The 230,686-nt window shown below is 46.7% G+C and carries 215 protein-coding genes, 1 tRNA gene, 4 pseudogenes and 1 other annotated feature (2 of these 221 cut by a window edge); of the genes and pseudogenes, 180 read left to right on the top strand and 40 right to left on the bottom strand.

The window, feature by feature from the left end:
- The 7 genes from CGC65_RS27025 to CGC65_RS26995 all read left to right on the top strand — a co-directional run.
- Nucleotides 1-485: the final stretch of a VanW family protein gene (locus CGC65_RS27025; protein WP_002566687.1), read on the top strand. Its footprint begins 1,099 nt before the window's first position; the window shows 485 of its 1,584 coding nt (coding positions 1,100-1,584); its start codon lies off the left edge, out of view; it ends in the stop codon at nucleotides 483-485.
- Nucleotides 485-1,078 (top strand): AIR synthase family protein, encoded by a 594-nt coding sequence (locus tag CGC65_RS27020; RefSeq protein WP_002566686.1) that lies wholly within the window; start codon nucleotides 485-487, stop codon nucleotides 1,076-1,078. The genes CGC65_RS27025 and CGC65_RS27020 overlap by 1 nt, the downstream gene beginning before the upstream one ends.
- An 83-nt stretch (nucleotides 1,079-1,161) precedes the next feature.
- Complete coding sequence (locus CGC65_RS27015; protein WP_002566685.1) at nucleotides 1,162-1,644, top strand: Lrp/AsnC family transcriptional regulator; 483 nt, start codon at nucleotides 1,162-1,164, stop codon at nucleotides 1,642-1,644.
- The gene (locus CGC65_RS27010) at nucleotides 1,641-2,813 is read left to right on the top strand and encodes an aminotransferase class I/II-fold pyridoxal phosphate-dependent enzyme (RefSeq protein WP_002566684.1); all 1,173 of its coding nucleotides are present in this window, start codon (nucleotides 1,641-1,643) and stop codon (nucleotides 2,811-2,813) included. The genes CGC65_RS27015 and CGC65_RS27010 overlap by 4 nt, the downstream gene beginning before the upstream one ends.
- 19 nt (nucleotides 2,814-2,832) lie before the next feature.
- A complete protein-coding gene (locus tag CGC65_RS27005) occupies nucleotides 2,833-3,339 on the top strand; it encodes a tRNA (cytidine(34)-2'-O)-methyltransferase (RefSeq protein ID WP_002566683.1) in 507 nt (168 codons plus the stop codon).
- A gap of 324 nt (nucleotides 3,340-3,663) precedes the next feature.
- Entirely contained in the window at nucleotides 3,664-4,782 is a 1,119-nt protein-coding gene (locus CGC65_RS27000; protein WP_002566682.1) for a protein kinase family protein, read from the top strand.
- A 152-nt stretch (nucleotides 4,783-4,934) separates the two neighbouring features.
- On the top strand, nucleotides 4,935-6,671 hold the full coding sequence (locus CGC65_RS26995; protein ID WP_002566681.1) for a phospho-sugar mutase: 1,737 nt from the start codon (nucleotides 4,935-4,937) through the stop codon (nucleotides 6,669-6,671).
- 125 nt (nucleotides 6,672-6,796) lie between these two features.
- Here the strand turns inward: CGC65_RS26995 and CGC65_RS26990 are convergent, their stop codons facing one another.
- The 4 genes and pseudogenes from CGC65_RS26990 to CGC65_RS32620 all read right to left on the bottom strand — a co-directional run.
- Complete coding sequence (locus tag CGC65_RS26990) at nucleotides 6,797-7,942, bottom strand: putative ABC transporter permease (RefSeq protein WP_002566680.1); 1,146 nt, start codon at nucleotides 7,940-7,942, stop codon at nucleotides 6,797-6,799.
- Between the two features lie 57 nt (nucleotides 7,943-7,999).
- Nucleotides 8,000-8,950 carry a tyrosine-type recombinase/integrase gene (locus CGC65_RS26985; protein ID WP_002566679.1) on the bottom strand — a complete coding sequence of 317 codons (951 nt, stop codon included), beginning with the start codon at nucleotides 8,948-8,950 and terminating at the stop codon, nucleotides 8,000-8,002.
- Between the two features lie 10 nt (nucleotides 8,951-8,960).
- On the bottom strand, nucleotides 8,961-9,797 hold the full coding sequence (locus CGC65_RS26980; RefSeq protein WP_002566678.1) for a tyrosine-type recombinase/integrase: 837 nt from the start codon (nucleotides 9,795-9,797) through the stop codon (nucleotides 8,961-8,963).
- Nucleotides 9,798-9,982: 185 nt separating this feature from the next.
- A pseudogene (locus CGC65_RS32620) lies at nucleotides 9,983-10,117 on the bottom strand (integrase); the annotation flags it as partial.
- A gap of 484 nt (nucleotides 10,118-10,601) precedes the next feature.
- Between CGC65_RS32620 and CGC65_RS26970 the strand changes: the two are divergent.
- From CGC65_RS26970 to CGC65_RS26885, 19 genes are all read left to right on the top strand, one after another.
- Nucleotides 10,602-11,501, top strand: a complete 900-nt coding sequence (locus CGC65_RS26970) for a DUF6017 domain-containing protein (RefSeq protein ID WP_330361515.1) — start codon at nucleotides 10,602-10,604, stop codon at nucleotides 11,499-11,501.
- A 17-nt stretch (nucleotides 11,502-11,518) separates the two neighbouring features.
- Nucleotides 11,519-11,731, top strand: coding sequence for a DUF5348 domain-containing protein (locus CGC65_RS26965; protein ID WP_002566676.1), 213 nt, complete (start codon nucleotides 11,519-11,521; stop codon nucleotides 11,729-11,731).
- Nucleotides 11,732-11,774: 43 nt separating this feature from the next.
- Complete coding sequence (locus CGC65_RS26960) at nucleotides 11,775-12,251, top strand: PcfB family protein (RefSeq protein WP_002566675.1); 477 nt, start codon at nucleotides 11,775-11,777, stop codon at nucleotides 12,249-12,251.
- On the top strand, nucleotides 12,248-14,053 hold the full coding sequence (locus tag CGC65_RS26955) for a VirD4-like conjugal transfer protein, CD1115 family (protein ID WP_002566674.1): 1,806 nt from the start codon (nucleotides 12,248-12,250) through the stop codon (nucleotides 14,051-14,053). Before CGC65_RS26960 ends, CGC65_RS26955 begins: the two co-directional genes overlap by 4 nt.
- Before the next feature lie 64 nt (nucleotides 14,054-14,117).
- Nucleotides 14,118-14,333, top strand: coding sequence for a Maff2 family mobile element protein (locus tag CGC65_RS26950; RefSeq protein WP_002566673.1), 216 nt, complete (start codon nucleotides 14,118-14,120; stop codon nucleotides 14,331-14,333).
- A gap of 75 nt (nucleotides 14,334-14,408) precedes the next feature.
- The gene (locus CGC65_RS26945; protein ID WP_002566672.1) at nucleotides 14,409-15,272 is read left to right on the top strand and encodes a VirB6/TrbL-like conjugal transfer protein, CD1112 family; all 864 of its coding nucleotides are present in this window, start codon (nucleotides 14,409-14,411) and stop codon (nucleotides 15,270-15,272) included.
- Nucleotides 15,273-15,305: 33 nt separating this feature from the next.
- The gene (locus CGC65_RS26940; RefSeq protein ID WP_080548698.1) at nucleotides 15,306-15,872 is read left to right on the top strand and encodes an MT-A70 family methyltransferase; all 567 of its coding nucleotides are present in this window, start codon (nucleotides 15,306-15,308) and stop codon (nucleotides 15,870-15,872) included.
- Nucleotides 15,873-15,878: 6 nt separating this feature from the next.
- On the top strand, nucleotides 15,879-16,328 hold the full coding sequence (locus CGC65_RS26935; RefSeq protein ID WP_007036732.1) for a PrgI family protein: 450 nt from the start codon (nucleotides 15,879-15,881) through the stop codon (nucleotides 16,326-16,328).
- Nucleotides 16,231-18,636 (top strand): VirB4-like conjugal transfer ATPase, CD1110 family, encoded by a 2,406-nt coding sequence (locus CGC65_RS26930; RefSeq protein ID WP_038282497.1) that lies wholly within the window; start codon nucleotides 16,231-16,233, stop codon nucleotides 18,634-18,636. The genes CGC65_RS26935 and CGC65_RS26930 overlap by 98 nt, the downstream gene beginning before the upstream one ends.
- A 31-nt stretch (nucleotides 18,637-18,667) precedes the next feature.
- Complete coding sequence (locus tag CGC65_RS26925) at nucleotides 18,668-20,614, top strand: C40 family peptidase (RefSeq protein WP_002566669.1); 1,947 nt, start codon at nucleotides 18,668-18,670, stop codon at nucleotides 20,612-20,614.
- A 23-nt stretch (nucleotides 20,615-20,637) separates the two neighbouring features.
- Nucleotides 20,638-20,901 carry a DUF4315 family protein gene (locus tag CGC65_RS26920; RefSeq protein WP_002566668.1) on the top strand — a complete coding sequence of 88 codons (264 nt, stop codon included), beginning with the start codon at nucleotides 20,638-20,640 and terminating at the stop codon, nucleotides 20,899-20,901.
- Nucleotides 20,891-21,658 carry a DUF4366 domain-containing protein gene (locus CGC65_RS26915; protein WP_002566667.1) on the top strand — a complete coding sequence of 256 codons (768 nt, stop codon included), beginning with the start codon at nucleotides 20,891-20,893 and terminating at the stop codon, nucleotides 21,656-21,658. The genes CGC65_RS26920 and CGC65_RS26915 overlap by 11 nt, the downstream gene beginning before the upstream one ends.
- Complete coding sequence (locus CGC65_RS26910) at nucleotides 21,655-23,745, top strand: DNA topoisomerase 3 (RefSeq protein ID WP_002566666.1); 2,091 nt, start codon at nucleotides 21,655-21,657, stop codon at nucleotides 23,743-23,745. The genes CGC65_RS26915 and CGC65_RS26910 overlap by 4 nt, the downstream gene beginning before the upstream one ends.
- Nucleotides 23,746-23,954: 209 nt before the next feature.
- Nucleotides 23,955-24,110, top strand: a complete 156-nt coding sequence (locus CGC65_RS31470; protein WP_002566665.1) for a hypothetical protein — start codon at nucleotides 23,955-23,957, stop codon at nucleotides 24,108-24,110.
- A gap of 10 nt (nucleotides 24,111-24,120) precedes the next feature.
- On the top strand, nucleotides 24,121-24,597 hold the full coding sequence (locus tag CGC65_RS26905; protein WP_002566664.1) for a hypothetical protein: 477 nt from the start codon (nucleotides 24,121-24,123) through the stop codon (nucleotides 24,595-24,597).
- Nucleotides 24,598-24,646: 49 nt separating this feature from the next.
- Nucleotides 24,647-24,850: a hypothetical protein gene (locus CGC65_RS26900; RefSeq protein WP_002566663.1), complete on the top strand. Its 204-nt coding sequence runs from the start codon at nucleotides 24,647-24,649 to the stop codon at nucleotides 24,848-24,850.
- A gap of 102 nt (nucleotides 24,851-24,952) precedes the next feature.
- Entirely contained in the window at nucleotides 24,953-25,552 is a 600-nt protein-coding gene (locus tag CGC65_RS26895; protein WP_007036729.1) for a helix-turn-helix domain-containing protein, read from the top strand.
- Between the two features lie 133 nt (nucleotides 25,553-25,685).
- Entirely contained in the window at nucleotides 25,686-30,347 is a 4,662-nt protein-coding gene (locus CGC65_RS26890) for an LPD25 domain-containing protein (protein WP_002566661.1), read from the top strand.
- A 3-nt stretch (nucleotides 30,348-30,350) separates the two neighbouring features.
- The gene (locus tag CGC65_RS26885) at nucleotides 30,351-30,551 is read left to right on the top strand and encodes a transposon-transfer assisting family protein (protein ID WP_002566660.1); all 201 of its coding nucleotides are present in this window, start codon (nucleotides 30,351-30,353) and stop codon (nucleotides 30,549-30,551) included.
- Nucleotides 30,552-30,598: 47 nt separating this feature from the next.
- Here CGC65_RS26885 and CGC65_RS26880 read toward each other — a convergent pair whose 3' ends face one another.
- From CGC65_RS26880 to CGC65_RS26865, 4 genes are all read right to left on the bottom strand, one after another.
- On the bottom strand, nucleotides 30,599-31,765 hold the full coding sequence (locus CGC65_RS26880; RefSeq protein WP_002566659.1) for a protein kinase family protein: 1,167 nt from the start codon (nucleotides 31,763-31,765) through the stop codon (nucleotides 30,599-30,601).
- Between the two features lie 221 nt (nucleotides 31,766-31,986).
- A complete protein-coding gene (locus CGC65_RS26875) occupies nucleotides 31,987-32,358 on the bottom strand; it encodes a cysteine-rich VLP domain-containing protein (RefSeq protein WP_002566658.1) in 372 nt (123 codons plus the stop codon).
- Nucleotides 32,355-33,689 (bottom strand): relaxase/mobilization nuclease domain-containing protein, encoded by a 1,335-nt coding sequence (locus CGC65_RS26870; protein ID WP_002566657.1) that lies wholly within the window; start codon nucleotides 33,687-33,689, stop codon nucleotides 32,355-32,357. The genes CGC65_RS26875 and CGC65_RS26870 overlap by 4 nt, the downstream gene beginning before the upstream one ends.
- Complete coding sequence (locus CGC65_RS26865; RefSeq protein WP_002566656.1) at nucleotides 33,650-33,979, bottom strand: plasmid mobilization protein; 330 nt, start codon at nucleotides 33,977-33,979, stop codon at nucleotides 33,650-33,652. Before CGC65_RS26865 ends, CGC65_RS26870 begins: the two co-directional genes overlap by 40 nt.
- 377 nt (nucleotides 33,980-34,356) lie before the next feature.
- Here CGC65_RS26865 and CGC65_RS26860 point away from each other — a divergent pair, with 377 nt between their 5' ends.
- From CGC65_RS26860 to CGC65_RS26805, 9 genes are all read left to right on the top strand, one after another.
- A complete protein-coding gene (locus CGC65_RS26860; protein WP_002566655.1) occupies nucleotides 34,357-35,193 on the top strand; it encodes a tyrosine-type recombinase/integrase in 837 nt (278 codons plus the stop codon).
- A 336-nt stretch (nucleotides 35,194-35,529) separates the two neighbouring features.
- Nucleotides 35,530-35,814: a hypothetical protein gene (locus CGC65_RS26855; protein WP_018595755.1), complete on the top strand. Its 285-nt coding sequence runs from the start codon at nucleotides 35,530-35,532 to the stop codon at nucleotides 35,812-35,814.
- A 28-nt stretch (nucleotides 35,815-35,842) separates the two neighbouring features.
- The gene (locus CGC65_RS26850; RefSeq protein ID WP_002566654.1) at nucleotides 35,843-37,030 is read left to right on the top strand and encodes a nucleotide sugar dehydrogenase; all 1,188 of its coding nucleotides are present in this window, start codon (nucleotides 35,843-35,845) and stop codon (nucleotides 37,028-37,030) included.
- Nucleotides 37,031-37,051: 21 nt separating this feature from the next.
- Entirely contained in the window at nucleotides 37,052-38,344 is a 1,293-nt protein-coding gene (locus CGC65_RS26845) for a glycosyltransferase family 2 protein (protein ID WP_002566653.1), read from the top strand.
- Nucleotides 38,322-39,359, top strand: a complete 1,038-nt coding sequence (locus tag CGC65_RS26840) for a glycosyl hydrolase (protein WP_002566652.1) — start codon at nucleotides 38,322-38,324, stop codon at nucleotides 39,357-39,359. Before CGC65_RS26845 ends, CGC65_RS26840 begins: the two co-directional genes overlap by 23 nt.
- 588 nt (nucleotides 39,360-39,947) lie before the next feature.
- Complete coding sequence (locus CGC65_RS26830) at nucleotides 39,948-40,391, top strand: RNA polymerase sigma factor (protein ID WP_002566650.1); 444 nt, start codon at nucleotides 39,948-39,950, stop codon at nucleotides 40,389-40,391.
- Entirely contained in the window at nucleotides 40,388-40,627 is a 240-nt protein-coding gene (locus CGC65_RS26825) for a helix-turn-helix domain-containing protein (protein WP_002566649.1), read from the top strand. The genes CGC65_RS26830 and CGC65_RS26825 overlap by 4 nt, the downstream gene beginning before the upstream one ends.
- A 429-nt stretch (nucleotides 40,628-41,056) precedes the next feature.
- On the top strand, nucleotides 41,057-41,260 hold the full coding sequence (locus CGC65_RS26810) for an excisionase (RefSeq protein ID WP_002566648.1): 204 nt from the start codon (nucleotides 41,057-41,059) through the stop codon (nucleotides 41,258-41,260).
- A 79-nt stretch (nucleotides 41,261-41,339) separates the two neighbouring features.
- The gene (locus CGC65_RS26805) at nucleotides 41,340-42,617 is read left to right on the top strand and encodes a site-specific integrase (RefSeq protein WP_002566647.1); all 1,278 of its coding nucleotides are present in this window, start codon (nucleotides 41,340-41,342) and stop codon (nucleotides 42,615-42,617) included.
- Between the two features lie 111 nt (nucleotides 42,618-42,728).
- Here the strand turns inward: CGC65_RS26805 and CGC65_RS26800 are convergent, their stop codons facing one another.
- From CGC65_RS26800 to CGC65_RS26785, 4 genes are all read right to left on the bottom strand, one after another.
- On the bottom strand, nucleotides 42,729-43,508 hold the full coding sequence (locus CGC65_RS26800) for a tyrosine-type recombinase/integrase (RefSeq protein WP_002566646.1): 780 nt from the start codon (nucleotides 43,506-43,508) through the stop codon (nucleotides 42,729-42,731).
- 22 nt (nucleotides 43,509-43,530) lie between these two features.
- Nucleotides 43,531-44,400 (bottom strand): tyrosine-type recombinase/integrase, encoded by an 870-nt coding sequence (locus CGC65_RS26795; RefSeq protein WP_002566645.1) that lies wholly within the window; start codon nucleotides 44,398-44,400, stop codon nucleotides 43,531-43,533.
- Nucleotides 44,401-44,654: 254 nt separating this feature from the next.
- Entirely contained in the window at nucleotides 44,655-45,623 is a 969-nt protein-coding gene (locus CGC65_RS26790; RefSeq protein ID WP_002566644.1) for a hypothetical protein, read from the bottom strand.
- A 132-nt stretch (nucleotides 45,624-45,755) separates the two neighbouring features.
- Nucleotides 45,756-47,657, bottom strand: coding sequence for a PspC-like choline-binding domain-containing protein (locus tag CGC65_RS26785; protein WP_048928848.1), 1,902 nt, complete (start codon nucleotides 47,655-47,657; stop codon nucleotides 45,756-45,758).
- A 599-nt stretch (nucleotides 47,658-48,256) separates the two neighbouring features.
- Here CGC65_RS26785 and mreB point away from each other — a divergent pair.
- From mreB to CGC65_RS26730, 11 genes are all read left to right on the top strand, one after another.
- The gene (gene mreB, locus CGC65_RS26780) at nucleotides 48,257-49,300 is read left to right on the top strand and encodes a rod shape-determining protein (protein ID WP_002566632.1); all 1,044 of its coding nucleotides are present in this window, start codon (nucleotides 48,257-48,259) and stop codon (nucleotides 49,298-49,300) included.
- 84 nt (nucleotides 49,301-49,384) lie between these two features.
- Nucleotides 49,385-51,676 carry an SF1B family DNA helicase RecD2 gene (gene recD2, locus CGC65_RS26775; protein WP_002566633.1) on the top strand — a complete coding sequence of 764 codons (2,292 nt, stop codon included), beginning with the start codon at nucleotides 49,385-49,387 and terminating at the stop codon, nucleotides 51,674-51,676.
- The gene (locus CGC65_RS26770) at nucleotides 51,651-52,424 is read left to right on the top strand and encodes a ComF family protein (protein WP_002566634.1); all 774 of its coding nucleotides are present in this window, start codon (nucleotides 51,651-51,653) and stop codon (nucleotides 52,422-52,424) included. The genes recD2 and CGC65_RS26770 overlap by 26 nt, the downstream gene beginning before the upstream one ends.
- 224 nt (nucleotides 52,425-52,648) lie before the next feature.
- Nucleotides 52,649-52,798: a 50S ribosomal protein L33 gene (gene rpmG, locus CGC65_RS26765; protein ID WP_007038517.1), complete on the top strand. Its 150-nt coding sequence runs from the start codon at nucleotides 52,649-52,651 to the stop codon at nucleotides 52,796-52,798.
- Nucleotides 52,799-52,824: 26 nt separating this feature from the next.
- Nucleotides 52,825-53,085, top strand: a complete 261-nt coding sequence (secE, locus tag CGC65_RS26760; protein WP_002566635.1) for a preprotein translocase subunit SecE — start codon at nucleotides 52,825-52,827, stop codon at nucleotides 53,083-53,085.
- A gap of 56 nt (nucleotides 53,086-53,141) precedes the next feature.
- On the top strand, nucleotides 53,142-53,660 hold the full coding sequence (gene nusG / locus CGC65_RS26755; RefSeq protein ID WP_002566636.1) for a transcription termination/antitermination protein NusG: 519 nt from the start codon (nucleotides 53,142-53,144) through the stop codon (nucleotides 53,658-53,660).
- A 97-nt stretch (nucleotides 53,661-53,757) separates the two neighbouring features.
- Nucleotides 53,758-54,183 (top strand): 50S ribosomal protein L11, encoded by a 426-nt coding sequence (gene rplK, locus CGC65_RS26750; protein ID WP_002566637.1) that lies wholly within the window; start codon nucleotides 53,758-53,760, stop codon nucleotides 54,181-54,183.
- A 159-nt stretch (nucleotides 54,184-54,342) separates the two neighbouring features.
- Nucleotides 54,343-55,038, top strand: coding sequence for a 50S ribosomal protein L1 (gene rplA, locus CGC65_RS26745; protein ID WP_002566638.1), 696 nt, complete (start codon nucleotides 54,343-54,345; stop codon nucleotides 55,036-55,038).
- 146 nt (nucleotides 55,039-55,184) lie between these two features.
- Nucleotides 55,185-55,332: a sequence feature (ribosomal protein L10 leader region), on the top strand.
- Between the two features lie 185 nt (nucleotides 55,333-55,517).
- Nucleotides 55,518-56,018: a 50S ribosomal protein L10 gene (gene rplJ, locus CGC65_RS26740; RefSeq protein ID WP_002566639.1), complete on the top strand. Its 501-nt coding sequence runs from the start codon at nucleotides 55,518-55,520 to the stop codon at nucleotides 56,016-56,018.
- A 98-nt stretch (nucleotides 56,019-56,116) separates the two neighbouring features.
- Nucleotides 56,117-56,491, top strand: coding sequence for a 50S ribosomal protein L7/L12 (rplL, locus tag CGC65_RS26735; protein WP_002566640.1), 375 nt, complete (start codon nucleotides 56,117-56,119; stop codon nucleotides 56,489-56,491).
- 371 nt (nucleotides 56,492-56,862) lie between these two features.
- Entirely contained in the window at nucleotides 56,863-58,044 is a 1,182-nt protein-coding gene (locus tag CGC65_RS26730; protein WP_002578414.1) for an ISL3 family transposase, read from the top strand.
- A 191-nt stretch (nucleotides 58,045-58,235) separates the two neighbouring features.
- Here CGC65_RS26730 and CGC65_RS26720 read toward each other — a convergent pair whose 3' ends face one another.
- A complete protein-coding gene (locus tag CGC65_RS26720; protein WP_002566641.1) occupies nucleotides 58,236-58,751 on the bottom strand; it encodes a hypothetical protein in 516 nt (171 codons plus the stop codon).
- Nucleotides 58,752-59,133: 382 nt separating this feature from the next.
- Between CGC65_RS26720 and CGC65_RS26715 the strand changes: the two genes are divergently transcribed.
- The 3 genes from CGC65_RS26715 to CGC65_RS26705 all read left to right on the top strand — a co-directional run bounded on the left by CGC65_RS26715 (nucleotide 59,134) and on the right by CGC65_RS26705 (nucleotide 63,917).
- The gene (locus tag CGC65_RS26715) at nucleotides 59,134-60,474 is read left to right on the top strand and encodes a tagaturonate reductase (protein WP_002566642.1); all 1,341 of its coding nucleotides are present in this window, start codon (nucleotides 59,134-59,136) and stop codon (nucleotides 60,472-60,474) included.
- A 461-nt stretch (nucleotides 60,475-60,935) separates the two neighbouring features.
- A complete protein-coding gene (locus CGC65_RS26710) occupies nucleotides 60,936-62,702 on the top strand; it encodes a PspC-like choline-binding domain-containing protein (protein ID WP_002566631.1) in 1,767 nt (588 codons plus the stop codon).
- Between the two features lie 144 nt (nucleotides 62,703-62,846).
- Complete coding sequence (locus tag CGC65_RS26705; protein WP_002566630.1) at nucleotides 62,847-63,917, top strand: hypothetical protein; 1,071 nt, start codon at nucleotides 62,847-62,849, stop codon at nucleotides 63,915-63,917.
- Between the two features lie 257 nt (nucleotides 63,918-64,174).
- On the opposite strand, the gene CGC65_RS26700 is transcribed toward CGC65_RS26705, so the two are convergent.
- The 3 genes from CGC65_RS26700 to CGC65_RS26690 all read right to left on the bottom strand — a co-directional run bounded on the left by CGC65_RS26700 (nucleotide 64,175) and on the right by CGC65_RS26690 (nucleotide 68,384).
- Nucleotides 64,175-65,416 carry an IS256 family transposase gene (locus tag CGC65_RS26700; protein ID WP_096039148.1) on the bottom strand — a complete coding sequence of 414 codons (1,242 nt, stop codon included), beginning with the start codon at nucleotides 65,414-65,416 and terminating at the stop codon, nucleotides 64,175-64,177.
- Nucleotides 65,417-65,487: 71 nt separating this feature from the next.
- Nucleotides 65,488-66,501: a hypothetical protein gene (locus CGC65_RS26695; protein WP_002566627.1), complete on the bottom strand. Its 1,014-nt coding sequence runs from the start codon at nucleotides 66,499-66,501 to the stop codon at nucleotides 65,488-65,490.
- Between the two features lie 131 nt (nucleotides 66,502-66,632).
- Complete coding sequence (locus CGC65_RS26690) at nucleotides 66,633-68,384, bottom strand: PspC-like choline-binding domain-containing protein (protein ID WP_002566626.1); 1,752 nt, start codon at nucleotides 68,382-68,384, stop codon at nucleotides 66,633-66,635.
- Between the two features lie 271 nt (nucleotides 68,385-68,655).
- On the opposite strand from CGC65_RS26690, the gene CGC65_RS26685 reads away from it, so the two are divergent.
- The 8 genes from CGC65_RS26685 to CGC65_RS26650 all read left to right on the top strand — a co-directional run bounded on the left by CGC65_RS26685 (nucleotide 68,656) and on the right by CGC65_RS26650 (nucleotide 77,671).
- Nucleotides 68,656-70,287: an O-antigen ligase family protein gene (locus CGC65_RS26685; protein WP_002566625.1), complete on the top strand. Its 1,632-nt coding sequence runs from the start codon at nucleotides 68,656-68,658 to the stop codon at nucleotides 70,285-70,287.
- Nucleotides 70,288-70,429: 142 nt separating this feature from the next.
- Complete coding sequence (locus CGC65_RS26680) at nucleotides 70,430-71,839, top strand: sugar transferase (RefSeq protein ID WP_002566624.1); 1,410 nt, start codon at nucleotides 70,430-70,432, stop codon at nucleotides 71,837-71,839.
- 2 nt (nucleotides 71,840-71,841) lie between these two features.
- Nucleotides 71,842-72,969 carry a glycosyltransferase gene (locus CGC65_RS26675; protein ID WP_002566623.1) on the top strand — a complete coding sequence of 376 codons (1,128 nt, stop codon included), beginning with the start codon at nucleotides 71,842-71,844 and terminating at the stop codon, nucleotides 72,967-72,969.
- Nucleotides 72,970-74,145: a glycosyltransferase family 4 protein gene (locus tag CGC65_RS26670; protein WP_002566622.1), complete on the top strand. Its 1,176-nt coding sequence runs from the start codon at nucleotides 72,970-72,972 to the stop codon at nucleotides 74,143-74,145. It begins immediately after the preceding gene.
- Entirely contained in the window at nucleotides 74,132-74,908 is a 777-nt protein-coding gene (locus CGC65_RS26665) for an ABC transporter permease (protein ID WP_002566621.1), read from the top strand. The genes CGC65_RS26670 and CGC65_RS26665 overlap by 14 nt, the downstream gene beginning before the upstream one ends.
- A gap of 27 nt (nucleotides 74,909-74,935) precedes the next feature.
- On the top strand, nucleotides 74,936-75,397 hold the full coding sequence (locus CGC65_RS26660; protein WP_002566620.1) for a hypothetical protein: 462 nt from the start codon (nucleotides 74,936-74,938) through the stop codon (nucleotides 75,395-75,397).
- Nucleotides 75,394-76,476, top strand: a complete 1,083-nt coding sequence (locus tag CGC65_RS26655; RefSeq protein WP_002566619.1) for a glycosyltransferase family 4 protein — start codon at nucleotides 75,394-75,396, stop codon at nucleotides 76,474-76,476. The genes CGC65_RS26660 and CGC65_RS26655 overlap by 4 nt, the downstream gene beginning before the upstream one ends.
- Nucleotides 76,466-77,671 carry an ABC transporter ATP-binding protein gene (locus CGC65_RS26650; RefSeq protein ID WP_002566618.1) on the top strand — a complete coding sequence of 402 codons (1,206 nt, stop codon included), beginning with the start codon at nucleotides 76,466-76,468 and terminating at the stop codon, nucleotides 77,669-77,671. Before CGC65_RS26655 ends, CGC65_RS26650 begins: the two co-directional genes overlap by 11 nt.
- A 10-nt stretch (nucleotides 77,672-77,681) precedes the next feature.
- Here CGC65_RS26650 and CGC65_RS26645 read toward each other — a convergent pair whose 3' ends face one another.
- A complete protein-coding gene (locus tag CGC65_RS26645) occupies nucleotides 77,682-78,596 on the bottom strand; it encodes a hypothetical protein (RefSeq protein WP_235622188.1) in 915 nt (304 codons plus the stop codon).
- A gap of 77 nt (nucleotides 78,597-78,673) precedes the next feature.
- A complete protein-coding gene (locus CGC65_RS26640) occupies nucleotides 78,674-80,119 on the bottom strand; it encodes a DUF4214 domain-containing protein (protein WP_002566616.1) in 1,446 nt (481 codons plus the stop codon).
- 197 nt (nucleotides 80,120-80,316) lie between these two features.
- On the opposite strand from CGC65_RS26640, the gene CGC65_RS26635 reads away from it, so the two are divergent.
- Nucleotides 80,317-80,712 carry a hypothetical protein gene (locus tag CGC65_RS26635; protein WP_002566615.1) on the top strand — a complete coding sequence of 132 codons (396 nt, stop codon included), beginning with the start codon at nucleotides 80,317-80,319 and terminating at the stop codon, nucleotides 80,710-80,712.
- A complete protein-coding gene (locus tag CGC65_RS26630) occupies nucleotides 80,709-80,951 on the top strand; it encodes a hypothetical protein (protein WP_007036241.1) in 243 nt (80 codons plus the stop codon). Before CGC65_RS26635 ends, CGC65_RS26630 begins: the two co-directional genes overlap by 4 nt.
- A 497-nt stretch (nucleotides 80,952-81,448) precedes the next feature.
- Here CGC65_RS26630 and CGC65_RS31970 read toward each other — a convergent pair whose 3' ends face one another.
- Both CGC65_RS31970 and tnpC read right to left on the bottom strand, forming a co-directional pair.
- A complete protein-coding gene (locus CGC65_RS31970; RefSeq protein WP_235622190.1) occupies nucleotides 81,449-81,673 on the bottom strand; it encodes a transposase domain-containing protein in 225 nt (74 codons plus the stop codon).
- A pseudogene (gene tnpC, locus CGC65_RS31965) lies at nucleotides 81,653-83,005 on the bottom strand (IS66 family transposase); the annotation flags it as partial. The gene CGC65_RS31970 and the pseudogene tnpC, both read right to left, overlap by 21 nt.
- A gap of 463 nt (nucleotides 83,006-83,468) precedes the next feature.
- Between tnpC and CGC65_RS26610 the strand changes: the two are divergent.
- The 10 genes from CGC65_RS26610 to CGC65_RS26565 all read left to right on the top strand — a co-directional run bounded on the left by CGC65_RS26610 (nucleotide 83,469) and on the right by CGC65_RS26565 (nucleotide 99,600).
- Nucleotides 83,469-84,671 (top strand): IS110 family RNA-guided transposase, encoded by a 1,203-nt coding sequence (locus tag CGC65_RS26610; protein ID WP_002566611.1) that lies wholly within the window; start codon nucleotides 83,469-83,471, stop codon nucleotides 84,669-84,671.
- 211 nt (nucleotides 84,672-84,882) lie between these two features.
- On the top strand, nucleotides 84,883-86,616 hold the full coding sequence (locus CGC65_RS26605) for an IS1634 family transposase (RefSeq protein WP_002566610.1): 1,734 nt from the start codon (nucleotides 84,883-84,885) through the stop codon (nucleotides 86,614-86,616).
- Between the two features lie 275 nt (nucleotides 86,617-86,891).
- Nucleotides 86,892-87,617, top strand: a complete 726-nt coding sequence (locus CGC65_RS26600) for an IspD/TarI family cytidylyltransferase (protein ID WP_007036237.1) — start codon at nucleotides 86,892-86,894, stop codon at nucleotides 87,615-87,617.
- A gap of 9 nt (nucleotides 87,618-87,626) precedes the next feature.
- Nucleotides 87,627-88,649 (top strand): NAD-dependent epimerase/dehydratase family protein, encoded by a 1,023-nt coding sequence (locus CGC65_RS26595; RefSeq protein WP_002566608.1) that lies wholly within the window; start codon nucleotides 87,627-87,629, stop codon nucleotides 88,647-88,649.
- A gap of 2 nt (nucleotides 88,650-88,651) precedes the next feature.
- Nucleotides 88,652-90,730, top strand: coding sequence for an HAD-IA family hydrolase (locus CGC65_RS26590; RefSeq protein ID WP_002566607.1), 2,079 nt, complete (start codon nucleotides 88,652-88,654; stop codon nucleotides 90,728-90,730).
- A 23-nt stretch (nucleotides 90,731-90,753) separates the two neighbouring features.
- The gene (locus tag CGC65_RS26585) at nucleotides 90,754-91,953 is read left to right on the top strand and encodes a rhamnan synthesis F family protein (protein ID WP_002566606.1); all 1,200 of its coding nucleotides are present in this window, start codon (nucleotides 90,754-90,756) and stop codon (nucleotides 91,951-91,953) included.
- Between the two features lie 10 nt (nucleotides 91,954-91,963).
- Nucleotides 91,964-94,081 carry a hypothetical protein gene (locus CGC65_RS26580; RefSeq protein WP_007036234.1) on the top strand — a complete coding sequence of 706 codons (2,118 nt, stop codon included), beginning with the start codon at nucleotides 91,964-91,966 and terminating at the stop codon, nucleotides 94,079-94,081.
- Nucleotides 94,082-94,099: 18 nt separating this feature from the next.
- Entirely contained in the window at nucleotides 94,100-96,124 is a 2,025-nt protein-coding gene (locus CGC65_RS26575; RefSeq protein ID WP_002566604.1) for a rhamnan synthesis F family protein, read from the top strand.
- Between the two features lie 23 nt (nucleotides 96,125-96,147).
- Nucleotides 96,148-97,923 carry a hypothetical protein gene (locus CGC65_RS26570; protein ID WP_002566603.1) on the top strand — a complete coding sequence of 592 codons (1,776 nt, stop codon included), beginning with the start codon at nucleotides 96,148-96,150 and terminating at the stop codon, nucleotides 97,921-97,923.
- 9 nt (nucleotides 97,924-97,932) lie between these two features.
- On the top strand, nucleotides 97,933-99,600 hold the full coding sequence (locus CGC65_RS26565) for an rRNA adenine N-6-methyltransferase family protein (RefSeq protein WP_007036233.1): 1,668 nt from the start codon (nucleotides 97,933-97,935) through the stop codon (nucleotides 99,598-99,600).
- Between the two features lie 101 nt (nucleotides 99,601-99,701).
- Here the strand turns inward: CGC65_RS26565 and CGC65_RS26560 are convergent, their stop codons facing one another.
- The gene (locus CGC65_RS26560) at nucleotides 99,702-100,868 is read right to left on the bottom strand and encodes an IS110 family RNA-guided transposase (protein ID WP_039896941.1); all 1,167 of its coding nucleotides are present in this window, start codon (nucleotides 100,866-100,868) and stop codon (nucleotides 99,702-99,704) included.
- Nucleotides 100,869-101,108: 240 nt separating this feature from the next.
- On the opposite strand from CGC65_RS26560, the gene CGC65_RS26555 reads away from it, so the two are divergent.
- From CGC65_RS26555 to CGC65_RS26540, 4 genes are read left to right on the top strand one after another with little or no spacing between them, the layout of a single operon-like run.
- A complete protein-coding gene (locus tag CGC65_RS26555; RefSeq protein ID WP_235622186.1) occupies nucleotides 101,109-102,368 on the top strand; it encodes a LicD family protein in 1,260 nt (419 codons plus the stop codon).
- Nucleotides 102,369-102,372: 4 nt separating this feature from the next.
- Nucleotides 102,373-102,798, top strand: coding sequence for an FAD synthase family protein (locus CGC65_RS26550; protein ID WP_002566600.1), 426 nt, complete (start codon nucleotides 102,373-102,375; stop codon nucleotides 102,796-102,798).
- A 31-nt stretch (nucleotides 102,799-102,829) separates the two neighbouring features.
- Nucleotides 102,830-104,323, top strand: coding sequence for a DUF6056 family protein (locus CGC65_RS26545; protein WP_007036230.1), 1,494 nt, complete (start codon nucleotides 102,830-102,832; stop codon nucleotides 104,321-104,323).
- 51 nt (nucleotides 104,324-104,374) lie between these two features.
- Entirely contained in the window at nucleotides 104,375-106,543 is a 2,169-nt protein-coding gene (locus CGC65_RS26540; protein WP_002566598.1) for a hypothetical protein, read from the top strand.
- Nucleotides 106,544-106,915: 372 nt separating this feature from the next.
- Here CGC65_RS26540 and CGC65_RS32615 read toward each other — a convergent pair whose 3' ends face one another.
- A complete protein-coding gene (locus tag CGC65_RS32615) occupies nucleotides 106,916-107,020 on the bottom strand; it encodes a transposase (RefSeq protein ID WP_007036228.1) in 105 nt (34 codons plus the stop codon).
- Between the two features lie 1,507 nt (nucleotides 107,021-108,527).
- Here CGC65_RS32615 and CGC65_RS26530 point away from each other — a divergent pair.
- Genes CGC65_RS26530 through CGC65_RS26515 form a run of 4 tightly spaced genes read left to right on the top strand, consistent with a single transcriptional unit; the run spans nucleotide 108,528 to nucleotide 112,347 of the window.
- A complete protein-coding gene (locus tag CGC65_RS26530) occupies nucleotides 108,528-109,502 on the top strand; it encodes a glycosyltransferase family 2 protein (protein ID WP_002566596.1) in 975 nt (324 codons plus the stop codon).
- Nucleotides 109,480-110,010 (top strand): hypothetical protein, encoded by a 531-nt coding sequence (locus CGC65_RS26525; RefSeq protein WP_002566595.1) that lies wholly within the window; start codon nucleotides 109,480-109,482, stop codon nucleotides 110,008-110,010. Before CGC65_RS26530 ends, CGC65_RS26525 begins: the two co-directional genes overlap by 23 nt.
- Nucleotides 109,994-111,145, top strand: a complete 1,152-nt coding sequence (locus CGC65_RS26520; RefSeq protein WP_002566594.1) for a hypothetical protein — start codon at nucleotides 109,994-109,996, stop codon at nucleotides 111,143-111,145. Before CGC65_RS26525 ends, CGC65_RS26520 begins: the two co-directional genes overlap by 17 nt.
- A 23-nt stretch (nucleotides 111,146-111,168) precedes the next feature.
- Entirely contained in the window at nucleotides 111,169-112,347 is a 1,179-nt protein-coding gene (locus CGC65_RS26515; RefSeq protein WP_002566593.1) for a hypothetical protein, read from the top strand.
- On the opposite strand, the gene CGC65_RS26510 is transcribed toward CGC65_RS26515, so the two are convergent.
- Nucleotides 112,342-113,274, bottom strand: coding sequence for a phosphatase PAP2 family protein (locus CGC65_RS26510; protein ID WP_002566592.1), 933 nt, complete (start codon nucleotides 113,272-113,274; stop codon nucleotides 112,342-112,344). The genes CGC65_RS26515 and CGC65_RS26510 overlap by 6 nt on opposite strands.
- Before the next feature lie 116 nt (nucleotides 113,275-113,390).
- On the opposite strand from CGC65_RS26510, the gene CGC65_RS26505 reads away from it, so the two are divergent.
- Together CGC65_RS26505 and CGC65_RS26500 are read left to right on the top strand one after the other, a co-directional pair.
- The gene (locus CGC65_RS26505) at nucleotides 113,391-114,461 is read left to right on the top strand and encodes a mannose-1-phosphate guanylyltransferase (protein WP_002566591.1); all 1,071 of its coding nucleotides are present in this window, start codon (nucleotides 113,391-113,393) and stop codon (nucleotides 114,459-114,461) included.
- Between the two features lie 22 nt (nucleotides 114,462-114,483).
- Entirely contained in the window at nucleotides 114,484-116,199 is a 1,716-nt protein-coding gene (locus CGC65_RS26500; RefSeq protein WP_002566590.1) for a phospho-sugar mutase, read from the top strand.
- Nucleotides 116,200-116,451: 252 nt separating this feature from the next.
- On the opposite strand, the pseudogene CGC65_RS26495 reads toward CGC65_RS26500, so the two are convergent.
- The 4 genes and pseudogenes from CGC65_RS26495 to CGC65_RS26480 all read right to left on the bottom strand — a co-directional run bounded on the left by CGC65_RS26495 (nucleotide 116,452) and on the right by CGC65_RS26480 (nucleotide 120,899).
- Nucleotides 116,452-117,693 (bottom strand): annotated as a pseudogene (locus tag CGC65_RS26495) (IS256 family transposase).
- A gap of 156 nt (nucleotides 117,694-117,849) precedes the next feature.
- Nucleotides 117,850-118,053, bottom strand: a complete 204-nt coding sequence (locus CGC65_RS26490) for a hypothetical protein (RefSeq protein WP_002566588.1) — start codon at nucleotides 118,051-118,053, stop codon at nucleotides 117,850-117,852.
- 90 nt (nucleotides 118,054-118,143) lie between these two features.
- A complete protein-coding gene (locus CGC65_RS26485) occupies nucleotides 118,144-119,340 on the bottom strand; it encodes a hypothetical protein (protein WP_235622140.1) in 1,197 nt (398 codons plus the stop codon).
- A gap of 392 nt (nucleotides 119,341-119,732) precedes the next feature.
- Nucleotides 119,733-120,899, bottom strand: a complete 1,167-nt coding sequence (locus CGC65_RS26480) for a hypothetical protein (RefSeq protein WP_002566586.1) — start codon at nucleotides 120,897-120,899, stop codon at nucleotides 119,733-119,735.
- 303 nt (nucleotides 120,900-121,202) lie between these two features.
- Between CGC65_RS26480 and CGC65_RS26475 the strand changes: the two genes are divergently transcribed.
- From CGC65_RS26475 to CGC65_RS26465, 3 genes and pseudogenes are all read left to right on the top strand, one after another.
- A complete protein-coding gene (locus CGC65_RS26475) occupies nucleotides 121,203-122,270 on the top strand; it encodes a helix-turn-helix domain-containing protein (protein ID WP_002566585.1) in 1,068 nt (355 codons plus the stop codon).
- 25 nt (nucleotides 122,271-122,295) lie between these two features.
- The gene (locus CGC65_RS26470; protein WP_002566584.1) at nucleotides 122,296-123,666 is read left to right on the top strand and encodes a TGS domain-containing protein; all 1,371 of its coding nucleotides are present in this window, start codon (nucleotides 122,296-122,298) and stop codon (nucleotides 123,664-123,666) included.
- Nucleotides 123,667-123,763: 97 nt separating this feature from the next.
- Nucleotides 123,764-125,005: pseudogene (locus CGC65_RS26465) on the top strand (IS256 family transposase).
- A 270-nt stretch (nucleotides 125,006-125,275) separates the two neighbouring features.
- Here CGC65_RS26465 and CGC65_RS26460 read toward each other — a convergent pair.
- Nucleotides 125,276-126,208: a hypothetical protein gene (locus CGC65_RS26460; protein ID WP_002566583.1), complete on the bottom strand. Its 933-nt coding sequence runs from the start codon at nucleotides 126,206-126,208 to the stop codon at nucleotides 125,276-125,278.
- A 304-nt stretch (nucleotides 126,209-126,512) separates the two neighbouring features.
- Between CGC65_RS26460 and CGC65_RS31460 the strand changes: the two genes are divergently transcribed.
- The 8 genes from CGC65_RS31460 to CGC65_RS26425 all read left to right on the top strand — a co-directional run bounded on the left by CGC65_RS31460 (nucleotide 126,513) and on the right by CGC65_RS26425 (nucleotide 136,956).
- Nucleotides 126,513-126,686, top strand: coding sequence for a hypothetical protein (locus tag CGC65_RS31460; protein ID WP_002566582.1), 174 nt, complete (start codon nucleotides 126,513-126,515; stop codon nucleotides 126,684-126,686).
- 14 nt (nucleotides 126,687-126,700) lie between these two features.
- Nucleotides 126,701-126,946, top strand: coding sequence for a spore coat protein (locus tag CGC65_RS26455; RefSeq protein ID WP_002566581.1), 246 nt, complete (start codon nucleotides 126,701-126,703; stop codon nucleotides 126,944-126,946).
- 583 nt (nucleotides 126,947-127,529) lie between these two features.
- Nucleotides 127,530-128,072, top strand: a complete 543-nt coding sequence (locus CGC65_RS26450) for a DUF4231 domain-containing protein (RefSeq protein ID WP_002566580.1) — start codon at nucleotides 127,530-127,532, stop codon at nucleotides 128,070-128,072.
- A gap of 267 nt (nucleotides 128,073-128,339) precedes the next feature.
- The gene (locus CGC65_RS26445; RefSeq protein ID WP_002566579.1) at nucleotides 128,340-129,293 is read left to right on the top strand and encodes an HD domain-containing protein; all 954 of its coding nucleotides are present in this window, start codon (nucleotides 128,340-128,342) and stop codon (nucleotides 129,291-129,293) included.
- A 164-nt stretch (nucleotides 129,294-129,457) separates the two neighbouring features.
- Complete coding sequence (locus tag CGC65_RS26440) at nucleotides 129,458-130,006, top strand: hypothetical protein (RefSeq protein ID WP_002566578.1); 549 nt, start codon at nucleotides 129,458-129,460, stop codon at nucleotides 130,004-130,006.
- Nucleotides 130,007-130,136: 130 nt separating this feature from the next.
- Nucleotides 130,137-133,298: a hypothetical protein gene (locus tag CGC65_RS26435; protein ID WP_002566577.1), complete on the top strand. Its 3,162-nt coding sequence runs from the start codon at nucleotides 130,137-130,139 to the stop codon at nucleotides 133,296-133,298.
- Between the two features lie 82 nt (nucleotides 133,299-133,380).
- Complete coding sequence (locus CGC65_RS26430; RefSeq protein ID WP_002566576.1) at nucleotides 133,381-135,492, top strand: clostripain-related cysteine peptidase; 2,112 nt, start codon at nucleotides 133,381-133,383, stop codon at nucleotides 135,490-135,492.
- A gap of 21 nt (nucleotides 135,493-135,513) precedes the next feature.
- On the top strand, nucleotides 135,514-136,956 hold the full coding sequence (locus CGC65_RS26425) for a glycoside hydrolase family protein (RefSeq protein ID WP_002566575.1): 1,443 nt from the start codon (nucleotides 135,514-135,516) through the stop codon (nucleotides 136,954-136,956).
- Between the two features lie 183 nt (nucleotides 136,957-137,139).
- On the opposite strand, the gene CGC65_RS26420 is transcribed toward CGC65_RS26425, so the two are convergent.
- Together CGC65_RS26420 and CGC65_RS26415 are read right to left on the bottom strand one after the other, a co-directional pair.
- A complete protein-coding gene (locus CGC65_RS26420) occupies nucleotides 137,140-137,919 on the bottom strand; it encodes a LytTR family DNA-binding domain-containing protein (RefSeq protein WP_002566574.1) in 780 nt (259 codons plus the stop codon).
- Nucleotides 137,920-138,119: 200 nt separating this feature from the next.
- Nucleotides 138,120-138,524 (bottom strand): sigma-70 family RNA polymerase sigma factor, encoded by a 405-nt coding sequence (locus CGC65_RS26415; RefSeq protein ID WP_002566573.1) that lies wholly within the window; start codon nucleotides 138,522-138,524, stop codon nucleotides 138,120-138,122.
- Nucleotides 138,525-138,859: 335 nt separating this feature from the next.
- Here CGC65_RS26415 and CGC65_RS26410 point away from each other — a divergent pair, with 335 nt between their 5' ends.
- From CGC65_RS26410 to CGC65_RS26350, 13 genes are all read left to right on the top strand, one after another.
- A complete protein-coding gene (locus CGC65_RS26410; RefSeq protein ID WP_002566571.1) occupies nucleotides 138,860-140,143 on the top strand; it encodes a 4Fe-4S dicluster domain-containing protein in 1,284 nt (427 codons plus the stop codon).
- Nucleotides 140,144-140,356: 213 nt separating this feature from the next.
- Nucleotides 140,357-141,115 carry an SDR family oxidoreductase gene (locus CGC65_RS26405; RefSeq protein WP_002566569.1) on the top strand — a complete coding sequence of 253 codons (759 nt, stop codon included), beginning with the start codon at nucleotides 140,357-140,359 and terminating at the stop codon, nucleotides 141,113-141,115.
- Between the two features lie 48 nt (nucleotides 141,116-141,163).
- Nucleotides 141,164-142,285 carry a TRAP transporter substrate-binding protein gene (locus CGC65_RS26400; RefSeq protein ID WP_002566568.1) on the top strand — a complete coding sequence of 374 codons (1,122 nt, stop codon included), beginning with the start codon at nucleotides 141,164-141,166 and terminating at the stop codon, nucleotides 142,283-142,285.
- Nucleotides 142,286-142,310: 25 nt separating this feature from the next.
- Nucleotides 142,311-142,847, top strand: coding sequence for a TRAP transporter small permease (locus CGC65_RS26395; protein WP_002566567.1), 537 nt, complete (start codon nucleotides 142,311-142,313; stop codon nucleotides 142,845-142,847).
- Nucleotides 142,844-144,136: a TRAP transporter large permease gene (locus tag CGC65_RS26390; protein ID WP_002566566.1), complete on the top strand. Its 1,293-nt coding sequence runs from the start codon at nucleotides 142,844-142,846 to the stop codon at nucleotides 144,134-144,136. Before CGC65_RS26395 ends, CGC65_RS26390 begins: the two co-directional genes overlap by 4 nt.
- Before the next feature lie 13 nt (nucleotides 144,137-144,149).
- Nucleotides 144,150-144,914 carry a 3-ketoacyl-ACP reductase gene (locus tag CGC65_RS26385; protein ID WP_002566565.1) on the top strand — a complete coding sequence of 255 codons (765 nt, stop codon included), beginning with the start codon at nucleotides 144,150-144,152 and terminating at the stop codon, nucleotides 144,912-144,914.
- A 16-nt stretch (nucleotides 144,915-144,930) separates the two neighbouring features.
- On the top strand, nucleotides 144,931-146,913 hold the full coding sequence (locus CGC65_RS26380; protein WP_002566564.1) for an FAD-binding protein: 1,983 nt from the start codon (nucleotides 144,931-144,933) through the stop codon (nucleotides 146,911-146,913).
- 23 nt (nucleotides 146,914-146,936) lie between these two features.
- Nucleotides 146,937-148,004 carry a LacI family DNA-binding transcriptional regulator gene (locus CGC65_RS26375; protein ID WP_002566563.1) on the top strand — a complete coding sequence of 356 codons (1,068 nt, stop codon included), beginning with the start codon at nucleotides 146,937-146,939 and terminating at the stop codon, nucleotides 148,002-148,004.
- A complete protein-coding gene (locus tag CGC65_RS26370; RefSeq protein WP_002566562.1) occupies nucleotides 147,992-148,369 on the top strand; it encodes a cupin domain-containing protein in 378 nt (125 codons plus the stop codon). The genes CGC65_RS26375 and CGC65_RS26370 overlap by 13 nt, the downstream gene beginning before the upstream one ends.
- A 197-nt stretch (nucleotides 148,370-148,566) precedes the next feature.
- Nucleotides 148,567-149,547 carry a DUF1848 domain-containing protein gene (locus CGC65_RS26365; RefSeq protein WP_002566561.1) on the top strand — a complete coding sequence of 327 codons (981 nt, stop codon included), beginning with the start codon at nucleotides 148,567-148,569 and terminating at the stop codon, nucleotides 149,545-149,547.
- 126 nt (nucleotides 149,548-149,673) lie between these two features.
- Nucleotides 149,674-150,468 (top strand): glycerophosphodiester phosphodiesterase, encoded by a 795-nt coding sequence (locus tag CGC65_RS26360; protein ID WP_235622262.1) that lies wholly within the window; start codon nucleotides 149,674-149,676, stop codon nucleotides 150,466-150,468.
- A 79-nt stretch (nucleotides 150,469-150,547) separates the two neighbouring features.
- Complete coding sequence (locus CGC65_RS26355; protein WP_002566559.1) at nucleotides 150,548-151,171, top strand: undecaprenyl diphosphate synthase family protein; 624 nt, start codon at nucleotides 150,548-150,550, stop codon at nucleotides 151,169-151,171.
- 110 nt (nucleotides 151,172-151,281) lie between these two features.
- Nucleotides 151,282-152,028 (top strand): LytR/AlgR family response regulator transcription factor, encoded by a 747-nt coding sequence (locus tag CGC65_RS26350; RefSeq protein ID WP_002566558.1) that lies wholly within the window; start codon nucleotides 151,282-151,284, stop codon nucleotides 152,026-152,028.
- 93 nt (nucleotides 152,029-152,121) lie between these two features.
- On the opposite strand, the gene CGC65_RS26345 is transcribed toward CGC65_RS26350, so the two are convergent.
- The 3 genes from CGC65_RS26345 to CGC65_RS26335 all read right to left on the bottom strand — a co-directional run bounded on the left by CGC65_RS26345 (nucleotide 152,122) and on the right by CGC65_RS26335 (nucleotide 155,024).
- A complete protein-coding gene (locus CGC65_RS26345; RefSeq protein WP_002566557.1) occupies nucleotides 152,122-152,727 on the bottom strand; it encodes a cytidylate kinase-like family protein in 606 nt (201 codons plus the stop codon).
- Between the two features lie 160 nt (nucleotides 152,728-152,887).
- Nucleotides 152,888-153,457, bottom strand: coding sequence for a hypothetical protein (locus tag CGC65_RS26340; protein WP_002566556.1), 570 nt, complete (start codon nucleotides 153,455-153,457; stop codon nucleotides 152,888-152,890).
- A gap of 190 nt (nucleotides 153,458-153,647) precedes the next feature.
- Complete coding sequence (locus CGC65_RS26335) at nucleotides 153,648-155,024, bottom strand: PspC-like choline-binding domain-containing protein (protein WP_002566555.1); 1,377 nt, start codon at nucleotides 155,022-155,024, stop codon at nucleotides 153,648-153,650.
- 249 nt (nucleotides 155,025-155,273) lie between these two features.
- Here CGC65_RS26335 and CGC65_RS26330 point away from each other — a divergent pair, with 249 nt between their 5' ends.
- The 11 genes from CGC65_RS26330 (at nucleotide 155,274) to clpX (ending at nucleotide 172,280) form a co-directional block, all read left to right on the top strand.
- On the top strand, nucleotides 155,274-157,280 hold the full coding sequence (locus CGC65_RS26330; RefSeq protein WP_002566554.1) for a thiamine pyrophosphate-binding protein: 2,007 nt from the start codon (nucleotides 155,274-155,276) through the stop codon (nucleotides 157,278-157,280).
- Nucleotides 157,281-157,344: 64 nt separating this feature from the next.
- Complete coding sequence (locus tag CGC65_RS26325) at nucleotides 157,345-158,388, top strand: NAD-dependent epimerase/dehydratase family protein (protein ID WP_002566553.1); 1,044 nt, start codon at nucleotides 157,345-157,347, stop codon at nucleotides 158,386-158,388.
- Nucleotides 158,385-159,518 (top strand): class I SAM-dependent methyltransferase, encoded by a 1,134-nt coding sequence (locus tag CGC65_RS26320; protein WP_002566552.1) that lies wholly within the window; start codon nucleotides 158,385-158,387, stop codon nucleotides 159,516-159,518. Before CGC65_RS26325 ends, CGC65_RS26320 begins: the two co-directional genes overlap by 4 nt.
- A gap of 13 nt (nucleotides 159,519-159,531) precedes the next feature.
- Nucleotides 159,532-160,479 carry an NAD-dependent epimerase/dehydratase family protein gene (locus tag CGC65_RS26315; protein WP_002566551.1) on the top strand — a complete coding sequence of 316 codons (948 nt, stop codon included), beginning with the start codon at nucleotides 159,532-159,534 and terminating at the stop codon, nucleotides 160,477-160,479.
- 6 nt (nucleotides 160,480-160,485) lie between these two features.
- Nucleotides 160,486-161,451 (top strand): glycosyltransferase family 2 protein, encoded by a 966-nt coding sequence (locus CGC65_RS26310; protein ID WP_002566550.1) that lies wholly within the window; start codon nucleotides 160,486-160,488, stop codon nucleotides 161,449-161,451.
- Nucleotides 161,448-163,676: a glycosyltransferase family 2 protein gene (locus CGC65_RS26305; protein WP_002566549.1), complete on the top strand. Its 2,229-nt coding sequence runs from the start codon at nucleotides 161,448-161,450 to the stop codon at nucleotides 163,674-163,676. The genes CGC65_RS26310 and CGC65_RS26305 overlap by 4 nt, the downstream gene beginning before the upstream one ends.
- Nucleotides 163,669-164,784, top strand: coding sequence for a glycosyltransferase family 2 protein (locus CGC65_RS26300; RefSeq protein WP_002566548.1), 1,116 nt, complete (start codon nucleotides 163,669-163,671; stop codon nucleotides 164,782-164,784). Before CGC65_RS26305 ends, CGC65_RS26300 begins: the two co-directional genes overlap by 8 nt.
- Nucleotides 164,785-164,894: 110 nt before the next feature.
- Nucleotides 164,895-166,313 (top strand): undecaprenyl-phosphate glucose phosphotransferase, encoded by a 1,419-nt coding sequence (locus tag CGC65_RS26295; protein WP_002566547.1) that lies wholly within the window; start codon nucleotides 164,895-164,897, stop codon nucleotides 166,311-166,313.
- A 130-nt stretch (nucleotides 166,314-166,443) separates the two neighbouring features.
- Nucleotides 166,444-169,101 (top strand): LCP family glycopolymer transferase, encoded by a 2,658-nt coding sequence (locus CGC65_RS26290; protein WP_002566546.1) that lies wholly within the window; start codon nucleotides 166,444-166,446, stop codon nucleotides 169,099-169,101.
- A gap of 187 nt (nucleotides 169,102-169,288) precedes the next feature.
- Complete coding sequence (locus CGC65_RS26285) at nucleotides 169,289-170,713, top strand: S1C family serine protease (RefSeq protein WP_002566545.1); 1,425 nt, start codon at nucleotides 169,289-169,291, stop codon at nucleotides 170,711-170,713.
- A gap of 133 nt (nucleotides 170,714-170,846) precedes the next feature.
- Nucleotides 170,847-172,280, top strand: coding sequence for an ATP-dependent Clp protease ATP-binding subunit ClpX (gene clpX / locus CGC65_RS26280; RefSeq protein ID WP_002566544.1), 1,434 nt, complete (start codon nucleotides 170,847-170,849; stop codon nucleotides 172,278-172,280).
- Nucleotides 172,281-172,322: 42 nt separating this feature from the next.
- Here clpX and CGC65_RS26275 read toward each other — a convergent pair whose 3' ends face one another.
- Nucleotides 172,323-174,074 carry a S8 family peptidase gene (locus tag CGC65_RS26275; RefSeq protein ID WP_002566543.1) on the bottom strand — a complete coding sequence of 584 codons (1,752 nt, stop codon included), beginning with the start codon at nucleotides 174,072-174,074 and terminating at the stop codon, nucleotides 172,323-172,325.
- A gap of 118 nt (nucleotides 174,075-174,192) precedes the next feature.
- Here CGC65_RS26275 and CGC65_RS26270 point away from each other — a divergent pair, with 118 nt between their 5' ends.
- Nucleotides 174,193-174,681 carry a signal peptidase II gene (locus CGC65_RS26270; protein ID WP_002566542.1) on the top strand — a complete coding sequence of 163 codons (489 nt, stop codon included), beginning with the start codon at nucleotides 174,193-174,195 and terminating at the stop codon, nucleotides 174,679-174,681.
- Between the two features lie 99 nt (nucleotides 174,682-174,780).
- Here CGC65_RS26270 and CGC65_RS26265 read toward each other — a convergent pair whose 3' ends face one another.
- Nucleotides 174,781-175,140, bottom strand: a complete 360-nt coding sequence (locus tag CGC65_RS26265) for a TIGR04086 family membrane protein (RefSeq protein WP_002566541.1) — start codon at nucleotides 175,138-175,140, stop codon at nucleotides 174,781-174,783.
- A gap of 170 nt (nucleotides 175,141-175,310) precedes the next feature.
- Here CGC65_RS26265 and scfA point away from each other — a divergent pair, with 170 nt between their 5' ends.
- The 5 genes from scfA (at nucleotide 175,311) to CGC65_RS26240 (ending at nucleotide 179,203) form a co-directional block, all read left to right on the top strand.
- Nucleotides 175,311-175,457, top strand: coding sequence for a six-cysteine ranthipeptide SCIFF (gene scfA, locus CGC65_RS26260; RefSeq protein ID WP_002566540.1), 147 nt, complete (start codon nucleotides 175,311-175,313; stop codon nucleotides 175,455-175,457).
- A gap of 123 nt (nucleotides 175,458-175,580) precedes the next feature.
- On the top strand, nucleotides 175,581-176,981 hold the full coding sequence (gene scfB / locus CGC65_RS26255; RefSeq protein WP_038282513.1) for a thioether cross-link-forming SCIFF peptide maturase: 1,401 nt from the start codon (nucleotides 175,581-175,583) through the stop codon (nucleotides 176,979-176,981).
- Between the two features lie 14 nt (nucleotides 176,982-176,995).
- Entirely contained in the window at nucleotides 176,996-178,156 is a 1,161-nt protein-coding gene (gene tgt / locus CGC65_RS26250) for a tRNA guanosine(34) transglycosylase Tgt (protein WP_002566538.1), read from the top strand.
- A 47-nt stretch (nucleotides 178,157-178,203) separates the two neighbouring features.
- The gene (gene yajC, locus CGC65_RS26245) at nucleotides 178,204-178,482 is read left to right on the top strand and encodes a preprotein translocase subunit YajC (protein WP_002566537.1); all 279 of its coding nucleotides are present in this window, start codon (nucleotides 178,204-178,206) and stop codon (nucleotides 178,480-178,482) included.
- 103 nt (nucleotides 178,483-178,585) lie between these two features.
- Complete coding sequence (locus tag CGC65_RS26240; RefSeq protein ID WP_002566536.1) at nucleotides 178,586-179,203, top strand: HAD family hydrolase; 618 nt, start codon at nucleotides 178,586-178,588, stop codon at nucleotides 179,201-179,203.
- Between the two features lie 367 nt (nucleotides 179,204-179,570).
- Here CGC65_RS26240 and CGC65_RS26235 read toward each other — a convergent pair.
- Nucleotides 179,571-179,644, bottom strand: a tRNA-Val gene (locus CGC65_RS26235).
- A 208-nt stretch (nucleotides 179,645-179,852) separates the two neighbouring features.
- Here CGC65_RS26235 and ade point away from each other — a divergent pair.
- On the top strand, nucleotides 179,853-181,673 hold the full coding sequence (ade, locus tag CGC65_RS26230) for an adenine deaminase (protein ID WP_002566535.1): 1,821 nt from the start codon (nucleotides 179,853-179,855) through the stop codon (nucleotides 181,671-181,673).
- A 132-nt stretch (nucleotides 181,674-181,805) separates the two neighbouring features.
- The gene (locus CGC65_RS26225) at nucleotides 181,806-182,696 is read left to right on the top strand and encodes a S8 family peptidase (RefSeq protein ID WP_002566534.1); all 891 of its coding nucleotides are present in this window, start codon (nucleotides 181,806-181,808) and stop codon (nucleotides 182,694-182,696) included.
- 54 nt (nucleotides 182,697-182,750) lie between these two features.
- Here CGC65_RS26225 and CGC65_RS26220 read toward each other — a convergent pair whose 3' ends face one another.
- Nucleotides 182,751-183,764 (bottom strand): LacI family DNA-binding transcriptional regulator, encoded by a 1,014-nt coding sequence (locus CGC65_RS26220; protein ID WP_002566533.1) that lies wholly within the window; start codon nucleotides 183,762-183,764, stop codon nucleotides 182,751-182,753.
- A gap of 256 nt (nucleotides 183,765-184,020) precedes the next feature.
- Between CGC65_RS26220 and CGC65_RS26215 the strand changes: the two genes are divergently transcribed.
- The 15 genes from CGC65_RS26215 to CGC65_RS26145 all read left to right on the top strand — a co-directional run bounded on the left by CGC65_RS26215 (nucleotide 184,021) and on the right by CGC65_RS26145 (nucleotide 200,334).
- Nucleotides 184,021-185,331, top strand: a complete 1,311-nt coding sequence (locus CGC65_RS26215; protein ID WP_002566532.1) for an ABC transporter substrate-binding protein — start codon at nucleotides 184,021-184,023, stop codon at nucleotides 185,329-185,331.
- A 97-nt stretch (nucleotides 185,332-185,428) separates the two neighbouring features.
- Nucleotides 185,429-186,307, top strand: coding sequence for a carbohydrate ABC transporter permease (locus CGC65_RS26210; protein ID WP_002566531.1), 879 nt, complete (start codon nucleotides 185,429-185,431; stop codon nucleotides 186,305-186,307).
- A gap of 1 nt (nucleotide 186,308) precedes the next feature.
- Entirely contained in the window at nucleotides 186,309-187,163 is an 855-nt protein-coding gene (locus tag CGC65_RS26205) for a carbohydrate ABC transporter permease (protein ID WP_002566530.1), read from the top strand.
- Nucleotides 187,164-187,209: 46 nt separating this feature from the next.
- Nucleotides 187,210-188,619, top strand: a complete 1,410-nt coding sequence (locus tag CGC65_RS26200) for a mandelate racemase/muconate lactonizing enzyme family protein (protein WP_002566529.1) — start codon at nucleotides 187,210-187,212, stop codon at nucleotides 188,617-188,619.
- Between the two features lie 6 nt (nucleotides 188,620-188,625).
- Entirely contained in the window at nucleotides 188,626-189,636 is a 1,011-nt protein-coding gene (locus tag CGC65_RS26195; RefSeq protein WP_002566528.1) for a mannonate dehydratase, read from the top strand.
- Nucleotides 189,637-189,694: 58 nt separating this feature from the next.
- The gene (locus tag CGC65_RS26190; protein WP_002566527.1) at nucleotides 189,695-190,168 is read left to right on the top strand and encodes a VOC family protein; all 474 of its coding nucleotides are present in this window, start codon (nucleotides 189,695-189,697) and stop codon (nucleotides 190,166-190,168) included.
- A gap of 11 nt (nucleotides 190,169-190,179) precedes the next feature.
- Complete coding sequence (locus CGC65_RS26185) at nucleotides 190,180-191,565, top strand: GH1 family beta-glucosidase (protein WP_002566526.1); 1,386 nt, start codon at nucleotides 190,180-190,182, stop codon at nucleotides 191,563-191,565.
- A gap of 11 nt (nucleotides 191,566-191,576) precedes the next feature.
- Nucleotides 191,577-192,719: a Gfo/Idh/MocA family protein gene (locus tag CGC65_RS26180; RefSeq protein ID WP_002566525.1), complete on the top strand. Its 1,143-nt coding sequence runs from the start codon at nucleotides 191,577-191,579 to the stop codon at nucleotides 192,717-192,719.
- 356 nt (nucleotides 192,720-193,075) lie between these two features.
- Nucleotides 193,076-194,734, top strand: coding sequence for a dihydroxy-acid dehydratase (gene ilvD, locus CGC65_RS26175; RefSeq protein ID WP_002566524.1), 1,659 nt, complete (start codon nucleotides 193,076-193,078; stop codon nucleotides 194,732-194,734).
- A 28-nt stretch (nucleotides 194,735-194,762) separates the two neighbouring features.
- Entirely contained in the window at nucleotides 194,763-195,833 is a 1,071-nt protein-coding gene (locus tag CGC65_RS26170) for a TRAP transporter substrate-binding protein (protein WP_002566523.1), read from the top strand.
- Between the two features lie 28 nt (nucleotides 195,834-195,861).
- Nucleotides 195,862-196,341, top strand: coding sequence for a TRAP transporter small permease (locus CGC65_RS26165; RefSeq protein ID WP_002566522.1), 480 nt, complete (start codon nucleotides 195,862-195,864; stop codon nucleotides 196,339-196,341).
- Complete coding sequence (locus tag CGC65_RS26160) at nucleotides 196,338-197,621, top strand: TRAP transporter large permease (protein ID WP_002566521.1); 1,284 nt, start codon at nucleotides 196,338-196,340, stop codon at nucleotides 197,619-197,621. Before CGC65_RS26165 ends, CGC65_RS26160 begins: the two co-directional genes overlap by 4 nt.
- A 73-nt stretch (nucleotides 197,622-197,694) precedes the next feature.
- Nucleotides 197,695-198,477 (top strand): IclR family transcriptional regulator, encoded by a 783-nt coding sequence (locus tag CGC65_RS26155; RefSeq protein WP_002566520.1) that lies wholly within the window; start codon nucleotides 197,695-197,697, stop codon nucleotides 198,475-198,477.
- Between the two features lie 35 nt (nucleotides 198,478-198,512).
- Nucleotides 198,513-199,595, top strand: a complete 1,083-nt coding sequence (locus tag CGC65_RS26150) for an iron-containing alcohol dehydrogenase family protein (RefSeq protein ID WP_002566519.1) — start codon at nucleotides 198,513-198,515, stop codon at nucleotides 199,593-199,595.
- 49 nt (nucleotides 199,596-199,644) lie between these two features.
- Nucleotides 199,645-200,334, top strand: coding sequence for an RraA family protein (locus tag CGC65_RS26145; RefSeq protein ID WP_002566518.1), 690 nt, complete (start codon nucleotides 199,645-199,647; stop codon nucleotides 200,332-200,334).
- A gap of 104 nt (nucleotides 200,335-200,438) precedes the next feature.
- Here CGC65_RS26145 and CGC65_RS26140 read toward each other — a convergent pair whose 3' ends face one another.
- Complete coding sequence (locus tag CGC65_RS26140; RefSeq protein WP_002566517.1) at nucleotides 200,439-201,299, bottom strand: class I SAM-dependent methyltransferase; 861 nt, start codon at nucleotides 201,297-201,299, stop codon at nucleotides 200,439-200,441.
- A 252-nt stretch (nucleotides 201,300-201,551) separates the two neighbouring features.
- Between CGC65_RS26140 and CGC65_RS26135 the strand changes: the two genes are divergently transcribed.
- The 42 genes from CGC65_RS26135 (at nucleotide 201,552) to rpsI (ending at nucleotide 228,651) form a co-directional block, all read left to right on the top strand.
- Nucleotides 201,552-202,907 carry a hypothetical protein gene (locus CGC65_RS26135; RefSeq protein ID WP_002566516.1) on the top strand — a complete coding sequence of 452 codons (1,356 nt, stop codon included), beginning with the start codon at nucleotides 201,552-201,554 and terminating at the stop codon, nucleotides 202,905-202,907.
- 482 nt (nucleotides 202,908-203,389) lie between these two features.
- Nucleotides 203,390-203,707, top strand: a complete 318-nt coding sequence (gene rpsJ / locus CGC65_RS26130; protein WP_002566515.1) for a 30S ribosomal protein S10 — start codon at nucleotides 203,390-203,392, stop codon at nucleotides 203,705-203,707.
- 248 nt (nucleotides 203,708-203,955) lie between these two features.
- Nucleotides 203,956-204,591 (top strand): 50S ribosomal protein L3, encoded by a 636-nt coding sequence (gene rplC / locus CGC65_RS26125; protein WP_002566514.1) that lies wholly within the window; start codon nucleotides 203,956-203,958, stop codon nucleotides 204,589-204,591.
- Between the two features lie 28 nt (nucleotides 204,592-204,619).
- Nucleotides 204,620-205,240, top strand: a complete 621-nt coding sequence (gene rplD / locus CGC65_RS26120) for a 50S ribosomal protein L4 (protein WP_002566513.1) — start codon at nucleotides 204,620-204,622, stop codon at nucleotides 205,238-205,240.
- A complete protein-coding gene (gene rplW, locus CGC65_RS26115) occupies nucleotides 205,240-205,539 on the top strand; it encodes a 50S ribosomal protein L23 (protein ID WP_002566512.1) in 300 nt (99 codons plus the stop codon). Before rplD ends, rplW begins: the two co-directional genes overlap by 1 nt.
- A gap of 119 nt (nucleotides 205,540-205,658) precedes the next feature.
- Nucleotides 205,659-206,504: a 50S ribosomal protein L2 gene (gene rplB, locus CGC65_RS26110; RefSeq protein ID WP_002566511.1), complete on the top strand. Its 846-nt coding sequence runs from the start codon at nucleotides 205,659-205,661 to the stop codon at nucleotides 206,502-206,504.
- A gap of 20 nt (nucleotides 206,505-206,524) precedes the next feature.
- Entirely contained in the window at nucleotides 206,525-206,809 is a 285-nt protein-coding gene (gene rpsS, locus CGC65_RS26105) for a 30S ribosomal protein S19 (protein WP_002566510.1), read from the top strand.
- Between the two features lie 30 nt (nucleotides 206,810-206,839).
- Nucleotides 206,840-207,226 carry a 50S ribosomal protein L22 gene (gene rplV / locus CGC65_RS26100; RefSeq protein WP_002566509.1) on the top strand — a complete coding sequence of 129 codons (387 nt, stop codon included), beginning with the start codon at nucleotides 206,840-206,842 and terminating at the stop codon, nucleotides 207,224-207,226.
- A gap of 9 nt (nucleotides 207,227-207,235) precedes the next feature.
- On the top strand, nucleotides 207,236-207,892 hold the full coding sequence (rpsC, locus tag CGC65_RS26095) for a 30S ribosomal protein S3 (RefSeq protein WP_002566508.1): 657 nt from the start codon (nucleotides 207,236-207,238) through the stop codon (nucleotides 207,890-207,892).
- On the top strand, nucleotides 207,892-208,329 hold the full coding sequence (gene rplP / locus CGC65_RS26090) for a 50S ribosomal protein L16 (protein ID WP_002566507.1): 438 nt from the start codon (nucleotides 207,892-207,894) through the stop codon (nucleotides 208,327-208,329). Before rpsC ends, rplP begins: the two co-directional genes overlap by 1 nt.
- Nucleotides 208,319-208,522 (top strand): 50S ribosomal protein L29, encoded by a 204-nt coding sequence (gene rpmC / locus CGC65_RS26085; RefSeq protein WP_002566506.1) that lies wholly within the window; start codon nucleotides 208,319-208,321, stop codon nucleotides 208,520-208,522. Before rplP ends, rpmC begins: the two co-directional genes overlap by 11 nt.
- Nucleotides 208,523-208,542: 20 nt before the next feature.
- Nucleotides 208,543-208,797 (top strand): 30S ribosomal protein S17, encoded by a 255-nt coding sequence (gene rpsQ, locus CGC65_RS26080; protein WP_002587380.1) that lies wholly within the window; start codon nucleotides 208,543-208,545, stop codon nucleotides 208,795-208,797.
- Nucleotides 208,798-208,821: 24 nt separating this feature from the next.
- Nucleotides 208,822-209,190, top strand: coding sequence for a 50S ribosomal protein L14 (rplN, locus tag CGC65_RS26075; RefSeq protein ID WP_002566504.1), 369 nt, complete (start codon nucleotides 208,822-208,824; stop codon nucleotides 209,188-209,190).
- Between the two features lie 12 nt (nucleotides 209,191-209,202).
- Nucleotides 209,203-209,508, top strand: coding sequence for a 50S ribosomal protein L24 (gene rplX / locus CGC65_RS26070; protein ID WP_002566503.1), 306 nt, complete (start codon nucleotides 209,203-209,205; stop codon nucleotides 209,506-209,508).
- A 23-nt stretch (nucleotides 209,509-209,531) separates the two neighbouring features.
- Nucleotides 209,532-210,071 (top strand): 50S ribosomal protein L5, encoded by a 540-nt coding sequence (gene rplE / locus CGC65_RS26065; RefSeq protein WP_002566502.1) that lies wholly within the window; start codon nucleotides 209,532-209,534, stop codon nucleotides 210,069-210,071.
- A gap of 16 nt (nucleotides 210,072-210,087) precedes the next feature.
- Nucleotides 210,088-210,273: a type Z 30S ribosomal protein S14 gene (locus CGC65_RS26060; RefSeq protein ID WP_002566501.1), complete on the top strand. Its 186-nt coding sequence runs from the start codon at nucleotides 210,088-210,090 to the stop codon at nucleotides 210,271-210,273.
- A 32-nt stretch (nucleotides 210,274-210,305) separates the two neighbouring features.
- Entirely contained in the window at nucleotides 210,306-210,707 is a 402-nt protein-coding gene (gene rpsH / locus CGC65_RS26055; protein ID WP_002566500.1) for a 30S ribosomal protein S8, read from the top strand.
- Nucleotides 210,708-210,780: 73 nt separating this feature from the next.
- Entirely contained in the window at nucleotides 210,781-211,323 is a 543-nt protein-coding gene (gene rplF, locus CGC65_RS26050) for a 50S ribosomal protein L6 (RefSeq protein ID WP_002566499.1), read from the top strand.
- A gap of 17 nt (nucleotides 211,324-211,340) precedes the next feature.
- A complete protein-coding gene (gene rplR, locus CGC65_RS26045) occupies nucleotides 211,341-211,709 on the top strand; it encodes a 50S ribosomal protein L18 (protein WP_002566498.1) in 369 nt (122 codons plus the stop codon).
- Between the two features lie 17 nt (nucleotides 211,710-211,726).
- The gene (gene rpsE, locus CGC65_RS26040) at nucleotides 211,727-212,236 is read left to right on the top strand and encodes a 30S ribosomal protein S5 (RefSeq protein WP_002566497.1); all 510 of its coding nucleotides are present in this window, start codon (nucleotides 211,727-211,729) and stop codon (nucleotides 212,234-212,236) included.
- Between the two features lie 15 nt (nucleotides 212,237-212,251).
- Nucleotides 212,252-212,434, top strand: coding sequence for a 50S ribosomal protein L30 (gene rpmD / locus CGC65_RS26035; protein WP_002566496.1), 183 nt, complete (start codon nucleotides 212,252-212,254; stop codon nucleotides 212,432-212,434).
- A gap of 25 nt (nucleotides 212,435-212,459) precedes the next feature.
- The gene (gene rplO, locus CGC65_RS26030) at nucleotides 212,460-212,900 is read left to right on the top strand and encodes a 50S ribosomal protein L15 (protein ID WP_002566495.1); all 441 of its coding nucleotides are present in this window, start codon (nucleotides 212,460-212,462) and stop codon (nucleotides 212,898-212,900) included.
- Nucleotides 212,900-214,216 carry a preprotein translocase subunit SecY gene (gene secY / locus CGC65_RS26025; protein WP_002566494.1) on the top strand — a complete coding sequence of 439 codons (1,317 nt, stop codon included), beginning with the start codon at nucleotides 212,900-212,902 and terminating at the stop codon, nucleotides 214,214-214,216. The genes rplO and secY overlap by 1 nt, the downstream gene beginning before the upstream one ends.
- Nucleotides 214,217-214,593: 377 nt before the next feature.
- Entirely contained in the window at nucleotides 214,594-215,238 is a 645-nt protein-coding gene (locus CGC65_RS26020; RefSeq protein ID WP_002566493.1) for an adenylate kinase, read from the top strand.
- 3 nt (nucleotides 215,239-215,241) lie between these two features.
- Complete coding sequence (map, locus tag CGC65_RS26015; protein ID WP_002566492.1) at nucleotides 215,242-215,988, top strand: type I methionyl aminopeptidase; 747 nt, start codon at nucleotides 215,242-215,244, stop codon at nucleotides 215,986-215,988.
- Nucleotides 215,989-216,002: 14 nt separating this feature from the next.
- Entirely contained in the window at nucleotides 216,003-216,266 is a 264-nt protein-coding gene (locus CGC65_RS26010) for a KOW domain-containing RNA-binding protein (RefSeq protein WP_002566491.1), read from the top strand.
- A 13-nt stretch (nucleotides 216,267-216,279) separates the two neighbouring features.
- Entirely contained in the window at nucleotides 216,280-216,498 is a 219-nt protein-coding gene (gene infA, locus CGC65_RS26005; protein WP_002566490.1) for a translation initiation factor IF-1, read from the top strand.
- A 197-nt stretch (nucleotides 216,499-216,695) separates the two neighbouring features.
- Nucleotides 216,696-216,809, top strand: a complete 114-nt coding sequence (rpmJ, locus tag CGC65_RS26000) for a 50S ribosomal protein L36 (RefSeq protein WP_003497809.1) — start codon at nucleotides 216,696-216,698, stop codon at nucleotides 216,807-216,809.
- Between the two features lie 26 nt (nucleotides 216,810-216,835).
- Nucleotides 216,836-217,204: a 30S ribosomal protein S13 gene (gene rpsM, locus CGC65_RS25995; protein WP_002566489.1), complete on the top strand. Its 369-nt coding sequence runs from the start codon at nucleotides 216,836-216,838 to the stop codon at nucleotides 217,202-217,204.
- A 95-nt stretch (nucleotides 217,205-217,299) separates the two neighbouring features.
- Nucleotides 217,300-217,704, top strand: coding sequence for a 30S ribosomal protein S11 (rpsK, locus tag CGC65_RS25990; RefSeq protein ID WP_002566488.1), 405 nt, complete (start codon nucleotides 217,300-217,302; stop codon nucleotides 217,702-217,704).
- 26 nt (nucleotides 217,705-217,730) lie between these two features.
- A complete protein-coding gene (gene rpsD / locus CGC65_RS25985; protein ID WP_002566487.1) occupies nucleotides 217,731-218,324 on the top strand; it encodes a 30S ribosomal protein S4 in 594 nt (197 codons plus the stop codon).
- Between the two features lie 173 nt (nucleotides 218,325-218,497).
- On the top strand, nucleotides 218,498-219,460 hold the full coding sequence (locus tag CGC65_RS25980) for a DNA-directed RNA polymerase subunit alpha (RefSeq protein WP_002566486.1): 963 nt from the start codon (nucleotides 218,498-218,500) through the stop codon (nucleotides 219,458-219,460).
- Between the two features lie 217 nt (nucleotides 219,461-219,677).
- Nucleotides 219,678-220,214 carry a bL17 family ribosomal protein gene (locus CGC65_RS25975; protein ID WP_002566485.1) on the top strand — a complete coding sequence of 179 codons (537 nt, stop codon included), beginning with the start codon at nucleotides 219,678-219,680 and terminating at the stop codon, nucleotides 220,212-220,214.
- Between the two features lie 195 nt (nucleotides 220,215-220,409).
- A complete protein-coding gene (locus CGC65_RS25970; RefSeq protein ID WP_002566484.1) occupies nucleotides 220,410-221,660 on the top strand; it encodes a PspC-like choline-binding domain-containing protein in 1,251 nt (416 codons plus the stop codon).
- Between the two features lie 88 nt (nucleotides 221,661-221,748).
- On the top strand, nucleotides 221,749-222,744 hold the full coding sequence (locus CGC65_RS25965) for a hypothetical protein (protein ID WP_002566483.1): 996 nt from the start codon (nucleotides 221,749-221,751) through the stop codon (nucleotides 222,742-222,744).
- Between the two features lie 45 nt (nucleotides 222,745-222,789).
- Nucleotides 222,790-223,776 (top strand): PspC-like choline-binding domain-containing protein, encoded by a 987-nt coding sequence (locus CGC65_RS25960; protein ID WP_002566482.1) that lies wholly within the window; start codon nucleotides 222,790-222,792, stop codon nucleotides 223,774-223,776.
- A gap of 476 nt (nucleotides 223,777-224,252) precedes the next feature.
- On the top strand, nucleotides 224,253-225,107 hold the full coding sequence (locus tag CGC65_RS25955) for an energy-coupling factor transporter ATPase (protein ID WP_002566481.1): 855 nt from the start codon (nucleotides 224,253-224,255) through the stop codon (nucleotides 225,105-225,107).
- 17 nt (nucleotides 225,108-225,124) lie between these two features.
- Nucleotides 225,125-226,003 carry an energy-coupling factor transporter ATPase gene (locus tag CGC65_RS25950; RefSeq protein ID WP_002566480.1) on the top strand — a complete coding sequence of 293 codons (879 nt, stop codon included), beginning with the start codon at nucleotides 225,125-225,127 and terminating at the stop codon, nucleotides 226,001-226,003.
- The gene (locus tag CGC65_RS25945) at nucleotides 225,996-226,796 is read left to right on the top strand and encodes an energy-coupling factor transporter transmembrane component T family protein (protein ID WP_002566479.1); all 801 of its coding nucleotides are present in this window, start codon (nucleotides 225,996-225,998) and stop codon (nucleotides 226,794-226,796) included. The genes CGC65_RS25950 and CGC65_RS25945 overlap by 8 nt, the downstream gene beginning before the upstream one ends.
- A gap of 38 nt (nucleotides 226,797-226,834) precedes the next feature.
- Nucleotides 226,835-227,578 carry a tRNA pseudouridine(38-40) synthase TruA gene (truA, locus tag CGC65_RS25940; RefSeq protein WP_002566478.1) on the top strand — a complete coding sequence of 248 codons (744 nt, stop codon included), beginning with the start codon at nucleotides 226,835-226,837 and terminating at the stop codon, nucleotides 227,576-227,578.
- Between the two features lie 227 nt (nucleotides 227,579-227,805).
- Nucleotides 227,806-228,234, top strand: coding sequence for a 50S ribosomal protein L13 (gene rplM, locus CGC65_RS25935; protein ID WP_002566477.1), 429 nt, complete (start codon nucleotides 227,806-227,808; stop codon nucleotides 228,232-228,234).
- Between the two features lie 24 nt (nucleotides 228,235-228,258).
- Nucleotides 228,259-228,651 (top strand): 30S ribosomal protein S9, encoded by a 393-nt coding sequence (gene rpsI / locus CGC65_RS25930; RefSeq protein WP_002566476.1) that lies wholly within the window; start codon nucleotides 228,259-228,261, stop codon nucleotides 228,649-228,651.
- A gap of 181 nt (nucleotides 228,652-228,832) precedes the next feature.
- Here rpsI and CGC65_RS25925 read toward each other — a convergent pair whose 3' ends face one another.
- Together CGC65_RS25925 and ymfI are read right to left on the bottom strand one after the other, a co-directional pair.
- Entirely contained in the window at nucleotides 228,833-229,288 is a 456-nt protein-coding gene (locus CGC65_RS25925) for a hypothetical protein (protein ID WP_002566475.1), read from the bottom strand.
- A gap of 200 nt (nucleotides 229,289-229,488) precedes the next feature.
- The gene (ymfI, locus tag CGC65_RS25920; protein WP_002566474.1) at nucleotides 229,489-230,220 is read right to left on the bottom strand and encodes an elongation factor P 5-aminopentanone reductase; all 732 of its coding nucleotides are present in this window, start codon (nucleotides 230,218-230,220) and stop codon (nucleotides 229,489-229,491) included.
- A 268-nt stretch (nucleotides 230,221-230,488) separates the two neighbouring features.
- On the opposite strand from ymfI, the gene trxB reads away from it, so the two are divergent.
- A protein-coding gene (gene trxB, locus CGC65_RS25915; RefSeq protein WP_002566473.1) for a thioredoxin-disulfide reductase crosses the window boundary here: on the top strand, nucleotides 230,489-230,686 show its 5' end (the start). The gene runs 726 nt beyond the window's last position; the window shows 198 of its 924 coding nt (coding positions 1-198); its start codon is at nucleotides 230,489-230,491; its stop codon lies beyond the right edge, outside the window.

The following is a 230,686-nucleotide window of genomic DNA, read 5'->3' as shown; positions in this document are numbered from 1 at the left end:
ACCGCAAGGTGGAATACGTGTCTGAAACCCTGGGAAGCACCAGTCCGGGAGAGCCGCAGCTCATTGTAGACAACACCCTGGCTCCGGGAGCAAGGGTCAAGGTCCAGTCCTCCCACACAGGACTTAGATCCAGATTATGGAAGGTAGTGACGGTGGACGGCGTGGAGCAGGAGAGAACCCTGCTTAACAAGGACACCTACAATGCATCCAAGGCCATTTACCGGGTAGGTCCTGATCTGCCGGTAGCATTGCCGGTTGTGCCGGATGTGACGGCGCCTGTGGATACAGCTCCGGCAGAGACAGCGCCGGTAACCGGCGTGGAGGGAGGCCCGGGCGTGACGCAGCCGGCGCCTGAGCCGGCCCCGGCCCCGGAGGCGAACCCGGCGCCCGCGGCGAATCCGGCCCCGGAAGCGAATCCGGCGCCCGCAGCAAACCCTGCCCCGGCCCAGGGAGGCCCCACGGTCACCCCGGTGGAGGGACCATAATGCGTACGGCAGGACAGGGACCGGGCGGGTTTGAGAAGCGCGACGGCTTTATGAGACCGGGTCAGGATTTGGTGATGGCCGGTTATGCGGGATTTGCAGGGACTGTAAAGATAGGAGCAGAAAAGCGGGATTTCCTTAAAACGCGCTTTTCGTCTATGTTCTTAAGGTGTCTGGATGAAACGGAGCCATATTCCGTGGAACAATGGATAAAACGTGAACAGAAGGAGGAGCACTGCTCCTTCACTGTTTACGAGTATGCAGGAGAGGGCGGCGTATTAGCTGCCCTTTGGAATTTATCAGGTATATTTAACGCGGGAATTGATGCGGACCTCAGGTGTATGCCCGTGAGGCAGGTAACGGTAGAGGTGTGTGAGTTATTTGAGCTGAATCCCTACCGGCTGTACAGCGGAAACTGCGCCGTCCTGGTGTCAGACAGGGGCGGACAGCTGGTGAGAAGGCTCAGGGAAGAAGGAATTCCTGCGGGCGTTATCGGAAGTGTGGCGGAGGGAAGTGCCAGGCAGATACGCCACGGACAGGTGGGCGCAGGTTTTTTAGAGCGGCCCCGGCCCGACGAACTGACAAAGATAATATGAGACGGTTTGGAAGTTATGTAAATTAATAAATTGTGCAATTTAATAAGTTATGTAAACAATGGAAGGATGGAGGATGATATATTATGAGGGAAAAGATACTTGCAGTCATTGAGAAAAACAGCAGAATCGACCTTAAGGACCTGGCCGTGCTGCTGGGAGAAAGCGAAATAGCGGTGGCCAACGAGATAGCGGAAATGGAGAAGGAACACATTATCTGCGGATACCACACACTGATTAACTGGGATAACACCAGTGAGGAAAAAGTAGTGGCGTTAATCGAGGTAAAGGTGACTCCGCAGAGGGGCATGGGCTTTGACAAGATAGCAGAGCGCATTTACCAGTACAGCGAGGTGGAGGCCGTGTATCTCATGAGCGGCGCCTATGATTTCACTGTGTTCATCGAGGGCAGGACCATGCGCCAGATTGCCCAGTTCGTATCCGACAAGCTGGGACCGATGGAATCCGTATTAAGCACTGCAACCCATTTCGTATTGAAAAAATACAAAGACCACGGCACCATTATAAGTGAGCAGGTGCAGGATGAAAGGATGCTGATTACTCCATGAGAAACCCATTATCAGATAAAATCGTAAAGATACCGCCGTCCGGTATCCGTAAATTTTTTGATATTGTAAGCGAGATGAAGGACGCCATCTCCCTGGGCGTGGGCGAGCCTGACTTTGAGACGCCCTGGCATATCCGCGAGGAGGGTATCTACTCCCTGGAAAAGGGGCGTACCTTCTACACCTCCAATGCCGGCTTAAAGCCCCTTAAAGTGGAGATATGCGAATATTTAAAACGCAGATGCGGCGTTACATATGACCCGGACCAGGAGATACTGGTAACGGTAGGCGGAAGTGAGGCCATCGACATTGCGCTGAGGGCTATGTTAAACGAGGGGGACGAGGTACTGATTCCCCAGCCCAGTTATGTATCCTATATGCCCTGCGTTACACTGGCAGACGGTGTGCCCGTAACCATTGAGCTGGAGGAAAAGGACCAGTTCAAGCTGACCCCGGAAAAGCTTCTGGAGAAGATTACAGACAAGACCAAGATTCTCGTCCTTCCCTTCCCCAACAACCCGACAGGCGCCATTATGGAAAAGGAAGAACTGGAAGAAATTGTAAAAATCGTCCTGGAAAAAGACCTGTTTGTGATTTCCGATGAGATTTATTCAGAACTGACATACAATGGAAAGCGCCATGTGACCATTGCCTCCTTCCCGGGCATGAAAGAGAGGACCGTGCTTATCAATGGCTTCTCCAAGGCCTATGCCATGACGGGCTGGCGTCTGGGCTATGCCGCAGCGCCCCATATCATTCTGGAACAGATGTTAAAGATTCACCAGTACGCTATCATGTGCGCCCCTACCACCAGCCAGTACGCTGCTGTATCAGCCATGAAGAACGGGGACCCGGATGTATCCATGATGCGGGAATCCTACAATCAGCGCAGGCGTTTCCTTCTCCACGCTTATGAGGAGATGGGCCTTACCTGCTTTGAGCCAATGGGCGCGTTTTACACCTTCCCCAACATCAGCCGCTTTGGGATGACATCAGAGGAATTTGCCACCCGGTTCCTGGAAGAGGAAAAGGTAGCTGTGGTGCCGGGTACTGCGTTTGGAGACTGCGGGGAGGGATTCGTAAGGGTATCCTACGCCTACTCCCTGGATAACCTGAAAGAGGCTCTGGGACGCATGGAACGGTTCGTAAAAAGACTGGACGGCAGGGAATAACAGAAAGGCGCGGCATACCATGATGAATATCGTACTATTAGAACCGGAAATGCCATCCAACACAGGCAATATCGGCCGGACCTGCGTTGCCACCCAGACCAGGCTCCACCTCATCGAGCCTTTGGGGTTTAAGCTCAATGAAAAGGCCTTAAAGAGGGCAGGGCTGGACTATTGGGACAAACTGGACGTGACTGTGTACAGCGATTATAAAGATTTCCTGGAGCGCAATCCCCAGGCCTCAGGCAACATGTACTTTGCCACCACCAAAGCCCGCAAGGTGTATTCCGACGTGACCTACGGTCCGGACTGCTATCTCATGTTCGGCAGGGAAAGCGCCGGCATCCCGGAGGAGATTCTGGTGCACAATGAGGACCACTGTATCCGGATTCCCATGTGGGGCGACATCCGTTCCCTGAACCTGTCCAATTCCGCGGCAATTGTACTGTACGAGGCGCTGCGGCAGAATGGGTTTGAGAAACTGGAGCTGAGGGGCCAGCTTCACCATCTGCACTGGAAGGATGAATAGGCAGGCCAATATAGGCAGGTAAATAGAAAAAAAGACAAAAAACAGGCAGAATAACAAACAGAATAACAAACAAATAAATGAAACACCCCCGGAGCAAGGAAATCATATATGATGATTCGCCGCTTTGGGGGTGTTTTCGGATGGGCATGATAGCGCCTGAATTGCGCAAACAGTTTGTACATTATATACAAAGTGGGAAATAGGGACGGTACGCCATTTCTCCTGTCATAAACAACCAAATCTTTACATACCCTAGAAGTAGCTGAAACGGCAGCTTCCCGTTTCGACTAAATGTGATGGGATAAGAGTGTGGAGGGGTTGTGGATGAACGAGAAGTACGTGGAAGCCTTAGAACAATATGATATGGAAGTAAGAGCCGTGAGAAAAGGCCGCGGTTCCTGGATCTGCGAGACAGACCAGGGCTGCAGGCTTTTAAAGGAATACCGTGGGACAGCCAGGCGTCTGGAGTTTGAGGACGAGGTCTTAGGACGGCTGGATACCAGAGGAAGCCTGAGGGCTGACCGGTACCTGCGGAACAGGGAAGGCGGCCTGATGACCGTGACCGGCGACGGCACCAGATACATATTAAAGGACTGGTTTTTGGACCGGGAATGCAATATAAAAGACGGATATGAAATACGCCAGGCCCTGTCCAGGCTGGCCATGCTGCACAGCCAGCTGCGAAAGATTGAGTTTAAGGAAGAGTGGAACATGGGTTCCATCCTGTCCGGCCCTCTGGAAGAGGAGCTGGAGCGCCATAACCGGGAAATGCAGCGGGCCAGGAATTATATCAGGTCCAAGCGCAAAAAAACAGAATTTGAGCTGTGCGTCATCGGCAGCTATCAGATGTTTTACGACCAGGCCCTGGAAGCGGTACAGGGCATACGGGAGCTGTGGCCCGGAGCGGATGAACTGCCGTCAGAGGGCACCGGACCGTATAATACCGGGAAATGCCTGAAGCTGGGGCCATACCAGGAGGACCAGGATGCCCTGGAGGCAGCGGAGGTCCAGCCTCCCGTCAAAAAGGACAGGAAGCCCCTGTACCTGTGCCATGGGGATCTGGATCAGCACCATGTGCTCATGGGAGGCAATTACACAGCCATCATCGAGTACAACCGGATGCATCTTGGAATACAGATATCGGACCTGTACCGTTTCATGCGCAAGGTCATGGAAAAGCACGGATGGAACCTGGATCTGGGACTGTCGATGCTGGATTCCTATGAGAGGGTGCTGCCCATGGAGCCGAAGGAGAGGGGATGCCTGTACTACCTGTTCCTTTATCCTGAAAAATACTGGAAACAGCTTAACTTTTACTACAACGCCAACAAGGCCTGGATACCGGCCCGGAATACTGATAAACTGCGGGGCCTGGAGGAACAGCAGCAGGCCAGGAACAGCTTTTTAAAACGCCTGAAAGCGGACTGTAAGGGCTGTGTCTGACGAAAAATAATAGAGGGTTGTACTTCCTTTTTCTGGTTTGATATAGTATAATCTTAATCAGAAAATACGCTGCGGACCGGCCTTTCCGGCTGTGCTGCAGCAGAATGCCGGCAGGTCATGCGGGGAATATCACATTCAGGAGGGAGTATAAAATGAAAGATTACATGAAGATATACCAGGAATGGTTATCAAACCCCTATTTTGATGAGGACACAAAAGCAGAGCTTCGCGCCATTGAAGGTGACGAAAATGAGATTAAAGAGCGTTTTTATATGGACCTGGAGTTCGGAACAGCAGGACTGCGAGGTGTTATCGGCGCCGGCATTAACCGGATGAATATTTATGTGGTGAGACGTGCCACCCAGGGCCTTGCCAACTACATTATAAAGCAGGGCGGAGCAGATAAGGGCGTGGCGATTGCATATGACTCCCGCCATATGTCCCCGGAATTTGCCATGGAGGCGGCCATGACTCTGGCAGCCAACGGAATCAAGGCATACAAGTTCGAGTCCCTGCGTCCCACACCTGAGCTGTCCTTTGCAGTGAGGGAACTGGGATGTATAGCCGGCATCAATATTACAGCCAGCCATAACCCGCCTGAGTACAACGGATACAAGGTATACTGGGAGGACGGCGCCCAGTTTACACCGCCTCATGACAAAGGTGTGACAGAGGAAGTGCTGGCCATAGAGGACCTGTCCACGGTAAAGACCACGGACGAGGCATCTGCCGCAGCAGCAGGCAAGTATGAGGTTATCGGCAGGGAAATCGACGATAAGTACATTGCCCAGGTCAAGGCCCAGGTTGTGAACCAGAAGGCCATTGATGAGATGCAGGACCAGATCAGCATTGTGTACACGCCGCTTCACGGCACAGGAAATATTCCGGCCAGAAGAGTGATGAAGGAACTGGGATTCACCCATGTATATGTAGTGCCTGAGCAGGAACTGCCGGACGGCGGCTTCCCTACGGTAAGCTATCCAAATCCGGAAGCAGCAGAAGCATTTTCACTGGGCCTTAAGCTGGCCGCGGAAAAGAATGCGGACCTGGTTCTGGCTACGGATCCGGATGCAGACCGTCTGGGCGTATATGTTAAGGACGCCGGGTCAGGAGAGTACATCCCGCTGACAGGCAACATGTCCGGTTCCCTTCTGTGTGAGTACGTGCTGAGCCAGAAAAAGGCAGCAGGCAAGATTCCGGATGACGGGCAGGTCATCAAATCCATTGTTTCCACCAATCTGATTGACGCAGTGGCAAAGGAATACGGCTGTGAACTGATTGAAGTGCTCACCGGTTTCAAGTGGATTGGGCAGCAGGTATTAAAGAATGAGAAGACAGGCCGCGGCACATACCTCTTTGGTATGGAGGAGAGCTATGGATGTCTGATTGGCACCTATGCCCGTGACAAGGACGCCATTTCCGCTACCGCAGCCCTTTGCGAGGCAGCTGCTTACTATAAGCAGAAGGGAATGACCCTGTGGGATGCCATGGTTGCCATGTATGAGAAGTACGGCTATTACAAGGATGCGGTTAAGTCTATCGGCTTATCCGGTATTGAGGGCCTGGCTAAGATTCAGTCCATCATGGAGACTTTGAGGAACAATACACCAAAAGAGGTGGGCGGTTATAAGGTGGTTTCCGCCAGGGATTACAAGCTGGATACCATAAAGGATATGGCTTCCGGGGAAGTAAAGCCTACAGGCCTTCCTTCCTCCAACGTGCTGTACTATGATTTAAACGACGGCGCATGGATCTGTGTGAGACCGTCCGGAACAGAGCCTAAGATTAAGTTCTACTATGGTATCAAGGGCAGCTCCATGGAGGATGCCGACGCCAAGTCTGAAGCGCTGGGCGCGGCTGTGATGGCCATGGTGGATAAGATGATGTAATGTGTCATCGGATGTGAAAGAACCATAAAAGTATAATTGAATCATAAATACCCTGGCAGCAGGACACAGAAAAAGCAGATGTGTAAAGCTGTCAGGGTATTTTTTGCGTAAAAGAAAACAGGACATTAGTTTGCATCATGTTCATCCGGATTCTTCCTGTCCGCAATTTCGCGCAGTTCCTTCAACGCTTCAGCGAACCGGGAAGAGGAGGCAGTGGGATTGCCCTTTAGTATGCCTCTCTGGTAGAAGTCCATATGGGTGGAAAGCATATGGCGTTTTTCGGTAATGGATACAAGGCGCTGGGACAGGGCGGCCAGTTTATCCTTTCGATCCTGGACAGCACTTTTGTTAAGCTCGTCACGCTGTATTGCCTGCCGGGAGCCCTCTGCCCGCTGTGCCAGCGTACCGGATACCCTGGCAGCCGCGTCCTCTGTAAGCTCTGACAGCCGTTCCGCTGTCCGGGCCACCTTTTCGGCTGTGTTTTCCACCAGCCCGCCCATCTTTTCAGCGGTACCCTCCACGAATCCGCTCATTTTCTCCATGGTGTTCTCCACCAGTTCATTCAGGCGTTCAGCCGTGTCATCCTTCAATGCAGCCGCATGGACGGCAGCTCCTGACTTCATCCGGCTGAGCCTGGCAGCCGCTTCCTCTCTGGCCTCTGCAACGCGCTCGCTGGTCTCTGCCTTTAACAGGGCCATCTGTACCTGTATATCGTCCAGCTCGGCCCGCATGTCGGTCATGGCATCCAGCACCTTGGCCAAATCCAGGGCGGTTTTTACGGACTCAGCCGTATCCGCTGCAAACAGCAGGGAGGTAATCAGCACAAAGATAATGTTCACCATAACAGGTAGCCCCAGGACATAGTGCTCAATGGGGCGGTGCACCACCTCTGTGAGGAAAATGGTCAGAAAACCCCAGGCAATGGAGGAGCTGAGGCAGATATACCCCTTCACGTTGAATCTCTGGTTGCTGTAATCCCAGTATTTCATTTTAAACAGCTTTTCCATGCCCCAGCCGGTGACGTATTCCAGAATGGTGGCGGCAATAACGCCTGCCAGGTACACCAGAAACAGGTTGTCCTTGACCGGGAGGGATACCCACAGCATCATCACGGCGCCTGTTCCATACAGGGGAAGCAGGGGAAGGCGCAGAAAACCGCGGTTCACAAAGTGACCTGTTTTCGCAGAAACATAGGTGGATTCAAAAATCCACCCGAAAAAGCAGTATATAAAAAAGAATGTAAGCCATTGATACCACGTATATTCGTACATATAAACCATCCTTTGCGAGTTTCTTTTATGATACTGTTTTTTTTGAGAAAATGCAATCTACCAAGTGACAATTCTGTCAATAAGCTCTCTCTGCTCGTCGGAGGAACGGGTCAGATAGATTCGTGTGGTCTCAATGCTCTCATGGCCCATAAGGTCGGCCAGAAGCGAAATATCATTGAATTTAGTCAGAAAGTTTTTGGCAAAACGGTGCCGGAATGAGTGGGGGTAGACGGTATCCGGGCATATCCGGTACTTTTTTGCCAGCACCTTCAGCTGGCTGCTTATGCCCCTGGGAGTAATGGGATTGCCCCGTCGGTTGGTGAATATAAAACCGGTCTGTATCTGACGGCTGTCCAGCCAGGACAGCATTTCCCCGCAGAGTTTTTCGGGAAAATAGATGCGGCGCACCTTTCCGCCCTTGGAATACAAATCCATGCAGCCAATCTGCATATGCTCCGCCTTAATCTGGATCAGCTCGCTGACCCTGGCACCCGTGGCACCCAGAAAGCGGACCACAAAATACCAGAACATATTATTATCCCGTTTCAGGCCACGTTTCAGACGCTCATAATCCCTTTTGGATATAACATTGTTAAGAAAGGGCTTTTGCTGATGCCGGACAGAGGGAAGTTTATAAGGTTCCAGAAAATCAATGGAGGCAGCAGGGGTATATGGTCCGGTGTCACTTATGTCCCCGCCGGACTGGAGGGCCGCCACATACTGGTTGATTCCATATATTCGCGTGTTCACTGTGCTGGGTTTGTAGCGTTCCATAAGCCATGCTTTGTAAGACTGGAGATTCTCCACGGTAACATCACGGTACAGACTGTGAAAATGCCGGACAGAGGTGAGATAGGAGTCGATGGTATTTGCAGAGGAGCCCCGCCGTTGCAGGAAATCATGGAAATACTGTAAGTTTGCCTGATAATTGTCAGGATTATACATAGAGGGGTCTGCCTGGGGAGGACAGATGCCGCCATAAATAACGCTAATCTTAAGTTCCTTCATGACGCGCCCCCTACCAGTCCACTACTTTGTTGACTATACGGTATTGTTCACTGCTGCTGCGCCGGAGGTAAATACGGGTGGTTTCAATGCTCTCATGTCCCAGCAGGTCGGATAAAAGGGATATATCCCCGCATTTTTCAATAAAATTCTTGGCAAAACGATGCCGGAAGCTATGGGGATACACCACCTCGGGGTCCAGACCGTACCGGGCTGCAAATACCTTGAACTGGGCCCGTATGCCTGACGGGGAGATGGGGGAGTGAAAGCGGTTGAGGAACAGGGGGCCGGTGCTCCGGTGTGTGGCAGCCAGCCATTCCTGCAGCTCGCGGACCAGTCCGCGGGGGATATAGACACGCCGCATCTTATTGCCTTTGGAATAGATATCCTTGTGTCCGGTGTGCACGTCCTCAATCTGAAAGGTAATCAGCTCACTGATACGCACTCCTGTGGCGGTTATGAGGCGCACAATAAAATAGTAGGTATATTCTTCGCTCTCCGCCAGGCACCGCTTCAGATATTCATAATCAGCCTGGCTGATAATCTTATCCAGATATGTTTTCTGCTGTATCTTTATCATGGAAACAGGGGTGATGGAGGCCTGCCTGTATTCCATGTAGCAGTTCAGCGCCCGTATGCGCAGATTCACGGTCTGGGGCCTGTAATGTTCCAAAAGATATACCTTATAAAGCTGAAGGTTGCGGGGGGTCAGCTGAGGATACAGATGATAGAACTGTTCTACCGCATAGCGGTACACGCAGATGGTATTTGGAGATTTGTTATGGGTCATGAGATATTTCTGAAACTGGTCCAATGCATGATTGGACATTAATCTTGGTGTGGCTGTCATGATGTAATACCTCCTCTTGTGTGGTTAATTTTTCCAATAAATAATATAGTAATGGATAACTTCGGAAAATGTAAGAGGTGGGGGTCTATAATATTTGTGTTCCGGGTAAGGGCGGGAGATATCCGGCGGCCGGTCGGGACCGCCGGAATTTCCGTATATCTATAGCACAATAACGGTGCAAAATATTACCAGGTAACTATTTTGTCAATCAGCTCCCGCTGCTCCTGTGTTGATTTTGTTAGGTAGATGCGGGTTGTTTCAATGCTTTCGTGGCCCATTAAATCAGCAAGCAGGGAGATATCATTAAACTTTTCATAATAAAAACTCTGATTATTTCAAAAAAGCCCGGAAATACGGGCAAATCACGGGATAAGGACACCGAATTTACTACCCATTTACTACATTCGGAGGGAGCCTTGACACGCTGTCCTTTCCCATGAAGCCCACTATCCCAAACAGCGCACATCGAAAAATCGAATACGACACCGCAGACGGCGGCGTTCTCTTTTCCCTTTGGGGAGATCAGGACGCCGCTTTTTTGCGCCCAAATAGAGGAAGGAGCGACCGCCTATGTACTTTACGTCCGGCAGCGACCGGGCCTTTGAACAGCTCATGCAGACAAGGCCAGGCGCAGATCATTTTGACAGCGGCGAGGCCGGAGCGCCGGAGGACTGCGGCACTTGCCGATTTTACCGCCCACACTGGAAGTATCAGTTTTGCATCTACGCAGAATGTCCTTACCAGCCGGGCAAGCTCACCGTCTTTGACACGGTGAAATTTCAAGTGAAAGGAGTGTGCGACAAGATGGCAGTTTTTCGAGTGGAGAAAAACCGAGGATACACGGTGATGTCCAACCACCACCTGCGGAATAAGGACTTGTCCCTGAAAGCCAAGGGCCTGTTATCGCAAATGCTCTCTCTGCCGGAGGGCTGGGACTACACGCTAAAGGGCCTGTCTTTGATAAATCGGGAAAGCATCGACGCCATACGGACGGCGGTGTGGGAGCTGGAACGGGCCGGATATATCACCCGACAGCAGAACCGGGACGGCAAGGGAAAGATGGCAGATATGCTCTATACCATCTACGAGCAGCCGCAGACCGAAGCATCGGTGTTGGAACAGCCGATATTGGAAAACCCGGTGTTGGAAAATCCAACATCGGATAACCCGACACCGGAAAATCCAACGCAAATAAATAAAGATAGATCAAGTAAAGAGAAATCAAATACAGATGGACGAATTACCGATTCCATTCCTATCCTTTCCCCTCCCTCTCCTTTGGAGAAAGCAGCGGCTGCGCCGCCGGAACGGAAAGGAACGGGAGCGAAGTCACAGAGCGCCGTAGCGGTTTATCGGGAAATCATCAAGGATAACATCGAGTATGAACACCTTTGCCAGCACACCAAGGGGATTGACCGGGAACTGCTGGACGAGATCGTGGACTTGCTGGTGGAAACCGTATGCAGCGCCCGAACGACCATCCGCATTGCCGGGGACGATTACCCCGCTGAGCTGGTGAAATCCAAGTTGATGAAGCTGAACAGCTCCCACATGGAGTTTGTCTTTGACTGTATCAGCAAAAACACCACGGAAATCCGAAATATCAAGAAATACCTGCTGGCGGTTCTGTTCAACGCCCCAAGCACCATCAACGGCTATTACACGGCACTGGTGGCCCACGATATGAACACCGGCAAAATCTGAAAAAGGAGGACAGCCCTATGAAACAGGGAACTTTGATTTTTGACGAGCAGGCAGACCGCTATGACATCCGTTTTGACCTAGCGGACTACTACGGCGGCCTGCACTGCGGAGAAACCTTCGATGTACTGGTAGGCGGCAGATGGAGGCCCACCCGCATAGAAATGGCTGAAAACTGGTATCTGGTGGGTATCCGCACCGACGACCTCTCCGGCCTGCGGGTGCGGATCTAAGCCGTGCCGCCTGCCTGCTTTGACTTCCAAGGAGGGATAGCAGTTGCAGGAAGAAATCGAACAGAAAACCATCGCGTTAGCGGTTAAGACGGGCAAGCTCACCGGCCAGGTATTGCAGGCGGCCATGAAGAAATTTCTGGCCGCCCGGCAGAAAGGGACAGGAAAGGCACATCACGGAAAACAGAGCTTGCGGCAGCTCAAAAAGGACGGTTCCGCCCTGTCCAACATTGAAATCACCGATGCCAACATCGGCCTGTTTCGGCCCTGCGCCAAGAAATACGGAATTGATTTCACCCTGCGGAAAGACCGCACCACCCATCCGCCCCGGTATATCGTGATTTTCAAATCCAAGCAGGCGGACAATCTGGAACAGGCGTTTAAGGAGTTTACGGCCAAGAAGCTCAAACAGCAGGAACGCCCCTCCATCCGAAAGGCCCTGTCGGCTATGAAGCAAAAGACGGCGGCCAGAAACCGCCAGCAGGCCAAGGAGAAAATCAAGGAAAGGGGGCTGTCTCTATGAGGCCGGAAGTGAAAAAGCTGATAATCGCAAACCTGCCCTATCTGCTGTTCGTTTACCTGTTTGGCAAGCTGGGACAGACCTACCGGCTGGCGGCTGGGGCGGATGTCTCAGAAAAGCTGCTGCACCTTGCGGACGGCTTTTCCCTTGCCTTTGAAAACGCCGCCCCCAGCTTCCACCTGTTCGATCTGGCGGTGGGTGTGGCCGGTGCGGTGGCATTGCGTCTGATGGTGTACTGCAAGAGCAAGAACGCCAAGAAATACCGCCGAGGCGTAGAATACGGCAGTGCCCGGTGGGGCGGCCCCAAAGATATAGCCCCGTACATCGACCCGGTGTTTGATAACAACATTCTCCTGACCCAGACGGAACGCCTCACCATGAACAACCGCCCCAAAGACCCCAAGACCGCCCGGAACAAAAACGTACTGGTCATCGGCGGTTCCGGCAGCGGCAAGACGCGATTTTTTGTGAAGCCGAACCTGATGCAGTGCGTGTCCAAGGACTATCCGGCCTCTTTCATTATCACCGATCCCAAAGGGGGCCTGATCGGGGAGGTGGGCCAGCTCCTTGTGCGAAGCGGCTACCGGGTCAAAGTGCTGAATACCATCAACTTTTCCAAGAGCATGCGGTACAACCCATTCCGCTACATTCATTCGGAAAAAGACATCTTAAAGCTGGTCAACACCCTGATCTGCAACACCAAGGGGGAGGGCGAAAAAAGCGCCGAGGATTTTTGGATCAAGTCGGAACGTCTGTTGTATTCGGCTCTCATTGGCTACATCTGGTACGAAGCGCCGGACGATGAAATGAATTTCACGACGCTGCTTGAAATGATCAATGCGTCGGAGGCCCGCGAGGACGACCCGGAATTTCAATCCCCGGTGGATGCCATGTTTGAACGGCTGGAAGAAAAAGACCCGGAACACTTTGCGGTGCGCCAGTACAAAAAATTCCTTCTGTCGGCAGGCAAAACCCGCAGTTCCATTTTGATTAGCTGCGGAGCCAGATTAGCGCCATTTGACATCCGGGAAGTGCGGGAGCTGATGGAGGACGACGAGCTGGAGCTTGACACCATCGGGGATGAAAAAACGGCCCTGTTCCTCATTATGAGCGACACGGACACGACGTTTAACTTCATTCTTACCATGGTGCAGAGCCAGCTTATCAACCTTTTGTGCGACCGGGCCGATGACAAATACGGCGGGCGGCTGCCCGTCCATGTGCGGATGATTCTGGACGAGTTTGCCAACATCGGTCAGATTCCCAACTTTGACAAGCTGATCGCCACCATCCGAAGCCGGGAAATCTCGGCTTCTATCATTTTGCAGAGCCAGTCACAGTTAAAGGCCATCTACAAGGATGCAGCGGAAATCATTTCCGACAACTGCGACTGTACGCTTTTCCTGAGTGGAAGAGGTAAAAACGCCAAGGAAATCGCTGACGTGCTGGGCAAGGAAACGATTGACAGCTACAACCAAAGCGAAAACCGGGGCGCGCAGACCTCCCACGGACTGAACTACCAAAAACTCGGAAAGGAGCTGATGAGCCAGGACGAAATTGCAACCATGGACGGAGGCAAGTGTATTTTGCAGGTGCGCGGGGTGAGGCCGTTTTTCAGTGAGAAATACGACATTACCCGCCACCCCCGCTATCAATACCTCTCGGATGCCGACAAACAGAACACCTTTGATGTGGACAGGTACTTGTCGTCCCTGCGCCGGAAAAAACGGCGCGTGGTATCGGAGGATGAAACCTTTGACCTTTACGACATTGACCTGTCGGACGAAGATTTAGCCGCCCAGTGAAGCGGCTTTTTTCCTGTAATCAATCAAATTTGGTCGCCGGAAACCGGCAGAAAGTGAGGCATATATGGAATTTTTCAATAGTGCAGTGGATACGTTACAGACCATCGTTGTGGGCCTGGGCGGGGCGCTCTGTGTATGGGGCGGCGTCAATCTGTTGGAGGGATACGGGGCCGACAACCCCGCCAGCAAGAGCCAGGGGATCAAGCAGCTTGTCGCGGGCGGAGGCGTGGCCCTCATTGGCATGACCCTTGTTCCGCTGCTGTCCGGGCTGCTGGGATAATCGTTTGGTCCATCTGCAAGCAATACGCCGCGCCCTCCTGCTGCTGGGAGGGCGCGGGAAAGGAGGGATACACACATGATTGATGATTTAATCGGGGAATGGATCAAAGGCATCCTGATTGACGGGATCAAGGGAAACCTGTCCGGCCTTTTCAGTACCGTGAATACCAAGGTCGGGGAAATCGCATCGGATGTGGGCAGCACTCCGCAGGACTGGAACGGCGGCATTTTTTCCATGCTGCAAACCCTGTCCGAAACGGTCATTGTCCCCATTGCGGCGGCGATTCTCGCCCTGGTGATGTGCTATGAGCTGATTGAAATGATTGTGGAAAAGAACAACATGCACGACTTTGATACGTCCCTGTTCTTCCGCTGGATGTTTAAGAGCGCATTTGCCATCCTCATTGTGACGAACACATGGAATATCGTCATGGGCGTCTTTGACGCCACCCAGGCCGTCGTGAACCAAAGCGCCGGGGTCATCATCGGGGAAACCAGCATTGACTTTGATACCCTGATTCCGGATCTGGAAACCCGGCTGGAAGCCATGGACATCGGCCCTCTGTTGGGCCTGTGGTTTCAGACCCTGGTTGTTGGGCTGACGATGCACGCGTTATCCATCTGCATTTTCCTTGTCACCTACGGGAGAATGATTGAAATATACGCCGTGACTGCGCTGGGGCCGATTCCCCTTGCTACGCTGGGAAACTCGGAGTGGCGCGGCATGGGCCAGAACTACTTAAAATCCCTGCTGGCACTGGGCTTCCAAGCCTTTTTAATCATGGTGGTGGTGGGGATTTACGCGGTGCTGATTCAGGACATCGGCACGATGGAGGATATTTCCGGCGCGATCTGGGGCTGTATGGGCTATACGGTGCTGCTATGCTATGGCTTGTTCAAAACCGGCAGCTTGTCCAAAGCCGTATTCACAGCCCATTGACGCGACACTATTTGCACAGGAGGAAACAGGCTTATCGAGAAATCACAGAAGAAAACCTATCACATTATTTACGCTGACCCGCCGTGGAGATATGACCAGAAAACGGTACAGGGAGCAGCGGAAAACCACTATCCCACCATGGGAATCGACGCGCTGTGCGCTCTGCCGGTGGAAACCCTGGCCGCCAAGGACTGCCTGATGTTTTTGTGGGCCACGTTCCCTATGCTGCCGGAAGCCCTGCGGCTGATCCAGGCATGGGGCTTCACCTTCAAGACCGTGGCCTTTGTATGGCTGAAACGGAACAAGAAAAGCCCCACCTGGTTTTACGGGCTGGGGCACTGGACAAGGGGCAATGCGGAAATCTGCCTGCTTGCCAAGCGGGGACACCCCAAACGCTATTCCCGCAGCGTCCATCAGTTTATCATTTCCCCCATTGAGGAACACAGCAAGAAACCCGACATCACCCGCGAGAAAATCATCGAGCTTGCGGGTGACCTGCCCCGCGCAGAACTGTTTGCCAGACAGAAAACCCCTGGCTGGGATGTTTGGGGCAACGAAGTGGACAGCGATTTTTCCCTGTCCGCACCAGAAACGAGGTGATTTTATTTGGCTTATGTCACTGTCCCCAAGGATTTTACCAAGGTGAAATCCAAGGTGGTATTCGGGCTGACGAAACGCCAGCTCATTTGTTTTGGCGGTGCGCTGCTGGTCGGTGTCCCGCTTTTTTTGTTGATCCGGGGCCGCATCCCCACCAGTGCGGCGGCGCTCCTTATGGTGTTTGCCATGCTTCCGGGCTTTCTGCTGGCGCTGTATGAGCGCCACGGCCAGCCCCTGGAAGTGGTGGTACACCAAATCCTGGAGTGTTGCTTTTTTCAGCCCAAGGAACGGCCCTACCAGACCAACAACGCTTACACCGCCCTTGTGCGGCAATTCCAGATGGAACAGGAGGTAAATGCCATTGTTCAAAAAGCAAAGAAACGAAACGAGCGCAAAAGCGCCGGTCAGGCTCACCCGTGCCGAGCAAAAAGAAATTCAGGCCGTCATCCGCAGGTATAAGGGCGACGGAAAGCCCCACTCCGCCCAGGAGAGTATCCCCTACGAGGCCATGTATCCAGATGGGGTTTGCCGTCTGACGCCCCGCAGGTTTTCCAAGTGCATCGAGTTTTCAGACATCAGCTATCAGCTTGCCCAGGCGGACACCAAGGCGGCCATCTTTGAAAGCCTGTGCGACCTTTACAACTATCTGGATGCCTCCATCCACATCCAGTTTTCCTTTCTCAACCACAAGATCGACCCCAGGCAGTACGCCAAGAGCCTTGAAATCCGGGCGCAGGGCGATGCCTTTGACGACATCCGCACGGAGTATTCCGCCATCCTAAAAGACCAGCTCGTCAGCGGGAACAACGGACTGGTAAAGCGGAAGTTTCTCACCTACACCATTGAGGCTGACAGCCTGAAACTGGCCCGTGCCAGACTGCACCGCATTGAAACCGACCTGTTGGGCTATTTCAAGAGCATGGGGGCCGTGGCGTGGGGGCTGGACGCAACGGCCCGGCTGGAAGTCATGCACCGCATGTTCCACCCGGACGGGGAGCCGTTTTCCTTCGATTGGAAGTGGCTGGCTTCCTCCGGCCTCTCCACCAAGGATTTTATCGCCCCGTCGTCGTTCCGTTTCGGGAACGCCCGGATGTTCGGGCTGGGAGGCAAGTACGGGGCTGTCAGCTTCTTAAACATCCTGTCCCCGGAGCTGTCGGATGAAATGCTGGCCGACTTTCTCAATACGGAAAACGGCATTGTGGTGAACCTCCATGTGCAGGCCATCGACCAGAGCAAGGCCATCAAGACGGTGAAGCGCAAGATTACCGACCTGGACGCCATGAAGATTCAGGAGCAAAAGAGGGCTGTCCGCAGCGGCTACGATATGGACATCCTTCCCAGCGACCTTGCCACCTACGGGCAGGACGCCAAGGAGCTGCTAAAGACCCTGCAAAGCCGGAATGAACGGATGTTTCAGCTCACCTTTCTTGTCCTCAATACCGCCGACACCCGGCAGGCGCTGGAAAACGATGTGTTTTGGGCCGCAGGCGTGGCACAGAAATACAACTGTTCCCTTGTACGGCTGGACTACCAGCAGGAGCAGGGCCTTATGAGCAGCCTCCCATTAGGGGCCAGCCACATCCAGATTGAGCGTTCTCTGACCACTTCCAGCGTGGCCGTGTTCGTCCCCTTTGTAACGCAGGAGCTGTTTCAGGATGGAGAGGCCATGTATTACGGCGTCAATGCCAAGACCGGCAACATGATTATGCTTGACCGGAAGCGGGCGCGCTGTCCCAACGGTTTAAAGCTGGGTACGCCAGGAAGCGGCAAGTCCATGAGCTGCAAATCCGAAATTTTGAGTGTGTTCCTCTGTACGCCGGATGACGTGTATGTATGTGACCCGGAGGCCGAGTATTATCCCCTTGTAAAACGGCTGCATGGACAGGTGGTGAAGCTGTCGCCCACCAGCAAATCCTATGTGAACCCGCTGGACATCAACTTAAATTACAGCGAGGATGAAAGCCCGCTGGCCCTAAAATCCGACTTTGTTTTGTCGTTTTGTGAACTGGTGATGGGCGGCAAGAACAGGCTGGACGCCATCGAAAAGACGGTCATTGACCGGGCGGTGCAGGTGATCTACCGGCCCTATCTGGCAGACCCACGCCCGGAGAACATGCCCATCCTCTCCGACCTGCACAAAGCCTTGTTAGACCAGCACATCCCGGAGGCCGACCGGGTGGCCCAGGCCCTTGACCTGTATGTGAACGGCAGCTTAAACGTGTTTAACCACCGCACCAATGTGGACATTGAAAGCCGCATTGTGGCCTTTGACATCAAGGAGCTGGGCAAGCAGCTAAAGAAAATCGGGATGCTGATCGTCCAAGACCAAATTTGGGGCCGGGTGACGCAAAATCGCAGCCAGGGCAAGGCCACCTGGTTCTTTTGTGATGAATTTCATCTGCTGTTGCGGGAGGAACAGACAGCGGCCTTTTCCTGCGAGATTTGGAAGCGTTTTCGTAAGTGGGGCGGCATCCCCACAGGTGCCACGCAGAACGTCAAGGATCTGCTTTTATCGCCGGAGATTGAAAATATTTTGGAAAATTCGGACTTCATCTGCCTGCTCAACCAGGCGTCCGGCGACCGGCACATCCTTGCGGAGCGATTGAACCTATCCCCCCAGCAATTACGGTATGTGGAAAATTCCGAACCCGGCGAGGGGCTTTTGATTTACGAGAATGTAGTTTTGCCCTTTAAGAATCCTATCCCAAAGCACACCCAGCTTTACCAGATCATGACCACCCGCTTAGGCGAGAGGGCCACGGTATGAGGTGCGGGGCCGCAAAAGGAGGTGGCGCACCATGAAGCCCTTAAAACCCCGTGATAAGGTGACGCAGCGCATGACCCGCGCTGGGCTTACACTGGACAACCAGACCACCGGCGAGAGCATGAACATTTCCAGCCGGGAGGCCGAACCGGAATACACGGCCAAGCCGGATGGTACAGCGGAAAAGGCGCTGGAACGGGCTGTGGACATCCGCGACCGGCATAAGGCAAAGCAGGCGGCCCGGCATGGAGAGCGTATGGCAAAGGAAGCCAGCGGCCCGGCCTCCCGACTGCAATTTACCGCCGAGGAACGGGCCTCCCCGGAACTGGCCCCGTATATCAAACAGGCGGAGAAACGGGCCGACCGGCTGGATACAGCAAAAAGCGCCCTCCCGAACAGGCGCGTGATTACCAAGGAAACCGTCTACAACGAAGCCAAGGGAAAGGCCAGAAGCAAACTTCACTTTGAGAAAGTGGAGAAACATCCGCCAAAGCTCAAACCCAATCCGGCCAGCCGCCCGGTGCAGGAGGCGGGGCTATACCTCCACGGAAAAATCCATGAGGTGGAGCAGGAAAATGTGGGTGTGGAGAGCGGCCATAAGGCGGAAGAACTGGCCGAGCGCCAAGCGGGCAAGGCCCTGAGAAACGCCAGACGGCGGAATAAGCTGAAACCCTACCGGGCCGCAGCCAAGGCGGAACGAAAATCCATGGCCGCCAATGCCGAGTTTGTGTATCAAAAATCCCTGCGGGACAACCCGGAACTGGCGCAGGCGGTCACGAATCCCATTTCCCGCCTCTGGCAGAAACAGCACATCAAACGGGAATACGCCAAGGCCGCACGGGCGGCGGGCCGGGGCGCGGCAGGCAGTGCCAAGACCACCGCATCAGCCGCCAGGAAAGCCGCAGAGAAAGGTAAACAGGCCGCGTCCCTTGTGGCCCGTCACTGGAAAGGGGCGCTGCTGATTGGCGGCGTGGGCCTCATGCTCCTGTTTCTGATGGGGGGCCTGCAATCCTGCACCGCCATGTTTGGCAGTGCCGGGACGGGACTTGCGGCCACCTCCTATCTCTCGGAGGACAGCGATATGCTGGGAGCCGAGGCTGCCTACGCCGGGATGGAAGCTGATTTACAGTACGAATTGGACCACTACGAAACCCTGCATCCCGGCTACGACGAGTACCGTTTTGAGCTGGACGAGATCGGCCATGACCCCTATGTACTGACCTCTATCCTCTCCGCGCTGCATAACGGCGTGTTCACCTTGGAGGAAGTACAGGGCGACCTTGCCATGCTCTTTGAGCAGCAATATATCCTGACCCAGACGGTTGAGACGGAAATCCGCTACCGCACCGAAACGAGTACGGACAGCGAGGGGAACGAGTACGAGGAAGAAGTTCCCTACACCTATTACATCTGCAACGTGACGCTGGAAAACAGGGATTTATCCCACCTGCCCGTCTCCCTCATGGACGAGGAAGCATTAAGCCTGTACGCCGCCTATATGCAGACGCTGGGCAACCGGCCAGACCTCTTTCCAAGCGGCAGCTATCCCAATGCCTCCACCATTAAAGAGCCGACCTACTATGAAATCCCACCGGAGGCGCTAAAGGATGAAGCCTTTGCGGCCATGATCGCGGAGGCGGAAAAGTATGTTGGCTTTCCCTATGTCTGGGGCGGCAGCTCCCCCAGCACCAGCTTTGATTGTTCCGGCTTTATTAGCTGGGTGGTCAATCATTCCGGCTGGAATGTGGGACGGCAGACGGCGCAGGGGCTTTACAGTCTCTGCACCCCCGTTTCACCGGAACAGGCAAGGCCCGGCGACCTGGTATTTTTCGTCGGCACCTACGACACCGCCGGGATGTCCCATGTGGGGCTGTATGTGGGCAATTCGGTGATGCTGCACTGCGGCGATCCAATCAGTTACACGAACCTAAATTCAAGCTACTGGCAACAGCATTTTTATTGTTACGGGCGTTTACCTTAAACGCCAGAAAGGAGTGTTTGACTATGGCAATGAACAAATTGGAACGCATTGAAAAGGACATTGAGAAAACCAAGGACAAGATCGCGGCGCTGCAAAAGCAGCTTCGGGATCTGGAAGCGGCCAAGACGGAACAGGAAAACTTGCAGATTGTCCAGCTTGTGCGGGACCTGCACATGACGCCCCAGGAATTTGCCGCCTTTGTCCGGGATGGCGCGTTGCAGGCACCCCCAGCCCCGCAGCCGGATTTTGAGCAGGACGAACAGGAGGAAACCGCCGATGAAGAATAAAGCCATTCGCATGTTCACCGCAACACTGGCCGCTGTGCTTTGCATGGCGGCTGTTTCCGTCACCGCCTACGCCGGAGGTGTTGACCCTCACCCGCAGCCATTGCCGGAGGAAACGGAAAAACCCACCACCGGGGGGATCGAGATGGAGCCGGAGGACGTACCCGTCACACCCAAGGGCAATGCGGCGCTGGTGGATGATTTTTTCGGGGATAAGCAGTTGATCACCGTCACCACCAAGGCCGGGAATTACTTCTATATCTTGATCGACCGGGCCAACGAGGACAAGGAAACGGCGGTGCATTTCTTAAACCAAGTGGACGATGCCGACCTGCAAGCACTGTTGAAGGACGGCGAGACCAAGCCGGAACACTGTACCTGCACAACCAAGTGTGAGGCCGGGGCTGTCAATACGAATTGCCCGGTGTGTAAAAACAACATGAACGCCTGCACCGGGCCGGAGCCGGAAGAACACAAGCCGGAGGAAGCCAAGCCGCAGGAGGAAAAGCCAAACGGCATAGGCGGCCTTGTGGTGTTCCTGGCGGTCGTTCTGGCAGGCGGCGGCGCGGCTCTTTACTTCTTCAAGTTCCGCAAGCCAAAAGCGGACATCAAGGGCGGCGACGATCTGGACGAGTACGACTTTGGGGAGGACGAGGACGACGAGGAAGAAGCCCCGGAGCCAGATGACACCCAAGAGCCGGGGGAAGATTGGTTGATCGAGAAAGAAGCACCTGAACCAAACAAGGAGGATGAGGAATGAGTATTCAGTTAGTGATTGCAGAGAAACCGAGCGTGGCCCGCAGCATTGCGGCAGTGATTGGAGCGGAGAAAAAACAGGACGGCTACTTAGAGGGAAACGGCTATCTGGTGAGCTGGTGTATCGGCCACCTGGTTTCCCTTGCCGACGCCGGGGCCTATGACGAGCGGTTCAAAAAATGGCGCTATGACGACCTGCCGATTATCCCGCAGCAGTGGCAGTACATCATCCCGGACGAGAAGAAAAAGCAGTTTGAAATCTTACGTTCCCTGATAGAGCGCACCGACGTGGAGAGCCTTGTGTGCGCCACAGACGCCGGGCGAGAGGGAGAACTCATTTTCCGTTTCGTCTACCAGATGGCGGGCTGCAAAAAGCCGTTCAAACGTCTTTGGATTTCCAGCATGGAGGACGGGGCCATCAAGGACGGCTTTGCCCATCTAAAACCGGGGGCAGACTACGACAGCCTGTATCAGTCGGCTCTTTGCCGGGCGCAGGCGGATTGGCTGGTGGGGATCAACGCCACACGGCTTTTCTCCATCCTCTACCACAAGACCCTGACCGTGGGCCGGGTGCAGACACCCACCCTCAAAATGCTGGTTGACCGGGAAAGCCAAATCGGCAATTTCAAGAAAGAGAAATACCACGTTGTCCATATCGCGGCGGGCGGCATGGAGGCGGCCAGCGACCGCTTTACAAGTCCTGACGATGCGGAGGCGGCTAAGGCGGCTTGCGCTGGGGCACAGGCTGTTTGTGTTTCCGTCAAGCGGGAGCAAAAAACGGAGAAACCGCCCCGCCTCTATGACCTTACCACCTTGCAGCGGGAGGCTAACCGGCTCTTTGGCTTTACCGCCAAGCAGACCCTAGACTATGCCCAGCAGCTTTATGAAAAGAAGCGGCTGACCTATCCGAGAACAGACAGCCAGCACCTTACCGACGATATGCAGCCCACAGCGGAAAGCCTTGTGTCCGGCCTCTGGCCGTTGCTCCCCTTTGCAAAGGGGCTTGACCTCTCCCCGCAGTTGGGCCGGGTGCTGAACAGCAAAAAGGTGAGCGACCACCACGCCATCATCCCCACGATGGAGTTTGTGCAGAAAGGCTTTGACGGGCTGACCGAGGGGGAGAAAAAACTTCTCTCCCTTGTGTGCTGCAAGCTCCTGTGCGCCGTGGCCGCGCCTCATGTGTTTGAGGCCGTCACCGCCACTTTCACCTGTGCCGGGAAAGAGTTTACCGCCAAGGGCAAAACCATCCTGACGCCGGGCTGGAAAGAGATTGACCTCCGTTTCCGTACTTGCTTTAAGGCCGATGCCAACGAGAACGCGCCGGAGCTGGCGCGGGTACTGCCTGAGATCACCGAGGGCCAGACCTTTGACAAGGCGGAGGCCAGCATCACCGAGCATTACACCGCGCCCCCGAAGCCCTACACCGAGGACACGCTACTTTCGGCTATGGAACGGGCCGGGGCCAAGGATATGCCGGAGGACGCCGAACGCCAAGGTTTGGGAACCCCGGCCACCCGCGCCTCCATTCTGGAAAAGCTGGTGCAGATGGGCTTTGTGGAACGAAAAGGCAAGCAGCTTCTTCCCACCAGGGACGGCCATAACCTTGCCTGCGTCCTTCCGGATGTGCTGACCTCTCCCCAGCTTACGTCTGAATGGGAAACGAAGCTGACGGCCATTGCCAAAGGTCAGGCCGACCCGGAGGACTTCATGCATGACATTGCAGAAATGACAAGGAGCCTGATTGTGGGCTATTCGCAGATCAGCGAGGACGCACAGAAGTTGTTTCAGGATGAGCGTGTGGCTATCGGCAAATGCCCCCGTTGTGGGGAGAGCGTCTACGAGGGCAAGAAAAACTATTCCTGCGGAAACCGGGCCTGCCAGTTTGTCATGTGGAAGAATGACCGATTTTTTGAGGAACGGGGCAAAGCGTTCACCTCGAAAATCGCCGCCGCTCTGCTGGGAGACGGAAAGGCAAAGGTAAAGGGACTGCTCTCTCTGAAAACCGGCAAGACCTACGACGGCACGGTGCTTTTGGCCGATACCGGCGGCAAGTATGTGAACTACCGCGTGGAACAGAGGGGCAAAAACTAAAAAACAGCAAGCATAGGGAGTGTAGCCACACTCCCGGTAAACTCCCTGTCCCGGCCATTCTGCCGGGCGGGAATTTTCACTTTGGGAAGGCTTCAATCCCCCTGTCTCATGAACCCCCGTTTGTGCGCAATGGATTCAGATTTGCTTTTCAACATCGGGTATCCCTGCTATAATATGCGCAAGGAGTATGTCATGCAAAAGAGGAACCGATGAAACAACCGGATAAAAAATCACGTTTGAATGGTATGGCTGCGATTGGGATGGGGCTTGGCCTGATTTTTGGAATTTTGTTGAAGGACCTCCCGCTGGGCCTTTTGATGGGAGCGGCACTGGCTGGCTTTGGAAATATGACAACGAAAAGGTAGGCGGATGGTTATGAAAAAATGGATACTTATTTTTAGCGCAATCGCATTGCTTTTGTTTTCACTGACCTTTGTTCTATGTAGCCGGGAAAATAATCTGGCAGCACTGTCCAGACAATGCGGGATTGACTTAACGATAGGGAAAGTTGTTTCCCACAAGGATACGCATGGTGGATTTCATGGAGATGGTGTTTCCTACACAGTGGTACAGTATCCCGATGATTCCATCGGTGAACAAATGGAAGAAAGTGAAACCTGGCATACACTTCCACTTCCCGAAAACTTAGATACTTTCCTATACCAGCCATACGATGATGAAGTATCTATACCGGAAATACAGGACGGATACTATTATTTTTATGACCGCCATTCGGAAAGTAGGAATCCATATGATGATTCCGAGTTGTTCCAACGTTTTTCCTTTAATTTTACCTTTGCAATTTATGATCAAAGCTCCAATCAAATATATCTCATTGAATATGACACATAAAGGTAGTCGATCTGTTTGATTTTAAGAACGGCTTAGACCAGGAGGAACAATGTATACGAACAGCCGGGAGAACGAAGTCCGTTTGCTGAAACGGTTATGGGCAGAGCTTCCAACCATATGCCCCAAATGCCACCAAGCGGAATTAGAGCATCTTCATAAGAAAGCGAAAAAGAGTAATCTGGACTGGAAGTGCCCTGCCTGCGGAGAAATTTACCGCACCATAAACATGCTGAGTGAGCTGCCGGATTCTTAAATTTCTGTATGGCCTGGCTCTTGCAACCTACGGTTGCGTTTTAGTTGGTAGCCTGCAACCGGAATGTTGATGTATGATGAAATCTGAAAGGAGGGCGTGAACATGGCACTGAGCGAAAACATTAAAGCCAGGCGTACACAAATAAAAATGTCCCAAGAGTATGTTGCCGATCAGTTGGGCATCAGCCGTCAAGCCGTTGCAAAGTGGGAAGCAGGAACCAGTGAACCGACATCTAAAAACTTATCGGAACTGGCTTCTCTCTTTGAAATGAGCATTTCTGAATTGGTTGATCCTCAAACCTATGCCGAGGAACAAGAGACGCAGGAACAAAAATTAAGTACTAAGCAGCGAAATGCCAAGATGCTTTTTGGCAGGTGGGGGGCTGTCATACTGATGAATGCTGGCTGGGACGGCTATTCTTCCGGTCTGTATGGTACAGACTTCCCGTACTATTGGTTAGCCATTTTGGCGGTTGGTCTTGTATTGCTGTTTATCACATCAAAGGATATGGGGAAAAAGCATAGGCTTGAAGCATTGCAGATTATACTTGGTCTTTCCATGATTTTCTCTGTTTTCTTTTTGCCGCGCATCATTCCTTTGGAGCAGGTTGGAGTGACGTATCTTCTGGCAGATGTGATTACTGCAATCTGCGCGATTCTATTAAGTTTGAAATATTGGCGGCATATTTGGAAGGTTAAATAAAACAAAGGCCGTGTAGGCCCCTCTTATTCACAACTAAATACCAGCCGCCCACCGGCGGCACAACCCAGCAGGAAATCTTTGAAACGGTTTCCTGCTTTTCTTATGCCATTTTTTAGGAAGGATGTGACACCAAATGTCTTATAGCTCTTATGACCATGACGATTTAGAACCGGCCAGCACGATGCGGATCGAGCGCCGGATTTACTTTGAAAGCGGCAAGGCCGATCTCTCCGAAGCGGTAAAGTTGCCCCTTGCGGAGCTTCTTTCTCTGCGGGCGGAAAGCGCCGCCGCAGAACAGGAAGTGTTTGACCGTTTGAAAGCGCAGGCCGCCGCATGGGAGAAACAGGCCGGAAGAACCCTGTTTCTGGACAAAGTCCTGGAATATGCCCGGACGCTTCCCGTCACGCACACTTCCAACCAGTGGGAGCAGCCGGACAACTACCGGCATATCCGCAGCAACATGGTTTACCAGATGTATTACTCCATTTCAGAGAACACCCGGTACGACAGCGCCGCCCAAACCTCCGTCCCTTACTCCTGGACATTAAGCTGGAGCCTGCGCACCAACGCGCCGGGCAGCTACCGGCAGGCCAAGATTGCCGGACAGGATCGGAAAGTCTTTGCCAGCCGGGAAGCACTGGACAAGTACCTGAATGGCCGTATCAAGGCACACGCCCATTACTTTACGGAAATTTCCCCGGCTATCCCTAAGGAATACGCCGACTATTTCAAGGTCAACGGCTGTCTGCTCCCCGGCTACACCATCGAAGGGGAGGAACCGGCAAAAGCCGCAGAGCTTCCCACACAGGAGGAACCCATGCAGCCGCCAACGTTCAACACCACCCCGGAACGGAGAGCCTCCGTGAACGAAGTATGTTCCATTTTTCTTGATAACCACGCCGAAGCACAATCCGACGAACCACATGGCTGCTGGCTTTCCCTGCCAACGACCGCCGAACAGGTGCAGGCCGCCTTAAACGAAATCCATATCACCGCCGACAACCAGCAGGATTGTTTCATTGCCGGTGTTTCTGCCCCGGAGGGGCATCCGCTGGAACTGCCGGAGGACTTGATACAATCCGCCAGTGTGGACGAACTGAACTTCCTTGCCGTGCAGCTTCAAAAGTTGGATGCTGTGGAACGGTCGCAGTTAAACGCCGTCATGCAGTCCCTGGAGAAATTTCAGACCATCGGGCAGGTCATCGACTATTCCGAAAATACCGATTGCTTTGTTCTCATTGACGCCAAAGACTACCGCACCTTAGGGGATTACTACCTGAATCATTCGGGCCTGATGGTGATTCCCGATGAATGGAAACCGGCCATTGACACGGAACGGCTGGGCCAGTTTATTGCCCAGGGGGAACAAGGCACATTCACCGAGTACGGGTATCTTCTGCGAACCGGGGACAAATGGCAGCGCGTCCATGAGGGCCAGCCAGTGCCGGAAGAATACCGGGTGATGGCCTATCCTGCGCCGGAAATTATGCGGGAGGAAAGCAAGGTGCAGCCGGAGACGGCAGCTCCCGCAAAGGCCCCGCAGCCTGTCACCCCCATTCTATTAAACAGCCAGAACAGTACCGACCGTATGAAAGAAATCACCGACCGGCTGGAAATCGGCATACAGGAGCTGTTTGAGAGTGAACGCTACAAAGCCTATCTCACCTCCATAGCGAAGTTCCACAGTTACAGCTTCAATAACACCCTCTTGATTGCTATGCAGGGGGGCCAGCTGGTAGCGGGCTACAATAAGTGGCGGGACGAGTTTCACCGCAATGTGAAGAAAGGCGAAAAAGCCATCAAGATCCTGGCCCCGGCCCCGTTCAAAGCAAAGAAGGAAGTGCCGAAGCTGGACGCCCAGGGCAAGGTGGTGATAGGCCAGGATGGAAAGCCAGTCACCGAGGTACAGGAAATCCAAGTTCCGGCCTTCAAAATCGTGTCCGTCTTTGATGTAAGCCAGACCGAGGGCGAGCCGCTGCCCTCTATCGGCATGGAAGAACTGACCGGCAGCGTGGAACGGTACGAGGAATTTTTCAAGGCGCTGGAACAGACCTCCCCCGTCCCGATGTCCTTTGAGGACATCCCCGGCGGCTCCCACGGCTACTACCACTTGGCAGAACAGCGGATCGCCATTCAGGAGGGCATGAGCGAATTACAGACCCTAAAGACGGCCATCCATGAGATCGCCCATTCCAAGCTCCACGCCATCGACCCGGAAGCCCTGGCCATAGAGCAGGCCGACCGCCCCGACAGCCGCACCCGCGAAGTGCAGGCCGAAAGCGTGGCTTATGCCGTTTGCCAGTACTACGGGCTGGATACCTCCGATTATTCCTTTGGCTATGTGGCCGGTTGGAGTTCCGGCAAGGACTTGAAAGAGCTGAAAGCCTCCCTTGAAACCATCCGGGCCACCGCCCATGAACTGATTACCACCATTGACGGCCACCTTGCCCAGCTTCAGAAAGAACGGCAGGCCCAGCAGGAACAGCCGCAAACCGCACCGCTGGAACAGGCCGCTGAGCAGCCAGACCCAGGCAGTGCATTTTCCAAGTTGCCCCCCAAGCAACAGCAGGAAATGACCGACAGCGTAAAAGCCATGCTGCAAACCCTCATTGAAGCGGATTTAAAATCCACCGGCGAGGTATCACAGGGAACCAAGGAGGCGGCGCAGGAACAGGGCTTTACCATTGCCGGGGACGGTTCACTGGAAAAGGCCGAGGCCCCGCAGGAAGCCGCCTACCGTCTGGAAAGCGGCGATTACCTGTATATCCAGACATCGGAAAACGGTTATGACTACACGCTATATGGCCCTGACTACAAGGAGCTGGACGGAGGCCAGCTTGACAATCCCGACCTGTCCCTTATGGAAGCTGGAAAGGAAATCCTTGCTGCCCATGAGCTACCGGCTGGGACGATGGAACCCCTGACCGGCGACGCGCTGGACGGTTTTCTGGAAGCCGCCAAGCAGGCCAACGCCATTCCCCAGCCGCAGGCATGGAACGGAATCGACGGTATTTTGAACGGCAATCCCTTGATGCCGGATGTATCCCCGGCTGACCGGGCGGCCGCCCTGATCGCGCTGGCCGAACAAAGCGCCCCGCGTTTGGGAAGGGAAGAACGGAAGTTGATTATGGACTATGCCGACGCCGTGAACGACCCGCAAAAAATCATAGGGCTGATCAACCACCTATGTGAACAGGGGTATGAACTTCAACACGGCAAGATGGATGACGTTGTAAAAAGCCAGATTGTAAGTGAGATGGCCGTTGCCAGGGCGGAACAGACCATCGCCTGTGACCCGGAAGCCGAGCCGATTGTCACGATTCTTTGGAGTGAAAGCCCCCACTTAAAAGATGGCCAGCAAATGCCATTACATGAGGCCGACGCTGTTTTTCAGTCACTGGACGAGGCCCAACGCCGCGGCCGAGAACAGCCGGGCTATACGGGAAGCTGGTACGACAAGACCAGGTTCCGCATTGACTTTACCATGCAGGGCCAGCCGGACAACTACGAGGGGCGGCAGGACTTTGGCGATGGGGACGGTTCCCTGATTCAGCATATCCGGGGCTGCCACGAATACTACGAACAGGATGAAAGCTGGAAAAACCATGTGCTGCACCATGAGGGGCCGGAGGCATGGGAAGCGGACAAGGCCCAGCGGGATATGCTGCTGCATACCTTTGTCCCATATCTCAAACAGCACTGCAACCTTTCCCGTATGGAACAGGAGGCCCAACACCTTTTACGATCCGGCGATCCCCTGTTGCCAGAGCAGACCGCCTATTTGGACGCCTTGGTGGAGTATGTAAGAGAGTGCCGTCCGCTTCTCAATCAGGGAGAATCGTTACCGGAGCCGCCGCAGCTTTTCGACTTTGATAAGAGCTTGCAGGACTATAAGGCGCAGGTCAAGACCGAGCTGGAACAGGAAGCCGCCACTGCCGGGCTGACGGTGGAGGAATATATTGACTCTGGTTCCTATGCCCCGGCGCAGCCTAACTTTTCCATCTACCAAGTGCCGCCCGGCCCGGAGGGGCGCGACTTCCGCTACCGTTCCTATGAGGACTTGCAGGCGGACGGGCTTTTGGTGGACAGGAAGAATTACCAGCTTGTCTACACCGCGCCGCTGGATAAGGACACCACACTGGACGAGATTTACCGCCGCTTCAATATGGAACATCCCGCCGATTACAAGGGACGTTCCCTCTCTATGGGGGATATTGTGGTGTTCCGGCAGGACGGGGAACAGACGGCCTACTATGTGGACGAGGGGGCCGACTACCGGCAGGTGCCGGAGTTCTTCTCCCAGCCGGAAAAGCAGCTCACGCCGGACGAGTGCATGACCGGCGAACAAATCCAGACGCCGAGGGGACGTTTCTATCTGACCGACAGGAGCCGGGAACAGATGGAGGCTGCCGGGTATGGATTCCACCACCAGTCGGAGGACGGCAAGTATCTTATTATGGCAAACGGCACAAGGGCCTTTGCCATCCCGGCCCAGCAGGACAGCCACATCAAAACCGCTGAAATGTCCACCGAGCAGAACTACAACATGATCGACGGCATGATGAACAACGCCCCGTCTATGGAGGAACTGGAAGCAAAGGCAAAAGCAGGGGAACAGATTTCCCTTTTGGATGTGGCCGAGGCAGCCAAGGCGGAGGCCAAAAAGCCCAAGCAAACGCGCAGGACAACACAAAAACCAAAGAAACCGTCCATCCGGGCGCAGCTTGCCGCCGCCAAGGAGGAACAGAAAAAGAAGTCCCCGGCGTGGGAAAAATCAAAAGAAATGGAGGTATGAGGAATGTATTTCACCGTGGAAGAAGAAAACCTGCTCTGTCTGTATCATAATGCCAAACGCCGCAGGACAGCAGCAAATCTCCGGACAGTTCTGCCGGATATGGACAAGGAAATGGCTACGCTGGCCTGCCAGACCGCCGATAAGCTGGACGCCATGAGCGACGCCGACTTTGCGGCGCAGCGGTTCCACTTCACAGACGAGTAAGCAAAACGCCGGGCGCGAGGGCTATATGGCCCTTGCGTCCGGCATTTTTATATGGTCTTAAACGCTGAAATCATATCGCGAATATTTTGAAATCTTTTGGTTTTATCCGGGTTCAATCCTCTCTCAACAAAATTTCGTAAATTCTGATTCGTAATTTTTTCAGTATTAGTTTTACCTGTCATTACAAAATAAATAACTCTGGTGAGAGCATAAGTTTCGTGAACTATGCCATAAGTGTTAAACCCCTCGACAACCAGTGCAGGATCATTAAAATAACCCTTGAACTCCGTATTAACCGTTGTTAGCGTACTATCAGGAATTTTTACAAGTCCAAAATCTGAAAGTTTAACTACAAGGGTATCGTCGTACTCTTTTATCAAAATATTTTTAGGGCTTATATCACGATGCAGATGTCCTTTTGAATGAAGATAATCAAAAGCGCGTAATATTTGTTGGGCAATTCCTTTTCGCTGTATAATTGTTAAGGTGGAGTTATGAGCAGCGATATATCCGTCCAGTGTATAATCCATATATTCCATAATATACTCATTTTTATCTGGATTGTAGCAGTAAACTTCAAGTATGTATGGAGAAGATAGATCATTCATTACATCAAATTCTCTTTTGAAACGGGCCATTTCTTTATCTGTAAGTTCCTTTTTTGCACGCTTTAAAATAAAAGGCCGATTATAAAAAGTGTCCTTATATTTATAAACATTAGCATAAGAACCGCTTCCGATCAGCTTCAAATCAAATGTAAAATCTTGTTGCTTATGTGAAATGGTTATGCTACTAAGAGGTAAAAAAATAGGAAGTGTATAATATAATTCGACCTTTGCCATATTGGGCGGTAATGAACTGCCTCCACTTGAACTAAGGAAATCTCGACAGCGTGTAAGTAACTCTAAATAGTATGGGTCTATTTGAAAGGCTAAAGGCGTTGCTTTTAGTGAACTTACTAAGCTGAATATAATTTCGATTCTCTTAATTAAATCTCTGCTCGGTTCTGCCCAAAAGTGTGCTTCATGTTCCCCAGTTGGTAGCCTTTCGTTCATTGTTCTAAAAAGTCCAACCAGATCATGATGTAAGGTCATAAGTATTTCCCGAAGTTTTTGATTTCTAAATGATTTATATAAATCGGAGTATTCCACATTTATTTGACTACATGATAATAATTCTCTGTACTGTGATTCAATATAGTTTTCAATATTCATACAAGTTCCACCGTTTCCCGCTTTGTTTTACTGTATTATATCATGCAATTACATAATCGGCAATTATCCAAAACGCCGGGCGCGGGGCTGTATTGCCTCTGCGTCCGGCATTTCTTGTTTGTCCATTTTCCCGCATTTAGAACCCCGTTTTGCGGGGAACAGGATAACTTTATCCATCTGCCTGCTGTCCATGCGGAAAAGCCCTTGATTTCCGTGTATTTTTACCGTCCTAAATGCGTAGACAGGAGGTATCTTTTCCGCTGGCGTTCCGCCTCTTTCTTTCGGCGTACCTGCACCGCACAATCCGGGCAGTATTTGGCCCGGTTGGAGTTGGGCGTAAAGGCCGCCCCGCAGACGGTGCAGCGTTTGATATCATCCCGGCCTTTGGTGATTTCGGCGCACAGGGCCGCGTCCAGCGGCAGGACGGCCACCTTGAACCACCGGCACAGCAGCGAATAGGAAATACTCTGCACACAGACACATTCCTCCCCATCGTCCAGCAGGAGGCAGTTTCCGTTACAGTAGTTGCAGCACTCATGGGTGAGCCTGCGGGCCTTGCGGTATTGGGGGTAACTCATTCTCGGTATATTCATCGTTCCTGCGTAAGCTCCTTTCCCGGCGCTGTCCGCAAAATGCTGTCCACATTCTGTTTGACAATGCCGTATTCTTTCAATTTTTGTTTCGCTTCGCTGTATTGTGCGGACAGCCGTTCCCGTTCTGCGTCCAGCTTTTTATACTCGGTTTTGAGGGCGTACAGGTTGGGGAGCTTTGTGATCCCAGCCTCTTTGAGCGCCTTTGCCGCCGCCTCATACAATATCAGTTGGCTTTCATGCTGCCGCTGGAACGCGGCCTTGTCTTTGACATTTCGCAGTTCCAGCACCACAGGCCGGAGCTGCTTGTAGGCGGAGAGGTTTTTTATCAGCAGCGCCATATCCCCAAGGCGGCGTTCTGCGTCTTTCAGGGCGGAGGCCGCCGCGTCGCCCACCGCGCTGATCTCGGCCAGCCTGCTTTCCAAGCCCTCGTAGCTGTCAATCTGGTGTTCCGTGATGAAGTTTAAGGAGTTGGCGGCCTGTTTCAAGTTGTGCAGCTTCGCCCACCGCGCATAGCCCGCCGACTGCTGGGCCTTGATACTGTCCTCCAAGGCGATCCGCAGGGAGATTTCCCCGGCGCTTCTTCTGCGCGGCCCTCGGTCGATGGCAATGCCCTTGATTCGCTGGGTGATCCGTTCCTCGGTGTAATCCTCCCCCAAGGTCTTGCAGCGGGTGAAGCGTTCCTGTCCGGGGGCGCGGAATGAAATAAACTTGCCCTGTTTGACTTCATAGCCCTGCGCCTCCATGAGCTGCAAAAAGCTGTCAAAATCTTTGGACTGCGGGATGGCCGCGTCGATAGCAATTTTTAGTTTTGCTTTCCAGCTCTTGCCCTTTTTCTGTGCGTCCCACTCGGCATAGGTCTTGCCCTTGTCCTTGCCGGGCTTTACCACAGACAGGCCGTGTTCCTTGCACAGCCGGTCGCTGGTGCGCCGGATAAAGGCGTAGCTCTGACGGTTGGAAATGTACTTGCGCTGGTTCGCCATATCCACGGCGCAGATAATGATGTGGTTATGCAGGTGGCCCTTGTCAATGTGGGTGGTAATCACATAGGGGTATTTGCCTTGCAGCACTTCATCGGCAAGCTGCCGCCCGATCTCGTGGGCCTGCTCCGCCGTGGTTTCCCCCGGTTCAAAGGCTTGTATCAGGTGATGTGCCAGATTGTTTCCCTTTTGGTACGCCTGATCCAGCAGCATTTGAAATTCTATATCCGCCGTTTCATAGGAACAGCCATAGGAAGAAACGAACAGCTTTTCATCGGTCTTGTCCGGGTTCTCGATGTAGTCCAGCGCCTTTTTCAGCGTTGACTTGATAGGATGGATCTTTGTAACTGCCATATCTGTGCCAGCGCCCCCTTGATGTCCTCCAAGTCCTGCGCGTACACAGTCCCGGTACTGTTGATACGCCTTGCAATCTGGTTGATGTTGACGCCGATTTTTTGCAGCTCTGCGGTCTGCGCCCGGACGGGGCCGGTGTCGATATGGACGATATAGCCGTCGATCAACATTTTCCGGGCGTAGGCAGAAAAGTTCTTTGTGCCAAGCTGGGCCATCTTCTGTTGGATCAGCGCCCGTTCCTCCGGCGTCACTGGGACGCGCAGCACAAATTTCCGTTTTCGGTTTGCCATTGGTTCACCTCCGTTCATTCAGGGGTTTGGGGACTTCCCCAAGATACAAACGGGAAGCCGTTTGCCGGGAGTGTGGCTACACTCCCTATGCTTGCTGTTTTTCTTTTCCTCCACTCCTAATACTCTGAGAAGCCATCAAACTACCCGCAAAATAGCGCTTTGGAAAGAAAAATTTGCAAAAAAATAAGAGGCCCTTGGCCTCCATACAACAAATGATAAACAAATGCCGAATCCGTTTGACGCGTTCGCTTGACGGTCCGTGTCTACAGCACATCGTTAAACTTACCCGTTCTTTTGTTTTACCTTTGCAGAGAATACGGTATAAAAGATTCTGTCATACTACTTTCATACTATCAATTTAGAAGAGGTAAAACACGATGAAACAAAATTACAATGAAATCTTGCGGGAGTACCGCATCTACTTGACCGAACATGAAAAATCTCACGCAACCATACAAAAGTATGTTCGTGAGTTGGTTTGGTTTCTTTCATTTTTACAGGGGGAAGAACCTACAAAAGCAAAGGTGCTGGAATATCGAGAGCAACTGCAACAGAGCCACCAAGCCCGCACCGTAAATGCCAAGCTGTCCGCCATTCATTCCTATCTGGACTACCTGGGGCTGGCGGCCTGCAAGGTGAGGTTTTTGAAAATCCAGCATACGGTATTTGTGGATGACAGCCGAGATTTGACCGAAGCGGAATACCACCGCTTGTTAGACGCTGCCAAAAGGAAAAAGGACAGCCGCCTGTATCATGTGATGCTTGCCATTTGCACCACCGGAATCCGGGTCAGTGAGCTTTCCTTTCTGACTGTGGAGGCATTGCACAAAGGAAAAGCGGAAATCCGCATGAAAGGCAAAATCCGCACCATTCTCTTGACAAAAGAGCTGTGCCGGAAATTGAACGCCTATGCCAAAGAAAAAGGCATCCGAACGGGGTATCTGTTCTGCACCCGTACCGGAAAGCCCTTAGATCGAAGCAATATCTGTCATGATATGAAAAAGCTGTGCCGGGCGGCGCGGGTAAATCCTGAAAAGGTCTTTCCCCACAATTTGCGGCACTTGTTTGCAAAATGCTATTATGCCATCAAAAAGAATCTGGCATATCTTGCGGATATTTTAGGACACGCCTCCGTGGACACCACGCGTATCTATGTAGCTATGGGCACACGGGAACATGAGCGAACCTTACAGCGGATGCATCTGATCTCATAGCACCACGGAATAATGATTCTGTGGTTCCATGGCCCCCTTGCTCAGTTACAAGTAGAACTGATTAGCTCTATTATAAGTGTATCAGAGCAGATTTTCAACCATTTATTACATATAGAACAGCAAAATAAATACGAAAAATAGACCTGCACCGCGAAATATGTGCGCAGGTCTGCTTTTTATGCCTGTCAGAACGCCCTTAGTTGATTAAAATAATAATTTTCTTCCTAGAAGCAGTAACGATTACCCCAGAATCATTATTCTGCGGTAATTGAATCGTTCAGAAAAGGAAAGTTTGTGGTTAGGATATTCCCTTTGAAATGGCAGGAGGTGAATAAAGTGGAAGAAAGATGGTCGGTAGAATTGTTGGAGTGCTTGGCCCAGAAGGCCGGATGTGGGTATCTGTCGGATTTGCGGTATCTCAGCCCATGGGAGCAATTCCATCTGTCCAGGGAGCTTTTACATGTTCCTTCGGAAGCCTTTTCGCTAAAAACGTGGAATGACGCCTTGGCTTATCTGACGGGTCTTTCCCAGCAAGCGGATGCATCCGCCGCGAAAGAAACGTTGATGAAGCATCTATCGGAACACTGCAGCGGTTTGCAACGTCATCCGAGCCGAGAATGAATTTGAATAGAAAGGTGGTTAGAATGCTATGCAAATTACTGTTGTAGGCGCAGGTTATGTGGGGTTATCTCTTGCCACTCTGTTAGGCCAAAAGCATGAAGTAATAGTGCTTGATATTGATGAAGAAAAGGTTGCGAAAGTTAATTCCCGTATTTCTCCCGTTCAGGACGTATATCTCGAAAAGTTTTTTGCCGAAAGAAAACTAAATTTGACAGCCACTGTAGATACGGCAATAGCATATAAAGACGCCGAGTATGTAATTATTACAACACCTACTAATTATGAGGATGAAACCAATAGCTTTGATACTCATGCGGTTGATTCCACCATAGAAATTTGTATGGCAAATAATGATCATTGCATTATGATCATCAAAAGTACGGTTCCTGTTGGGTATACAAGGAGTGTGCGAAAAAAATATAACACCAGCCACATTCTATTTTCCCCTGAATTTTTAAGAGAAACGAAAGCCCTATACGACAATTTGTACCCTTCCAGAATTGTTGTTGGTACAGATATTGCAGACCCTGCTATGGTTATCCATGCACAGGTTTTTTCAACCATCTTGCAAGAGTGCGCAAATAAAGAAGATATTCCCGTCTTGATTATAGGGCTTGATGAAGCAGAAGCCGCTAAACTTTTCGCTAATACTTATTTAGCCATGCGTGTTGCGTTCTTTAACGAATTGGATACCTTTGCAGAAATGAATGGGTTAAGTACAAAGAACATCATAGATGCAATTTGTCATGATCCTCGAATTGGTAAGCATTATAACAATCCATCTTTTGGCTATGGCGGATATTGCCTCCCGAAAGATACAAAGCAGTTGAAATCAAGTTTTCATGATATTCCTGAAAATTTGATTACCGCTGTGTGTCAGGCAAACCACACCAAAAAAGGCCATGTCATAAAGGGAATTCTGAATAAACATCCTGGCACAGTTGGTATTTACCGCTTAACGGCAAAGTCTAATTCTGACAATTTCCGTTCAAGTGCTGTTTGGGGTGTTATGGAGGGGCTTTCCAAAGAAAAACAAGAAATTGTAATATATGAACCCTTATTAGGCGATGCCGCAGAGTTTATGGGTTATAAGGTTGTACATTCTTTTGCGGAGTTTAAGCGTTCATGTGATGTTATTGTTGCTAATAGAGTTTCCAGTGAACTCTCGGAAGTTATGTATAAGGTTTATACAAGAGACATCTTTGGAAGAGATTGACCCGGCGAGGCGGTGATTGTAATGTACACATTTTTCTTGATGGTCGAGGATTATATCAAAACTCATAACCTTCACCTCTTTATGTTTTTCTTCGCATTCATTTTCATTCGATGGGGAATAGTATTTTTCCATGCTATTCGATATAAGCCATATGATTATGAAGATAAAGAAATAAATTATTTTACATCGGTGCTGCTCCCAGTCGTTGACGAACCATTAGATCTATTTTATAGTGTTCTGATGAAAATAGCACGCCAGAATCCGTCTGAGATTATAGTTGTCATTAATGGGCCAAAAAACGAGGGGCTTGAAAACCTGTGTGTAGATTTCAACAGGAATTTACCAATTTGCTTTACTCCTGTTCAGCATTATTATACACCTGTTGCCGGTAAGAGAAATGGGATCCGTGTGGCAATGGAGCACATTAATCCGAATTCCGATATAACAGTGCTTGTGGATAGTGATACGGTATGGACAGAGGATACTTTGTCCGAGTTGCTGAAGCCTTTTGCTTGTGATCAAAAAATTGGCGGTGTTACAACCAGACAGAAAATACTTGATCCTGACCGCAAACTCGTAACCATGTTTGCAAATTTGCTTGAAGAGATCAGAGCTGAAGGAACGATGAAAGCAATGAGCGTTACAGGCAAAGTGGGCTGCCTTCCCGGCAGGACAATTGCTTTCCGTACTCAGATTTTGATAGATGTGATGTATGACTTTATGAATGAGACATTCATGGGATTTCACAAAGAAGTATCCGATGACAGAAGCCTCACAAACCTGACGCTCCGAAAGGGGTACAAAACAGTTATGCAAGACACCTCAGTAATTTATACAGATGCGCCCACCGAATGGAAAAAATTTATCAGGCAGCAGTTAAGATGGTCGGAAGGTTCACAGTATAACAATCTGAGAATGACTCCTTGGATGTTAAAAAACGCCAAGCTGATGTGCTTTATTTACTGGTCAGATATGATTAGTCCGATGATGCTGGTTAGCGTTTATGCCAATACTATAATTTGCAAGGTGTTAAATATACTTGGCTGCGCGATTCCAACATTGGCATATACCGCTCCATGGTGGCAGATCATTCTCTTTATTCTTCTTGGTTGTATCATTAGTTTTGGTTCACGAAATATTAAGGTTATGAGAAGTGTGAAGTGGTATTATACATTACTGCTTCCAGTATTCATCCTTGTTTTAACTGTTGTCATGGTTCCTATCCGATTGCTAGGCCTTATGCTCTGCTCTGACGATATGGAATGGGGCACCCGGAAATTGGAGGAGGACAATGATAAAGTGGAAGTTCCTTAATTGCATTTGTATATTCGCGGCTGCTATATTTATATTATGGGTTGGTTGCAACGAACAGCCTGTCGATACCGAGAAGGCCGATGGCTCTGACAGCATTGCGTCTATTGAGGCTCCGAGTAATAGTCAAGCTACACTGGAAGAACCAACTACGGAATCTATTGTAACAGAATCCTCAGTTGTCGAGTCTGAATATTATCCTATTACAGAGGGACAAAGATATTTGGGCGTTTATGTTCAAGGCCCCGAAGAGACTGATGTTTTAGCTGACAGCATCAATACTTTAGCTTGGTTTGATCGTTTTGATCAGACAAGTGATTACAAGATTTCTTTATGTTTAGACGACAATAAATATATAGCGTTTATCACTTTGCAGCCTACCGACTGGGACTTAAAATTGGTTTCTGACGGGTATTATGATGATTTAATTATTGAATATTTTAAGAAACTCTCTTCGGATAACAGAGCCAATACAGAACTTTTTGTTCGATTAGCGCATGAAATGGAAATGAGGCCCTCTTACAAATCTGGTTGGTACAGTTGGCAAACAGATGATGCTCACGCATATGTAAACGCTTGGGTTCACATTGTGAACTTGGGTAGGGAATATGCTCCCAATGTTAAGTGGGTATGGTCTCCCAACAGGGCAGACGAATACACAACGAAATATTATCCAGGTGATGAGTATGTTGATTATGTCGGATTGACATTGAATAACACATTGGATTCCCGTGAGAGTTTTCAGCAATTCTATGAAAATGAAGGTCAAAGAGACTATTTGGAAGCATATAATAAGCCAATTATTTTTGGAGAGATCGCGGAGCATAGCACCAGTGATGAAGTTCGCAATGAATACATACAATCTGTTTTTGATTATCTTGGAACCTACGATAAATGCATCGGTTTTATTTTCTTAAATCAAGATATAGAAAGTGCAAGACAATACAAGTTTACAGATTGCGAATTGATATTAGATACATTTATTGAGAATGCGAGGGATTACATTTGTGCGAAATAAGAAGTTTACAAAGTATCAGATCATGACGAGAGTTGGAACGATTATCAGCATTTTACTGTTTGTTGTCCTTGGATTTTGTATCGAAGTTATTTTCTAAAAAAATGGAGAAAGTGAAAGATGGAACATCAAACCAAAGGAACGTTGCGCAATCAGGCCGTCATTACATCAGCCGGATCGCCCCGAGCAACCACACCGCGGTTCGTAAGGTATTGGATGGGAGCAATTCCCCCTAACGCTGATCCCATTGGCGGTTTCAGGAGGGAGCCGTCATGTGTAGAACGGGATATCGACCAACGGAAATGGGAGTAACACCGTTAAAAAAAACATCCCCCGGCCCGTGGGAAATGTGGCCGGAACCATGAATTTGCGTATGCAATAAAATATCATACTATTTTTTTGTTCGCCCGGAGGGTTTATGCCCTTCCGGGCGAATTTTGTTATTTCCTTCGGCCCGCTCTATCGGTCAAACACTTTTTCAAAATTTTTTTAAAAAAGTGGTGTTTGGCGGGTAGCTGGAGGCCTTTCAACAGTAACTTTGGCGGAAAGGGAGAAAACCACCGAAATCCCCCACAGAAAGGGGGTGAAAAGATGGAAACGATCCCCCGCAATGATTTTATCCTGCGGCACCGCTATGATGCTTTCTGCAAAGCGGTACTCCGCAATGAGGCTAAAAGCTACTGGTCGGAGATGGCGCATCGCCGCGAACGTGAAAAGTCGCTGGATGCTCTGACACAAGAGGAAATGGACAAGCTCTCAGTCGTGGATGATTACCCCAGCGACAGCTACGTTTTTTCGTCGTATGGGTATGACCTGCTGATCGACAACGAGCTTGTAGCCGAGGCGTTCGCCAGCCTGCCGGAACAGGAACAAAGCATTTTGATTTTGCACTGTGTTCTGGATTTGGCAGACGGAGAAATCGGCAGCCTCATGGGAATGTCCCGCAGCGCCGTACAGCGTCACAGGACAAGGACCCTGAAACAGTTGCGTATGAAATTGATGGCGTTCATGCCAGAGGGAGGTAAACGCGGATGAAGGAACCTACATTCAACGGCAGAGAGCTTCTTCCCCTTTCGGTGATGGAAGCTGCCCACGCTGGGGATGCAATGGCTATGGAGCAAGTGCTGCGGTACTATGAGGACTACATAAACAAGCTCTGCATCCGCACCTTGTATGACAGCAACGGCATCCCCTATGTGTGCGTGGACGAGTATATGAAGCACCGTTTGGAAATCAAGCTCATTCATTCCATCATCGTTGCCTTGAAGTAACGACCCGGCCACGGTAACGGAAATGTCTTATTACTCTCTTTCCGCATTTCCGCCGGCTCGGTGGCTGATGTATGTACCTTGACAAATACGCCCGCAGGACAATGGCGGCGCGTCATAGGGCATACGGACACATTCTGTCTACACCGAGCCGGACGGCGGGTGCGCCATGATGCTGGTTTCTACGAAAACAGCGGAGCGACAACCACCCAGCCGCAAAATAAGCGTAGCTGCTTATGGGCGATGACGTGCAGGCAGGACAATGATACTCCCTTACAGCCACAGTCCGAGCGTTAAAAGCGTCACAGGCAATGGGTAGGGCCGTGTGAGAACCACACGGGGGTGAAAAGCCCGTGGAGCTGGGCCGCCAGCCGTCCGTGTTTTGCCCACATTTACAAGGAACCTTTGCTTTGAACAGAAGGAGGCCATATTATGAGTAATAACGATGTGCCTATTTGGGAAAAGTATACGCTTACCATTGAGGAAGCGTCGAAATATTTTCGCATTGGAGAAAACAAACTGCGTCGGCTTGCCGAGGAAAACCCATCCGCTGGCTGGGTGATTTTGAACGGCAACCGCATCCAGATCAAACGGCAAAAATTTGAAAAAATCATTGATTCTCTTGACACAATCTAGTGAAAAAGAGCCTTGACTATGCTATAATACTCTTAAAGCGTGTCAAGGCTCTTTCCGTCATGGAAAGGAGCATGACGAAATGTCAAAAAAAGAACGAGATGAAAAAAGGCGGGACAGCAAAGGCCGCCTTTTGAAATCTGGAGAGAGCCAGCGAACAGACGGAAGATACGCCTACAAATATACGGATACCTTTGGAGAACCGAAGTTTGTGTACTCATGGAAGTTAGTCCCTACGGACAAAATCCCTGCCGGAAAACGCCCGGATATTTCTCTGCGTGAGAAAATCAAGCAGATACAAAAAGACCTTGACGATGGGATTGACACCATCGGTAAGAAAATGACCGTGTGCCAGCTATATGAAAAGTATATCCGGCAGCGGGGCAATGTGAAACGGGGAACCCATAAGAGCCGCCAGCAGTTAATGAAACTTCTGTCCGAGGATAAAATCGGAGGGGCCAGCATCGACAGCGTGAAGCTGTCTGACGCCAAAGAATGGGCCTTGCGTATGCAGGAAAAGGGCGTGGCCTATCATACCATCTGCAACGGCAAGCGTTCCCTGAAAGCCATTTTTCACATGGCCGTACAGGACGATTGCCTCCGCAAGAATCCCTTTGACTTCCAGATCAATGAGGTTATCAACGACGATACCGTACCAAAGGTGCCGCTTACCCCTGCACAGGAAAAGGAGCTTTTGGGCTTCATGCAGAGTGACCCCGTTTATGCCAAGTATTATGACGAGGTATTGATTCTGCTGGAAACCGGACTTCGCGTTTCCGAACTCTGCGGCCTGACGCCTGCCGACCTGAATTTTGACAAGCGGTTTGTGAATGTAGACCACCAGCTTTTGAGAAGCACCGAGGACGGCTACTACATCGAAGCGCCAAAGACAGACAGCGGTTATCGCCAGGTGCCTATGAGCGCAGCGGCCTACAAAGCATTTCAGCGTGTGTTGCACAGGCGAAAGGACGGCAAAGGCGTTGTGGTGGACGGGTATAAGGGATTCCTGTTCTTAAATCGGGACGGACTGCCGAAAGCGGCTGTCAACTATGATTCCATGTTTCAGGGCCTTGCCAAGAAGTTCAACAAGTTCCATGCGGAACCGCTGCCGGAGGTCATGACGCCACACACCATGCGGCATACATTCTGTACCAGAATGGCAAATGCGGGCATGAACCCCAAGGCATTGCAGTACATTATGGGGCATTCCAATATCGTTATGACGCTGAACTATTACGCCCACGCCACGTTCCATTCCGCACAGGAGGAAATGGAACGGCTGCAAGCCAAGTCACAGACCGCCGCCGCAGTCAACGCGCAGCCTGCGTCAGAGAGCGCCCAGGAATCCAAGGCCGCATAAGATACGCAGAATGTACTACTGTTTGTACTACGTTTGAGAACGAAAACATGAGGGGTAATAAGAATGTTTGTGAGGTTCTTCCGATAGGAAAAATGCCGGAAAAGCCCGAAGTTAAGGGCTATACCGGCATATAAGAACATCTAACGAGATAATTGGAAATCTATTAAATGATTCAAGAAAATTTTTAGCAAATCTGTGGCGGAAGGAGTGAGGGTATACTGTTTCAGGCGGAATGTTACAGCGTATGGCCAGTGTCTTGAGCTGGCTGCTGATTCCGCGGGCAGTAATTTGGTTTCCTCCGCGGTTGACAAACAAAAAACCGGAAACCTGGCCCTTTGCAGACAGCCATTCCAGGGCTTCCTGACACAAAGCATCAGGAAAATGCAGACGGCGGACTTTACCACCCTTTGTATAGAGATCAATATAGCCCAGATGCAGATGCTCCGCTTTAATCTGAATCAATTCACTGACCCTGGCTCCTGTACAGGCCAGGAACCGCACAACAAAATACCACAGCATATTTCCGCTGTCCTTAAGTCTTTTCTTAAATGTTTCATAGTCTTCCTGGGAAATGATATTGTCCAGGAAGGCTGCCTGCTGGGTACGGATAACAGTCAGCCGGAAGTGGATCATTTGGCTGCCGTAAATCTCTTCAAGGAAGTCCAGATAACGGTTGATTCCGTATATCCGGTTATTCACTGTGGATGCTTTGTAGTGCCTGATAAGATAGTCCTTAAAGCAGAGCAGATGATTGACTGCCAGGTCATTGTACAGGGAATGATAAAGTCTGTAGGCAGCCAGGCAGCTGCGAATCGTATTAGGAGAGGACTGGGCTTTTTTCAGATAGGCATGAAAGGCCGGTCCATTTATTTCCTGCATATTTGTTTTCATGCTGAGCACACCTTTCATTCCATTACCAGTCTACAATCTGATTTACAATAAGTGACTGTTCCGTACTGCTCCGCCTCAGATAGATGCGGGTAGTCTCGATACTGGTATGCCCCAGGAGATTGGACAGGAAAGCAATATCTCCGCCATTTTCTATAAAATTTTTAGCGAAACGATGCCGGAAAGAATGGGGATATACTACTTTGGGGTCAAGGTGATACCGGTATGCAAATGTTTTTAACTGAGAGCGGATGCCAGAGACAGAAATGCCCCGTTTGAGGTGACTCAGAAACAGAGGCCCGTTTTTTCTGAATTCAGATTCCAGCCATCGGAGTGTATCCTCCTGCAGAGCAGTGGGGATATAAACGCGTCTCATCTTATTTCCCTTTGAATAGATGTCTTTATATCCGTTTATGACATCTTGTATTTGAAAAGAGATCAATTCACTGACACGGACCCCGGTAGCAGTGATGAACCGTATGATAAAATAGAAGGTATATTGTTCATCCTCGCGGAGTCTGCGCTTCAGGTATTCGTAATCGGCCTGGCTTATGATGTAGTCCGTATATTTTTTCTGCTGAAGCCGGAGGGCGCGTATTCTGTAATCACTGATGCCCTGGAATTTTAAGAAACAGTTCAGAGCGCGGATGCGCATGTTGACTGTCTGGGGCTGATAATGGTCTAAGAGGTATACTTTGTATAGGCTGACATTATTGGAATTAAGCTGTCCAAAGTATGTAAAAAAGTGCCTTACGCTATAGATATAGGCAGTGATTGTGTTAGGGGACATGTTATGCTGGATTAGATATTTGTGAAATGCATTGAGATAATGAGGGGTATTTTCATCCAGAAGTTCAGCATGTTCCAAGAAATTCGGGGACTCCATGGGTTCCATTATAAGTTTGCTCCTTTCATTTTTTAACAAATATATTAGCTCAGGATTCCTCAAAAATAAATATACAGTTTCATTTATTTGTCTATTGATGAACAAATTTCGATAGATTATTCATAAAAACCAGACGATAAACACAAAAGTATAGACAAATAGAAGGAAAATGTCTAACTTCCGGATAAAATGATAAGCGGCAGAGGAGTACCAAAATGGTACCCCGGTTGCCGCTTATCAGTGCCGCAGTAGAAAAGGCAGGATTATTCTTCAGTATGAGCAGCTGTGTCCACTCCTGGACCGGGATTTTCGCCGTTTATGACAGCAGAGGCGGGCTGGCCATCCCATACACCGCTGGCATCCACATAATAGCCGTCAGGAGTAGTGGTATCCGCCAGCATGACAGCCGCCATGTCAAAATAGTACCACTTTCCATCCGTGTCCTGAATCCATTGATTGGCTGCATAATATCCGTTTTTCCTCACATATTTCCAGCTTGCGCCGTCCTGGAGCCAGCCGGGTATGTAACCTGTTTTCTCGCCCTTTGCATTTACATAATAGCCGTCGGGGGTAATGGTGTCGGCCAGCATGATGCCCTGTTCGTTCATGTAGTATTGTTTGTCATCCAGTTTAAGCCATGTGTTTGAGACATAGGTATTATCTGATTTCCGGTAGCGCCATAAACCGTTTTCCTCTTCCCATCCGGCTGTGGTGGTGCCGTCATAGGCACCGGCGTCAGAACCGTCCACATTGATTAAATATTTCCGTACTTCGGCCGGCAGGTCCCTGGAATTAATATTCCGCGGCAGGCTGACTACATCAATGTATCGTTCCTTGGTGGGGAGTATATTATTATTTGTAACAAGCGTGATGCGAAGTGTGGGCTGGCTTCCTTCCGGAAGGATGGCCCAGTTTTCAGGGATACCCCAGATACCATCTATATTAACTAACTGGGGAACCTCGCCCCATGGACGCGGAACCGTATAGTCAAAGGTATAAGGGTAATCATATCCTCTGTTTAAGATGACATCACTTTCACTTATAGTATTTCCGCCTACTAATATGGCAAAATAATGACCGTCGCCGCAGTCCACGGGCCTCCATTCAAAAAGAAAAGCCCCGCAGTTCTCCATAGTTGTGGTTGATGTCTCTGTCTGGTCTGCAAAGGCAGCAGTGGAAGAAGAGAGGCCTAACATCAGGGCCATTCCCAATATTGCAATTTTTTTAAACAAAATAGAGTCCTCCTGTTGTCATTATGAATTTGGATAATAAAAGAAAGCGTTATGACAATCAACTAAATCAGTCATAACGCTTCCCCCTTATATTACTAATTAATCTGCAGCATCAGCTTACCGCAGTTTGGATTAATCCTCTACATAGATACCGGCGATCTTACCGCTGCCGGTCAGAGCGTAGTAGTAATCACTGCCGTCTTTATGTCTGCCCTTGCTGTCAAGTACCTTACCGGATGTATTTACCAGGAAGTAATCCTTGGTATTCAGCTCAGATGCCTTAAAGTTGCTATTTTCGTCCTTGGTACCGAAGATGTAAACCTCTCTCAGGTCTTCCAAATCCTTATTAATGTTTGCTGCCTTCAGAATAGAATCAGCCTTACCTGAGTAAGCAGATGAATTAAGGTCGTCAATGGTTAAGATTTCAATACCTGCATCTTTAGTTACGGACAATAATTCATCAACATCATCCAGCATATTGTAAACTTCAGTGGTAGTGCTGTCTTTAGTGGTAACTACCTCAAGCTCGCTGTTTATGGTTCCATCTGTTTTCTTCACTAACTGTCTCTGGACAACAGAGTACTTATCATCACTGTCAGCCTTCAGCAGCTTGCCTGACTGATAGAACTTATCATCCTTCTCGCCTGTTAAGCCGGCACCCTTCTTGCCGCCGGATTTCTCAAAGTAGAAGTTGAAGTTTTCTCCATCAATCTCAACTGTGCTCTTATTAGTCCTCATGGCACCGTCATCGCCGTCGCCGAAGTAGTAGCAGTAGTATCCGGCAGCCTCATAGAGAGGAGCATTATCATCAAAGTCGTCCTCGGAGTCAAATCTGTAAGGATCATCGTCATCAGCCCATACAGTCAGGCTCTGGGCATCCTTGTCTTCATAGATGAACTTCAGTCCGTCAATCATACGGCCGTCATTGCGGAACGCATACTTCTTGCCTTTGATGGTCTTGAACTCACCGGCGTACAGATTGCCGCTGCCGTCTGCGTAGTACCAGTAGTCCTCATCATCATTGTATTTCTCGTCGTTCAGATATTCAGCAGGAACTACCTTGAACCAGCCCTTGCTTACGCGGGCGCCGTCGTCAACGCTGTTGAAGTATTTCCATGCCTCGCTGTACTTGGCATTAAAGGCCTTACCGGTTATGATATTGGAAGCGCTGGCTGTTCCGGCATTAACGTCGCCGGATTCTACAGCATCAGAGTAGGAGGCAAGGCTCTTGCCAGGCAGATCTTCCTCGTCCAGAGACCACTCAGCTACCATTGCGCCGTATTCGTCAAAGGCATATTTCTTGCCGTTGATGGTCTTATCCTTTGTGCGGTCTCCGTCTTCAGCATAAATTTTCTTACCATTGGACTTGAAGTAGAACCAACGTGTCTGGTCCTCATCATCATTAAACACAGGAGCGGTATACTTATAATCGTCGTTGGTGGCCTCATCATAGGTAACATCGAGCTGTAACCAGCCAACGGTCATTGCGCCGTCATCTTCGCCGCCGAAATAGTAGGTGCCTTCTTTAAAGCCGTCGCCGTCCGTATCGTCAACGCGCTCAGCGCTGTCTTCATCTACCCAGCCGAACAGCATCCTGCCTTCATCGTCAAAAGCATACTTTTTGCCGTTGACTGTTTTCAGGGAAACCTTGTCATTATCGCCCTGAGTCAATGCCTTGCCGTTGGCCTGGAAATAATACCAGTAATGATCCGGTTCATCGTCCTGTCCTGCATCCTCGTTGTCGATAGCTACCCACTGGTTAGCTGCCATAACACCGTTGATGTCTACATAATAATAGTTGTCGCCGTCTTCAATCAGCTGATCGATAGCCATTTCGCCGTCGCTGTCTAACCAGTACCAGTTGTTACCGGATTTCTTCCACTGATCAGTTGCTCTCTCGCCGTCTCTGTTGTAATATACCCAAGTACCGTCTTCCTCAGCCCATCCTGTAGCTGCGAAAGAAGTCATGGATGCACCAATAGCGAGCAGTGCTGCTGTTGATAATACAGCAACTAACTTTGTCTGCTTTCTCATAATTAATGCACTCTCCTTTTTCTTTTTGAAATACTTTTTGAAATTCCTTTTTTGCATTACGAGTTGATTATACTTCGGATAAGGAAAAGTATAGACGGTCTTTGACCATGGACACATACGGCAAAAAAGAACCGGCATCCGCAAATACGGTGCCGGTTCTTTTTCTGCTTTTTTCTGCATGGCTTATCGCCTGCGTGGGAATGGTAGGTATATAAAAAAAGAAAATGTTATAGGGGGGCCGGACGGATTACTCCGTCCGGTATGAGTATGAAAAAGCTTTGTGATTTCAAGTAATCACTTGAAACAAAGGCCTCGTCCACCTCTCGGTGAACTTGTTATTATAATAAGCAATAATTGTGACGAAAATATGTCCTTGGCATGAAAAAAACATAAAGAAAATAAAAAAGAAAAAAACCCTTTGAAAACTTTACAATATTGTATATAATAGAAGCAATGCATAGAAGTAATGCAATGCAACCATTTATATTTTAAGCGATTGATGCGGTCTGTTCCGGCGTTTGGTCCCCACAGGGGACAAGCATGGAGGCCACCAGTGTGTGCTTCCGGTCCGGCTCAGTTAGCGAGGAGGAACTATCTATATGTTTTCGATGATGTCCAATGATATTGGAATTGACTTAGGAACTGCCAGTATCCTTGTATATATCAAGGGTAAAGGCGTTGTGTTAAAAGAACCGTCCGTTGTGGCCATTGACCGCGATACCAACAAAATCATGGCCATCGGTGAGGAAGCCCGTCTTATGATTGGACGTACCCCGGGCAACATTGTTGCTGTCCGTCCTCTGCGCCAGGGCGTTATTTCAGATTATACCATTACAGAGAAGATGCTTAAATATTTCATCAGCAAGGCAGTGGGCAAGAAAACACTGCGCAAGCCCAGAATCAGCGTATGTATCCCCAGCGGAGCCACTGAGGTTGAGAAAAAGGCAGTGGAGGACGCCACCTACCAGGCAGGCGCCAGGGAAGTGGCTATTATCGAAGAGCCGGTTGCTGCGGCCATTGGCGCCGGTATTGATATCGGAAAGGCCTGCGGTAATATGATTGTGGATATCGGAGGCGGTACAGCCGACATTGCGGTCATTTCCCTGGGGGGCCCGGTTGTCAGCACATCCATCAAGATTGCAGGCGATGACTTTGACGAGGCACTGGTGCGCTATATGAGGAAGAAGCACAACCTTCTGATTGGCGAGCGCACGGCTGAGGAGATAAAGATTAACATCGGAGCAGCATACCGCAGGCCGGAAGTCCTGACCATGGAAGTCAGAGGACGCAACCTGGTGACTGGTCTTCCAAAGACCATCGTGGTTACCTCAGACGAGACGCTGGAGGCACTCAGGGAGCCTGCTCTGCAGATTGTGGATGCTGTCCACAATGTATTGGAGCGCACCCCGCCGGAGCTGGCAGCCGATATTTTTGACAGAGGCATCGTGATGACAGGAGGAGGTTCCCTGCTCAGCGGCCTGGATGCCCTGATTGAGGAAAAGACGGGCATTACGACCATGATTGCAGAGGACCCACTGACTGCAGTGGCCATCGGTACCGGCAAGTTTATAGAGTTTGCCCATGGCATGAACATGGCTATGGAGGCATCCATGGGAGTAGGCGGCGGAAGAGAAGATTACTAAAAATCAGAACCCGGCACAGCGTGATGGACTGGAGTATTCCGGACATGCCCTGGCACCGGGTTCTTTTAACCTTTTGATGAAACGATGGCGACAATAACAGGATTTATAGAGCGGATTAAGTTCCGCAACGAAGAAAACGGCTATACAGTAATGAGCGTCACGGATCAGAGCGACGGGGAAGAAGTCATCATGGTAGGCAATCTGGCTTATGCGGCAGAAGGCGACATGATAGAAGCCAGCGGCCATATGACCCAGCACCCGGTGTATGGAGAGCAGCTTCAGATAGAAAGCTATGAGATGAAAACACCCCAGGATGAACTGTCCATGGAACGCTATCTTGGCTCCGGTGCCATCAAAGGCATCGGGGCCGCTTTGGCTGCCCGAATCGTGCGCCATTTCAAGGCAGACACCTTCCGGATCATGGAGGAGGAGCCGGAGCGCCTGTCCGAGGTAAAGGGTGTCAGTGAGAAAATGGCCATGGCCATAGCTGAGCAGGTGGAGGACAAAAAGGATATGCGCCAGGCCATGATGTTCCTTCAGAATTACGGCATTACCATGAACCTGGCGGCCAAGATATACCAGGAGTACGGTCCCACGTTATACGGGATTATCCGGGAAAATCCCTACCGTCTGGCAGATGATATTCCGGGGGTGGGCTTTAAGATGGCTGACGAGATAGCGGAGCGGGTGGGAATCTTTACGGATTCCGATTACCGCATTAAGGCCGGTATTCTGTACACCCTTCTCCAGGCTACTGCCAACGGCCATACCTATCTTCCCCAGACCGAACTGTTTGCCCAGGCATCTGAGCTTTTAAAGGTAGAGCCGTCTGCCATGGAGAAGCATCTGATGGATATGCAGATAGACCGCAAGGTGGTGGTAAAGCCGTCTGCCCAGGGCCCACTGGTCTACTCCTCCCATTACTATTATCTGGAGCTCAATGCAGCCCGTATGCTGCATGACCTGAACATTAAGGGAGACATTCCACAGGTCGAAATCAAGGCCAATCTCCTAAAGATACAGCAGCAGGAGTCCATACACCTGGATGAACTGCAGGAAAAGGCAGTATACGAAGCCGTAAACAGCGGACTGTTAGTTATCACCGGAGGCCCCGGTACCGGTAAGACAACCACCATCAATACAATCATCCGGTACTTTGAGATGGAGGGGATGGAAATACTTCTGGCAGCGCCCACGGGCCGGGCGGCCAAGCGGATGACGGAGGCAACAGGATATGAGGCCAGGACCATCCACCGCATGCTGGAACTGGTCCCGGTGGGAATGCCCGGCAATGACGCCCCTGTGATCCCCGGCGCGCCAAGGTCTGGAAAGGGAGCCCAGAGCATGGGAATGCATTTTGACAGAAATGAAGAAAATCCTCTGGATGCCGATGTCATCATTATAGATGAAATGTCCATGGTGGACATCAGCCTTATGCATTCCCTGCTGCGGGCAGTAAACGTGGGCACCCGGCTTATCCTGGTGGGGGATGTGGACCAGCTCCCCAGCGTGGGTCCGGGGAATGTACTGCGGGATATTATCGAGTCCGGCAGCTTTAATGTGGTAAAGCTGACCCACATCTTCCGCCAGGCCGCCCAAAGCGATATAGTAGTCAATGCCCACAAAATCAATGCCGGAGAGCCGGTTGACCTGGCAAAACGCAGCCAGGATTTCCTCTTTATCCGAAGGGACAATCCGGATGCGGTCATAAGCGCGGCCATCACCCTGATCCAGAAGAAGCTGCCAGACTATGTACACGCCAATGCCTTTGATATCCAGGTCATGACGCCCATGCGAAAAGGCGCCCTGGGCGTGGAGCGTTTGAACCAGATCATGCAGAACTACCTGAATCCGCCGGATAAGTCCAAGAAGGAAAAAGAGTCAGGCGGAACCATTTACCGGGTAGGTGATAAAGTCATGCAGATAAAGAACAACTACCAGATGGAGTGGGAGGTCCGCAACAAGTACGGCATACCTGTGGACAAGGGAGCAGGAATCTTTAACGGCGACGTTGGAATCATCCGGGAGATCAATGATTTTGCGGAACTGCTCACCGTTGAATTCGATGAGGGCAAGATGATAGAGTACAGCTTCAAGCAGCTGGAGGAGCTGGAATTGGCCTATGCCATCACCATCCACAAGTCCCAGGGAAGCGAATACCCGGCAGTCATCATCCCCATGTACAATGGTCCCCGCATGCTTATGACCCGCAATCTCATATACACGGCCGTGACCCGCGCCCGCTCATGCGTGTGTCTGGTGGGACAGCCGGACGCATTTTACACCATGGCGTCAAACTGTGTGGAGCAGAAACGGTATTCCGGGCTTAAAAGCAGAATCGGGGAGATATATGCGCAGCCGGATTCCATTGGCTGAGAAGGTACAGGAGAAAAAGCTGATGAAGATAATTCCACAAGGCATTGATTTTATGACAGATATTCTGTTTCCGCGCCGCTGTCCTGTATGCGGCGGTATTGTCCTGCCCAAAGGAGACCTCATATGTCCGGGCTGCATGACAAAGCTGTCATGGGTACGCCGCCCTGTCTGCAAGAAGTGCGGAAAGGAAGTTCTGGATGAGACTATTGAATACTGCTATGACTGTACCAGACATAAGCGCAGCTTTGATTATGGACTGAGCCTTATCAATTACGATGACACAGCCAGCCGTTCCATGGCCCGGATTAAGTATAATAATAGAAGGGAATATCTGGATTTCTACAGCGAGGCCATGGTCAGGAAAATGGGAAAACGCATCCGCTTCATGGACGGAGATGCCCTTATCCCTGTGCCGGTCCATCCGTCCCGGCGCCGGGAAAGAGGATTTAACCAGGCAGAGGAATTAGCCCGGCGCCTTTCCGGTCCCCTGGGAATTCCGGTAAATACTTCTATTCTGAAACGAACACGAAAGACAGCTCCCCAGAAATCCCTGGACTCCGGCGGCCGGTTAAAGAACCTGGAGCAGGCTTTCACGGCATCTGTCCTGCCCTCCGGTATGAAAAATATTATATTGGTGGACGATATCTATACCACGGGCAGTACCATTGAAGCGTGTACACGGGCTCTCAGAAAGGCCGGGGCAGAGCATGTATATTTTGTAACCGTATTCATTGGCCATGGACAATGATGATTTTATGATATATGGGGTGTACGGCAGGATTTCAAACCAGCAGACGGAACCAACATACCCCGGTCTACACCCCATAAATCCACAAAAATCCCTTGACGTACGGACATTTCTATGGTATAGTAAACGGGCGAATGGAAGAGCTTAGGTCTTTTTTTTATGCTCAAAATTAAGTACCTGAGCGGCAAATGTTAACTACGATAATATAAGTGGAGGTGGAAGTCGTGCGCACAAAGATTACACTGGCATGTACAGAATGCAAACAACGCAATTACAACATGACTAAGGACAAGAAAACTCATCCGGACCGTATGGAAACAAAGAAGTACTGCAGATTCTGCAAGAAGCATACCATGCATAAGGAAACAAAGTAATCCTGCTCAGTAAAGGACGTGAAATTATGGAAGAGAATACAGTTAACGCTGTAGAAACCACAGAGAAAACGGCCAAGGCTGACAAGGTTGAGAAGAAGGCAGCTAAGAAGGACAAAAAGCCTAGCTTTTTTCACGGGCTGAAGAAAGAGTACAAGAAAATCGTCTTTGCTGACAAGGAAACCGTGGCAAAACAGACTGTGGCAGTGCTTTTCATGTCGATTGCGATTGGCGTGATGATTGCTGTCCTGGACTTCGTTATGAAGTTTGGTTTGAGCTTTATTCTTTAATTTAAGCAGACAAAAAGCAAACGAAAACGGATTGAAACAAAGGCGAGGGTGATTGTATGTCAGAAGCACATTGGTATGTAGTCCATACCTACTCAGGATATGAGAACAAAGTCAAGGTCGACATTGAGAAAACAATTGAAAACAGGAACCTTCAGGACCAGATCTTAGAGGTGTCCGTTCCTATGCTCCCTGTGGTTGAACTTAAAAACGGTGTGGAGAAAAAGGCGGACAAGAAGATGTTCCCGGGGTATGTACTCATCAACATGGTCATGAACGATGATACATGGTATGTAGTGCGGAATACCCGCGGTGTCACGGGCTTTGTAGGTCCGGGCTCCAAACCGGTTCCTCTGACAGAAGAAGAGATGGCCAGCCTGGGATTCCATAGAGAAGAAGATGTCTTAGTCGACTTTGAAGTAGGAGATATGGTAGTTGTTATCTCCGGTGCATGGAAGGATACTGTGGGGGCCATCAAGGCCATCAACGACAGTAAAAAGACCATTACCATGCACGTTGAGATGTTCGGCCGTGAAACACCGGTTGAACTTGGATTTGCCGAAGTCAAGAAGATGTAGGCGTCCGTTTGTAACACAAGGAATCAGCTTCTGCAGGGCAGGGGCTGGTGGGAGGGACATTCCCGACAATACCACATAATTTTAGGAGGTGCCTAAGATGGCAAAGAAAGTAACAGGATATATTAAATTACAGATTCCAGCTGGCAAAGCAACACCAGCACCACCAGTTGGACCAGCACTTGGTCAGCACGGTGTCAACATCGTTCAGTTTACCAAGGAATTCAACGCAAGGACAGCAGATCAGGGCGACATGATCATCCCTGTTGTCATTACCGTATATGCGGACAGAAGCTTCAGCTTCATCACCAAAACCCCGCCTGCAGCTGTTCTGATTAAGAAGGCCTGCAACATCAAGAGCGGTTCCGGTGTTCCTAACAAGACAAAGGTAGCTGTTCTTAAGAAGGCTGATCTTCAGAAGATTGCAGAGACTAAGATGCCAGACTTAAATGCTGCCAGCTTAGAGGCTGCCATGAGCATGGTTGCCGGCACTGCAAGAAGCATGGGCGTTACCATCGAGGAATAATTCCAAAGAATCATATCTGGGAATTATACCAAGGAATAATACAATTGGTGCATGAATCCGGAGACACCCGAGCAAGGTTTCCGGGTTGCTAAGGCATTTACCCGTTATATGAACGTGGGAGGGAGATTCCCCGTCAATACCACTAGGAGGTTATTTAGAATGAAATCAGGAAAAAGATATGCAGAGGCTATGAAAAACGTAGACCGTGCTGCACTTTATGACATTGCTGATGCTATCACATTAGTGAAGAAGAATGCATCCGCAAAATTTGATGAGACTGTAGAGCTTCATATCAGAACAGGATGTGACGGACGTCATGCTGACCAGCAGATTCGTGGCGCTGTTGTTCTTCCTCACGGAACAGGCAAGACTGTACGTATCTTAGTATTTGCAAAGGGACCAAAGGCCGATGAGGCTCAGGCAGCAGGTGCTGATTACGTAGGAGCAGAGGAACTGATCCCGAGGATTCAGAACGACGGCTGGCTGGATTTCGACGTTGTGGTAGCTACCCCTGATATGATGGGCGTTGTAGGCCGTCTGGGCCGTGTACTGGGACCCAAGGGCTTAATGCCAAACCCAAAGGCCGGAACCGTAACCATGGATGTTACCAAGGCTATCAACGACATCAAAGCTGGTAAGATTGAATACAGACTCGACAAGACAAACATTATTCACGTGCCAGTAGGAAAAGCTTCTTTTACAGAGGAGCAGTTAGCGGACAACTTCCAGACGCTTATTGATGCGATCATGAAGGCTAAGCCAAGCACCGTTAAGGGCGCATACCTTAAGAGCGTTGCCCTGACCTCTACCATGGGTCCTGGCGTTAAGCTGAACGTTGCAAAGCTTGTAAACTAATTGATTGCTATAATATAGTGCTATAAGCACAAATCCCCATTCACCAGAAGGTTTAGAGCCTTGATTTGAAGTTTTAAATCGAATGTTTTATTCTTGAGGTTTTAATTCTGAGTGGGGCTTGACATCATTCATACAATATGATATGATACCACAGTATTGAATGCCCTGAGACAGCAGGTACCGTAAGGTGTAAGGCGAAAACGCCTGCCGAGGAACATACAAAACTCTGATTATTTATGATGAGATTTTGCGAACCTCTCTGTCTTTACGGCGGAGAGGTTTTTTGTCCGGTCTTTGCAGCTGTTGTACCCGGTATATCTGCCGCTGTTGGCATATCCGCATACCCGGCACGTCCGGTATGTCCGGTGCGCCCAACATGCGTCGCCTGCCCGGTACAGTAGTGTGCAGTCCCGGATTATGAATCGTTCCCGTGCTATGACGGTTTTCAATGCGAAAATATATAAGGAGGTAAACCATTCATGGCAAAAGTTGAATTAAAACAGCCAGTCGTAGATGAGATCAAGGCTATGCTGGAAGGCGCTGCCGGTGCAGTCATTGTTGACTACCGCGGTCTGACAGTAGAGCAGGACACTCAGCTGCGTAAGCAGTTAAGGGAAGCTGGGGTTGCTTACAAGGTATACAAGAATACTTTGATTAAGCGTGCAGCAGAAGGAACAGATTTTGCAGCACTTGCACCACAGCTGGAAGGACCTACCGCATTAGCAGTTTCCAAAGAAGACGCTACTGCTCCGGCACGTATCTTAGCTAATTTCGCTAAGACAGCTCCAAAGCTGGAACTGAAGGCATCTGTAGTTGAAGGAACCTACTATGACCAGGCAGGAACCCAGGTTATCGCAACCATTCCTTCCAGAGAGGAACTTCTTGGCAAGCTGCTTGGAAGCATCCAGTCACCAATCACCAACCTGGCACGCGTACTCAATCAGATCGCAGAGCAGCAGGGTGGAGCCGCAGAGGCATAATTTTGTTGACAGAAAAAGGCTTATCTGCCCGGCAGCATACAGGGGCCGGACAATATTGAAAAACACAATTATTAAATATTAAACAGGAGGAACATAAAATGGCAAAGTTAACAACCGCTGAGTTTATCGAAGCTATCAAGGAATTATCCGTATTAGAACTGAACGAATTAGTAAAAGCATGTGAGGAAGAGTTTGGCGTATCCGCAGCAGCAGGTGTTGTAGTTGCAGCAGCAGGCGCTGGCGCAGCAGCAGCTGAAGAGAAGACCGAATTTGACGTAGAGCTGACCGAGGTTGGTCCTAACAAGGTTAAGGTTATCAAGGTTGTACGTGAAGTTACCGGCTTAGGCCTGAAGGAAGCTAAGGACGTAGTTGACGGAGCTCCTAAGGTAGTTAAGCAGGGCGCTTCCAAGGAAGAGGCTGAGGATGTTAAGGCTAAATTAGAGGCTGAGGGCGCTAAGGTTACATTGAAGTAATTTTAGACCAGGGCTGATAGAATCGTTTAATCGGAATTCATCGGAATTCAGTTGATAAAGCTGAGGATGACTTGGATGGAAAGACCGTTGCGCTAAGACGTGTGAGACATGTTGAGGCGGGGCGGTTTTTTTGCGGGGAAGTTTCTGAAATATATATTAAAAGAGCTATGTGCCGCCTAATCAACACATAGCTCTTCGTCCTTTTCCCCTAAATCCTATTGGTACATAAACTGGTTCTATACTGAATGTTGGGGTGTGCTGAAAAGCACACTTCCAACATTCTTTTCGTTGTAATAAAATACATCTATAAGAAGCCTCCTAAACACATTATCCCGACCAAAGTTTAATGTTACGGAGGTGACCCCTTATAGATGTACCCTAATTATACCAAGGCCTTCCTTAACTTGGAAGGTGTTTTTATTAAAAAAGTGGTTCAGGCAGACTCTTTCATTAAAATTTTCATCCAGTCCCAACCGGTAGAACAGACTTGTCCCTGCTGTGGGGCTAAAACTAAACGGATTCATGATTACCGTTTACAAGAAGTCCAGGACATTCCCTTACTGGGAAAACAAGTAATCCTGCTCCTTCGCAAACGCCGCTACCTCTGCCCATACTGCCGCAAACGGTTCACGGAATCCTATTCGTTCCTCCCCAGCTACCACCGCAGGACCCGCAGACTGGCATTTTACATTGTCTCCCTGCTCCGGCAGACCTTTTCCTTAAAACAGATCGCAGAGCTTACCGGTGTTTCCGTCCAGACGGTCTGCCGCCTTCTGGACACGATTTGCTATCCTCCGCCTGACCAGCTTCCACAAGCGCTTTCCATTGACGAATTCAAAGGCAATGCTTCTACCGGTAAATATCAGTGCATTCTGGTTGATCCGAAAAAGCGCCGGATCCTCGACATTCTCCCGGATCGGACACAGAGCCATCTGGCTGATTATTGGCGGAACATTCCCAGGAAAGAACGCCTGAAGGTAAAGTTCTTCGTCTGCGATATGTGGCGCCCCTACACCGAACTTGCACAGACCTTCTTTCCAAACGCTACAATCATCGTGGATAAATATCATTTCATCCGGCAGGTGACATGGGCGATTGAAAATGTACGCAAACGGCTGCAGCGGTCCATGCCGGTTTCTCTGCGTAAGTATTATAAACGCAGCCGGAAACTCATTCTGACCCGCTATAAAAAGCTGAAGGATGAGAACAAACAGGCCTGTGATTTAATGCTTCACTATAGCGAGGATCTGCGTCTGGCACACCGCATGAAAGAGTGGTTTTATGATATCTGCCAGATGGAAGCGTATCGTCAGCAGCAGAGGGAATTTGATGACTGGATTGCGAATGCACAGAGCTGTGGGATCAAGGAATTTGAGGACTGTGCTAAGACCTACAGGGCCTGGCGAAAAGAAATCCTGAATGCCTTTAAATACGGATTGACAAATGGTCCCACAGAAGGATTTAACAACAAGATAAAGGTATTAAAACGGAGCAGCTACGGAATCCGGAATTTCAAACGGTTCCGAACCCGGATACTTCACTGTACATCATAGGATAAAAAGGTCGGTAATGCGGAGGCTTATTTGGCATGCCCAAAATCAGTAAAACCTGGAACTAAACATAAAAAGGGCCCTTTTCATAGAATTGGGGCGGGATTTTAACAAATCCCACCCCAACTATTGACAAAGAGCCCATAAACTAAAACATATCCTGGTTATATCAGGAATACATCCAATTCGTGAAACTATTTAACATAAACACCGTCTTCATTGACAGTATAGCCGTCAATGGTAGTGCCTCTCTTCATATCTCCATTATTTCTGTCGAAATAATACCACTTGCCATCCAGCTCTACCCAGCCTTTTGCTGCTGCGCCGCTCTCGGTAAGGTAGTATGTGCGATGATTATACTCAAACCAGGTATCAGCTAACATCTTGCCGTCCTGGCCAACATAATACCAGTTGTTTGTAATCGGAATCCAGCTGTCAGTTACCATTGCACCCTGAGCGTTAACCCAGTACCAGCTGTTATCATAGTTTACCCATGACTGAATGGCCATCTCACCGTTATCTTTGAGCCAGAACAGATCCTTGTCATTCTCTACCCACTGATTGCGAACAGAATTGCCGGCTTCATCATAATAATACCATTTGCTCTGTACATTAAGCCAACCGGTATTGGCTAAACTGGTAACTGCGGATGCCATTGCTAATGTAGCTGCTGCCATAATTGTTGCAAGTGCTTTTGTGTGCTTTCTCATACGTATTTCTCCTTTTGGTTCATAATTTTGTAAGAAAAAATATACTTTATATTTAATATAATAGTATGTTTTTGTAAGAAAGTCAATGTTATTAGGAAGATATTTACAAAATAAATTACAAGAACTAGTTTTATATAAGGGAAAATTGCAATATAAAACAGAACACAGAATTTGAAAATGAAAAATGCGATAAGATTGCAGAAGAGGCCAAAGTATATGCAGTAATAAAAAATAGATTACCTTAAATGTAAATACTTACAAAAAAGTCATTACACTATTGCAAATTATGAATTTATGTTGTATATTAGTCTCAGAAATAAAAGATAATTGTTGCAACTAAAAATGTAAGCACTTACAAAAAATATAGCTATGGAGGTAAAAAATGAGTACAGGTGTAAAAGAAACTGTGATTCAGTTTGGAGAAGGAGGATTTTTGCGTGGATTTGTAGACTATTTCTTTCACAAACTCCAGGAAAAAGGTTTATATGATGGTAAGATTGTAGTGGTTCAGCCGATTGAAAAAGGCATGTGTCAAATGCTCTCTGACCAGAACTGTGAATATAATCTGTTTCTCCGGGGAATTGATAATGGACAGGTGGTAAATGAGCATACACATGTAACTTCCATATCCAGAGCTTTGAATCCATACACTCAGTATGAAGAATATATAGCATTGGCGGAGAATCCAGACTTAAGAGTTCTTGTATCTAATACTACCGAGGCAGGAATTGAATATCTGGGAACAGAAAATCTGACTGATATGCCGCCCAAGTCATATCCGGCTAAACTTACTCAGTTCTTATATAAACGCTATAAAGCTGGTTTAAGGGGACTTATTCTGCTGCCCTGCGAATTGATTGATGATAACGGGGACAATCTTAAAAAGTGTGTTCTTCAGTATGCAAAATTATGGGAGCTGGAGGATGGATTTACAACCTGGCTGGAAGATGAAAATGATTTCTGCAGCACACTGGTAGACCGCATTGTAACTGGTTACCCAAGGGATGAGGTCGAGGAACTGACTAAGCAGATTGGCTATGAGGATAAGCTTATAGACACAGCAGAAATTTTTCACCTGTGGGTTATCGGCGGTCACCATGAAGATGAACTTCCATTCCAGAAAGCCGGCTACAATATTGTCTGGACCGATGACGTTCATCCATATAAAAAGAGAAAGGTACGTATTCTCAATGGAGGACACACTTCCATGGTATTGGGTGCGTATCTGTATGGACTTGAAACAGTTGGCGAATGTATGAAGGATGAGAAGGTTTCCGCATTCCTTAAAAAGTGTATATTTGAAGAAATCATTCCTACAATTGGAGATACAGAAGATAACCGTAAATTTGGAGCGGCTGTTCTGGAACGATTCTCTAATCCATTTATCAAGCACCAGCTGTTAAGCATTGCATTAAATTCCGTAAGCAAGTTCCAGGTAAGAGTTCTTCCTACTATTTTAGAGTACAAAGAAAAGTTCGGGAATTATCCAAAGGCCCTTACATTTTCTATGGCAGCACTAATCTCCTTCTACCGTACGGATAAAGCAAATGATGGGGATGAAATAATGCAGTTTATGAAAACTGCTTCTGTGGAAGAAATCATGAAGAGGGAGGATTATTGGCACGCTGATCTCTGTGAGATGATTCCCATGGTGAAGGAATACTATGAATTGATTCAGAGTAAGGGAATGGCCGAAGCTTATGGCGTTATATTAGGAATGTAAATTAAAATCAATTGCAGATATGGATTGATTGAATAAATAATTTAGAGTTATATAAGCGGGCATCACATCCAGACTAGTTCATGGAGGTGGTGCCCGTTCTTGATTTAAGCCGCAGAGATGAGCAAATTACAGAAGGTAGATTTTGCATGTATCGTAAAAATCCGCATCATGCATAGATATAAATACAATATTCAGGAGACATAACATCTTTGTAATAATTATGTAAGAAAATGCACAGGTAAAAGTTATGGTATTTTTCCGGAATTTATAATATACTAAGTGCGTGTGATGGAGCTGGTTAGCTTTTAACGGAATTGTCGATATTACATAATTTTAGTAGAATTTGCAAAAAATGCAAAAAAACTATTGATAATTTTCCTTATCCGAAGTATAATCAACTCGTAATGCAAAAAAGGAATTTCAAAAAGTATTTCAAAAAGAAAAAGGAGAGTGCATTAATTATGAGAAAGCAGACAAAGTTAGTTGCTGTATTATCAACAGCAGCACTGCTCGCTATTGGTGCATCCATGACTTCTTTCGCAGCTACAGGATGGGCTGAGGAAGACGGTACTTGGGTATATTACAACAGAGACGGCGAGAGAGCAACCGATCAGTGGAAAAAATCCGGTAACAACTGGTATTGGTTAGATAGCAACGGCGAAATGGCTATCGATCAGCTGATTGAAGACGGCGACAACTATTATTATGTAGACATCAACGGTGTTATGGCAGCTAACCAGTGGGTAGCTATCGACAACGAGGATGCTGGTGAAGACAATGAGCCAGATCATTACTGGTATTATTTCCAGGCTAATGGTAAAGCTTTAAAGAATGGTGACAATGATAAGGTTGCTCTGAAGACTGTTAATGGCAAGAAATATGCTTTTGACGATGAAGGTAAAATGTTGTATGGTTGGGTTGCTGCTGATAATGCAGAGCGCCTTGATGATACAGATGGTGATGGCTTCAAAGAAGGCGATTACTACTTCGGCGGCGAAGATGATGGTGCAATGACTGTCGGCTGGCTGCAGATGGATATCACATATGATGAAGCAACCAATGATAATGAGATTGCTCCAGTGTTTAACGAGGATGAGGATCAGAGCCGTTGGTTCTACTTCAAGTCCAATGGTAAGAAGATTAAAGCTGAAGATGGCGATGTTCAGAAGGGCAAGACCATCAATGGTAAGAAGTACGAGTTTGACCAGTACGGCGCCATGACAGCAGAGTGGTCTCTGGATGTAGAGTCTGCATCTAAGGCTGGTGTAAGAAATCAGAATAGTAATGTAACAACCAACAGTGTACCTGCTAAGTACGCTCAGCAGTGGAGATACTTCCAGGATGTTGAGAACGGTGCTCGTGTAAGCAAGGGCTGGTTCAAGGTAGTTGCAGCTGAATATCTGAACTATGATAAGAACAACGATGATGAGGATGCATGGTACTATGCAGATGGAAGCGGTAACCTGTACGCAGGTGAATTCAAGACCATCAAGGGTAAGAAGTATGCATTCAGGAACGATGGCCGTATGGTTGATGGACTTAAGTTCATTCTGGACAGCAACGGCAGCTTAGATGTTAAGGCTGATGATGATGATGATTATCCATTTGATACTGAGGATGACTTCATTGAGAACGCTCCTTATTATGAGAACGCTAACTATAAATGCTACTACTTCGGTGATGGCGATGATGGTTCTATGAAGACCAACAAGATCAACATCGATATTGATGGCGATAAGTTCAACTTCTACTTCGAGAAGTCCGGCTCCAAGAAGGGCGCTGGTAAGACTGGTGAGAAGGATGACAAGTACTATCAGTCTGGTATGCTTCTGAAGGCTGGTAAGGATGAGAAGTATCAGGTAGTTAAGACCTTAGACCCAACCATTGATAAGAATGATGCCGGCGAAGGACTTAAGGGCTACAAGAAGCTGGATGATGTTAAGACCTTCTTAGAAGAGCTTGGCATGGATACAACTTCTGCTTACACTACAGATCCATCTAAGGTTAGCCTGAGCAAGCTGAACATTACTAAGAGTGCAGATAACATTGATGAATTGTATGTAATTCCAGAGAAGGACGACAATAACCAGGCAGTTAAGGGCAAGTATTTCATCGTAAATACTTCCGGTAAGGTTATTGACAGCAAGTCCAGAAATAAGGATGGCAATGACTATTACTATGCTACTGGCTCTAAGGGCGAGATTTTAGCTATCTACACAGAGAAATAAATTACACAGTTAATGTGTAATGATAATTAAGGGGGAAAGCGTTGTGACTGATTAAGCAATTAGATTAGTCACAGCGCTTTTCTTTTTGTATCTACGACCTTAAATTAACTTCTTTATTGAATTAAGAATCAGGAGGAATCTTTGATGATTAGAAAAACATGGATGATTTTCTGTCTTTCTGCTACGCTGCTTTCAGTTAATCCGATTGTCTCACTGGCAGATACTACTACAGACGCATCCGTTACAACAATGGAAAGCTGCGGGGCATATCTGTTTGAGTGGCGACCTGTAGATTGTGGTAATGGCCACTATTTTGCAATACTTGTAGGCGGCAATAGTATTACAGAAAGAGATGTGATTTTGAATCGCGGATATGACTATGCTTATACCTTTAATCCCAGTATGTATCCGAGACAGTGGGGAGAAGTACCTACTCTGGTCAATGTAGACGGAGTATGGGCCATACCAGAAAACCAGCCTCTTCTGCCCGAGGGAACACAGTCTACACTTCAGATAGTACTCTATACAAATAATGGAAAATTGCCAAATAAAGAGAGATATATTGACGTTGTAAGGCTACCTAGTAATGTAGATACCTCTACACTTCCGGCTGATGTTAGGAAGTATTTAATCAATGTTGATGGCTCGGACGCAGGTGCCTATGAGGGTACCAAAAGTTCAGGTTGGGTAATAGAAGCTGATGGACGTTATAGATATAGAAAACCTGACGGAACCTTCGTAAGCGGAGGATGGCTGAATGTAGATGATAACCTGTATTATATGGATGAAGAAGGATATATGCTGTCTGATACAATTGCGCCGGATGGTTCTTATGTAAATGCAAGCGGGGCAAAACAGAAATATATGCCGGGATGGTTCCAGAATGAGCGTGGCTGGAAATACGTCCTAAAGAATGGATATTTTGCAGCATCTACCTGGGTACAGGATACAGATGGTAAGTATTATTATTTTGATATAGGTGGCTATATGAGAACCGATTATGATACACCGGACGGATATCATGTTGGCCCGGACGGAGTATGGGATGGTGCTGCGGCTACGGGTGAGTATGGTCAGAATCCAGGACCAGGAGGTGTGGTGTCCTCTAACACGGAATCTGGTGTTGCCGAAGAAAATACCCAGGAAGAGCCCCAAACAGAGGCGGTGGAAGAAACGAACAATTCTTCTGAAGGCAATGCAATAGACAACAACTAATTAAGTTTTGTTTTTGCGTAAAATGCTCCTTTACAATGGGATTTAAAATATCTCATTGCAAGGGAGCATTTTATTAGGTTAATTCTGGTTTGTTGTGAGTGTGTGAAGAAATCTCTGTAAAAGCAGCTCTTCTATGATAATGGCAGGGCTGAAAGCTTCTCTATGAGCGTTCAGCCCTTGGTTTATATATACCGCACAATACTGCATATGTCAAGACCAGGCGGATTCCCGTCTGGTTTGAACGGTCCTGGATTCTCTTACATCGGCAGTCGGCCCTCATACATGAGGCTCAGTTCCCCATATACCTGGCCCCAGTTGCGGATTGGCATCGTCCACTTCTTTGTTGCTTCAAATGTTGACAAGTACAGCGCTTTTAAAAGGGCTGTATCGCTTGGAAACACGCTCCTCTGACGATTCAGCTTCCGGTATGTGGCGTTCAGGCTTTCGATTGCGTTCGTGGTATATATAACCTTGCGTACAGTCGTTGAAAACTTAAAGATGGGGATGATCGCGTCCCAGTTCTGGTGCCAGCTTTTCATGGAATTCGGGTACTTTTCTGACCATTTTTTTGTGCCCCGCTCCAAGGCTTCTAATGCCTTCTCTTCTGTTGGCGCCTGGTAAATCGTTTTGAGATCTGCCGCAAAGAGCTTACGGTCCTTGTCTGATACGTATTTTAACGTATTCCGCACCTGATGGACAATGCACCTCTGGTATTCCGTCTTTGGAAAGGCAGCGGCTATCGCTTCCTTTATCCCTGTCAGTCCATCGGCACAGAGGAGCAGGATGTCTTTTACTCCACGGTTTTTTAAACCGTTCAGAACGGAAAGCCAGTACTTGGCACTCTCATTTTCGCCAACCTCGATGGTCAGAACCTCTTTTAAACCATCTGAATTAATCCCCAGTACAACATAGGCCGCCAGCTTACGGATCACGCCGTTATCCCGTACAGAATAGTGGATTGCATCGATATAAAGCACCGGATAGACATCGGAAAGGGGGCGGTTCTGCCAGTCTTCAATCTGGGGCAGAAGCTTATCCGTCACATCCGAAATGAAGCCTTCGGAGGCCTCGAAGCCGTAGATATCCTCCAGTGTTTCCGAGATCTGCCGTGTTGTCATCCCTTTAGCGTACATGGATATGATCTTGTGATCGATATCAGAGATATCTTTCTGGCGTTTCTTTACCACCTGTGGTTCAAAGGTGGAGTTACGGTCCTGTGGGACTTCGACTTTCATGCTTCCATAGCTGCTATTCACCTGTTTGGTTTTATAGCCATTGCGATAGTCATCGCAATCGGAACGTTCTGACTTGCGATAGCCAAGATGCTCGTCCATCTCGGATTCCATCATCTCTTTGATGGTACCGCCCAGTAGATCTTTGAGGGCATCCTGAATGTCCTGGGCAGATTCAATCTCATACTCCTCAAGAAGCTGCCGGATGATGTTTCGCTTTCCATCCGTCATTTGCACTTTGTGTACAGATTTCTTTTCTCTTGCCATAATAAAAAGGCCTCCTATGATTTTTATTTTATCATAGAAGACCTTATAAATCTTTAATTACAGAAAAACTTTCACAGACTCTTTGTTGTGGTGTTTTCTGAGGCCAAAGATTGTTCGGCATTTTCTATTTGCGGCTGAGCACCAGGTCCAAGCTTTTTTATATCTTCTACATGTGTTGTGGCTTGTCCGTCCCATACTCCATCTGGTCCAACGTGGTATCCATCAGGAGTATCATAATCAGTTTTCATGTAACCACCCAGGTCGAAATAATAATATTTACCATCTGTATCCTGTACCCAGGTAGAGGCCGCGAAATAACCATTTTTCAAGACATACTTCCAACCACGCTCATTTTGGAACCATCCTGGCATATATTTTTGTTTGATACCACTTGCATTCACATAAGATCCGTCTGGTGCAAGGGTATCTGCCAGCATATAGCCATTTTCGTCCATATAGTATAGCTTATCCTCGACATTTAGCCAGCCGTTGCTTACAAATGTCCCATCGGGTTTTCTGTACTTGAAGCGTCCATCCTCGGCCTGAACCCAACCAGATGTCTCTGTGCCTTCATATGCTCCTGCATCTGTCCCATCTGCATTTATCAGATATTTCTTAACTTCTGGAGGCAGACTTGAGACGGTTACATTATTTGGAAGTTTTACCACATCAATATAACGCTCTTTATCAGGAAGTTTATTATTATTTGTAAAGAGTACTATTTGGAGTGTGGATTGAGAATCCTCAGGGAGCATCGGCCAGTTCTCTGGAATAGCCCATACACCATCTACATTATTGAGTGTAGGTACTTCTCCCCATGGTCTTGGATACTTCATTGGTTCAAAAGTATAAGCAAAATCATACCCCCTATTAAGAATCACATTTCTTTCAGCAATGGAATCCCCACCTACTAATATTGCAAAATAGTGTCCATTTCCACAATCTACGGGACGCCATTCGAATAAATATGCCCCGCAATTTTCCATAGTTGTTGTATCTGTTGATGTATCAGCAAAGGAAACTATGGGAGTTGTTGTTGCTAAAGTAATGGCTAAGCATAATGATATCCACTTTTTCTTAATCATGGACTTCCTCCTTACTCAATGTTATATCTGTTATATTTTAATACAGGAAAAAAGCGTTGAGACTAATTTAATTACATAATCAGTCACAACGCTTTCCCCCTTATTATTTAGTTAGAACCAATCAATGTTAATTAGTTCTCTGCATAAATAGCGGCAATCTGCCCGCCCTTCTTAATTACATAGTAGTAATCATTTCCATCTTTGTTCTTAGACTTGGTATCAATTACTTTTCCAGAGGTATTTACAACAAAGTAGTCATTAGCATTTACCTGAGTAGTATCAATGATATAAAGCTCTTTGATGTCTTCTGCTTTCTTGTTTACGCCAAGATCTCTCAACTGGTCAACAGTTGTATCATTGATAACATTATCGGTATACTTGCCAGAGATGTCATCAAGGAATTTTCTGACGTCATCCAACTTGCTGTAAGTATACTTGCTGGCAGCTGTGGACACACCACTCTTGTTGCTTCTCTTAACAACCTGATACTTCTCATCCTTACCAGCAGTAATTAACTTACCAGACTGATAGAACTTATCATCCTTTTCACCAGTAAGACCTGCACCCTTATGAGCACCAGACTTTTCAAAGTAGAAGTTGAATCTATCACCATCAATATCAATGTTGGTCTTGTTGGTTCTCATAGCACCATCATCACCGCCACCAAAGTAGAAGCATCTGTATCCAAGGTCACTCCAATAAATAGAGTTCTTATTGAAATCATCATCTGTATCGAATGGATGATTATCGTCATCATCCGCTCTAACGTCAGTGATATTATTCTGAGCGTCCTGCTGAATGAACTTTAAGCCATCAATCATGCGGCCATCATTTCTGAATGCGTATTTTTTGCCCTTAATAGTTTTGAACTGACCAGCATACAGATTACCGCTTCCATCTGCATAGTACCATGCATCTTCATCATCATTATACTTATCATAGTTAAGGTATTCAGCAGATACAACCTTAAACCAGCCCTTGCTCACACGGGCACCGTTTTCAACATCCTGGAAGTATCTCCACTGCTGAGCATACTTAGCAGATACACTATGGGTAGCAGTACTGTAATCGCCTCTGATGCCGCTTGTAGAAGCAGTATCTACGTCTAAGGACCACTCCGCTGTCATGGCGCCGTACTGGTCAAACTCGTACTTCTTACCATTGATGGTCTTGCTCTTCTGCGTATCACCATTTTCAGCTTTTACTTTCTTACCATTGGATTTGAAGTAGAACCAACGTGTCTGGTCCTCATCATCATTGAATACTGGTGAAACTTCGTAGTCAGAAGTAGCTTCATCATATGTGATATCCATTTGCAGCCAGCCAACTGTCATTGCACCGTCATCTTCGCCGCCGAAGTAGTAATCGCCTTCTTTGAAGCCATCACCATCTGTATTGTCAATGCGCTCTGCATTATCAGCATCAACCCAGCCGAAAAGCATTCTGCCTTCATCATCAAAAGCATACTTCTTTCCATTTACGGTTTTCAGAGCTACTCTTGCATTGTCGCCATTCTTTAAAGCCTTACCATTAGCCTGGAAATAGTACCAGTAATGATCTGGCTCATCATCCTGTCCTGCATCCTCGTTGTCGATAGCTACCCACTGATTAGCTGCCATAACACCGTTGATGTCTACATAATAATAGTTGTCGCCATCCTGAATCAGCTCATCGATAGCCATTTCGCCGTCGCTGTTTAACCAGTACCAGTTATTACCGGATTTCTTCCACTGATCGGTTGCTCTCTCGCCGTCTCTGTTGTAATATACCCAAGTACCGTCTTCCTCAGCCCATCCTGTAGCTGCGAAAGAAGTCATGGATGCACCAATAGCGAGCAGTGCTGCTGTTGATAATACAGCAACTAACTTTGTCTGCTTTCTCATAATTAATGCACTCTCCTTTTTCTTTTTGAAATACTTTTTGAAATTCCTTTTTTGCATTACGAGTTGATTATACTTCGTATATGGAAAATTATCATAAGACGATTAGTGGCTTAAACTGATGCGGTAAAAGGTATTATATTCTATATGGAATAAATATTAAAATTTAATAAAAGCATTTGGTTTTATTGGGTCATAAAGTTGCGGAATAGTGGGTAAAATGATATACTGATAAAGTATTTGGAAAAAAGGATAAGAAAGTGTTGTGTAACCTATGGATAATATAAAAACAAAAGAAATATCGGATGAGAAAATAATAAATTTATTAGCGGCCTGGAGAAAATACAATTCTGTTATAGCAGGTATTTTTACCGTGCTTATTATCTTTGTATTTCCATTGGTCTTTCATGATTACTATTATGATATTTTGGTAGCTAAATATATTTTTTATTATGGTTCCGTTATTTTGATGATTGTAGCCATGCTGGTTGGTGTGTTTTTTTTCTGGTATAAGGATAAGCGTGAGATTGGTGGCAACGCTGTAAAAGAAATGCGTTCAAATGCTAAGTTAAATGCCTTAAAAATGTCAGACTGGGCCATGATAATTTTTTTGATTGCTGTTACCATATCTACTTTACAATCAGAGTATCGTTTTGAATCTTTTTGGGGAAATGAAGGAAGATACATGGGAATGTTTTTGATACTGCTCTATGGAATCAGCTTTTTTGTTATCAGCCGATGCTTGAGATATAGACAGTGGTATCTGGATACGTTTTTGGCGGGGGGTATCATTGCATGCATGATTGGAATTTTGCACTTCTTTAAAATTGATCCCATAGGTTTCAAGAGAGGACTGGTAGGAGATGATTACACTATTTTCACCTCCACAATTGGAAATATTAACACATATACTTCCTATGTAGCTATGGTATCAGGAATGGGGACAGTAATGTTTTCAGTGGAGAAAAACAAATACAGAAGGCTGTGGTATCTAGTTGTAGCGATTTTATCACTGTTTGCATTGATTGTGGGTATCAGTGATAATGCATATTTGGCTTTGCTTGTTCTTTTTGGGCTTCTCCCGCTTTACCTTTTCGGGAATATAGACGGAGTAAAGAGATATGTATTATTATTAGCCATATTGTTTACAGAGTTTCAAGTGATAGGTACTCTAAGTCATGCGTATCCCAATCATGTAGTGGAGTTTAAGGGACTAATGAATGTAATTGCGTCATTTGGCGGATTACCATATCTTATCATCGGGCTATGGGTGTGTACGGCATGTTTATATTTATTGGCATATAAACTGCCGGAAAATCATGCGCTGAAAAGTGGCAGCAATATTGGAAGGTGGATATGGCTGGGCCTTATCTTATTGGCCTGCGCGGGGGTTATCTATGTGCTTTATGATGTGAATATAGCAGGTAATGTGGAAAAGTATGGGCCATTAAATCAGTATCTGCTCTTAAATGATGATTGGGGAACACATAGGGGTTATATATGGAGAATTGGAATGGAATTTTATCAGAAGCAGCCTATTCACCATAAATTGTTTGGATATGGACCGGATACATTTGGTATCATAACAGTAAAAAATTACTTTGAAGACATGGTCAGAAGGTATGGCGAAAAATTCGACAGCGCACATAACGAGTACTTACAGTATTTAGTTACAATTGGAATTGTTGGCCTTACGGCTTATTTGGCTCTGCTTACGACCTCGATTATAGAGATGCTCCGAACATTGAAAAAAAGACCTGAATTAATTGCAATTGCATTTGCCGTTATTTGTTATGGTGCCCAGGCGGCGGTTAACATAAGCGTACCTATTGTTGCGCCTATAATGTTGACCCTCATGATGCTAGGTGTAGCGGCGGTTCGCAATGTATCAGGAAATACTGAATAATGTAAGGAATGTAAGCAATATCCAGCGGTACTTGGCAGTTGGCTTATTGCATTATCCGGAAGATAATGCTATACTCTAACGGTATGTTTAGTTAAGATACAGCAGATGTTAAGCGCTTTCAAGCGATGGGAGTTTTTTGTTTATGAAAAAAGATTATGAACCATACAAGAGAATGGTAAGGTTTTTGTTTAGTGCGGTTCTCATAGGCCTGGAAGTGATGGTGTATGGACATGTATGGTTGAAATATTACAATGGATTTATGGAATTTCCATACAACCGTACAGGTAACTGGCTAATCATGGCAGTATATGGTATTCTCCTGTTGGTGTTTAGCGCCATTTATGGTGGTCTGAGGATTGGATATCTAAGGATATTTAATATTATATACTCACAGGTACTGACAAGCTTTTGCACGAATATTATCATATATCTGCAGATTACTTTGTTGACAAAACATTTTCAAAACCCTGTACCGCTGCTGGCCATGACAGGAGTAGAGGGAGTGTGGATTACTGTTTGGAGTGTGCTCTGCACTCAGATATATCTTCGGATATATCCTCCGCGTAAGGTAGTGCTGGTCTATGGGGAACATCCGGTTTATTCGCTTATGGTTAAGCTTTACGGCAGAGCGGATAGGTATGATATCAAGGAATTGGTACATATATCGAAAGGTATGGATGTAATAAAGGAAAAAGTGAAGCAGTATGAAGGTGTGATACTCTGCGATATTCCTTCGCAGATGCGTAATCAGCTTTTAAAGTATTGTTATAATGAATCTATCCGGACTTATATGGTGCCAAAGATATCTGATATTATTATACGGAGCGCAGAGAATCTTCACCTATTTGATACTCCGTTGATGCTTGCCCGAAATACTGGACTTAGTTTTGAACAGCAGTTTATAAAGCGAACATTTGATATTATCATAGCTGTGTGTGCATTGGTGGTTCTTTCGCCGATTTATCTGGTAACAGCGGCCTGCATTAAGCTCTATGACAGGGGGCCGGTGATATTTAAGCAGAAACGATATACAAAGGATGGAAAGATATTCGATATTTATAAGTTTCGCAGTATGATTGTCAACGCCGAAGCGGCGGGAACATCTGTCCCGGCCGCAGACAGGGATCCAAGAATTACTCCTGTAGGCAGGGTGATTCGGGCATTGAGAATTGATGAGCTGCCCCAATTTATTAATATTTTAAAAGGTGAGATGAGCGTCGTTGGTCCAAGACCGGAACGGGTTGAACACGTAGAATTATATACTAAGGATATACCGGAGTTTGTATATCGTTTAAAGGTAAAGGGCGGCCTTACGGGATATGCACAAGTTTATGGCAAGTATAATACTACGGCATATGACAAATTGAAGTTGGACTTAATGTATATCCAGAATTACTCAATCTGGCTTGATATCGAAATTATTTTTAAGACGATAAAAATTCTTTTGATTAAGGAAAGCACAGAAGGGTTCTCGGAAGAACAGGCAGCTGCCATTACCAAAGAGTGCGGGGATCTTACCGAAACCATGGAGGAAAAGGATAGAAAGCTGTAGATATGAAAAAATTAAATGTGCTGCAGGTTAGCCGTATGTATTATCCAGCCAGAGGCGGAATTGAAAGAGTGATACAAGATATTTCGGAGGGACTTAGTGATTTAGCCAATATAGAGGTTCTTACCTGCCAGGTAAAAGGAAATGAAGTAAAGGAAACTATACATGGGGTTCCCGTTACCCGGTGTGCAAGCAGAGGGATGCTCTTATCTTTACCAATAGCACCCTCCTTTTTTCAGAAGTTCAAGACTATGTCAAAAGGGAAGGATATTGTTCATATTCATCTGCCTTTTCCAATGGCGGATTTAGCGGCGGTGACATCGGGGTATGATGGTAAGCTGGTTATCTGGTGGCATAGTGATGTTGTGCGTCAGAAAAAGTTGATGCTGCTTTACAGGCCGATTATGGAGAAGTGTTTAAAACGGGCTGATGCAATCGTGGTCGCATCGGAGGGGCATATTGAAGGTTCCTCTTATTTGGGCCCGTACAAGGATAAATGTCATGTAATTCCGTTTGGAGTTGAAAAGAAGATGGAGAAGCGGGCTGATGAATATGTGAAAGTAAAAACTGTCAATTCATCCAGTAATATCCGCTTTCTTTTTGTAGGCAGACTTGTATATTATAAGGGGTGTGATGTACTCATCAGAGCTATGAGCAAAGTGAAATATGGTCATCTGGACATAGTGGGTGAGGGACCGCTTAAGACGGAATTGACAGAATTGTCCGAGAAACTGGGGCTTACGGACCGTGTGTCTTTCCTGGGGGAAGTAGCTGACAGCGTGCTGGATGAGTGTTTTCGTAAATGTGATGTATTTGTATTGCCTTCAGTTGAAAAAAGTGAAGCCTTTGGTATTGTACAAATGGAGGCTATGGCATATGGAAAGCCGGTCATTAATACAAATTTGAAAAGTGGCGTCCCGTATGTCAGCCTGCATCGGATTACCGGTTTGACGGTAGAGGCTAAGAATTCGTCCGAGTTGGCAGATGCCATGAATTGGCTGGCATTGCATCCGGAAGTCAGGGAAGTTTATGGAAAAGCAGGTTATGAACGGATAAAGGAGTATTTTAGTCAGAGTAATATGTTGAAGCAACTTTTTACACTTTATGAAAATTTGACTTGTGAGGAAGCATAGATGAAAATTGGATTTGAGGCCCAGCTATTATTGGACCGCCATAAGACAGGAATTGGATGGTGTGCAGTCAATCTGATTCAAAACCTGGTTAGTATGGAAGGGCATAATGATTACCAGATGCACTATTTTTCATTAGGGAAGTCACCGGAACTATTGGTTGAGATGAAGCAGTATGAAGATTTGGGGATAATGCTGAAGCCTTGTAAATGGTTCCGTTTTGTGCTGTATAAATTAATATGGCCATTTGTTCCTGTGCCGTATTCTCTGTTTTTTGGCAGGGAGTGTGATGTTACACAGTTTTTTAATTTTTTTGTTCCTCCAGGTGTAAAGGGGAAAACAGTTACGATTGTCCATGATATGGCATATAAGGCATGTCCGGAAACCGTAAAATCGAGAACTAGGCATTGGCTTAATCTGGTGCTGAAGAAATCTTGTAATCGTGCCGATATAATTATAACTGTCTCTCAATTCAGTAAGGATGAACTGGTTCGTTATCTGGGAGTTCCGAAAGAGAAGATACGGGTAATGCATTTGGGAGTAGACCAGTCAAAGTTTAGCAATCATCAGTCACGGGAACGGATTGATGCGGTAAGAGGGAAATATCACATCAAGGAGAGGTACTATCTGTATTTAGGTACCATTGAGCCGAGAAAGAATATAAAGAGGCTTTTGGAGGCTTACGGCAGGCTCCATGATAAAATGTCGAATGCACCTCAGTTGGTGCTGGCTGGAGGACGGGGATGGCTCTGCGATGATATATATGAAACAGCAAAGGCATTGGATTTAGGAGATGATATTCTTTTTACCGGATATGTGGAAGAGGGAGAAGCGCCTGTCCTCTTAGCGGGCGCAATGGCTTTTTTATTTCCGTCCTTATATGAAGGATTTGGTATTCCTCCATTGGAAGCTATGGCCTGTGGAACCCCGGTGCTGTCCGCAGATAAAGCGTCATTGCCGGAGGTTCTTGGAGATGCGGCATTGTTGATAAACCCTGAATCTGTTGACGAAATCTGTATGGGAATGGAGCGGCTGGCAGTGGATAGGGCATTACGCAGTGAACTTTCAAGAAAAGGAAGCGAGCGTGTGAAAATATATACGTGGGAACGGTCCGCACACATATTAAAGGGAATATATGAGGAATTAGTTACATTGGAGGAAAGACATGCAGTTGTTTAAGGAGATTTATGCATATAGGGAGATGATATTCAGTCTTGTACGCAGGGACTTAAAGGGGCGTTATAAAGGTTCGGCGTTGGGATTTTTTTGGACATTTTTGAATCCGCTGCTTCAGCTGGTGGTATATACTTTTGTCTTTTCTGTTATTATGAAAAGTGATGTTGAATATTATTATCTTCATCTTTTTGTGGCATTAGTACCCTGGCTGTTTTTCAGTATGTCTGTATCAGAAGGGTGTTCCTGTATTCGTTCACAACAGGATATGGTAAAGAAAATCTACTTTCCAAGAGAAGTCTTGCCAATAGCTTATGTCACAAGCCAATTTATCAACATGCTGTTAAGCTTTGTTGTGGTTCTTCTGGTAGTTTTGTTATCCGGACGGGGGCTCAACCTTGTGGCGCTTTTATATCTTCCTATAATAGCGATTGTGGAATATTTGCTATGCCTCGGTTCAGCTCTCCTTGTGTCGGCAATTACTGTGTATGTCCGCGATATGGAGTATTTGCTGAAAATTGTCACTATGGCGCTGCAGTTTTTAACGCCGGTAATGTATTCAATTGATATTGTACCTGAGCGTTATATGGCGATTTATGTTTTGAATCCCATGACCCCGATTATCGTTGCATATAGAGATATCCTATATTATGGAAAGATACCAAGGCTTACTACACTGCTTCACGCAGTTCTAATGGGTGTGGTATTGCTGGTAATTGGTTTCCTTGTCTTTGGCAAGCTGAAACGTCGTTTTGCTGAGGAGCTATAGTCGGTATGAGAGCGAAGGAGAATAATGATGAGTGACCCTATTAATATAGATGAGATTATGCAGGAGCTGCGGAATAATGCGAAAAATAAGAGCTATCCCAAGGAGGCGGTGGCATTTGATGCTGTGTGTGCCAGAAAAAAAGAGGCAGAGGATTTCGATTTTTTTAGGGAGCTTATGGAGAGGGATGTTCGTTATATGGACCGCAGTTACTATGTGGATTATGATCAGCCTATAACAGGCAGAAGTCCCAGGATTAAGAAGTTTATTAAGAGCTTATATCAATTTCATCTCAGACCGTTATGGGATGCCCAGAACTGTTTTAATTTGAAGGCGGCATCTGCCATGAGCCAGATGCGAAACTTTGTGCTACAGCAGATTGAGCAAAATGAACAGATGGAAAAACATTTGGAAGAATTAAGAAAGGTCTGCAGAGAGCAGGAGCTTAAGATTGAGCAGTTGGAGAAGAAGCTTTCGGAGGAAAAAGAATGAGGATATTTCAAATGCTGAGTAGCCTTACTTATGGAGATGCTATAGGTAATGTTGTGTTAGCTCTAAAGGAAGCTATACAGAAGCTGGGGTATGAGACAGAAGTTTATGCAGAAGCCATTGATACCAGGCTGCCTGCCGGCTCTGCTAAGAAGATTCAGTATCTGCCTGAATTGCATAAGGATGATGTTGTTATAAATCATCTGTCCAACGGAACTAGTTGGAACCACAGATTTGGTGATTTTTCCTGCCGTAAAATTATTTATTATCACAATGTTACGCCGCCTCGCTTTTTTGAGGATTTCAGTGTGGAATTGCAGATGAACTGCCATAGGGGATTAAAAGATGTAGAATATCTGGCAGATAAGGTTGACTACTGTCTTGCTGTTTCTGAGTTTAATAAGCAGGATTTGAGAAGAATGGGATACAGGCAAAAGATAGATGTGCTTCCAATTCTTATACCCTATGGAGATTATGATAAAACTCCTTCTCAGAATATTTTGGATAAGTATGGAGATGGCAGAACCAATATCCTGTTTACTGGCAGGATTTCACCTAATAAAAAACAGGAGGATGTAATTAAGGCCTTTTTTTATTATAAAAATTATATGAATCAGGATGCGAGGCTGTTTTTTGTGGGAAAATATGCCGGGATGGAGGCATATTATGAACAGTTAAAGCGATATGCAGAGGTGTTGGACCTTAAGGATGTATATTTTACCGGCCACATAAAGTTTGATGAAATTCTGGCTTATTATCGGACTGCCGATGTATTTGCCTGTATGAGTGAGCATGAAGGGTTCTGCGTTCCTTTGGTAGAGGCAATGTACTTTGGTGTACCTATTGTGGCCTACGATAGCTCAGCTATAGCAGATACCTTGGGCAATGGGGGAATATTGACAGAAGATAAGGATCCCAAACTGGTGGCAGAAATTATAAACAGGCTGGTTCAGGATGAGACACTGCGAAAAGAGATTATCTCCAGACAGAAGGAACAGTTGAAGCGTTTTGAATATGATAAAGTCACATCACTTTTCTCTGGTTACTTAGAGAAATTTTTGGAGGAACACAATGAAGGCTGAAAATGCAATTGAAGTTCATGATATAAAGAAAAGCTTTCGGGTATATTTGGATAAAGGCCGGACCTTGAAAGAACTGGTCTTATTCAGTAAGAGAAGAAAATATGAAGAGCGTCAGGTTCTTCAGGGGATTAGCTTTGAGGTAAAAAAGGGTGAAGCATTAGGTCTTATAGGCCATAATGGCTGCGGTAAGAGTACAACGCTGAAACTTCTGACCAGAATCATGTATCCCGATTCGGGAACGATAGAGATGCGTGGGAGGGTATCCAGCCTGATAGAGCTCGGGGCAGGATTTCATCCGGATATGAGCGGACGTCAAAATATATATACCAATGCATCTATTTTTGGTCTGACAAGAAAGGAAATAGATGCAAGAGTTGATAATATCATTGAGTTTTCGGAACTAGAAGCATTTATAGATAATCCCGTAAGAACATACTCATCAGGTATGTATATGCGCCTGGCGTTCGCCGTTGCTATTAACGTAGATGCGGACATCCTTCTGGTAGATGAGATTCTGGCTGTAGGTGATGCGAATTTTCAGGCAAAATGTTTTAATAAACTAAGGGAGATTAAGGCAAACGGAACAACTATTGTTATTGTATCTCACTCGCTGGGACAGATTGAAGAAATTTGCGAGAGAAGCATTTGGATTCATGAGGGAAAGATTCAGAAGGAAGGGAACCCGAGAGAGGTTCATCCGGCTTATCTGGAGTATATGGGGCAGAAACGTCCGGAGGCAGCGTCAGAGAAGGTAAAAAGCGAAGGTGAACGTCCTGGTGACGGAAGGGTGCGGATTAAAACTGTTGAAGTGATTTCGGGCAAAGAGGGTGAGTCTAACGTGTTTAGAACAGGTGAGCCTGTCACTTTAAATATTTCCTACAATGTGGTGGAGAAAGTAGAGGAAGCATCCATCGGACTTGAGGTTTATAATGGGGATGGGGTTAAATGCTATTCAACTGACACAAGGACGGAGAAAATGGATTATATAAAGCTGGAAAGGGATGGAGAGATACATCTGATTCTTGAAAATCTGGAGCTGCTTAACGGGAAGTATACTATGGACTTTTCGATAAAGAGCAAAGATAGCTTCCCGATTGACAGCTATACAAAAGCATTTTCATTTGAAATGTATTCAGACGTGAAGGATACAGGCATATCGCGGCTGGCTCATAAGTGGGAAGTGAAAAATGCATAATAAATTGTAACTAGTTTTCAGGGAATTCCGTCAGATATTTATATACACGTTCAAAATCAAAGGGCATCAGTATATCTGGACCACGTTCTAATAAAATGTGGCGGGTATTGATGTCCTTTATGAATTCCAGCAGTTCTTCAGGGTGTAAGGGATAAATGCCTTTGATGCCGGATAAGCTTTTAATATACTCTTTATCCGGAAAAACGCCGTCCAAAAGAGAGATAACCGGAATTCCGCTGAAAGCGGCTTCAAATATGATAGAGCTGTGGCCGCTGCCTATAATCAAGTTATGTCCGGCCATTACGTCATATACGGATTGAGAGGAGTCGAGGATCTGATACCCTTCTTTCGACAGCATAGGGACGATTCCTGCATCGCCAGCCGGCATTTTAAGGGGGATGTTGGGACCGGCATATCGGCGGAACCAATCGGCATAACCTTCGGTCCCCAGTTTTTCATAAAAAGTAATAATGTTGCTGGGGAAGAATACTGGGGAATAAACCGGATTTTCCTGGTCAATGGCCGGGTGTACCTCACGTTGTTTCTTCATCCAGCCAACAACCTCCACCCTCTGGCAGCAACCTAAAAGGCGGTAGTAGAGGTTGTGGGTATAAGGAAGCATTATCATGTCAAAGAGATCCAGCCATGGGATTTCGCTGCAGTGGACAAAACTTTCCATATCATGGGGATAGAATACAGAATAGACTGGCTTTAAAAAATCTATAAGCTCAATAACCGATATCATATTGCGGTCTTTTCCATAGAAATAGTGATAGTTAAATTCGTCGAACCAAACATGGGCGGAGGAAATCAGAACAATGCCACTCTGGTTTTTCATGTCCTCCAATCGATGATATAGTCCGCTGCGTTCGTAGGGAAACTTTTGATCATCTATAACAAGAACACGATGCCCCTTTCTTTCCATGTAGTGGGCCAAGGGCATCAGGGAGTTTTCGCCTCCGTATCCATGAAAAATGTAGCTATAAGTTTGAGTTGACAAAATTAATGTTCCTCCAGTTCATAATTATAAAATTCCGGTGAGAGATGTCCCGTCCTGCAGGCGATATATAGGATGACAGATGAAAAGGAAGTAATGTCCTCTTCTTTACTATCTGAATCTAAAATATAAAAACAGTCGTGATGCCGTTCATCCCTCAGATAATCATATCTGGTTGTAGGCAGTTGGGAGACAGCATATGTCTTTGAAACCCGGAAAGCGCTGATTTCAAAAAAACCGTTTCGATGGAGCTGTGAACGTATAAATGAATCTGGCAGCAAATAAGGATAGTAACCGGTACCGTGGCTTTGTTCATCCAGACTGTAAGCTGCTTCTCCGGAAAGAGACAGGAAGCTTGAACCGAGGAAGGACAAAGCTAGATTGTCAACCGATAGCAGCGCTGGACGTCCGGAGGCATCGGGCTGTTTAATCCTTTTGCCGGCATATAGTAAGGACATTGTGTTGCAGCCTGGATTCAGGGATAACTTTAAGGTGACATTACATTTTGTACCGGAATATTGAATCGGTATAGTTTTTCCATGAAAGGAAATGGAAACCTCGCTGTTAATATCCAGTACGGTCAGTATAAAATCAAGAGTAATCTGACAATAATCCATGCTGTGGTTTATAAGATGGATTGAACCATCCAATTCCAGTCCAGCCATCCACCTGCATATTGTGCCGTCGGGGCGGAACTCCATCCGGTCCCAGCTGCCATCCCATACGATGCTTACATATGCCTGGGAAGAGGGGAGCTGGGGCATAGTGAGGACAAGAGTGTCCCCAATGGAATTGGCAAAGGAGGATAGCCTGTCTGTAGTAAGTAGTTGAAAGAGAACATCCGGATTTGTAATAAAACAGCTGCTTTTAGGGGCCGGCATATGGGAGTCCATGTATTCTGTTATATCTGCTACTTTGGTGTGTGTTATGCTCGTATTTAAAACTGAATTTGCCGGACTCAGTACAGAGGCCAGATGTCCGATATATGTTAGATCCGACAGTTTAGGAAGATAAGCGGAAATCTGAGAAATCTGCCCTTCTGCCAATGCGCTGTACTCTGTGTCAAAGGAATAATCATGTTCAGTAAACTGCTCCGCTAAGTACCCAAAGCGTCCGCAGTGAAGCGGCGTGGAAAAGCATTCACTATTATATTTGGGAATGCTATCCAGATGTAGAAGTTTAAGTAGTTTTTCCATGCCTTTATAAAGATAGCAGTCTAATTTATAAGAAGCAATCTCTTTTATAACAAAGCGGTTGCCAAATTCCTGGGAGCGCGTAATCCAATATAAGAAGCCTTTTTTTGACAGACCGTTTGATAACATCTGTATGGCATGCTGCATCTCGAATGGATCTAAAGAACGGCCTAGCATGGTATGGTAACATTGAATGATGAATTCGGTATCATCAGTTATTTTTTGTAAGGACGTGATGTTGAATGTGGTGTTTTGCATAGGAACCTCCTTGATTAACTAGAATGTACATGATATGAGGCGGTGTGTCAAGGAGAAATCATATTATTAAAAATAAAATGGTAACAGACAATATGTAATGACCCCACATTTGTAATCTCGTGGATTTACCTGTATACTCAAGATTGCAAAGATCAAAGGTAACAGGGATTACCGCATACAAAAGGAGGCCATTACAAATGTATAATACCACAATTTTCGTAGGAATGGACGTTCACAAAGAAACTTTTTCACTTTGTTGCTATTCAATTGAGAAAGATGAGTTTTCCCATCCGCATACAACGGAGGCGGATTATATACATGTACTTTCCTATCTTGCTTCCCTGAGGGCTGCATTGGGGGAAAATGTATCTTTTATATGCGGTTATGAGGCAGGATGCCTGGGCTATACCCTGTACCACCAGCTGACAGAGCATAATATCACATGCGTTATCCTGGCACCAACCACCATGCCTGTAATTAAGGGAAAGAAAAAATCAAAACGGATAAGCGGGATGCGCGTAACATTGCAAAATGCCTTGCCCACCATGATTACAGCCCTGTGTATGTCCCAACTGGCCAGGATGAACAGGTGAAGGATTATATCCGCATGCGGGATGACCATAGGCTGGCCCTGAAAAAAATGAAGCAGGAAATCAATGCATTCTGCCTGCGCCACAACCTGCGGTATGGGGGCCGCAGTACCTGGACTGCGGCACATACTAAATGGCTCAGGGGGCTGGAACCTGAAGGGCTGTACCGGGAAATCCAGAAACAACAGAAGGCATCCGGAAGAGACCCTGGCCCCTTCCAGATTCGGGCCATCTACGGCTGAACTGTGTTGGCACGTGAAAGCGTGATCCACGATAACAGACGGTAGGGCCCACGGCGGACCATTGACCTGTAGGTAACCAATCCACGTATATCAGAGTGGTCAAAGCCGAAAAGTGAAATCCAGGGTTTCTTTTAGGTGCCTTCAGCAGAAAAAGATAAAAAAGTTTGTGGTGACTCAATTTACCTCTTGACAAAAGTCATTACATATCAGTTCAGCCTATCGGCTGAACTGATGGGTTTAGCACCGGCTAAAAAATAGCCGGTGTGCCCATGAATAGACGTTTTATATTTTCCAGTATCGCCATCTCTCTTCTTTTCAACGTCTCTATGATACTTAGAATCGAGCAGTACATTTCTTACCCGCTGGCCTTGCGGAATCCTCTTGCCATCTTTTGACGATACTTTTCCATTCGGTTCAGAAGCGTCTGTTCCTCCTTTTTGGCGTATCGTAAGCGTTAAATCCTGCGCCTACCTATAAATTTACGCCACTAACAGATATCAGCGGCGTGGTTTTCTGCATTCAGCCGGTAACTCTTTTGCCCATGGCAATAAGTGGTTTAGCTTCGCAGAATCTATATTTCCTTTTTCGTCACAGCGTTTGGGAAGCTCTGTGAGTAAATGTTTAAAATAATAATAAGGTCTCAGGTTATTGAGCTTTGCGGTTTCCGAAATACTGTAGATGACAGCGCTTGCCTGCGCTCCCTGAATGGAATCGTGAAACATCCAGTTCTTTTTACCGATACAGAAAGTTCTGATGGAACGTTCACTTGCTGAATTATCAATGGGTACCTTCCCATCAGTCAGAAATACCTTCAGATACTTTTCCTGATTCAGGCTGTATTTCAGTCCTTCGGCTGTTTTCCCTTTGGGTGGTACGGCAGTTTTTTTTAGCTGGCTTTTTACCCACGCAAAATACTCCTCAACCAAAGGTTTGATTGAGTTCTGGCGTTCTTTGAGACGTTCCCCGGCTGTCAGATCCTTTAAGGCACCTTCCAGTTTATAGATCTGGGATATCCGGCTTAATGCCTGATAGGCAACCGAACGTCGTACCGCATCAGGATTGGATTTATCCGCTATCTTTATGGCATCGGCATAATCCCTTCTTGCATGTGCCCAGCAGTTGGCATTTATCAGTCACCGAAGCTTTTTTTCTATCAAATGATACTGGCAAAGGCTATCGGTAACCAGAATTCCTTCGTAATTCTGATAGAATTGAAGCGGAAACTCATGGTTCCTGCCTTTCTGGTATTCATAGATAACCATTGGGAACTCTGTATGGAATTCACCGGAGCGATGCACCCACATATAGCTTTTGCTTCCGGGAGCTCTGTCATCGTTGATTACCTGGGTGGGAGACTCATCCGACTGTGTCACTGGAAGCTTTAACAGTTCCTGCTTCATGCACTCCACCAGAGGTGCCAAGTACCTGTGGGAACTGTTTATCATCCAGTTTGACATGGTCTACTTTGAAATGTTAACCCCGTTACGGGAGAATTCTTGTTCAATCCGATGCAGCGGAGCAGAATTCACATACTTTACATTTAGGATAGAAGCTACAAGGGAAGGTGTTGCTATACTGCCACGAAACAGATCCTTTGGACGGTCACCACGCAGGAACTCATCCTGATGGTAACCATCGGTTCCCACAAAGACATCTACCATGTGGATTTCTACAGTCCAGCTCTCAGGTTCGTGTCTTAAACGTTTATAGGTTTCACTGGGCATCTGTTTCCAGTTGCCTTCACCGTAGAAAGCATCCAGTACCTCTTTAGATACCGTGTGGGTTGGTATGACATCTTCCGGGAAATCCTTTAAGTCCGCTTCCCGTTGCCCCTTGGATTTTTTCTTCTTTGCTTTTTTAGGGAGGATCTCATCCGGATCCGGCTCCTGTACAAGCGGATTACACAAGGCATCTGCTTCATCAAAAAAGGATAACTGTCCCTCAATGGATGCCATTGTTTCCGTATGACGACCAAAACGTTGCTGGTTTGCAAGACGTACCTGCTCAATAAGCTTCTCGATGTTTTCATTCAACGCATCAAGCTGTTCCTGCATACTGAGAATGATGGTGATCAACTCTTCACGGCTTAAGTTATTCAATTCACCCAGTGTATGCTTGCTGCCCATTGATCCGCTCCTTGTCCTTTACTGTCTCTGATTATACTACAGAATCAGTGAAATAGCGAATCGTAAGCATCTCGCCTTTTGGCAAAACGCCGGGAGTTTGACACCTGAAAATCTTGCAAGCCTTATGGCTGCTTATTTAGTACCATAAAAGTGTAGTTGTTAGAGAGTAATTAACTCTGACATCTGCACTTATTTTATTTATAATAAGGGGAGTAATTGGTCTGACGAGGCGTTCTTTGGGTCATAGCATCCGTCAAAAAAACCGTTAACCAACCCCTTATTATAAGCATTTGATTAAGCAGGTAGGGATTCGCTCCCGCGTAACCAACTAAACTGGATGGTAATAAGTGTGGCTGGAACAATTACGTATAAAAGTTATGGGAGGTTCAAGATGATAAGTGTAGGGATTGATGTGTCAAAAGGGAAAAGTACGGTCTGTGTGCTTAAGCCATACGGAGAGATCGTGTGCAGACCTTTTGAAATGCAGCATGTGGAGAAGGATTTGGAAGACTTTCATAAACTGCTGAAAAAATTGGAGGGAGAGATACGAATTGTGATGGAGGCTACTGGCATTTATCATCTGCCTGTATTGACATTCCTTCATGACAAAGGATACTTCGTGTCGGTTGTTAATCCGTTTGCAATGAAGAAATATGCGAAGGACAACAGCATCCGAGGGGCAAAGACCGACAAACTTGATTCCATAATGATTGCGAACTATGGAATTGAAAAATGGTTCAAGCTGCAAAGCTATGAAGGTGATGAAGAAATCTATGCGGAACTTAAGCTTCTGGGGCGCAGGTATCGGTACTATATGGAACTTCATGTGAAAGCTTTGCAGGAGTTGACACATATCCTGGATTATGTAATGCCGGGTATCAAGAAGATGTTTAACAGTTGGAATGAAGCGAATGGCAAGGACAAGCTCAGCGACTTTGTGGAAAGATTTTGGCACTTTGACCTAATCACATCCATGAGCCTTGAAAAATTCACAGAGGAGTATCTTGTTTGGGCAAAAGAAAAGAAATACCACCGAAGCAGATCCAAGGCTGAAGCAGTCTATGAATTAACTTCAAGTGGTATTTCCACACTGTCTTCCGGTACCCCATCGACCAAAATGTTAGTACAGGAAGCCATATCAGTATTGAGAACTGTGGATAGTTCTCTGTCTCCTATTTTAACACGGATGCAGGTACTTGCGAAGTCCCTGCCTGAATATTCAACAGTCAGGGAAATGGGCGGAGTAGGTGATGTCCTTGCGGTTAAACTGATGGCAGAGATTGGCGATGTGAGAAGGCTACATAGTGCAAAGGCACTCATAGCATGGGCAGGGATTGACCCGCCACCGTATGAATCTGGACAGTTTATCGGATCAAAACGCAAGATAACGAAACGAGGTTCTTCAACGCTCAGGAAGGTCGGCTATGAGGTGATGAGAGTGCTTAAGAGCCATCCGGCCCCAAAAGATGATGCCGTGTACAACTATATCTTAAAAAAAGAAGGTGAAGGTAAAAGCAAGAAACATGCAAAGATTGCCGGTTTGAATAAGTTTCTGCGAATTTATTATGCAAGGGTAATCGCAGTGTATCAATAGAACATAAAACCTATGACTTTGTATAGGCTGGATATAAAGCCAGTCTTCTTAATTTTACACAAAAATAGATTGACGAAATAGTTTTTAAACCTGCTGAAAAGTACTTGACTTTTGTTAGCAGGTTTTTTTGTCAAATTCAGAAAACTTTTAGTGCGTAATAGCGTAATATATGATATAATACGATTATACCATCTCTCTTAAGGAGTCTGCCATGCGATTAACTACAAATAAAACCAAAAATGGAATAAGCTACTACATCATCCGCTCTGTCCGCCGCGACGGCAAACGCTCCTCAGAAGTTGTGGAACGCCTTGGAACTGAACGGGAAATCATGGAAAAATATCATTGTACAGATGCCAATAAATGGGCTAAGGCGCATCTGGACGAGCTCAATCAGGCCGAAGCTGAAAAGCAGCAGAAAGTCCTTGTTCCGCTGCGGACGGATATTCTCATTCCTTTCGATAAGCAGAATTCCTATAACGTTGGTTACCTTTTCCTTCAGAAGATCTACTATGATCTTCGCCTGCCAAACATCTGTAGAAAGATTTCAAAAGAATATTCGTTTTCCTATGACCTTGATTCCATCCTTTCACGTCTTGTGTATGAGAGGATCCTCAATCCGTCTTCAAAACTCTCCTGCTATGAGCAGTCCTCCGATTTGCTCGAACCACCGGCTTTTGAACTGCATCAGATTTATCGTGCCCTGTCTGTCATTGCAGACGAATCCGATTCCATCCAGGCGGAACTGTATGAAGCAAGCCGGCGGCTGGTCAAACGGCAGACCGGAGTCCTGTACTATGACTGTACCAATTACTTTTTTGAAACGGAATGTCAGGAAGGCCTGAAACAATACGGTCCGAGCAAGGAACATCGCCCGAGCCCTATCGTCGAGATGGGACTTTTCATTGATCGAAGTGGGATCCCCCTTGCCTTTTGTATCCATCCAGGCAATACCAATGAACAGACTACTCTGATCCCATTGGAAGAACAGATCCTGAGAGATTTCTCACTTTCAAAATTTATCGTCTGTACGGATGCTGGACTGTCTTCTGAACGCAACCGGAAATTCAACAACTTTGGCGGCCGCTGTTTCATAACAACGCAGTCCATTAAAAAGCTCAAAAAAGATTTGCGCCAATGGTGTCTGGAGCCCACCGGATGGCATCTGAAAGACAGCCTGGATACCTATGATATCAGCAGGCTCGAAGACACCGCTAAAAACCGCAGCAAGCTGTTCTACAAGCAGCTGTATGTGGAAGGAAATGACGGGAAACGTGATATTGATTTCGATCAGACTCTGATCGTGACCTATTCCCTGAAATACAGGAACTATCAACAACAGATCCGAAATCAGCAGATTTCAAGAGCGATGAAAGCAATTGATACCGAGCCGAAAAGGATTGATAAGCATAGCCAGAATGATTACCGCAGATTCATAAAGAAAACATCGATCACCGCAGATGGTGAATGCGCTGCAAATAAGATTTACGAAATTGATCAGGACGCCGTACAGGAAGAAGCCCAGTATGACGGCTTCTATGCCGTCTATACGAATCTCGACGATGACCCTTCCGAAATCGCAGCAGTAAATCAAGGGCGGTGGGAAATCGAAGAATCTTTCCGGATCATGAAATCAGAATTCGAGGCCAGGCCGGTTTACCTAAAACGGGATGACAGGATCAAAGCTCACTTTACGACATGTTTTATCGCGCTTTTAATCTACCGGATTCTGGAACGCAAACTAGACAGCCAGTTCACTTGTGATGAGATTATTTCGACACTCAGAAAAATGAGGGTAACAAGCATAGGAAACGAAGGATATGTCCCATCTTACACACGTACAAAGCTTACGGATGCGTTGCATGAGTACGCCGGGTTCCGTACTGACTATGAATTGATAAAGAAACGTACCATAAAGGGTATCTGCAGACATTCAAAAGAATAAGAATCCATTACTCCCTTTTTTCAAAAAGAAAAGCCCTCAGAAACGGCATAAATACGACGTTTCTAAGGGTTTTCAACATTCTAAACTGTCAAACTTGGGATTAAGTATGAAGACCGGGGAGTATTAATATAATAGTTATGACGCTGTTTTACCGCTGATTTACCATTAAGATTCTTTTGACGAAGGAAAAGTAGTGTGATATGATATTTAAAGTGATTGTAATGTTTATACTTTAGGAAGGAGTATGTGGTTAGATTTACTAATCACAGAGAGATATGGTGTCAGCAATTATATTAGCAGGTGGAACTGGGACTAGGATGAATAATAAAACTAAACCCAAACAATTTTTGACATTACATGGTAAGTCAATTTTAATACATACAATAGAACATTTTGAGGAGCATCCAGAAGTAGAGCAGATTGTAGTTGTATGTGTAGGGGGATGGGAGAAATATTTACAAAGAGAATTATTGAATAATAGGATTGAGAAGGTACGGTGGATAGTACCAGGCGGAACTACTGTTCAGGAATCTATATATAATGCATTAAGTCTAATATATAATGAATCTAAAAATTTGCATGAGGAAATTGTTTTGGTACACGATGGAGTACGTCCATTGATTGATGATAAATTAATAAGTAAAGTGATTGAAGTAGTTAGGGCAAAGAGAACGGCAGTGGCGGTAAGTAAGGCTACAGAAACAATAGGCGTTGTTGATGAAACGGGAGAAATAATAGCGCTTCCGGATAGAACGTATTCCAGAATTGCAAAGGCTCCTCAAGGTTTTTATGTTGCTGATTTAATGAAGGCACATTTACAGGTCCAAGGAGAGGGCATTAATTGGATGATAGATTCTGCAACACTAATGAAACATTGTGGTTATAAGTTGAGTACTGTTGAATGCTCCCAATATAATATAAAAATAACTACCCCATCGGATTTTTATGTATACAGGGCGCTTTATGAGGCAGAAGAAAATACGCAAATTTTTGGTTTGTAGGTGATTTTTATGATGAATTATTTATATGAAGATTTTCAATGTTTAGCTAATTCGATACCACAAATAAAATCGATAAGAAAATCAACAGTTATGGTTACTGGAGCTACTGGCTTTATTGGTATGCTTTTAGTCGGCTTTTTTTGTTTTTTAAATCAGAAGTTAAATGCACAAATAAATATAGTGGTTTATGTACGAAATAAAGAGAAGGTGAAAACGCTATTTAATAATGCATCTATAGAGGTCGTAGTAGGAGATATTAGCGATAAAATTAATTATTCTGGTGATATGGATTATATTTTCCATTGTGCATCAAATACTGATTCTAAGTTTATGGTAGACAAACCTGTTGAATGTATCAAGAGTATAGTAAATGGAACACAGGCAGTTTGTGAATTTGCAGTTGCAAAGAAGGTTAAGAGTATGGTTTATTTGTCATCTATGGAGATTTATGGAAATATAGAGGGTTTGGTTGATAAAATCTCGGAAGAAAATATGGGGATAATTGATTTGTTAAATAAAAGAAGTTGTTATCCATTAGGAAAAAGGATGGCAGAGAATATCTGTTATTGTTTTTCGCAGGAATATCAATGTCCTATAAAAATTGCTCGTTTATCTCAGACTTTTGGAGCTGGTTATATACTAGATAATAGTTCAAAGGTATTTGCTTATATTGGAAGATGTATATTGAATCAGCGCAATATCATTCTGCATACGGACGGTTCGTCAATGGGAAACTATGTTTACTCAGCTGATGCTATTAGTGGTCTTATGTATATTTTGGTAGATGGGGACATTGGAGAGGCATATAATATTGCAAATGAAGAATTGACTATGACAATACGTGAGATGGTTGAATTTGTTATAAAAAATTTTAATAATAATATCAGTATAGTGTACGATATACCTAAGGAAAATGTATTTGGCTATGCTTCTAAAACTAATATTAAACTATCAAGCCAAAAATTACAAAAGATAGGTTGGTCCCCTCAATACAATATGAAAGATATGTATCAGAGAATGTTAGGAGTATAGTAATGGCAGAAAATCAAACAAAAATGTTTTGGAAGTATTTAAATGCAAGAATTGCTATATATGGTATTAGTGTACAAACAAAAATTTTTATTGAAGAGAATAGTGATTTAAATATTGTTGGTTTTTTGGATAGTTATAAAAAGGAGGGAATAATATATGGTAAACCCATTCTTGATCTTGATGAATTGTTAAAAAGAGATATAGATGTGATTATTATTATTGCGCGGGTTAATTCTACTGAGATGATTTTTAGGAAAATATCCGATTTTTGTCTAAAAAATCATATCCAGGTTTTAAATTCTAAAGGAAAAGAAATAAAACATGAGGATTACAAAGACCAATTCGAAGAGGTGAATAACATATCATTAGAAATAATGCTACGGGAGATAGATTCTCATGAAGTTGTTAGCTTTGATATTTTTGATACACTATTAATGAGAAAAGTATTATTCCCTAATGATGTATTTTATCTTATGCAAAAGAGAGAAGGATTAAATGACTCTTTTCCAGAAAATCGAATTAGTGTAGAGAAGAAGATGATGTCTGAAGGGATAATAGCACCTTCGATTTTTGAGATATATAAGAGGTTAATTGATGAGTATCCTGAGGCGGGGTATGATGAGCAAAAACTCATTAACTTGGAATATGAATTGGATAGGAATTTGATTTTATGTAGAAACGATATTACTTACGCATTTATTTATGCCAGAATGAAAAAAAAGCGAATTTTCCTTATTTCCGATATGTATTATTCTAAGGGACAGATTCAACAGATTCTTTTAGATAATGATATTGTAGGATATGAGGATATTTTTATATCATCGGAATATGGCATTAATAAAGAGGAGGGATTGTTTGTTAAACTTTTAGAGAAATTAGATAGTAAAAAGGTCTTACACGTAGGTGATTGCTATGAGGCTGATATTTTGGCAGCAGAGCAATGCCAGATTGATACATTTTGGATTAAAAGTGCAGTTTCAGTGATGAATTCTTCTAGATACAGACATCTCCTAAAGTATACAAATAGTTTAGAGCAACGGGTTATGCTGGGATTATTTGTGGCTAGGATTTTTAATAGCCCATTTGCATTATACCATACGTTAGGAAAAGGAATTATAGATAATTCAAGAGATATTACATACTTATTTGCTGCGCCAATAATAACAGAATATATATTATGGTTATGTAGTCAAGTCGATAATAAGAAATGTCAAGTCATTTTTCCGTCAAGAGACGGATTTATATTAAAGGTACTATATGAAAACCTAAAAAGTAATAAAAAACTTTTTAAAAAGTTACCAAATAGTGTGTATTTGGTCACATCTAGGGCGGTATGTATAGGTGCTTCTCTTTTTGATGAAGATGATATAAATTATGCTGCTGTATTTCCATATGAAGGGACACCGGAACACCTACTTATTGAAAGATTTTTTTTGGGGAAAGGTGAAATTGAACAATTTGATTGTGAAAAATATAAGGATTTGATAGAATATGTCCGTTCGCATAAAAAGAAAATTTTAAAGCGTTCTCAAGAAATACGATTAAATTATGAAAAGTATTTGTTTCAAGTGTTGGATAATAGAGAATTGATTTTTTCTGATTTTGTTTCTTCTGGAACATGCCAGATGGGCTTACAAAAAATCATAGGTAGAGAGATTAAAGGCTGCTACTTTGTAAAAAGTTCTGATGCATATCCAGATAAACAAAAATTAAAGGTTGCGTCATTGTATAATGAGGAAAGTAATGTTGCAAAAAAACAATATGTTTTTGAAAATATATTGACAGATCGGTCTCCTTCCTTTTTGTTTTTTGATGGAGACAAACCGATTTATGCAGCTGAAAAACGTACAATTGAAGAAATAGATTTTGTCTCATCATCTCAAGATGAAGTGTTAAAGTATTTTAATGAATATACTAGTTTGGTAAATTATCATTACAATTACGAGAAGTCGTTAATAGCGGATTATTTACTTGAAGTTATGGGGCGAAAATACACTATGATTGAAGATAGAGTATTTAAAAACTATATACTCCATGATGATTTTTGCAACCGGACTATGTCGATAGATGATTGCTTATAAAATTAAGAGAAGGAAGAGGGACAATGAATTCTGTATTCATGCTAAGCGAATCCAATGGAAAAAATCAACCAAGTAAAACTTCTTGTTGCATTATTGTGTACATGTTTTATGAGGATTTACTTAATCAATGCTATTTGTACATCGAGCAGATACCAAAGTATATAGATGTTTGTTTTGTAACATCAAATCCTAAAATAGCATTTAAAGTTAAGAAGTATATAAATAATACTAAGAAAATAAATTATAAAGTTTTAGTAAAAGAAAATAGGGGTAGAGATATGGCTGCTCTTCTTGTGACTTGTCACGACTTTATAATGGAATATGAGTATTTGTGCTTTGTTCACGATAAAAAAAGTTTACAGATGGGAAATGATAATGATGGTTGTAAATTTATGGAATTGATATGGAAAAATCTGATTGGTAGTACTGGGTTAATAGAAAATATCTTACGATATTTGGGGAATAATAGAGATGTAGGCTTAATGGTTCCACCTATTCCTTACTGGGGAAATTATATTGGAGTGTTTATTAACCCTTGGACATGTAATTATGATAATGTTATAAATTTAGGTAATCAGCTAAAATTAAAAAAAAATGTTTGTTATGAGAAGGAGTATGTAACTATTGGCGGAGCTTTTTGGTGTAGGACTAATGCGTTAAAACCACTTTTTGAGTATAAATGGAAATTAGAGGATTTTTGTCAAGAGCCTATGGCAGTTGATGGTACAATTAGTCATGCAATTGAGCGGATACTTGGTTTTGTAGCTTTAAATAATGGGTATGATGTACTGGAAATTATAAATTTAGATTACGCTAAACAGAGGCTCTGTGACTTACAGTTACGCTTTACAAATATAGTAAAAGATTTACAAAATGACTATTTAATAAATAATATTGATTTTTTGAATGAGGAAAAAAAGAAAACGAAGGAATTATTAACTTATTGTAAAAGCTATAAGAACATATACATTTACGGTGCTGGTACTTATGGTAAACAGTGTAATGACCTTTTAAAGAGATATGGTATTAAAATTAATGGATTTATTGTTAGTAATGACCAGAAAAGGAGTTCTTTATACGATGGTAGCCAGGTATGGGAATTTAGAGAAATTATAAATCAGTTAAATGATTCAGGAATAGTTATTGCTGTGAATAACCAGTATCAAAAACAAATATTAGAATTAATAAAGCAAAATTCAAGGACTGATGTTTTTTGTATCTAAGGGAGGATAAATGATGTCGGATATAATTTTTTTAAATACGTTCAAAGAAAATTTTGAAAAGCATAAAAACAAAAGAATAGTTATATATGGGTTAAGCTATGGAACAAAATTAATCGTGGAAAATTTTCCGGATTTTAATATCTGTGGATTAATGGACGGTTACCGAACCGACGGCAGTATCTATGAGAAGAAGATACTTTCATATCAAGAAGTTATAGCTCTCCAGATAGATATGATTATTATTGTTGCGCGTCCTAATATAACAGAACTAATTAGAAACAGGATTGCAGCTTTTTGTAAAAAAAATAGTATAGTTTTATTTTCAGCGGATGGTAAAAAATTAAATATTAAAATGAATAAGCTAGATAATGAATATTTTTCCATTAGTAGAGAATTATTACAAAATAAAATCGACACTTATGATATCATATCATTTGATGTTTTTGATACTTTATTAATGAGAAAGACCCTACAACCAAAGGATATATTTTCTTTAGTAGAAGTGAGGGCTATGAAGGAAAAAAATATTCAATGTGCTTTTGAAAAGAATCGTATACTAGCCGAACAAAATTTGTTAGCATCATTTATACCTAATTATCTTCAAATTTACAATGAGTTACAATTTATTACAGGCATAAGTGATGATGAGAAGGAATATTTGATGGATCTTGAATTACGAATTGAAAGCCAAATGTTAATACCACGTAAGGAAATGGTACGAGTTTTTGATTATGCTAAGTCTAGAAACAAGAAAATTTATTTAATCTCGGATATGTATCTAAGTAGTAATTGGATTGGAAATCAATTAAAAAAAGCTGGGATTATTGGATACGATGAATTGATGATTTCCAATGAATATTCAACAAGTAAGGGACAGAATTTATTTAATGTATTTATTCATAAAGTAAAAGACAAGAAAATTTTACATATTGGCGATTCAGAGGCTTTTGATATTATGGCAGCCCAACGTAATGGTATAGACAATTTCCGAATTTTAAGTGCATATGATATGCTACAAATATCTGTTTATAAAGAAGTGCTTTACGAAATCGTAGATTTGACAGGTAGATTACAGGTTGGATACTTTATTTCTAGAATCTTTAATTCGCCGTTTGCATTGTTTGAATCTGATGGAAAAGGGAGAGTAAAAACGGGGAGGGATATAGGATATATATATATGGCGCCCATTATTACAGATTTTTTATTATGGCTTGCAAATAAAATTAAAGATAAAAAGAGTGCAAGAGTTTTATTTTCAGCAAGAGATGGTTATTTAATTGATAAATTATATGGTATTCTAAGAAAAAAAGAATCTTTGATAAAATTACCTGAAGGATTATATTTTTTGACATCTCGAATTTTGTGTATTTCGGCATCACTATTTAATGAAGATGATATCTTATGGTCTATGAATAACACATTTTCTGGTTCTCCTGAAGAATTACTAAAAAAAAGGTATTTTCTTACAGAGGGGGAGATTGAATATTTTGACCCTAACAAATACTCATCCATATCACAGTATATTCTCGCTCATAAAAAGGCTATTTTATCTAAATCAGCTGAAATTAGAGAAAAGTATATGGAGTATATTTCAGGATTAGGATTGAATGGTGATGATGACCTTATATTTTTTGATTTTGTTTCTACAGGAACGTGCCAACTTTGTTTGAGTAGGTTGCTGAATGCTGATTTAAAGGGATACTACTTCTATCGTTTTAATACAATGGATATCGCAAAACAAAAGCTATTAATAGAAGCACCATATACATCGGAGGGCATTTTGGCGGCGAACTCGTTATTGTTGGAGTGCATATTAACATCCTTTGTTCCCACAGTAAAAGGATTCGATTCTTCAGGGAAACCAGTCTATTTAGAAGAAAGAAGGACTGAGGAAGAATTATGTTATATAAAGGAAGTTCAAGATGGAATAGTGGAGTATTTTGAGGATTTTATAAAATATCGAGATGTAGACGATTTGGATGCAAAAGATATCTCTTTAGGTGAAATTTTTTTAAAGTTTATAACCCCACAATACAGTACCATTATAAATAATATTTTTAGGACATATATAATAGATGATGAGTTTCATAATGAGAATTTACATGTTAGTAACATTTATCAGTATTAAGAAGGGTAAGTAGTTGGCATGAAACGGTTAGGTATATTTATAATAACGGAATTAAATGGTATAGTTGATGATTATATTATGTTTTTTTTGAGTGAGTTAAAGAAAGTTTTGGATGATTTAATCATTGCTTGCATATCATCAAGTGATTTTAAAGAAAGTATTTTGAGAGAATATACTAAGAGTATATGCTATTTAAGCGATAGTACAACATATGGTCAGGCTTATAGGGAGATCTTACTTAAATGTATAAAGAACGGAGTTCTATTAAACTACGATGAAGTAGTTTTGACAAGCGACATATTATTTGGCCCTTTTTTTCCATTAAAAGAGATGTTTATTTCTATGAGTAAAAGAGAGTGTTCATATTGGGGAATTACTAAAAGAGAGATGATGGTAGGGCCTGATAATAATATTGAGCAATCATATATAGATGACTATTTTTTTGTTTTACGTAGGGGTATCTATACCTTAGATCTATTCAGAAACTTTTGTGTAGAAGGGAAAAATGAGGGAAAAGGATTTGGAAAGCAATTTCAGGAGTACTTCACTAAATACACGGGAGAAGTTTATGTTAATACTGAAGAGTACCGCCAAGATAATCCTGCGGACAATATTGATTATAGTGAGTATTTGACATATGAACTTATTAGAAAGAAAAGACTTCCATTTTTGAAATGCAGATTATTTAAAAATTTAGATGGATTATCAATTAGTTTTAGAGAAAATTTACGGAGAAGCTTTCAATATATAAAAGAAGATACCAATTACGATATAGATTTGATTTGGCAACATATACTCAGAGTATACAATATTGCTGATATTAGGGAATGCCTACATTTGAATTATATTATTGATGATGATGTTCATGAAATTGATACTCTGAGAAATAAAAAGATAGCAGTTGTAGCACATCTCTTTTATCCGGATTTAATGGATGAAACTCTTAGGTATTTACAAAATATACAAGAAAATATTGATTTGTATATTACAGTTGCAAACATAGAAACAAAATATAAGGTATACAATTATTTTGAAAGTATAAGACGAAGTAATGTAAAAGTTTTATTATCTGGAAACCGAGGCCGCGATGCTGGCTCACTTTTAGTTGCCTGCAGAGAGTATTTAATGCAGTATGAATATTTGTGTTTTGTGCATGATAAGAAAACCACGAGGGGAGGAGGGCCTGTAACAGTAGGGAAGGCCTTTATGTACCATGCTTGGGAAAATACATTAAGAAGTGGAGGTTTTGTTTCAAGTATCATAAAGTTATTTGAGAAAAACGATAGATTAGGAATACTTACACCGCCAGTTCCTGCATTGGGGGGGTATTTAACTGAATTAGTGGGTAACGAGTGGACCTGTTGCTATCAAAAAACAAAGGAATTAGCCGAAATTCTTTCGCTCAAAGTACCTATGAGTCCGCAAAAGCAGCCATTTGCATTAGCAACAGCATTTTGGTGCAGACCGGCTGCTTTAAAACCATTATTTGAATACCCATGGCGTTATGAGGATTTTCCTGAAGAACCACTAGCATCAGATGGTACACTGAATCATGCTATTGAAAGAATTATTATATATGTAGCACAAAGTGAAGGATATTATACAGCAATGGTGGAGAGTGCATTTTATGCATCATTATATATTAATAATTTATATTCGGTAGTATCTAAATTTTTTGTTGCTAGACATGAAGGGAGAATTTTGCCCTCAGGTTCTTCAGTCGACAAAATTGAGTCTGATATGTTTAAACTATGTAGATTTTGTGCAAAAAGCAAAAATGTGATGATATATGGAGCAGGAGCGTATGGGAGAAATATAGCAAAGAAATTGGACGATTTGCAAATACGTTATGATTGCTTTGTTGTTACTAATAAAAAAGGGAACTTAGATTGGCTTATGGAACATGAGGTTAAAGCGCTGAACGAGATTGAAGAAAACGTAGATACTCATGGTATTATAGTTGCACTTAATAAAGAAAATCAAAAGCAAGTTAAGCCGTTACTTGAACAACTCGGTTTTGATTATTATTTGATTGACTTATAGCAAGGGGTTAATAAAGGAGCAGAATGAATATAAAATTGGACACTATCAATATAAAAAAACAAGAATTAATAAATATAATACAGGATTACGAAATTGTTAGTTTTGATGTATTTGATACGTTGATAATGAGAAAAACTATGTTTTCTGCAGACGTTTTTGATATTGTTTCCCAAAAAATGAAAAAGGATTATATTAACATTGAAGATTTTAGGAACCAAAGGATTAAAGCAGATAGTGACATTGCACAGACTAGCCCTAATATCTATGAAATATATAATCAGTTAAAGAAAAATACAGGGATAAGTGAAAGCGAAAAAAATCGAATCTTACAATGTGAAATCGAAACGGAGGCTTCGGTTTTAATAAGAAGAGAAGATGTGGTAGACATCTTCTCTTATGCAGTAAATTGTGGAAAATCAGTTTATTTGATTTCTGATATGTATCTACCTAAAACAATTATTGAGTATTTTTTGAGTAATCTTCATATACAAGGATATCAGGATATTTTGGTATCATGTGATTATAGGAGACCTAAGACAGGGGGACTATTTGGTATTTTCAAAGAGAGGGTGAAGAGTAAAAGAATTTTGCATATTGGTGACAATATAAATTCTGATATAAAATGTGCACAGTTGGCGGGTATAGATACATTTCGTATTGAAAGTGCAATTGATTTAATGAAGAAGTCATCATTTTATGATATCCAAAGATTTCCATCTAATTTAAATGAACGTTCTATGATTGGCATGTTTATAGCATATGCCTTTAACAGTCCATTTATTACACTAGATGATAAAAAGAGAATAGTAATAGGAAATGAGTATGATTGGGCATATCTATTTGTAGCGCCATTGGTAACTGGATTCATGTTGTGGTTGATTAAAATCTTACAGACAGAAAAGTATGAAGGCATTTTGTTCTCATCCAGGGATGGATATTTAATTAAGCAATTATATGATAATATACCGGTATGTTATTGTAGGGATATACTTCCAGAGGGGCTTTATTTTTATGTGTCTAGAGTAGCATGCTCCAAAGTAGCGATTATGAATGACAAAGATATAAAATGGATAGCAGGTCCAAAATGTCAGGGTTCTATGGAAAAGGTGGTAAGAGAGCGCTATGAAATTGAATATTTAAATACTCAAAATACGCTAACAAAAGATGAAGAACTTCTTGATTATGCAATGTTAAATAAAGAATGTATTTACAAAAAATCAAAAACAATTCGGGAGAATTTTTTGTCTTATATTAATAAGTTGGGTATAAAAGATGGAAAAAAATATGCCTTTTTTGATTTTGTTTCTTGTGGCAGTTGCCAATTCTTTCTTAATCAGGTAATGCCGGTGGAGTTAGAAGGCGTATATTGCTGTTTATATAATTCTTATGAGGAACAAAAAGCAAAGCTTCCTATACATTCATATTTTTATAATAATCATCCGCGTAATCCAGAGAGTAATTTATTTGAGAATTATTTGCAGTTAGAAGTTATAATGACATCATATGAACCTAGTATAGTTTCATATGATAGAGATGGTAGACCTGTTTTTGCAGATGAGGTAAGAGGACAGGATGAATTACTCTTTGTAAAAAAAGTACAAAAGGCGATTAAGGATTTTTGGAGTGACTTTATAAATAACTTATGGGATTATTATGGTGATGGCATACGTAATGTAGTAGTAGATGAACTTTTTAAGTATTCAAAAGAATGCTATACAAATATAAGAAGCAGCAATCTTAGGAGTATGAATCTATTGAATGATTTTGGACAGGAAGTTATCGAAATTAGGAGGAAGTAGGAAAACAAGATGGCAACCCTAAATATGGATTTTATAAAAACTCAAGAGACATCCATTTCTAGGCCTCAGTGTGATTATGATATATACGACTATATATCATTTAATCAGGACAACGATTTTAAACTTATCTTAGAGAAGGATAATCGTTGGGAGGTCTTTTACCATCTTTCGAAGATGAGAGAGTCATTGTTGAATTGGTACCCTTTTGGAAAAGATGCTCAGGTTCTGGAAGTTGGAGGAGAATTTGGTGCATTGACCGGTACATTATGCAAACGCTGCAAACGGGTGGTATCCATTGAGCGTTATAGTTTAAGAGCGGAAGGTATTTTTAAAAGATATAAAACATGTTCAAATCTAGAAGTAATTGCAGGGGAGTTTCTTGATATAAAGTTTATTGAGAAGTTTGATTTTGTAATAATTATTGGAAAATTAGAATATCAGAGTGGTAGTAAGTTTACAAGTGAAATATACGAGAATTATTTAAAAAAAGCAAAAAGCTTGCTAAAAGAAAATGGAAGATTATTGTTAGCGATAGAAAATAGGTTCGGTATTAAATATTTTTGTGGTTGTATTGATCCCTTTTCAGGGGTACCTTTCGCTGGTATTAATAACTATCCTTTAGCCGCCTCTGGAAGAAGTTTTACAAAGGATGAAATAAAAAATATTTTGGATAAAGTAGGATTTGGAACAATTAAATTTTATTATCCTATACCAGATTATAAATTGCCACAATTAATATTCACAGATGAGTATATGCCAAAAAGTAGTATTAAAGAGAGAGTTATACCTTATTATATAAACTCAAATTCTTTATTGGCATTTGAGAATGATTTATATGATGACTTAGTTGCTAACGGTATGTTTGCTACTATGTGTAATTCCTTTTTGATTGAGTGTTCGGTGAATGAAGTTCTGTCAAATATAATTTTTGCTGCATTATCCACAGATAGGGAAGATGCCAATGCCTTTATTACTACAATACATTCTGAAGGGCTGGTGAGAAAATATCCAGTTAACAAAGAGGGGGTAGCAGTATTAGAGCGTTCATATAAGAATATTCTAGAATTAAAAAACAGAGGTATAAATGTAGTCCTTCATAAGTGGAATGGAAGTTATATTGAGATGCCATATATTAGTTCAATAACTTTATCAGATTATATAGGAAAAGAGGCTGGGCTAGATAAAAATAAATTTATTAAAGTTTTGGATAAATTATATAATTGTATATTAAGGTCATCTGAGAAGTCTTCTCATTTGAATAGAGTTTTTCCACAGAATGATGACTTGGATTGGGGAATTATTTTAAAAAAGGCATTTATTGATATGGTACCAATGAACTGCTTTTATGATAATGATGAGCTCGTATTTTTTGATCAGGAATTTATGCGAGAGGATTTTCCAGCAAAATATATTATGTTTAGAGCGATAAAATATGCTTATTTATTTTTTCCTTATATTGAAGATGTGATTTCTAAAAAGGATTTAGCAGTTAAATATGGATTGCTGCAACTCTGGGAGTATTTTGATACAGAAGAGAATAGTTTTGTTTTTCACAATAGACAACAAAAATTGTATAAAAATTTTTTGAATTGGTCTACTATTAATAGAGAGAAAATTAATAGAAATGCAAAGGCGCTGATTGGGGAGACCAGCTATGAAAAGTCAAGTATAAATTAGGTGGAAATTTCAATTCCGTGTTTCGCAGAAAGAAGGGTAACTTTAACAAAGCTCCCTAAAAGCCCTTTTTCAAAATCTATCGATTATGGTATACAGACCTCTTATTCGAGGTTGAATGCTACTTCGTCAGTGAGCATCTTCCAGATGACTCTGACAAGTTTGCCAGCACAGTGCCCAAGGGCATTGTAATGAGTCCGGCCTTCCGCTCTCTTGGCATCATAATAAGCTTTGAAAGTAGCATTGTTTTTTACGACATTGTGAGCTGCATTCATGAGGGCATAGCGTAGCACTTTAGATCCTCTTTTGGACATCCTGGTTCTGTGAGCCTGGAAGTTTCCAGACTGATAAACGGTCGGATCCAGTCCAGCAAATGCAAGCAGTTTCTTTGGATTAGAGAATCGGTGTATATCACCAATCTCACCAAGAATCATTCCGCCATTCACGACACCAATTCCGGGAATGGTCATAATTACAGAGTGCAGGCAGGTGACAAGATTTGCCATTTCAAGCTCTGTAGAAAAAAGTTGGCTATCCAGTAACTCGATCTGTTCAATGGTATGAGTTATTTGAATAGATAGAGAACTGTCATTGACACCGACAGACTTCTGTGCGAGAACTCTTAATTCTCTGGCTTTATCCTTACCGAAATGGCCGTGGGAAGCAACTTCGAGGGTGTGAGCAAGATGGGTCAAATGCATAGAAGCAATAGCGTTGGGTGTCGGAGCCTCCTTAAGGACGGCATAGACAGAGTTTTGATGCAAGCCAGACTTAAAGAAGTATTGTAGTTCCGGGAATGCCTGGTCTACATAGGAAGTCAGCTGAATTTTTAAGCGTGTACGCTGCTTCACAAGTTTCTGGCGGAATCTACCGAGCTCTTTGAGCTCAATGTAATCCAGATCCTCTAAGGCCATAAACCGAAGGGAATCCTGCATCATAAGGGTTTTAGCAATCACAAACGTGTCGACTTTATCAGTCTTCGTTTTGCGTACATTATTTTTACGCATGAACGAAGTCTGGATAGGGTTGAGAACACACACTTTAAAGCCCTTGCTGATGAGAAAACGAACAAGGTTGTCACCGTAGTGTGCCGTTGATTCAAGACCTATGATGATACTGTTCTGGTCAAGTGGTGCCAGATGAGAAAGCAGTAGATAGAAGCCATCATAGTTATTAGAAAATTTGAACGGCTCGATGAGTATTTCGCCGTCGGAAGAAATCGCGGCGGCGAAATGGTTGAGTTTGGCAATATCAATGCCTACGTAAATCATGAGGTTGTACCTCCCTTTCATAAAGTCTGATACCGTGATATCCACCAGCAGTTATCATCGTAGACTTGATTGAAATAAGTACTCAGAGCAAACGCTCCGGCAACATCCAGCTAATAAACAATTCAGATAAAAGAGATGGCAATACACTCCTGTCGAGTAGTCGAGGCTACAAAAAAACATCAAAAGTCACAGTATCTGAATGTATTAAACCACGAAACAGAAAAAGAAAGGAAGTATGTTGTGTTTGCTTCTAACAACATCATACAAGTAATTATGGAGAGTTTTACTCAAAAGGAAACACGTGCAGGTTATAGCATATCGACAAAAATGAAAAGAGTATGGGAAACACAAATTGATTTGGTTAAGGTTTTAGAGAAGATATGTAAAAAATATAATCTGACTTTTTTTGCAATATATGGTACCTTATTGGGAGCAATAAGACACGAAGGTTACATTCCTTGGGATGATGATATTGATGTAGTTATGCCAAGGAAAGATTTTGAAAAATTTAAGAAGATGGCTGTAAATGAACTTGAATATCCATATGTGCTGGTGCCTATGAGAAATGAGGTGGATTTTTTTAGTGGTGGTTTATTAAGACTAAGAAATGATGATACTTTAGGGGCAGATATGTGGGATGCTAATTTTCGCCAGCACAATGGTATATGGATAGATATCTTGGCTTTGGACAGAGCCTTTAATAATGACTGGATTCAAAAGGAAAAAGTCAAGTATATATTATTTATTCAACAATCAATAATATTTAAATTACATGGACCAAAAACTAAGGTATGGATGAATATATCAAATTCCAGGTGGAAAAAGATAAATATTATATGTGAAATTTTTAGTCTAAGAATTCTTTATCTACTATTGAATTTGTTTTTTAGAATAGGAAGTATATGTAATAGTAAATATGTAGGTATTTATACACATTTTGGAGGATATCAGAATCAAAGGCTTTATAAAAAAGATTTTAATGAAATGGAAGAGAAAACGTTTGAATATATTAGTATTCCAGTTCCAAAGGGGTATAAGAGGGTTTTAGAGATGACTATGGGGCGTGATTATATGCAATACCCCGACGAAGAGAGTAGGAAACCTCATCATCAATCGATTTTTGATCCGGAGTGTTCTTATAGAATATGGCAAAATAGGTTTTATGGAGTTTTTCAGATTACCTCTGAAAAGGTGATTGTACTATTTGGTACTGGGCAAATGTTAGATGACTATATGCAAAAATATGGCGCCCAATACACACCTAAGTATTTAATTGATAATTCGGCAGAAAAGTGGGGAAAAGAAAAATATGGAATAATAATTAGTAGGCCAGAATGTCTTATGGACATTCCTAAAAAAAATCTGCATATTATTATATGTAATATATACTACAGACAAATAGGTAAACAGCTAGAGAAGATGGGGTTTTCTGAATATTATATTTATGTACAAAATAAAGCATGGATTATTGAAGATTTTATGAAAGACAATGAAGGGTGATATTATGAAAGTATATAAGACAGGATATATTGCAGGTGTATTTGATTTATTTCATATAGGGCATTTAAATTTAATCAGAAAGGCAAAGGAAAGAAGCGAATATCTTATAGTAGGGGTTTTATCTGATGAGTTGGTACTGCATTTTAAGAATAAAGCGCCATATATACCATTTCAAGAACGTTTGGAAATCGTAAAGGCTATAAAATATGTTGACAAAGCGGTACCAGTTACTTTTGATAATATAGATAAATTAGATGCTTGGAATTTATATAGGTATGACTGTTTGTTTTCTGGAGATGATTATGTGAATAACGAATCTTGGATTAGAGATAAAAAGAAGTTGAAACGGTTAGGGTCTGATATCCAGTATTTTCCATATACGAAAAGTACTAGTTCTACTCAGATTAAGGAAGCGATGAACAGAGGATAGCAATTACTAATGCTATTGTTGGAGATATATTATGAAAAATAAAAAAACACGATTTTATGCGACAATTTGTATAGGATTAGTATTTGTATTTAGTATAATTCCATTATTAGTACTGGCCCAATACAATCATGGATGGGCAGACGATTATTCGTATGGTTTTCGGGCCTATTCTGTGTGGAAACAGACACATTCAGTACGGCAGATAATATTGGCTGCAGTTGAGCAAGCTAAAAGTAGCTATTTTGACTGGCAGGGCACATATGCGGGCATATTTTTTATGGCAATTCAGCCAGGTATATTTGGTGATTCTTATTATATTTTAACCACATATCTTATGCTCTTTCTTCTTATAAGCAGTGTTCTGTTTTTCTTTAAGGTGGTTATAATTGACCTTCTAGATGGAGAGAGGTATGATTGGTACATAATCAGTATGATTGTTCTGTTTTTGATAATACAATGCGTTCCTGATCCTGTACAGGCATTTTACTGGTTTAATGGTTCGCTATACTATCTGGGTTTTTTTTCTTTATTATTATATATGGTAGGGATATGGGTTCAATTATCCTGTCAAGAAGGGATTATAAAAGCCAAAAGAGTAAGGCGTGTCATTCTGACGTGTGTTCTTAGTGCTTTAGTTGGTGGGGGAAACTATGTAGGTACCTTATTGGCAGTGGAAGTAAGTGTAATGATTTTAATAATCATATTTTATAAGCATCTAAAAAGTGGAAGAATATTAGTTCTGCCATTTTTGGTGTTAATAATTGGTTTTGGCATAAGCATGATAGCACCTGGAAATGCTATTCGGTCGGCATCCTTTGCTGGACAACAAAAAGGAGTTATTCAATCTATATATTTTTCGTTTAGATACGGAATTCAATTCATAAATGAATGGACAAATCTGTATTTGATATTTGCGTTGCTGTTTCTAATTCCTTTTTTGTGGGATGTGGTAATGAAAAATAATGGGATTGAAAGGTACTGCCGCTTTCCGCTTGTATTTCTATCAGCTTCATTTTGTCTTTTTGCATCCAGCTTTACACCTACATTATATGCAACTGGTGGATTGGGACAAAATATGGAAGCGGCAGGCAGAGTACAGAATATCAGGTATATTTTATTTATATTATTAGTAGTTATGAATATTCTTTATTTAATGGGATGGATAAAAGGCAGATTGGTAAAAGGCCGTTTAAATATTCTTACTCCTAAAGATATTACAATATACTATATATTTCTTGTCATAGGAACTATAGGTCTTGTTTTATGTCCTAAGAATTTTAATGAATTAACTTCTGTTTCTGCAATATATTCTTATTATTCAGGCGAACTAGAAGATTATATTGAGGAGACAGATAACAGGAGAGAATTATTAGAAGGGGACGAAAGTATAGTTGTATTGAAACCTTATAAAGCACGTCCGCGTTTGTTGTATTATTATAATGATATACAGAGCGATGAACATGATTGGAAAAATGAGATAATAGCAAAGTGGTATGAAAAAGAAATTGTATATTTGGAAGAATAGGATTAATGTTTAATGCTAATAAAATGATATCAGATGGTGGAGTGCCCATTTATGAAAGTAAAAAAACAAACATCCTTTGATTTAATATTCGGCCTGTTTCTTATTTTATATCTATGGTTTATTTTGGATACGGGTTATTGGTCAGATGATAGAAAATATGAATTTATAAATGGTATTTTAGCAAGTAATCAATGGAGTATAATTCAATTTATATGGGAACGGATAAGTGTTCATGTAGAAATGCATGGTCGGTTTTTTCCTTTTACTTCTGTATTTGCTGAAGGTATTCCATTTCTGTTTGGTTTAAAATTATATAAAATATATCTCATGTCAGTAACTATAGGTTGTACTTATCTTTTTAAGGCATTTATTCGGTTATTAACCCAATCTGTAATTTTAGCAGATTTAGCTGCTATTCTAGCAGTGGTTTTGTTTAGTGTACAAAAGGACATGCCTCATGCAGTATTCCTTTGTATGGGAGGAAATGCAACTATAAGCCTCATGCTTGTATTGGCGAGTCTTAATTTCTGTGTACTCAGCATTAGGAAAAAGATTTTATGGGAAGGAATTGCAGAGGTATTGTCGGTTATTTTTTATTTTTTAGCAATGATGACATATGAAGCTACGTATCCATTTATTCTGCTTATTATTCTGCTTGTTTTTTATGAAGAGTCTTCTCGAGAAAGAAAATTAAGGAAGGTGTCCCCGTATTTGATTGTATGGATTATGACTCTGGGACTCTACTGTGTTTTGAAGATGTTCGCAAAAGAGAGTTATGATGGTGTAAGCGTAGGCCTTTCTGTGAAAAATATAATGAGAGGATTTGCGGTGTCTGTATCAGCGCCCCTTCCTTTCGTAAATGGGTTCTTTAGGGGACATGCAGCGAATTCTTTTAAGGACTTTTTTAATCAAATAAATTTGTTGGATGTATTGCTGATTGTAGTATTCATATATTTATTAAATTCGATTATAAATAAAAGGAATACATCAGCTGTCAGTAATAATAAATCATATTTCCTTATGATTATAGGGATTATGTTTGTGGTATTCCCTGCTATTCTCATGGCAGTATCTGAAAAGTATCAGGTTCTGCCATTTGGAGTAGGATATCAGGTTATCATTTATCAATATTATGGATGGGGATGTATAGGATCGGCTATTATATTGAAGGCTTGGAGATATTTTTTAACGAAATTTAAGCATGCAGAAAAGAAGTTAATTGTTTTTGATGGCATAATTATGTTGATAACAGTATATCTGATAGCCGTCAATCAGCAGAATACAAGATGGACGATTAAAGAGATGGAGTTAAAGGAGGCTTCTGTGTCAGCAACATTTGACCAAACATTAAGAAATGCCTTCAGTAATGGAATGATAGAGTCTATACCATTGGATGCCGAAAACAATCTTATTATAAGTTCCAGACAATATTATGGAATGTTTGCAAAAGGAGCTATGTTAAAAGAACTGACCGGTCAGGATTTTCAAGTGAAATGGTATGATGAGTTGGATGAAATTTTCTTGGAGAAACAGCCATGTTACGCATTAAATAGTGGAAGTGGTTGGGTGTTGGTAGGTGCTATTACTGAGTGGGATAGCCCCACTTCTTCGGCGATGGCAGGACAAATATGGTTATACTGTGATGACGAATTTGATCGGTTGTTAGTACTTTCTCGAGATAAACTAAGTTTTTTGAATTTAAAGGATGCGGATGAAGTTACACATTGTGCGGTAGGTAATATTTATTCAATTAATAAGTATTACGATATCAATCAGCTAGTCCCAATTAAGCATTGCAAATATAAGTTAGGAACGAGGTTTCCGGTGTCTGTAAGTAGACAGGATATTGGCGCATATCTCTATGGAGGAATTTCAGACCGTGAAGGGGGATTTACGTGGACATCGGATAAGACAATGGGGATGTATTTTGACTTGGAGGATGCAGATTACGAAAAGATAGGAGTAGAAATCAATGTAAAGATGATTTATGGGGAAAGGCAACCAGTCAATATTCATGTAAATGGTGTTTGCGTATATTCTGAAGTGTTAAGTGGAAAGTCTAAAATTGAGTTTGAATGTATCATGCCTCAGAACGGCATTTTGGATATGCACTTTGAATTTCCAGAAGCAAGATCACCCAAGGAGACAGAGGAATCTGACGATGCTAGGAAACTTAGTATTGCAATGGATGATATGATATTGGTAGGTTTGAGCAATTGATCATATGGTTAATGGAAAACAGAAATGAATAGTCCAGCGGTGATATGTTAAGAGGAAAGTGGATAAAAATGCAAATTTTTTTGCATTTTCCTTTAAAAGTGAATAGTTTCCCAAGCCTCGTTGGACTTCGGTGCCTAATACAGGCAGTTGTCTTTCAGCAGTCGTAAGACGAGCTGTAAAAATTTACGGGCAGTTAATACGAGGGCACGTTTGCGCTGATATTTGTTTACCTCTTTATATTTGAGGTGATAGAAGCGGCTGGCTGTATTCTGCGTCGCATCTCACAAGAGACAGGGTTGCTTCTCCCAGGTAGTACTTTAAGTATCGGTTTCCAGATGGAGTCATGCGCGTGTTTTGCGCTTTAAAGTCACCTTACTGGTGCTGTTTCCAGGCAGGCCCTGCATATTTAACGAGGGAGGCCTGATTGGGGAATCGGTTGATATCACCGATTTCCGCAAGGATGCCGGCCGAGAACACTGGCCCGATTCACTTGATGGATGTCAAGGTATTGGTTATCAGTTCCATCTGTTCGGCAATCGCCTTATCAAAGACTTTGATCTGTTGCTCCATTGCTCGTATCGAGCTTATATATAGAAAGCACCTGGTTTATGGAGTCGTTTACCATTTTTTGCAGTCGGTAGGAACTCCGGGCGGCTTTCTGGGTGGCTTTCGCTACTGCATCCGGATCCGGGAAACGATTTTTCACTTTCTAGATAATAAAAGCGGTAAGCTGTTGTAAGTCCATCTCAGCAAGGGCTCTGCGGATCCGAGTTCTTCGTAGACGGCCAAGGCAGTTGTGATGAAGGCATCGGAAAATATCTCCTCCTGGGCTATCGTAGAATACTCATTAAACAGGTAGTTTAGAAACCGCTGTTGTTCCTTGTCGAGGTTCTGGATAGCGAAGAACCGGGCTCTTGTAAGGTTCAGGAGGGCTTTATAGCGGTAGTCATCCAGATAGACCTCTTTGTTGATGCTACCAAAGCTCAGGTAGTAAGTAATAACGAAGGAATCTACGTAATCATTTTTAGGCAGGTCATTATAAGAAAGTTTGAATATGGCGACCTATTTTGGATTGAGGACGTGAATCATCCTGTTAAAAGGCGTAAGATGGGCATCTTCCCTTAAGAACCAGAGGAGATTGTCACTATAGAAGGAGGTGGCCTTCAGACCCAATGATAAGGTCTGTAAGAGATTGGGATTGGAGTGGGGGTGGGGGGGGGGGCGTCGAGGGAGTTCTTCAACGGGATACAGCTGTGTTTAGAACCACTAGGCTTCATGAGAAAGGCCACGTTGAATTTGCTGCTCACATTAATACCGATGTAAAGTGGGTTTATAAGAATTACCTTCTTTCGTAGGTGGATTTACGGTCAATCGACTTGGTAATGCCCATGATCATGGAGCGTCAATATCCTCGCGGCATTAGAATTCGGTTGGAGATGGACTGATGCGGACCCCACTGCAAGAGGGCAGGACATGAATGCCAACAAACAGCCAGTAGGTTTGAAGTTAACTTCTATGTCAGGGGAACAGACTGTCTATAAAGTAACCATTACTGGTTCAACAGGAGGAAAAAGAACTAATACCTGATTGACATGATGTTCAATCATATCATGGGTACTAACAAATCGGGTGACCTATTACGGTATCTATTTAGTTATAAAGAAACTGATTCGTGATATTTTTATGGTTCATACTTTAATGGGCAGTTTATATTAACAAAAATGGTACAGGTGTAATGAAAGATAGATACAATAAGACATAATATTTCTGTCAATCTTTATATTGTATAAATGTTTTATGAAATTATTCGGAAAGTCTTATATTGTATTGATTAAAATAGGTAGTTGGGCCATGGTCGATACAGTGAGAGCAAAGATATTGGTGGAAATGATTGGTGGCGGAGACTATATGCGTATAACTGTTTACATAAGCCTAGAGGATTGTTGCCTAAGATGATTAAGCAAGACTACAAGGAGATATAGCTATGAGAAAAACATTGTATATTGTAATCCCGTGTTATAATGAAGAAGACGTACTGAGAGAGACTGCCAGACAGCTTTTGGCGAAAATGGACTCAATGAGCAAAAAGATATCTGGCGGAAGCCGGATTGTATTTGTAAATGATGGTTCTAAGGATAAAACTTGGGATATTATAAAGGAATTACATCAGTCCAATCCAGTATATAGTGGAATTAATCTCAGCCGGAACCGTGGACATCAAAATGCCTTGCTAGCAGGTCTTATGACAGTAAAGGATTATTGTGATATGGCTATTTCAATGGATGCAGATCTTCAGGATGATATTGGTGCTATTGATGAGATGGTGGATAAGTTTTATAGAGGCTATGATATAGTATATGGAGTTCGCAGCAAGAGGAATACGGACACATTTTTCAAACGGTTTACTGCTGAAGGATTTTATAAGATGATGTCCGCATTGGGCGCAGATACAGTCTATAATCATGCAGATTATAGGTTAATGAGCAAACGGGCATTGGAGGGCTTGGCTAAGTTTAAAGAGGTGAATCTGTTTCTGAGGGGAATGGTCCCTATGATTGGATATTCTTCTGCAACGGTTTACTATGTGAGAAATGAACGTTTTGCTGGTGAAAGCAAATATCCTCTTAAGAAGATGCTGGCTTTTGCCTTTGAAGGAATCACATCTTTAAGTACCAAGCCTATTAGAATTATTGTTATGTTGGGCAGCATTATTTTAGGAGTGAGTGTTCTTATGTTAATTTGGAGTGTGGCTGGATTCTATCGTGGAACGACTGTGCCGGGATGGGCAAGTATTATGGTTTCCATATGGGGAATCGGTGGTATACTTATTTTGAGTGTAGGAGTTGTGGGGGAATATATCGGCAAGATTTATCTGGAAACGAAAGAGCGCCCACGCTATATTGTGGAAAGTTTTATTAATCAAGAAGGAACTGTAGATGAAAAGACCATTTCTTATTAGTGCATATATCGTCAGTGCAGCACTGTTTATTTTTTATATTTGGGTTTTATGGAATGCCAGGACACCTGAGGTGAATCTGGCATATCGCATGTATTATATCAATCGGGAGTTAGAAAAATGGCCGGGAATAGAGGGCTTTGATTATGTGGTAGGTATACCTGTATATATGAACCAGGAGCAGAAAAGGTGTGGTTCCGGGTGGGAAGATAGGAATAATCTTGGAAGGCGGGTTTCAAGCGAAGGAGCTTGGATATATTTTGACGGACTACCAGAGGATGACCTGCGTCTGACAATTGTTGTTGATGATATTGGAAAGAAAAACATACTGACAGTGTTATCGAATAGGGAAGAAACTCCTCTGACTTTGGAAAAAGGACGTGAAAATGGAGAGAGGGAGCAGTTGTGGACTGCTCCGATAAAGGCGGAGAACGGAGAAATATCCCTTCTAATAAATGGAACAGAAGATGTTTGGGTGAAGGAGATTACGATTGATGAAGCGAGTGAATAGTTATCTGGAAAATAATAAATGGATGCTCCCGTTAGTAATTTTATTCATATTTCTTCTGTCCCGATTGCTGATGTATCTGGTTTTTATTGTCTGGCAATATGTAAATAATGTGGATATTTTCATATTTGACAGAATGAATAATTGGGATGCCGGCTGGTATAAAAGTATTGCTATGGATGGATATGCGCCGGCTCCAAGTCCAGATGAAACGGGGGAGGCTAACTGGGCGTTCTTTCCATTAATGCCATTGGTCATGCGCTATTTGATTCGGTTTACTCATGGAAATGTAAATGTAGTTACCTGTATAGCAAATTCTCTTTTTTTCCTTGCTGGATTGGTGGCCTCTGCGTCCTATATATGTAAGACCAGAAATGATTATATTGAGGCTCTGTTATTCTGTCTGATATATTCATTTGGTCCATATAGCTTTTATTTCTCTATCTTTTACTCGGAATCATTGTTTTTTCTCTTTGTGGTGTTATTTTTTATATTCATGAAAGAAGAACGGTATATTGCAATGGGGGTAGTTGGCGCATTGGCCAGTGCGACGAGGAATCTTGGCGTCTTGCTGGTTTTTGCTGTTGCTGTGCAGTACACTTCAGATTATTTGAGAAGAGGCAGCGGAAAGTCATTATGGAATTACTGGAAAGAGGCGTTTAAAAACTACAGGCTGGTATTAGGTGTTGCATTAATTCCTCTTGGATTGTTTGGATTTATGGTGTTTTTATGGTATAAAATGGGAGATCCCCTGGCTTTCGCCCATATCCAATATGCGTGGGGGGAGCATGAAAGCTCATTACAGGAAGTGATAAAGGCTTTGACGGGAAGAGGGACAAGGCGAAAAATTTATTTTGCATTAGTGGGTATATTCGGTCTGATAGGCAGTATACATCTGGCCAGGACTAAACGATGGGGGGAGTCCGTAATGGGAGTATTGTTCATTTTAGTCCCATTTTCTGTGAGAACTACATCGCTGCCAAGATATGTTATGGGTGCGTATCTGCCGGTGCTAGGCTGGACGGATGTGTTTTGTAAACAAAAGGCCAAGTGGTTAGGGATAATTCTGATAATATTGGCGTTGCTTGAATGTGTATTGTTTTATTGGTGGCTGGAGGGGAAAAATATTTTAATATAATCGGTAAGTCCAGGAGGAAAGTTATGTCTGTTTCTGCCATACTATTTCTAATATTTGTATTTTTAAAACCGCTGTATCTTTTTCCATCAGGAGGACTGGGGGTAGGAGATGCAGTATTGGCAGCGGCTTTTCTAAGTGCATTGATACGCAGGTTAAAAAAAGGGCGGCGTGGACTTTTATACAGGGAGGATTACTTTTTTTATGCGTTTTTAGCAGGTGTATTTTTGGTGAATGGCTGGTATTATATTTTATCTCCCCACAACGATTTCATACGTAATACAGCTTATTGGCTTTATGGATGCATGCTGTTATGGACTTTAAGGGAGGTGGCTGGAGAAAAGAACTTTCTGCTGTATCTCAACCGAATATTGAAGCTTATATTAGTTGTTCAGCTGGCGGTTTATGTTTTAGGAGCAGGACGTATTTATTATGAGTACTGGGATGCGAACAGGTATATGGGAACATTTAACAATCCAAATCAGATGGCATACGTGCTGTTTTTGACTATCCTCCTGATTTATTGCTATGATAGTGAACACCATAAACGATCGTTCTGGCTGTTTTATATAATTGATGGCTTTCTGATTTTGCTTACCAAATCTACCGGCATTTTTTTGGGATGGACGCTGTTGGCTGCGGGGAGTGGCTGCATTTGCATTTACAGACAGTATAAAGCTGGACGGATATCCGGCCGATTTTTGTGTTGTATAGGAGCAATTCTTACAGCAGCATTGGTAATCGGCCTTTGGTTGATATGGCCGGAGCAAGGCTTTACTATACAGGATAAAGAGTACAATATTCTTACGAGGATTCAAGAGAAACTGGCTCTGCTTTCACAGGGAGGAATCAGAAAGCTGATAGTTGACCGTGGTGGAGAAAAGATACTTTATTATCCAGAATATCTTCTGTATGGAGCGGGCGAAGGTTTCTTTGAACGTTTTCCCCTGGCAGTGGTCTGGAAGAGCGAAATTCATTCGACCCCATTCAGCATATGGTTTTCTTACGGTATAATACCTATGGCCCTGATGCTGGTGTGGCTTTGGAGGAACATGAAAGGTGCGCCTGTCCACTATTGGCCTGCTTATATTGCCCTTTTAGCGGAAAGCATGACAGTGATTAACTATCGTCAGCCATTTTTCTGGATGATACTGGCTTATGCCAGTATAAAATCGGCCAGTCATAATTACGGAGGAGGTTCATAGCTTTCGGGTCAGAATCGGATAGATTGCAGTAATATAAAAAGGTATAATAAAACCGTTGATGAATGCAGCTTTTGGAGGGCTGATAAAAAAGGATATTAAGGATGGAAATGTCTTGAATAGTAGCGTTAAGCCTATCATACCCAGTAAATAGCGATATAATTTGGTTTGCCAGGTTCCTCTGGTTTCGTTATAATGAATCAACTTTCTATCAAGAACCCATCCGTAAGCCAGACCAATGATACCACCACACCCGCGGAAGCAGCCATTTATCATTTGCTGAGGGTTTACAAGCAGTTGTCCATCAATATAATCCAGAGGATAGGATTTGTTTTTGGCATAGAATACCAGAAGAATGGATGCCAGTGTTATGGAACCGGCAGTAATCCAGTCCCGTCCTCTTTTTTTATCTGCCCAGATTAGCAGATAATAAGTACTGTAGAGAATGAATCCTCCTAAAATAAGGGACACTATTACATCTTGGGGAGTATGGACGCCCAAATAGTTGCGGGAAAAGCCAACAACAAGTATAATGAGTAGCAGAAAGCTTGCTATTGGTTTATTCCTTTTGAAATCATATACGGCTAAGCCGCCCCATACAGCCATGGCTTTGGCAGTATGTCCACTGGGAAAGGAGTATCCGCTTGCCCCGGGCCTGGCAGAATCTACAGGGGTTATCCTGTTATCACGAATCCATGGCCTGTAAGCACAGACAGTTATTTTAATAGCCTGGTTTATAAAGTTTCCCAGGTGGAAATTGAAGAGAAGGTATAAGGCAGACTGTTTGCGGACACACCAGTATATGCCGGAGATGAGGGACATAATTATAAAATCTTCTCCGAAAGTGGTGGTAAAAAGAAATAAGCTGTTAAAGACCTGGTGTGTGATGGAACGGAGTGATTGAAGCGAAAGCAGATAGTCGATATCCATGAAATTCTCCTTTTAGTATTAGTTGGAATTATTATAAACGGGAAAACAGTAAGGGTCAATATATGATCTTATCAAAGCAACAATAAGTAAAAGTTTGAGCTTGGAGGGAAATAAGGATGAATATAACAGCGTTAATAATGGCCGGAGGGCGCGGAGAACGTTTTTGGCCCAGAAGCCGGAGAAATATGCCAAAACAGTTTCTGACCATTACAGATGATGGTAAAACGATGATTCAGCTGACTGTTGAGAGAATAGCTTCATTGGTAAAGATGGAGGATATTTATATTGCAACAAATAAAGACTATAGGAATCTGGTACTTGAACAGCTTCCGGGCATACCGGAGGATAATATACTGTGTGAGCCTGTAAGCCGTAATACGGCACCTTGTATTGGACTGGGAGCTGTCCACATTTCCAAGAAGCATAAAGATGCCCTGATGTTAGTTTTACCTTCTGATCATTTGATTAAATTTAATAAAATGTTTGTTTCTACATTAAGAGATGCCTGCCGTATAGCGGAAATGGGAGATAATCTGGTTACCATTGGCATCATGCCTGATTATCCGGAAACGGGATATGGGTATATTAAATTTAATAATCATGAAATGGAGGGCCGCGCATATAAAGTAGAACGATTTGTGGAAAAGCCAAGCCTGGAGGTAGCAAAAGAATATCTGGCAACGGAGGAATATCTGTGGAATAGCGGAATGTTTATTTGGAAGGTTTCCTCTATTTTGAAGAATATAAAGAAGTTTATGCCTGCTATGTACAAAGGACTGGAGCAAATACAATCTGCTATCGGTACGGATGGGCAACAGGTGGTGTTGGAACAGGAATTTAATAAAATGGAATCTCAGTCCATTGACTATGGCATAATGGAACGGGCAAAAGATATCTATATATTACCAGGTGCTTTTGGATGGGATGATGTAGGTTCCTGGCTGGCAATTGAGCGTATTAAGAAATCAAATGAATTTGGAAATGTAGTGGACGGGAATGTCATTACTGTAAATACTCATAATTGTATTATTCAGGGAGACAGAAAATTGATAGCTGCTGTTGGCCTTAAGGATATAGTTGTGGTAGATACAGAAGACGCCATTTTGATTTGCGAAAAAGATAGTACGGGGGATATAAAAAGAGTATTAGAGAATCTGAAGATTTGTAACCGAGATGAATATATATAGATAAATTAAGGAGTTAGGAAAGGTGACGGAGAGAGTAAAAGACATATACAAATACTGGCTTAATCAGAATCTGGAAGATACTGAACTTACAAAGGAATTGGAGACAATCAGCCTGGATGCCAAGGCCATCGAAGAACGATTTTACAAAGATTTGGAATTTGGGACCGGAGGCTTAAGGGGAATAATGGGAGCTGGAACCAATCGTATGAATGTTTATACAGTTGCCAGAGCCACCCAAGGATATTGCAGTTATTTGAAAAAAATATATTCTGGGGAAATTCATGTCTCCATAGCATTTGACAGCCGATTAAATTCAGTTAATTTTGCCAGGACTGCGGGGGAAGTGTTTGCGGCGAATGGTATCATAGTTCACATATATCCGGAATTAATGCCCACCCCTTCGCTGTCATTTGCAATACGGCAGCTGCATTGTAATGGCGGTATTGTTATTACGGCGAGCCATAATCCTTCAGAATATAATGGTTATAAGGTGTATGGAAACGATGGATGTCAGATAACGACTGGTACTGCAAAGGAAATTCAGAAGGAAATAAGCCAGATTGACGTGTTTGCAGATGTGGCACGGATGCCATTTGAAAAGGCTCAGGCAGAAGGGCTGATCGCCTATATTAGTAAAGAGACAGTGGATGCATTTATACAGGCTGTTTCAAAAGAAACATTGTGTGAAGCAGGAATGAAAAAGGATATAACAATTGTATATACTCCGTTAAATGGCGCTGGAGGTTACTGCGTCAGGAGGGCGTTGGAGGAAAATGGTTTTCAAAATGTTTTTGTTGTAAAGGAACAGGAAATGCCGGATGGATGTTTTCCCACTTGTCCTTATCCGAATCCTGAAATTGAGCAGGCGATGGAATTAGGAATTCGCGATGCAAAGCATTTGAACTGTGATTTGCTGCTGGCAACAGATCCGGATTGCGACCGGGTTGGTGTTGGGGTAAAGTCCGGATGTGAATATTTACTGCTAAGTGCGAATGAAATTGGTATGCTGCTTCTTGAGTATATTTGCAAACGAAGGAGTGCCAGCGGTAGTATGCCATGCAGGCCTCTTATGATGAAAACCATAGTAACCATCGATATGGCTGAGCGGATTGCATCTGAATATGGGGTGGATACAGTAAATGTGCTCACTGGTTTTAAATATATTGGGGAACAAATAGGACTTTTGGAGGAAAAGGGAGAGGAAGATAGATTTATATTTGGATTTGAAGAAAGCTATGGATATCTGTCCGGCAGCTATGTCAGAGACAAGGATGGGGTAGGCGCTTCTCTTTTGATTTGCGAGATGGCGGCATATTATAAAAACCAGGGAAAAGGATTAAAAGAAGTACTGGATGAGTTATATGCAAAATATGGCTATTGTCTCAATACTCTTCACTGCTATACCTTTGAAGGCTTGGAAGGAATAAGAAAAATGGATGGAATTATGAGTGGATTCAGAACCGCAGCTCCAAGTGAAATTGGAGGATTGAAAGTGATATCTATCAGTGATTATAAGGAGTCCCTGATTAAGTACGGGGATGGGAGGGAGACTATAATTAAGCTTCCTAAATCTGACGTGATGAAGTTTACGCTAGAGGGGAATGTATCCATGGTAGCCAGACCTTCGGGTACAGAGCCAAAGTTAAAGTTATATTTTTCAATCTGTGCAGATACCGAAGCAGACGCTAAACAATTGGAGATGAAGATAAAAGAGGATATTGAAAAGGTGCTGTTATAACTTACTAAAAATCAGTCTTCTGACATGGTTTGAGTTTACCATATCTAAGGCTGATTTTGTAAGTCCTTTGGTGCAATAACTCGCAGAAAGCGAGTGTGTGAAGAAATCTCTGTAAAAGCAGCTCTTCTATGATAATGGCAGGGCTGAAAGCTTCTCTATGAGCGTTCAGCCCTTGGTTTATATATACCGCACAATACTGCATATGTCAAGACTAGGCGGATTCCCGCCTGGTTTGAACGGTCCTGGATTCTCTTACATCGGCAGTCGGCCCTCATACATGAGGCTCAGTTCTCCATATACCTGGCCCCAGTTCCGGATTGGCATCGTCCACTACTTTGTTGCTTCAAATGTTGACAAGTACAGCGCTTTTAAAAGGGCTGTATCGCTTGGAAACACGCTCCTCTGACGATTCAGCTTCCGGTATGTGGCGTTCAGGCTTTCGATTGCGTTCGTGGTATATATAACCTTGCGTACAGTCGTTGAAAACTTAAAGATGGGGACGATCGCGTCCCAGTTCTGGTGCCAGCTTTTCATGGAATTCGGGTACTTTTCTGACCATTTTTTTGTGCCCCGCTCCAAGGCTTCTAATGCCTTCTCTTCTGTTGGCGCCTGGTAAATCGTTTTGAGATCTGCCGCAAAGAGCTTACGGTCCTTGTCTGATACGTATTTTAACGTATTCCGCACCTGATGGACAATGCACCTCTGGTATTCCGTCTTTGGAAAGGCAGCGGCTATCGCTTCCTTAATCCCTGTCAGTCCATCGGCACAGAGGAGCAGGATGTCTTTTACTCCACGGTTTTTTAAACCGTTCAGAACGGAAAGCCAGTACTTGGCACTCTCATTTTCGCCAACCTCGATGGTCAGAACCTCTTTTAAACCATCTGAATTAATCCCCAGTACAACATAGGCCGCCAGCTTACGGATCACGCCGTTATCCCGTACAGAATAGTGGATTGCATCGATATAAAGCACCGGATAGACATCGGAAAGGGGGCGGTTCTGCCAGTCTTCAATCTGGGGCAGAAGCTTATCCGTCACATCCGAAATGAAGCCTTCGGAGGCCTCGAAGCCGTAGATATCCTCCAGTGTTTCCGAGATCTGCCGTGTTGTCATCCCTTTAGTGTACATGGATATGATCTTCTGATCGATATCAGAGATATCTTTCTGGCGTTTCTTTACCACCTGTGGTTCAAAGGTGGAGTTACGGTCCTGTGGGACTTCGACTTTCATGCTTCCATAGCTGCTATTCACCTGTTTGGTTTTATAGCCATTGCGATAGTCATCGCAATCGGAACGTTCTGACTTGCGATAGCCAAGATGCTCGTCCATCTCGGATTCCATCATCTCTTTGATGGTACCGCCCAGTAGATCTTTGAGGGCATCCTGAATGTCCTGGGCAGATTCAATCTCATACTCCTCAAGAAGCTGCCGGATGATGTTTCGCTTTCCATCCGTCATTTGCACTTTGTGTACAGATTTCTTTTCTCTTGCCATAATAAAAAGGCCTCCTATGATTTTTATTTTATCATAGAAGACCTTATAAATCTTTAATTACAGAAAAACTTTCACAGACTCCAGAAAGCAGGCATTCTTTTTACACAATTTTTAATCTGTCTCAAAAGATGTCTTTCTGGAATCATAGCTTCTATGTCAAGAATTATCATCTGCATTTGACTGCTTTGTTTTCTCATCATAAATAATCAGCCTCCATAATATAGTTTCTTTATATTTTACCATATATGACGCTGATTTTGTTACTTTGTCAACAGGTCTTTTTTTCACACACTCCTTAAATGTTGCATTTAAACTGTAGTTAAATAATCCCCCTATAAACACAGGCAATAAGCCCGCCATCAGGCGGGCTCATTAAAAATTCATGTTTTAGGATATCTCTGAATCATATATTCAGCACAGCCCCAGGCTAATAGATATAAACAACTCTGTTCATTCCGTGGAAGCAAGTACCGCAGGAGTTGCCGGGGCCGTTTTCCTGTTTTTGAAAGCGCGTTCCAGGGTATATACAAAGGCTCCCATTAAGGCGCTTGATATATCCAGAACTGCAGCGGCAGCTGCGGAAAATAAAGCCATGGTATTGTATTTGGTGTGGAGCAGGTTTAATGCCTTTTCCAGAGGATTAAGGTTGGCAAGATATCTCCGCTCAAGAGCAGAAATGTCATCAATCTCTTCCGTGCGGTCCGGTTCCGGCAGGTTTATGCCCGGATTGAGGGTGACAGTACCGTTCTCTGCATCTGGACTGTAGATGATTAGGTCCTGAGGCAGCGGGAGGGATTTTACAAGTTCACGCAATTCATTAGTCTGACCATACCAGAGTTGTTTCCAGCTTTCAATTTGCTTCTCCGTGTTTTCATCTGCTTTTGAGGTGAACATAAAAGCATTTTTATCCTGTCTCTTATTATCCAGCATATGGATGATTGCGTCAGTTTTATCCTGACACTCAAGTATTTCTTTTCTCACAGAAAGGGAGTTTTTAAAACTGAAGTAATTTGTCATTTCATAACTGCTGCTGGTAAAGCCTTCTTTTAATAACAGGGCAAACATATCGCTGGTGATTGTGTCAAGGATGTCTACGTCGGGGGCGTCCTTATTAATTTCCACCATAAGATCATGGCGGTAGGATTCCATTGTGTTTTCTGTGTTATTCATCTTATGGGCGGTGACTTTGTTGATGCAGGTTTGCAGCGCAGATATGACTGAATCTAACTGTGTTGCTTCCGTTTTCATAGAGTTGATTTCTGTGTCACGTTTATTATTATCATTCTGCAAATCAATAAAAGCCTGGTCATTAAAGTTCCTATACTGGCTAAGACGAAGGTTTATATTGTTCCAGACTGCTTCCTTACTGCTTATATTCGATAACATGTTGTTTTTTAAAGTCTCCGCGGTATTCTTTTCGCCTTCCAGTGCAGTCAGGGCATCGTTGGCCTGCTGCTCTGTATACGAGGAAGGCAGAGAACTCTTAATGCTGTCCAGATTTTTCAGCAGAGAGCGGTGGAAAGCTGCGCAATTTGATGAAAAAGTGAAACTGCTGATATCTGTTTTGCAATCATCGAGTATTTTGGTGATTTCTGTATTACTTTCTGATGAATGGCTGACAAATGGAACGCTGCAGTATGCATCCATGGTCTCTTTTGTGTAGATCAGGTAATTATCCAGGTAGTTCTGGTACTGATAGCATTTTTTGATGGTGAACTCATCCATGATACGTTCAGCGTCACTGTAGTAGAGACTTGTGTTATATATTTCATTTGAAATAAATACAAAGCTGAACAGCGAGGACGATACCAGCATTGTTGCCCATAGAATCAGGACGATTCTGGGGTTTAATGTGAAAAAATATATTAGCTTCAGGTTTAATATAAATAGTGCAGTCTGTATGGCTGCGGATACTAGAAGTGCCTGCCACATTTGAGTAAATACATATTCATGGAGTCCCTGGGCGGTTGCATAAAAGGAAACCATGGCAAGAGCAAGGGAACAGGTCACCAAAAGCTTTCGTATACTTGTTAATACCTTCATTCTTCCTCGTCTCCTTCCTGTTCATCAATTAATTCCATAGCGCTTGATAAAAAACCGGCAGTTGCAAATGCAATTAGATCAATAGATGAGTTTAAAATATTGTTTCCTATACTCGCTGCCTTCTTTGCCAGCTGTATAGCGCGGTCAAGAATCCAGGATGTTACATTGTGGTTCTTTGCCAGATTAATGAGAGCATGTACGCTTAAAAGACAAACCGGATAAAGAATCAATATTAACAGTGGCAGCGAAAAAATATCGCCCTGTGCAAAGAGATTTAGTACAGTATCTTGGCTTAATACACCGGTCTTAGCTAAAAATGCTGATAGGGCGGCAATGGTTAGTACATAGGCGGAAGGGTTTTCATTTCCTTGTATTGTAGTGACCATTATTTTTATCAGTTTATAGTAGCAGAACAAAAGGGTGAATACGACAACCATGGACAGTATACCAATGAGAAACACTATGATAATTGAATTAACATCATGAAAGAGTGTTTCCGTGTTGGCGATTCTGTAATTGGTTGTTTGAGATAATCGGGTTACCATATTGTAAGTAAATAAAAAGGGTATGACGGTTAACGCTATGTATAAGAGCGACTGTCCCAATGAAATCCCCTTGTGATATTGTGTGGTGGGACAGACAACTTTGGCGTTGGTTGAAGACGCCTGGGAATCAGCTTCAGCGGCTGATTTTGTGTGGTGAACAAATCGGTGCCTGGCATATCTCATCTTTGAAGCACCGTTGTTTGGAGTGTTTGTATCAGTATCAGGGGGCTCCTGGGTATGTGAAAGGAACCATAAAGATAACTTCTTAATATAAGGAAAGCTAATCCGTAAAAGGTAAAAAACTATAATGATACAAGCTCCATATTCTATGGGGATTTGAAAATAGGCTTCAAAAATTTCTCTTCGGTATAAGCCATTTATGATGGCTATAAGTGAAAGAATAAATATCATGTAACGTTCGTGGAGATGTTTTCCCTTTACTGAAAGATAGAGTGTAAACAAAAACCAGCCTGAAAGAAAGAACGTAAAAAAGCTCTTAAAATCAGATGCAAAGGGATGGAATTCAGTCAATAAAAATGCAATGACCAGGATGCTGGCCAGAGGCAAGACAGATAAAACCCGTTTACTGATGATGGTGTTAGATTTGCTTGTATCCATAAGATCCTCCTTTCGTCTGGCTGGTTTTCCGGTGTCAATTATTGGTTATAAAGTTTCTCCATAATAAGTATCATATTTCAACTGTCTTAAAATATAATATGCGGCGGTGCTATACTTATTATAGGTCTGCGGTTAAATAGTATCATATTGTGAAAGATGTTTCTATTTGCGTATTATATAAAGATATTATAAAGATTTTATGTAGTTTAATTTTTAATAAAATAATCAGGTTTTAAATAAATCAAAGCAAATATTAATCAATTATTTAGTATGCTTTATATGAAATTTTGGAGGAGGGGAAAGATGGATAAGGAATATGGTGGTGAATTCTCTGTAGAAATGATAGAAGCCAGAAGGGTGTTGAAGACGAATATAAAGAAAATCCGGGAAGTGGAAGGATTGAGTCAGGAAGCGTTCGGAAAAAAATATGGGAAATCCATGTCTTCTATTTCCAATTATGAAACCGGGATGAGCCTGCCATCTTTCGAATTCCTTCTAACACTGAGAGAACAATATGATTTTTCTATGGAGGAATTCATAACATCCACTGATATTGAGATAACAAAGGGGGGAAATCAGGGAGCAAAAGCAGAAGGTACAGGTAAGAATCTGAATAAATATGTGGGGGCCTATTTTATCTATTTATTTGATACAAGCAGCCATGGTGATGAGCACGAAAAAAGTGATATTGAGGCAGTGCATTTTGGAGTGTTGAGCATTTACAAAAAAAGAGGAAGAAAAGATACGTTGGGCGTGATGGGCTGCTTTAATATGGCGGATAGTAAGACAAAAGTTTTTCACGATGAATGCAGCAGGATATTTGAAATAAATGATGCGGAATGTGAACAGAGACTCAAGGAAGTATATAGGAACAGAAGAAATACCAGTGTATATTATGGAGATCTTGCATTTTCAAGGGATAATCTGTTTATTAATCTGAATAGCGGAGAGAAAGATAAAGCGTTTATAATATTGAGGATTCCTAACTCGGAGAGTCCGAAGTATATAGGGGGTATCGGCACTATTAATTCTGTTTCTAAAGGCAGATATTCTTCACCATGTATCCAAAATATAGGATTATCCCGTTTTTATTTAAAAGTTAATCCGGCGGCAATTGGCGAAAAGCTTATATTCGAGGAGATTAATCCGGAGTTGATTCGTGAATCCAGAGAGTTGACAGAATTTTTCAAGCTTTTATACTGTAATGACAGGCCTATCACCGCTTTTGAAGAAGAGACAAAGCGCAGACTGATTCAAAGCCTTATGGAGAATTACATCAAGAGATATATTGAGGCAAATCTGTTTAGGACTAATAAGGTTGAGGTTGAACGAAATGATGATTGGTATAAATTCATAAAGGATAATCGCTGATAAACAGGTTTGGGGGAGAAAATCAATGTCGAGGGCAGAGTTATTATTTGAGCGAATGAAGCAGCGGATGAAATATGTATATCCTGTTTATAATGGATATCTGTGTGAGACAGCGGATAGATGGAATGTACGCAGGACGGCTGAAGGTCTGATGTTTCAGCGTACAAAGGGACATTACTGCAGAATGGCATTGAAAATGTCAGAAATTCGTCTGCCTGCGTATATGCTATTGGCAGCATTGCTGCATGATCAGCAGCAGGATGTGTTAATTCAGGATATCCCGAAGACTATACCGGAAGAACATAAAATAAAACTTATGCAGGTGTTACAGTATTATCATGATTTAGAGGATACTATAGCCACTTCAGTAGTAATGGAAAAGCTTTTGAACGATATGGAGGATGTACATTATCTGGCACTAATTCTTTTGTTTGCCAAAAATTTGGATTTACTTCGAGTGCGAAGCCGCAAGGTGCTGTCTGGCGAGTTGGAGATAACCAGAAAGTATCTTGTATTATGGGCTAGAAGATTGCATATACGGTATTTTGAGAAGGAGTTCAGGGAAGTTGAATTTCGTGTTACTTGTAAAGATTATTTTCAGAAAACAGATATTCTTTTACAAAAATTGTATTCTGTAAATTCAGAATCCACCAAGAGCTTAATGGAAGATATTGACGGTAATATTTTTGAGTTAAAGTTTATCAATAAGCTTAGAAAGTCGGAATTTTATAACCAGTTATGCAATAAAGGTTATACTGTTTCTGCAGAAGACTATAATAATCCTGTCATATATGAAATCCCATTATATAATGTTTATCTTTTAAATAGTGAATCCGAGCCTCTATATATGAGAAGGAAATCGGAAGAATGGGTGAAGTATTATTTGGACTGCCTTGTAAAAAAGGGGTATTTGCTGCTTGGATATGAAGATGAGACAGAACAATATCTTTCTCATTTCATACTACAGGGAAAGTGGGGAGTACGGTATCGTATATTCATCTGTACAACTGAAATATGTAAACGTTATTTTTATAGCTCTAAAATACAGGAGTTCTCAGAAGAAAAGTGGCATGGTAAGCGAAAATCAGGAATTATAGTTTATGACAAAGAAAAAAGGCCCCATGAGTTCGATGAAAAATTGACAGCCCTGGACTTTGCTTTTTATATCCATAAAGATATTGGCCTATGTGCAAAACAAGCCATTATTAATAACGAAATGAGACCTTTAGACACCATTCTTAAACATGGGGACACAGTGACAATCATAAGCCAATCAGATGTAGATAATCAGAAATATAGTGCTGAACCGGGCTGGATGAGGTTCATTAAGACACAAAAGGCAAAAGAATATATAATTCGTTATTTGGAAATCAGGTTTTCGGAACTTGAAGGCTGATTTACAATATGCATTTGAGTCTGTGAAAGTTTTTCTGTAATTAAAGATTTATAAGGTCTTCTATGATAAAATAAAAATCATAGGAGGCCTTTTTATTATGGCAAGAGAAAAGAAATCTGTACACAAAGTGCAAATGACGGATGGAAAGCGAAACATCATCCGGCAGCTTCTTGAGGAGTATGAGATTGAATCTGCCCAGGACATTCAGGATGCCCTCAAAGATCTACTGGGCGGTACCATCAAAGAGATGATGGAATCCGAGATGGACGAGCATCTTGGCTATCGCAAGTCAGAACGTTCCGATTGCGATGACTATCGCAATGGCTATAAAACCAAACAGGTGAATAGCAGCTATGGAAGCATGAAAGTCGAAGTCCCACAGGACCGTAACTCCACCTTTGAACCACAGGTGGTAAAGAAACGCCAGAAAGATATCTCTGATATCGATCAGAAGATCATATCCATGTACACTAAAGGGATGACAACACGGCAGATCTCGGAAACACTGGAGGATATCTACGGCTTCGAGGCCTCCGAAGGCTTCATTTCGGATGTGACGGATAAGCTTCTGCCCCAGATTGAAGACTGGCAGAACCGCCCCCTTTCCGATGTCTATCCGGTGCTTTATATCGATGCAATCCACTATTCTGTACGGGATAACGGCGTGATCCGTAAGCTGGCGGCCTATGTTGTACTGGGGATTAATTCAGATGGTTTAAAAGAGGTTCTGACCATCGAGGTTGGCGAAAATGAGAGGGCCAAGTACTGGCTTTCCGTTCTGAACGGTTTAAAAAACCGTGGAGTAAAAGACATCTTGCTCCTCTGTGCCGATGGACTGACAGGGATTAAGGAAGCGATAGCCGCTGCCTTTCCAAAGACGGAATACCAGAGGTGCATTGTCCATCAGGTGCGGAATACGTTAAAATACGTATCAGACAAGGACCGTAAGCTCTTTGCGGCAGATCTCAAAACGATTTACCAGGCGCCAACAGAAGAGAAGGCATTAGAAGCCTTGGAGCGGGGCACAAAAAAATGGTCAGAAAAGTACCCGAATTCCATGAAAAGCTGGCACCAGAACTGGGACGCGATCGTCCCCATCTTTAAGTTTTCAACGACTGTACGCAAGGTTATATATACCACGAACGCAATCGAAAGCCTGAACGCCACATACCGGAAGCTGAATCGTCAGAGGAGCGTGTTTCCAAGCGATACAGCCCTTTTAAAAGCGCTGTACTTGTCAACATTTGAAGCAACAAAGTAGTGGACGATGCCAATCCGGAACTGGGGCCAGGTATATGGAGAACTGAGCCTCATGTATGAGGGCCGACTGCCGATGTAAGAGAATCCAGGACCGTTCAAACCAGGCGGGAATCCGCCTAGTCTTGACATATGCAGTATTGTGCGGTATATATAAACCAAGGGCTGAACGCTCATAGAGAAGCTTTCAGCCCTGCCATTATCATAGAAGAGCTGCTTTTACAGAGATTTCTTCACACACTCACTTGAAGGCTGATTTACAATATGCATTTGTTAGGAAATATCTATATAATCAAAGCTGCCATATCAATCTGGACTTTTTAAATTGATATGACAGCTTTTTATATAGTTACTATTTCACTACCCGCGCCCCGGACTCCGGCGCAGCCGTATCCTTCTCAGTATTCCAGATTCCGTCGCTTCCCAGCCAGTAATACAAATCCTGGTCAGATGATTTTACATAACAATCAGATTCCATATACCCATTATTCCCAAAATAATACCAGTTGTCGCTGATGCAACGCCAGCTGTTTACAGGATAGACATTGTTTGGGTATACATAGCGCCAACCCGATGAGGTCTTATCCCATGTTCCGTTGGTGATAAACCAGGTGTCTTCGGTGCGGATGGTCAGGGGCTCGGAGTTATCTGTCCATGGTCCGGCCTGGGAGCTGTAGGTGCCCAATGCCCGTACTGTGAAGGTGTAATTTCCCTCCACATTGATGTAGGAGCTGAAATCATAGGTGGATTCGGTAGTCTTTTGGGTGGTCACCAGTATTTTATCCCGGTACAGACGCACTTCATAGTTTTTGGCTCCGTTTACCTTATCCCATACAGCGGTGGTCAGGTTCCAGCTGACAGACGTGGTAGCGGGAAGATTGCCGTCTATGGCAGGCAGATACACCTGAAGAATTAAAGCACTTCCATCGCTGTCCTTTTCAGCGGTTTTAAACTGGGCTCCGCAGCCGGTTAGTGAAAAGATGCTGCGTTTTGTGCTGGAAAAATAGTATCCGTCCTTTGCAGAAAGCTCCACTTCCACGATAGGCCTCTCGCCATAGTCCCACTGGTCATCCTTTTTGTCGTACACTGCTCCTTCCACCTTGAATTCACCGTTGCTGGATACTGCATATACATTGCCTACCAGTTCGCCGCCCTTTGGGGCCGTGTCCCAGGAAAATGTCAAGGGTATGGATGTGATTGCTTTTTCCTGTCCATAGGCGGAGAACAGAGTGCCCATGGAGAGGAAAGCTGCCAAGGCTGCAATGATGAGTGATTTTTTTGCCATTGAATATCCCTCCTTGTGGTTCCGGAAAATTGACTGCCGGTATACATGTTACTATTACTATTGTACTGTATTTTAGGGTGAAATTACAAGTTTTATTTGATAATAATATTGGGGCTGTTAGTATTGACCTTTTAGTATTGGACCTTTTAGTATTGGGCCTTTTAGTATTGGGCCTTTTAGTATTGGACTTTTAGTATTGAGCCCATTTGTATTCCACCTGATAAGTTAATCAATTGTAGATACATTCAGGTTTATGCATATCCTGGAAAGGCATGCGGCATACTAATCATGGAGGTGATATCTTATGAGTCCAAAGGAATTAAATTATATTGAGGATGCATTAGGCCATGAGCAGTTTTTAATGAATCAGTGCCAGGAAGCCATCCAGAATCTGCAGGATCCTGCTCTTAAAAATCAGGCACAGCAGATGGAACAGAAGCACAAGCAGATTTTTGACAGTTTTTATAATCTCGTATAAGGAGGAAGCAGAGAATGGATGACAAGTGTATTATGGAGAACCTTCTTCTGACCGAGAAGGGTGTATGTGACCTGTATGTCCACGGAACCATCGAGTCTTCCACAGCTAATGTGCATCAGACCTTTAACCAGGCACTGAATGACAGCCTGTGTATGCAGGATGACATCTATAAGCAGATGTCCGCTAAGGGATGGTATCAGATGGAGCAGGCGGAACAGCAGAAAATCATGAAGGTAAAGAATCAGTTTGCAGGAATGTAATCCGGTCTGACTGGGGTTTCAGAGACTGATTGGGTGAAAGGACGTTAAGCCATGGAATGGTCTGTGGCTTGACGTCCTTTTTCGTGCGCCGGCGCCGCTTGGCAGTGCTGGCGAACGGTGCCGTCGAACTAAGCTGTCCCACGTTGCCGGAGAGCTAAGCTGGCCCATGCTGCCGGAGAACTAAGCTGTCCCATGGTACCGGCGAATTAAGCTGACCCACGCTGCCAGCGAACTAAGCTGGCGAACGCTGCCGTCGAACTAAGCTGGCGAACGCTGCCGTCGAACTAAGCTGGCCCACGTTGCCAGCGAACTAAACTTCCCCACGCTGCTGGCGAACTAAGCTGGCGAACGCTGCCGTCGAACTAAGCTGGCCCACGCTGCCGGCAAACCAAGCTGGCCCACGCTGCCGGCAAACCAAGCTGCCCAACACTGCCGGCGAACCAAGCTGCCCAACACTGCCGGCGAACCAAGCCACCCAACCATGCCGCCCTCCCGTTCAACCGCGCCGTTAATAACCGGTTTAGCCTGAACTAGGTGTATCATGGCAGCATGAGTATAATCCGAAGGAGGTCCTTAGAGTGAAATGAGATTATTAGAATTGGACAGTTACAACATGGAAAATGACAGAACATTTTTAAAAAGTATTGAGGAGCATGTCAAAGACCCGTATATCAGGGAACGGCTGATTAACAGGCTGGAGTGGTACATGGTCATGGCGAACCGGTGCCAGTGTTTCTATTATATGTCTGCCTGTATGGGAATTGTTATGCCGACTCTCATACTTCTTCTGAATTCCATTCCGGGCAACATGCTTTCCGACGGGATGCGGCAGTTGTGTATCACGGCATTATCCGGTTTGTCGGGGATTGTTGGAGGTTTATCCGGCATTTTCGGATGGCATGAAAATATGATTCGCTACCGTTCCAATGCGGAGCGCTTGAAAAGCGAAACTTCTTTCTACATGTTGGGCGTAGGGAATTATAGAGACCGGAAACAGAGAGACCAGATGTTTTTAAACGCACTGGAAGATTTGTCTCTTAAGGAGAACCAGATGTGGCAGAAGGAGGAGAGCAGCCATTCGTCATACAGACAGGAACAGGGCGGAAGGAGAAGGCCTAATGGATGACAGGGAAAATACGGCGTGGGCATATATGGCGGATATTTATAGAAGGGATTTCAGCAGGAGAATATAGTACGGAATTATGGTAAGAGACGATGGCAAGAGGCTGCGGCAAGAGATGATGGTAAGAGACTGCGGCAAAGAGGCTACGGCAAGAGACTACAGACAGACATTATAAGAAAAAGACAGTCAGAGATCATAAGAAAAGATCAGGAACGTACAGCGGCCATCATATAACCCCATTTTATGAACAGCAGAAGGAGTGATATATACATGAATCACAAGGAACAAGATATAAAACATACTGATACGTACATAAACCATACCGCTACAGAAAAATGGGAGTTCGCTTTGCAGAAACGCCTGAAGCAGTGTTCTCCCAGCCTTCACAGAAACTATCTGGAAGCTTCCACCGGAGCCTGTATGATGCTGGACCGGTACAGGAACGTATTTCCCCAGTATACGGACCACAGCAGCCTTCATTGCCTGAATATTATGAATCTGGCCGGACAGCTGGTGGGAGATTGTCTGCTGCAGCTGAATGGAAGCGAGCTGTATGTGCTTTTGACGGGGATTCTGTTCCATGATTTGGGTATGGGGATTTCAAAAGCTGATTTTGAGGGACTGGCCCCTGTGCTGTGCGGGGAACTATATCCTGCCAAGGGCAGAGAAGCAGAGTTGATCCGGGAATATCATCAGGAATTCAGTGCCCTGCTTGTGGAAAAATACAGTGATATTTTTGAAATCCGGAAAGAGTATGTATTTCCTGTTATGCAGGCAGTAAGAGGACACAGAAAAACGGATTTGTGGGATGAAAATGCCTTTCCCGCAGCATTTCAAATAGGGACTGAGTCCGTCTGCCTTCCTTATATCGCGGGCATCATACGCCTGGCGGATGAGATGGATCTGTGCCGTGACAGGAACAGTACTCTTGGTGGGGAGGAACAGATGATTTCAGATTCATACAGCCGGCTGGTCTGGAGAACCCATGATACGGTAACCGGAATGGAGCTTACAGAGAAAGAATGTATATTGTATGCAGAGGGAGGAGACAGAGACACCTGGGAAGAATTGGGAAAATGGACACGCAAATTGCAGAAAACAATGGATGAGGTGGAGCAGGTCATTACATGCAGAACGCCATTTTTTCTGCCGAAGAGGATGGTGCGAATTGATAAAATCACACCCTGGTTAGAGCAGTGCCAGGATATTACATCAGAAACATGATATGGTTTCAGCAATTAACAGCCATTCATGCCGGTAATCATTCAAAGGATGCCGTCAAGGCGCAGTGGGCGCCATTTCAGCGGTATGATGGCTTTGCAGTCATCCGGAGGGCTGCATTGAGATAGATAGAATACAAAATAATCTAAGAAAAGGAGAGCAGCAGAATGGAAAACAACACATTAAAAGCTTCAATAGGTATTGACTTTTCCCTGATTGGGACCCAGCTTCATGCCATGTATGAAAAAAATGAGGGAGGATACGCAGTTCTTTTGATTCCGTCAGAACAGACGCCGGACAGTGGGATTTCGGTAAAGGATCTGATTGACGATATCAAGAAGATGGCCAAGGGTGTGTCTGGCAGTGATACTGCCGTGGATACGACCCAGCTTGAGACAGCCATGACCGAGGCCGCCAAGGAGGGTGGCGGCTCCACATCCATGAAACTGGAAGATATTGTAATCAGACTGCAGATGGCGTATCTGTACATCTGTAAAAAGGGAGAGAACTCTGTTCTGGAGTATGCGTTTCAGCTGCAGGTGGTAACAGAAGGTCTGGTACCGGAAACCATTAAGCCTATTGTGGATGTGACCAACCTTTCCATTTCTGTCTGGAATACGGACAGAAAGAAGGTAGTGGACAAGATGGCCCTGATTACTGTGGACGAATACCTGGGCGTGGCCGCACTGCCGGACAAGAGTCAGGCCGCTAAGTAGCGCAGGAAACACAGTTTGGGAAGCTGCAGATAAAGCAGCATTCAAAGTAGCATTCAAAGCAGCATTTAAAGCATTACATTAAGCAATGGACAAAGCATCATGGAACGATTGCAGGAAAGGAGCGGCAGGAATGAACCAGAGGCAGATGTCGTGCAGTATAGCCGTGGAGGGAGCCGTCAAGGGCTGTCCGGCCAAGCTGGCTGTCTGGTATGATAAGAACGAAATGTCATTTTACGGGGAACTGCAGATGGACCAGAGGGGGCCCGCAGGATTATTGGAGGCTGTGAACAGTGAAATGGCTTCTAAATTCGAGGCATACGCCTCAGGCCTGGTACATGCTTCCAGTCAACGCGCCACTCTTTCCTGCATTCATGGAATCACAGCCCTGGGTTATGGAGAACCAGGGCTGTATTTCAAGGCAGCAGCAGGCAGGGGAAGCGCAGCCATTCTTTTTTCATTTTCAGCAGACAGTAATGGGGGAAATGCCCAGGTATCATCCCTTATGGATGCAGTAAAAAAGGCAGCGGACTTTTTTGGGATGGAGGAGTTTTATTTCTTCGGACGTGTGGGAAAGGGGCTGAGTCCCCGGGACCTGATGGCTGAGGCGCCGGGAGCAGAGGCCTTTCCGTCCCGGATTGACAGGTGCAGCCTTCTTACCTACTCCCATTTAAAACTGAATGGAGACAGCGTGTTTGAGAAAGCGCTCAGGGAATTGTTCGGCCTTAAGGAGGCGCAGCTTTTCCTGGGGGCGGGTGAAGATGGATTTCTGTGCATGGCGGCAATACCTGCATCTAAAAATAGTTTCATGGAGAGCAGGAATATGTGTCTGGCAGTTGAGCTAAGAAGCAGGGCCTTGTCCCTGGCCCTTCAGGGCTCCTTTCGGTTTGCTTTTGTGCCGGATATGGAGTTTCATGTTAACTGCGGCATATCCAGAACCCGCTTTATGGTGGAGGCCTTTGGAGAGGTCAGGGAACCCATTCCTCTGGCTGGTCCCTTTTCCATAGGGGATACCTGTCTGGCCGTAGGGTTTGACCGGGGCCCTTCCTTTGCCATGTTTGCCAATCTTTATATAAGGGAAATCCACTTGTTTGGGGCTGTAATGCTTACTGTGGCAGGGTCGGTCCCAAAGCTGGATTTGCTGTCCGCAGCAGTCAGTGACCTGTCCATTCCCATTTTGGTGAGGAATCTGCTGGGATGTTCCTTTGACGGTCTTGACAGCATTGATTTTATACGTATATTGGGACTTCCTTTCCAGGACATGCAGGCATTTGACCGGGAAATGGTTAAACGTGCGGACGGAGCCCGGCTGGCAGAGGCATTTAACCAGAGAATCCATGATAACAGCCTGGTATTGGAAAGGGATCAGGTAAAGGCGTCTCCCTTTGGGGATGGAGTGGACCTGGTGGACCAGCGGCGGATGCGGCATTATTACATAGACGGTTCAGGCGGTATAAAGCTTACGGCCCAGTTCTACTATGCGGATGTAAATACCAGGCTGGGCAGTTACACGGTGGAGCGGGGAATCTTTGTATGCGGAGTCATTGAGATTTTCAAGGTCCGGTTCGAGGTTCTGTTTTCCTTCCGGGAGGGGGATGGGGTGCTGGCGTATGGACGCATACCGGAGGTTAATCTGGGATTCCTGAAATTAGGTCCCTCCCAAGCAGGGCAGGAGTCCGGAGAAGCCCTTCCCGTGCCGGCGGACAGTGTGCTGAGGCAGTTTATGGGTAAGGAGCAGAGAGGGATTGTATTCTTCCTGTCCGCAGGCAAGAAGGATGTGACCTTCTATCTGGACGGACGGATTGAACTGCTGTCCATCCTGTATTTTGAAACCAGGATTATCTTCTGTAAGGGTCTTATATCCATTGATGTGCGGTTTAACTGGCTGGCGATTTTTGATGTAAGCATTCATCTGAAGGTGAATTACCAGGATTTTAACCGGGGCGGGTTTGAATTCCGTCTGGTGATTGATACGTCCAAGCTGGCGGAAAAATTGAAGGCGGTGCAGGAGAGCATAAACAGAGCCATTGACCGGCTCAGGGATAAGATTAAGAATGCTACCAGGGAGATTGACAGGGCCCAGGCCCATGTGAATGAACTGTATGGCCAGATTGATTCCCTGAACCGTAAAATTGAAGACTGTAAACGCTCCATCAGGAACGCCAAGTGGTGGAAGAAGGCATTTGTGGCCATTGCAAAGGGAATTGAGATAGGAGCCTATGAGGTGGCTAAGGCCGGCATATATGTGGCAATCGGAGTGGCCACAGCCGCCCTTCAGGTGGCCAAAGCCGCGGTGCAGTTGGCTGGAAAAGTGGGAGAAGGCGTCATGAAAGCGGTAAATGCCGTGATACAGGGGGCATTGTCATTCTTCTATATCAACCGGCTGGAGCTGTACGGCAAGGCTAATATGAGCGAACAGGAATTCAGGGCATCCATAGAGTTTGTCGCCCTGGGAAAGACCTACCGGTACGAGACAAAGATGGGCCACTCTGCCCTGAAATCCGATGCGGCAGGCGCGGTATCAGGTAATATGAACGGGCAGATGAAGAATGATTTGGACCACATTGAGGACGGGGCTTTCCGCAGCAATTTCAGGCGGTACAGCCATGAGACGTATACCATAGAAGAGCAGTGCAGACGCCTGGCAGGTGCCAGGGAACAGATGAAATCTTCCACAAGGCTGATGCGTTCCATGCAGGAAGCCTATATCAGGGAGTTTAGCGAACCTATGTCGGATTTTGACCAGATGAACCAGGAGTATATGAACGCCCTGGACTGTGTGGGCGGTATCCTGAGTACGGGGGAACAGGCCGGGGATGTGAAGGCGCTGTCCGGCTCCATGGGGGGATTAAAGCGCAAGATTACCCTGAAAGAAAAGGAGGGCGTATTCCGGGATGAGGAGCTGTCTGAGCTGAAGGATGTCATTCGCAATTACGACCAGGCAAAGCTGCTGTACGATGAGGTAAAGAAGAGCATGTCCGCGGTGGAGAGCCAGAGAAAACAGATGCTCTCGTATGCAGAGCTTCAAAAGCAGAAAACAGGTGAGCAGAAACAGAAGAAGGCGCTGTCCGCGGCGGAAGGGAGTATGGAGCGCGTGCTGAATAAGACCGAGGAAGCCATGTACCGCAGCTTTCCTGTGGACCGCAGCGGCAAGAATTACATTAATCTTTCCCGGGAGGAATTGATTCACCAGTATATGGACGAGGCCAGGCAGGAATTTGGGGCCCGGACCTCTGAGAACGTGCGCGTAATGAGGAACAGGAGCCGCAAGGGCAGGTATGACAGCAGGCTGTAGGCTGTGAACAGGCAAGATGCGAGGCGTTAAAACACGAAGCAGAAAAATGATTTTGAACAGATAATGAAAAGGAGATTGGCAGATGGATGAAAAAAGAAAGAGGGTCACTGCGCCGCGAATCGCGGCGGCCCTGAGCGCCCTGCTGGCAGGTGCCGCTCTCTATACGGTGAGCGGCTCTGAGCGTCAGGGCATACAGGTAAAGGAGTATACAGAGGCCGCAGAGGCGGCGGACAGTACAATCATGGTTTACATGAACGGAAGCGACCTGGAAGGGGATTATGGAGCAGCCACAGCGGACCTCAGGGAAATGATGGATGCCCTGAGGACGGCGGGACAGGAGGAAAATTTTCCCTCTCTTCATGTGGTGGTTGAGGCAGGCGGTTCCACCCGGTGGGAGCTGGATGAAATGGATGGTGTACCCTATGCCAGATTTTCTCTGACAGAGGATGGGATATCCTCCATGGAACCCATGGAAATCAGGAACATGGGGGATGCGGATACATTGACGGATTTTGTCAATTACGGCGTCCAGTCTTATCCGGCCAACCATTATGGGTTGATACTGTGGAATCATGGAGGAGGTCCGGTGGGTGGATACGGAAGCGACAGTCATTTTGACGGGGACGGGCTCTCGTTAGAGGAGATAAGAGAGGCTCTGGACCATTCTGTTATGGCAGACAAAGCGTTTGACTTTGTGGCGTTTGACGCCTGCCTTATGGGAAGCGTGGAGATTGCTGACTGTCTGGAGGGAAGGGCCGGCTATGTCATTGCATCTCCGGAGCTGGAACCTCAGGATGGATATGATTACAGCTGGATGACAGCTCTGGGAGACAGTCTGCCGTCTGATATGGAATGGGGAGAAGCAGTGGGCCGGTCTATGGTGGATGCCTATGATGCCTACTATGCCTCAGGTACTGCGCCTGTTGCCATGAGCCTTTTGGATATGAAGGAATATCCGGCGTTTCATGAGGTATTTCACCAATATGTGGACGGGATACCCCAGGAACTGCGGGAAGAGCTGTACAGGGAGCTGGGAAAGGACAGAATGAAAATGCTGGCATTTGGCAGCAGACAGGCGGGAGGTTCTCCGGAGCTGGTGGATGTACTGGAATTCCTGGATGCCTGCCAGAGCGTATATCCGGATGAAAGCGCCTTTCAGACATTGAAGGAGCGGATGGGGAAGCTTGTGACGGACCAGTGGGCCAAAGGCTATCCCGGGAATCCAAGCGGTCTTACTATATACCTGCCAAGCGGTTCCAACCCCTATCTGAGCGAGGATCTTGAAACGTATGATACCACAGGATTCTGCAGTGCCTACAGGCAGCTGACGGATGGATATGCGGCGTATCTGGCCCGGGAAAGCGGCGTGGAATGGGGGGACATAAATGCGCATAAGGACGGTACAGTGGAAATCAGCATAGCCCCCGAGGATGTTTCCGACGTGACAGGAGCGTATTTGGCTGTATTCTGTCCTGTGGGGGATGACGGGAACTACTACCTTCTCTGCACAGACAGTGATGTGGATATTGGCGTGGACGGTACCCTGCGGGCGGCTCCGGAGAACAGCTATATGGGAATGAAGGGGCAGGTACTTTGCCTGATTGAAACCATGAATCTGGATGCATACACGGAATATATGGCCCCGGTTCTGTATAATGGGGAGCTGTGCACGATGCGGATAGGGTTTGACGAGGAGCATGAAGACGGGCAGGTTCTTTCCGTGACACCTGCAGGGCAGACCTCCGAGGCCGCAAAGCAGATTTATGAGTTAAAGGAGGGGGATCGGGTGACTCCGCTTTATCTGGTTGAACATATGGAGGACGTGGAGGAGGAACCGGTTGATGAGGCCAAAGATGAGGCCAAAGATGAGACCATAGATGGGGCCAAAGATGAGACCAAAGATGAAGCTGGCGATGAAACAAAAGATGAAATCAGAGATGAAACCGGAAATACTGCCGGGAGCTCTCACGGCGAGACGAGTCATAATCCAGACCAAATCACGGAGGACAGGTACTACACGGACAGCTACTATATGGGAACTGAATTTTATATAGAAGAACCGGATGATATGCTTTTAGAGACAGTACCTGTATCCGGGGATGGATATTTCTACGGTTTCATGCTGATGGATGTACGGCAGAATATTTACTATACGGATTTTACCGGCATAGAGACAGAAGATACCGGTTCATGAACAGAGAGGAGAAAATAAATTATGAGCAAGACAAGCAGGGAATTGATTGAATTCTGCAAGGGAAAGCTGGGCACACCATATGTGTTCGGCATGAAGGGGCAGGTCCTGACGGAAGCGCTGCTGAAACAGCTGGCAGCGGAAAACCCCAAGGTCTATACACCCCAGTACATAACTAAGGCCAGGAGTTTTATGGGAAAGCACTGTACGGATTGTTCCGGCCTGATTACCTGGTGCACCGGCATATTGAGGGGAAGCGCCAATTATAAGGAGACTGCCCGTGAGGTACAGCCCATAGGAGCATTGAATGAAGCAATGGCAGGCTGGGCTCTATGGAAGCCAGGGCATATCGGGGTGTACATTGGAGACGGAACATGCATTGAGGCCAAGGGAATCAATTACGGTACGGTGGAGACAAGGGCGCAGGATACACCCTGGGTCAGTGTGCTGAAACTTAAGGATATTGACTATTCAGAGCAGGTATGTGAATCAGCAGTTCCATCAGCCCATCCCACGGGATGGTTCAAAGAAGACGGAGGGGTCCGTTTTTATCTGGAACCGGAACGGTATGTGGCCAATGACTGGTATCAGGACAAAGGCCAGTGGTTCTGGTTCGACGGTTCCGGCCATGCGGTGCGGAATAACTGGTATCTTTATAAAGATAATTGGTATTATTTTGGGGCGGATTTTGCAATGGTTAAGGGCCTTCAGCTTATTAAAGGAAAGCCGTATTACTTTAACCGGGATGGACAGATGGCAAAGCTTGGGACACGGTTTATGGTACAGGTGGACAAAAACGGCGTACTGCATTTTCCGGAAGAAGAATCCGCGGAGATTCCCATTAGTACGGGAGGAATATCGGTGGAAAATGGAGCCGGCAGGGAGCCGGAACATACATCTCCTGGCAAAACAGAAGGAAAAAACCCTGCGCTGGCAGCGTACGAGGGCAGCGAATATACGGCTGGTGCAGTGCAGCCTCCGGTCACAAAGGCAGGAACCGCTTCAGAAGCAGATCGTAAAGCGGGATATGCCCAGGGAGAACGAAGGATATCGGATGCAGGTATCTGCCTGATTAAACAGTTTGAGGGCTGCCGTCTGGAGGCGTACCGCTGCGCGGCAGGGGTCCCCACCATTGGATATGGGCATACGGCCGGCGTGGCCATGGGGATGAAGATTACCCAGGCACAGGCAGAGGCATATTTGAGGGAGGACCTAAGGGCCTTTGAGAAGGCTGTAAATAAGGTGCTGGAGTGCAGCGTAACCCAAAATCAGTTTGATGCCCTGGTAAGCTTTGCCTATAATCTGGGGGCAGGCGCTCTCAGGAACAGTACGCTTTTGAAGCGTCTGCACGCAGGTGATGTGAAAGGGGCAGCGGATGAATTTCCTAAATGGAACAAAGCGGCAGGAAAGGTACTGGAGGGACTCACCAGACGGCGGATGATGGAACGGCAGTTATTTTTATCATGACAGGGGACAGAAGGGCGGTGGTTGGTACTGCCCCAGGGAAATGTCAGATAATTATAGATAGATGTGAAAGGAAAGGGCAGAGGTGGGAAACTCTGCCCTTTTAATGTGCTCTGCATAAAGTGTCCGCCTTATGTGTTTCGGATAGTCTTTTCACTGCCGTATTCTCTCCCTGCCGCTTTCCCGTCACCCGGGTCCCCTTTCCGCCATATCCCCTTCCGCATGCACATGACGCGGATGCCTGCGGAAATAATCGGATACATCATGCCTGTAGCTGCGGGAGCAGCAGCATGAAATACCGCCTGTAAAGGAAAGAATGCCCTGGGTTGGTTCAAAGGACCGGACATTTGACAGATTGGCTATGGTGGATGCCCGGACCTGACGAAAGGGCGGCTTCAGCTTTTCTGACAACTCTTTTATGCCGGAACGGAAGGTATATACTCCGTCTGAGCAGTGTATATTGCACATATGAGTTCCTTTTACAGTTTCTATATAATAGATGCTGGAAAAGGAAAGCCGGGTGTCACGGCTGCTGCCGTGCACGATTAGAAATCCATCTGCGGAAGTTACACGGCGGTTCAGATAGGTCAGGATGTTCAGGCAGGAGCGCTCTAAGTTGTCATGGACAGGATGGATATAACCTGCAACGCCGCGGACAGAGTGGCTGTTGATGAGACGGGCTGCGGTGCTGTAATCACTGCTCACTATGCAGACCATAATTTGACTGCTGAAAGATGTAAGCCTGTTCAGTACATCCGGCCAGTCAGGCCGGCTGTCGCTGTCAAAGAACATGAGCCACAGATCTGCGGGAGAGCCGGCAGCTTCCTTGATGAGTTCTTCCGGCGTCAGGCTTCTGAAGGCATATAGCTCCATGCCCCGCAGATGCCGGTTGGAGATGGCTGCGTCTGCAGCTGCGTAAAGTTGTCTGAAAAGCTGATTATGTTCAGTTGATATAACAATATTCAAACCAGATTCCTCCTTTGTTCCGGTTAAAAGCATTCATGGGGTGGTTACAAGATTCATCCGATATACAGAACATATGTTCGATTAAAACCGGATAGAAAAGGCCGTCCAAAGCCGACAGGCATGTGAAACAGATACCTGAATGTGGGCCCGGGCGGCCTTTTGGCCTAAATGCCTGTGAGAATCTGTGCAGCACCTTCCCTTCAGGCCATGAGGCTGCGCAGTTTGCGGAGGATCTTTCCATGACGGTAATGAAGGGTGGTTACGGGAACTCCGGTTTCCCTGGAAATCTGGCGCAGGGACTGGTCGTAACAGTAAATACGGCGTATGATATCCTTCTCTCTGGGGTCCAGGTCCTTCATGGCCTCAAAGAGCAGAGAGCGCTCCAGAGCTTCCTCTGCCTGTTCATCCACAGGCTTGGCTCGGGTGTCCTGAAACAGATCACAGCCGTTAAAATCTTCTGTGTCCAGTGCATTATAATAAAATGTCTTGTTATGAATATCTGATTCCCGGAAATACCGCTCCTTCCGCTCGCCTTTGCAGTATAGTTTATAAATTTCTTCTGACACGTATACATTCCGGTTATCAATGCGTATGTAATATTGCATATTTTCCACCTCTCATGTGGAAAAGGAAATCTGTGATGTATTTTAAAGATATCACTGAGGGGGGATTTTGTCAAGAAAAATCAGAACATATGTTCGATTTGGCGGATGAATGGTATACAACAACGAAACAAAACAGGATTTTGTGGAAAGGAAGCATGTGATGTACTTTCTGTTGAATATTATTTTTTGCAGTGCTAAAGTAGATGGTGAAGCGGTTGTTCCATGCCCGGGCATGACGCGGTTTATCTGACAGGAATGAGGGTTCAGTCACTCCGCGGTATGGCAGAGGAAAAAATGGGAACAATCAAGGAAAATCCAAGGAGGAGGTAAAGACAATGGGACATCTTACAACCCGTGACGCATACCGGAACCTGGGTGAACGTATCAACTGGTTTACCCAGGGGGCTCCGGCCTCTGAGACACTGTATAAGATACTGCAGGTCCTATATTCTGAAAAGGAGGCCAAATGGGTGGCGCTGCTGCCGGTTCGCCCGTTTACCATAAAAAAGGCGGCAAAGATATGGGGGACTTCGGAGTATAAGGCGGAAAAGCTACTGGATCATCTGTGCGGCAAGGCATTGCTGGTGGACTCCTGGGACAAGGGGGTGCGGAAATTCGTGATGCCCCCGCCAATGGCCGGGTTTATTGAATTTGCCCTGATGAGGACCAGGGGAGATATTGACCAAAAGTATCTCAGTGAATTGTATTACCAGTATATGAATGTGGAGGAGGATTTTATCAAGGATTTGTTTTATGCCACGGAGACAAAGCTGGGCCGTGTGTTTGTCCAGGAGCCGGTTCTGACCAATGACAAGATGAACCACATCCTGGATTATGAGCGGGCGACCCACATCGTGGAGGAGGCAGAGTATATCGGTCTGGGGCTATGCTACTGCCGTCATAAAATGTCTCACGCAGGCCATCCCTGCGAGATTAACGCTCCCTGGGATGTATGCCTGACCTTTGACAATGTGGCGCGTTCCCTGGCCCAGCACGGGGATTACTGCAGACTTATTTCCAGGGAGGAGGCGCTGGATGCGCTGGAACGCTCCTACGCCAGCAATCTGGTACAGATAGGGGAAAATGTGCGGGAGCACCCGGCTTTTATCTGCAACTGCTGCGGGTGCTGCTGTGAGGCGCTCCAGGCTGCCAGGCATTTCAGTCCCATGCAGCCGGTGGCCACCACCAATTATATTCCTGATATTACCGGGGACCAGTGTGTTGGCTGCGGAAAGTGCGCAAAGACATGTCCGGTATTGGCTATATCCATGGAGGAAGGAGAAAACGGAAGGAAGCGGGCCGTGGTGGATAAGGATATTTGTCTGGGCTGCGGCGTATGTGACAGGAACTGCGGTGTCAAGGCCATTCACATGGAGCGCAGGACGGAGCAGATCATCACACCGGTGTACAGCACCCACAGATTTGTTCTTCAGGCCATTGAGAAGGGAACATTGGCAAATCTGGTGTTTGACAACCAGGCGTTTTCCAACCACAGGGCCATGGCCGCCCTGTTCAGTGCTATCCTGGAGCTGCCGCCGCTTAAGCAGGCCATGGCCAGCAAACAGTTCAAGTCTGTTTACCTGGACAGGCTGCTGGCGGCGAAGCGGGAGAAGGGATGAACAGGGAGAACCAATTAATAATAGATTTCAGGGATTACAGGAGAGACGGAAAGGGAAGAAGGGTAAAATCTTCATCCCTTTCCATTTTTATTATATTGTTTATTATAATTTGAAAAATCTACAATTTACTCTTGACGAAACCGTTTTCATGAGTTAATATGTACATAACGATACAAGAAACCGTTTTCATGGGAGGGGAGGTTAAGATTTCATATGGATTCATTGTTTTCTCTTGCAGGGAAAAAGGCAGTGATTACAGGCTGTGCAACAGGCATCGGCAAAGGTATGGCAGCCGGGCTTGCCAGGGCAGGAGCAGATATCATTGCGCTGGATATCGGGGATTTGGAAGATACCAGAAGGACAGTTGAAAATCTGGGGCGGGAGTGCCGGTGTTACCATGTGGATTTGTCAGTTTCTTCTGATGTGGATGAGGTGTGGATACGCCTTTTGGAAGAAGCCGGTCATGTGGATATCCTGTGCAATAATGCAGGTATGCAGTTTCGGAAGAATGCATTTGAATATCCGGAAGAGATGTTTGATAAGGTAATTGCTGTTAATCTGAAGGCGCCGTACCGGTTGTCCCAGAAGGCCGCCATTCACTTTCGGGACCAAGGGTTGAAAGGGAAAATCATCAATACCGCCTCTCTTTTTACCACCTTCGGAGGTGTTGAGGTCAGCGGTTATACCTGCTCCAAACACGGGGTCATGGGCATGACGAGGGCATTGTCCAATGAATTTGCACCTTACGGTATATGCGTCAATGCCATTGCGCCGGGCTACATAGCCACAGAGCTTACAAAGGCAATCTGGAGTGATTCAAAGCGGCGGCAGCCCATGGATGAGCGAATTCCGGCGGGACGTTGGGGGACCCCGGATGATTTTGAGGGTCCGGCAGTATTTCTTGCCTCCAGGGCATCGGATTATATAACCGGGATCATGATTCCGATAGACGGCGGGTATTCTGCCAGGTAACAGGTTAATTATGCGCGTTACGCGCAGGAATAAAAGGAGAAGAATACAATGAAGAAAAGAAGCGTTATGATGGCACTGGGTCTTGTGATGACACTGACAGCATGCGGAGGGGGAAATGCAGGAACCACAGCGGCACCATCCTCCGGCTCAGAGACACAGACAGAGGCTAAGGCAGAGGAAAAAACAGAAGGAGATACTACCGCACAGGAGGAGAATAAGGAGGAGAGCAAGACTGAGGCATCCGGTGACACAGTCACCTTAAAACTTTCCAATAACCAGCCGGATGGAAACTGTACCACTATAGCCGTGGAGTGGTTTGCGGACCAGGTAAGGGAGCGCACAGACGGACGGGTCAACATTGAGGTGTACAACAACGGCACCCTTGGAGATGCCATCTCCTGCCTGGAGCAGCTCCAGTATGGCGGCATGGATATTGTAAAAGCCGACCTGTCCACCATGACTAATTTTGTGGATGAGTACAATGCCTTAATGATGCCTTATATTTATAAAAATACAGAGCATTTCTGGAAGGTACATGGCGGGGATATCGGTATGGGAATCCTGCGCGGGGATAAGATGAAGGAAAAGAAGCTTTACGGCCTTACCTACTATGACGGAGGAACCAGATGTTTCTATAACACCAAAAAGGAAATCCATTCCCCTGCGGACATGAAGGGTATGCTGGTAAGAGTACAGCAGTCCGAACTGATGATGTCCATGGTGGAGGCTTTAGGCGGCCAGTCGGTAGCGACAGCGTATTCCGAGGTATATTCCGCGCTCCAGACCGGCGTTGTGGACGCTGCTGAGAATTCCATCGTCAATTATCTGGACCAGTCCCATTTTGAAGTGGCTCCCTACTTTGTGGAGGACCATCATACAAGGTCGGCCGACATCCTGGTCATGGGCGAAAAGTCACGTGAAAAACTGAGTGCAGAAGATCTTAAAATTATTGATGACACGGCTCTGGAATCCTGGGAGTACCAGAAGGAGCTGTGGGCAGAGGCAGAGGAAGAATCCAAACAGAAATTGCTGGAGCAGGATGTCACAATCACTGAATTGACTGAGGAAGAATTAAAGGCGTTCCAGGACGCCTGTGAGCCAATCTGGTATTCCTATGAAGGCGGCGCCTATAAGGACATCATTGACCAGATTGTAGAAGCAGGCAAGTAGGGGACTGGCATATAGGAGACTGAAGATGCTGAAAGGAATAAAGAAGGTACTAATTGATATTTTCAATCTGTTTTACAAGGTTATATATGGTTATGCAAGGTGGGTCCTGGCCGTTGTAATCGTAATCATATGCGCCCAGGTATTCTGCAGGAATATACTGCGGACCAATATCCGCTGGAACCAGGAGGTGGCGCTGCTGCTTACGATTTGGATGGCGTTCCTGGGCATTGCCATTGGGGCGGAAAAGAACCTGCATATCGGCGTGGAGCTGTTTTATGATAAGTTTCCGGTAAAGATCAGGAATGTGATTGATGTGCTGAACCGGATTATTACGCTGCTGGTAGGCGCTTTCTTCACTGTCTACGGGGTCCGGATGGTGCTGTCTACCATGGATTCGAGGCTTCCGGTAACAAAATGGCCGTCATCTCTTATGTATATTATGATACCGGTCAGCGGCGTTGCCATTATCTACTTTACGGTCCTGGATATAATGGGCCTGAAGAAATACAAGAAAACCGATGATGCGGGTAAGTTTAACAGAGAGGAGGAGGAAAAAGAATGAACCCAAATATAGCTATCGCAATCCTTCTCATAACCTTTGTGCTGCTTATTATGATTAAATGCCCTATTACCTTTTCAATGATTATATCCACAGCCTTCACCATGCTGTATATCCAGGTGCCTGTCATGACCCTGGTGCAGCAAATGTCCAAACAGCTTAACTCATTTTCACTGCTGGCAATCCCTTTCTTCATCCTTATGGGGGAAATCATGGCTGCAGGCGGTATATCCAGCCGCCTGCTGGCCTTTGCAAATGTATGCGTGGGGCAGATAACCGGAGGTCTGGCACATGTAAATGTACTGGCATCCATGCTGTTCGGCGGTATCTCCGGTTCTGCCATTGCCGATGTGTCATCCCTGGGAGCCCTGGAAATACCCATGATGGAGGAGGCTGGATATGAAAAGGATTTTTCCATAGCAGTTACCGTGGCCAGCTCCTGTCAGGGACTGATCATCCCGCCCAGCCACAACATGGTACTGTACTCCATGGTGGCAGGAGGCGTGTCTGTGGGAAGCCTGTTCTGCGCCGGTTATATCCCGGGTATTATGCTGGGGGTTTTCATAATGGGAATGTGTTATATCATTTCCAAGAAAAAGCATTATCCCAAAGGAAAGAAGCTGCCTTTTAAGGAAGCACTCAGGGTTACAAAGGATACATTTTTCGCAATGCTTGCAATGGTTATTATCATCGGTGGCGTATCAGCTGGTTTTTTCACCGCCACGGAATCAGCGGCAGTCGCCTGTATTTACTGCCTGTTCGTAGGATTTTTTATTTACAGGGAGCTTCGCTTTAAGGATATTCCGGTAGTGCTGGGAAATACCATTAAAACCCTTTCCATGGTATATGCGCTTATTGCCGCGGCAGGCGCCTTCGGCTGGGTGATGGCATATCTGAATGTCCCCACCCTGGCCACAAACCTGCTTCTTGGCATCAGCGACAACAAGATTGTGGTATTGCTTCTGATCAACCTGATTCTGCTTTTGCTGGGATGCGTTATGGACCTGGCGCCTCTGGTGCTTATTATGGCTCCCATACTGCTTCCGGTTGTGACAAAATTTGGAATGAGTCCCATCCAGTTTGGAGTCATGATGATGCTGAATCTGGGAATCGGATTATGTACACCGCCTGTGGGAACAGCATTGTTTACAGGATGCGCCATTGGAAATATGAAAATTGAAAAAGTTTCAAAGGCCATGCTGCCGTTATACATTCCCATGCTCATCACATTACTGCTTGTGACCTTCATTCCGGCGCTGACAATGACGCTGCCTGAACTGATTATGAAATAGGAGGTAAACGGATATGAAGACAGCACTTGTAACAGGAGCAAGCAGGGGGATTGGTTTGGCCATTGCGCGGGAACTGGGGGTAAACGGTTATCAGGTTGCTGTCATGGCTACACGCGGTGAATCCTTTTATCCGGAAAGTACCAGAACACTCCGGGATGCAGGTATTTCCTATGCCTGGTATGCCGGTGATATAGGAAAGTCCGAGGACAGAATCCGTATTGTCCGGGAAGCAGCAGAACACTTCGGGGAAATCCATGTGCTGGTCAACAATGCGGGGGTGGCGCCGAAGGTAAGGGCGGATTTGCTGGATATGACAGAGGAGAGCTTTGACTATGTAATAGGGACCAATACAAAGGGAAATATGTTCATGACACAGACCGTGGCACGGCAGATGATGAAACAGCCTGTGTATGGAGGCAAGCGAGGGACAATTATCAACATTTCATCCTGCTCCTCCCAGGTATCATCCGTTAACAGAGGGGAGTACTGTGTTTCCAAGGCAGGAATCTCCATGCTCACCAAGCTTTTTGCGGACAGGCTGGCTCCTGAGGGCATATTTGTATATGAAATAAGGCCCGGAGTCATCCGTACCGATATGACCAGCCAGGTGGAAGAAAAGTATACGGAATTAATCAAACAGGGGATGTTCCCCATTGCGAGATGGGGAGTTCCGGAGGATGTGGCTAAGGCAGTCAGGGCGTTTTGTTCCGACGATTTCTGTTACACGACAGGCAATTACATAGATGTGGATGGAGGGTTCCACATCCGGCGTTTATAGGATGTGGTTTCAGCATATGGATATTAACAGGATACCTTTTTATCAATACAATACAATCATAGTCGGAACCGGAGCAGCCGGTCTTAATGCAGCCGTAACACTTCATAAGCTGGGGCAGAAAAACATTGCCCTGATTACAGAAGGACGGTACATGGGAACTTCCAGGAATACGGGTTCAGACAAACAGACCTACTATAAGATGACCCAGTGCGGCAGTGAACCGGACAGCGTCCGGAAAATGGCAAAAACCTTGTTTGAGGGCGGATGTGTGGATGGAGACATTGCCATGGCCGAGGCCGCAGGCTCTCTCAGGGCATTTTACCATCTGGTGGATATCGGAGTTCCTTTCCCTTTTAATAAGAGCGGGGAATATGTGGGATATAAGACGGACCATGATCCTCTTAAGAGAGGTATTTCCGCAGGGCCGCTGACATCCAAATACATGACCGAATGTTTGGAACGCCAGGCAGAGGAACGGGGAATACCGTTCTTTGACGGCTATCAGGCAGTACGCCTGCTTACAGAGGAGAAGGACGGTGAAAAGAGGGCGGCAGGCATCATTGCCCTGAATAAACAAAAGGCTGCTTCGCCCGATGAACGGTATGCCGTATTTTCAGCAGTCAACATTATATGGGCCACCGGCGGGGAAGCTGGAATGTATCAGGCCAGCGTATATCCTGTCAGCCAGACAGGCGGAATGGGGGTACTGCTGGAGGCGGGAGCTGTTGCAAAGAATCTGACTGAGTCCCAGTTTGGAATTGCATCTGTAAAACACAGGTGGAATCTGTCAGGGACATTCCAGCAATGCCTGCCCCGATATCTGTCTGCGGAGCAGGACGGAAGCCATGAGAGGGAATTCCTGAATGATTATTTTGACACGCCCAGACAGCTTCTGACGGCAATTTTCTTAAAAGGGTATCAGTGGCCCTTTGACCCCAGAAAGGTTGAAGGGCAGGGATCATCCCTTATTGATCTGCTTGTTTATCAGGAAACAGTCTTAAAGGGAAGACGGGTCTTTCTGGATTTCATGCATAACCCGTCCCCGCTGACGGAAGGGGGAAATGTCTCGTTCCGGTACCTGGCAGGTGAGGCAAGGGAATATCTTGAGAATTCCAGGGCTCTTTTGGATACACCCTATGAGCGGCTGAAACATATGAATCCGTCGGCCATTGAAGTTTACAGCAGCCATCACATTGATTTGTCCGGAGAGTATCTGGAGATAGCTGTGTGCGCCCAGCATAACAACGGGGGAATTGGAGGAAACCAGTGGTGGGAGAGCAATATCCGGCATCTTTTTGCGGTCGGTGAGGTTAATGGTTCCCATGGCATATACCGTCCCGGAGGAAGCGCACTGAATGCGGGGCAGGTCGGCGCCATACGCGCCAGCCAGTATATTGTGAAGCGGTATGGAGGAGAACCCTGCTCCAGGGAGCAGTTCCTCAGCAGACATATGAAGGAGGTGGAAGAGGAGACTGCCTTTGGAGAACGCGTCCTGCGCGGGTCTGAAAGCTGTATGACGGATGTGGCCGGCCAGCGAAGGCTGCTGGGAATCAGGATGACCAAATATGGTGCATGTATCCGCTCAGAGGAAGGGATACGGACAGCGCTTGAGGAAAACCTGAGACAGAGGGAACAGCTGGAGCAGAAGGTTATGATTAAGGGGCCGGAGGTACTTAAGGATTTGTATAAACTGAAGCATCTTCTTATAAGCCAGTTTGTATATTTAGAGGCCCTGAGGGATTATGACGCCAGAGTGGGCATCAGCAGAGGATCCTATCTGGTATATAATGCCGGGGGGCAGGTACCTAACCCGCATTTGGATGAGCGGTTCAGGAACAGGACGGAGGAGACGGACACAACCGTACTGCAGGAGATTTATTATGAGGCGGACAGAAAAGAATGCCGCGTATCCTGGAGGCCGGTAAGACCCCTTCCTGACGAGGAAATCTGGTTTGAAAATGTCTGGAAAGATTACCGTGAAGATGGTATTATAAGGTAAAAGACGGTTAAAGGAGAATACCAATGGTAGGAATTCGTGATGTTGCAAAATATGCAGGGGTTTCTCCCAGCACAGTATCCAGAGCACTGTCAGGCGTGGCATTTGTAGAGCCAGAGACAAAAGAGAAAGTGATGAAGGCGGTCAGTGATTTGAATTATAAGCCCAACCTGGCTGCCAGGAGCCTGAAAAAAGGCGGCAGCAAGCTGATCGGCCTTATCATACCGGATATCATGAATCCATATTATCCGGAGGTTGTAAAATATATGGAGGCATGCGCTACAAAGGCAGGATATTCCCTGATTCTGTGTGATGCACTGGGAGATGTGAAAAAGGAGAAGGAGTATTTTAAAACCCTTAAATATCTGTTTGTAGACGGCATACTGTATATTGCATCCACAGAGGATGTAGAACATGTGAAACCATACATAGGGGAGATTCCCATGGTGATTGTAAACCGCACCTTTGATGTGGATGCCCCCTGTATTAATATTGACAATGCCGACGCGGCTTACCAGGCAGTGAAGTGCCTGACAGACAACGGACACCGGAAGATTGCCCTTTATATTAATGATAAAGACCGCCAATATAACCGGGAACGTCTGGAAGGAGCACTGGAAGCCCTTGGGGAGTGCGGAATAGAGGACTACGAAAAGTATATTGTCCGCGATGTGGAATCCGAGGACGACGCCTATTATAAAACCCTTGAATTGATGCGCCATGAGGAACGTCCCACAGGCGTATTCATGTTCAATGATTTTATGGCTTACGGCGTATACAGGGGTATTACCAAAAGCGGATTAAGGATACCGGATGATATATCCGTAGTGGGGTTTGATGACATCCCTCAGGTGAAATATCTGGATCCTCCTCTGACTACGCTGCGTCATTCCCTGGCAGATACGGCGGGAATTATATTTGAACAGCTGATGGAGCAGATAAAGACGCAGACCTGCGCACACAAGAGCCAGACTTATTTTAAAGGCAGGCTGATTGAACGGGAGTCTGTGAAGAATCTGATTTCCAGGAGTGTGTCTGAACGGGATGCTAAGGCACACTCCGGACAATCTGGAGGAATGAAATGGAAAAAGTAAATATATGGGATATAGAGGGGACCGAATTTCCGGCCGGACGGCGCACCAGGGTAATACTGGGCCAGAATGGCGCCATGGAGGGCAGCAAGTTCTGCCAGGGCTATGTGGTGGTGTATAAAGGCGGCGGCATACCGGAACATGACCACGAGACGGTGGAGTCCTACACGATTATTAAGGGACATGGGGAGATGGAGGTGGACGGGGAGAAACAGCCGGTAAAGGAAGGGGACTGTATCTTTATTCCAGGTAATTTAAAACACGCTCTGTATAACACAGGTGAAGAGGAACTGCATATGATGTTTGTGTATGCTCCAAGTATCATAGTGGACCACTGGGCCAAGGAGCAGAGCGGGGAGATAAAATAAGCAGATAAGATAATACGGGTGAAAATAGCTGAATCCATCCGGCCGGGGGAATAAAATTCCGCCCGCCGGATGGACTTTTATGATATCTCACTGCAAATATAAGGATTTTAATTTCCTCACAGATTGCTTCCATCCACCCCATATGTTATATTAGACTACACAGATTGCCGCGTAAGACAAAGAAGGGAGGAGCCGCCATGATCATCAGTGCCAGCAGAAGGACAGACATTCCTGCGTTTTATTCGGACTGGTTTTTCAAACGGCTGGAGGGAGGGTACCTGTATGTAAAGAACCCCATGAATCCCGGGCAGGTCAGCAAGATTCTTCTGAACCAGGACACCGTGGACTGCTTTGTGTTCTGGACAAAGGACCCGGGGCCTATGATGGAGAAGCTTTCTGTTTTGGACCGGCTGGGATACCCCTATTATTTCCAGTTTACCCTGACACCCTATGGGGCGGATGTGGAACCCGGACTTCCCCATAAGAATGAGCTGGTAAAAACCTTCCGGGAGCTGTCGGCCAGGCTGGGGCCTGAGCGTGTCATATGGAGGTATGATCCGGTGCTTCTCAGTCCGTCCTATACCAGGGAGTACCATTTCCAGTGGTTTTCACGGCTGTGCAGCAGCCTGGAGGGATATACCCATACCTGCGTCATCAGTTTCCTGGATATGTACCGGAAGATAAAAGGACGGATGGATCGGATTCAGATCCAGGCAATGACAGGGGAGGACATGGTATCCCTGGCATCCTTTATGGGTCCGGAGGCAGAACGGCATGGCATGACCGTCCGGACATGTTCGGAGGCAGCGGATTTGTCCGGTTTCCATATACAGAAGGGAAAATGTATTGATGACCAGCTGATTGCCGGATTGCTGGGCCGTCCCCTGGATGTAAAAAAAGACAGTACCCAGAGGGAGGAATGCGGCTGTGTCAAGAGCGTGGATATCGGCGCTTACAACACCTGCTCCCATCTCTGCAGATATTGCTATGCGAATTTCAGCCCGGATCAGGTGGAGGTAAAACGCAGGTTACATGACCCGGACTCGCCCCTTTTGTGCGGCCGGCTCACCGGGGAGGAACGGATTACGGTGCGTGAGATGAAATCAGTTGTCTGTCCTGCCGGCGGCGGCCAGATGCGCCTTGCATTTGACGTTTCGGAGGATGGGGAACCGGAATAGACAGCATTTGAAAATGAATACAGATGGAGCTTTGATATGATGCGGAAGGTTGATATAGTACGGAATGTTAGTATAGTAAGGAGTGTTAGTATAGTAAGGAGTGTTAATATAATACGGAAAAGACACATGGCAGCAGCCCTTTTAGGCGCTGTGCTTATTGTATCCATGATTCCGGTCCGGGTCCTGGCAAAGGACCGGACTGGGGAGGGATGGAGAGACAAGGTGGAAATCACCGCCCACAGGGGGGACAACACCCAGGCGCCGGAGAATACCATGCCGGCTTTTAAAGCCGCAGTGGAAAATGGGGCTGACTGGATTGAACTGGATGTGACGCAGACAAAAGACGGGGTCCTGGTGATTTTCCACGATGCGGATTTGATGAGGATGACAGGAAAGCCGGATAAGATATGGGATATGAGCTATGAGGAATTGAGCCAAATTAATACCGCCAGCCATTGGGGGCCGTTTTTCAAGGATACCAGGATACCCACGCTGGAGGAGGTATTGGATTACTGCAAGGATAAGATAAAGCTGAATATAGAGGTAAAAGTCAATAACCACCAGACCCAGGACTTTATTGCGCGCCTGGTAGGGCTGATTCAGGACAAGGGCATGGCAGGCCAGTGCATGATCACTTCATTTGACTACCATTCCCTTCAGGCGGTAAAGCAGCTGGCCCCGGCCCTGGAGACTGGATTTATCTCATCCAAGGCCATAGAGCAGCCGGAGGCATTTACCAGCGCTGACAATTTTGTGCTGAGCATAGACCTCATTAACCCTGAGACGGTGAGCCGTATTCATTCCCTGGGCAAGGAAGTGATAGCCTGGACTGTTAATGACGCCTACTCTGTTGACAAATGCAGGAAAGCGGGGGCGGATAATCTGATTACGGATAAACCCAGGAAAATCATGGAGGACTAACACACGGTTGGAGCCTTTTGTATAGATTTTCCATTTAAGACCATACTTTCCATATATAAGCAGGAATGGAGGAGATGGTATGAGACTGCCAAAACACATCGGAATCATCCCGGATGGAAACCGGAGATGGGCCAAAGGCCAGGGAATGGATAAATCAGAGGGATACGGGCACGGGATTTCACCTGGAATGTCCCTGTACCGCATGTGCCGGGAGCTGGGAATTGGGGAAATGTCCTTTTATGGTTTTACCACAGATAACACAAAGCGTCCTTCCGCCCAGAGACAGGCATTTACCAGGGCCTGTGTGGCGGCGGTTGAGGAGCTGGCAAAGGAAGATGCCAGCCTGCTTGTGCTGGGAAATACAAAATCCCCCATGTTTCCCCATGAGCTTCTTCCCTTTACCGCCAGGCATGATTTTGGAAAAGGCGGGATGAAGATTAACTTCCTGGTGAACTACAGCTGGGAGTGGGATTTGGGCTATAAGGATGAGACCATAGGGCCGGGACTTAAAACAGCTGAGGTTTCCAGAATCGACCTGATTATACGGTGGGGCGGAAGACGGCGCCTTTCAGGCTTTTTGCCGGTGCAGTCCGTGTATTCGGATTTTTATGTGGTGGATGATTACTGGCCTGACTTTAAGAGGGAACATGTGGAAGATGCCCTTAAGTGGTACGCGGCCCAGGATATTACCCTGGGAGGGTGATTTTTTGACAAATTTCAACGTGTAATCGTCTTTTTTCAACATTTTAAGATTAATAATACCAGGGGGGTGTAAAATACTAAAGATTAAAATTGCGGTACGGGGACAGGTGCATGATACAGATAGCAATATGTGATGATGACTTTCAGGTGTGCAGCCAGCTGGAGGACTATATCAGGCGATGGAAAGAGGGGCGCAGGCTGGAGGTTGAGATATTCAACACCGGTAAGGAATTTGAGGAAGCACTCAAGGAACGGCATTATGATTTGATTTTTCTGGACATTGTGATGAGGGACAGGAACGGGATTGAACTGGGCAGGTTCATTCGGGAAGAGCTGGGCAATGATACGAGCATGATTGTCTATATGTCGGCTTACGGGGATGAATACGCGCTGGATTTGTTCCAGTTCCAGCCCTTTCATTTTATAAAAAAGCCAATCAGGCCAGAGGACTTCCAGAATATATTTTATAAAGCTTGCGAAAAGATAGAGGGTGATGCCGGAATCTTTGAATTCAAATCAAGCCGGACCGTATACAGAATACCTTTAAAAGACATCCTCTATTTTGAAGGTGATAACCGGCGGGTAAAGATTGTGACTGCCGGCCATACATATCATTGCTATTCCACCTTAGAAAATTTGTTTTCCAAAATCAACATGGACCAGGCTGGTTTCATACGGCTGCATAAGTCCTATGCCGTAAATCTCAGGTATGTGGCCACCTTCAGTGTGCGTATGGTGACCCTGTTTGACGGTTCGGAGTTTACGGTCAGCGCTCCTTTTAAGGAGAATGCGCTGAGGCAGTATGAGGGGTATATTTCCAAGACGGGAATGGGACGGGGAGATACATCCGGAGAATAAATGCAGGAAAAAAAGCAGATGCACAAAAACAAGGCAGGCGCCAGAAGGTTTTTCCTTCAGACGCCTGCCTTTTATGGACAGTTGGAAACAGGCCTATGGGGTTTCATAGATTCCTTTAATGATTCTTACGGTCTTGTCCATGCCAAGCTTGCTGATGTTAAGCAGCATCTGGTGGGACTCAATGCTGCCCCATTTGCGTTTGGTGTAGTTTTCGTAATAGTTTTTGCGGCGGCGATCCGTGGACTTGATGGCGTTGACAGCATCCCTCTCTGAAAAACTGTAGCGATCCATAATCCGGCGCACCCGATCTTCCATATCCGCACAGATAAATACGTCAATCAGGTCGGGGTGGCTGCGGAGCACGTAATCACCGCAGCGGCCTACGATGACACAGGGGCCCTTTTGGGCCAGTGCCTCTATAATAATGGTCTGGGTGACATAAGTGCTGTCATTCAGGGATAATCCATATCCGGTTACGGAATTAGGCTCCTTGGGAATCTGATAGCCGGCCAGGAAGGAGGACAGTGCGGACTCGTCTGCCTTTTCAATGCTTACAGGAGAATGTCCCATCCTTTCAGCGGCCATCTCCACCAGATTCCGGTCATAGAGAGGAATCCCCAGCTGGTCTGACAGCCTTTGGGCGACTTCGTGGCCTCCGCTGCCGAACTGACGGGCTATCGTGATAATCTTATGGCTCATAGTTCCACTCCTTTCCAACCTTAAAAATGAAAATATGCACAAAACATTTCTTGTATGTACTATTATAACGCACTATTTGCACAAAAGATATATAAAGTTGGAAATTTATATGTTTTTCAGATTTGGTTTTCAGATTTGGATTTCCCGGAGCTGCAGCCAGCTATCGTTTGTATCCCTTTTCTGCCTCTTCGGTCTGTGACATATCGGCGGCTGCGGCCTCACTGTATGCTGCCTCTGTTTGTCCGGTGTGCGCTGTTACCTCCATGCATTCCTCCGATGGTTCCCGGTCCCGGCAGTTCCCGCAGTCCCGGAAGTCCCGGTAACCTCCGCAGTCGCCGGGTGCCGTCCCATTGCTCTGGCCGTATTCCCGTTTCTCATGCATCAGTTCCCATATAGTATCGTGCATCCATTTTACCGTATCGCTGAGAATTTTGTTTTCTGTATCCAGGTTCATGATTACGTTGTTCATTTCAGCAATGATTTCCCGGCTGTTGTAGCGCTTATGGGGTTCGGTCAGCCGGGTGATAAGGGACGGATTAGTCTTCAGGATTTCCCTGGAGAGAAATTCGTCACGCTCATCGCAGGACATCCGCATGAATTCCGAGTAATGCATCCTGACCATGTGCATGGCTTCCTGGGTGCCGCATTTGGGGCACTGGGGATGACGGGATGTCTGATAATAGGCATAGTGTCCGCATTTGGGGCAATAAAAAACAGCAAGTTCTCTCATAATGTCCTCTCCTGATTAATACTTATTAATATATATAGCGTTTCAAATCGCAAAATATACCACTTTTTTTTGCGATTTTTGTAAATTCGTCAGATTGGACAAAAAAACGGCAGACTAATTGGTTAGTCTGCCGTGGGCCGCCGGTTAAATGAACGGATGCAGGGGCGGCCTTATGGTTGCTGTGTATCTGTTACTGTGCGGTGCTCTGAGTCTGGATGACACCTTCTGTGTTTACGGTCCATACCTTGTCGTTCTCGTCCTTGAAATCCTTGTAGCCGCTGCCAAGCTCAGGCATGGCGTTTGATTTGGAGGAAGAGGTGGCCTTCTGTACGGCGCCGTTGCTGTTTACAAGATACTGATTGCCGTTTAACTCTACAGGTGCAAAGCGCAGGTCCTTGTCAGCTTCCTGACGCAGGCCGTATACATACAGCACATTGTCCTTGATGCCGTGGAAGCCCTGGCCCTTTCTGGAGCCGTCGGTGTGGAAATACCAGTTCTGGGTCTCGCCTAAGTCCTCATCGAAGATGACCTGCTTGCCGGTCTTCATAACGCCCTCTTCATCAAAGTAGAAGTTAGCCACGTTGCCGTCCTCCAGGTTTACCACCTTCTTGCCGGTCTGCATTTCTCCCTTTGTGTTAAAAGCGTATTTTCTGGATTCAATGGTGAACAGTTCAAGACCCTTTTCTGCATGGTAGGGCTTGCCGTTCTTGAAATAGAAGCGGTAAAGCTCGGCTTCTTCGCTGAGTCCTTCTATGCCCTCGATGGTTCTCCATCCGGAAGCGCGCTTTCCGTCCTCATCGTAGTACTGATAGCCGGCAGCGGTCTGCTCAGACACAGGAGCTGCCTCGGAAGGGGTAGCTGTCTGGGCCTCGCCGGACTCTGCTGCTGCCTGGACAGGAAGCTTGTACCAGCCTGTCTGCATGCGGCCGTCCACAAAGGTGTAGTACTGGCCTTCAATCTTTTTGTCAACTTCATTTTCAATACGCTTGCCCGTATTGTCGAAGTAGTACCATGATTCAACGTATTCCGGATCATCGGTTTCATCTGCCAGAAGAATCCAGCCGGTCTTTCTGCTTCCGTCCTCGCCGAGATAGTAGTTGTAACCATCTACGGTGATGGAGCCGGTCTGCATGATACCGTCCTCGTTGAAATAATACCAGCTTCCATTGATGGAAGCCCATCTGGAGGTCAGGGCCTTGCCGTCCCTTCCATAATAGTAGTACAGGAATTCAGGAGCATCGTCCTCATCCCAGAAATCTTCATTTTCCACGGAAACCCACTTCATGCTCACGCGTTTTCCGTCTTCTCCTACGTAATACTCATCAATCTGTCTGTCAGCGGCGCGGATTCCGTCTGAATCCAGGTAGTACCAGTCATCGCCATTCTTCTTCCAGGTATCGGTGATTGCCTCTCCGTAAGAATCATAGTAATACCAGTTTCCGTTTTCCTCTGTCCAGCCCACGGTTTTTGCGTAAGCAGTGGAAGCGGTGCCGATGAAGTTAGGGGTTACTGCTGCCATGAACATGGCAGTGGATAATACAGCCAGAACTTTGATCTGTTTTTTCATAATAATGAATCTCTCCTTTTTGATATGTGTGTTTGTCTGTGGCCGAAAATCCGGTGTTGCATTACGTGGTTTATTATAACGGACATGAATGTGTAATGATAGTGATGGTTGCTGGAAGTTATGGAAGGCACTGGAGGGGGGCCCCTAAAGCCGCTCCGGCGGTCATTGTAAGAGAAAATATAGTATTATTTTAAGGCGTTTTATGCTATACTCTCCATAGTTGATAGACCGGAAGGGGGACCTTAATTTATGAAAATGAAGATTTCCAATTATATAGCAGGCAAGCTGGTGGAGGAGGGAATCAGCCAGGCTTTCATGGTGACAGGGGGAGGCGCCATGCATCTGGATGACGGCCTGGGGCACCAGGAGGGGCTTCACTGTATTTATAACCACCATGAGCAGGCATGCGCCATGGCTGCTGAGGCTTATGCCAGGATTCACAACCGCATCGCGGCGCTGTGCGTCACCACCGGTCCGGGAGGAACCAATGCAATTACCGGTGTGGTGGGGGGATGGCTGGATTCCATTCCCATGCTGGTACTGTCGGGGCAGGTGCGCTATGATACAACGGCCAGGTGGTCCGGTGTGGGCATCCGCGCCATGGGCGACCAGGAGTTTGATATCTGTAAAGCCATTGACTGTATGACAAAGTATTCGGAGATGGTCATTGATCCCATGAGGATCAGGTACTGTCTGGAGAAGGCTCTTTACCTGGCCCGGTCCGGGCGTCCGGGCCCCTGCTGGCTGGATATTCCCCTGAATGTACAGGGAGCATTTGTGGAGACAGAGGAGCTTCCTGGCTTTGACGCGGCTGACTACGAGGCCGGAGGAAACGGCTGGGCCGGAAAGGACGGGGGACACGGGATACCGGAGGACGAGGCGGGAAAGGGAGAACACCGCCAGGTACTGCCGGGAAAGGTGGATGTTTCAGCCGCCCGGACTATTATAGATAAGATAAGGGCTGCAAAGCGCCCTGTCATCAATGCGGGCAACGGAATCCGCATAGCGGGAGCCCATGATTTGTTCATGGATGTGGCCGAAAAGCTGGGCGTTCCCGTGATTACGGGCTGGGACAGCGAAGATATCATGTATGACACCCACCCCCTGTACGTGGGCCGTGCAGGCAATATGGGGGACAGGCCTGGGAATTTTGCCATTCAAAACAGCGACCTGGTGCTCTCCATTGGAAGCCGTCTGAGCATCCGGCAGGTGGGATATAACTTTGAGACATGGGCCAGGGAGGCTTATGTGATTGTCAATGATATAGATGAGGAAGAGCTGAAGAAGCCATCAGTCCACAGCGACATGCGGGTCCATGCCGATGCAAAGGATCTTCTGGAACAGCTGGACCTGGTTCTGGACCGCGTTTTGGCAGAGGAAGAGGGAAATCTCCCTGAGAGCGTCAGCCGTCCAGGCAGCAGACAGGTGTTTGACGGAGGAAAGGGCCTCAGGGATATGACATGGAGCAGAACCTGCGCCATGTGGAAGGAGAAATATCCTGTTATACTGCCCAAGCACTTTGCCCATACGGATGAGGAACCGGCCAATGTGTACGCGTTTATCCATGCTGTCAGCAGCCGCCTGAGAGAGGGGCAGGTGACGGTGGTGGGCAATGGCTCCGCCTGTGTGGTGGGGGGACACGCCTATATCATTAAGAAGGGCCAGCGTTTCATCACCAATTCCGCCATTGCCTCCATGGGATATGACCTGCCGGCAGCCATAGGCGCCTGGACCGCTTCCAGGGATAAGGGCTGCTACAGCCAGGGCGGGGACAGAAGCGGGGAGGACCTGATCCTGGTGACAGGGGACGGAAGCATGCAGATGAATCTTCAGGAGCTGCAGACCATCATCCACCACAGAATGGGGATCAAGATATTTGTGATTAACAACGGGGGATACCATTCCATCCGCCAGACCCAGAAGAATTTCTTTGGGGAGCCGCTGATTGGAATCGGCGTGGACAGCGGGGATTTGAGCTTCCCGGCTCTGGATAAGCTGGCGGCGGCCTACGGCTACCCCTACGTGTCAGCAAGGCACAACAGCGAGCTGGGGGAGGCTGTGGAGAAAACCCTGGCGGCAGAGGGACCTGCTATCTGCGAGGTATTCGTGTCCATGGACCAGAACTTTGAACCCAAGTCATCCGCCAAGAGACTGCCGGACGGCACCATGGTGTCGCCGCCCCTGGAGGACCTGTCGCCCTTCCTGCCGGATGAGGAGATGGATGAAAATATGATTATTCCCAGGATCAAGGGATAGACCTGCCAGCAGACCAAAGGACAGGCCTGTTGCGGGGGATCCGGGATAAGAAGGAGTATATGTTATGCGTGTAATCGTAACAGGAGCTACCAGTTTTATCGGAAAGGCTGTTACAAAAGAGCTGCTGGCCGGAGGCCATCATGTATTTGCCGTGGTAAGGCCGGACTCTCCGGGGCGAGGCCGGCTTGAACAGCCCGGGGCGGAAGCCGGGGAAAAGACAGAAGAAGAGACTGGGGAAGAGACAGGCAATAAGGCTGGAAAAGAAGCCGGAAAAGAAGGGGGGCGCATTACCGTCCTTCCCTTTGCCCTAAAGGACATCGGTAAGCTGGATGCCTGCCCGGAACTGGTCTCCTGTCCGGTTTTAAAATCCCGTTCTGACCTCAAAACAAAGGCAGACCTGTGGCTTCATCTGGGCTGGGAGGGGGCCGGCAGCGCCAACCGCCAGGACCCTCATGTCCAGGCCCGCAACATCGGGTATGCCCTGGATTCCCTTCACACGGCAGCCCGTCTGGGGTGCGCCAGGTTTCTTTTTTGCGGCTCCCAGGCCGAGTACGGCATTGCGGACGGCGTTATGGGCGAGGAGATTTTGTGCCATCCTGTCTCTGAATACGGAAAGGACAAGCTGGAGGTATGCCGCAGGGCAGGGGAAGAGGCAAAGGCCCTGGGGATTGATTATATCCATGCCAGGATATTCAGCGTTTACGGTCCCGGAGACCATCCCTGGTCCCTGGTGTCCACCTGCCTCAATACCTTTCTTAAAGGAGGCAGGATGGAGCTTGGGGAATGTACCCAGCAGTGGAATTTCCTTCATGTGAGGGATGCGGCCAGGGCCCTGACAGGGCTTCTGCTTGCCAAAGTACCGGCCGGCGTGTATAATGTGGCAGGAGAAGACACCCGCCCCCTTAAGTCGTACATTGAACAGATGCACCGGCTCTGCGGTGAAAAGGGCACCTATGAATATGGAAAACGGCCGCCCAATGCAGAGGGAGTGGTATCCCTGGTGCCGGATATCAGGAAGCTTAAGGAAGCAGCAGGATTCGCCCAGGAGATTTCGTTTGAGGACGGAATCAGGGAAATGATTGGATTATATAAGGAGAATTGTCTATGAAACGATGCATCGCCTGCGGCGCCCCGTTATGGGAGACGCCGCTGCTTACGTTAGATAATATGCCTGCCTCGGCCCAGCACATGCCGGATGCACAGGGGGTAAAGGAGGACCGGGGACTGACCCTGGATTTATGCCAGTGCATGGGCTGCGGACTGGTCCAGTTTGACTGTGAGCCGGTGGACTATTACCGGGATGTAATTCGGGCCGGCGGCTTTTCAAAGACCATGGTGGAGCTGCGCAGATACCAGTATAAGCATCTCATTGACAGCTATCATCTGGAGGGAAAGAAATTCATCGAAGTGGGGTGCGGCCAGGGAGAATTCTTAAAGGTTCTGTCGGAATTTCCGGTGGAGGTCCACGGCATAGAGCATGATCCCCACCTGGTGGAGCTGGCAAGGGCCCAGGGGCTGGATGTGACGGAAGGGTTTACGGAGACAGAGGATACGCGGTTTGCCGGCGGGCTGTATGACGTATTCCTGTCCTTTAATTTCCTGGAGCACCAGCCGGACCCCAGCACCATGCTTCAGGCCATATACCGCAACCTGGAGGACGATGCCATGGGGCTTATCACAGTCCCAAGCTTTGAATATATCATGGACCACAACAGCTATTATGAACTGATACGGGACCATCTGGCCTACTACACCTTTGAGACCCTTACCCCCCTTCTGGAGCGCAACGGGTTCCAGGTAGAAGAGTGCGAGGTTATCAACAGGGACACCCTTTCCGTTATTGTAAGGAAGCGTCCGCAGATGGATACGGAGAACCTGCTGGAGTGTTATGTGAATTTGAAACGGGAGATGGAGACTTATATGAAGTATCTGGATGCCTGGGATAAGAAGGTGGCCATCTGGGGAGCCAGCCACCAGGGCTTTACCCTTGCAGCCACTACCAAGCTGGGGGAAAAGGCAAGGTATATCATAGATTCCGCACCCTTTAAGCAGGGAAAGTTTGCCCCCGCGTCCCATCTTCCCATCGTTGGACCGGACCATTTCCATGAACACCCGGTGGATGCCATCATAATCACGGCCCCCGGTTATACGGATGAGATAGCGGCAAGCATACGCCAGAAGTTCGGGACCGCCGTGGAAATCAGGGCCATGCGTTCCAACCATCTGGAGATGGTTTAGGAGGGATGATAACATGCGCGTAGTAATTACCGGAGCAACCGGTTTTATCGGAAGCAATCTGGCCAGGGTGTTTCTGGAGCAGGGGGCCCATGTGTACGCCCTGGTGCGTCCGGGTTCCCTTCATCTGGACGCCCTTCCTGTTCATGAGAGACTGCATACAGTGGCCTGCGACCTGGCCCATGTTTTGGAATGCGTCCCTGAGGTGGGACATGCAGACGGCTTTTTCCATATGGCCTGGGGAGGTGTGAACCGGGAGGAGATAGACTCGCCGGAGGTTCAGGCCCGCAATGTGGCAGGCTCCCTGGACTGTGTGGAGGCAGCCGGACGTCTGGGATGCCGGGTATTCATGGACGCTGGTTCCAGAGTGGAATACGGGGCTGTTGACGGAATCATGGAAGAGGAAGCGCCCTGCCGTCCCATCAATGAATACGGAAAGGCAAAATGGGAGTTTTACCAGAAGGCAGCTCCCCTTTGCAGCCGTCTGGGCCTTCACTATTACCATCTGAGATTTTTCAGTGTGTACGGCTGCGGGGATCATCCATGGTCCATCATATCCACCCTGGTGCGGGATTTAAGGCAGGATAAGAAGGTTTCCCTGAGCGCGTGCAGGCATATGTGGAATTTTATGTATATTGAGGATGCGGTACAGGCAGTATATGAATTATACAGGCAGGCCGTAAATGAAGAACCTGGTTTAAAAAAGGACAGCAGTCCCATAAGCGCTATTGTCAACATAGCCAGCCAGGATACCAGGCCCCTCCGGTCCTTTGTGGAGGAAATCCATGATATCGTAGGATTTAAGGGAACGCTGGAGTACGGGACCTTTGTACAGGCCAAAGAGGGCGCCCTGTCCATCCGGCCTGACATTACCAGACTTAAGAGACTCACAGGCGGCAGATGGCAGGAGCGCTATACCTTCCGCCAAGGCATCGAAGAAACCATAGAGAAAGAAGAAGCATAGAGAGATATGAAGAAAATCAGCGTATTGATTCCCTGTTATAATGAAGCGGAAAATGTAGGCCCTATCAGCAGGGCAGTGACGGAAATCCTGGAAAAAGAGCTGCCGCAGTATGACTATGAGCTGGTATTCATTGATAATGATTCCACAGATGGCACCAGGGATATCATCCGGGGCCTGTGCGCGGACAACCCGCGCATCAAGGCCATACTCAATGCCCGGAATTTCGGCCAGTTCAATTCCCCCTATTACGGAATGCTCCAGGTCACCGGAGACTGCGTTATTGAGATGGTGGCGGATTTCCAGGACCCTGTGGAAATGATACCTAAATACATCCATGAGTGGGAGAAGGGATATAAAATCGTTATCGGCATCAAGACCAGCAGCAAGGAAAACCGTCTGATGTACTGGCTCAGAAGCTGCTATTACAAGACCATCAAGAAATTGTCGGATGTGGAGCAGATTGAGCATTTTACCGGTTCCGGTCTCTATGACAGGGAGTTCATCGAGGTCTTACGCAACCTGGATGACCCCACTCCTTTCCTCAGGGGAATCGTGGCTGAGCTGGGATACCGCCGCAAGGAGATTCCCTATGAGCAGCCGCGCCGCAGGGCGGGCAAGACCCATAATAACTTTTATCGTCTGTATGACGCCGCCATGCTCAGCGTTACTTCCTATACAAAAGCAGGCCTGCGTCTGGCTACGATTTTCGGCAGCATATGCGCTGTTGTCAGCATGCTCATCGCCATGGTCTACCTGGTAATGAAGCTGATTTGGTGGGACCGTTTCCCGGCAGGCATGGCGCCCATGCTGATCGGAATGCTGTTTTTGGGGTCGGTACAGCTGTTCTTCATCGGTTTTCTGGGAGAGTATATCATGAGTATTAACCAGCGGGTGATGAAGCGGCCTCTGGTTATTGAGGAAGAGCGTATTAATTTTAACGAGGAAGAGAAAAAGGGCGGTAATGAAGCATGAAATATAAGATAGACGTGGTACGCATCCGGGAGAATTCCATTACCCTTAACGGATGGGCTATAGGTAAATCCCCTGACAGCAAGGCCACCTTCCGGGTGGAGGATGAGAAGCGCCAGCCGGTAAAATTTAAGCATGTAAATACCCGCAGGGATGATGTGAGCCAGATATATTTTAAGAAGGTCTATGACCGGGAATTTGGATTTGACATCCAGTTTCCCTATGAGCGGGGGAAGGATTATTACCTGCTGATCCGCTGTGAGGGACGCCAGGCAAAAATCAAGTACAATGAGGAACTGATTGCCAGGCGGGCCAGCGTGGCCCACAAGCGCATGGAGAAGCTTAAGGACCTGATGAACATGGAGACAGTCCATGTGGCCATGGATTTTTGGAAGGAGCATGGCCTTAAGGCCCTTGTGGTCAAGTCAAAGCACAAGCTGCAGGGAATTGACAATGATTATGATTACAGCGAGTGGTATGAGCTGACCAAACCAACGGACGAGGAGCTGGCGGAGCAGAGAAAGCATTTATTTGACTTTGAGCCCATGCTGTCTGTTGTAATTCCCGCCTATAAGACCCCGGAGCGCTATCTCAGGGAAATGCTGGACTCTATCATGGAACAGACCTATACAAACTGGGAGATATGTGTTGCAGACGGAAGTCCCAGGGGTGAGGGGCTCGAGCGCGTGCTTAAGAAGTACGCGGACCGTGACCGGCGTGTGCGCTATGAGATTCTGGGCAGCAACCGCGGAATCTCAGGCAATACCAATGCAGCCCTGGATATGGCCAGGGGAGACTTTGTCATCCTGGCCGATCATGACGATACGCTTCCTCCTAATGCTTTTTATGAGGTCGTGAAGGCAATCAATGAAAATCCCGACTGCCAGGTTATTTATTCTGATGAAGATAAGCTGGACATGGATGGAAAGGCCCTGTTTGACCCTCATTTCAAACCGGATTTCAACCCGGATTTGCTGACCAGCGTCAATTATATATGCCATCTGTTCGTCATAAGGCAGGATTTGTTAAAGCAGGTGGGCGGATTCCGCCAGGAGTTTGACGGCGCCCAGGATTATGATTTCATTTTCCGGTGTACGGAGGCAGCAAAGAGGGTATACCATATTCCAAAGGTCCTCTATCACTGGCGCTGCCATCAGAATTCCACGGCCAGCAACCCGGAGAGCAAGATGTATGCCTTTGAGGCCGGATCCAGAGCCATCATGGCCCACTATGAGCGTATGGGAATTCCGGCGGTGAAGGTGGAGAAGGGCGTGGATTACGGCATTTACCATACCACCTTTGAGATACAGGGGGAACCTCTGGTGTCTGTTATCATCCCCAACAAGGACCACAGCCAGGACCTGGATGTGTGCGTGCGGTCCCTGATGGAGAAATCGTCATACCGGAACCTGGAATTCATTATCGTGGAAAATAACAGTTCCCAGAAGGAAACCTTCGCCTACTATGATAAGATGCAGGCGGAGCACACCAATTTCCGGGTGGTTACCTGGAAGGAGGGCTTCAACTATTCAGCCATCAATAATTACGGAGCCTCCTTTGCAAAGGGTGAATACCTGCTGCTGCTCAACAATGACACGGAGCTGATTGAAGAGGACAGTATAAATGAAATGCTGGGATTCTGCCAGAGGGAGGATGTGGGCATTGCAGGAGCCAGACTTCTCTATGGGGATGACACCATACAGCACGCCGGAGTGGTCATAGGCTTTGGCGGCATTGCGGGCCATACATTTATCGGACTTCATAAGGCCGAGAACAGCTATTTCCACAGAGCCATGTGCGCCCAGGACTACAGCGCCGTCACGGCGGCCTGCCTCATGACAAAGAAATCCGTCTTTGACCAGGTGGGAGGTTTGAGCCCGGAGCTGGCAGTGGCCTTTAATGACATTGATTACTGCATGAAAGTACGCGCCCTGGGGAAAATGGTAGTGTATGCGCCTTATTCATGCTTTTACCACTATGAATCCAAGTCCAGAGGACTGGAGGATACGCCTGAAAAGATAGCCCGCTTTAACCGGGAGGTAGCCATTTTCATACGGAAGTGGCCTGATATCATTCAAAATGGCGACCCCTGCTACAACCCCAACCTGACGCTGCGCAAATCTAATTTCGCGCTCAGGGACCTTCTGAAGGAAAAAATAGGTGAGCCTTATGACCTTAAGGTTTACGAACAGTTTGCGCCGGAGGACGATACGAAAGCACATGAGTGACCATAGAAATGATTATGAAGCAGAATGCGATTATAAAGCGGGACGCGGCAATGAAGCGGGATGCGATAATAAAGCAGGATGCGGCAATGAAGCGGGACGTGGCAATGAAACCGGCCGAAGAACAGGCAGGCGCAGAAAGGTAACCATCGTCATACCCAATTATAACGGGCTTAAGTTTATGGAACCCTGTTTCAAAGCTCTCAGCATGCAGATTTGCCGGGATTTTGACATCCTGGTGGTGGACAACGGTTCCACAGACGGAAGCGTGGAGTGGCTGAAGGAGCAAGAGATTCCGGCCATTTTCCTGCCGGAGAACACCGGGTTCTCAGGCGCGGTGAATGTGGGCCTTAAGGCGGCGGCGACTCCCTATGTGATTCTGCTCAACAATGACACGGAGCCGGACTTCCACTATGTGGGAGAAATGATTAAGGCCATTGAGCGCTCCCCAAAGATATTTTCCGTCAGCTGCAAGATGATTCAGCTCTGCCGCAAGGAGCTGATGGACGATGCCGGGGATATGTACAGTCTGTTGGGCTGGGCATACCAGAGAGGGGTGGGACGCTCATCCGCAAAATATAACAGGGCCTGCCGCATCTTCTCGGCCTGCGCCGGGGCAGCCATCTACCGCAGGGAGGTGTTTGATGAAATCGGATACTTTGACGAGATGCATTTTGCGTACCTGGAGGATTTGGACGTTGGCTACAGGGCCAGAATTGCGGGATATGACAACATCTACTGTCCCACGGCCATGGTTTATCATGTGGGAAGCGGCACCAGCGGTTCCAAGTACAATCCCTTCAAGGTAAAGCTGGCTGCCAGGAATAATATTTATCTGAATTATAAAAACATGCCCCTTTTGCAGCTGGCGGTGAACCTGGTTCCGATTCTCCTGGGAATGGGACTTAAATACATGTTTTTTAAGAAAAAGGGATTTGGAAGGGATTATGCGGCTGGCGTGAAGGAAGGCCTGGCAACCGCTAAAAGGTGCCGGAAGGTGCCTTACAACAGGGAGCGGCTTAAAAATTATCTGGCCATTGAGTGGGAATTGATTACAGGGACCCTTATCTATGTTTATGAGTTTGCCGCAAGGCAGATTGCTAAATTATGAACTTTTTCGAAATTAAGAGAAATGTTATAGAATAATGACGGCTTATCATGTATAATAACAACGATATTTACGGTAAGAAGGGATTCCCTGAGAAACCAAGGTGAAATACAATGATAAAAGATAACCAGAAAAGGCTGAACCGCATGCATGTCCTGCTGGATATACTGGTCACTGTGGTGGCCTATGCTCTGGCATGGTTCATTGTCATCAGCGGAAAGGTACTGCCCTTAGACGAAGGCGTGCTAAAGCCCCAGGTATATTTTATGGCGCTCATTTTTATCGTGCCCATATACCTGATTCTATATGCCAGTTTCCATCTGTATGTGCCCAAACGGATTCAGGGGCGGCGTTCGGAACTGGCCAATATCTGCAAGGCCAATGTCATCGGCCTTATGCTCTTTACGTTCGTGCTTTTTGGCCTGCGAAGGTTCGTAAGCCATCTGAGCTATTTCTCCACAAAGATGATTCTGGCATTCTTTGCGGCCAATATCATCCTGCTGGAAGCAGAGCGGATATCAATACGCATCTTCCTGCGCTCCCTGCGGACCAACGGCTATAATCAGAAGCATGTGCTCCTTATTGGCTACAGCCGGGCGGCCGAAGGGTTCATCGACAGGGTCAGCGTCAATCCGGAATGGGGTTACCATGTCCAGGGAATCCTGGATGACCACCGGCCGGCCGGCTTTGCATATAAAAAGGTACAGGTGCTGGGACCCACCAATCATCTGGAGGATTTCCTGGCGTCCAATACGCTGGACGAAATAGCCATTACCCTGAGCATCAAAGAGTACTCTAATCTGGAACAGATTGTGGCTGCCTGCGAGAAATCAGGCGTGCATACAAAGTTCATACCGGATTATAATAACATAATACCGACGATTCCCTATATGGAAGACCTTCAGGGACTTCCGGTAATCCACATCCGCCATGTGCCCCTTACCGGGGTGTTTAACGCCACCATGAAACGGATAGTGGATTTAGCCGGCGCTCTGTTTGGTCTGATTGTATTTTCGCCTCTCATGCTGGTTACGGCTCTGCTCATCAAAATCACTTCACCAGGGCCCGTGCTTTTCAGCCAGGAGAGGATAGGGCTGCACAACCGTCCCTTTAAGATGTACAAGTTCCGTTCCATGGAGGTTCAGGACCCGGGCAGGGAGCGCAGCCAGTGGACAACGCCCCATGATCCCAGGGTAACGCCTGTGGGACGTTTCATACGCAAGACAAGCATTGACGAGATGCCCCAGTTTTTTAATGTCCTCATTGGTGATATGAGTCTGGTGGGGCCCCGGCCGGAGCGGCCGCTGTTTGTGGAAAAATTTAAAGAAGAGATACCGCGGTATATGATTAAGCATCAGGTGCGTCCGGGACTCACGGGCTGGGCCCAGGTCAACGGCTACCGCGGGGATACATCAATTACCAAGAGGATTGAGCATGACCTTTATTACATTGAGAACTGGAGTCTGGGTTTTGACTTCAAGATTATGTTTCTCACTGTTTTCAAGGGATTTATTAATAAAAATGCATATTGATATGCATGACGTTTGCGTTAAGAATGCTCCTGCGTTTTAGCCGTGCCCGGATACAGTCTGCGGGTCAGGGGAGCGGGGCTGCTTATGAATGATTAGCGCCTGGTTTACGTGATGGAATGAGGATGGACGAATGAATCGTGAGTTTGACAATGGATTTGATGAGGAAGAAGAGAGATTAAGAAGCCGCAGCAGGAAGCGCGATTTGGGCGCCGGTGCCGGGGCTGATTCAGATACAATGCCCCGCGGGCGTACCGGAGGCAGCGGGCAGGAGATAAGGGGCGCCGGACAGGCGGGCCGCGCAGGTTCGGGAGGCGGATCCAGGCAGGGAACGCCGGTATCTGCCGGCAGGGCGTCAGTAAGGACTGCATCAGATGGCCGCGGCTCAGGTTCGGCTGCCGGGCCCAGCTCCGGTTCCGGCGCCCGTCCGCGCTATGCCGGAGTGGGAGACGCAGAGCGTACCCCGGGCATACCAGGAAAGAACGGCGGAATGCGAAGCACCTATGCAGGTGAGAGGATGCCGGAACGCCCTGTAAGCGGTGAGGGAAAGACAGGCCAGCGTCCGCGTTTTGCAGGAGAGAAGCCGGCGGGCCGTCCCGGAGGCACGGCCGGAGGGGCCGGTGAGCGCCCCGGATACACAGGCACAGGCGGCAAGGGCGGAGCGCGTCCCGGATACACGGGCACAGGCAGCGGATCCGGTGAACGCCCCGTATATACGGGCACAGGCAGCAAGACCGGTGAACACCCCGGATATACAGGCACGGGCAGCAAGACCGGTGAGCGCCCCGGATATACAGGCGGGGGCAGCAAGACCGGTGAACACCCCGGATATACAGGCACGGGCAGCAAGACCGGTGAACGCCCCGGATATACAGGCGCGGGCGGCAGGAGCGGTGAACGCCCCAGATTCACAGGGGACCGGCCTGACGGAAGGCCGGGAGTCTCAGGAAGCAGGCCGGGAGAACGGCCAAGGTATACAGGTGAAGGAAAAGGTACCAGGACGGCAGCCGGGAATTTGGGGGCTGGTGAGACTGGCAGCCGCACATACAGCCGGTCCTATGCCGGGGCGGAAGACCTTGGCGCCGGTAAGGGCAGGGATTCGTCTTTCGGAAGGAACGGGGGCGGAGCAGGAGGCCGCAGGGCAGCCAGGGAAGCGGCGGCAGCGGATCCGGCAGCAGCAGAGATCAAGCGCCGCCGTAAGTTGATAATTGTATTCATCATACTGGAAATCTTATTCCTTTTGGGAACCGGGCTTTACCGGTATGCGCAGAATAAGATGAGTCTGATTCAGCCAAGCCAGTTTAAACCGGCCCAGGTGACTAACCCTAATATCCCTCAGGGGAAGGTGGAGGAGATGGAGGGATACTGGACCATTGCCCTCTTTGGTGTGGACAGCCGGAATAACTCGGTGGGAAAGGGCAATAACGCCGATGTTATCATCATATGCAACATTGACCAGGGCACCGGCGAGATTAAGCTTGTCAGCGTGTTCAGGGACACATATCTCAGTGTAAGCGACAACGGGCTGTACAATAAGATCAATCAGGCTTATTTCCTGGGAGGTCCTGAGCAGGCAGTGGAGGCGCTGAACAGAAACCTGGACCTGCAGATAGATGATTTTGCCACATTTAACTGGAAAGCAGTGGTGGATGCGGTCAATATTCTGGGCGGAGTGGATGTGGAGCTGAGCAAGGCGGAATTTTACTATATCAATGCCTATATTACGGAGACTGTGGAGGCTACCGGTGTAGGGTCCTATCAGTTAAAACAGGCGGGGCTCAACCATCTGGACGGTGTCCAGGCAGTTGCGTATGCAAGGCTTCGTAAGATGGATACAGACTTTGCCAGGACAGAGCGCCAGCGGGAAATCATAGACCTATGTTTCCAGAAACTCAAGAAATCCGACTTTGCGGTGGTAAACAATGTCATGGAGGCAGTGTTCCCCCAGATTCTTTCCAGCGTTACCATTGATGACATTATACCGGCAGCCAGAAATCTGACCAAGTATACCATAGCGGATACCATGGGATTCCCGGCAGCCAGAAGCGATGCCAATATGGGCAAGAAGGGCGCCTGCGTCATTCCCCAGACACTGGAGAGCAATGTAACCCTTCTCCACCAGTTCCTGTTTGGGGATGAAAATTACCAGCCCAGTGATATGGTAAAGAAGATCAGTGCCAAAATATCAGCGGATACAGGCATGTACAATGAAGCTAAGCCAATCGACCATGTGGGAACAGACGGAGGGTATATCCCCAAGCCCACTCAGGCGACCAAGGCAACGGAAGAGACAAAAGAAAATGAGTCTGAGAGCAGCACGTCCGGGACAGATGAGTCCATTATTGACGGCGAGACGGATTTGGAGATAGAGACCGACGAGTTCGGCAATGAACTGGATCCGCCTGAGGATGATATATTCGGAAGGCCGGGGGAGAGCAGCGGATCCGGTACCGTCCATCCCGGCCGGCCGGGAGAGAGCAGCTCAGGCAGCATATTCCCGGGGGCCGAGACCTCAGAGGGCGACCAGACAACCGGACCAGGCGCAATCACCTATCCGGGCCAGGACCCCACCAGGGGAACCAGCGCAGCTTATCCGGGCGCCTCTAAGGGGACCACGGCTGCGTATCCCGGAAGCCAGGGAACGTCCCCGGCTTATCCTGGCAGCACCAAGGGGAGCACCGCAGCTTACCCTGGCAGCACCAAGGGAAGTACGGCAGCTTATCCGGGCGCATCGTCCGAGGAATACGTGCCGGAGGGACCGGGGTCTGTGATCATCGGACCGGGAAATTAATGTCAGGATTGTTCGTATAAAAGCAGCAGATATAAAGACTGTAAAAGTGCCGGCAGGGATATGTCATTCCCTGCCGGCACTTTTTAGTCTTATATAATAAAATGGTCACACATTTATCACAAATCGTTGCTAAACTGTGTACAGAATCGGGAGATTACGTGAGAAAGCGTGAGAAAGGGGAATTATAATGTACGACAACGACCAGAACTACGGGTGGAAGTCTTATGATAACCAGAGTTATGACAACAGGCAGTACGGCGGGGACCCATACGGGCGCCGTCCCCAGCCGGAGGATATGCCCCCAAAGAAGAAAAAAGGCGGCATTTTAAAAAAAGCAGTCCTGATTACAGCGGGTGCCCTTCTCTTTGGCACTGTCTCAGGGGCGACCATGGTGGGGGTCAATGTGGCTGCATCCAGATTCATGGGAAACAGCGCGGCTGCATCGGCTGAAGCGGAAAAAAAGGAAGAGATATCAAAGGCCCAGACAGAAAGTCAGGGCAGCGGACAGGATAACGGCCAGGGCAGCGCCCAGGGTAACGGCGGATACCAGCAGGGCCAGAGGAACAATGGAAAGGCAGTGGCGGATGTGTCCGATATTGTGGAACAGGCCATGCCCACAGTGGTGGCAATTACCAGTACGGCGGTATACCAGAGCAATAATTACGGATACGGCTGGTTCTTCAGGGGCGGCCCCCAGACCTATGAGGTACCCAGCAGCGGTTCGGGAATCATAGTGGGTGAGAATGACAAGGAACTTCTTATCGTGACCAATAACCATGTGGTGGAGGATTCCACCTCCCTGAAGGTGGCCTTTATTGACAGTGAGGTAGTGGATGCAGCCATCAAGGGAACGGACGCAGAAACGGATCTGGCAGTCATAGCAGTGCCCCTGGAGCAGATTAAGGACGATACCAAGAGCAAGATTAAGGTGGCCAGGCTGGGCAACTCCGATGAACTGAAGGTGGGACAGGGCGTTGTAGCCATTGGCAATGCGCTGGGCTACGGCCAGTCCGTGACCGTGGGGTATGTAAGCGCCCTTAACCGGGAGGTCAGGGTATCAAATACCAGTACCAGGGAACTTCTGCAGACAGATGCGGCCATCAATCCCGGCAACAGCGGAGGAGCCCTTCTTAATATGAAGGGAGAGGTGATAGGAATCAACGCCGCCAAGTATTCCTCCACCGAGGTAGAGGGAATCGGCTATGCAATTCCCATATCCAAGGCAGAAGACATCATGAACCAGCTTATGAACCGCAAGACCATGAATCCGGTGGAGGAGGCCAAAAGAGGCTATCTGGGCATACAGGGAACCAGCGTGGATGAAGAGTCCGCAGCGGCTTTCGGAATGCCAAGAGGTGTGTATGTATACAAGATACTGGAGGAAGGAGCCGCGGCCCAGTCTGACCTGAGGGAAAAGGACATCATCACCAGGGTGGACGGACAGAGCGTCCGGAACATGACGGATTTGCAGGAGCTTCTGGCCTGCTACGAGATGGGAGAACAGATTGATCTGACGGTACAGTCCCAGAAGGACGGGGAATACCAGGAAAGGACGGTCACCATCACGCTGAAGGCCATGCCCCAGGAGAATACGGAAACACAGGCCCAATAACTAAAATTTTTCAAAACAATGTGAAATGAAAATGCTTCCTCTTGTTTGGGGAAGCATTTTGTTATATACTTTACGTTAAGCGGCGGGACGATGGAACGGCCCGGTACGCCCTTTAACAGAGAGGAGAACTGACTTGGACGAGAAAGAGTATACCCAGGATGTGGAGACATCCGGCCATGGTGAAGATAAAGACAAACAAAAGGAAGAAGACCGCTATGAAAAGGTGTGTTACATGTGCCGGCGGCCTGAGAGCAAGGCCGGCCCCATGATATCCATGCCCGGCGGCATGAATCTCTGCCATGACTGTATGCAGAAAGCATTTGATTCCGTGACAAAGGGGGGCATGGATTTTTCCAAACTGCCTAATATGCCCTATATGAACATGAACCTCAATGACCTGAACATGACGCCTCCCGCAGTGGAAATCCCCAAAAAGCAGAAAATCAAGAAAAAAGCCAAGGAACAGCCGGTCCTGACTATGAAGGATATACCGGCGCCCCATGTCATCAAGGCAGAGCTGGACGAATATGTTATCGGCCAGGAAAAGGCCAAGAAGGTAATGGCAGTGGCTGTATATAACCATTATAAAAGGGCATTTCTGGACCAGCCGCCTCAGGACGGGGCAGGGGAGGATGCCGGAACAGATAAGAACATTGTCATTGAAAAGTCCAACATACTGATGATTGGTCCAACAGGAAGCGGAAAGACCTATCTTGTTAAGACGCTGGCCAGACTTCTGGATGTACCGCTGGCCATTGCCGACGCCACCTCCCTGACAGAGGCCGGTTATATCGGCGATGATATAGAAAGCGTGGTGTCCAAGCTTCTGGCTGCTGCGGATAACGATGTGGAACGGGCTCAGAGGGGAATCATATTCATTGATGAGATTGACAAGATTGCCAAGAAGAAACAGACCAATGCCAGAGATGTAAGCGGCGAATCCGTACAGCAGGAGCTGCTCAAGCTGCTGGAGGGAAGCACTGTGGAGGTGCCGGTAGGCTCCAACCAGAAAAACGCCATGACACCCATGGCAACAGTGAATACGGATAATATCCTGTTCATCTGCGGCGGCGCCTTCCCCGATTTGGAGGAAATCATTAAGGAGCGCCTGATGAAGAAAATCACCATGGGCTTTGGTTCTATACTGAAGGATACATATGATAAGGATCCCGATATTCTGGGGCAGGTGACCAATGAGGATTTGCGGACCTTTGGAATGATTCCTGAGTTTCTGGGAAGGCTTCCTGTGACAGTAACCCTTCAGGGGCTTACGGAGGATATGATGGTCCGCATCCTGAAAGAGCCGAAGAATGCCATCACCAAGCAGTATGAGCGTCTGCTGGAGATGGATGAGGTGCGGCTGGTCTTTGAGGATGAGGCCCTTAAATGGATTGCCGGTGAAGCCATCAAGAGAGGGACCGGGGCCAGGGCGCTGAGGGCCATTCTGGAGGAATTCATGCTGGATATCATGTATGAGATTCCCAAGGACCCTAATATCGGCTCTGTTGTTGTCACCCGTCCCTATCTGGAAAAAAGCGGCGGACCATTGATACAGATGCGTGGATAATTCATACCTTTGCATGGCTCATTTACCTTACTGAACAGAGGGTTATTCCCTGATACGCCGGAAGGTTTCATATAAATCCAGTGCTCCGTAGCCCCATTCTTCGTTGGGGTAGCGGAGTGCTGGATTTCTTCTTGCACCCCGGATCAAATAAGATTTCACGGACGCCTGGCTCATGGTAATCTGGTTGCTCTCCACGATTCCCCAGCCAAAGAGGCTGGCCACGGCGCCGGCCACGTGGGCGGCAGCCACTGAGGTGCCGCTGCGGGTGGTCATGGGTACGGATCCGCCAGCTCTGCGGCCTACAGAAGGCCCCATTACATTGACGCCTGGAGCTGCCAGCTCCGGCTTTACAATACCGGAAGGGGTGAAGCCGCGGCTGGAGTGGATGTAAATACTGTTGTTCAGGTGATTATAGGCCCCCACTGTAATGGGCGCGGCCGTATTGCCGGGCAGGGTAATGGTGGTGTCGGGAGTGGGACGCAGAAATACGGTCTCATCCGATACTAGTCCCTCGGAGGGCAGCCACATATGGAATTCTCCTGTAAAATATTGGGTATTATAGACCCGCACCTTCCATATGCCGGCCACAGGATTTCTAAAACGCATGAATATCAGCTGTTTTCCGGCGCCGGATTCAATGAGCTGGTAATTGACCGTAATGACCGTTGGTTCCAGAAGAAAAGGGATAGAGGTCTCGTTCCTGGCTATAATAGGAATACGGGAGATTATCTCGCCGCTGGGGGAGACAAAGCCCACAGAGTAGGTATCGGCAGTGGATGCCCAGAGCTCCAGGGAAAAACCGCGGGCGGATTCCTCCGGTCCCACCCGGATTTCCACATCATCCCACTCCTGTCCGGACGGAATGGTGCCGAAATGGTGATGGGCCCGGCCTGTCTCATTGCCTGCCGCGATGACCGCTGCCCGGCCCAGGAAACGGCTGGCATCCTGTACAACGCTGCTTAAGGGTGAGGTACCTTCATGGCTTCCAAGGTTGGAGCCAAGGGCTATGAGGATGATGAGGGGGCGTCCAAGGCGGAATGCGGTCACCCTCAGGTATTTAATTCCCATCATGATGTCATTTTCCTGATAAGCATCTGCGTCCTGGCTGACAAGGTAGAATTCGCGGAGATAGCGTTTTGCCTGTTTCAGTTTGACCACTATGATCTCGCATTCCGGAGCCGCGCCAGTGAAGTCCTGTTCCGGCAGGGAGCCGCCGGCGGCAATACCGGCCAGGAAGGTACCGTGGCCATTGGTGTCTGTGGAGGGCACCAGGTCCAGGGGGCTGTCGGAGGCAAGGGCCTGGTTGATTTGCTCCCTGGTAAATTCAGTGCCATAAGAGGCGCCGCTGAGTTCATAATAGGCCGGCACGCCGGGAGGAATGACATCCTCTCCTGTGGGGATGCTCTGGTCCCACAGTCCGGCGATTCGGGTGGAGCCGTCCTGATAGCGGAATAAGGGGTTGGTATAGTCAATGCCGGTATCCACGATACCTATTAGGGTTCCGCGCCCCCTGTTTCCCAGGGCAGGCGCGGCAAAGGTGGTAAGTATGCCGGAGGCCTCCATGCTGGAACTGTCCAGAAGGGAAAAAAGTCCGGGTACAGTATAGTAGCTGTATCGGGCCAGGGAAATGGGGGTTACGGTATCCAGAGGAGTGTAGATGATATTGTATTCATCGTTCACATAATCCATACAGGGAATATCGGCCGGATTGCCGACTATCTGCTGCTGGCTTCCAATTCTGTATATGAAATCAGCAATATTCTCGTCGGCGGAATTAAATGGGCAGTCTGCCATGGCACACCTCGGGCAGGATATTTGTTATAGTATATGCTTGAATTCAGAAACCTTTCACTGGACGGAGGTGTGAAACCATAGTAAAATGAAATAAAAGGGTGGAAAGGAAGGCGAATCTATGATTTATGGCTGGATAATAGGCGGGCTGGCTGCCCTGGACCTGGGGGTCAAGAGCGTGGTGGAAGGTCAGGAGGACGACACGTTTCCAAGGGACCTGCCGTCTGCCAAAGGATTTATAAAGCTTCATAAGAACCACAACAGCGGTTTTCCCTTCGGATTTATGAAGGAAAGACCGGAATTGGTAAAGGGGATTCCGCTTATGGTGATTTCGGCCATGGCCGGAGCACTGGCAGCCATGATGCAGGATAAGGGAAAGACCGGGGAGAAGCTGGGCCTGTCTCTTGTGATGGGAGGCGCTCTCAGCAATCTGTACGACCGTGTGGTGCGCGGGTATGTGGTGGATTACTTCACCATTGAATGGAAATCCCTTAAGAAGGTGGTGTTCAATCTGGGCGACATGTTCGTGTTTTTGGGAAGTGCTGTCTTTGTGCTGGCACAGGCTGTGGGGAGCCTGGAAGATGCGGGTGTGAAGAAGAAAAAGAAATAAGAAAAAATAAGGCCCGGCAAAGGGCATCTGATGGAAGAGAAGAGAGAATGACCGGATTCCATGGCCATGACTGGAATCAGGTATTCTCTCTTTTGAACATTAACTGAGCATCCCCCCTATGGTTCCTCCCAGCGCGCATATGCCCATGACGGTGACAGACCGCTCCATATCAATGGCTGACCCCATATTCATGGCCCAGGACACTGCAAAAAGCACCAGGAAGTACAGAAGCCCTGACAGAAGCCCCCAGAAGAACCGGCGCTGCCGGATGCGTTTGCCCGCCAGAAAACCGCCGCATAAGCAGGTCAAAAGATACACGGCATACACCATCAGGTTCACCTGTCCCTCTTTCAGGCGCAGTTTATAGAGGGCAAAGGCCAGGGCAGCCAGAAGGATTCCTGACAGCACATAGGAGATGAGCAGGGAGCGGAGCATGGGCTTCACAATACCATTTTCCATATATTGTTCTCCTTTTGAAAGAATCTATGTTGCAGTATATTCCCGGGGGAGCCTTTAATATGACAAACCTTTGAAAATACCGTTGCAAGGGACTTTAACCTGTGTTATAATTTCAAGGAATTATAGTTTCAAATAATTAATAATATTAAATGAATAGGAGGTGCCGTAGTATGAAGCACGTTAAGACATTGAATACCAATACCTTAAAGGACACAATGAAGAAGGGCGGATGCGGCGAGTGCCAGACTTCCTGCCAGTCAGCCTGCAAGACATCCTGTACAGTAGGAAACCAGAGCTGCGAGAACGCTAACCGCTAATCGCCGGTCAGAAGAGATACATACAGGAAATTGGTTGCAAGCCCCTATGGTCGATGGGATTATAGGGGCTTTACCATGCACAGGATTTGGGGCCACTGGCCCTTGGAAAGAGAGAGTAAATTCGTGATTCATCAGTATATAAATAATGGTTATCATATTGTCCTGGATGTCAACAGCGGATCCGTCCATGTGGTGGACCCGGTGGTCTACGACGCCGTGCAGCTGGTTTCACAGCGGATTCCGGAGATGGAAGCGCCCGCTGCCCTGCCTTCATATGTGAAGGAAGAGGTAAGGGTCTGTCTGAAGGACAGATACAGCCAGGAGGATATAGAGGAGGCTCTGGAGGAAATCGGTCAGCTGATTGAAGCAGAGCAGCTCCTTACCAAGGATATTTACAGGGATTTTGTGGTAGACTTTAAGAAGAGGAAGACGGTGGTGAAGGCACTGTGCCTGCACATTGCCCATGACTGCAATCTGGCCTGCCGTTACTGCTTTGCAGAGGAAGGCGAGTATCATGGACGCCGCGCCCTCATGAGCTATGAGGTGGGAAAGAAGGCACTGGATTTCCTGATTGCCAATTCCGGAAACAGGGAGCACCTGGAGGTGGACTTCTTTGGCGGCGAGCCTCTGATGAACTGGGATGTGGTGAAACGGCTGGTGGAATACGGCCGTTCACAGGAGGAAGCCCACCACAAGAAATTCCGTTTTACCCTGACAACCAACGGTGTTCTGCTAAATGACGAGGTAATGGAATTCTGCAACCGTGAGATGAGCAATGTGGTGCTGAGCCTGGACGGACGAAAGGATGTCAACGATAAGATGCGCCCCTTCCGTAACGGCAGCGGCAGCTATGACCTGATTGTCCCCAAGTTCCAGAAGTTTGCGGACAGCAGAAAGCAGATGAATTATTATGTCCGCGGTACATTCACCAGGAACAATCTGGACTTTGCAGACGACGTGCTCCATTATGCGGATCTGGGGTTTGAGCAGATGTCCATGGAGCCGGTGGTGGCTGACCCGTCAGAGGATTACGCCATCAAGGAGGAAGATATCCCGGCCATCTTAAAGGAATACGACCGCCTGGCCCTGGAGTATATCAAGCGTAAAAAGGAGGGAAGGGGATTCAACTTCTTCCATTTTATGCTGGACTTAAAGGCAGGACCCTGCGTGGCTAAGCGCATGGCAGGCTGCGGTTCCGGCACCGAGTATCTGGCGGTGACCCCCTGGGGCGATCTCTATCCCTGCCACCAGTTTGTGGGCAATGAAAAATTCCTTATGGGCAATGTGGACACAGGTGTTGTGAACACGGATATCAGGGATGAGTTCAAGACCTGCAATGTATACGCCAAGCCGGGGTGCAAGGACTGCTTTGCCAGGTTCTACTGCAGCGGCGGCTGTTCTGCCAACGCGTATAACTTCAGCGGCTCCATCAACGGGGCATATGACATTGGCTGTGAGATGCAGAAGAAGCGGATTGAGTGCGCCATCATGATTAAAGCTGCCCTGGCAGACGATGAGGAATAATTGAGGCATATCATATGAAATATCAAGTCATAACAAAGGACGGGCGTGCCAAGCGCGCCCGTATGGAAACAGTACACGGTACCGTGGAGACGCCTGTGTTCATGAATGTGGGAACAGTGGGCGCCATCAAGGGAGCTGTATCAACGGATGATCTGCGGGAAATCGGCACCCAGGTGGAACTGTCCAATACCTATCATCTCCACGTGCGCACCGGCGACAAGCTTATAAGGGAATTTGGCGGGCTGCACAGGTTCATGAACTGGGACCGCCCTATCCTTACGGATTCCGGCGGGTTCCAGGTATTTTCCCTGGCAGGACTGCGCAAGATTAAGGAAGAAGGGGTTTACTTTAATTCCCATATCGACGGCCACAAGATATTCATGGGGCCTGAGGAAAGCATGCAGATTCAGTCCAATCTGGGTTCCACCATTGCCATGGCGTTTGACGAATGCCCTCCCAGCCATGCAAGCGACGACTACATCCGGCATTCAGTGGAGCGCACCACCCGCTGGCTGGCGCGCTGCAAGACCGAGATGGAGCGTCTTAACTCCCTGCCGGACACGGTGAACCGTCAGCAGCTGCTGTTCGGCATCAACCAGGGCGGCGTGGTGGATGAGATACGTATGGAGCATGCAAGGACTATACGGGAAATGGACTTGGACGGTTATGCAGTGGGCGGACTGGCGGTGGGCGAGAGCCACGAGGAGATGTACCATATTCTGGATGTGACAGTGCCCTGCCTGCCTGAGGACAAGCCTGTATATCTGATGGGCGTGGGAACTCCGGCCAATATCCTGGAAGCGGTTGACCGGGGCGTGGACTTCTTTGACTGCGTATATCCATCCAGGAACGGACGCCACGGCCATGTGTACACCAACCAGGGCAAGCTGAATCTGTTTAACCAGAAATACGAGCTGGATTCCCGTCCCATAGAAGAAGGATGCGGCTGTCCTGCCTGCCGTTCATACAGCAGGGCCTATATACGCCATCTGCTGAAGGCAAAAGAAATGCTTGGAATGAGATTATGTACCTTGCATAATTTGTATTTTTATAATACAATGATGAAAGAGATTCGCGACGCCATCGAGGAACACCGTTATGCTGAGTATAAAGCGGCCAAGCTTGCCGGTATGGAAGGTTCCGGCCGTGCGATCAGTACGGCGTCTGATGAATAAGAAACTACTGCGGCGAGGCGGCGGTAGGTGTGAAGGAGGAAAATGGAATGACAAGTGGTCCGATGTTCTGGGTTCTCTATATTGTTCTTCTGGGAGGTATGTTATATTTCATGGCAATCCGTCCTCAGAAGAAGGAGAAGCAAAGACAGAAGGAATTGCTGGAAAGCGTTGCAGTTGGTGATACCATTCTCACCAGCAGCGGATTCTATGGCGTTATCATCGACATGACAGATGATACAGTCATTGTGGAATTCGGTAACAATAAAAACTGCCGTATTCCTATGCAGAAGGCTGCCATTATCCAGGTTGAAAAACCGGAAGCCTAAGAGACGTGAAACCCGGGGCCTTGTCCCGGGTTTTTGAATATGGTGAAATGTTCCCCTTGGAGGCTGCAAAGCCATCATATATGAAAGATAGCAGGAGGATAGGATGATTAAGAACATTGTTTTTGATATGGGAAATGTCCTGGTGGACTACATAGCGGACGGAGTGTGCAGGCATTTCATAGAGGACCAGGAGACCAGGAAAAAGGTCAGCACTTCCATATTCGTATCTCCTGAGTGGATTCTGCTGGACTTGGGAGTAATGCCGGAGGATATGGCATTAAAAAAGATGCAGGCCCGCCTGGATACAGAGGAGGAGCGCAGTCTGGCCGCCCTGTGTTTCAACCGCTGGCATGAGTTCAACATGTATAAGAAGGAAGGAATGGAGGATGTGGTAAGATGGCTTAAGTCCATGGGCTACGGCATCTATCTGTGCTCCAATGCATCTGTGCGCCTTTTGAGCTGCTATAAGGACGTGCTGCCCGCAGTGGACTGTTTTGACGGCATCCTGTTCTCGGCCGACGTCCTGTGTCTGAAGCCACAGAAGGAAATATACGGCCACCTCTTTGAGCGGTTCCATCTGAAGCCTGAAGAATGCTTCTTTGTGGATGACCTTGAGCTTAACATAGAGGGAGCGCGCCGCTGCGGGATGGACGGATATTGTTTTGATGATGGAAATGTGGAGAAATTGAGGGAAGTTCTGGCAGGGCTGAACCGGAGATAGGTACCGTAGATGGATACCGGAGATAGAGAAAGTCAAACATTATGGAATTCATAGAAAAAGCTCCGTACCAGGTGGTACGGAGCAATTTTCTTTAGGATTTTCGGATTTTCAAAAAGGGTTGAAGGATAGTTGTTAAACATTCGTGCATTTCTTATGTACTTAGTATAGCATGCAATCCTCCGGAATGTTTGAATGTTCTTTGAATAGATTATTAAGAAAATCTTAAAATTGATAATTTCCACCCGCTGGACAAAGCCGCGGAAACAAATAAGGCTGCAAGGGAAAAATCAGGAGGCTGGAAAAAACAGGCTTTGGGGGATGAAAGAAAAATGAAATGGAATCGTAAACTGAAAAAGGGTACGAAAAATGGAAGTAATGGGGCTCGAACCCATGACCTTTCGCGTGTGAGGCGAACGCTCATCCCAGCTGAGCTATACTTCCATGAGACTATTATAGCACGATGATGCGGAAATACAAGCATTTTAATGATAGAATGTAAAAATTTTGCAGAAAAACCAAATAGATGAAGAAGTATTGATAATTTAAATAAAAATTTAATAATATCAGAATATTGTACTTTTATATGGATTATAGTATTATGATATCAAATATATCGGGGGCTAAAGAATAAACAGAAGGAGGTATTTGTGTGAGACAATACAATGATTTAAAAAAAATGATGGACGTTGCTGCCGGAAGAAGAAAGGCATCCCTTGTGTTAAAAGGGGGGACAATCGTCAATGTATTTACGGAGCGCACAGAGATTGGGGACATAGCCATTGAGGATGGCTGCATAGCCGGCATAGGGGAATATGATGGGCTTGTCAACGTAGATATGACAGGCAGGTATATCTGTCCCGGTTTTATTGACGGGCATATACATATTGAAAGTTCCATGGTGTCGCCGCCGGAGTTTGAAAAAGCAGTCCTTCCCCATGGCACCACCACCGTGATTACGGATCCCCATGAGATTGGCAACGTGGCAGGGTGCCAGGGCGTGGATTATATGTTAAAAGCCACGGAGGGACTGTCCCTGGATACATTTTTTGTCATGCCCTCCTGCGTGCCCTCCACCGGACTGGACGAGTCCGGTGCTGTGCTGGGGCCGGAGGATATAAAGCCATACTATGAGAATCCCAGGGTTTTGGGGCTGGCAGAGGTGATGAATTCAGTGGGAGTGGTTGCCGGCCAGGAGGATCTGATGGGGAAGCTTACGGAGGCAGGGAGGCGAGGCAAGGTTATAGACGGCCATGCGCCTTTCCTGAGAGGGAATGAGCTGAATGCCTACGTGTGCTCCGGCGTGTGGTCTGACCACGAGTGTTCAGATGCAGGGGAGGCTCTGGAAAAACTTGGAAGAGGACAGTGGATTATGATACGGGAGGGCACGGCTGCCAGGAACCTGGAGGCACTTATGCCCCTGTTTGAGGCCCCCTATTATGAGAGGTGTATGCTGGTGACAGATGACAAGCATCCCGGCGACCTGATTTCTATGGGACATATTGATTATATTATCCGCAGGGCAGTGTCCCTGGGCGCGGACCCCATACGGGCCATTAAGATGGGAACCTTTAATGCAGCCCGGTATTTTGGACTGAAGGACAGGGGCGCTGTCATGCCTGGGCTGAGGGCGGACCTGGCAGTGCTTGAGGACTTGAAGGATATCCGGGTGGCGGCTGTATACAAGGACGGAGTCCTGACGGCAAAGGAGGGAGTATGCCTGGGGGCCGGGAAGGAAAAGAAACGAAATTATGCAGCAGGAGAGGAGCCGCGGTCCGGAAGCAGGGAGGATACCGAATCTGCGGAAAAAACAGCCGGTGGCCTGGAAACTGCATTTCCAAGGGTGTTTAACTCCTTCCATATGGATGAGGTTACCCTGGAGGACCTGGTGCTGGAGCAAAAGGGGGCCATGGAGCGGGTTATTCAGTTTAAACCCCATGAACTTCTCACAGAGGAGCGTCTGGTGCCCTGGCAGAATACTCCGGGGCTGGCACCCGGCGTCAGCCTGGAACAGGATATTGTGAAGGCAGCTGTGTTTGAACGCCATCTTCACACCGGACACAAGGGACTGGGCTTTGTGGGCGGATACGGTCTTAAGAAGGGAGCCGTGGCTACAAGCGTAGCCCATGATTCCCACAACCTGATTGTGGTGGGGACCAATGACAGGGATATGGTATTGGCCGCCAACGCAGTGAGAAAGAACAGGGGCGGCCTGGCTGTGGCGGCAGAAGGACAGGTGCTAGGCGAGCTTGCGCTTCCCATTGGCGGAGTTATGAGCCGGTTATCCGTGGAGGAGGTGGAGGAGCAGCTGCAGGCTCTGAAGGTTTTGACAAGGCAGCTGGGAATCAGCAGCGATATAGATGCATTCATGACCCTGGCATTTGTAAGCCTTCCGGTCATTCCGAAGCTGAGAATCAATACCTACGGTGTGATTGACGTGGACCGGCAGAAGCAGGTTCCGCCTTCCTTTTAAAGAAAATATTTTTGCTCCTGTCAGGCGGTTTTATCTGCCTGACAGTCCTGCCTGCCTGACCGCGTCACACGGTGCCCTGGCACAGATTCCTTCATTATAGAATATCCTAATAAAAAAGGAGAAAATCGTGATGTGAATCAGGCGAGAGAAGACATTAATTGTGAAGAAGTGTATTCCATGGGTATTACGGGTAGAGGAGTGGGTGTGGCAGTACTTGACACCGGAATTTACCTCCATGAGGATTTTAAGGATAGAGTGACAGCCTTTGCTGATTTTGTAAACCACCGCACATCGCCCTATGATGACAATGGCCATGGCACCCATATAGCTGCAATGATTGGAGGCAGCGGTATCTCCTCCGACGGGAAATACAGAGGGGTGGCGCCGGGATGCAGTCTCATATCGGTGAAGGTGCTGGACCAGAAGGGAAACGGCTATGCCACAGACGTACTGACCGGACTTAAATGGATCCGGGAGAACAGGGACAGATATAATATCCGCATTGTGAATATCTCCGTAGGCTCCTTGTCCCGCAGGGACATGACAGAGAACTCAATTCTGGTGCGGGGGGTGAATGCGGCCTGGGATGACGGCCTGGTGGTAGTGGTGGCAGCCGGAAATCATGGACCGGGCCGAATGACCATCACAACTCCCGGCATCAGCCGCAAGGTTATAACCGTGGGCTGCTCCGACGATCACAAGGAAGTGGACGTCATGGGAAGCCGCATGGTGGATTATTCCGGAAGAGGCCCCACACTGGCTTGTGTCTGCAAGCCGGATTTGGTAGCGCCGGGCTCAGGCATCATCAGCTGCTGCAATGAGCCCGGCAAATATTTTTCAAAGTCAGGCACCAGCATGTCCACGCCTCTTGTGTCAGGCGCAATAGCCCTGCTGCTGGAAAAGTACCCGGATATGAGCAACAAGGATGTGAAGCTTCGTATCAGGGAACGGGCCCTGGACCTGGGCCTTCCCCATAACCAGCAGGGGTGGGGGAAGCTGGATGTGGGACGGCTGCTGGAGTGAAAATACATCTCCAAAGGCGTCCGGTCTAATACAGGGAAGCTCCTAAAAGCAGTTTTACAAAGAACACACCGTCTCATGCTCCTCTAACGTGGTGGGGTAAAATTTGTTGATGGGTGTTTCGATGCTGCCCTGGAGGACGCCGTCAATGGAGATGATGCTGTCATATCCAATCTGGTATAATGGCTGACTGATACTGGTAATACGGGGGCCGCGGTAGGAGAAACCGTATGTATTCAGATTGTCAAAACCGACAACCGATACATCCTCAGGCACTTTGAATCCGGATTCCGTCAGTTCGTTGATTACCATTATGGCAATCTTGTCATTGCTGCAGAAGATTGCAGTGGGCCGCTCGCCCTTGGGGCGGTTCATCATTTCCCTGAATTTCGGAAGGGAGAGAGTGGAGTCGCTGAGGGTATTTTGTATATAGTAGTCCTGAATTAACAGGCCGTTGTCCTGCATGGTTTCTATATAACCGTTGAGACGTTCCAGGATAACCTTTTTATTGGGATTGCCCATAACATGGGCAATCCTTTTGTGGTTATGGCGGATGAGGTAGTTCACTGCATCCCTGGCTCCGGCAACATTGTCAATGAGGAACTGGTTGACCGGCATCATCTGAAAATTATTTTCTATCAGCAGGAACGGGAACCCCACTTCCTGAAGATGCTCTACCATAGCCTTGTCCGTAAAGAGGGAGCCATACAGGATGATGGCGTCGGAGATACCGTTGGTCAGGTATTCGATATAGCGGTCCCGTACCTTTTCGTCTTTACCGGGGCTGCAGAAAATGATGTTGCGCCCAAGGGTGGCAGAGGCATCCTCAATCCCACGTATCAGGTCGGTGAAAAATGGGTCATGTATGTTGCGCAGCAGGATGGCGATGGAGTCTGTCTGCTTTTTCACCAGCGAGCGAGCGGCATTGTTGGGAAAGTATCCCAGTTCCTTGATGGCCTGGTCTACTTTTGCCTTTGTTTTGGGTGAGACTTTATCAGAACCATTGACTACCCGTGAAACGGTGGTCAGAGAAACACCGGAATAAGCAGCCACATCTTTTATTGTTTTCATTCTTGTCCCCTCTTATGAAAATATTTGTTATGTTTTCATTATAGCATAACTCAAAATCAGTTTCAAGGCATTGAAATGACAATAATTAATAACGTTAACATTTTAGAAAAGAGATAAAAATGTTAAAAAAACTATTTTTTATTAAAAAATACTTGCAATATGCACAAAAGTTTGCTAGTATAAAGACACGAAACAAATGGTAACGTTAACATTTTTAGAAAAAGAAGTACGGAAACGAAATTGAGGAGGAAGAAACATGAAAAAGGCAGTGAGGAGAACACTGAGCGTAACTGTGGCGGCTGCGATGGCGATGGGGCTTATGACCGGATGCTCTTCGGGGAAGGGGGAGCAGAAACCGGCCGGGGAGGCTTCCGGGCCCCAGGGACAGGCGGCTGATTCCGGGAAGCAGGCAGGAGCTGCGGGGGAGCAGACCACCATCAAGTTCTGGGACGGAAACTGGCAGGAAGCCGTATGGCCCGAGGTGGAGGCGATCTGGAACCAGGAACACCCGGACATTAAGATTGAGGCTGAATTCCAGGCAGACCTGGCCAATGATAAATACATGCTGGCATTGACCAATGGCACTGCCCCGGACGTGATGGCCTGCGCCCTTGACTGGGTCACCACCTTTGGCAGCGCAAACCTGCTTGAACCGCTGGATGAGTATGTGGCAAAGGATTCCTTTGATGTAAGCCAGTTCGTACAGGGGGCCAACGATGCCTCCACTGTGGATGGAAAGCTCTACGGCCTGCCATTCCGCAGCGAGACCTATGTCATGTATTACAATAAGGATATCTTATCAGCAGCAGGATACGATACGCCTCCGGCCACATGGGAGGAAGTGAAGGAAGTGGCTGCGGCATGTACCAACGGAGATGTGTATGGGTACGGACTCTGCGGAACCAACTATTCCAACTTCTCATTCCAGTACATAACCATGCTCCGCTCCTCGGGAAGCGATATTCTGAATGCAGACAACTCTGCATCGGAACTGGGAAACAGTGTGGCTGTTGAAACGGCCCAGCTTTATAAGGACCTGGCTGCCTATTCCCCGGCATCCCTTTTGGAAAATGACAACATTGCAAACCGTACCCTGTTTGCAAGCGGCAAGATTGCAATGTACTTAAGCGGCATTTATGATTTGGAGGAAATTGTCAAGACAAATCCTGATTTGAATTTTGCCTGTGCCATGGTTCCAACTGCCAACGGCGCTGAGAGAAACACAATCCTGGGCGGCTGGTCTGTGGCGGTTGCGGAATGCAGCAAGGAAAAGGAAGCTGCCTGGGAATTTGTGAAGTTCCTTACCAGACCAGATATTGCTGCTATCTATACCAACACATTTACAGGAACAGCGGAAGTGGCGGCGCGTTATGCGGATTATCCGGAGGATATCATCAAACCCAATGCAGAAGCCCTTCAGTATGCAAGTGCGCTTCCGGCAGTGAAGAACATTGTGGGAATCCGGCAGGCCATCATGGATAATCTCCAGTTAATGTTGTCCGAGGATATGTCCGCAGAAGAAGCAAGCAGATTGCTTGACCAGGCAGTAAACGGTTTATTGGAGTAATTCGGGCAGGGCAGGCTTTGCCGGTGCCGTCCAGTGCTTATGCGCGGGGCGGTACCGGCAGGCAGGGCCTGTTTCTTAAAAGGAGAAAGGTGAAAGTATGCTTAGAAAAATAAAACGTTCCGGAGCTGGCTACGTACTTCCTGCAGTGCTCGTTGTTGCTGTGGTCATGCTGTATCCTTTGTTTTATACGCTGATAATGGGTTTCTTTAATAATACCCTGTTCATGCAGACCCCTGTTTTCTGCGGCATTTCCCAGTATAAGAAGCTGTTTGGGGACAAGGTCTTTATAGGCTCCATTGGCAATACATTGCTCTGGACCTTTGGAAGCGTTTTCTTTCAGTTTGGTCTGGGCTTTATCATGGCGCTGGTGCTTCACCAGCCCTTTGTAAAAGGGAAGACGTTCATCCGTATCCTGCTGATGATACCCTGGGTGACGCCCAGCATCATTGGATCCGTTGTGTGGAAATGGATGTACAATGCGGACTATGGAATCATCAACTTTATTTTCTGCTCCCTTGGGATTATTGAGACAAACCAGACATGGCTGTCCAACCCGAAGGTTGCCATGTGGTCCGTGATTGCGGTCAATACCTGGAAAATGTTTCCTTTTATCCTGCTGATGATAGAGGCTGCCCTGCAGAGCGTATCAAAAGACCTTAAGGAGGCCGCGGTGATTGACGGGGCCAACATACTTGATATTTTTAAGAATGTTACCTGGCCGTCCATAGCCGCCACCTGTTATTCCACCATCCTCCTGATGATTATCTGGACACTCAACGCATTTACGTTCATATATGCGATGACAGAAGGAGGGCCGGCCCACAAGACAGAGGTCATGGCCATGTATATTTATAAGAGGGCATTCATGGATTATGATTTTGGAATGGCCAGCGCCGCCAGCGCGGTCCTGTTCGTATTATCCATGTCGGTAAGCCTTGTGTATCTCTATCTGACAAGAGAAAAGGAGGGGAAGTAAAATGGCGAAAATGAAAAAGTCCGTAACCGGCACCAGTCCGGTTTGGCAGGTCTGTACCTATGCGGTTTTGCTCCTGGTGGTTCTGGTGGCCGTCTTTCCGGCAATCTGGATGCTGTCCACTTCCATCAAGCTTCCCACGGAACAATATGACATCCCTCCCCAGATTATCCCGGATACCCCGACAATCAGCAACTATGTGAATGTGCTGACCAATTCCAAGATGTACCTGGCTTTTATAAACAGCGTGATCATCACGGCCTGTGTGGTGGCGGTTACACTTTTCATATCCATCCTGGCAGGTTATGGATTGAGCCGGTATAAATTTAAAGGGCACGGGGTTTTGAAGATAGCTCTTTTGTTTGGACAGATGATCCCCAGCGTGGTTATCATCATCCCGCTGTATTTCCTGGTTGCAAAGACAGGGCTTTTGGATACCCACTTTTCGCTCATCTTGGCGGATTTGGCATTGACCATACCCATGGGCGTGATCATGCTCAGCTCCTTTTTTGAGACAGTTCCAAAGGAATTGGAGGAGGCGGCTAAGATTGACGGCTGCACCGGAATGGGGGCTCTTTTCAGAGTTGTGCTTCCCATTGCAAAGCCGGGACTGATTTCCGTGGCCATCTATACATATATCCATGCGTGGGAGGAATTCTTGTTTGCCCTGAACTTGAGCACTTCCACCAGGACCAGGACACTTCCAATCGCCATACACATGTTTGCGGGGGAGTTTTCTGTTGACTGGGGCTCCACCATGGCGGCTTCGGCGGTTGTGGCATTCCCCGTGCTCCTCATTTTCCTTTCCTGCAATAAGTACTTTGTCAAGGGAATGGCAGATGGAGCGGTAAAGGGCTAGAGCAGTCCGAGGTTTGACAGGATAGAATAAAGTCAGGAGGATGATAATGGAATATAAAGACAGGCAGACAAATGTGAATTATGAGGAATGTTTGGATTATGTACGCCGCAGCTCCAATCCGTCGAAGCTGAGGATTACAGACGTGAAGTTTACCAAGGTTGACCTTCCGCCCTGGGGCTGTTACCTGGTGCGGATTGATACGAACCAGGGAATCAGCGGATACGGGGAAATGCGGGATGGTGCCAGCGCCACCTACTTAAAGTATCTGAAGAGCAGGATTGTAGGGGAAAACCCCTGTGAAGTGGACCGGATATTCAGGAAAATCAAACAGTTCGGCGGTCCGGCAAGGCAGGCGGCCGGTGTGTGCGCCATAGAGCTGGCCCTCTGGGATCTGGCAGGCAAGGCGTACGGCGTGCCTGTGTACCAGCTTCTGGGCGGAAGGTTCCGGGATAAGGTAAGACTTTACGCGGATACCCACATCGAGGAGGGAAGGGCCACCGGCATTCTGATGGAACCTGAGAAGGTGGGCCGCATCCTGAAGGGGTATATGGACCAGGGATTTACCGTGGTCAAAATACTCAGCGTGGAGCTTCTGATGGCCCAGGAAGGAAATTACTGCGGTCCTCTGGACTGGGTGAATGAACTGAGGGCCGTGGAGGAAAAGGTGCGTCAGGTTACAAGGACCGGCACAAGGGCTGAAAGCTCGGCGGCTAATGCGCAGCTGTATGATTTTAATAGGATTCCTCATCCTTTTACTAACATGCATGTGACGGAACAGGGCCTGGAACAGTTGGATGAATATATTGGAAGGGTCAGGAGCGTGATTGGCACCAAGGTTCCGCTGGCCATTGACCATTTTGGCCATTTCCCTCTTCCTGATATGATAAAGATTGCCAGAAGGCTGGAAAAGTATCATCTTGCCTGGCTGGAGGATATGCTGCCCTGGTATTTGACAGGCCAGTACGGGGAGCTGAAGCACGCCACCACGGCTCCGATTGCCACCGGGGAGGACATGTACCTGGCGGAGTCATTTGAACCGCTTCTTCAGGCAGGCGCCCTGGATGTGGTTCATCCCGACCTGCTGACCTCAGGCGGTATCCTGGAGACAAAGAAGCTGGGAGACCTGGCAGCCAGGTATGGGGCATCCATGGCCCTGCATATGTGCGAAAGCCCTGTGTCCGCCCTGGCCGGAGCGCATATGGCGACTGCCAGCGAGAATTTCTTTGCCCAGGAGCATGACGCATTTGATTCGGAGTGGTGGCAGGATTTAATTATTGGGCCGGTGAAGCCCATTGTGAAAGATGGATTCACAGTGGTCACGGATGCTCCGGGTCTTGGCATTGAGGGACTTAACGAGGACCTTATCCGCGAACATGGGCCGATGAAGAACAAAGATGTGTGGGTATCCACAGATGAATGGAACCAGGAAACTTCCCTGGACCGGATTTGGAGTTGATGTAATATGAGACTGGCTTATGGACAGATACGCAGCGTAGATAAGGAAATCCTTACCAATGCCAGGCAGATGGGGATAGACAGGGTCCAGTTCAACCTGCCCCATGACCTGCCGGCGGACGGATTGTGGAAATATGAGGACCTGGCCCGTTTTAGGGATGCATGTGACCGTTACGGCGTTATTGTGGAGGCCATGGAAAACATGCCCATTTCCTTTTACGATAAGGCTATGCTGGGACTGGAAGGAAGGGACAGGCAGATTGAAAATGTCTGCGAGTCCATCCGCAGCCTGGGGCGGGCGGGTATTCCTGTGCTGGGATATCATTTCTCTCCTTCCTTTGTATGGAGGACAGATAACCACGCCCCTGTGGGACGGTATGGGGCCACGGTACAGGCATTTGATTTGGAAATGCAGAAACAGGGCGTGGATGACATGGATGATTTTGGGCAGAGAAGGGACGTGGCGGTGCCGGATGTGGAACTGCTGTGGGAGAATTTCGAGTACTTTATGAAACGAGTTATACCGGTTGCAGAGGAATACAATGTTACCATGGCGCTCCATCCGGATGACCCTCCTGTAAAAAGCCTGTCCGGCATAGCAAGGATGTTCATCGATCTGGACAGCTATAAACGGGCGGAGGCCATGATTGACAGCCCCAACTGGGGCCTGCTGTTCTGCATCGGGACTTTTTCCCAGATGGAGGGCGGGGCCAGGAATATCTTCGACGCCATTAAATATTTCGGACCCAGGAAAAAGCTGGTTTATGCGCACATGAGGGATGTGCGGGGGACCGTGCCCAAATTCCAGGAGTGTTTCCTGGGGGAGGGGAACTTTGACCCCTTTGAGGTGGTGTATAAGCTGATGCATTCTGGATTTGACGGATTTCTTGTCAGCGACCATGTCCCGGGTATTGAAGGGGACAGGGAATGGGGGCATAAGGTAAGATATGCGGATACTGCTTACATCAAGGGCTTGATGGAGGCCATTGAAAAGATGGAGGCTGCGAAGCAGGTATAGAAGAATCTATGGATGATATGCTGTGCATGGATAAAGGATGGAAAGGAAGGATGAATAGATGGATAAGAATATGGACAGGCCCATTGAAGATATGCGGCTGGCGCAGATCGGTTTTCTGGTAAATGATATTGAAAAGACAAAAAAAGAATTTGCACGTTTTTTTGGGGTGGAGGAACCGGAGACTGTAAACAGCGGTGAGTATGAGATTACACATACGGAATACAGAGGAGAGCCTGCTCCGAAGGCAAAGTGCTATATGACCTTCTTTTACTTCGGGGACCTGCAGATGGAGCTGATACAGCCCAATGAGGAGCCCAGTATATGGCGGGAACATCTGGAACAGTTTGGCGAGGGAATCCACCATATATCATTTAATGTGAAGGGAATGCAAAAGACCATAAGCGTCTGTGAGGACTGGGGCATGAAGCTCCTGCAGAGAGGCGAATACAGGGGCGCCAACGGAAGATATGCGTTCATGGATGCGCTGGACAGCCTGAAGGTCGTGGTGGAACTATTGGAACGGGATGAATAGGAAGGGGTAAGATGATGCAGAGATATGAAGGCAATTCCGGTAAGGCGGAGGCGGGGAAACATCATTTTCCGGAAGGATTTGTCTGGGGGGTGGCAACCGCGTCCTATCAGATTGAAGGGGCATGGGATGAGGATGGAAGAGGGGAGACCATATGGGACAGATATTGTTCCATTCCCGGCAACATTCTGGATGGGGATGACGGGAAAACAGCCTGCGACCATTACCACAGATACAAAGAAGACGTGGCGCTGATGAAGCAGATGGGAATCAGGGCATACCGCTTTTCCATTGCCTGGTCCAGGATTCTTCCCAAGGGATACGGGGAAGTGAATCAAAAGGGGCTTGATTTCTACAGCTGTCTGATAGATGAATTGCTGGACGCCGGGATTGAGCCGTATATCACCTTATATCACTGGGACCTTCCCCAGGCCCTGCAGGACATGGGGGGCTGGACCAATCCCGATATGCCGAGGTATTTCATGGAGTACGCCAGGATTGTCATGGATGCATTCCATGACCGGGTAAAGAAATGGATTACTTTGAATGAACCGTACTGCGCGGCTTTTCTGGGCAATTATGAGGGACGGCAGGCACCGGGACTGCGCGACTTTTCCGCCGCCGTACAGGTTTCCTATCACCTCTATGTGGGGCATGGCCTGGCAGTGGAATATTTCCGCAAGCAGGGATATGAGGGGGAAATCGGAATCACCCTGAATCTTATGGGAAGGCTTCCGCTGACAGACAGCGAAGAGGACAGGGCGGCGGCTGTCAGGGCGGACGGATACCTGAACCGCTGGTTTGCTGAACCCATTGTGTTTGGCAGATATCCTGAGGACATGGTTGAACTTTACCGATCCAAGGGAGTCCGGCTGCCTGAGTTTAAAGAAGAGCATATGAAGCTGATAGGCCAGAAGCTGGATTTCATCGGGCTGAACTATTACAATGACTTTTATGTAAAGGCAGATGAGCACGTATGGCCCCTTGGTTTTAAGATAGAGAATCCCAAACACATTCCGATCAATGACAGGAACTGGCCGGTAACAGAGCAAGGGTTTACAAACATGCTTCTGCGCATGAAAAATGAATACGGCATTGAAACGATTTATATTACGGAAAACGGCACCTCTTCCCACGATGTGGTTTCCATGGAAGGAAGGGTGGAGGATGGACCGAGAAAGGATTATCTTCACAGGCATCTGCTCGCGCTTTGGGAGGCTGTTTCCCAGGGGGTTAATGTGAAGGGATATTTCCAGTGGTCCCTGTATGATAATTTTGAGTGGTCCTTTGGATATGAAAGCCGTTTCGGAATTGTATTTGTGGACTTTCATACACAGGAGCGGATTATCAAGGAAAGCGGTCGCTGGTATTCCGGTGTAATCCGGGATAACGCGGTATAAGGAGGCTTCCGATGAAAGGAATCAAAAAGGTAAAAACAGCAGTTATCGGATGCGGGGCCATCAGCCGCATCTATTTTGAGAACATGACAAATGCGTTTGAAATCCTGGAGGTGGCTGGATGCTGCGACTTAAACCGGCAGCTGGCTGAAGATACGGCGGCGGCCTATGATATCTCTGTCCTGACCATGGAGGAAATCCTTGAGGATTCCGGGATTGAGATTGTGGTGAACCTGACCAATCCGGCGGCCCATTATGGGGTGATACGGAACCTTCTGGAACATGGCAAGCATGTGTACACGGAAAAGGTGCTGGCAGCAACCTTCGGCCAGGCCCAGAAACTGGCTGCGCTGGCCCATGAAAAGGGAAGGCTGCTGTGCAGCGCCCCGGATACATTCCTGGGAGCAGCCGTGCAGACTGCCAGGTATCTGGTGGAATCGGGCGTGATTGGAACCGTGACTTCCTGTGTGGCGGTTCTGCAAAGGGATGCCAGGCTTCTGGCTGAGAAATTTCCCTATACATCCAGGCCGGGGGGAGGCATCGGGATTGATGTGGGGATTTATTATACCACAGCCATGGTTAATATCCTGGGAGAGGTGAAGGAAGTGTGCGGCATGTCCGGTGTATGCATGCCGGAGCAATCCCATTACTTTGTAAAGAATGAAAGCTTCGGGGAAACCTACGTCCAGGAGTCGGAGACATACCTTGCCGGTTCCCTGCAGTTTAAGAACGGATGTGTGGGAACCCTCCATTTTAATTCAAGAAGTATCCGCACAGAGAAGCCTTATGTTGCCTTTTATGGAACAGAGGGAATCCTGTTCCTGGAGGACCCCAACTTCTTTGGGGGTGATGTGAAGGTCATCTTAAAGGGACAGACAGAACCGGTTGTATTTCCACATACCCACGGATACGACGGCGATGACAGGGGACTTGGGGTGGCAGAAATGGCCTGGGCGCTGAGAAAGGGACGTGTTCCCAGAACCAGGGCGGATATGGCGCTTCATTCGCTGGAAGTCCTGACCGGTGTGATTGAGAGCGGGCACACGAAGCATTTTTATGAAATGCAGACCGGGTTTGAGAGACAGCCCATGCTGCCAAGGGGGTATCTGGGTGGAACGTACGCCATGAACCAGCCGGAGGGCGCCCTGGCTTTATAGGAAATGCCGTGTAAAGTTTGCTCAGAGGATGAATGGTATCCTCTATCATCCGGATCTTCCTTTTGGGCCCCGTGAGTCCTGGCGCCAAACCAGTCCCAATTGGCAGCCGGCTAAAAATTACGTTAACCAGCCGTGGAAAAAAGCTGTTGCAGTTGTGCAGCAGCTTTTTAATTGGATTTTTATAATTTAAGGTTATGAAATCATTGAAAACCCCATTATGATTCTTGACAAAGAACAAGAGTAGGAGTATTATATAAGTATAAAAACAAAACAAAGTTTTGCAATGCAAAACTTATTATTTTAACTCATAATACAAAACAAAGTTTTCTATTACAAAACAAAAGAAGGGAAGGGTAATGAGAGAGAACGATATCTTAAAAGGGGAACAGGGTGCTCTAAAGCGGGCTCTGTACAAGTCTATGGGATTCACCGGGGAACAGCTGGGCAAACCAATTATTGCCATTGCTAACAGCTACACCAATGCGACGCCGGGGCATTTTGTATTAAAACAGCTGTGCGAGAGCGTAAAGGAAGGGATTATCAAGGCAGGAGGAACGCCCATGGAGTTCTCCACGGTGGCTCCCTGCGACGGTATTGCGGAAGGCCATGAGGGGATGCGCTACATTCTGCCCACCAGGGATTTGATTGCGTCATCCATTGAGTGTATGGTAAGGGCCCACCGGTTTGACGGACTGGTGCTGCTGGGCTCCTGCGACAAGATTGTACCGGGCATGCTGATGGCTGCGGCCAGGCTGGAGATGCCGGCCATTTTCCTGAATGGAGGCCCCATGTATCCGGCTTCCTACTGCGGCAGGCATTACGACGGAAACATTGTGACAGAGGCTATTGGGTGGAAACAACAGGGAAGGATTGATGAAGAGGAGTTCCGGCATATTGAAGATATTGCGGAACCGTGTCCTGGCTCCTGTGCCATGCTGGGAACTGCTAATACCATGAGCGCCCTATCGGAGAGCCTGGGAATGTCCCTGATGGGAAGCAGCACCATTCCGGCTGTCCTGGCAGCCCGCATGGCAAAGGGGGTTGAGACCGGAGAGAAAATTGTAGAACTGGTTCAAAAGGGAGTCACCACAAGGGACATCCTTACAGAGGAAGCATTTGAAAATGCGGTTATGCACCTTTTAACAATGGGCGGATCCACCAACGGTATTCTCCATCTCCAGGCAATTTATCATGAAGCCGGACTGGGGGAACTGCCGCTCAGTGTATTTGATGAATTCAGCAGAAAAATTCCGCAGGTGGCCTCCATTTATCCGGCTTCGGAATTTGACATGGTTGACTTTTACGAGGGAGGCGGAGTTCCGGCCGTATTGAAGGAGATAGAGGAATACCTGCACAAGGATACCCTGACGGTATCCGGCCTTACAATGGGGGAGGCACTGTCACGGTTTTCTTATACCAATAACAGAAACATGATTAAAACGGCAGAGGAGCCCTTTGCACCTACAGGCGGTGTCGCCATATTAAAGGGAAACATAGCGCCGCTGGGATGTGTAATCAAGCCCGCGGCCGTGCCAAAGCACATGTTCAGATATTCAGGCCGTGCCCAGGTCTTTACCACCGAGGAGGAATCCTATCAGGCCGTACTGGAGGGCAGGGTGAAACCAGGCACCTGCATGGTCCTGATGTACGAGGGGCCAAAAGGCGGACCGGGTATGCCCGAGATGTACAAAACCATGAAATATCTGGAGGGAATGGGGCTGTCTGATACATGCGCCCTGATTACGGACGGAAGATTTTCAGGGTCCAACCGCGGACTTTTCGTGGGCCATATCTCACCCGAGGCATATGAACAGGGGGACTTTGCTCTGATACAGGATGGGGATGTGATTGAAATTGATGTTGATGCCAGGAGCATAGAACTTAAGGTGCCGGAGGAGATACTTGAGGAACGCAGGAAACGTTTTGTTCCTGTGGAAAAAGAAGTAAAGCGGGGATATCTGAGGACATACAGAAGAATCAGCGCATCTGCATCCAAGGGAGCAGTTGTAGAATAAAGAATACTAAGAGAAGGAGTATTTAAAAATGAAGAAGAGAATGTTAGCAGCATTATTAGCCGGGAGTATGTTATTGACAGCATGTGGCGGCACAGGGGGACAGACAGTGTCACAGGCACCGAAGGGAGAGGCATCCCAGAGTGCGCCGGCAGACACCGGGACACAGTCAGGCCAGAAAGTTACCATGAAGGTCAGCGTGGGTGTGGCTGATAACCATTTTGAGGCGATTGCTGTAAATAAGATGAAGGAATACATAGAAGAGCAGACAGGGGGAAACTTCACGGTAGAGATATTCACAGGAGCCCAGATTGGAAATGACCAGGAGGTTTTTGAGGGACTGAAGCTGGGAGTGGCGGACATGCTTCCCTGCGGTACGGATATCATCGGAAACTTCTCAAAGGACTTCGGACTGCTGTCACTGCCATATCTCTTTGACAACGAAAAGCAGGTGGAGGCTGTTGTGGAAGGCGAATTCGGACAATCACTGCTAAAGGAGCTTGAGGACATCGGCTATGTGGGTCTGGGATTTGGAAACTTTGGCTTCCGTCATACAACCAACAGCAAGCATCCAATCAACAGTGTGGAGGACATGAAAGGATTAAAAATAAGGACCATGACCACGCCGATTCATCTGGAGGTGTTTGAGGCATTGGGGGCCAATCCCACTCCTATGGCATTCAGCGAGCTGTTCTCTGCATTGCAGCAGGGCGTTGTTGACGGCCAGGAAAATCCGCTAATGAATATTTACGCTAACAAGCTTCATGAGGTTCAGAAGTATCTTACCCTGGATGGTCATGTATTTACCTTTGTCACATTTGTCGTTTCCAAGGATTGGTATGATAAACTGGATCCATCCTACCAGCAGATTCTGAACGATGGTATAAAGATAGCCACTGAGTATATGAAAGAGAGCTGTGAGTCTGAGGATGCATTGGCTCTTGAGAAGATGAAGGAAGCCGGAGTTGAGGTGGTGGAGCTTACCCCTGAGGCAAAGGATGAATTTAGGGAAGCTGTGAAGGGTGTCAGCGAAAAATACGGCAATGAGATAAATCCGGACAGATATAAAGAAATGCTGGATATCATTGCAGCGGTGCAGTAGATGACTCACAGAAAGGGGTTACGTATCAATGAAAAAAAAGAAAAACTTTGAATATTATCTGATTGTTTTTCTGTTTACGATTCTGATAGTGGTGTGTTTTCTCCAGGTGCTGTTCCGCTTTGTGTTCAATCTTCCGCTGGCATGGACAGAGGAGCTGTCCAGGTATGTATTCATTATCCTGATATACTGCGGTGCCAGCGCAGCTGTGCTGGATAACGCCCATGTCAGGGTGGAGCTGATTGATAATGTACTTTCAGAGCGCGGCAGGTTTGCGTTAGACATTGCAGTAAAGCTGCTGTGCGCTGCCGTCAGCCTGGTCATCGCCTACAACTCCAGACAGATCATTTATAATGCCAGCCTTTCCAAACAGCTGTCCGCCTCTCTCAGAATTCCTATGGCAGGCCTGTATGCACTGGTTGCTGTCATGTTCTGCCTGATTGCCTTCAGATTCCTGCAGGCAGTGTTTAAGATGATAGTCCGGAAAAAGGAGGTTGAAACCAAATCATGAGCATATTTCTGATGATGATGGCAGTATTTCTGGTATTTGTATTCCTTGGGATACCGGTATCGTTCAGTATAGGACTGTCGACTGTGGCGGCGGTCCTGGCCAAGGGTATGCCCCTGGCGTTTGTATCACAGATGGCATTTACGGGATTGGACTCTTATACATACCTGGCTATCCCTATGTTCATTCTGGCCGGCTATCTTATGGAGACCGGCGGGCTGTCCAAAAGGCTGGTGAATTTTGCAGCCAGCCTTGTGGGAAACATTCATGGAGGGCTGGGAATCATAACCGTGCTGGCCTGTGCTTTTTTCGCGGCCATCTCAGGCTCATCTCCGGGTACGGTTGCAGCCGTAGGTGCGATGATGATTCCTCCCATGGTGGAGAAGGGGTATGACAGGGATTTTTCCGCAGCATTGACAGCCAGTGCAGGTTCTTTGGGAGTCCTGATTCCGCCATCTATTCCCATGGTGCTCTACTGTATTGCCGGTGAGGTGTCCATTGGAGAGATGTTCATGGCAGGATTCATACCTGGTTTCCTCATGACAGCAGCCCTGGCTCTCACCACCTATGTGATTTCCAAAAAGAATGGATACAAGTCTGATGAGGGAGAATTTGAGTGGAAGAAGGTGGCTGCCAGTTTTAAGGAGGCAATCTGGCCTCTCCTTGCCCCGGTCATTATCCTGGGCGGCATATACAGCGGTATCTTTACTCCCACGGAAGCAGCCGTGGTGGTAGTGGTGTATTCCATGTTTGTAGGACTGTTCATCACAAAGGAGCTTAAAGTGTCGGACCTGCCCGGTATTCTCTATAAAGGTGCAGTTACAGCAGGAACCACTGTATTCATACTGGCATTTGCAATGGCATTTTCACGCTATCTCACATTAAACCAGATTCCGCAGCTCATTGGAAGCGTGATTCTGGGCATCACGGGCAATGTCCATGTGATTCTGATTCTCTTTGTGCTGCTATGTTTTGTGACAGGAACCTTCCTTGAGACAGCTTCTCAGGTGCTGATTTATACACCGTTGTTCCTGCCTACCTTAAAAGGACTGGGTGTCAGCCCGCTGCATTTTGGTATTCTGCTTACAGTGGGGACCATGCTGGGCATGATGACGCCTCCGGTGGGAATCAACCTGTTTGTCGCGCAGGGAATCAGCGGAGCAAAGATATCAAAGATGACCAAGGCAATCCTTCCCTTCCTGTTTGTGATGCTGTTTGTGCAGATACTGTTTGTGTTCTTCCCGGGCTTTTCGACCTTCCTTCCGGGATTGTTCTCAAAGTAGGGGCAGGATTAACCGGTTGACCGCAGGCGAGCACATAAACTATAATAAATAAAAAAGGTTTGGAGTTGGGTGAATGGAACGGGAAAGTCAATATACAATCTCATCGGTAAAAAAGGCGCTAAAGGTTTTAAAACTCTTTGACAGTGCCCATAAAAGCATGACGCTGACTGAAATCAGCGAGAGGGCAGATATGCGCAAGGGAACCATGGTCAGGGTGCTGACGACCCTGGAGGAAGAAGGGTTTGTAAGGTACGACGAGATTTCCAAGCGCTACAGCCTTGGCATGTCCATTTACGTGCTGAGCAGCAATGCATTTCAGTTTATAAGCGTTGTGGAAGCTGCCAGGCCTTATCTGGAGAAGGTTACAACAGAACTGAATCTGATTGCCCATCTGTCTGTGCTTGAAGGCGAAAAAATCGTGCTGATTGACCGTGTGGTGCCCAACGCAAACGCTGTTGTCTTTGATTTGAACTCTAAGATAGGCGGTGAAGTGGAGGCGCATAATACGGGGGCAGGAAAGGTGCTAACTGCCTATTCTGCGGCAGAGGTCAGGGAGAAAATTATCAGTCATTGTTCCTTTGAATCATATTCAGAGAGGACCATCACGGATAAGGACGAGTACAGAAGAGTCCTGGATGCTGTCAGGAAAAACGGTTATGCCACCAATGAAGGGGAAAGTGAACCTTATTTGAAATGTATTACATATCCCATATTCGGTTATGGAGGCAAGATTGAGGCGGCTCTCAGTTTGAGCGGAATTATTCAATATTTTGACACCGGGCTGGAGCAGAGATGCCATGAGGCGTTAAAGGAAATCTGTGAAAAGATTTCCGCGGCCATGGGGCAGAGTCTGTAATCCTGTCCCTGCCGTATGGGCAGAGAGGAAATGGAATGAAAGGACAGGAGTCTGTTTATCTTCCGCATTTCACCATCGGGCTCAATGCATTTGATGCGTTCCGGGATGTGATTGGGAGATATGGAAATAAGATTGCGGCGGTTCATGGGGAAAAAGCCTGGAATGCCGCCGGCCGGTATGTTACACAGGCTGTGGAAAAAGCCGGCATGACGACGACGGGTGAAATTCTCTATGGCCATGAAGCCACCTGGAGTAATGTGGAACGTCTGGTTGCAGATCAGAGGGTCAGGCAGTCGGATGTGCTGCTGGCGGTGGGAGGCGGAAAATGCGTGGATACCGTAAAACTGGCAGCAGATCTTCTGAGAAAGCCTGTGTTTACGATTCCCACCATTGCATCCAACTGTGCTCCGGTTACAAAGCTGAGTATCATGTATGGTGAAGACGGAACGTTTGAGAAGGTGAAACGGTTAAATTCGGTTCCGGTCCATTGCTTTATCCATCCCGGGATTATCCTGGATGCCCCTATTCGTTATCTCAGGGCCGGCATAGGAGATGCCATGGCAAAACATGTTGAGTCGGAGTGGTCGGCCAAGGCAGGAGAGAAGCTGAGCTTTGGAAGCGAATTTGGTATTTTAGCGGGAAGGCTGTGCTTCTATCCAATGCTGGAATTTGGTAAGAAGGCAGTGGAAGACGCTAAGGCGGGGATTGTCAGTGAAGAACTGGAAAAAATATTGCTTAACATAATTATCACTCCGGGAATCGTGTCTGTATCCGTACATTCGGATTATGTGGGCGGGATTGCCCACGCATTGTTCTATGGACTTACGAGACGCAGACAGATCGAGGAAAATTATCTTCATGGAGATGTGGTTGCTTATGGTACACTGGTTAATCTGATGGTGGATCGGGACTGGGATAAGTTGGAAAAGACTTATCGGTTCAACCGTTCCCTTGGACTGCCGTCATGTCTGAAGGATTTGGGACTTACCCTGGAAGATGATCTGGAGGATGTGCTGGCGGCGGCTGTGGAAAATCAGGAACTCAGCCATACACCGTATCCGGTTACGGCTGACTTGATTCAGGAGGCTATGAGGGAGTTGGAAAGCTATAGGGCCTGACGTATTGACAGAGAACGATTACATATGAATGAGAGGAATTTATTAAATCATGGTTGTATGGAAAAATGATGACGAGCTTTTTGCTCTCATGAGGGAAACACTGTATTCATCTGTTATAGGTGATATATTGGATAAAATGAACTATCTCCATCAGTTCCTGCCATGGAGGATTCAGCCCATGCGGGAAAATATGGTGGTGGCCGGAAGGGCCATGACTGTGCTTGAGGCAGATGCTCTGGAGACAGTATCTGAGGGGCAGAATCCAATCATGAGGCAGAGCTTTGGCCTTATGCTGGAGGCGCTGGATGACCTTAAGAAAAACGAAGTATATATATGTACCGGATCGTCACCCACATATGCCCTGGTAGGGGAGCTGATGTGTACGAGAATGAAGATACTGGGTGCGGCCGGCGCTGTTGTAAATGGATTTCACCGCGACACCAACGGAATCCTGGACCTGGATTTCCCATGCTTTTCTTATGGGAGATATGCCCAGGACCAGGGCCCCAGAGGAAAGGTGATTGACTACAGGGTTCCCATTGACATGGAGGGAGTGAAAATCAATCCCGGAGACATTGTATTTGGGGACTTGGACGGTGTCCTTGTTATCCCTAAGGAGATTGAGGAGGAAGTGATTGTCAGGGCTGTTGAAAAGGCTACCGGAGAGAAGATGGTGGCTGAGGCCATTAAGAACGGTATGGCTGCAAAAGCCTCTTTCGATAAGTACGGGATTATGTAAAATGAAAGGACCAAGTGATTAAGAAGCAGGTGATAAGAACAGAGATTAGCACCAGGCAAGAAAAAGCCCCGCATCAGCGAATCCTGATGCGGGACTTTTTTGCATTATGCTTCCCAGCGCCCGGATGCCCCGCAGGGCAGCACCAGGCCTGTCTGGGTGACAGGGAGGCCCACCTCCTCGGCGCTTACTGTTCCGCCGAAACGGGGGACGATTTCCACGCCTATCATGTAGGAAAGGACTGCGGGCGCCAGTCCGGTGGTGTAGGAGTTAATCAGAAAGAACAGGGGCTTGTCTGACAGGAGCTGGACGCACAGCTTGACCAGAGGATGAATGGCGTCCTCTATCTTCCAGATTTCCCCTTTTGGTCCCCTCCCATAGGAGGGAGGGTCCATGATGACCGCATCGTAGCGGTTGCCCCTGCGGATTTCCCGCTCCACGAATTTCACGCAGTCATCCACGATCCAGCGTATGGGGGCATCGGCCAGTCCTGAGGACTGGGCGTTTTCCTTGGCCCAGGCCACCATGCCCTTGGAGGCGTCCACATGGGTGACACTGGCGCCAGCCTTGGCTGCGGCCAGGGTAGCTCCGCCGGTATACGCAAACAGGTTTAGGACCTTGACCGGACGTCCGGCTTCGCGAATCCTGGCGCCAAACCAGTCCCAATTGGCAGCCTGTTCGGGAAACAGACCGGTGTGTTTAAAACTAAAGGGCTTTAGATTGAAGGTAAGTCCCTTATATCCAATGGACCACTGCTCAGGAAGATGGAAGAATTCCCACTCGCCTCCGCCCTTGCTGCTGCGGTGATAATGGCCGTTCATCTTTTTCCAGCCCTTGTGGTTTCTGGGGGTGTCCCAGATAACCTGAGGGTCCGGGCGCACCAGCAGGTAATCACCCCAGCGCTCCAGTTTTTCTCCCTTTGAACAGTCTATCACTTCATAATCCTTCCACTCGTCTGCAAGCCACATATATTTATTTAACCTCGTTTCTTCCATATATAATAATGATAATATTGAGTATAGTCTAAGTGCTGCGGCTCCGTCAAGTATTCGGTACATTTTCGGAAAAATAGAAACGGTTTGGCTAAATTGTAATAGAATTGAAAGATAAATTAGGTTGAATAATTGAGGGAGCCTTGATACAATATACCATAGGATTATCAGCCCCGGCAGAAACAGGGCTGATATGGGTGAATGCAGATGGGAAGAGGAGTTGAGCATATGAAGAAAAAGATGGTGGCGGTGTGGGCCCTGGCGGCAGTGCTGTGCTTTGGTACGGCTACGATATCTGCCCTGGCAGCAGAGGGTTGGGCTCAATCGGGGAGCACCTGGGTCTACTATGACTCCAACGGGAATAAAATATATAATACATGGAAAAAAGGGGCGGACAACCAGTGGCGTTATCTCAACGGCGAGGGAGTTATGGCCACCAATGCGTGGGTTGAGTCTGATTATTATATGGACAGCAACGGCATCATGCTCACTGACAAGTGGCTGAAGCTTACCGGCGACCAGGGCGAATACGAGTGGTATTATTTCAGCAGCAGCGGCAAGGTAATCACAGATGCCTGGAAAAAGATTGACAATAAGTGGTATCACTTTAACGGTGATGGCCGTATGGAGATTGGCTGGATTCTGGACGATATGTATTATACCGGTTCTGACGGCGTTATGCGGACGGGCTGGCAGAAGCTGTATCCGCCGGATGACGATGACGACAACGCAGACAAGGTGACGCCGGGAATTGACAGTGTCACAGATGATGACGGCCGCTACTGGTACTATTTCTCCTCAAATGGCAAGAAATATGCGCCTGACAGCTCAGACGGCGATTACACGGCCCGTAAGATAGACGGAACCTATTACTGCTTTGACGAGAACGGCGCCATGCAGACAGGCTGGAAGAACGTAAAGTCCACAACCAATGACTCCATCCAGGATTACATGTACTTTGGTTCTGACGGCAAGGCCAAGATTGGCTGGTATTCCATTGAACCTCCTGAGGATCTGAACGGTTATGAGGAAGCCGTGGAGTGGTTCTACTTCAATAACAGCGGCAAGCCGAGAGCGGCTGATTCCGAACGTCTTACCACCAGCGACATTGTGAAGCTGAACGGCAAATCCTATCTGTTCAACCATCTGGGCAATCCGGTTTATGGACTTAAGAAGGTTTATACCGGTTCCGGCGAGGATGACTGGACCGCGTTCTACTTTGGAGATAAGAATAAGAGCTGTGTCCAAAAAGGAAAGATGAAGGTGACCGAGGACGACGGCAATAAGAGCGATTTTTACTTCCTGGACAATGGACGGGGCGTCAATGGGGTTAAGGATAACTACTTATACTATAAGGGGAAACTCCAGAAGGCAACGGACGGCCAGAAGTATGTATGCTACCGGGTGGAGGGCAGGAATTATGTGGTCAACGCTTCCGGTAAGGTTATGAAGGGAAGCAATGTAAAGAACAGCGACGGCGTCAAGTTTACAACCAACAGCTCAGGCGAGCTGACAAAGGCGGATGATGACAGTGATGTTGATTCTTACGCACAGGAGCCCACGGAGCCATACTGCACAGAGTAAACAGACTGGCGCTATTACCGGTATGTGACTAAAATGATTCATATAAGGAAAGACTTCTATAATAAATGGGAGGTCTTTCCTTTTTTGCTTTTGGAGACCCCAGTCAGCCTGAGTAAGAATGCTCCGGGAAAAGCGTTGAAAAGAATCAATTAAAACCAATAAAACTCCGGGCAAAGGCTGACGAAGCACTGACGAAGAAAATTGAAAAAAATACTTGCATTTATTTGGAATGTGTGCTATCATACAAAGGCTGTGGCATGATAGCGTTGAAGCGAGAGGTTGCTGCCCACAAAGTGAGGCGGGTTTTCCGTGGAGCGAATGTCAAGTTAGGAAACTGGCGACAAGTCACTGTACCAATTAAAGAAACTGCAATGTTAGAACGCAGAATCAGTGTGGAGTTCTGTTAGGACACACACGGAAACGTGTACAGTCACCGCTTGTCGTACTTGGTTTGAAAGTGCGAAAAGGAGGCGACTTTTTTTATGGCAAGTCAAGTAATGAGAATCACTTTAAAGGCTTATGATCATCAGTTGGTAGATCAGTCCGCCGGAAAAATCATCGAGACTGTAAAGAAGACAGGATCACAGGTGAGCGGACCGGTGCCGTTACCAACCAAGAAAGAGGTAGTAACTATTCTGCGTGCGGTTCATAAGTACAAAGATTCCAGAGAGCAGTTCGAGCAGAGAACTCACAAGAGACTCATCGACATCACAGCTCCAAGCCAGAAAACAGTTGATGCGCTGTCCAGACTGGAAATGCCAGCTGGTGTGTACATCGACATCAAGATGAAAACGAAATAATCGAAGACAGATTCGTTTTCATGCTGCGCAAGCGCAGCGCAGCTGGGTTCGCGGTTCCCGTTTGAACAGGATGGGGATGCGATAAAAATGTTTATATCCTGAAGGGTTTAAATATAGAAGCAACACTGCATTTCCTGTTGAGGAATCAACATACCGCCAGGCGGTTCATAGTGTTCCACGTATATTAGGCTGTTCTAGGATGAATGCGAAAGCATTCCGCTGTAGATCATGAAACAGGAGGTAAGACAATGAAGAAAGCGATTTTAGCAACAAAAGTCGGAATGACCCAGATCTTCAATGAGAATGGTGCTTTAGTTCCGGTAACCGTACTTCAGGCAGGACCTTGTGTGGTAACACAGGTTAAGACAGCTGAGAACGATGGTTACAAAGCAGTACAGGTTGGTTTTGTTGACAAGAGGGACAAACTGGTCAGCAAGCCGCAGAAAGGCCATTTTGACAAGGCCGGTGTTTCTTACAAGAGATATGTAAGAGAATTCAAGTTTGAGAATGCGGAAGAGTATTCCGTAAAAGATGAGATTAAGGCAGACATCTTCGCAGCAGGCGATAAGATTGATGCAACCGCTATTTCCAAGGGTAAAGGCTTCCAGGGCGCCATCAAGAGATACGGACAGCACAGAGGACCTATGGCACATGGTTCCAAGTTCCATCGTCATCAGGGTTCCAACGGTTCCGCTACAACCCCAGGCCGCGTATTCAAGGGCAAGGGAATGCCAGGCCACATGGGCAGCAAGCAGATTACCGTTCAGAATCTGGAGGTTGTCAAGGTTGACGTTGACAATAACCTGATTCTGGTTAAGGGCGCAGTACCAGGACCAAAGAAGAGCCTGGTAACAATTAAAGAAACCGTTAAGGTTGAAAGGTAAGCTTTTATAGGAAAGGAGGAACACACAAATGGCAAACGTATCTGTTTACAATATGGAAGGTAAAGAAGTTGGCGCATTAGAACTGAACGATGCCGTGTTCGGTGTAGAAGTTAACGAGCATCTGGTACATCTTGCAGTTGTTGCACAGCTTGCAAATAAACGTCAGGGAACACAGAAAGCAAAGACACGTTCTGAGGTTTCCGGCGGCGGCAGAAAGCCGTGGAGACAGAAAGGAACCGGTCATGCAAGACAGGGTTCAACCAGGTCTCCTCAGTGGAAGGGCGGCGGCGTGGTATTCGCTCCAACACCAAGAGATTACACCATCAGACTGAACAAGAAGGAAAAGAGAGCTGCTCTCAGGTCTGCTCTGACCAGCCGTGTTCAGGATAACAAGTTTATCGTAGTAGATGAGCTTAAGTTTGACGAGATTAAGACCAAGAAGTTCCAGAATGTTATGGATAACCTGAAGGTATCCAAGGCACTGGTGGTTCTGGCTGACAATGATCAGAATACAGTATTATCTGCAAGGAACATTGCAGGCGTTAAGACCTCTCAGGTCGGCTCCATCAACGTATACGACATTCTGAAGTACAACACAGTAGTGGCTACCAAGGCTGCTGTTGCATCCATCGAGGAGGTGTACGCATAATGGCAGATATCAAGTACTATGACGTCATTTTAAAACCAGTCATCACTGAGAAGAGCATGAATGCCATGGGCGATAGAAAGTATACTTTCATGGTACATGTAGACGCTAACAAGTCTATGATTAAAGAGGCTGTTGAGAAGATGTTCCCAGGCACCAAGGTTGCCAGCGTGAACACCATGAACTGTGAAGGCAAGACCAAGAGAAGGGGAATGACCTTCGGCAAGACAGCTGCTTCCAAGAAAGCAATCGTAAAGCTGACAGAAGACAGCAAAGAGATAGAGATTTTCCAGGGACTGTAAGAAAATCTCACACCCGCCGGACACACCCGGACGGAGAACTTATACGGCATCCGGGATATCCCAGATATCCCTACCAAAGTCATACGCCGTGAAAAGAAAAAGAAAAGGAGTAAAATGTCATGGGAATTAAGAAGTATAATGCTTATACACCTTCCAGAAGACATATGACCGGTTCTGATTTCAAGGAAATCACAAAGGACACTCCGGAGAAATCTCTGGTAGTATCCCTGAACAAGAACGCTGGTCGTAACAATCAGGGTAAAATCACTGTTCGTCACAGAGGCGGCGGCAGCAGAAGAAAATACAGAATCATCGACTTCAAGAGAAACAGCAAGGATGGTATTCCGGCAACCGTTATCGGAATTGAGTACGATCCAAACAGAACTGCCAACATCGCTCTTATCTGCTATGCAGACGGCGAGAAGGCATATATCCTGGCACCACAGGGCTTAACCGACGGAATGAAGGTTATGAGCGGCGATACAGCAGAGGCAAAGCTTGGCAACTGCATGCCACTGTATCACATCCCGGTTGGTACTCAGGTACACAACATTGAGTTATATCCTGGCAAGGGCGGCCAGTTAGTCCGTTCAGCCGGTAATTCAGCACAGTTGATGGCTAAGGAAGGCAAGTATGCAACCTTACGTTTACCTTCAGGCGAAATGAGAATGGTTCCAATCATCTGCCGCGCAACAATCGGTGTTGTGGGCAATGGCGAACACTCCCTGATCAACATTGGTAAAGCTGGTAGGAAGCGCAACATGGGTATCAGACCTACAGTCCGCGGTTCCGTAATGAACCCCAACGACCATCCACACGGTGGTGGTGAAGGCAAGTGTGGTATCGGCCGTCCAGGTCCGTGCACACCATGGGGCAAGCCTGCTCTGGGTCTGAAGACCAGAAAGAAAAACAAGCAGTCTAACAAGTTGATCGTAAGAAGACGTGATGGCAGAACCATCAAATAGTTAAAGGAGGTTAAGAACACATGGCTCGTTCACTGAAAAAAGGACCATTTGCAGACGCGCATCTGTTAAAGAAAGTAGACGCTATGAATGCAGCAGGACAGAAGCAGGTAATCAAAACCTGGTCCCGCCGTTCTACAATCTTCCCACAGATGGTTGGTCACACAATTGCAGTTCATGACGGCAGGAAACACGTTCCGGTATATGTAACCGAAGATATGGTAGGACATAAGCTGGGCGAATTCGTAGCAACCAGAACCTATAGAGGTCACGGTAAAGACGAGAAGAAGTCCGGCGTGAGAAAGTAATTCACGGTAAATTGAAAGGAGGTTTTACCAATGGCAAAAGGACATAGATCCCAAGTCAAGAGAGAAAGAAATGCCCAGAAGGACACAAGACCAAGCGCAACACTGTCTTACGCAAGAGTGTCTGTCCAGAAGGCTTGCTTTGTATTAGATGCCATCAGAGGCAAAGATTTACAGACCGCACTTGGTATTGTAACTTACAATCCCAGATACGCTTCCAGCTTAATCAAAAAGTTACTGGAATCAGCAGCAGCAAATGCTGAGAACAATAACGGAATGGACCCGGCAAAACTTTATGTTGAAGAGTGCTACGCTAACCAGGGCCCGACCATGAAGAGAGTCAGACCGAGAGCTCAGGGACGTGCTTACAGGATCGAGAAGAGAATGAGCCACATCACTGTTGTTCTGAATGAGAGATAGGAGGCAAATATGGGACAGAAAGTTAATCCACACGGCTTAAGAGTCGGTGTTATTAAAGACTGGGATTCCAAGTGGTATGCAGAAGCTGATTTTGCTGACTGCCTGGTTGAAGATTACAATATGAGAAAGTTCCTCAAGAAGAGACTGTTCAGTGCCGGCATTTCCAAGATTGAAATTGAGCGTGCATCTGACAGGGTTAAGATTATCATTTATACCGCTAAGCCAGGCGTGGTTATCGGTAAGGGTGGTTCTGAAATCGAGAAGCTGAAGAAGGAAGTTCAGAAGCTGACTGATAAGAAGCTGTTCATCGACATCAAGGAAATCAAGCGTCCGGACAGGGATGCACAGCTGGTTGCAGAGTCCATCGCTCAGCAGCTGGAAAACCGTGTTTCCTTCCGTCGTGCAATGAAGTCCACCATGGGAAGAACCATGAAGGCAGGCGTTAAGGGCATCAAGACTGCTGTTGCAGGCCGCCTGGGTGGAGCTGATATGGCACGTACTGAATTCTACAGCGAAGGTACCATCCCGCTTCAGACATTAAGAGCAGATATTGACTATGGTTTCGCAGAAGCAGATACAACCTACGGCAAGATTGGCGTAAAGGTATGGATCTACAAGGGCGAAGTTCTTCCTACTAAAGGAAACAAGGAAGGGAGCGATAAATAATGTTAATGCCTAAGAGAGTTAAGCGTCGTAAGCAGTTCCGTGGTTCCATGGCCGGCAAGGCATTAAGAGGCAACACGATTTCTAACGGCGAGTACGGTTTAGTCTCCACTGAACCATGTTGGATCAAATCAAACCAGATTGAGGCTGCCCGTGTGGCCATGACCCGTTACATCAAGCGTGGCGGTAAAGTCTGGATTAAGATTTTCCCGGATAAACCTGTAACAGCAAAGCCAGCAGAAACCCGTATGGGTTCCGGTAAAGGCGCTCTGGAGTACTGGGTAGCAGTTGTAAAGCCAGGCCGTGTATTATTCGAAATCGCTGGTGTACCAGAGGAAACAGCTAGAGAAGCTCTGCGTCTTGCTATGCACAAGCTGCCATGCAAGTGTAAGATTGTTTCTAAAGCAGATTTAGAAGGCGGTGATAACAGTGAAAACTAATAAATTTGTAGAAGAGTTAAAGAATAAGTCAGCAAATGAGCTGAATGAAGAGTTAGTAGCTGCGAAGAAGGAACTGTTCAATTTAAGATTCCAGAATGCAACCAATCAGCTGGATAACACATCCAGGATTAAGGAAGTTCGCAAGAACATTGCCAGGATCCAGACTGTTATCACTGAGAAGGCTAACGCATAATGCGAAAGGAGACATTTACCGTGGAAAGAAATTTGAGAAAGACCCGTACCGGTAAAGTGGTCAGCAACAAGATGGATAAGACAATCGTAGTTGCTATCGAGGACCATGTAAAACATCCTGTAATCGGTAAGATCGTTAAGAAAACCGTGAAGTTAAAAGCTCATGATGAAAAGAATGAGTGCACCATCGGTGATACAGTAAAAGTAATGGAAACAAGACCACTGTCCAAGGATAAGAGATGGAGACTTGTTGAGATTATCGAGAAAGCTAGATAATGAGATGAGGAAGGAGTAACAGGTATGGTTCAGCAGGAAACAAGACTTAAAGTTGCCGACAATACCGGTGCAAAAGAACTTCTCTGCATCCGTGTATTAGGTGGTTCAACCAGAAGATATGCAAATATCGGTGATATCATCGTTGCTTCCGTTAAAGATGCAACACCAGGCGGTGTTGTAAAGAAGGGCGATGTTGTAAAGGCTGTAGTGGTACGTACCGTTAAGGGCGCACGCCGTAAAGACGGTTCTTACATCAGATTTGATGAGAACGCAGCAGTAATTATTAAGGATGACAAGACTCCAAGAGGAACTCGTATCTTTGGGCCTGTAGCAAGAGAATTAAGAGACAAACAGTTCATGAAGATTGTCTCCTTAGCTCCCGAAGTATTATAAGGAGGTGTTACTGTGAATAAGATTAAGAAGGACGACTTAGTAGTCGTAATCGCAGGTAAAGATAAAGATAAGCAGGGAAAGGTTATCTCTGTTGATACAAAGAAGAACAAAGTTCTGGTTCAGGGCTGCAACATGGTTACCAAGCACACAAAGCAGGCTCCGGGCAACCCACAGGGCGGCATTGTTAACCAGGAAGCTCCTATTGATATCTCCAATGTAATGCTGGTAGTAGACGGCAAGGCAACCAGGGTCGGATTTGAAGAAAAAGACGGCAAGAAGGTTCGCGTGGCTAAGACAACCGGCAAAGTAATCGACTAATTCAGGAGAGGAGGAAAAAAACGTTGGCTAGATTAAAAGAACAGTATCAGAACGAGATGGTAGACGCTCTGATGAAAAAATTTGGATATAAGAACGTTATGCAGGTGCCGAAGCTTGATAAGATCGTTATCAACATGGGCGTAGGCGAAGCAAAGGAAAATGCCAAGGTTCTGGATTCTGCTGTAAGGGATTTGGAAATCATCTCCGGACAGAAGGCTATAACCACCAAGGCAAAGAAGTCCATTGCTAACTTTAAGCTCCGTGAAGGCATGGCAATCGGCTGCAAGGTAACACTGCGCGGCGAGAGAATGTATGAATTCCTTGACCGTCTGGTAAACCTGGCACTGCCCCGTGTACGTGACTTTAGAGGTGTTAACCCTAACGCATTTGATGGCAGAGGAAACTATGCGCTCGGTATCAAAGAGCAGCTGATCTTCCCTGAGATTGAGTACGACAAAGTTGACAAGGTAAGAGGTATGGATATCATCTTCGTTACCACCGCTAAGACTGACGAAGAAGCTCGTGAACTTTTGACATTATTCAATATGCCGTTTGCAAAATAGTTAGGAGGAAACTTTCATGGCTAAGACTTCAATGAAGATTAAACAGCAGCGTCCGGCTAAATTCTCCACCAGAGAGTACAACCGCTGCAGAATCTGTGGCCGTCCACATGCTTATTTAAGAAAGTACGGTATCTGCCGTATCTGTTTCCGCGAGTTAGCATACAAGGGTCAGATTCCTGGCGTTAAGAAAGCTAGCTGGTAAAATAGAGAGAATTAGGAAGGAGGCATTTTAAAATGACAATGAGCGATCCGATTGCAGATATGCTTACAAGAATTCGTAATGCAAACACTGCAAAACATGATACAGTAGACGTACCTTCATCCAAGATGAAAATAGCTATCGCTGACATCCTGGTAAAAGAGGGTTATGTTGCAAAGTACGACATGGTAGAGGACGGCGGTTTCCAGACCATCAGAATCACCTTAAAGTACGGCAAAGACAAGAACGAGAAAATCATTTCCGGTATCAAGAGAATCTCCAAACCGGGTCTGCGTGTATACGCTAACAAGGAAGAGCTTCCCAAGGTACTGGGCGGACTTGGTACCGCTATCATCTCCACCAACCAGGGCGTGATTACAGATAAAGAAGCACGTCAGTTAGGTGTTGGCGGCGAAGTATTGGCATTTGTTTGGTAATGATGAGATAGAGGAAACTGAAAACAGAAGGAACGCACAGTTCCTTCCGAGAATTTAAGTAGGAGGTAAAGGCATGTCACGTATCGGTAGAATGCCAGTTGCGGTTCCGGCAGGAGTTACTGTTACAATCGCAGAAGGAAACAAAGTGACTGTAAAAGGTCCAAAGGGAACATTAGAGAGAGAGCTCCCCGTAGAAATGACCATCGAGCAGAAAGATGGACAGATTATAGTAAGCAGACCAAACGATTTAAAGAAGATGAAATCTTTACATGGTCTGACCAGAACCCTGGTTAACAACATGATTCATGGTGTTACAGAAGGGTATGAGAAGGTTCTTGAAGTAAACGGCGTTGGTTACAGGGCCGCTAAGCAGGGCAAGAAGCTTACCCTGAACCTGGGCTACTCCCATCCGGTAGAGATGGAAGATCCAGAGGGCATCGAGACCGTTATGGAAGGTCAGAACAAGATTATCGTTAAAGGTATCAGTAAAGAAAAAGTTGGCCAATACGCTGCTGAAATCAGAGACAAGAGAAGACCTGAGCCATACAAGGGCAAGGGTATCAAGTATGCTGACGAGGTTATCAGACGTAAAGTTGGTAAGACTGGTAAGAAATAATTAAGGAGAGTGTAAAAATGGTTAACAAACAGTCAAGAAGCGAAATTCGCGTAAAGAAACACAACAGAATGCGTAACCGTTTTGCTGGCACAGCAGAGAGACCGCGTCTGGCAGTGTTTAGAAGTAATAATCATATGTATGCTCAAATTATCGACGATACGGTTGGTAACACCCTGGTTGCTGCTTCCACAGTTGAGAAAGAAGTAAATGCTGAACTGGAGAAGACCAACGATAAGGCAGCTGCAGCATATGTAGGTACAGTTATTGCAAAGAGAGCCCTTGAAAAAGGTATCAAGGAAGTTGTTTTCGATAGAGGCGGCTTTATATATCAGGGCAAAGTTCAGGCATTAGCAGACGCAGCCCGCGAGGCTGGTCTGGATTTCTAATAGAGAGGAGAACAAGCATGAAGCGTACAATTATTGACGCCAGTCAGATGGAGCTGAATGACAAGGTAGTGGCAATCAAGAGAGTATCCAAGACTGTTAAAGGTGGACGTACCATGAGATTTTCCGCTCTGGTAGTAGTAGGCGATGGCAACGGCCACGTTGGCGCAGGTTTAGGAAAGGCCGGCGAGGTTCCGGAGGCCATCCGCAAAGGTAAAGAAGCCGCAATTAAGAATCTGGTAGAGATTCCTGTAGATGAGAATAAGAGTATCCCACATGATTTTATCGGTAAATTCGGAAGTGCAGCTGTTCTGTTAAAGAGAGCTCCTGAAGGTACTGGTGTTATCGCCGGCGGTCCGGCACGTTCCGTACTGGAGATGGCAGGAATCAAGAACATCCGTACAAAATCCTTAGGATCCAACAACAAGACAAATGTAGTTCTGGCAACTCTTGCAGGCCTTACTTCCTTAAAGACTCCGGAAGAATTCGCAAGACTGCGCGGCAAATCTGTGGAAGAAATCGTAGGCTAATAGGAGGAGAAAGACATGGCAGAGAAATTAAAAATCACATTAGTCAAGTCCCCTATCGGTGCTGTTCCAAAGCAGAAAGCAACGGTTAAGGCTCTTGGACTGACCAAGATGCACAAGACGGTTGAAATGCCAGATAATGGCGCTGTCAGAGGCATGGTCGCAGCAGTGCGGCATTTAGTAAAAGTTGAAGAAGTCTAATCATATAGAGTAAGGAGGTGCAGTCATGGAGTTGTCAAATTTACAGCCTGCTGCAGGTTCAAAGCATAGCGATAATTTTAGAAAAGGCCGTGGCCATGGTTCTGGTAATGGTAAGACCGCAGGTAAGGGCCATAAGGGTCAGAAAGCTCGTTCCGGAGCAACAAGGCCTGGCTTTGAAGGCGGACAGATGCCTTTATACAGACGTCTGCCAAAGCGTGGTTTCACTAATATGAATTCTAAGACCATTATTGGTATTAACGTAAGCGCTCTGGAAAGGTTCGATAATGATGCTGAGGTTACGGTTGAGACCTTAATCGAGGCAGGAATCGTTAAGAACCCAAGAGATGGTGTAAAGATCCTTGGAAATGGAGAATTAACCAAAAAGCTGACCGTTAAGGTTAATGCATTCAGTGAAGGTGCAAAATCTAAAATCGAAGCTTTAGGTGGAACCTGCGAGGTGATCTAATGTTTAAAACGATCAGAAATGCATTCAAGGTAAAAGAGCTTCGCACTAAGATTCTCTATACCTTCATGATGCTGGTAGTCATCCGTTTTGGCAGCCAGCTGCCGATTCCGGGAATCGAGACATCGTTCTTTGCGAATTGGTTTGCGAAACAGACAACGGATGTGTTTGGCTTCTTTAATGCCATGACAGGTGGTTCATTTTCATCCATGTCCATCTTTGCCCTGAGCATTACGCCATACATCACATCTTCCATCATCATCCAGCTTCTGACCATTGCAATTCCAAAACTGGAAGAGCTGCAGAAGGATGGCGAGGACGGAAGAAAGAAGATTCAGGAATACACCCGCTATACCACCGTGGGCCTGGCACTGATTGAATCAAGTGCCATGGCCATCGGCTTCGGACGTCAGGGACTTCTGATAGATTATAACGCATGGAACATCATCATCGCCATCGTCACCATGACAACGGGCAGTGCCCTGCTCATGTGGATCGGCGAGCAGATTACGGAAAAGGGCGTTGGAAACGGTATCTCAATCGTACTGTTATTCAACATCCTGTCCAGTGTGCCGGATGATATGAAAACTCTTTATTACCGCTTTATCTTCGGACAGACGGTTACAAAGATGATTTTCAGCGTTGTAGTGATTGCCCTGATTATCCTGGCTATGGTAGTTTTCGTTATCGTGCTGAACGATGCCGAGAGGAGAATTCCGGTCCAGTATTCCAAGAAGATGGTTGGCCGTAAGATGGTTGGCGGACAGGCTTCCAACATCCCACTGAAGATAAATACCGCAGGCGTTATGCCGGTAATCTTTGCTTCTTCCATCATGTCCTTCCCGGTGGTGATTTCTCAGTTCTTTACGATTGATCCAAACTCCATCGGCAGTAAGATTCTGATGGTGCTCAATTCGGGTTCATGGTGCAGGCCTGAGTATCCTATATACTCCATCGGTCTGGTGATTTATATTGCATTGCTGATTATGTTCGCTTACTTCTATACGTCCATTACGTTTAACCCGTTGGAAGTGGCCAATAACATGAAGAAGCAGGGCGGCTTTATCCCGGGCATTCGTCCTGGCAAGCCAACCAGCGATTATTTGAATAAGATATTGAATTATATTGTTTTTATTGGTGCATGCGGCCTGATAGTGATTGCGATTGTTCCGATTCTTGCGTCCGGTTTACTCAACGTCAGCCGAATCTCATTTTCCGGAACGTCCCTGATTATTATCGTTGGCGTTGTGCTTGAGACAATCAAAGCAGTAGAATCTCAGATGCTTGTGCGTTATTATAAGGGATTTTTGAACGATTAACAACCACAGTTGAATCAATCAATCTGCCTTTGTGGTATTCCACAGGGGCGGATTTGTTGTATTTATAGCTTATAACGCGCCGCTGCACTAAGCTCGTGAGGGGACCTCGCCAAGTGCCAGTGGCATGTATTGCACGCAAGCGGCCGGAATACGGCGGCTAAGTGCTCATAACGAGCCACTCCACTAGGCTCGTGGAAGACCTCACCAAGTGGAGGTGACATGTATCGCACGTAAGCGGCCGGAATACGGCCACTAAGTGCTCATAACGAGCCACTCCACTGGCTCGTGGAAGACCTCACCAAGTGGAGGTGACATGTATCGCACGTAAGCGGCCAAAATACGGCCACTAAGTGCTCATAACGAGGAGGACTGGGTTTATGAAGATTATCATGTTAGGCGCACCTGGTGCCGGCAAGGGTACTCAGGCAAAAAAGATTGCAGCAAAATATCAGATTCCCCATATCTCTACCGGGGACATTTTCCGGGCCAACATTAAAAACGGCACGGAGCTGGGCATGAAAGCCAAGTCCTATATGGATGCAGGCGGTCTTGTGCCGGATGAAATCACCATCGGCATGCTGCTGGACCGCATCCATGAGGAGGACTGCAAAAACGGATATGTGCTGGACGGATTCCCAAGGACTATTCCCCAGGCAGAGAGCCTTACAAAAGCTCTGGGCGACATGGGTGAGGCCATTGACTATGCAATCAACGTGGATGTTCCGGATGAGAACATCATAAACCGTATGTCCGGACGCCGCGCATGCCTTTCCTGCGGGGCAACATATCATATCGTATACAATCCTCCTAAAAAGGAAGGAATCTGTGATGTATGCGGCCAGCAGCTGGTACTTAGGGATGATGATAAACCTGAAACTGTTAAGAAGCGTCTTGATGTCTATCATGACCAGACTCAGCCTCTCATAGAGTATTATAAAAAGGCAGGCGTTTTAGCCGAGGTAGATGGCACATTGGATATGGAAGAAGTATTCCAGGCCATTGTCAGGATTTTAGGAGCATAAAGAATGGTAACGATTAAATCAGAACGGGAAATTGAATTAATGCGGGAAGCAGGGCGTATACTTGCCAAGGTTCATGAGGAGCTTGGCAGGACCCTGGTACCGGGAATGTCTACCAAAGAAATCGACCGGATGTGTGAAGATATGATAAGAAGTCATGGATGTGTTCCATCCTTTCTGAATTATCAGGGTTTTCCGGCATCTGTGTGTATATCTATTAACGATGAGGTGGTTCACGGCATTCCGGATAAGCACCGCTATCTGGAAGAAGGAGATATCGTCAGCCTGGATACAGGTGTTATATGGAAGGGATATCAGTCCGATGCAGCCAGAACCCATATGATTGGAGAAGTGAGCGGGGAGGCCAGGAAACTGGTAGAGGTGACGCAGCAGAGCTTTTTTGAAGGTATAAAGTATGCAAAAGCTGGCAATCATCTCAATGATATTTCCAAAGCCATTCAGGAATATGCAGAAAGCTTTGGCTTCGGAGTGGTCCGGGACCTGGTAGGTCACGGTATCGGTACGGAGATGCATGAAGCACCGGAGATTCCCAATTTCGCCCAGCGCCGCAAAGGCATCAGGCTGGCTGCCGGAATGACACTCGCAATTGAACCTATGATTACTGCAGGGCGCTATGATGTAGTATGGGAGGATGACGGCTGGACCGTTGTGACAGAGGACGGCTCTCTGGCATCCCATTATGAGAACACCATCCTGATTACGGATGGCGAACCTGAGATTTTATCGCTGTAGTTTGAGGTGGCCCTATGGTAGAGTTTAAGGAAGCCGGCCTGGTAAAGAGTTTAGCAGGCCACGACAAAAATGAACTGTATATCATAATCAGTGTCCAAGGGGAATATGTTTATCTGTCAGACGGCAGGAAACACCCTTTAAGTAAACAGAAACGCAAGAACAGGAAACACTTGCAGCTCATACATGAGCACGATGAAACCTTAAGGAAGAAGCTTACAGAAGGCGCGGCGGTGAGGGATGAGGAGATAGCAGGCTTCATCCGCAGCCGCAGGCAGTAGGAGGTAAAATAGAATGTCAAAAGCAGACGTAATTGAAATTGAGGGAACCGTAATTGAGAAATTACCCAACGCCATGTTCCAGGTTGAACTGGAGAACGGCCATCAGGTACTGGCACACATCAGCGGAAAGCTTCGTATGAACTATATCCGCATCCTGCCAGGAGATAAAGTGACCATTGAGCTGTCACCCTATGATTTATCCAAGGGAAGAATCATCTGGAGAGATAAATAAGGTAAACAGGCTGTCTGGTGACAGAATAAAGACAGAGTAAAGAAAGAGTTCCGTTTTCCAGCAGGCCAGTGATGTCAAACACCGCCTGCCCCGGAAAAGAACATAAAACACCATAGATAAAAAAGTGCTTGCATTATTGGCAAATGTTTGATATAATGCTTTAGCAACTTTGTTGGTCTATAGAAAGGAGAATTACTGTGAAGGTTAGATCATCCGTAAAGCCGATCTGCGAAAAATGCAAGATCATAAAGAGAAAAGGCAGTATCAGAGTAATTTGTGAAAATCCAAAGCATAAACAGAGACAAGGTTAATTAAAATTAGGAGGTGTACTACACACATGGCTCGTATTTCAGGTGTTGACTTACCAAGAGAAAAACGTGTTGAGATCGGTCTTACTTACATCTACGGTATCGGTAGAGCAAGCTCCAACCGCATCTTAACGGCAGCTGGCGTTAACCCAGACACTCGCGTTAAGGATTTAACCGATGATGAGGTAAAAAAGCTGGCTAACACAATTGCTGAGACTCAGACTGTTGAAGGTGATCTTCGTAGAGAGATTGCTATGAACATCAAGAGACTTCAGGAAATTGGATGCTACAGAGGAATCCGTCATAGAAAGAGCCTGCCGGTTCGTGGCCAGAAGACAAAGACCAACGCCAGAACTTGCAAGGGTCCGAGGAAGACAGTAGCAAACAAGAAGAAGTAAGAATTTCATTAGCAACATTGTAACCGAATTCGATTTACATGTTTTAAAAACAGGAAGAGCGAATTCAAGAAAATGAGAAAGTAGGTTAGTTTAAAATGGCTAAAAAAGTGTCCACTACAGCTAAAAAAGTGACAAAAAAGCGTGTAAAGAAAAACGTTGAACGCGGACAGGCACATATCCAGTCATCTTTTAATAACACAATTGTTACATTAACTGATGCGCAGGGTAACGCTCTTTCATGGGCTAGTGCCGGTGGTCTTGGATTTAGAGGTTCAAGAAAATCTACTCCATATGCAGCCCAGATGGCGGCAGAAACTGCTACTAAGGCAGCTCTCGTACATGGCTTAAAATCCGTAGACGTTATGGTAAAGGGTCCTGGTTCAGGACGTGAAGCAGCAATCCGTGCCCTTCAGGCATGTGGATTGGAAGTAACCAGCATTAAGGACGTGACACCAGTTCCACATAACGGATGCCGTCCGCCAAAACGTAGAAGAGTCTGATTGATTTTAATTAGGAGGTAATTAAAGTGGCAGTAGATAGAGTTCCTGTTCTTAAAAGATGTAGATCCCTTGGTCTGGATCCAATCTATTTAGGAATTGATAAAAAGTCCAACAGAGAATCCAAGAGAACAAACAAAAAGTTAAGTGAATACGGCATGCAGTTAAGAGAAAAGCAGAAAGCCAAATTCATTTACGGTGTATTAGAGAAACCTTTCCGTAATTACTATGCTAAGGCATCCAAGATGAACGGTATGGTAGGTACTAACCTGATGATCCTGTTAGAGTGCAGACTGGACAACGTTCTGTTCCGCATGGGTCTGGGCCGTACACGCAAGGAAGCAAGACAGATTGTTGACCATAAGCACATTCTGGTTAACGGCAAGCCAGTGAACATTCCATCCTACCGTGTTAAGGCTGGGGATGTCATCGAAGTGAAGGAGAAATACAAATCCGCACAGAGATACAAAGACGTCCTGGAAGTAACCGGCGGACGTATGGTTCCGGCTTGGCTGGATGTAGACCAGGAGAACCTGCGCGGTACTGTTAAGGAAATGCCAACCAGGGATGAGATTGATGTTCCAGTAAACGAAATGCTTATCGTCGAGTTGTACTCCAAGTAATCCTACAATTGATTATAAATTGTACAAGGTATGCCTGTCCTTTATAGGGCAGGCGTACTTTGCAGGATGAAAAACCCGAACTTACGCCTTGGGCTGTGTTTGGGCAGTGCACTGCTTTGCAGTGCTTTATTTCCCTCGAGATTTGATAGAAACCCAAAAAGGAGGGGCTATTAGTGTTCGATTTTGAAAAACCAAACATTGAAATCGCAGAGATTTCAGAAGACAAGAGATACGGCAAGTTTGTAGTTGAACCACTTGAGAGAGGTTACGGCACTACGCTGGGCAATTCCTTAAGAAGAATTATGCTTTCTTCTTTACCCGGAGCCGCAGTGAGTCAGGTAAAAATCGATGGCGTTTTGCATGAGTTCAGTTCTATTCCCGGAGTTAAGGAAGATGTGACTGAAATTATTATGAACATCAAAAGCTTAGCGATTAAGAACAACAGCGATACCGATGAGCCCAAGGTTGCATACATTGAATTTGAAGGCGAAGGTGTAATTACTGCAGCTGATATCCAGGCAGATGCTGATATCGAGATCATGAATCCGGATCAGATTATCGCCACCTTAAGCGGCGGCACGGACAGCAAGTTCTATATGGAACTTACCATCACCAAGGGCCGCGGCTATATCAGCGCCGATAAGAATAAGAACGACGATTTACCAATCGGGGTCATAGCAGTTGATTCCATCTACACTCCTGTGGAGCGCGTGAACATGGCAGTAGCCAATACACGTGTGGGGCAGCAGACGGACTACGATAAGCTTACACTTGAGATTTATACCAACGGCACCCTGGCTCCCGATGAGGCTGTCAGCCTGGCCGCAAAGGTATTAAGCGAGCACCTGAATCTGTTCATTGACCTTTCCGAGAATGCCAAGACCGCTGAGATCATGGTAGAGAAGGAAGACAATGAGAAAGAGAAAGTGCTTGAGATGAATATCGACGAACTGGAGCTTTCCGTTCGTTCCTACAACTGTCTGAAGAGAGCCGGCATCAACACAGTGGAAGAGCTGTGCAACAGGACTTCTGAGGACATGATGAAGGTTCGTAACTTAGGCCGCAAGTCCTTAGAGGAAGTACTGGCCAAGTTAAAGGAATTAGGCTTACAGCTAAATCCAAGCGACGACAACTAAGCGACCGAACACAGTGAGGGAGCGCTGCGCAGACGAAGTGAAGCGGAGTTTGCGTTTCCCGCACAGACCGAACGAAGTGAGGGAGCTTTACTCCCGGTCAGTAAGTCCAAAGAAGCATGACTGAGAGAGCCAAATAGAATAAGTGGGCGAAAACGCCAATACCAGTAAGTCCAAAGAAGCATGGTGAAGGTGTTCCACGATAATGGAGGAAAATACAATGGCAGGATATAGAAAATTAGGAAGAACTTCCGATCAGAGAAAGGCTTTAATCAGAAGCCAGGTAACAGCACTGTTATATCATGGACACATCAGGACAACTGAGACCCGTGCAAAGGAAATCCGCAAGGTTGCAGAAGGTCTGATTGCCATGGCAGTTAAGGAGAAGGATAACTTCGAGACTGTAAAGGTTACCGCTAAGGTTGCCCGCAAGGACAAAGACGGCAAGAGGGTTAAGGAAGTTGTAGACGGCAAGAAGGTTACCGTATACGATGAAGTAGAGAAGGAAATCAAGAAAGATATGCCTTCCAGACTGCATGCCAGAAGGCAGATGTTAAAGGTTCTCTACGGAGTGACCGAAGTTCCGGCTGCCGCAGCAGGAAAGAAGAGAAATACCAAGTCTGTTGACCTGGTAGCTAAGATTTTTGACGACGTTGCTCCAAAGTACGTAGGCCGTAATGGTGGTTACACCAGAATCGTTAAGATTGGCCAGCGTAAGGGTGATGGCGCTATGGAAGTTCTGATTGAGTTAGTATAATTCCATTGAATCGTGCAGAAGGCTGCAGATACGGTAATCGTGTCTGCAGTTTTTTTAGTTCCTGAAATAATCGTGAAAATATCGCAAGAATATCGTAAGTTGACGCAAAACTGTCCCCTGGTCTATAATAGAACCAGGAAAAGAAGAAACAAGGAAAGTGCAGCAAGGGGGAATCCTTGGAGGAGGTTGAATTTCATGAGAAGCATGAAGCGATTGTTATGTCTGGCCCTGGCCACGGGTACGCTGATTACAGCTATGCCCATCCAGTCCATGGCATCATCTGATTATAAGTATATCACGAACATCTCTTTGAAGGTGGATATAGACCTGGATTCAGGGGATGAAATCAATGATGGTGACAGCCTGGGAACAGATTCCAGCGACAGCGGGAACAAGGTATACACTTCATCGAACAAATACAGGGTTCAGTCAGCAGAGTGGTCCAATGATAAGGAAGTGACCATTGGCGATACGCCAAAGATAACTGTGTGGCTGGAGCCGGAGAGTTCCAGCAACAGCAATTATGATTACCGTTTCCGCAGCAGCTACAGTTCAGGCAGCGTCAGTGTCAGCGGCGGAACTTTTGTGTCTGCTTCCAAAAGCGGAAGTGACCTTAAGGTGGTAATCAGGGCAAACGGAATCAAGGGGACCTACGACCCGCCGGAAGACGCGGAATGGGGCAGCACCCGGGGAAGAGCCAGGTGGGAGGAACCGGAAAACGGCGGTTCCGGATATTACGACGTGTATTTGTACCGTGGATCATCCGTGGTTAAGAAGCTGGAGGAGTATAAGGGAACATCCTATAATTTTTATCCTTACATGACCAAGGAAGGTGATTATTCCTTTAAGGTAAGGACCGTTCCCCACACAGAGGAGGAAAAGAAGCGCGGCAAGAAGAGCGAATGGACCGAAGCAGGAGACTTATATATCGCTGAGGACGAGGTTTCTGACGGCACCGGACAGGAGGATGGCAACGGCAGTACTCCCAGCGGAGGAAACACGGACGTTGGATGGCGCAAGGAAGGTGACACATGGTATTTTAAATATCCCGACGGCAACTACCAGAAAAACGGCTGGCTGAGATGGAATGATAAATGGTATCTGTTCGACGAGACAGGCAAGATGGTGACGGGATGGAAGCAGACCAACAGCGGATGGTACTATCTGGGTGAAAGCGGCGATATGAAGACAGGCTGGGTAAAGTCCAATAATATTTGGTACTATATGAACCCCAACCAGGACGGACCGGAAGGCGCCATGGTCAAGAACAGCTGGCTCACCATTGACGGAAAGACGTATTTCATGAACGAAAGCGGCGCCATGGTGGAAGGGTGGTACAAGGTCCAGGATAATTGGTACTACTTCTATCCGGGACAGGGACAGAAGGCTGTAAACACATCCATCAGCGGTTTCCAGTTAGACGCCAATGGAGTATGGCAGCATTAGGATAAAGAGGTTTGTGAGTGATTTGCGGGAAAAAGAAGTATGACGGCATTTTTCATAGATAAAGGAAGGATAGTTGAAAGGAGACGCTATGAAAAGAGGCAGGTTTTGTTTTACAGCTGCTGCCGTTTGTTTGATGGTATTTGGCCTGAGCATAAGTGCTCAGGCTAAAACCACATATAGGCTGGAGATTACCAACCAGTACGACACAGACGGCACCAGCAGGGACGACAATGACAAAGACAGGGTACATCCCCTGGAACCGGATGTGGAAGTGTCTGAAGGCTCCTCGGATGGGATGGAGCTGGCATCCGATGTGGAGTGGTCCAAGGCTCCCCTGAACTGGAGTGCAGGCAATGAGGTGACAGGAACCCTGTATCTGGGCTGCACGGGGAGCCTGGGCAGGGACAGTCTGGAGCTACGTGTGACCAATGGAAGAAATGAAGCAAAGGTTTCCTCCGTGAAAAAGTATACGGGAGAGGACTATGAATCAGATTTGGGAAATGTATATGAGGTGAAATTTAAGTACCAGGTTGCGGCGCAGCTGGGAGAGACTGCCTGGGCCGGCTGGGACAGTGCAAACCCCAGTCTTGCCAGATGGAATGCCGTTAAGTACGCCAACACCTACCGGGTTGTTCTCTATGATGACCAGGGGTCTGTGGTGAGCCAGCTTGTGGAGGGCAGTACCGAGTACGATTTTTCACCATTTATGACAAAGGAGGGGGTTCAGTATTATTTTGAGGTCCAGGCCATTGCAAGAAACGGAAACCAGCAGGATTATCTTGAGGATGGTGAAGCTGTAAGTTCCCTTACCTCCGGGGCCAATACACCGGGCATTACAGACGGCACCTGGGGTGATTACCAGGAGGGCAGGCGTTTTACCTATGAGGATGGGACCGCAGCAGCAGACAGGTGGGAGCGTATTATGGGCAAATGGTACTATTTTAACCCGGAAGGTTATGCTGTAACCGGATGGAACCAGATTCAGGATACATGGTATTACATGTATGAAGACGGCGCTATGGCGGCGGGAGTTACCACACCGGACGGCTTTCAGGTAGATGACAGCGGGGCCTGGATTCATTGACGCAGAGGCACAGTTTATGGTTTGCAGTGAAAGGGAGAGTGTGATATGGGGAGACTGAAACAGCAGGCAGTCATTTGGATGTCAGGGGCGCTGCTGATGCTTACGTGCGGGACGGCCATGGCATCCACAAGGACAGAGATAGACAGTATATCCCTGGATGTGGAGTCCAATATTGAGGCGGGCGACAGTTCCGGAGACGTGGATGTGACCTGTGATTCCGGCGACTATTACGTGGATGATATAGAGATAACCAATGAACCTAAAAATGGATGGGATGACGGCGATAAGCCAAAGCTGAAGGTTACGGTGGAGGCGGAGGATGATTACTATTTTTCTTCCGGTCTGTCTAAAAGTGATGTGGATTTAAGAGGGGCGGACGGTAAAGTTACATCGGTCACCAGAAAGAGCAGCACCCTGATCGTATACATTACTCTGGATTCCCTGGACGGCAGTGACAGCGGATATGATTTGGATGTCTACGGGCTGGAATGGGATGAATCCGACGGCATGGCTTCGTGGGAGGACAGCGGGGACGCGAGGAAATACGAGGTAAGGCTTTACCGCAATGATAATTCCGTTACCTCCGTACTTACAACCTCGGATACCAGTTATGATTTTTCCGGTTATATTACAAAAAGCGGTGACTATCTGTTTAAGGTAAGGGCCGTGTACAGCTCCTCCGACAAGGGAAGCTGGGAGGAGTCCGATTCCTGGTATGTTTCATCGGAGGAGGCGGATGAAATCAGTGACGGCAGAAGGACATACGGTTCCTCCTCATCCAGTTACAAAGGCGCCTGGCTCAGGGATTCGGTGGGCTGGTGGTACTGCAATGCGGATAAGAGCTATACGGTAAATAACTGGCAGTATATTGATGACAGGTGGTATTTTTTTAATGCCGCCGGATACATGGTGACGGGCTGGATTGACTGGGGCGGCAGATGGTATTACTGCGGAGACGACGGAGCCATGTATTACAATACCACTACACCGGACGGGTATTATGTGGGAGATGACGGGGCCTGGGTGCAGTGAATTGTCAGATAAGAAAAGATGTTATTGTGTATTACAACACAAACGAATCCCCGAAGAGAGGCAGCTCTTCGGGGATTCGTTTTCCTTTTAAGGAGGTATATCCCAGGCTGTCTGTTGCTCATTACTTTCTGCACGGCATTTGCTGATGTATCAGCAAATCACACCGGCCGGAACAGAAATGATAATGGATGTTATGTACTGCATTGCGCCATCAGATATTCCATTCCGTCCCGGGGCAGGTCACTGGAAAACAGTTGCTTTTGGCATGGGAAAAAAATATAATGAAACTGTAAGCAGAAACCAATGGGCGCAGCAGGGGGTATCTCATGACAGAAGCCCTTTAGAGTGCCTGGTGAACGGTCGGACTGCAGCCATGGCGCCTGTAACGGGATTATTGCGCCGCTGCTCTTGACTTATATAGTAATATCAACTAAAATTGAGAAACGTAGCAGAACGAAGGTGTTGAAAGGACGCATATGGGAATCGTTAAAGCGGCAAAACTGGTATATGAGTATATAAGACGCGATGAGGAAGAAAATATAGAAGAAGTGAACCGGGCTATTGACGGTGTGGATGTGGATATAAAAAAGGGTGATTTTGTGGCTGTGCTGGGCCATAATGGTTCCGGCAAGTCAACTCTGGCCAAGCATGTCAACGGTCTTCTGCTGCCCACGGAAGGAACCGTATGGGTGGGGGATATGGATACCAGGGATGAGGAACATATCTGGGATGTCCGCAAGACAGCCGGCATGGTGTTCCAGAATCCGGATAACCAGATCATCGGCAATATTGTGGAGGAGGATGTGGGCTTTGGACCGGAGAATATAGGCGTGCCCACAGAAGAGATATGGAAGCGTGTGGAGGAGAGCCTGAAGGCTGTTGGAATGACCGCCTACCGGCTCCAGTCACCCAATAAGCTTTCAGGAGGACAGAAGCAGAGGGTGGCCATAGCAGGCGTTATGGCCATGAAGCCGGAGTGCATTATTCTGGACGAGCCCACTGCCATGCTGGACCCTAACGGCCGCAAGGAGGTTATACGGACCATTCATGAGTTAAACAGGGCAGAAGGCATCACCGTCCTGCTGATTACCCACTATATGGAGGAAGCCATTGAGGCTGACAGAATCATTGTCATGGACGACGGCAGGATTGTCATGGACGGACAGCCAAGGGAAATTTTCTCTAGGGTCAAAGAACTGAAGAGCCATGGACTGGACGTGCCCCAGGTCACAGAGCTGGCCTGGGAGCTTAAGGAGGCAGGAATGCCCCTTACGGATGGAATCCTTAGCAGGGAAGAGCTGGTGGAACAGCTGGTACCCCTTCTGAGATAGGGAGAAGGAGATAGAGGATGTCAATAAAAGCAGTTGATTTGAATTTTGTATATGGCGGCGGCACGGCCTTTGAGCAGCATGCCCTGTTTGACGTGAATCTGGAGATTGAGGACGGGGAATTTGTGGGTCTGATTGGACATACGGGCTCGGGAAAGTCCACCCTGATTCAGCATTTAAACGGGCTGATAAAAGCCAGCGCAGGCGAACTCTACTACAACGGGGAGAATATCTACAGCCAGGGCTATGACATGAAGCAGCTGAGGAGCAAGGTGGGCCTGGTATTCCAGTATCCGGAGCACCAGCTCTTTGAAGTGGATGTGCTGACAGATGTATGCTTCGGACCTAAGAATCAGGGACTGAGCAGGGAGGAGGCCGAAGCCAGGGCAAAAAAAGCCCTGGAACAGGTGGGCCTGGACCCTTCTTATTATAAACAGTCTCCCTTTGAGCTGTCCGGCGGCCAGAAACGGCGGGTGGCCATAGCTGGCGTGCTGGCCATGGAACCGGAGGTCCTTATACTGGACGAGCCGACAGCCGGCCTGGATCCAAGGGGAAGGGATGAGATTCTGGACCAGATTGACAGGCTCCACAGGGAGCGCCATATGACCATCATACTGGTTTCCCACAGCATGGAGGATGTGGCCAGGTATGCGGACCGTCTGATTGTGATGAACCATGGGCAGAAGGTGTTTGACGGCGCGCCAAAGGAGGTATTTTGCCATTACAGGGAACTGGAGACCATGGGACTGGCTGCGCCCCAGATAACTTATCTGGTCCATGACCTGAAGGAAAACGGCATTGATATTGATGATGATATTACCACAGTGGCGGAGGCTAGGGAGGCTATTCTGGCGCTGAGGAATAAACTGACAGAAAGCAGCAGGGATAAAAATGTTTAGAGAGATTACGTTGGGCCAGTACTATCCGGTGGACTCCGCCGTTCACAGACTGGACCCCAGGACAAAGCTTTTTGGAACTATGGTGTTCATAGCCTCCTTGTTTGTTGCAGACAATATATGGGGTTATGTCATTGCCACGGTGGTGCTGGCAGCTGTGATTAAGCTGACCAGGGTGCCGGTGCGTTTCATTCTCAGGGGGCTGAAGGCTATCATGATTCTGCTGTTAATCAGTGTCAGCTTCAATCTGTTCCTGACAGACGGACGCATACTGGTAAAGTTCTGGATTTTCAAGATAACCTTTGAGGGCGTGCGTATGGCCTTTTTTATGGGGCTGAGGCTTATCTATCTGGTGATTGGCTCATCCATCATGACGCTGACCACCACGCCCAACCAGCTGACAGACGGTCTGGAAAAGGGCCTGGGCTTTCTGAAACGGTTCAGGGTGCCGGTCCATGAGGTTGCCATGATGATGTCCATTGCCCTGAGATTCATCCCTATTCTGGTGGAGGAAACCGATAAAATCATGAAGGCCCAGATGGCCAGGGGAGCTGACTTTGAGACCGGCAATCTGATACAGAAGGCAAAGGCCATGGTGCCTCTTCTGGTGCCGTTATTTATTTCCGCCTTCCGCAGGGCCACAGACCTGGCCATGGCCATGGAAGCCCGCTGTTACCGCGGCGGCGACGGCCGCACAAAGATGAAACCCCTGCAGTACCGCCAGGCGGACCATGACGCCTATATGATATATGCCCTGTATTTTGTGGTCATCATAGCGTCCAGGGTTTATCTCTAAAATGAGCACTGCGCTGCATATACAGGAAGGTAGGATCAATGAAACGAATACGGCTTGTGGTTGCCTATGACGGCACCCAATATCACGGCTGGCAGATACAGCCGGGGGCAGTGACCATAGAATCTGTTTTGAATGAAGCCCTTACCCAGCTTATGAGGGAGCCCATCCAGGTTATAGGTGCCAGCAGGACAGATTCAGGAGTCCATGCAAGGGGGAATGTGGCTGTCTTTGACACAGAAAGCCAGATGCCGCCGGATAAGATTTGCATGGCCTTAAACCAGAGGCTTCCTGAGGACATCCGGGTTCAGGTATCCGAGGAAGTGCCCTCTGACTGGCATCCCAGAAAATGCACCTGCATCAAGACATATGAATACAGGATTTTAAACCGGAGAATCAACATGCCCATGGAGCGCCTGTACTCCCATTTCTGTTATTATAAGCTGGATGTGGACAGGATGCAGGCTGCTGCAAATATGCTGGCCGGGGAACATGATTTTAAAAGCTTCTGCAGTGTCCGCACCCAGGTGACGGATACAGTAAGGACCGTCTATAGGATTGATGTTACGAGAAATGCGGATGATATCATTACCATACGCGTGACCGGAAACGGTTTTCTGTATAATATGGTGCGCATCATTGCCGGGACCCTGATGGCTGTGGGAACAGGCCATATACAGGCAGAGGATATGCCCTCCATTCTGGAGGCAAAGGACCGGCGGGCAGCAGGCCCCACGGCGCCTGCCAGGGGGCTTACTCTGATAGAAATGAAATATGAGCTGTAAATGCCGGAATATCTTTGATTATTCGGCATTTTTTCTTTGTAAAGTGGTTGACAGGGAGTGTTTGGTATTATATAATATAAAACTGTGACATTAGCAAAGAATGCTCATCCAAAGCCCCGGAGTGAGCACTTTGATTGATAAATACTTCCCATATTTATCAGGCATATAGCGGGCATCCGTTGGATGTCAGGTGTATAACAAGGTTGAGATTAACAGGAGGTTAACCAATGAAGAGTTTTATGGCTAGTCCAGCGACAATTGAAAGAAAATGGTATGTAGTTGATGCTACAGGATATACATTAGGACGTCTGTCTTCAGAGATAGCAAAGGTTTTAAGAGGAAAGAACAAGCCGATTTTCACACCTCATATGGATTGCGGCGATTATGTAATCGTTGTGAACGCTGAGAAGATTAAAGTAACCGGCAAGAAGTTGGATCAGAAGATTTATTACAATCACTCTGATTACGTAGGCGGTATGAGAGAGACAACCCTGCGTGAATTGATGGCTAAGAAGCCTGAGAAGGTTATCGAGTTAGCAGTTAAGGGTATGCTTCCAAAGGGACCTCTGGGAAGAAGCATGTTTGGCAAGCTTCATGTATATGCAGGCCCAGACCATGAGCAGGCAGCACAGAAACCAGAAGTTTTAACATTTTAATGAGGATTGGAGGAAGAAAGTATCATGGCTAACGCAAAATTTTACGGAACAGGCAGAAGAAAAAAATCCATCGCCAGAGTATATTTAGTACCAGGTACCGGCAACATCACCATCAACAAGAGAGATATCAATGAGTATCTTGGTCTTGAGACTTTAAAGGTTATTGTTCGCCAGCCATTAGTAGCTACTGAGACTACTGATAAATTCGATGTAATGGTTAACGTTCGCGGCGGCGGCACAACAGGACAGGCCGGCGCAATCCGTCACGGCATCTCCAGAGCTCTCCTTCAGGTAGACGCTGATTACAGACCAGCCCTGAAGAAAGCTGGTTTCTTAACAAGAGACCCAAGAATGAAAGAGAGAAAGAAGTACGGCTTAAAGGCAGCCCGTCGTGCTCCTCAGTTCTCCAAGCGTTAATTCTGGAGTCAGACATCTGGTTTACACCAGTATGTCCCAACAAACGTATACAGGACCTTTCGGAACCAGTTTTCCGGAAGGTCTTTTTGGCTCTCTATGTTTTTGATATCATTAGAACAGGGATGGCTGAACCTTCCGGCTCAGGCATCCCTGTTCTTGTGTGTGATATGCAATTTATGAATTACCGTACCCCGAATTTGGTACCGCGTCTGAGTGTTCCGTTGCTGTTCCACTCTGTATAAACATATGGACCGCCGTCGGTGGTTCCGTTTTCGGTGAAGGTGTGGGTCTGGCCATTGAAGGAGCGTTCTCCGGTCTGTAACTTACAGCTGTTGCTGTCGAAGTAGTAGACATTGCCGTTGATCTTCATGATGCCGCCCTGGAGCTCGCCTGTATCGGCGGCGTAATACCAGGTGCCGTCCTTCTGAATCCATCCGGTACGCATAATCTGGTCCTCTCCGAAGAAGAACCAGTGGTTCTTGTAGTTTACCCAGTTATTGGTACAGTAATCTCCGGAACCCCACTGATACTTTGTTCCCTGAGAGGTGTGAACGAATCCCGCAGCAAATGATGTCATAGCGCTCCCTGCGGCCAGGGCCATGGAGAGAGCTGCGATTGCTAAATATTTCTTTTTCATAAGAAGCATGCCTCCTTGCGATTTATATTAGTGTATTGCTTTTCTGAGTAAATTCTACACCATGGAGCGGCTCCAAGGTCAATACAGTTAATATATTCGTAAGGATAAGGAAAAGTTTCGGAAAGGTTCGGGAGACATAGTGGGAGTCTGCCCCCGGTCTAAATCCCCCGGCCTGAACCCATCAGCCAAACCCCGCCAGTCTAAATCCATCCCCCGTCCAGTCCGATGATCTGTCCGGTAAGGTATGATTCCTTATAGCCCAGATGGTAAGCCAAATCAGCCACCTCCTCAGCGCGGCCAAGGCGCCCGGAGGGAATCTCGTCCACCAGGGCGATAAGGTCGTCCTCATCCATCCACTGGTTCATCTCTGTGTCAATGGCTCCGCAGGCAATTGCATTGACCTGGATATTGCTGGGGGCCAGCTCCTTTGCCAGGGCCTTTGTCAGGGCGTTGATACCGCCTTTGGTGGCTGAGTAGGCTGTCTCGCAGGAGGCGCCCACAACGCCCCATACAGAAGATATATTGACAATTTTTCCCTGCTTCTGAGAAATCATATAGGGGACCGCCAGCTTGCAGCAATTGAAAACAGATGTCAGGTTGGTGCGCAGCATGCGCTCCCAGTCCGCCGGAGTCATATCCTGGAGAAGTCCGATATAGGAGATGCCGGCATTGTTCACAAGGACATCCACACCACCGAACATCTTTTTAATCTTAAGGAACAGCTCCTCACAGCAAGCCATGTCCCCCATATCTCCTTTGTATGCCAGGCAGGGGACCTGGAAGGATTCGATTTCTTTCCGGGTCTGCATCAGCTGTTCCTCCCTGTGGACACAGCTGATAGCCACATTATAGCCCTTCTTTGCAAACTTAACTGCCACGGCCTTGCCGATGCCTCTGGAGGCTCCGGTGACCAGTACGGTTTTACGCGGCATAAGATACACATCCTTTCTGTTATGGGTTATAACATATTTTACCATACCAATGATAGAATTGTAAGAAATTGAATTGTAATAAATAATTTATTTGTGATATAATAATTACAAATTGTTTAACAAAAGAAGCTAAAATACCCCCGCCCCAACAGGCGGATGGATGCATTGCCGGAAACAAACAGTCGTACTCTGTTTCATTACCGGGTGTGGATTGAAACAAAACAGTGAAAATATCGGCTTAGATCGAATAAAAGGAAAAGGTGAAACTATGTCTCATATTTATGATTTGATTATTATCGGTTCCGGACCGGCAGGTCTGGCGGCTGCTGTTTACGCCCAGAGGGCAAAGCTGGACACTCTTGTGGTAGAAAAGGCAATGGTCAGCGGAGGCCAGGTCCTGACCACCTATGAGGTGGACAACTATCCCGGACTTCCCGGAATCGGCGGATACGACCTGGGAATTAAA

It is taken from the genome of Enterocloster bolteae (genome assembly GCF_002234575.2).
Classification (GTDB): domain Bacteria; phylum Bacillota; class Clostridia; order Lachnospirales; family Lachnospiraceae; genus Enterocloster; species Enterocloster bolteae.
The sequence above is the reverse complement of the archived record's forward strand: the minus strand, read 5'-3'. Positions and strand labels throughout refer to the sequence as shown.

What these genes read in the sequence shown, in the direction of transcription:
- CGC65_RS27020 (WP_002566686.1), top strand. Translation starts at nt 485, where the DNA reads ATGCGTACGGCAGGACAGGGACCGGGCGGGTTTGAGAAGCGCGACGGC.
- CGC65_RS27015 (WP_002566685.1), top strand. Translation starts at nt 1,162, where the DNA reads ATGAGGGAAAAGATACTTGCAGTCATTGAGAAAAACAGCAGAATCGAC.
- CGC65_RS27010 (WP_002566684.1), top strand. Translation starts at nt 1,641, where the DNA reads ATGAGAAACCCATTATCAGATAAAATCGTAAAGATACCGCCGTCCGGT.
- CGC65_RS27005 (WP_002566683.1), top strand. Translation starts at nt 2,833, where the DNA reads ATGATGAATATCGTACTATTAGAACCGGAAATGCCATCCAACACAGGC.
- CGC65_RS27000 (WP_002566682.1), top strand. Translation starts at nt 3,664, where the DNA reads ATGAACGAGAAGTACGTGGAAGCCTTAGAACAATATGATATGGAAGTA.
- CGC65_RS26995 (WP_002566681.1), top strand. Translation starts at nt 4,935, where the DNA reads ATGAAAGATTACATGAAGATATACCAGGAATGGTTATCAAACCCCTAT.
- CGC65_RS26990 (WP_002566680.1), bottom strand. Translation starts at nt 7,942, where the DNA reads ATGTACGAATATACGTGGTATCAATGGCTTACATTCTTTTTTATATAC.
- CGC65_RS26985 (WP_002566679.1), bottom strand. Translation starts at nt 8,950, where the DNA reads ATGAAGGAACTTAAGATTAGCGTTATTTATGGCGGCATCTGTCCTCCC.
- CGC65_RS26980 (WP_002566678.1), bottom strand. Translation starts at nt 9,797, where the DNA reads ATGACAGCCACACCAAGATTAATGTCCAATCATGCATTGGACCAGTTT.
- CGC65_RS26970 (WP_330361515.1), top strand. Translation starts at nt 10,602, where the DNA reads ATGGCAGTTTTTCGAGTGGAGAAAAACCGAGGATACACGGTGATGTCC.
- CGC65_RS26965 (WP_002566676.1), top strand. Translation starts at nt 11,519, where the DNA reads ATGAAACAGGGAACTTTGATTTTTGACGAGCAGGCAGACCGCTATGAC.
- CGC65_RS26955 (WP_002566674.1), top strand. Translation starts at nt 12,248, where the DNA reads ATGAGGCCGGAAGTGAAAAAGCTGATAATCGCAAACCTGCCCTATCTG.
- CGC65_RS26950 (WP_002566673.1), top strand. Translation starts at nt 14,118, where the DNA reads ATGGAATTTTTCAATAGTGCAGTGGATACGTTACAGACCATCGTTGTG.
- CGC65_RS26945 (WP_002566672.1), top strand. Translation starts at nt 14,409, where the DNA reads ATGATTGATGATTTAATCGGGGAATGGATCAAAGGCATCCTGATTGAC.
- CGC65_RS26925 (WP_002566669.1), top strand. Translation starts at nt 18,668, where the DNA reads ATGAAGCCCTTAAAACCCCGTGATAAGGTGACGCAGCGCATGACCCGC.
- CGC65_RS26920 (WP_002566668.1), top strand. Translation starts at nt 20,638, where the DNA reads ATGGCAATGAACAAATTGGAACGCATTGAAAAGGACATTGAGAAAACC.
- CGC65_RS26915 (WP_002566667.1), top strand. Translation starts at nt 20,891, where the DNA reads ATGAAGAATAAAGCCATTCGCATGTTCACCGCAACACTGGCCGCTGTG.
- CGC65_RS26910 (WP_002566666.1), top strand. Translation starts at nt 21,655, where the DNA reads ATGAGTATTCAGTTAGTGATTGCAGAGAAACCGAGCGTGGCCCGCAGC.
- CGC65_RS31470 (WP_002566665.1), top strand. Translation starts at nt 23,955, where the DNA reads ATGAAACAACCGGATAAAAAATCACGTTTGAATGGTATGGCTGCGATT.
- CGC65_RS26905 (WP_002566664.1), top strand. Translation starts at nt 24,121, where the DNA reads ATGAAAAAATGGATACTTATTTTTAGCGCAATCGCATTGCTTTTGTTT.
- CGC65_RS26900 (WP_002566663.1), top strand. Translation starts at nt 24,647, where the DNA reads ATGTATACGAACAGCCGGGAGAACGAAGTCCGTTTGCTGAAACGGTTA.
- CGC65_RS26895 (WP_007036729.1), top strand. Translation starts at nt 24,953, where the DNA reads ATGGCACTGAGCGAAAACATTAAAGCCAGGCGTACACAAATAAAAATG.
- CGC65_RS26890 (WP_002566661.1), top strand. Translation starts at nt 25,686, where the DNA reads ATGTCTTATAGCTCTTATGACCATGACGATTTAGAACCGGCCAGCACG.
- CGC65_RS26885 (WP_002566660.1), top strand. Translation starts at nt 30,351, where the DNA reads ATGTATTTCACCGTGGAAGAAGAAAACCTGCTCTGTCTGTATCATAAT.
- CGC65_RS26880 (WP_002566659.1), bottom strand. Translation starts at nt 31,765, where the DNA reads ATGAATATTGAAAACTATATTGAATCACAGTACAGAGAATTATTATCA.
- CGC65_RS26875 (WP_002566658.1), bottom strand. Translation starts at nt 32,358, where the DNA reads ATGAATATACCGAGAATGAGTTACCCCCAATACCGCAAGGCCCGCAGG.
- CGC65_RS26870 (WP_002566657.1), bottom strand. Translation starts at nt 33,689, where the DNA reads ATGGCAGTTACAAAGATCCATCCTATCAAGTCAACGCTGAAAAAGGCG.
- CGC65_RS26865 (WP_002566656.1), bottom strand. Translation starts at nt 33,979, where the DNA reads ATGGCAAACCGAAAACGGAAATTTGTGCTGCGCGTCCCAGTGACGCCG.
- CGC65_RS26860 (WP_002566655.1), top strand. Translation starts at nt 34,357, where the DNA reads ATGAAACAAAATTACAATGAAATCTTGCGGGAGTACCGCATCTACTTG.
- CGC65_RS26850 (WP_002566654.1), top strand. Translation starts at nt 35,843, where the DNA reads ATGCAAATTACTGTTGTAGGCGCAGGTTATGTGGGGTTATCTCTTGCC.
- CGC65_RS26845 (WP_002566653.1), top strand. Translation starts at nt 37,052, where the DNA reads ATGTACACATTTTTCTTGATGGTCGAGGATTATATCAAAACTCATAAC.
- CGC65_RS26840 (WP_002566652.1), top strand. Translation starts at nt 38,322, where the DNA reads ATGATAAAGTGGAAGTTCCTTAATTGCATTTGTATATTCGCGGCTGCT.
- CGC65_RS26830 (WP_002566650.1), top strand. Translation starts at nt 39,948, where the DNA reads ATGGAAACGATCCCCCGCAATGATTTTATCCTGCGGCACCGCTATGAT.
- CGC65_RS26825 (WP_002566649.1), top strand. Translation starts at nt 40,388, where the DNA reads ATGAAGGAACCTACATTCAACGGCAGAGAGCTTCTTCCCCTTTCGGTG.
- CGC65_RS26810 (WP_002566648.1), top strand. Translation starts at nt 41,057, where the DNA reads ATGAGTAATAACGATGTGCCTATTTGGGAAAAGTATACGCTTACCATT.
- CGC65_RS26805 (WP_002566647.1), top strand. Translation starts at nt 41,340, where the DNA reads ATGTCAAAAAAAGAACGAGATGAAAAAAGGCGGGACAGCAAAGGCCGC.
- CGC65_RS26800 (WP_002566646.1), bottom strand. Translation starts at nt 43,508, where the DNA reads ATGAAAACAAATATGCAGGAAATAAATGGACCGGCCTTTCATGCCTAT.
- CGC65_RS26795 (WP_002566645.1), bottom strand. Translation starts at nt 44,400, where the DNA reads ATGGAACCCATGGAGTCCCCGAATTTCTTGGAACATGCTGAACTTCTG.
- CGC65_RS26785 (WP_048928848.1), bottom strand. Translation starts at nt 47,657, where the DNA reads ATGAGAAAGCAGACAAAGTTAGTTGCTGTATTATCAACAGCAGCACTG.
- mreB (WP_002566632.1), top strand. Translation starts at nt 48,257, where the DNA reads ATGTTTTCGATGATGTCCAATGATATTGGAATTGACTTAGGAACTGCC.
- recD2 (WP_002566633.1), top strand. Translation starts at nt 49,385, where the DNA reads ATGGCGACAATAACAGGATTTATAGAGCGGATTAAGTTCCGCAACGAA.
- CGC65_RS26770 (WP_002566634.1), top strand. Translation starts at nt 51,651, where the DNA reads ATGCGCAGCCGGATTCCATTGGCTGAGAAGGTACAGGAGAAAAAGCTG.
- secE (WP_002566635.1), top strand. Translation starts at nt 52,825, where the DNA reads ATGGAAGAGAATACAGTTAACGCTGTAGAAACCACAGAGAAAACGGCC.
- nusG (WP_002566636.1), top strand. Translation starts at nt 53,142, where the DNA reads ATGTCAGAAGCACATTGGTATGTAGTCCATACCTACTCAGGATATGAG.
- rplK (WP_002566637.1), top strand. Translation starts at nt 53,758, where the DNA reads ATGGCAAAGAAAGTAACAGGATATATTAAATTACAGATTCCAGCTGGC.
- rplA (WP_002566638.1), top strand. Translation starts at nt 54,343, where the DNA reads ATGAAATCAGGAAAAAGATATGCAGAGGCTATGAAAAACGTAGACCGT.
- rplJ (WP_002566639.1), top strand. Translation starts at nt 55,518, where the DNA reads ATGGCAAAAGTTGAATTAAAACAGCCAGTCGTAGATGAGATCAAGGCT.
- rplL (WP_002566640.1), top strand. Translation starts at nt 56,117, where the DNA reads ATGGCAAAGTTAACAACCGCTGAGTTTATCGAAGCTATCAAGGAATTA.
- CGC65_RS26730 (WP_002578414.1), top strand. Translation starts at nt 56,863, where the DNA reads ATGTACCCTAATTATACCAAGGCCTTCCTTAACTTGGAAGGTGTTTTT.
- CGC65_RS26720 (WP_002566641.1), bottom strand. Translation starts at nt 58,751, where the DNA reads ATGAGAAAGCACACAAAAGCACTTGCAACAATTATGGCAGCAGCTACA.
- CGC65_RS26715 (WP_002566642.1), top strand. Translation starts at nt 59,134, where the DNA reads ATGAGTACAGGTGTAAAAGAAACTGTGATTCAGTTTGGAGAAGGAGGA.
- CGC65_RS26710 (WP_002566631.1), top strand. Translation starts at nt 60,936, where the DNA reads ATGAGAAAGCAGACAAAGTTAGTTGCTGTATTATCAACAGCAGCACTG.
- CGC65_RS26705 (WP_002566630.1), top strand. Translation starts at nt 62,847, where the DNA reads ATGATTAGAAAAACATGGATGATTTTCTGTCTTTCTGCTACGCTGCTT.
- CGC65_RS26700 (WP_096039148.1), bottom strand. Translation starts at nt 65,416, where the DNA reads ATGGCAAGAGAAAAGAAATCTGTACACAAAGTGCAAATGACGGATGGA.
- CGC65_RS26695 (WP_002566627.1), bottom strand. Translation starts at nt 66,501, where the DNA reads ATGATTAAGAAAAAGTGGATATCATTATGCTTAGCCATTACTTTAGCA.
- CGC65_RS26690 (WP_002566626.1), bottom strand. Translation starts at nt 68,384, where the DNA reads ATGAGAAAGCAGACAAAGTTAGTTGCTGTATTATCAACAGCAGCACTG.
- CGC65_RS26685 (WP_002566625.1), top strand. Translation starts at nt 68,656, where the DNA reads ATGGATAATATAAAAACAAAAGAAATATCGGATGAGAAAATAATAAAT.
- CGC65_RS26680 (WP_002566624.1), top strand. Translation starts at nt 70,430, where the DNA reads ATGAAAAAAGATTATGAACCATACAAGAGAATGGTAAGGTTTTTGTTT.
- CGC65_RS26675 (WP_002566623.1), top strand. Translation starts at nt 71,842, where the DNA reads ATGAAAAAATTAAATGTGCTGCAGGTTAGCCGTATGTATTATCCAGCC.
- CGC65_RS26670 (WP_002566622.1), top strand. Translation starts at nt 72,970, where the DNA reads ATGAAAATTGGATTTGAGGCCCAGCTATTATTGGACCGCCATAAGACA.
- CGC65_RS26665 (WP_002566621.1), top strand. Translation starts at nt 74,132, where the DNA reads ATGCAGTTGTTTAAGGAGATTTATGCATATAGGGAGATGATATTCAGT.
- CGC65_RS26660 (WP_002566620.1), top strand. Translation starts at nt 74,936, where the DNA reads ATGAGTGACCCTATTAATATAGATGAGATTATGCAGGAGCTGCGGAAT.
- CGC65_RS26655 (WP_002566619.1), top strand. Translation starts at nt 75,394, where the DNA reads ATGAGGATATTTCAAATGCTGAGTAGCCTTACTTATGGAGATGCTATA.
- CGC65_RS26650 (WP_002566618.1), top strand. Translation starts at nt 76,466, where the DNA reads ATGAAGGCTGAAAATGCAATTGAAGTTCATGATATAAAGAAAAGCTTT.
- CGC65_RS26645 (WP_235622188.1), bottom strand. Translation starts at nt 78,596, where the DNA reads ATGGAAAGAAAGGGGCATCGTGTTCTTGTTATAGATGATCAAAAGTTT.
- CGC65_RS26640 (WP_002566616.1), bottom strand. Translation starts at nt 80,119, where the DNA reads ATGCAAAACACCACATTCAACATCACGTCCTTACAAAAAATAACTGAT.
- CGC65_RS26635 (WP_002566615.1), top strand. Translation starts at nt 80,317, where the DNA reads ATGTATAATACCACAATTTTCGTAGGAATGGACGTTCACAAAGAAACT.
- CGC65_RS31970 (WP_235622190.1), bottom strand. Translation starts at nt 81,673, where the DNA reads ATGTTTCACGATTCCATTCAGGGAGCGCAGGCAAGCGCTGTCATCTAC.
- CGC65_RS26610 (WP_002566611.1), top strand. Translation starts at nt 83,469, where the DNA reads ATGATAAGTGTAGGGATTGATGTGTCAAAAGGGAAAAGTACGGTCTGT.
- CGC65_RS26605 (WP_002566610.1), top strand. Translation starts at nt 84,883, where the DNA reads ATGCGATTAACTACAAATAAAACCAAAAATGGAATAAGCTACTACATC.
- CGC65_RS26600 (WP_007036237.1), top strand. Translation starts at nt 86,892, where the DNA reads ATGGTGTCAGCAATTATATTAGCAGGTGGAACTGGGACTAGGATGAAT.
- CGC65_RS26595 (WP_002566608.1), top strand. Translation starts at nt 87,627, where the DNA reads ATGATGAATTATTTATATGAAGATTTTCAATGTTTAGCTAATTCGATA.
- CGC65_RS26590 (WP_002566607.1), top strand. Translation starts at nt 88,652, where the DNA reads ATGGCAGAAAATCAAACAAAAATGTTTTGGAAGTATTTAAATGCAAGA.
- CGC65_RS26585 (WP_002566606.1), top strand. Translation starts at nt 90,754, where the DNA reads ATGAATTCTGTATTCATGCTAAGCGAATCCAATGGAAAAAATCAACCA.
- CGC65_RS26580 (WP_007036234.1), top strand. Translation starts at nt 91,964, where the DNA reads ATGATGTCGGATATAATTTTTTTAAATACGTTCAAAGAAAATTTTGAA.
- CGC65_RS26575 (WP_002566604.1), top strand. Translation starts at nt 94,100, where the DNA reads ATGAAACGGTTAGGTATATTTATAATAACGGAATTAAATGGTATAGTT.
- CGC65_RS26570 (WP_002566603.1), top strand. Translation starts at nt 96,148, where the DNA reads ATGAATATAAAATTGGACACTATCAATATAAAAAAACAAGAATTAATA.
- CGC65_RS26565 (WP_007036233.1), top strand. Translation starts at nt 97,933, where the DNA reads ATGGCAACCCTAAATATGGATTTTATAAAAACTCAAGAGACATCCATT.
- CGC65_RS26560 (WP_039896941.1), bottom strand. Translation starts at nt 100,868, where the DNA reads ATGATTTACGTAGGCATTGATATTGCCAAACTCAACCATTTCGCCGCC.
- CGC65_RS26550 (WP_002566600.1), top strand. Translation starts at nt 102,373, where the DNA reads ATGAAAGTATATAAGACAGGATATATTGCAGGTGTATTTGATTTATTT.
- CGC65_RS26545 (WP_007036230.1), top strand. Translation starts at nt 102,830, where the DNA reads ATGAAAAATAAAAAAACACGATTTTATGCGACAATTTGTATAGGATTA.
- CGC65_RS26540 (WP_002566598.1), top strand. Translation starts at nt 104,375, where the DNA reads ATGAAAGTAAAAAAACAAACATCCTTTGATTTAATATTCGGCCTGTTT.
- CGC65_RS26530 (WP_002566596.1), top strand. Translation starts at nt 108,528, where the DNA reads ATGAGAAAAACATTGTATATTGTAATCCCGTGTTATAATGAAGAAGAC.
- CGC65_RS26525 (WP_002566595.1), top strand. Translation starts at nt 109,480, where the DNA reads ATGAAAAGACCATTTCTTATTAGTGCATATATCGTCAGTGCAGCACTG.
- CGC65_RS26520 (WP_002566594.1), top strand. Translation starts at nt 109,994, where the DNA reads ATGAAGCGAGTGAATAGTTATCTGGAAAATAATAAATGGATGCTCCCG.
- CGC65_RS26515 (WP_002566593.1), top strand. Translation starts at nt 111,169, where the DNA reads ATGTCTGTTTCTGCCATACTATTTCTAATATTTGTATTTTTAAAACCG.
- CGC65_RS26510 (WP_002566592.1), bottom strand. Translation starts at nt 113,274, where the DNA reads ATGGATATCGACTATCTGCTTTCGCTTCAATCACTCCGTTCCATCACA.
- CGC65_RS26505 (WP_002566591.1), top strand. Translation starts at nt 113,391, where the DNA reads ATGAATATAACAGCGTTAATAATGGCCGGAGGGCGCGGAGAACGTTTT.
- CGC65_RS26490 (WP_002566588.1), bottom strand. Translation starts at nt 118,053, where the DNA reads ATGGCGGGCTTATTGCCTGTGTTTATAGGGGGATTATTTAACTACAGT.
- CGC65_RS26485 (WP_235622140.1), bottom strand. Translation starts at nt 119,340, where the DNA reads ATGGATGCATACTGCAGCGTTCCATTTGTCAGCCATTCATCAGAAAGT.
- CGC65_RS26480 (WP_002566586.1), bottom strand. Translation starts at nt 120,899, where the DNA reads ATGGATACAAGCAAATCTAACACCATCATCAGTAAACGGGTTTTATCT.
- CGC65_RS26475 (WP_002566585.1), top strand. Translation starts at nt 121,203, where the DNA reads ATGGATAAGGAATATGGTGGTGAATTCTCTGTAGAAATGATAGAAGCC.
- CGC65_RS26470 (WP_002566584.1), top strand. Translation starts at nt 122,296, where the DNA reads ATGTCGAGGGCAGAGTTATTATTTGAGCGAATGAAGCAGCGGATGAAA.
- CGC65_RS26460 (WP_002566583.1), bottom strand. Translation starts at nt 126,208, where the DNA reads ATGGCAAAAAAATCACTCATCATTGCAGCCTTGGCAGCTTTCCTCTCC.
- CGC65_RS31460 (WP_002566582.1), top strand. Translation starts at nt 126,513, where the DNA reads ATGAGTCCAAAGGAATTAAATTATATTGAGGATGCATTAGGCCATGAG.
- CGC65_RS26455 (WP_002566581.1), top strand. Translation starts at nt 126,701, where the DNA reads ATGGATGACAAGTGTATTATGGAGAACCTTCTTCTGACCGAGAAGGGT.
- CGC65_RS26450 (WP_002566580.1), top strand. Translation starts at nt 127,530, where the DNA reads ATGAGATTATTAGAATTGGACAGTTACAACATGGAAAATGACAGAACA.
- CGC65_RS26445 (WP_002566579.1), top strand. Translation starts at nt 128,340, where the DNA reads ATGAATCACAAGGAACAAGATATAAAACATACTGATACGTACATAAAC.
- CGC65_RS26440 (WP_002566578.1), top strand. Translation starts at nt 129,458, where the DNA reads ATGGAAAACAACACATTAAAAGCTTCAATAGGTATTGACTTTTCCCTG.
- CGC65_RS26435 (WP_002566577.1), top strand. Translation starts at nt 130,137, where the DNA reads ATGAACCAGAGGCAGATGTCGTGCAGTATAGCCGTGGAGGGAGCCGTC.
- CGC65_RS26430 (WP_002566576.1), top strand. Translation starts at nt 133,381, where the DNA reads ATGGATGAAAAAAGAAAGAGGGTCACTGCGCCGCGAATCGCGGCGGCC.
- CGC65_RS26425 (WP_002566575.1), top strand. Translation starts at nt 135,514, where the DNA reads ATGAGCAAGACAAGCAGGGAATTGATTGAATTCTGCAAGGGAAAGCTG.
- CGC65_RS26415 (WP_002566573.1), bottom strand. Translation starts at nt 138,524, where the DNA reads ATGCAATATTACATACGCATTGATAACCGGAATGTATACGTGTCAGAA.
- CGC65_RS26410 (WP_002566571.1), top strand. Translation starts at nt 138,860, where the DNA reads ATGGGACATCTTACAACCCGTGACGCATACCGGAACCTGGGTGAACGT.
- CGC65_RS26405 (WP_002566569.1), top strand. Translation starts at nt 140,357, where the DNA reads ATGGATTCATTGTTTTCTCTTGCAGGGAAAAAGGCAGTGATTACAGGC.
- CGC65_RS26400 (WP_002566568.1), top strand. Translation starts at nt 141,164, where the DNA reads ATGAAGAAAAGAAGCGTTATGATGGCACTGGGTCTTGTGATGACACTG.
- CGC65_RS26395 (WP_002566567.1), top strand. Translation starts at nt 142,311, where the DNA reads ATGCTGAAAGGAATAAAGAAGGTACTAATTGATATTTTCAATCTGTTT.
- CGC65_RS26390 (WP_002566566.1), top strand. Translation starts at nt 142,844, where the DNA reads ATGAACCCAAATATAGCTATCGCAATCCTTCTCATAACCTTTGTGCTG.
- CGC65_RS26385 (WP_002566565.1), top strand. Translation starts at nt 144,150, where the DNA reads ATGAAGACAGCACTTGTAACAGGAGCAAGCAGGGGGATTGGTTTGGCC.
- CGC65_RS26380 (WP_002566564.1), top strand. Translation starts at nt 144,931, where the DNA reads ATGGATATTAACAGGATACCTTTTTATCAATACAATACAATCATAGTC.
- CGC65_RS26375 (WP_002566563.1), top strand. Translation starts at nt 146,937, where the DNA reads ATGGTAGGAATTCGTGATGTTGCAAAATATGCAGGGGTTTCTCCCAGC.
- CGC65_RS26370 (WP_002566562.1), top strand. Translation starts at nt 147,992, where the DNA reads ATGGAAAAAGTAAATATATGGGATATAGAGGGGACCGAATTTCCGGCC.
- CGC65_RS26365 (WP_002566561.1), top strand. Translation starts at nt 148,567, where the DNA reads ATGATCATCAGTGCCAGCAGAAGGACAGACATTCCTGCGTTTTATTCG.
- CGC65_RS26360 (WP_235622262.1), top strand. Translation starts at nt 149,674, where the DNA reads ATGGCAGCAGCCCTTTTAGGCGCTGTGCTTATTGTATCCATGATTCCG.
- CGC65_RS26355 (WP_002566559.1), top strand. Translation starts at nt 150,548, where the DNA reads ATGAGACTGCCAAAACACATCGGAATCATCCCGGATGGAAACCGGAGA.
- CGC65_RS26350 (WP_002566558.1), top strand. Translation starts at nt 151,282, where the DNA reads ATGATACAGATAGCAATATGTGATGATGACTTTCAGGTGTGCAGCCAG.
- CGC65_RS26345 (WP_002566557.1), bottom strand. Translation starts at nt 152,727, where the DNA reads ATGAGCCATAAGATTATCACGATAGCCCGTCAGTTCGGCAGCGGAGGC.
- CGC65_RS26340 (WP_002566556.1), bottom strand. Translation starts at nt 153,457, where the DNA reads ATGAGAGAACTTGCTGTTTTTTATTGCCCCAAATGCGGACACTATGCC.
- CGC65_RS26335 (WP_002566555.1), bottom strand. Translation starts at nt 155,024, where the DNA reads ATGAAAAAACAGATCAAAGTTCTGGCTGTATTATCCACTGCCATGTTC.
- CGC65_RS26330 (WP_002566554.1), top strand. Translation starts at nt 155,274, where the DNA reads ATGAAAATGAAGATTTCCAATTATATAGCAGGCAAGCTGGTGGAGGAG.
- CGC65_RS26325 (WP_002566553.1), top strand. Translation starts at nt 157,345, where the DNA reads ATGCGTGTAATCGTAACAGGAGCTACCAGTTTTATCGGAAAGGCTGTT.
- CGC65_RS26320 (WP_002566552.1), top strand. Translation starts at nt 158,385, where the DNA reads ATGAAACGATGCATCGCCTGCGGCGCCCCGTTATGGGAGACGCCGCTG.
- CGC65_RS26315 (WP_002566551.1), top strand. Translation starts at nt 159,532, where the DNA reads ATGCGCGTAGTAATTACCGGAGCAACCGGTTTTATCGGAAGCAATCTG.
- CGC65_RS26310 (WP_002566550.1), top strand. Translation starts at nt 160,486, where the DNA reads ATGAAGAAAATCAGCGTATTGATTCCCTGTTATAATGAAGCGGAAAAT.
- CGC65_RS26305 (WP_002566549.1), top strand. Translation starts at nt 161,448, where the DNA reads ATGAAATATAAGATAGACGTGGTACGCATCCGGGAGAATTCCATTACC.
- CGC65_RS26300 (WP_002566548.1), top strand. Translation starts at nt 163,669, where the DNA reads ATGAGTGACCATAGAAATGATTATGAAGCAGAATGCGATTATAAAGCG.
- CGC65_RS26295 (WP_002566547.1), top strand. Translation starts at nt 164,895, where the DNA reads ATGATAAAAGATAACCAGAAAAGGCTGAACCGCATGCATGTCCTGCTG.
- CGC65_RS26290 (WP_002566546.1), top strand. Translation starts at nt 166,444, where the DNA reads ATGAATCGTGAGTTTGACAATGGATTTGATGAGGAAGAAGAGAGATTA.
- CGC65_RS26285 (WP_002566545.1), top strand. Translation starts at nt 169,289, where the DNA reads ATGTACGACAACGACCAGAACTACGGGTGGAAGTCTTATGATAACCAG.
- CGC65_RS26275 (WP_002566543.1), bottom strand. Translation starts at nt 174,074, where the DNA reads ATGGCAGACTGCCCATTTAATTCCGCCGACGAGAATATTGCTGATTTC.
- CGC65_RS26270 (WP_002566542.1), top strand. Translation starts at nt 174,193, where the DNA reads ATGATTTATGGCTGGATAATAGGCGGGCTGGCTGCCCTGGACCTGGGG.
- CGC65_RS26265 (WP_002566541.1), bottom strand. Translation starts at nt 175,140, where the DNA reads ATGGAAAATGGTATTGTGAAGCCCATGCTCCGCTCCCTGCTCATCTCC.
- scfA (WP_002566540.1), top strand. Translation starts at nt 175,311, where the DNA reads ATGAAGCACGTTAAGACATTGAATACCAATACCTTAAAGGACACAATG.
- tgt (WP_002566538.1), top strand. Translation starts at nt 176,996, where the DNA reads ATGAAATATCAAGTCATAACAAAGGACGGGCGTGCCAAGCGCGCCCGT.
- yajC (WP_002566537.1), top strand. Translation starts at nt 178,204, where the DNA reads ATGACAAGTGGTCCGATGTTCTGGGTTCTCTATATTGTTCTTCTGGGA.
- CGC65_RS26240 (WP_002566536.1), top strand. Translation starts at nt 178,586, where the DNA reads ATGATTAAGAACATTGTTTTTGATATGGGAAATGTCCTGGTGGACTAC.
- CGC65_RS26220 (WP_002566533.1), bottom strand. Translation starts at nt 183,764, where the DNA reads ATGAAAACAATAAAAGATGTGGCTGCTTATTCCGGTGTTTCTCTGACC.
- CGC65_RS26215 (WP_002566532.1), top strand. Translation starts at nt 184,021, where the DNA reads ATGAAAAAGGCAGTGAGGAGAACACTGAGCGTAACTGTGGCGGCTGCG.
- CGC65_RS26210 (WP_002566531.1), top strand. Translation starts at nt 185,429, where the DNA reads ATGCTTAGAAAAATAAAACGTTCCGGAGCTGGCTACGTACTTCCTGCA.
- CGC65_RS26205 (WP_002566530.1), top strand. Translation starts at nt 186,309, where the DNA reads ATGGCGAAAATGAAAAAGTCCGTAACCGGCACCAGTCCGGTTTGGCAG.
- CGC65_RS26200 (WP_002566529.1), top strand. Translation starts at nt 187,210, where the DNA reads ATGGAATATAAAGACAGGCAGACAAATGTGAATTATGAGGAATGTTTG.
- CGC65_RS26195 (WP_002566528.1), top strand. Translation starts at nt 188,626, where the DNA reads ATGAGACTGGCTTATGGACAGATACGCAGCGTAGATAAGGAAATCCTT.
- CGC65_RS26190 (WP_002566527.1), top strand. Translation starts at nt 189,695, where the DNA reads ATGGATAAGAATATGGACAGGCCCATTGAAGATATGCGGCTGGCGCAG.
- CGC65_RS26185 (WP_002566526.1), top strand. Translation starts at nt 190,180, where the DNA reads ATGATGCAGAGATATGAAGGCAATTCCGGTAAGGCGGAGGCGGGGAAA.
- CGC65_RS26180 (WP_002566525.1), top strand. Translation starts at nt 191,577, where the DNA reads ATGAAAGGAATCAAAAAGGTAAAAACAGCAGTTATCGGATGCGGGGCC.
- ilvD (WP_002566524.1), top strand. Translation starts at nt 193,076, where the DNA reads ATGAGAGAGAACGATATCTTAAAAGGGGAACAGGGTGCTCTAAAGCGG.
- CGC65_RS26170 (WP_002566523.1), top strand. Translation starts at nt 194,763, where the DNA reads ATGAAGAAGAGAATGTTAGCAGCATTATTAGCCGGGAGTATGTTATTG.
- CGC65_RS26165 (WP_002566522.1), top strand. Translation starts at nt 195,862, where the DNA reads ATGAAAAAAAAGAAAAACTTTGAATATTATCTGATTGTTTTTCTGTTT.
- CGC65_RS26160 (WP_002566521.1), top strand. Translation starts at nt 196,338, where the DNA reads ATGAGCATATTTCTGATGATGATGGCAGTATTTCTGGTATTTGTATTC.
- CGC65_RS26155 (WP_002566520.1), top strand. Translation starts at nt 197,695, where the DNA reads ATGGAACGGGAAAGTCAATATACAATCTCATCGGTAAAAAAGGCGCTA.
- CGC65_RS26150 (WP_002566519.1), top strand. Translation starts at nt 198,513, where the DNA reads ATGAAAGGACAGGAGTCTGTTTATCTTCCGCATTTCACCATCGGGCTC.
- CGC65_RS26145 (WP_002566518.1), top strand. Translation starts at nt 199,645, where the DNA reads ATGGTTGTATGGAAAAATGATGACGAGCTTTTTGCTCTCATGAGGGAA.
- CGC65_RS26140 (WP_002566517.1), bottom strand. Translation starts at nt 201,299, where the DNA reads ATGTGGCTTGCAGACGAGTGGAAGGATTATGAAGTGATAGACTGTTCA.
- CGC65_RS26135 (WP_002566516.1), top strand. Translation starts at nt 201,552, where the DNA reads ATGAAGAAAAAGATGGTGGCGGTGTGGGCCCTGGCGGCAGTGCTGTGC.
- rpsJ (WP_002566515.1), top strand. Translation starts at nt 203,390, where the DNA reads ATGGCAAGTCAAGTAATGAGAATCACTTTAAAGGCTTATGATCATCAG.
- rplC (WP_002566514.1), top strand. Translation starts at nt 203,956, where the DNA reads ATGAAGAAAGCGATTTTAGCAACAAAAGTCGGAATGACCCAGATCTTC.
- rplD (WP_002566513.1), top strand. Translation starts at nt 204,620, where the DNA reads ATGGCAAACGTATCTGTTTACAATATGGAAGGTAAAGAAGTTGGCGCA.
- rplW (WP_002566512.1), top strand. Translation starts at nt 205,240, where the DNA reads ATGGCAGATATCAAGTACTATGACGTCATTTTAAAACCAGTCATCACT.
- rplB (WP_002566511.1), top strand. Translation starts at nt 205,659, where the DNA reads ATGGGAATTAAGAAGTATAATGCTTATACACCTTCCAGAAGACATATG.
- rpsS (WP_002566510.1), top strand. Translation starts at nt 206,525, where the DNA reads ATGGCTCGTTCACTGAAAAAAGGACCATTTGCAGACGCGCATCTGTTA.
- rplV (WP_002566509.1), top strand. Translation starts at nt 206,840, where the DNA reads ATGGCAAAAGGACATAGATCCCAAGTCAAGAGAGAAAGAAATGCCCAG.
- rpsC (WP_002566508.1), top strand. Translation starts at nt 207,236, where the DNA reads ATGGGACAGAAAGTTAATCCACACGGCTTAAGAGTCGGTGTTATTAAA.
- rplP (WP_002566507.1), top strand. Translation starts at nt 207,892, where the DNA reads ATGTTAATGCCTAAGAGAGTTAAGCGTCGTAAGCAGTTCCGTGGTTCC.
- rplN (WP_002566504.1), top strand. Translation starts at nt 208,822, where the DNA reads ATGGTTCAGCAGGAAACAAGACTTAAAGTTGCCGACAATACCGGTGCA.
- CGC65_RS26060 (WP_002566501.1), top strand. Translation starts at nt 210,088, where the DNA reads ATGGCTAAGACTTCAATGAAGATTAAACAGCAGCGTCCGGCTAAATTC.
- rpsH (WP_002566500.1), top strand. Translation starts at nt 210,306, where the DNA reads ATGACAATGAGCGATCCGATTGCAGATATGCTTACAAGAATTCGTAAT.
- rplF (WP_002566499.1), top strand. Translation starts at nt 210,781, where the DNA reads ATGTCACGTATCGGTAGAATGCCAGTTGCGGTTCCGGCAGGAGTTACT.
- rplR (WP_002566498.1), top strand. Translation starts at nt 211,341, where the DNA reads ATGGTTAACAAACAGTCAAGAAGCGAAATTCGCGTAAAGAAACACAAC.
- rpsE (WP_002566497.1), top strand. Translation starts at nt 211,727, where the DNA reads ATGAAGCGTACAATTATTGACGCCAGTCAGATGGAGCTGAATGACAAG.
- rpmD (WP_002566496.1), top strand. Translation starts at nt 212,252, where the DNA reads ATGGCAGAGAAATTAAAAATCACATTAGTCAAGTCCCCTATCGGTGCT.
- rplO (WP_002566495.1), top strand. Translation starts at nt 212,460, where the DNA reads ATGGAGTTGTCAAATTTACAGCCTGCTGCAGGTTCAAAGCATAGCGAT.
- secY (WP_002566494.1), top strand. Translation starts at nt 212,900, where the DNA reads ATGTTTAAAACGATCAGAAATGCATTCAAGGTAAAAGAGCTTCGCACT.
- CGC65_RS26020 (WP_002566493.1), top strand. Translation starts at nt 214,594, where the DNA reads ATGAAGATTATCATGTTAGGCGCACCTGGTGCCGGCAAGGGTACTCAG.
- map (WP_002566492.1), top strand. Translation starts at nt 215,242, where the DNA reads ATGGTAACGATTAAATCAGAACGGGAAATTGAATTAATGCGGGAAGCA.
- CGC65_RS26010 (WP_002566491.1), top strand. Translation starts at nt 216,003, where the DNA reads ATGGTAGAGTTTAAGGAAGCCGGCCTGGTAAAGAGTTTAGCAGGCCAC.
- infA (WP_002566490.1), top strand. Translation starts at nt 216,280, where the DNA reads ATGTCAAAAGCAGACGTAATTGAAATTGAGGGAACCGTAATTGAGAAA.
- rpsM (WP_002566489.1), top strand. Translation starts at nt 216,836, where the DNA reads ATGGCTCGTATTTCAGGTGTTGACTTACCAAGAGAAAAACGTGTTGAG.
- rpsK (WP_002566488.1), top strand. Translation starts at nt 217,300, where the DNA reads ATGGCTAAAAAAGTGTCCACTACAGCTAAAAAAGTGACAAAAAAGCGT.
- CGC65_RS25975 (WP_002566485.1), top strand. Translation starts at nt 219,678, where the DNA reads ATGGCAGGATATAGAAAATTAGGAAGAACTTCCGATCAGAGAAAGGCT.
- CGC65_RS25970 (WP_002566484.1), top strand. Translation starts at nt 220,410, where the DNA reads ATGAGAAGCATGAAGCGATTGTTATGTCTGGCCCTGGCCACGGGTACG.
- CGC65_RS25965 (WP_002566483.1), top strand. Translation starts at nt 221,749, where the DNA reads ATGAAAAGAGGCAGGTTTTGTTTTACAGCTGCTGCCGTTTGTTTGATG.
- CGC65_RS25960 (WP_002566482.1), top strand. Translation starts at nt 222,790, where the DNA reads ATGGGGAGACTGAAACAGCAGGCAGTCATTTGGATGTCAGGGGCGCTG.
- CGC65_RS25955 (WP_002566481.1), top strand. Translation starts at nt 224,253, where the DNA reads ATGGGAATCGTTAAAGCGGCAAAACTGGTATATGAGTATATAAGACGC.
- CGC65_RS25950 (WP_002566480.1), top strand. Translation starts at nt 225,125, where the DNA reads ATGTCAATAAAAGCAGTTGATTTGAATTTTGTATATGGCGGCGGCACG.
- CGC65_RS25945 (WP_002566479.1), top strand. Translation starts at nt 225,996, where the DNA reads ATGTTTAGAGAGATTACGTTGGGCCAGTACTATCCGGTGGACTCCGCC.
- truA (WP_002566478.1), top strand. Translation starts at nt 226,835, where the DNA reads ATGAAACGAATACGGCTTGTGGTTGCCTATGACGGCACCCAATATCAC.
- rplM (WP_002566477.1), top strand. Translation starts at nt 227,806, where the DNA reads ATGAAGAGTTTTATGGCTAGTCCAGCGACAATTGAAAGAAAATGGTAT.
- rpsI (WP_002566476.1), top strand. Translation starts at nt 228,259, where the DNA reads ATGGCTAACGCAAAATTTTACGGAACAGGCAGAAGAAAAAAATCCATC.
- CGC65_RS25925 (WP_002566475.1), bottom strand. Translation starts at nt 229,288, where the DNA reads ATGAAAAAGAAATATTTAGCAATCGCAGCTCTCTCCATGGCCCTGGCC.
- ymfI (WP_002566474.1), bottom strand. Translation starts at nt 230,220, where the DNA reads ATGCCGCGTAAAACCGTACTGGTCACCGGAGCCTCCAGAGGCATCGGC.